General features: G+C 71.9%; 135 protein-coding genes, 2 tRNA genes, 1 other RNA gene and 2 pseudogenes (1 of these 140 cut by a window edge). 60 read left to right on the plus strand and 80 right to left on the minus strand.

Features of this window, described 5'->3' with window-relative positions:
• Positions 1 to 277 carry the end of a CU044_5270 family protein gene (locus IE275_RS09170; RefSeq protein ID WP_189709581.1) on the plus strand. Its footprint begins 815 nt before the window's first position, so only the last 277 of its 1,092 coding nucleotides appear in the window; its start codon lies beyond the left edge, outside the window; the stop codon is at positions 275 to 277.
• Here IE275_RS09170 and IE275_RS09175 read toward each other — a convergent pair.
• Positions 274 to 825, minus strand: coding sequence for a hypothetical protein (locus tag IE275_RS09175; RefSeq protein WP_189709582.1), 552 nt, complete (start codon positions 823 to 825; stop codon positions 274 to 276). The genes IE275_RS09170 and IE275_RS09175 overlap by 4 nt on opposite strands.
• 151 nt (positions 826 to 976) lie before the next feature.
• Here IE275_RS09175 and IE275_RS09180 point away from each other — a divergent pair, with 151 nt between their 5' ends.
• Positions 977 to 1,279, plus strand: coding sequence for a hypothetical protein (locus tag IE275_RS09180; RefSeq protein ID WP_189709584.1), 303 nt, complete (start codon positions 977 to 979; stop codon positions 1,277 to 1,279).
• 9 nt (positions 1,280 to 1,288) lie between these two features.
• Here the strand turns inward: IE275_RS09180 and IE275_RS09185 are convergent, their stop codons facing one another.
• Complete coding sequence (locus IE275_RS09185; RefSeq protein WP_189709586.1) at positions 1,289 to 2,146, minus strand: hypothetical protein; 858 nt, start codon at positions 2,144 to 2,146, stop codon at positions 1,289 to 1,291.
• A gap of 196 nt (positions 2,147 to 2,342) precedes the next feature.
• Between IE275_RS09185 and IE275_RS09190 the strand changes: the two genes are divergently transcribed.
• Positions 2,343 to 2,792 (plus strand): hypothetical protein, encoded by a 450-nt coding sequence (locus tag IE275_RS09190; RefSeq protein ID WP_189709588.1) that lies wholly within the window; start codon positions 2,343 to 2,345, stop codon positions 2,790 to 2,792.
• 52 nt (positions 2,793 to 2,844) lie between these two features.
• On the opposite strand, the gene IE275_RS09195 is transcribed toward IE275_RS09190, so the two are convergent.
• On the minus strand, positions 2,845 to 4,155 hold the full coding sequence (locus IE275_RS09195) for a DUF445 domain-containing protein (RefSeq protein WP_189709590.1): 1,311 nt from the start codon (positions 4,153 to 4,155) through the stop codon (positions 2,845 to 2,847).
• Positions 4,156 to 4,329: 174 nt separating this feature from the next.
• Here IE275_RS09195 and IE275_RS09200 point away from each other — a divergent pair, with 174 nt between their 5' ends.
• Positions 4,330 to 5,658 (plus strand): SGNH/GDSL hydrolase family protein, encoded by a 1,329-nt coding sequence (locus tag IE275_RS09200; protein WP_189709592.1) that lies wholly within the window; start codon positions 4,330 to 4,332, stop codon positions 5,656 to 5,658.
• Positions 5,659 to 5,747: 89 nt separating this feature from the next.
• Here the strand turns inward: IE275_RS09200 and IE275_RS09205 are convergent, their stop codons facing one another.
• From IE275_RS09205 to IE275_RS09220, 4 genes are read right to left on the minus strand one after another with little or no spacing between them, the layout of a single operon-like run.
• Positions 5,748 to 6,539, minus strand: a complete 792-nt coding sequence (locus IE275_RS09205) for a DUF1707 SHOCT-like domain-containing protein (protein ID WP_189709594.1) — start codon at positions 6,537 to 6,539, stop codon at positions 5,748 to 5,750.
• A gap of 9 nt (positions 6,540 to 6,548) precedes the next feature.
• On the minus strand, positions 6,549 to 7,571 hold the full coding sequence (locus tag IE275_RS09210; protein WP_189709596.1) for an ABC transporter ATP-binding protein: 1,023 nt from the start codon (positions 7,569 to 7,571) through the stop codon (positions 6,549 to 6,551).
• A complete protein-coding gene (locus tag IE275_RS09215) occupies positions 7,568 to 8,332 on the minus strand; it encodes an ABC transporter permease (protein WP_189709873.1) in 765 nt (254 codons plus the stop codon). The genes IE275_RS09210 and IE275_RS09215 overlap by 4 nt, the downstream gene beginning before the upstream one ends.
• A 49-nt stretch (positions 8,333 to 8,381) precedes the next feature.
• On the minus strand, positions 8,382 to 9,182 hold the full coding sequence (locus IE275_RS09220; RefSeq protein WP_229870163.1) for an ABC transporter permease: 801 nt from the start codon (positions 9,180 to 9,182) through the stop codon (positions 8,382 to 8,384).
• Between the two features lie 213 nt (positions 9,183 to 9,395).
• Here IE275_RS09220 and IE275_RS09225 point away from each other — a divergent pair, with 213 nt between their 5' ends.
• Complete coding sequence (locus IE275_RS09225; protein ID WP_189709600.1) at positions 9,396 to 11,783, plus strand: transglycosylase domain-containing protein; 2,388 nt, start codon at positions 9,396 to 9,398, stop codon at positions 11,781 to 11,783.
• Between the two features lie 6 nt (positions 11,784 to 11,789).
• Here the strand turns inward: IE275_RS09225 and IE275_RS09230 are convergent, their stop codons facing one another.
• The 3 genes from IE275_RS09230 to IE275_RS09240 all read right to left on the minus strand — a co-directional run bounded on the left by IE275_RS09230 (position 11,790) and on the right by IE275_RS09240 (position 13,024).
• Positions 11,790 to 12,110 carry a DMT family transporter gene (locus IE275_RS09230; protein WP_189709602.1) on the minus strand — a complete coding sequence of 107 codons (321 nt, stop codon included), beginning with the start codon at positions 12,108 to 12,110 and terminating at the stop codon, positions 11,790 to 11,792.
• Between the two features lie 175 nt (positions 12,111 to 12,285).
• Positions 12,286 to 12,588 carry a GroES family chaperonin gene (locus IE275_RS09235; protein ID WP_189709875.1) on the minus strand — a complete coding sequence of 101 codons (303 nt, stop codon included), beginning with the start codon at positions 12,586 to 12,588 and terminating at the stop codon, positions 12,286 to 12,288.
• Between the two features lie 106 nt (positions 12,589 to 12,694).
• Positions 12,695 to 13,024 carry a DUF3618 domain-containing protein gene (locus tag IE275_RS09240; protein ID WP_189709604.1) on the minus strand — a complete coding sequence of 110 codons (330 nt, stop codon included), beginning with the start codon at positions 13,022 to 13,024 and terminating at the stop codon, positions 12,695 to 12,697.
• A gap of 108 nt (positions 13,025 to 13,132) precedes the next feature.
• Between IE275_RS09240 and bcp the strand changes: the two genes are divergently transcribed.
• The 6 genes and pseudogenes from bcp to IE275_RS09270 all read left to right on the plus strand — a co-directional run bounded on the left by bcp (position 13,133) and on the right by IE275_RS09270 (position 15,857).
• Positions 13,133 to 13,600, plus strand: coding sequence for a thioredoxin-dependent thiol peroxidase (gene bcp / locus IE275_RS09245; protein WP_189709606.1), 468 nt, complete (start codon positions 13,133 to 13,135; stop codon positions 13,598 to 13,600).
• A gap of 219 nt (positions 13,601 to 13,819) precedes the next feature.
• Positions 13,820 to 14,524: a 2OG-Fe(II) oxygenase gene (locus IE275_RS09250; protein WP_189709608.1), complete on the plus strand. Its 705-nt coding sequence runs from the start codon at positions 13,820 to 13,822 to the stop codon at positions 14,522 to 14,524.
• A 112-nt stretch (positions 14,525 to 14,636) separates the two neighbouring features.
• Entirely contained in the window at positions 14,637 to 14,885 is a 249-nt protein-coding gene (locus IE275_RS09255) for a chaplin (protein WP_189709610.1), read from the plus strand.
• Positions 14,886 to 15,179: 294 nt separating this feature from the next.
• Positions 15,180 to 15,392: an HNH endonuclease signature motif containing protein gene (locus IE275_RS47060; protein WP_308435640.1), complete on the plus strand. Its 213-nt coding sequence runs from the start codon at positions 15,180 to 15,182 to the stop codon at positions 15,390 to 15,392.
• 10 nt (positions 15,393 to 15,402) lie between these two features.
• Positions 15,403 to 15,768, plus strand: a pseudogene (locus IE275_RS09265) (HNH endonuclease); the annotation flags it as partial.
• A gap of 15 nt (positions 15,769 to 15,783) precedes the next feature.
• Positions 15,784 to 15,857: transfer RNA gene (locus IE275_RS09270), tRNA-Leu, on the plus strand.
• A 56-nt stretch (positions 15,858 to 15,913) separates the two neighbouring features.
• Here IE275_RS09270 and rdgB read toward each other — a convergent pair.
• The 4 genes from rdgB to IE275_RS09290 all read right to left on the minus strand — a co-directional run bounded on the left by rdgB (position 15,914) and on the right by IE275_RS09290 (position 18,184).
• The gene (rdgB, locus tag IE275_RS09275) at positions 15,914 to 16,516 is read right to left on the minus strand and encodes an RdgB/HAM1 family non-canonical purine NTP pyrophosphatase (protein ID WP_189709615.1); all 603 of its coding nucleotides are present in this window, start codon (positions 16,514 to 16,516) and stop codon (positions 15,914 to 15,916) included.
• A gap of 50 nt (positions 16,517 to 16,566) precedes the next feature.
• Positions 16,567 to 16,980 (minus strand): hypothetical protein, encoded by a 414-nt coding sequence (locus tag IE275_RS09280; protein ID WP_189709617.1) that lies wholly within the window; start codon positions 16,978 to 16,980, stop codon positions 16,567 to 16,569.
• 140 nt (positions 16,981 to 17,120) lie between these two features.
• Positions 17,121 to 17,858, minus strand: a complete 738-nt coding sequence (gene rph / locus IE275_RS09285; RefSeq protein WP_189709619.1) for a ribonuclease PH — start codon at positions 17,856 to 17,858, stop codon at positions 17,121 to 17,123.
• A gap of 92 nt (positions 17,859 to 17,950) precedes the next feature.
• Positions 17,951 to 18,184, minus strand: coding sequence for a PTS sugar transporter subunit IIB (locus tag IE275_RS09290; protein ID WP_147999538.1), 234 nt, complete (start codon positions 18,182 to 18,184; stop codon positions 17,951 to 17,953).
• Positions 18,185 to 18,368: 184 nt separating this feature from the next.
• On the opposite strand from IE275_RS09290, the gene IE275_RS09295 reads away from it, so the two are divergent.
• Positions 18,369 to 19,661: a PTS transporter subunit EIIC gene (locus IE275_RS09295; RefSeq protein ID WP_189709621.1), complete on the plus strand. Its 1,293-nt coding sequence runs from the start codon at positions 18,369 to 18,371 to the stop codon at positions 19,659 to 19,661.
• Positions 19,662 to 19,863: 202 nt separating this feature from the next.
• The gene (locus tag IE275_RS09300; protein ID WP_189709623.1) at positions 19,864 to 21,117 is read left to right on the plus strand and encodes a PTS transporter subunit EIIC; all 1,254 of its coding nucleotides are present in this window, start codon (positions 19,864 to 19,866) and stop codon (positions 21,115 to 21,117) included.
• Between the two features lie 87 nt (positions 21,118 to 21,204).
• Here the strand turns inward: IE275_RS09300 and IE275_RS09305 are convergent, their stop codons facing one another.
• Positions 21,205 to 21,957: an MBL fold metallo-hydrolase gene (locus IE275_RS09305; RefSeq protein ID WP_189709625.1), complete on the minus strand. Its 753-nt coding sequence runs from the start codon at positions 21,955 to 21,957 to the stop codon at positions 21,205 to 21,207.
• 215 nt (positions 21,958 to 22,172) lie between these two features.
• Here IE275_RS09305 and IE275_RS09310 point away from each other — a divergent pair, with 215 nt between their 5' ends.
• Complete coding sequence (locus tag IE275_RS09310) at positions 22,173 to 22,715, plus strand: type II toxin-antitoxin system PemK/MazF family toxin (RefSeq protein WP_189709626.1); 543 nt, start codon at positions 22,173 to 22,175, stop codon at positions 22,713 to 22,715.
• A gap of 15 nt (positions 22,716 to 22,730) precedes the next feature.
• On the opposite strand, the gene IE275_RS09315 is transcribed toward IE275_RS09310, so the two are convergent.
• The 5 genes from IE275_RS09315 to IE275_RS09330 form a co-directional block, all read right to left on the minus strand.
• Entirely contained in the window at positions 22,731 to 23,681 is a 951-nt protein-coding gene (locus tag IE275_RS09315; RefSeq protein ID WP_189709628.1) for a PLP-dependent cysteine synthase family protein, read from the minus strand.
• A gap of 15 nt (positions 23,682 to 23,696) precedes the next feature.
• Positions 23,697 to 23,975, minus strand: coding sequence for a MoaD/ThiS family protein (locus IE275_RS09320; RefSeq protein WP_189709630.1), 279 nt, complete (start codon positions 23,973 to 23,975; stop codon positions 23,697 to 23,699).
• 127 nt (positions 23,976 to 24,102) lie between these two features.
• On the minus strand, positions 24,103 to 24,198 hold the full coding sequence (locus IE275_RS47215) for a putative leader peptide (protein ID WP_373299185.1): 96 nt from the start codon (positions 24,196 to 24,198) through the stop codon (positions 24,103 to 24,105).
• A 262-nt stretch (positions 24,199 to 24,460) separates the two neighbouring features.
• A complete protein-coding gene (locus tag IE275_RS09325) occupies positions 24,461 to 25,045 on the minus strand; it encodes an isochorismatase family protein (protein WP_189709632.1) in 585 nt (194 codons plus the stop codon).
• A gap of 102 nt (positions 25,046 to 25,147) precedes the next feature.
• The gene (locus IE275_RS09330) at positions 25,148 to 26,488 is read right to left on the minus strand and encodes a nicotinate phosphoribosyltransferase (RefSeq protein WP_189709635.1); all 1,341 of its coding nucleotides are present in this window, start codon (positions 26,486 to 26,488) and stop codon (positions 25,148 to 25,150) included.
• Between the two features lie 65 nt (positions 26,489 to 26,553).
• On the opposite strand from IE275_RS09330, the gene clpS reads away from it, so the two are divergent.
• The 4 genes from clpS to IE275_RS09350 all read left to right on the plus strand — a co-directional run bounded on the left by clpS (position 26,554) and on the right by IE275_RS09350 (position 29,857).
• On the plus strand, positions 26,554 to 26,862 hold the full coding sequence (clpS, locus tag IE275_RS09335; RefSeq protein WP_189709637.1) for an ATP-dependent Clp protease adapter ClpS: 309 nt from the start codon (positions 26,554 to 26,556) through the stop codon (positions 26,860 to 26,862).
• A 24-nt stretch (positions 26,863 to 26,886) separates the two neighbouring features.
• Positions 26,887 to 27,495, plus strand: coding sequence for a DUF2017 domain-containing protein (locus IE275_RS09340; protein WP_189709639.1), 609 nt, complete (start codon positions 26,887 to 26,889; stop codon positions 27,493 to 27,495).
• A 356-nt stretch (positions 27,496 to 27,851) separates the two neighbouring features.
• Complete coding sequence (locus tag IE275_RS09345; protein ID WP_189709641.1) at positions 27,852 to 29,291, plus strand: amino acid permease; 1,440 nt, start codon at positions 27,852 to 27,854, stop codon at positions 29,289 to 29,291.
• 143 nt (positions 29,292 to 29,434) lie between these two features.
• On the plus strand, positions 29,435 to 29,857 hold the full coding sequence (locus IE275_RS09350) for a M67 family metallopeptidase (protein ID WP_189709643.1): 423 nt from the start codon (positions 29,435 to 29,437) through the stop codon (positions 29,855 to 29,857).
• Here the strand turns inward: IE275_RS09350 and IE275_RS09355 are convergent.
• From IE275_RS09355 to IE275_RS09365, 3 genes are all read right to left on the minus strand, one after another.
• Complete coding sequence (locus tag IE275_RS09355; RefSeq protein ID WP_189709645.1) at positions 29,851 to 30,510, minus strand: DUF11 domain-containing protein; 660 nt, start codon at positions 30,508 to 30,510, stop codon at positions 29,851 to 29,853. The two genes, IE275_RS09350 and IE275_RS09355, sit on opposite strands and share 7 nt — an antisense overlap.
• Before the next feature lie 124 nt (positions 30,511 to 30,634).
• Positions 30,635 to 30,967 carry a hypothetical protein gene (locus tag IE275_RS09360; RefSeq protein ID WP_189709648.1) on the minus strand — a complete coding sequence of 111 codons (333 nt, stop codon included), beginning with the start codon at positions 30,965 to 30,967 and terminating at the stop codon, positions 30,635 to 30,637.
• Between the two features lie 121 nt (positions 30,968 to 31,088).
• A complete protein-coding gene (locus IE275_RS09365) occupies positions 31,089 to 33,440 on the minus strand; it encodes an immune inhibitor A domain-containing protein (protein ID WP_189709650.1) in 2,352 nt (783 codons plus the stop codon).
• Positions 33,441 to 33,792: 352 nt separating this feature from the next.
• On the opposite strand from IE275_RS09365, the gene IE275_RS09370 reads away from it, so the two are divergent.
• Positions 33,793 to 34,080 (plus strand): hypothetical protein, encoded by a 288-nt coding sequence (locus tag IE275_RS09370; RefSeq protein WP_189709652.1) that lies wholly within the window; start codon positions 33,793 to 33,795, stop codon positions 34,078 to 34,080.
• A 58-nt stretch (positions 34,081 to 34,138) separates the two neighbouring features.
• On the opposite strand, the gene IE275_RS09375 is transcribed toward IE275_RS09370, so the two are convergent.
• Both IE275_RS09375 and IE275_RS09380 read right to left on the minus strand, forming a co-directional pair.
• Positions 34,139 to 34,879 (minus strand): RDD family protein, encoded by a 741-nt coding sequence (locus IE275_RS09375; protein ID WP_189709654.1) that lies wholly within the window; start codon positions 34,877 to 34,879, stop codon positions 34,139 to 34,141.
• Positions 34,880 to 34,987: 108 nt separating this feature from the next.
• Entirely contained in the window at positions 34,988 to 36,583 is a 1,596-nt protein-coding gene (locus tag IE275_RS09380; protein ID WP_189709656.1) for an RDD family protein, read from the minus strand.
• 241 nt (positions 36,584 to 36,824) lie between these two features.
• On the opposite strand from IE275_RS09380, the gene IE275_RS09385 reads away from it, so the two are divergent.
• Positions 36,825 to 37,340: an SsgA family sporulation/cell division regulator gene (locus tag IE275_RS09385; protein ID WP_189709658.1), complete on the plus strand. Its 516-nt coding sequence runs from the start codon at positions 36,825 to 36,827 to the stop codon at positions 37,338 to 37,340.
• Positions 37,341 to 37,351: 11 nt separating this feature from the next.
• On the opposite strand, the gene IE275_RS09390 is transcribed toward IE275_RS09385, so the two are convergent.
• Positions 37,352 to 38,758: an FAD-binding oxidoreductase gene (locus IE275_RS09390; RefSeq protein WP_189709660.1), complete on the minus strand. Its 1,407-nt coding sequence runs from the start codon at positions 38,756 to 38,758 to the stop codon at positions 37,352 to 37,354.
• Positions 38,759 to 38,850: 92 nt separating this feature from the next.
• Here IE275_RS09390 and IE275_RS09395 point away from each other — a divergent pair, with 92 nt between their 5' ends.
• Positions 38,851 to 40,275 carry a tetratricopeptide repeat protein gene (locus tag IE275_RS09395; protein ID WP_189709662.1) on the plus strand — a complete coding sequence of 475 codons (1,425 nt, stop codon included), beginning with the start codon at positions 38,851 to 38,853 and terminating at the stop codon, positions 40,273 to 40,275.
• A 76-nt stretch (positions 40,276 to 40,351) separates the two neighbouring features.
• Here IE275_RS09395 and hppD read toward each other — a convergent pair whose 3' ends face one another.
• Positions 40,352 to 41,497 carry a 4-hydroxyphenylpyruvate dioxygenase gene (gene hppD / locus IE275_RS09400; protein ID WP_189709664.1) on the minus strand — a complete coding sequence of 382 codons (1,146 nt, stop codon included), beginning with the start codon at positions 41,495 to 41,497 and terminating at the stop codon, positions 40,352 to 40,354.
• A 122-nt stretch (positions 41,498 to 41,619) separates the two neighbouring features.
• Here hppD and IE275_RS09405 point away from each other — a divergent pair, with 122 nt between their 5' ends.
• Genes IE275_RS09405 through IE275_RS09425 form a run of 5 tightly spaced genes read left to right on the plus strand, consistent with a single transcriptional unit; the run spans position 41,620 to position 45,740 of the window.
• The gene (locus IE275_RS09405; RefSeq protein ID WP_189709877.1) at positions 41,620 to 42,099 is read left to right on the plus strand and encodes an Lrp/AsnC family transcriptional regulator; all 480 of its coding nucleotides are present in this window, start codon (positions 41,620 to 41,622) and stop codon (positions 42,097 to 42,099) included.
• Between the two features lie 33 nt (positions 42,100 to 42,132).
• Positions 42,133 to 42,780, plus strand: coding sequence for an ABC transporter permease (locus IE275_RS09410; protein WP_189709666.1), 648 nt, complete (start codon positions 42,133 to 42,135; stop codon positions 42,778 to 42,780).
• The gene (locus IE275_RS09415) at positions 42,773 to 43,987 is read left to right on the plus strand and encodes a betaine/proline/choline family ABC transporter ATP-binding protein (protein WP_189709668.1); all 1,215 of its coding nucleotides are present in this window, start codon (positions 42,773 to 42,775) and stop codon (positions 43,985 to 43,987) included. The genes IE275_RS09410 and IE275_RS09415 overlap by 8 nt, the downstream gene beginning before the upstream one ends.
• Positions 43,984 to 44,781: an ABC transporter permease gene (locus IE275_RS09420; protein WP_189709670.1), complete on the plus strand. Its 798-nt coding sequence runs from the start codon at positions 43,984 to 43,986 to the stop codon at positions 44,779 to 44,781. The genes IE275_RS09415 and IE275_RS09420 overlap by 4 nt, the downstream gene beginning before the upstream one ends.
• A complete protein-coding gene (locus IE275_RS09425; RefSeq protein WP_373299186.1) occupies positions 44,778 to 45,740 on the plus strand; it encodes a glycine betaine ABC transporter substrate-binding protein in 963 nt (320 codons plus the stop codon). The genes IE275_RS09420 and IE275_RS09425 overlap by 4 nt, the downstream gene beginning before the upstream one ends.
• 31 nt (positions 45,741 to 45,771) lie before the next feature.
• Here the strand turns inward: IE275_RS09425 and IE275_RS09430 are convergent, their stop codons facing one another.
• The 6 genes from IE275_RS09430 to IE275_RS09455 all read right to left on the minus strand — a co-directional run bounded on the left by IE275_RS09430 (position 45,772) and on the right by IE275_RS09455 (position 52,255).
• Entirely contained in the window at positions 45,772 to 46,563 is a 792-nt protein-coding gene (locus IE275_RS09430; RefSeq protein WP_189709672.1) for a S16 family serine protease, read from the minus strand.
• 655 nt (positions 46,564 to 47,218) lie between these two features.
• On the minus strand, positions 47,219 to 47,860 hold the full coding sequence (locus IE275_RS09435; protein ID WP_189709674.1) for an IclR family transcriptional regulator: 642 nt from the start codon (positions 47,858 to 47,860) through the stop codon (positions 47,219 to 47,221).
• 317 nt (positions 47,861 to 48,177) lie between these two features.
• Complete coding sequence (locus tag IE275_RS09440) at positions 48,178 to 49,977, minus strand: DEAD/DEAH box helicase (RefSeq protein WP_189709676.1); 1,800 nt, start codon at positions 49,975 to 49,977, stop codon at positions 48,178 to 48,180.
• 124 nt (positions 49,978 to 50,101) lie between these two features.
• On the minus strand, positions 50,102 to 50,476 hold the full coding sequence (locus tag IE275_RS09445) for a type II toxin-antitoxin system death-on-curing family toxin (RefSeq protein ID WP_189709678.1): 375 nt from the start codon (positions 50,474 to 50,476) through the stop codon (positions 50,102 to 50,104).
• Between the two features lie 2 nt (positions 50,477 to 50,478).
• Entirely contained in the window at positions 50,479 to 50,703 is a 225-nt protein-coding gene (locus tag IE275_RS09450) for a CopG family ribbon-helix-helix protein (RefSeq protein WP_189709680.1), read from the minus strand.
• An 85-nt stretch (positions 50,704 to 50,788) separates the two neighbouring features.
• Positions 50,789 to 52,255: an MFS transporter gene (locus tag IE275_RS09455; protein ID WP_189709682.1), complete on the minus strand. Its 1,467-nt coding sequence runs from the start codon at positions 52,253 to 52,255 to the stop codon at positions 50,789 to 50,791.
• Positions 52,256 to 52,452: 197 nt separating this feature from the next.
• Here IE275_RS09455 and IE275_RS09460 point away from each other — a divergent pair.
• Both IE275_RS09460 and IE275_RS09465 read left to right on the plus strand, forming a co-directional pair.
• Positions 52,453 to 52,527: transfer RNA gene (locus IE275_RS09460), tRNA-Cys, on the plus strand.
• A gap of 308 nt (positions 52,528 to 52,835) precedes the next feature.
• Positions 52,836 to 55,229: a DUF8508 domain-containing protein gene (locus IE275_RS09465; RefSeq protein ID WP_308435642.1), complete on the plus strand. Its 2,394-nt coding sequence runs from the start codon at positions 52,836 to 52,838 to the stop codon at positions 55,227 to 55,229.
• Between the two features lie 113 nt (positions 55,230 to 55,342).
• On the opposite strand, the gene IE275_RS09470 is transcribed toward IE275_RS09465, so the two are convergent.
• The 10 genes from IE275_RS09470 to IE275_RS09515 form a co-directional block, all read right to left on the minus strand.
• Positions 55,343 to 56,548 carry an SUKH-4 family immunity protein gene (locus IE275_RS09470; protein ID WP_189709684.1) on the minus strand — a complete coding sequence of 402 codons (1,206 nt, stop codon included), beginning with the start codon at positions 56,546 to 56,548 and terminating at the stop codon, positions 55,343 to 55,345.
• A 327-nt stretch (positions 56,549 to 56,875) separates the two neighbouring features.
• Complete coding sequence (locus IE275_RS09475; protein WP_189709686.1) at positions 56,876 to 59,185, minus strand: xanthine dehydrogenase family protein molybdopterin-binding subunit; 2,310 nt, start codon at positions 59,183 to 59,185, stop codon at positions 56,876 to 56,878.
• Complete coding sequence (locus tag IE275_RS09480; RefSeq protein WP_189709688.1) at positions 59,182 to 60,924, minus strand: 2Fe-2S iron-sulfur cluster-binding protein; 1,743 nt, start codon at positions 60,922 to 60,924, stop codon at positions 59,182 to 59,184. Before IE275_RS09480 ends, IE275_RS09475 begins: the two co-directional genes overlap by 4 nt.
• Entirely contained in the window at positions 60,921 to 61,814 is an 894-nt protein-coding gene (locus IE275_RS09485; RefSeq protein WP_189709690.1) for an FAD binding domain-containing protein, read from the minus strand. The genes IE275_RS09480 and IE275_RS09485 overlap by 4 nt, the downstream gene beginning before the upstream one ends.
• 236 nt (positions 61,815 to 62,050) lie before the next feature.
• Positions 62,051 to 63,676: a beta-N-acetylhexosaminidase gene (locus IE275_RS09490; protein ID WP_189709692.1), complete on the minus strand. Its 1,626-nt coding sequence runs from the start codon at positions 63,674 to 63,676 to the stop codon at positions 62,051 to 62,053.
• A 1-nt stretch (position 63,677) separates the two neighbouring features.
• Complete coding sequence (locus IE275_RS09495; RefSeq protein ID WP_189709694.1) at positions 63,678 to 64,523, minus strand: carbohydrate ABC transporter permease; 846 nt, start codon at positions 64,521 to 64,523, stop codon at positions 63,678 to 63,680.
• Positions 64,520 to 65,437, minus strand: a complete 918-nt coding sequence (locus IE275_RS09500) for a carbohydrate ABC transporter permease (protein WP_189709696.1) — start codon at positions 65,435 to 65,437, stop codon at positions 64,520 to 64,522. The genes IE275_RS09495 and IE275_RS09500 overlap by 4 nt, the downstream gene beginning before the upstream one ends.
• On the minus strand, positions 65,434 to 66,729 hold the full coding sequence (locus IE275_RS09505) for an extracellular solute-binding protein (RefSeq protein ID WP_189709698.1): 1,296 nt from the start codon (positions 66,727 to 66,729) through the stop codon (positions 65,434 to 65,436). The genes IE275_RS09500 and IE275_RS09505 overlap by 4 nt, the downstream gene beginning before the upstream one ends.
• Positions 66,730 to 66,983: 254 nt before the next feature.
• Positions 66,984 to 67,274 (minus strand): DUF3039 domain-containing protein, encoded by a 291-nt coding sequence (locus tag IE275_RS09510; RefSeq protein ID WP_189709700.1) that lies wholly within the window; start codon positions 67,272 to 67,274, stop codon positions 66,984 to 66,986.
• A 29-nt stretch (positions 67,275 to 67,303) separates the two neighbouring features.
• Entirely contained in the window at positions 67,304 to 67,876 is a 573-nt protein-coding gene (locus IE275_RS09515) for a YqgE/AlgH family protein (protein WP_189709702.1), read from the minus strand.
• Between the two features lie 314 nt (positions 67,877 to 68,190).
• Between IE275_RS09515 and murA the strand changes: the two genes are divergently transcribed.
• The gene (murA, locus tag IE275_RS09520; protein WP_189709704.1) at positions 68,191 to 69,531 is read left to right on the plus strand and encodes a UDP-N-acetylglucosamine 1-carboxyvinyltransferase; all 1,341 of its coding nucleotides are present in this window, start codon (positions 68,191 to 68,193) and stop codon (positions 69,529 to 69,531) included.
• A 154-nt stretch (positions 69,532 to 69,685) separates the two neighbouring features.
• Here the strand turns inward: murA and IE275_RS09525 are convergent, their stop codons facing one another.
• From IE275_RS09525 to IE275_RS09580, 12 genes are all read right to left on the minus strand, one after another.
• Positions 69,686 to 69,967 carry an HU family DNA-binding protein gene (locus tag IE275_RS09525; protein ID WP_004000874.1) on the minus strand — a complete coding sequence of 94 codons (282 nt, stop codon included), beginning with the start codon at positions 69,965 to 69,967 and terminating at the stop codon, positions 69,686 to 69,688.
• Positions 69,968 to 70,259: 292 nt separating this feature from the next.
• Complete coding sequence (locus tag IE275_RS09530) at positions 70,260 to 71,678, minus strand: NAD-dependent malic enzyme (RefSeq protein ID WP_189709706.1); 1,419 nt, start codon at positions 71,676 to 71,678, stop codon at positions 70,260 to 70,262.
• A gap of 343 nt (positions 71,679 to 72,021) precedes the next feature.
• Entirely contained in the window at positions 72,022 to 74,376 is a 2,355-nt protein-coding gene (locus IE275_RS09535) for a HelD family protein (protein ID WP_189709708.1), read from the minus strand.
• Between the two features lie 106 nt (positions 74,377 to 74,482).
• A complete protein-coding gene (locus IE275_RS09540) occupies positions 74,483 to 75,271 on the minus strand; it encodes an anti-sigma factor family protein (RefSeq protein WP_189709710.1) in 789 nt (262 codons plus the stop codon).
• A 50-nt stretch (positions 75,272 to 75,321) separates the two neighbouring features.
• Positions 75,322 to 75,843 (minus strand): sigma-70 family RNA polymerase sigma factor, encoded by a 522-nt coding sequence (locus tag IE275_RS09545; protein WP_010039908.1) that lies wholly within the window; start codon positions 75,841 to 75,843, stop codon positions 75,322 to 75,324.
• Between the two features lie 316 nt (positions 75,844 to 76,159).
• Positions 76,160 to 76,780, minus strand: a complete 621-nt coding sequence (locus tag IE275_RS09550) for a CGNR zinc finger domain-containing protein (protein ID WP_189709712.1) — start codon at positions 76,778 to 76,780, stop codon at positions 76,160 to 76,162.
• Positions 76,781 to 76,860: 80 nt separating this feature from the next.
• Positions 76,861 to 78,036 carry a uroporphyrinogen-III synthase gene (locus tag IE275_RS09555; protein WP_189709714.1) on the minus strand — a complete coding sequence of 392 codons (1,176 nt, stop codon included), beginning with the start codon at positions 78,034 to 78,036 and terminating at the stop codon, positions 76,861 to 76,863.
• A gap of 106 nt (positions 78,037 to 78,142) precedes the next feature.
• Positions 78,143 to 79,546: a nitrate/nitrite transporter gene (locus tag IE275_RS09560; protein WP_189709716.1), complete on the minus strand. Its 1,404-nt coding sequence runs from the start codon at positions 79,544 to 79,546 to the stop codon at positions 78,143 to 78,145.
• A gap of 247 nt (positions 79,547 to 79,793) precedes the next feature.
• Positions 79,794 to 81,071, minus strand: a complete 1,278-nt coding sequence (locus IE275_RS09565) for an acyltransferase family protein (RefSeq protein ID WP_189709719.1) — start codon at positions 81,069 to 81,071, stop codon at positions 79,794 to 79,796.
• Entirely contained in the window at positions 81,068 to 83,218 is a 2,151-nt protein-coding gene (locus tag IE275_RS09570; RefSeq protein WP_189709721.1) for a bifunctional polysaccharide deacetylase/glycosyltransferase family 2 protein, read from the minus strand. The genes IE275_RS09565 and IE275_RS09570 overlap by 4 nt, the downstream gene beginning before the upstream one ends.
• Positions 83,219 to 83,874: 656 nt before the next feature.
• Positions 83,875 to 84,762: a translation initiation factor IF-2 gene (locus IE275_RS09575; protein ID WP_189709723.1), complete on the minus strand. Its 888-nt coding sequence runs from the start codon at positions 84,760 to 84,762 to the stop codon at positions 83,875 to 83,877.
• 269 nt (positions 84,763 to 85,031) lie between these two features.
• Entirely contained in the window at positions 85,032 to 86,003 is a 972-nt protein-coding gene (locus IE275_RS09580) for a LysR family transcriptional regulator (RefSeq protein ID WP_189709725.1), read from the minus strand.
• 83 nt (positions 86,004 to 86,086) lie between these two features.
• Between IE275_RS09580 and IE275_RS09585 the strand changes: the two genes are divergently transcribed.
• From IE275_RS09585 to IE275_RS09615, 7 genes are all read left to right on the plus strand, one after another.
• Positions 86,087 to 87,355 carry an MFS transporter gene (locus IE275_RS09585; protein WP_229870164.1) on the plus strand — a complete coding sequence of 423 codons (1,269 nt, stop codon included), beginning with the start codon at positions 86,087 to 86,089 and terminating at the stop codon, positions 87,353 to 87,355.
• Between the two features lie 140 nt (positions 87,356 to 87,495).
• On the plus strand, positions 87,496 to 88,791 hold the full coding sequence (locus tag IE275_RS09590) for an ABC transporter substrate-binding protein (protein ID WP_189709727.1): 1,296 nt from the start codon (positions 87,496 to 87,498) through the stop codon (positions 88,789 to 88,791).
• Complete coding sequence (locus IE275_RS09595; RefSeq protein ID WP_189709729.1) at positions 88,788 to 89,699, plus strand: carbohydrate ABC transporter permease; 912 nt, start codon at positions 88,788 to 88,790, stop codon at positions 89,697 to 89,699. Before IE275_RS09590 ends, IE275_RS09595 begins: the two co-directional genes overlap by 4 nt.
• Positions 89,696 to 90,520: a carbohydrate ABC transporter permease gene (locus IE275_RS09600; protein ID WP_189709731.1), complete on the plus strand. Its 825-nt coding sequence runs from the start codon at positions 89,696 to 89,698 to the stop codon at positions 90,518 to 90,520. The genes IE275_RS09595 and IE275_RS09600 overlap by 4 nt, the downstream gene beginning before the upstream one ends.
• A 16-nt stretch (positions 90,521 to 90,536) precedes the next feature.
• Positions 90,537 to 92,807, plus strand: coding sequence for an alpha-xylosidase (gene yicI, locus IE275_RS09605; RefSeq protein WP_189709733.1), 2,271 nt, complete (start codon positions 90,537 to 90,539; stop codon positions 92,805 to 92,807).
• Complete coding sequence (locus IE275_RS09610; RefSeq protein WP_189709735.1) at positions 92,801 to 93,808, plus strand: LacI family DNA-binding transcriptional regulator; 1,008 nt, start codon at positions 92,801 to 92,803, stop codon at positions 93,806 to 93,808. Before yicI ends, IE275_RS09610 begins: the two co-directional genes overlap by 7 nt.
• Positions 93,809 to 93,852: 44 nt before the next feature.
• Positions 93,853 to 96,771: a glycoside hydrolase family 3 protein gene (locus IE275_RS09615; RefSeq protein WP_189709737.1), complete on the plus strand. Its 2,919-nt coding sequence runs from the start codon at positions 93,853 to 93,855 to the stop codon at positions 96,769 to 96,771.
• Here IE275_RS09615 and IE275_RS09620 read toward each other — a convergent pair.
• The 6 genes from IE275_RS09620 to ftsE all read right to left on the minus strand — a co-directional run bounded on the left by IE275_RS09620 (position 96,758) and on the right by ftsE (position 101,220).
• Positions 96,758 to 97,117 (minus strand): immunity protein CdiI family protein, encoded by a 360-nt coding sequence (locus tag IE275_RS09620; RefSeq protein WP_189709739.1) that lies wholly within the window; start codon positions 97,115 to 97,117, stop codon positions 96,758 to 96,760. The genes IE275_RS09615 and IE275_RS09620 overlap by 14 nt on opposite strands.
• Before the next feature lie 80 nt (positions 97,118 to 97,197).
• Positions 97,198 to 97,587, minus strand: a transfer-messenger RNA (tmRNA) gene (gene ssrA / locus IE275_RS09625).
• Between the two features lie 105 nt (positions 97,588 to 97,692).
• A complete protein-coding gene (gene smpB / locus IE275_RS09630) occupies positions 97,693 to 98,235 on the minus strand; it encodes an SsrA-binding protein SmpB (protein ID WP_189709883.1) in 543 nt (180 codons plus the stop codon).
• 104 nt (positions 98,236 to 98,339) lie between these two features.
• Positions 98,340 to 99,509: a S41 family peptidase gene (locus IE275_RS09635; protein ID WP_189709741.1), complete on the minus strand. Its 1,170-nt coding sequence runs from the start codon at positions 99,507 to 99,509 to the stop codon at positions 98,340 to 98,342.
• Positions 99,510 to 99,576: 67 nt separating this feature from the next.
• Entirely contained in the window at positions 99,577 to 100,494 is a 918-nt protein-coding gene (gene ftsX, locus IE275_RS09640; protein WP_189709743.1) for a permease-like cell division protein FtsX, read from the minus strand.
• Positions 100,495 to 100,530: 36 nt separating this feature from the next.
• Positions 100,531 to 101,220, minus strand: coding sequence for a cell division ATP-binding protein FtsE (ftsE, locus tag IE275_RS09645; RefSeq protein ID WP_030780423.1), 690 nt, complete (start codon positions 101,218 to 101,220; stop codon positions 100,531 to 100,533).
• 237 nt (positions 101,221 to 101,457) lie between these two features.
• On the opposite strand from ftsE, the gene IE275_RS09650 reads away from it, so the two are divergent.
• Positions 101,458 to 101,649 carry a hypothetical protein gene (locus IE275_RS09650; RefSeq protein ID WP_189709745.1) on the plus strand — a complete coding sequence of 64 codons (192 nt, stop codon included), beginning with the start codon at positions 101,458 to 101,460 and terminating at the stop codon, positions 101,647 to 101,649.
• Positions 101,650 to 101,728: 79 nt separating this feature from the next.
• On the opposite strand, the gene IE275_RS09655 is transcribed toward IE275_RS09650, so the two are convergent.
• The 4 genes from IE275_RS09655 to IE275_RS09670 form a co-directional block, all read right to left on the minus strand.
• Positions 101,729 to 102,502, minus strand: coding sequence for a hypothetical protein (locus IE275_RS09655; protein ID WP_189709747.1), 774 nt, complete (start codon positions 102,500 to 102,502; stop codon positions 101,729 to 101,731).
• 304 nt (positions 102,503 to 102,806) lie between these two features.
• The gene (gene prfB / locus IE275_RS09660) at positions 102,807 to 103,910 is read right to left on the minus strand and encodes a peptide chain release factor 2 (RefSeq protein WP_189709749.1); all 1,104 of its coding nucleotides are present in this window, start codon (positions 103,908 to 103,910) and stop codon (positions 102,807 to 102,809) included.
• A gap of 77 nt (positions 103,911 to 103,987) precedes the next feature.
• On the minus strand, positions 103,988 to 105,247 hold the full coding sequence (locus IE275_RS09665; RefSeq protein WP_189709751.1) for a serine/threonine-protein kinase: 1,260 nt from the start codon (positions 105,245 to 105,247) through the stop codon (positions 103,988 to 103,990).
• A gap of 166 nt (positions 105,248 to 105,413) precedes the next feature.
• Positions 105,414 to 107,096 (minus strand): serine/threonine-protein kinase, encoded by a 1,683-nt coding sequence (locus IE275_RS09670; protein ID WP_189709753.1) that lies wholly within the window; start codon positions 107,094 to 107,096, stop codon positions 105,414 to 105,416.
• 396 nt (positions 107,097 to 107,492) lie between these two features.
• Between IE275_RS09670 and IE275_RS09675 the strand changes: the two genes are divergently transcribed.
• From IE275_RS09675 to IE275_RS09715, 9 genes are all read left to right on the plus strand, one after another.
• Positions 107,493 to 110,999, plus strand: coding sequence for an FHA domain-containing protein (locus tag IE275_RS09675; protein WP_189709885.1), 3,507 nt, complete (start codon positions 107,493 to 107,495; stop codon positions 110,997 to 110,999).
• 183 nt (positions 111,000 to 111,182) lie between these two features.
• Positions 111,183 to 112,562, plus strand: a complete 1,380-nt coding sequence (locus IE275_RS09680; RefSeq protein WP_189709755.1) for an ABC transporter substrate-binding protein — start codon at positions 111,183 to 111,185, stop codon at positions 112,560 to 112,562.
• 7 nt (positions 112,563 to 112,569) lie between these two features.
• Positions 112,570 to 113,895, plus strand: a complete 1,326-nt coding sequence (locus IE275_RS09685) for a carbohydrate ABC transporter permease (RefSeq protein ID WP_189709757.1) — start codon at positions 112,570 to 112,572, stop codon at positions 113,893 to 113,895.
• Positions 113,892 to 114,734, plus strand: a complete 843-nt coding sequence (locus tag IE275_RS09690; RefSeq protein WP_189709759.1) for a carbohydrate ABC transporter permease — start codon at positions 113,892 to 113,894, stop codon at positions 114,732 to 114,734. The genes IE275_RS09685 and IE275_RS09690 overlap by 4 nt, the downstream gene beginning before the upstream one ends.
• A 160-nt stretch (positions 114,735 to 114,894) precedes the next feature.
• Entirely contained in the window at positions 114,895 to 117,150 is a 2,256-nt protein-coding gene (locus IE275_RS09695; RefSeq protein WP_189709761.1) for a bifunctional glycosyltransferase/CDP-glycerol:glycerophosphate glycerophosphotransferase, read from the plus strand.
• 136 nt (positions 117,151 to 117,286) lie between these two features.
• Positions 117,287 to 119,491 (plus strand): bifunctional glycosyltransferase/CDP-glycerol:glycerophosphate glycerophosphotransferase, encoded by a 2,205-nt coding sequence (locus tag IE275_RS09700; RefSeq protein ID WP_189709764.1) that lies wholly within the window; start codon positions 117,287 to 117,289, stop codon positions 119,489 to 119,491.
• Between the two features lie 8 nt (positions 119,492 to 119,499).
• Positions 119,500 to 121,716, plus strand: coding sequence for a bifunctional glycosyltransferase/CDP-glycerol:glycerophosphate glycerophosphotransferase (locus IE275_RS09705; protein ID WP_189709766.1), 2,217 nt, complete (start codon positions 119,500 to 119,502; stop codon positions 121,714 to 121,716).
• 62 nt (positions 121,717 to 121,778) lie between these two features.
• The gene (locus IE275_RS09710) at positions 121,779 to 123,044 is read left to right on the plus strand and encodes a glycosyltransferase family 39 protein (RefSeq protein ID WP_189709887.1); all 1,266 of its coding nucleotides are present in this window, start codon (positions 121,779 to 121,781) and stop codon (positions 123,042 to 123,044) included.
• 97 nt (positions 123,045 to 123,141) lie between these two features.
• A complete protein-coding gene (locus tag IE275_RS09715; protein WP_189709768.1) occupies positions 123,142 to 124,704 on the plus strand; it encodes a hypothetical protein in 1,563 nt (520 codons plus the stop codon).
• A gap of 38 nt (positions 124,705 to 124,742) precedes the next feature.
• Here IE275_RS09715 and IE275_RS09720 read toward each other — a convergent pair whose 3' ends face one another.
• Positions 124,743 to 125,156, minus strand: a complete 414-nt coding sequence (locus IE275_RS09720; RefSeq protein ID WP_189709769.1) for an organic hydroperoxide resistance protein — start codon at positions 125,154 to 125,156, stop codon at positions 124,743 to 124,745.
• Between the two features lie 143 nt (positions 125,157 to 125,299).
• Between IE275_RS09720 and IE275_RS09725 the strand changes: the two genes are divergently transcribed.
• On the plus strand, positions 125,300 to 125,830 hold the full coding sequence (locus IE275_RS09725; RefSeq protein WP_189709771.1) for a MarR family winged helix-turn-helix transcriptional regulator: 531 nt from the start codon (positions 125,300 to 125,302) through the stop codon (positions 125,828 to 125,830).
• On the opposite strand, the gene IE275_RS09730 is transcribed toward IE275_RS09725, so the two are convergent.
• The gene (locus IE275_RS09730) at positions 125,736 to 127,406 is read right to left on the minus strand and encodes a glycosyltransferase family 39 protein (RefSeq protein WP_308435641.1); all 1,671 of its coding nucleotides are present in this window, start codon (positions 127,404 to 127,406) and stop codon (positions 125,736 to 125,738) included. The genes IE275_RS09725 and IE275_RS09730 overlap by 95 nt on opposite strands.
• 296 nt (positions 127,407 to 127,702) lie before the next feature.
• Here IE275_RS09730 and galE point away from each other — a divergent pair, with 296 nt between their 5' ends.
• Entirely contained in the window at positions 127,703 to 128,683 is a 981-nt protein-coding gene (gene galE / locus IE275_RS09735; RefSeq protein ID WP_189709773.1) for a UDP-glucose 4-epimerase GalE, read from the plus strand.
• Positions 128,684 to 128,728: 45 nt separating this feature from the next.
• A complete protein-coding gene (locus IE275_RS09740; RefSeq protein ID WP_189709775.1) occupies positions 128,729 to 129,733 on the plus strand; it encodes an ADP-ribosylglycohydrolase family protein in 1,005 nt (334 codons plus the stop codon).
• Positions 129,734 to 129,771: 38 nt separating this feature from the next.
• On the opposite strand, the gene IE275_RS09745 is transcribed toward IE275_RS09740, so the two are convergent.
• Both IE275_RS09745 and IE275_RS09750 read right to left on the minus strand, forming a co-directional pair.
• The gene (locus IE275_RS09745; RefSeq protein ID WP_189709777.1) at positions 129,772 to 130,416 is read right to left on the minus strand and encodes a response regulator; all 645 of its coding nucleotides are present in this window, start codon (positions 130,414 to 130,416) and stop codon (positions 129,772 to 129,774) included.
• Between the two features lie 54 nt (positions 130,417 to 130,470).
• Complete coding sequence (locus IE275_RS09750) at positions 130,471 to 131,118, minus strand: TetR/AcrR family transcriptional regulator (RefSeq protein ID WP_189709779.1); 648 nt, start codon at positions 131,116 to 131,118, stop codon at positions 130,471 to 130,473.
• Between the two features lie 174 nt (positions 131,119 to 131,292).
• Here IE275_RS09750 and IE275_RS09755 point away from each other — a divergent pair, with 174 nt between their 5' ends.
• Together IE275_RS09755 and IE275_RS09760 are read left to right on the plus strand one after the other, a co-directional pair.
• Positions 131,293 to 132,210, plus strand: a complete 918-nt coding sequence (locus IE275_RS09755; RefSeq protein ID WP_189709781.1) for an ABC transporter permease — start codon at positions 131,293 to 131,295, stop codon at positions 132,208 to 132,210.
• Positions 132,203 to 133,102: an ABC transporter ATP-binding protein gene (locus IE275_RS09760; RefSeq protein WP_189709783.1), complete on the plus strand. Its 900-nt coding sequence runs from the start codon at positions 132,203 to 132,205 to the stop codon at positions 133,100 to 133,102. The genes IE275_RS09755 and IE275_RS09760 overlap by 8 nt, the downstream gene beginning before the upstream one ends.
• Before the next feature lie 91 nt (positions 133,103 to 133,193).
• Here IE275_RS09760 and IE275_RS09765 read toward each other — a convergent pair whose 3' ends face one another.
• On the minus strand, positions 133,194 to 138,125 hold the full coding sequence (locus IE275_RS09765) for an NAD-glutamate dehydrogenase (protein ID WP_189709785.1): 4,932 nt from the start codon (positions 138,123 to 138,125) through the stop codon (positions 133,194 to 133,196).
• A 587-nt stretch (positions 138,126 to 138,712) separates the two neighbouring features.
• On the opposite strand from IE275_RS09765, the gene IE275_RS09770 reads away from it, so the two are divergent.
• Entirely contained in the window at positions 138,713 to 139,279 is a 567-nt protein-coding gene (locus IE275_RS09770) for a DJ-1/PfpI family protein (RefSeq protein ID WP_189709787.1), read from the plus strand.
• Positions 139,280 to 139,333: 54 nt separating this feature from the next.
• Here IE275_RS09770 and IE275_RS09775 read toward each other — a convergent pair whose 3' ends face one another.
• On the minus strand, positions 139,334 to 140,002 hold the full coding sequence (locus tag IE275_RS09775) for an HAD family hydrolase (protein WP_189709789.1): 669 nt from the start codon (positions 140,000 to 140,002) through the stop codon (positions 139,334 to 139,336).
• A 144-nt stretch (positions 140,003 to 140,146) separates the two neighbouring features.
• A complete protein-coding gene (locus IE275_RS09780) occupies positions 140,147 to 140,662 on the minus strand; it encodes a DUF6912 family protein (protein WP_189709791.1) in 516 nt (171 codons plus the stop codon).
• Between the two features lie 303 nt (positions 140,663 to 140,965).
• Here IE275_RS09780 and IE275_RS09785 point away from each other — a divergent pair, with 303 nt between their 5' ends.
• Positions 140,966 to 141,514: an Rv3235 family protein gene (locus IE275_RS09785; protein WP_189709794.1), complete on the plus strand. Its 549-nt coding sequence runs from the start codon at positions 140,966 to 140,968 to the stop codon at positions 141,512 to 141,514.
• Between the two features lie 318 nt (positions 141,515 to 141,832).
• Here the strand turns inward: IE275_RS09785 and secA are convergent, their stop codons facing one another.
• Positions 141,833 to 144,676, minus strand: coding sequence for a preprotein translocase subunit SecA (secA, locus tag IE275_RS09790; RefSeq protein ID WP_189709796.1), 2,844 nt, complete (start codon positions 144,674 to 144,676; stop codon positions 141,833 to 141,835).
• Between the two features lie 279 nt (positions 144,677 to 144,955).
• On the opposite strand from secA, the gene IE275_RS09795 reads away from it, so the two are divergent.
• Positions 144,956 to 145,546, plus strand: coding sequence for a GNAT family N-acetyltransferase (locus IE275_RS09795; protein WP_189709797.1), 591 nt, complete (start codon positions 144,956 to 144,958; stop codon positions 145,544 to 145,546).
• 66 nt (positions 145,547 to 145,612) lie between these two features.
• Entirely contained in the window at positions 145,613 to 146,815 is a 1,203-nt protein-coding gene (locus IE275_RS09800) for a winged helix-turn-helix domain-containing protein (protein WP_189709799.1), read from the plus strand.
• A gap of 6 nt (positions 146,816 to 146,821) precedes the next feature.
• Here the strand turns inward: IE275_RS09800 and IE275_RS09805 are convergent, their stop codons facing one another.
• The 7 genes and pseudogenes from IE275_RS09805 to mtnA form a co-directional block, all read right to left on the minus strand.
• The gene (locus IE275_RS09805) at positions 146,822 to 147,568 is read right to left on the minus strand and encodes a response regulator (RefSeq protein WP_189709801.1); all 747 of its coding nucleotides are present in this window, start codon (positions 147,566 to 147,568) and stop codon (positions 146,822 to 146,824) included.
• 205 nt (positions 147,569 to 147,773) lie between these two features.
• On the minus strand, positions 147,774 to 148,466 hold the full coding sequence (gene hpf, locus IE275_RS09810; protein WP_189709803.1) for a ribosome hibernation-promoting factor, HPF/YfiA family: 693 nt from the start codon (positions 148,464 to 148,466) through the stop codon (positions 147,774 to 147,776).
• Between the two features lie 314 nt (positions 148,467 to 148,780).
• The gene (locus IE275_RS09815) at positions 148,781 to 149,677 is read right to left on the minus strand and encodes a ComF family protein (protein WP_189709805.1); all 897 of its coding nucleotides are present in this window, start codon (positions 149,675 to 149,677) and stop codon (positions 148,781 to 148,783) included.
• Positions 149,678 to 149,850: 173 nt separating this feature from the next.
• Positions 149,851 to 151,686, minus strand: a complete 1,836-nt coding sequence (locus tag IE275_RS09820; RefSeq protein ID WP_189709807.1) for an LpqB family beta-propeller domain-containing protein — start codon at positions 151,684 to 151,686, stop codon at positions 149,851 to 149,853.
• A complete protein-coding gene (gene mtrB, locus IE275_RS09825) occupies positions 151,676 to 153,835 on the minus strand; it encodes an MtrAB system histidine kinase MtrB (RefSeq protein ID WP_189709809.1) in 2,160 nt (719 codons plus the stop codon). The genes IE275_RS09820 and mtrB overlap by 11 nt, the downstream gene beginning before the upstream one ends.
• 1 nt (position 153,836) lies before the next feature.
• Entirely contained in the window at positions 153,837 to 154,526 is a 690-nt protein-coding gene (gene mtrA / locus IE275_RS09830) for a two-component system response regulator MtrA (RefSeq protein WP_189709818.1), read from the minus strand.
• Between the two features lie 150 nt (positions 154,527 to 154,676).
• Positions 154,677 to 155,848: pseudogene (gene mtnA / locus IE275_RS09835) on the minus strand (S-methyl-5-thioribose-1-phosphate isomerase).
• Positions 155,849 to 155,988: 140 nt separating this feature from the next.
• On the opposite strand from mtnA, the gene IE275_RS09840 reads away from it, so the two are divergent.
• The 5 genes from IE275_RS09840 to IE275_RS09860 all read left to right on the plus strand — a co-directional run bounded on the left by IE275_RS09840 (position 155,989) and on the right by IE275_RS09860 (position 161,746).
• A complete protein-coding gene (locus tag IE275_RS09840) occupies positions 155,989 to 157,338 on the plus strand; it encodes a glycerophosphoryl diester phosphodiesterase membrane domain-containing protein (protein WP_189709822.1) in 1,350 nt (449 codons plus the stop codon).
• A gap of 229 nt (positions 157,339 to 157,567) precedes the next feature.
• The gene (locus tag IE275_RS09845) at positions 157,568 to 158,254 is read left to right on the plus strand and encodes a DUF4129 domain-containing protein (RefSeq protein ID WP_189709891.1); all 687 of its coding nucleotides are present in this window, start codon (positions 157,568 to 157,570) and stop codon (positions 158,252 to 158,254) included.
• Positions 158,251 to 159,447: a DUF4350 domain-containing protein gene (locus tag IE275_RS09850; RefSeq protein WP_189709824.1), complete on the plus strand. Its 1,197-nt coding sequence runs from the start codon at positions 158,251 to 158,253 to the stop codon at positions 159,445 to 159,447. Before IE275_RS09845 ends, IE275_RS09850 begins: the two co-directional genes overlap by 4 nt.
• Complete coding sequence (locus IE275_RS09855; RefSeq protein WP_189709826.1) at positions 159,447 to 160,436, plus strand: AAA family ATPase; 990 nt, start codon at positions 159,447 to 159,449, stop codon at positions 160,434 to 160,436. The genes IE275_RS09850 and IE275_RS09855 overlap by 1 nt, the downstream gene beginning before the upstream one ends.
• Positions 160,436 to 161,746, plus strand: a complete 1,311-nt coding sequence (locus IE275_RS09860; protein ID WP_189709828.1) for a DUF58 domain-containing protein — start codon at positions 160,436 to 160,438, stop codon at positions 161,744 to 161,746. Before IE275_RS09855 ends, IE275_RS09860 begins: the two co-directional genes overlap by 1 nt.
• The last annotated feature ends 113 nt before the right edge of the window (positions 161,747 to 161,859 follow it).

Below are 161,859 nucleotides of genomic sequence, written 5' to 3' on the forward strand. Positions count from 1 at the left end.
GGACGCCGCCGGGCGGCACGGCATCGCCATCGCCCGCGAGGACACGAAGATGGGCCTGCGCACCGAGTGGATCTTCGATCCGGACAGCCTCGAGTACCTCGGGGCGCGGACCGTGCTCAGCCGCGACTCCGCGATGGGCAAGGCCGGCACCGTCTTCGACACCCGCGCCGTGCTGGAGCGGGCCGTCGTGGACAGGAGGGGAGATGAGCCCAGCGGCAAGCCCAAGTCCGGGTCCGGCGACGGCTCCGGCTCCCGCGACGGCTCCGCGCAGAGCTAGCCCGCCCGCCTCGCCGCCGCCCGCACCTTCCGCGTCCGCCCGTGCTCGGCCAGCCAGGCGAGTACGGGGGCGGGGGTGTCCGGCCTCTCGGTGAGCCGCCGCTGGAGCCAGTCCGAGGCGGTGGACAGGATCGCCGGGTCCCCGGGGCGGGTGAGGAGGGTGTGGAGGAGGGTCCACTCCGCCAGGCGCTTCGTCAGGAACGCGTCCGTCCCGACCGCCTCCGCCATGCCGGCCCGCCACTGCTCCCAGTCCGCGTCGGGGGCGCCGTACAGGGTCGTCGCCCTGCGGTCCAGGTGGCGGACCACCGCCGAGCGGGCCATCGCGCGGTCCGGGTCGTCGGTGAGGATCCGGTGGGCCAGGCCCGCCTCCTCCCCCGGCTCCACCGCGCCGAGGGCACGAAGGTGCGCGGCGAACCGCACGTGCTCGTCCGGCTCGGGCGACGTCTCCGTCAGGAAGTCCGTCCGGAGGGTGGCCGGCCCAGGGTTCGGCTCGGCGGCCGGCCCAGGGTGCGGCTCGATGGGCAACTCAGGGTCCGGTTCGATGGGCAACTCGCTCGGTCCGTCCTGCGCGATGCGGCTACTTACGTCATGTCGTACGTCGACTGCGTCCCCGCCCAGACTCCCCTCTCCCCCGGTGCCGAGGCCGGCGAATTGGCCGCGTTAGCCTCGTAGCGACCGAAGGACCCAGGAGGAGGCAGGCATGGCCAAGGTTCCCAGCTCGGTGATCGCCGCGAGCGGGCTCGTCGGCGGGTACGGCGTGGCCCGGTGGACGAAGAAGCGGCAGCTCGGCGGGGCCGTGCTGGCCGTCGCGGGGGCCGCGGCCGCGCAGCAGTGGCGGCAGCGGGCGGGCGGGAAGGCGGCGGGGGCGCTGGGCGTCGCCTATGTCGCCGCGTTCGCCGGGTCGCATCCGCTGGCCAAGAAGGTGGGCGCCTGGCCGGCCGTCTTCGGGGTGGCGGGCGCCGTCGCGCTGGCCTCCTGGGCGGTGGCCGACCGGCAGAGCTGACGCCACGCGCTACGCCGCGTACGGCGGGTACGGCGGCTGCGGCCGGTGGACGGGGTGCGGGGACGCCGCGCGCCCCAGCGCCGACCGCACCGTCACCCCGTGCCGCCGCTTCAGCCGTCGTATCTCCCACACCGACAGGGCCGTCACCGACAGCGGGCCGCCCAGCAGGAAGCTGTAGAGGACGAGCGGCGGGGCGGCCACGTCCGGGTCGTCGAACATGCTCAGGGCGAACAGGGACCAGACCAGCAGCGGGGACAGCAGCGGCGGCAGCAGTTCGTGGACGTCTCCCACGCGGAAGCTGGAATTGACGCCGTAGACGATGAGCAGCAGCGTCAGGGGCACCGCGAGGAGGAGGCCGAGGAAGCAGGCCAGGCCGCCGAGGATGAACAGCAGCATCACCAGCAGGCCGACGAGGATGCCGTGGTAGCCGAAGTCGGCGGTGGAGATGATGTCGCCCTTGAGGCAGGCCACCATGAACCAGCACGCCCCGAAGCTCGCCAGGATCGCGCCGATGGTGAGCAGCGGGCCGGTCAGGCGGCGCGCGTAGACGCCGGTGAGTGGTGAGCGGGCCGCGCAGATGAAGGCCGTCACCGCGAGGAACGCGGTGCTGAACATGATCGCGCACGCGAAGAGCAGGTCCTCCAGCTTGCCCATGACGAACTGCTCGCGGCCCTCGGTGATCGGGTAAGCCATCACCAGCCAGACCGTCGCCACCAGTCCGACGGCCGTGCGGGCCCACTGGAGCCCCTGGACGACCGGGTCCTCGATACGGTCGGTGCGCGACGGCGCGGCCAGGCGGGTCGCGAGGGCGTGCGGGTTGGGCAGGGATCGGATGTGCGCGGACGTGGTCCGGCCCGTGGTGTTCACGCGTGCGTCTCCCCCGAGTACGTGACGGTGGTTCACGTGTTCGCACGTGCCACGGCGGGACACCTTATCCGATCTTCATCTCGTCGGCGATCTTGCTCCCCGGCACCCCTCGGAGGGGCCGTTCTGGCGAGAATCCGTTGACCCCTGGCACTCCTGCCACTTCTCCAAGATCCCCGAGCCGCCTAGCGTCGGGCCCGTGACCAAACTGCTCCTCGCCCTCCATGTCCTCGCCGCGATCGTCGCGGTCGGTCCCGTCACCGTCGCCGCCAGCATGTTCCCGCCCGCCGCGCGCCGGGCCCTGGCCGCCCCCGACGACGAGGGGGCGCGGGGGACCGTACAGCTGCTGCACCGCATCTGCCGGGTGTACGCCGGTGTCGGCATCGCCGTGCCCGTGCTCGGGTTCGCCACGGCGGGCGCGATGGGGGTGATGGGCGACACCTGGCTGATCGCGTCGACCGTGCTGACCGTCCTGGCCGCGGGTGTGCTCCTCGTGCTGGTGCTGCCCCGGCAGGAGGTGTTCGTCGAGGGTGGCGGAAACCGTGAGGTGACCGTGCGGCTCGCCATGTTCACCGGCATGTTCAACCTGCTGTGGGCGACGGTGACCGTGCTGATGATCGTGCGGCCGGGGTCCACGACGGGGGCGTAGACATCCGGCGACGGACTCTCCACCGGCCTCGTCGCCCGGACGCCCCGGAGGGTCACGCCCCCAGCGCCCGCGCCACCGTGTAGATCAGCAGCCCCGCGAGGGAGCCCACCACCGTGCCGTTGATCCGGATGAACTGGAGGTCGCGGCCGATGTTGGCCTCGATCTTGCGGGTCGTGTGCTCCGGGTCCCAGCTCGCCACCGTGTCGGTGATCAGGGAGGTGATCTCCTTCCGGTACGTCGTCACGACGTGCACGGCCGCGCCCTCGACCCAGCGGTCGACCTTCTCCTGCACCTTGGGCTCGGTCGCCATCCGGGCGCCCAGGGTGAGCAGCGAGGCCCGCACCCGCAGCCGCAGCTCGCTGCGCTCGTCCTCCGCCGCGGCGACGATCATGGAGCGGACGGCGGTCCAGGCGGAGGCGATCAGATCCTGCACCTCGCCCCGGCCCAGCACCTCGCCCTTGAGCCGCTCCACGCGCGCGCGGGTCTCGGTGTCGGACTGGAGGTCGGAGGCGAAGTCGGTGAGGAAGCGGTCCAGGGCGCCGCGGGCCGGATGGGAGCGCATGTCCCGCATCTCCGCGCAGAACCGCAGCAGCTCCTTGTAGACGCGCTCGCCGATCCGCTTGTCGACGAACCGCGGTGTCCAGCCGGGCGCGCCGCCCTCCACCGCGTCCATCACGGAGTCGCCGTGCAGCACCAGCCAGTCGTACGCCCGGGACACCACCAGGTCCACGGCCCGGCGGTGGCCGCCGTCGGCGACGATCTTCTCCAGCATCTTGCCCATGCCGGGCGCGATCTCCTGGGCGTCCGCCCGGCGGGTGATGGCCTCGCCGACCACCGCCTGGACGTCCGAGTCGCGCAGCACGGCCAGGGCGCCGCGCAGGGCCGTCGCCAGCTCGGCCGTCACCCGGTCGGCGTGCTCCGGCTCGGCCAGCCAGCCGCCCAGCCGGCCGCCGATACCGACCGAGCGCAGCCGCTGCCGTACGACGTCCTCGGAGAGGAAGTTCTCGCCGACGAACTCGCCGAGCGAGACACCCAGCTGGTCCTTCTTGTTCGGGATGATCGCCGTGTGCGGGATGGGCAGGCCGAGCGGGTGACGGAACAGGGCCGTGACCGCGAACCAGTCGGCGAGCGCGCCGACCATGCCGGCCTCGGCGGCCGCCGCCACATAGCCCGCCCAGGGGCCCGCGCCGCGGTGGGCGGCCCATTCGGCGAGGATGTACACGAGGGCCACGAACAGCAGCAGCCCGGCCGCGGTCAGCTTCATCCGCCGCACCCCGCGCCGCTTCTCCTCGTCGGCCGCGCTGAAGACGGTCATCGTGCGTACCGCGCCCGTCACGGTCGGTTCCGCTTCCGTACGATCCATCAACTCCACCCGTCCCGATCCCCCGCGTCCCGCACGCGGACATTGTCCCTGCTTGACCGACTCCTGGAACGGAACAAGAGTTCCCGACGTCTGTCAGGCGGGGGAGCTCAACGGTGAACTCCTGCATGATCACGGAGCCTCGTCGCTCCCCTCACCGAGGAGAACCGCACCCGCATGACCAGGCACCGGGGTGGTTATGCCCTGCTGTCCGCGATCGTCGCCCTGATCGTGGCCCTGTCCGCGGCCATCTACGCCGGTGCCGCCGCCGACGCGGGGACGGCCGGCAGGGACACGCTCGCCGCGCCCTACGCGCCCCTCGACCCCGCCGAGCCCGCCTCCACCGGCGACTGGGTCGGCACCTGGGCCGCCGCCCCGACGGGCGGCGAACCCGGCACCGAGGCCCTCGGCACGGCCGGCCGCACCGTCCGCAACATCGTGCACACCAGCGTCGGCGGCGCCGGCGCCCGCGTCACGCTCTCCAACCTGTACGGCACCCACCCGCTGACCGTCACCCACGCCACGCTCGCCGTCGCGGCCGCCGACGACAGCCCCGCTGCGGCGGCCGGCACCCTGCGCCGGCTCACCTTCGGCGGCGCGACCACGGTCGTCGTCCCGCCCGGCGAGCAGGCCGTCAGCGACGCCGCCGCCGTCCCCCTCCCGGCCGACTCCGACGTCCTGGTCAGCGTCTACACGCCCACCTCGGCCGGTCCGGTCACCTACCACCCGCACGCCCGCCAGACCAGCTACGCCGCCGACGGCCAGTACACCGAGGACGTCACGGGCACCCCGTACACCGGAACGAGCCCGTACTGGCGCTATGTGACCGCGCTGGACGTGCTCGGCGACGAGGCCGACGGCACCGTGGTCGCCCTCGGCGACTCCATCACCGACGGGATCTCCTCCGCCGAGGGCGCCAACCGCCGCTGGCCCGACGTCCTCGCCGACCGGCTGCGCACCGCCGACCGCGCCGGCGCGGACGTGCCCCGCTACGGCGTGGTCAACGAGGGCATCAGCGGCAACCAGGTCCTCGCCGACGGCCGCGGCGGCGGGCCCAGCGGTCTGCGCCGCCTGGACCGGGACGTGCTCGGCCGCGCCGGCGTCAAGGTCGTCGTGATCGACCTCGGCGTCAACGACATACTGCGCAACCAGCGGCTCGCCGACCCCGACGCGGTCGTGGCGGGCCTGCGCACCCTGGTCGAGCGGGCCCACGCCCGCGGCATCAGGGTCGTCGGCACCACCCTCACCCCGTTCGGCGGCCACCGCGGCTACAGCGCCGCCCGCGAGGCCGTACGGCAGCGGATCAACGAGGCGATCCGGGACGGCGGGGTGTTCGACGCCGTCGTCGACTTCGACCGGACGCTCCGCGACCCGTACGACCCGCGCAGCCTGCGCCCGGAGTACGACTCGGGCGACCGTCTCCACCCCAGCGACCTGGGCTACCGCAAGCTGGCCGAGGCGATCGACCTGGAGAAGCTGAAGGGGTCGGTGCCGGCCACGCTGTGACCTCCGGGCGGCCGTCGGCGTCGGCCGTCGGCCGCGGCCGTCAACCGTCGTCCATCGATCGCCGGCCGTCAGGCGTCAGCCGTCGGCCGTCACCTGTCGTGCCGCCGCTCCCGCCGCTCCCGTCGTTCCTCGCGGTGTTCGCGCAGCAGGTCCTTGTGGCCCTCCAGCATCCGCCGGTGGGCCTCCTGGACGTCGTCCCGGAAGTCGGCGTGCAGCTCGCGCACCGCCGCCTTGCGGTCCAGCTTCTCCTGCCGCCGGGCCGCCTTCGTGAGCTTGCGCTCGATGCCGACCCCGCCCCAGAAGGCGAACCCGGTCACCACCACCCGCGGGGCGTCCGGATCGCCGGGGACACCGGCCTCCCGCTGGTCGAAGCCGCCCATGACCCCGATGCCGCGGACGACGACCTCCACCCCCGGCGGCACGATGATCTGCATCCCGCCCATGATCGCCACGCAGTTGATGACGACCTCGCCGGCGGCGAAGTTCGCCTCGCGCAGGTCGAGTTCCCCGCCGCCCCAGAAGGCGAAGGAGGTGAACCGTCTGGGCACGGTCCAGCGCCCCCGGCGCTGGAAGCCCGACATGACGGCGACGGCCCAGGTCGAGGAACCCTCGCCGCCCACGATCCGCCCCGCCCAGGAGCCGTCCGCCACCGGGCCCTTGTGCAGCGACACGACGGGCGGCGGCGCGACTCCCGCGGCCGGCAGATCCCGGGTGATCGGCGTCAACTCCCCGTACGTGCGCGCCCGGTACGTCCGGTCCAGCCGCTCCTCGAACTCCTCCATGTCCAGGCGGCCCTCCGCGAGGGCGTCCCGCAGGACCTCGGCGACCCGCTCACGGTCGGCGTCGGAGGCACGGAGGTCCGGGACTGCGTCGTCGCTCATACGGGCAGCCTACGAGCTCTGGGCGCCTGGCACTACGGTCTCCCGACCGGGCGCCGGCACGGAGGCGTCCCCCATCGAGGACAGCATCTTCGCGATCACCGCCTCGATGTCCGGTTCGCGGACGGAGAGGTCCACCAGGGGATACTCCGCCGCGATCCTCGCGACCAGCGGAGCCGCCGACTCCGACGCCGGGAACGCCAGCCACTGCCGCGGCCCGTCCACCTTCACCACCCGGGCCGTCGGACCCGCCTCGATCGGCGGCAGCTCCCGCGCCAGGTCCACCACCAGCGTCCGCTCACCACCGCCCGCCTCGTGCAGCCCGGCGAGCGCGCCGTCGTACACCAGGCGACCGTGGTCGATGACCATCACCCGGGAACAGAGCTGCTCGATGTCCTGGAGGTCGTGCGTGGTGAGCAGCACCGTGGTGCCGCGCTCGGCGTTCAACTCCCGCAGGAACTCCCGCACCCGGGCCTTGGAGACCACGTCCAGGCCGATCGTCGGCTCGTCGAGGTACAGCACCTCCGGATCGTGCAGCAGGGCCGCCGCGATGTCGCCGCGCATCCGCTGGCCGAGCGACAACTGCCGGACGGGGACGTCCAACAGGGCGCCCAGTCCCAGGAGTTCGACGAGCCGGTCGAGATTCTCGCGATAACGGGCGTCCGGGATGCGGTACATGCGGTGCATCAGCCGGTAGGAGTCGATGAGCGGCAGATCCCACCACAGGGTGGTCCGCTGGCCGAACACCACCCCGATCCGGTGCGCCAGACGCATCCGCTCACGGGACGGGTCGATGCCCGCCACCCGCAGCCGGCCGCCGCTCGGCGTCAGGATCCCGGTCAGCATCTTGATCGTCGTCGACTTCCCGGCGCCGTTCGGCCCGATGTAGCCGACCATCTCGCCGCGCGCCACGGTGAAGGAGATCGAGTCGACCGCCCGCACCCGCCGCACCTCCCGCTTCAGGAAGCCGGTCCGCTTCCGCACGTCGAAGACCTTCTCGACGCGGTCCAGTTCAATGAAGGCGCCCACCGTCAACTCCCTGTGCTCCGATACGACCTGAGACCCGCCCGCCACGCCAGCCCGGCCAGCGCACAGCACGCCACCGCCACCAGCGGCGACACGAACGCCGCCCACCCCGGCAGCCCCAACGGCTGCGGCCTGCCCAGCACATGGGCGGCGGGCACCCAGTTCACGAAGGCCAGCGGCACCATGAACGTCACCCCGCGCACCAGCTCCTTGCCGAACACCGTCGGCGGATACTGGAGCAGCGTCTGCCCGCCGTAGGTGAACGCGGCCTGCGCCTCCGACGCGTCCTGCGCCACGAACTGGAACGCGGCACCCGCCACGAACACCGCGCCGAAGATCCCCGCGCCGCCGACCAGCATCACCGGCAGCAGCAGCACCTTCACCGGCGTCCACCCGACGTCGAGCGCCACCAGCGCGTACCCCAGCACCAGCGCGCCCTGGGTGACCCGGCCGACCCGGCGCAGCGCGAAACGGTCCGCGGCGGCCTGGGCCAGCACCGGCGCGGGACGCACCAGCAGCGTGTCGAGCGAGCCGTCACGCACCCGTCTGCCCAGCCGCTCGGCCGAGCCGATCAGCAGGTCCGCGAGCCCGAAGGACGTCGCCGACAGCCCGTACAGGAACGCGACCTCGGGCAGTGTGTAGCCGCCGAGCGCGTCCACCTGCGCGAACATCAGCAAGATCGCGACAAAGTCCAGTCCGGTCACCACCAGCCCGCCCAGCGCCGTCAGCGCGAACGACACCCGGTAGGCCAGCGTGGAACGGATCCACATCCCCGCGATCAGCCAGTAGGCGCGCACACCCACCGCCGTCCGGCCGCCCTCACCCACCCTGGACCACCACCCGCCGGGTCGCCGCCGACTGCACCAGCCGGCCCACCCCCAGCAGCACCACCGCCCACCCCGCCTGGAAGGCGAAGACGGACAGCGGATCGGCCTCCCCCATCAGCAGATCCGCGGGCATCTGGAGCAGCGCCGCCCACGGCAACTGCCGTACGACCTCCCCGAGCGCCCCCGGAAAGGCGTTCAGCGGCAGCGCCATCCCGCCGCAGAACATGCCCGTGACCATCAGCACCTGCGACGCGCCCGTGCCGTCCATCAGCCAGAACCCGCTCAGCGCCACCAGGAAACGGATCGCGAAACTCACCACCATCGCCAGCACCACGGCGACCAGGAACGCCAGCCAGAGCAGCGGATCGTCCGGCAGCGCCGTCGGAAAGAACAGCACCCCGACCACGAACGGAACCACCCCCCGCCCGATCAACTGGAAGAGCGACCGCCCCAAGTCGCCCGCCAGCCACCACAGCTGGAGATCGGCCGGCCGGTACAGGTCGATCGCCACGTCACCCGTACGGACACGCTCCATGAGCTCGGACTCGAAGCCGCCGCCCTGGATCGCCAGCGTCGCGTACAGCGCCTGCCCCAGCCACACGAACGTCACCGCCTGTGCCTGGTCGTAACCCCCCAGGTGCGGCCGCTCGTCCCACAACGCCAGATATGTGTAGACGAGGATCAGGCCGAAAACCGTGTTCGTGAACACCCCGGCGACCGTGGCCGCCCGATACGTCGCGTACCTTCTGAAACCCCCCACTGCGACGGCCGCGTACAACCGCGCCGAACCCACCGCAACCTTCCTCCTCGCCCGCTTGTCTCCCACTGCGACACCGAAGCGCAGGAGCCTAGTGGGCGGGCGCAACGGCATGCCACGCGTTTTCCCCCGCAACGCGTGCCGATTGCCGGGAACGGAACGCTTGGTGCGAGAGTCTTCAACAGGGGACGCAGAAGGCGTACGAGACGTACGAGAACGTACGACGCGAAACAGGAGTCCGAGCAGCACATGAGCGACGAGCCACAGCCGCAGCAGCCGACCGAAGGCTCGGCACCGGGTGAACCCGAGGGGGACGGTACGAAGCCGAAGCGACCGAAGCGCACCGGCTGGCGGCGTCTGATCCCCACCTGGCGGATGGTGCTCGGCACGTTCGTCCTCGGAGTGCTGCTCCTGATGGGCCTGTTCTACCTCGGCTACTCGATGGTCAAGATCCCGCCGGCCAACGCGCTCGCCACCAAGCAGTCCAACGTCTACCTGTACGCCGACGGCACCGAGATCGCCCGCGACGGCGCGATCAACCGCGAGAACGTCGACCTCTCGCAGATCTCCAAGGACGCCCAGCACGCCGTACTGGCCGCCGAGGACCGCGACTTCTACACCGAGTCCGCGGTCGACCTCAAGGCCATGCTGCGGGCCGGCTGGAACACCGCCACCGGCAAGGGCAAGCAGTCCGGCTCGACGATCACCCAGCAGTACGTCAAGAACTACTACCTCGCGCAGGAACAGACCGCCAAGCGCAAGGTGAAGGAGTTCTTCATCGCGATCAAGCTCGACCGCGAGAAGTCCAAGGACGACATCCTCGAGGGCTACCTCAACACCAGCTACTTCGGCCGCAACGCCTACGGCATCCAGGCCGCCGCCAAGGCCTACTACGGCATCGACGCCACCGAACTCACCGCCGCCCAGGGCGCCTACCTCGCCGCGCTGGTCAACGCGCCCAGCGAGTACGACGTGATCGCCCACCCCGAGAACAAGAAGGCCGCCGAGGCCCGCTGGAACTACGTCCTCGACGGCATGGTCACCAAGGACTGGCTGAACGCCGGCGAACGCGAGGGCATGAAGTTCCCCACGCCGAAGGAGACCTCCGGTGCCTCCGTCGGCATGTCCGGGCAGCGCGGCTACCTCGTCAACGCGATCAAGGACTACCTGAAGAACAACAAGATCGTCACCTCCGACGAGCTGGAGGCCGGCGGCTACCGCATCACCACCACGCTGGAGAAGAAGAAGCAGGACGCCTTCGTCGACGCCGTCAACGACAAGCTGATGGACAAGCTCGACAAGAAGAACCGCAAGGTCGACACCTACGTCCGCGCCGGCGGCGCCGCCGTCGACCCCAAGAACGGTGAGGTCCTCGCCCTCTACGGCGGCGTCGACTACGTCAAGCAGTACACGAACAACGCCACCCGCCGGGACTTCCAGGTCGGCTCCACCTTCAAGCCGTTCGTCTTCACCTCCGCCGTCCAGAACGGCTCCGAGACCCAGGACGGCCGCACCATCACCCCGAACACCATCTACGACGGCACCAACAAGCGTTCCGTCCAGGGCTGGACCGGCGGCGGCTACGCCCCCGCCAACGAGGACGACGTCAACTACGGCAACATCACCGTGCGCGCCGCCACCGACAAGTCGGTGAACTCCGTGTACGCGCAGATGGCCGTCGACGTCGGCCCCGAGAAGGTCAAGAAGACCGCGGTCGACCTCGGCCTGCCCACCGCCACCCCCGACCTCCAGCCCTACCCGTCCATCGCCCTGGGCACGGCCACCGCGAGCGTCCTGGACATGGCCGAGGCCTACGCCACCCTCGCCAACCACGGCAAGCACGGCACGTACACGATCATCAAGAAGGTCACCAAGGACGGCAACGAGGTCGTGGACCTGCCCTCGCGCAAGTCCTCCCAGGTCGTCACCCGCGAGGCCGCCGACACCACCACCGCCGTCCTGAAGAGCGTCGTCGAGAACGGCACCGCCACCGCCGCCCAGGCCGCCGGCCGCCCCGCCGCAGGCAAGACCGGCACCGCGGAGGAGGACCAGGCCGCCTGGTTCGCCGGCTACACCCCCGACCTCGCCACCGTCGTCGCCGTCATGGGCCAGGACCCGACCACCGCCGCCCACAAGTCCCTCTACGGCGTCATGGGCCTCCAGCGCATCAACGGCGGCGGCGCGCCCACCGAGATCTGGTCCCAGTTCACCAAGGAGGCCCTGAAGGGCACCCCGGCCTCCGACTTCAGCCTCCAGCTCCAGGACGGCTCCGAGGAGACCGCCTACCCGTCGGCGCCCCCCACCGAGCAGAAGCCCAGCGAGAGCCCGGACGAGACCGGCACCCCCGGTGACGGCCAGAACGACCAGGGCCAGACCCAGGGCCAGACGCAGGGGCAGACCCAGGGCCAGACCGGCGGCACCACCACCGGCGGCACGCCCACCACCGACGGCGGCACCAGCACCGGCACCACCGGCTCCACCACCGACGGCGGCACCACGACCGACGGCGGCACCTCCACCGGCACCACCGACGGCGGCACCAGCACCGGCACCACCGACGGCGGCACCACCGACGGCGGCACCGGCAACAGCACGGGAACGACCGCGGGGCCACTGGGCATCACCCGCGAGGAGTGAGCCCGCTCAGTGCCCGCCGGTCGCCTTGAGACCGATCACGGCGACCAGCAGCAGACCCACGAAGAAGATCCGGGCGGCGGTGGCCGGCTCACCCAGCACCAGCATGCCGACCACCGCCGCACCGGCCGCCCCGATCCCCACCCACACGCCGTAGGCGGTACCGATGGGGAGCGAACGGGCGGCGTACGACAGCAGCAGCATGCTCGCGACGATGCCGGCACCGGTGAACAGACTCGGGACCGGTCGGGTGAATCCGTCCGTGTACTTCATACCGACGGACCAGCCGACCTCCAGCAGACCGGCGACGACGAGCAGAACCCAGGCCATGGGGCACCTCCGAGACACGAAAACTGACGGGGGTGCGTCGTCTTTGCGTTGCTGCGTTCGGCTTCCCGGTACGGCGCGTCTCGTCGGGCTGGCTCCCCTCCAAGCTAGCAAAGAAAAGCCGAAGGGGGCCGGTGACCATGGTCACCGGCCCCCTTCGCCGCTTCGATCCGACGATCTACAGGTACAGCCCGGTCGTGTCCTCCGACCCCTCGAACCGGTCCGCGGCCACGGCGTGCAGATCCCGCTCGCGCATCAGCACGTAGGCGACACCCCGCACCTCCACCTCGGCCCGGTCCTCCGGGTCGTACAGCACCCGGTCGCCCGGCTCCACGGTCCGGACGTTCTGGCCCACCGCGACGACGTCCGCCCACGCCAGCCGACGGCCCACGGCCGCCGTCGCCGGGATCAGGATGCCGCCGCCGGAACGCCGCTCGCCCTCACTGGCGTCCTGCCGCACGAGGACACGGTCGTGCAGCATCCGGATGGGCAGCTTGTCGTGCTGGGGACCGCTCTGGTCGCTTCTGTTACCGCTCACGCCTCGAACCTACCTGCCTTCGCCGTACGAAGAGCCGCCGGGCCGACTCTCACGACTTGCGGCGCCGCGCGCTCAGCGCGAGCAGCCCGACCACACCCACGACCAGGAGCGCGGCCGGCACGACCCTTTCGAGCCGCGGCGCGCCCTCCTCGTCCACGAACTTCGCCCGCACGTCGCTGACGACCCGGTTGACCTGGACATAGGCCTTCCCGAGCGTGTGATCGACGTTGGCGACGACCTTGGCCTTGGCGTCCCCGACGATGGTCTTCGGGTGCACCCGCACCCCGATCTCGTCCAGCGTCTCGGCCAGCACTGTGCGGCGGGCCCTGATGTCCGCCTCGATCTGCGCCGGGGTTCTGGTGTCCGACGTGTCCGCCACGGTAAGGCCTCCGAAGTCAGCCGATACGTTGTTGCCGATACCTGTTCCGGACAGTCTGTCAGCTCTGCCCGCCACCGCACTGTCAGGACCCCCGGTTACGCTGGAGCGATGAGCGAGCGACTCCAGCCCGGGGACGTGGCCCCCGCCTTCACCCTCCCCGACGCCGACGGCAACGAGGTGTCCCTGTCGGACCACAAGGGCCGCAAGGTCATCGTGTACTTCTACCCCGCGGCCCTCACACCGGGCTGCACCAAGCAGGCCTGCGACTTCACCGACAACCTCGACCTCCTGGCCGGCGCCGGGTACGACGTCATCGGCATCTCCCCGGACAGCCCCGAGAAGCTGGCCAAGTTCCGCGAGAAGGAGTCCCTCAAGGTCACCCTCCTCGCCGACCCCGACAAGCAGGTCCTCGACGCGTACGCCGCCTTCGGCGAGAAGAAGAACTACGGCAAGACGTACCTGGGCGTCATCCGCTCCACGATCGTCGTCGACGAGGAGGGCAAGGTCGAACACGCCCTCTACAACGTCCGCGCCACCGGCCACGTGGCCAAGATCATCAAGGACCTCGGCATCTGAGTTCCCGCTTCCACCGCGACACGGCCCGCACCGGGACACCCGGGTGCGGGCCGTTCCGCGATGCGCGCACGGCTGTCCGCCGATCGCATGCAGAAGGGTGACCGACCGTCCAAACCGGTCGTTGCCGCGAGGGGGGGCCGACAGAGCGGCATCCGCACCCCTGGGGCGGGCCGGCCCCTACGGGCGACCCGCCCCACGCGATCGCGAAGGCAGGGCACGATGACAGTGCAGGACACCACGACATCGACATCCGAGACGGAGGAGGAGCCGTCGCACGTGTCGGCGGACGCGGTCTGGCGGCTTCCGGTGACGGTCTGCCGCATCACCGGCTTCCTGGGCGAACGAACGTCGGCCGCCCTGCTGGAGCGGGCCGTCACCGCGGCCGGCGGCGGTCTGACACCGTCCACGGTCGACGGCGACAAGGTGATCCCGGCCGTACGCCGCTCCCGTTCGGGCGGCTTCGCCGCGCCGGAGCTGCTGGCGGCCATCGACGAGGTGCTGGAGGCCGTCGAGCACACGCTCGGTGTCTCCTGCCGTGACACCGAGCCCAGTTACGGCCTCAACGTGCACAACGACGGCGACTTCTACGGCGTGCACCAGGACACCGACGGTGTCGGCTACGCCTCCGACCGTCTGCTCACCTTCGTCTACTACCTGCACGGCACCCCACGGCCCTTCCAGGGCGGCGCGTTGCGCGTGTTCGACGTGGCACTGCCGCTCGGCACCGACCGGGTCGGGAGGTGGGAGGACCGCACCTGGCGGGACTGGGAGCCCGAGCACGACAGCATCGTGTTCTTCCGGCCCACCGCCTGGCACCAGGTCCGCGAGGTCAGCTGCCCGAGCGGACGGCGCGAGGACAGCCGCTTCGCCGTCAACGGCTGGCTGTGCCGCCGCCCCGACGGCGCGGTTGCGCGGCACGGGTGAATCGGTCCCGGACCTGCGGCCTGTCGATCCCCGCCGCCCCGTGCGCGGCGGGCGGCCCTGGAATGGTGGTCGAAACACCGACACCGAAACACCGACACGGAAAGGAGGCACAGTGATCAGGAAAGCGGCCGTGATCGTGGCAGCAGCCGGCGGCCTCGTCCTCGCGGACGCCGGCTGGGCCCTGGCCGACTCGGGCGGGCAGCACGGCTCACCCCAGGTCGTATGCGCCCTGGCCGAAGAGGCAGTGATGGGCAACTGCGGCAACACCTACATCTTCGCGCCCAGGATCCTGGACAACGTCCTCGACCTCGGCCTGTTCGGCCCTGCCCCCGGGATTCCCGGGGTTCCCGGAATCCCGTAGCGGTGCCGAGTGCCCGCTTCTACGGCCTGTGCCGGGGTGCCCCCGGTGCAGGCCGCTTTACGTTTCGGGCGTGACTGTCCGGCAACCGGTTCGTCACTCCGTGCGAGACCACGAACGGGTGGTCGGAGACGGAGGGGCCGGGAGCGGATGAGGAAGCTGGACGTGGACACCTCGCACTTTCAGGGGCAGAGTCGGGGCGGCAAACCGTGGCGGCCCCGGACACCCGAGACCCTTCTCGTCCAGCAGCCGGACAGGCAGGCCAGACGCATTCCGAGTGACCGCCTGAGGTGGGCCATGACGATCTCGGGCATGTCTGAGCAGTGCGGCCTCTGCGGGATCGGAGCCGTCTGGCGTGGACATCCGCTGCCGATGGAAGTCGACCACGTCGATGGCAGCCGGCGCGACAACTGCATCGAGAACCTGCGGTTCCTGTGTCCCAACTGCCACTCGACGACAAACAATTACCGGGACCGCGGCAAGGGACGCCGGCGAGGTGGGGCCCAGTGAGCAAGTGATCGCCGAGGAACAACTGACGACGGCGCATTTCTTGGGGCAGGCCCATCGGCGGGGCAAGCCGGGCCCCGTCCCCGCCAAGCGTCCCGAGGAAATCCTGGTCCGGCACGAGGGCAGACGCCGCACGAAAACGCGATGGCTGCGCCGTGCGCTGTGCGAGGTCGGCGTACCCGAGGCATGCGCCGACTGCGGCGCCGGCGGCCCCGAGTGGCTCGGCAGGCCCATGACGCTGGAGGTCGATCACATCAACGGGGACTGGCGCGACGACCGGCGGGACAACCTGCGACTGCTGTGCCCCAACTGTCACGCAGTCACCAGTACCTGGTGCCGCGGGGGAAGCCGACAGCGAGCGGCCGGTAGCGCCCAGTAGAGTAGGTGGCGCTGCGGGCCCGTACCCCAGCGGCAAGAGGGCGCCGGTTTAGGTCCGGTGTGTCGTGGGTTCGAATCCCACCGGGCCCACAGGGAACATAGGCCCTGCACCTTTGATTCAAAGGTGCAGGGCTTCTTTCGTCGGCTCAGCCCAGCAGCTCCCGAACCACCGGCACCAACGCCCGGAACGCCTTGCCCCGGTGGCTGATCGCGTTCTTCTCGGCGGGTGTGAGTTCGGCGCAGGTGCGGGTGTCGTCGGCCGGCTGGAGAATCGGGTCGTAGCCGAAGCCGTTGGTGCCGGACGGGGTGTGGCGCAGGGTGCCGCGGAGTCGGCCCTCGACCACGCGTTCCGTGCCGTCGGGTAGGGCCAGGGCGGCGGCGCAGGCGAAGTGGGCGCCGCGGTGTTCGTCGGCGATGTCCGAGAGTTGGGCCAGGAGCAGGTCGAGGTTGGCCTTGTCGTCGCCGTGGGTGCCGGACCAGCGGGCGGAGAAGATGCCGGGTGCGCCGTTGAGTACGTCCACGCACAGGCCGGAGTCGTCGGCGACCGCGGGCAGGCCGGTGGCCCGGGCGAGGGCGTGGGCCTTGAGCAGCGCGTTCTCGGCGAAGGTCACGCCGGTCTCGCGGACGTCCGGGATCTCGGGGAAGGCCTCCGCGCCGACGAGGTCGTGGGGCAGACCTGCGTCGGCGAGGATCGACCTGAGTTCGGTGATCTTTCCGGCGTTGCGGGTGGCGAGGATCAGGCGGGTCATGTCCCCAGTATCCCGAGTCCCCGCCATCTGCTGTGGCGTCCCCCGGTTCGTTACGGGGTGCAGACCTTCGTCAGTTCGCCCGCCGCGTCCGTGATCGGGCTGAGGTCGGGGGTGTTGTCGCCGTTCTCCACCGCGGTGCGGACGTTGGTGACGGCATCGCCCAGGTCCTCGACGGCCTTGTTGACGTCGGCGTTGTCGGTCTTGTCGCCTATCTCGTCGAGGTTCTGGTCGATGGAGTTGAGGGACTCCTCCAGTTGCGTCGGGTCGTTCGACGCGTTCTCCACGGCCTGCTGGAGGTCGGTGACGCTGTCGGCGATGGCGTCGGCGGTCTGGACGCAGTCCAGTGCCTTGCTGACGGCGTCGCAGCCGGTCACGGTGAGCCCGAGTGTGAGCGCGACGGCCGTCGCGGCGACGGCGGCGGTGCGGCCGCCTCGGTGTCGTACCCGGCTCGTGAACTTGGCCATGACTGTGTTCCTCCCTTGGTCAGGCCCCCAGGGAGGCCCCCCGTCGGCGTACTGCCGTGCGTGCTTGTCCCGCGTACTGCCCAAGACGCCGGGGCGCGCGCGGGGGTTGCCCTCGCGCGCCACCGTTCTTGGCTCGCTCTTTACTTTCCGAGGACGGTATCAAGCGCGGCGCGCTGGATCGACGCCAATTCGGTGCAGCCGGAAACGGCGAGGTCGAGCAGGGAGTTGAGTTCCTCGCGGGCGAAGGGCTCGGCCTCGGCGGTGCCCTGGACCTCGACGAAGCGGCCGTCGCCGGTGCAGACGACGTTCATGTCGGTGTCGGCCTTCACGTCCTCCTCGTAGCAGAGGTCGAGGAGGGGGACTCCGCCGACGATGCCGACGGAGACGGCGGAGACGGTGCCGGTGAGGGGCTGGCGGCCGGCCCGGACGAGCTTGCGGCCCTGGGCCCAGCCGATGGCGTCGGCGAGGGCTACGTAGGCGCCGGTGATGGCGGCGGTGCGGGTGCCGCCGTCGGCCTGGAGGACGTCGCAGTCGAGGACGATGGTGTTCTCGCCGAGCGCCTTGTAGTCGATGACGGCGCGCAGGGAGCGGCCGATGAGGCGGGAGATCTCGTGGGTGCGGCCGCCGATCTTGCCGCGGACGGATTCGCGGTCGCCGCGGGTGTTGGTGGCGCGGGGCAGCATGGAGTACTCGGCGGTGACCCAGCCTTCGCCGCTGCCCTTGCGCCAGCGGGGGACGCCCTCGGTGACGGAGGCGGTGCAGAAGACCCTGGTGTCGCCGAAGGAGACGAGGACGGAGCCTTCGGCGTGCTTGCTCCAGCCGCGTTCGATGGTGACGGGGCGGAGCTGTTCGGGGGTGCGGCCGTCGATGCGTGACATGGCGCTGAGCCTAGCCGCACGTGCGGAAGGGGCCCGTCCCCCGGTGGGGAGGGGCCCCTGTGCGGGCGGCTAGCCGCGAGCGGGGTGGGGGCTCACATCAGGTCTTCGATCTCGGCGGCGATGGGGTCGGCGTCGGTGCCGATGACGACCTGGATGGCGGTGCCCATCTTGACGACGCCGTGGGCGCCGGCGGCCTTCAGGGCGGCTTCGTCGACGAGCGAGGGGTCGGAGACCTCGGTGCGCAGGCGGGTGATGCAGCCCTCGATCTCTTCGATGTTGTCGATGCCGCCGAGCCCGGCGACGATCTTCTCAGCCTTGCTGGCCATGTTCGGTCTCCCTGAATTCCCTGGTGCGAACCGCTTTGTCGCAGTAACCCACAGTTGGCCCAACTTCGCGAGCGGTCATGTCGTACGTATCGAATGATGGCGTCACGACAGCGGAACCGCCCGGAACTGGTCTACACCACCGGGCGGACGGTCGCCAAGCCCGCCTCCCAGCAGAGGGGATCGGATGAGTGCCGACAGTGCGGTGAGCCCTTCGCGGGCCCGCTGGAACGCCTTGTTCCAGGGTTTGCAGAAGATGGGCCGCAGTCTTCAGCTCCCGATCGCGGTGCTGCCGGCCGCGGGCATCCTCAACCGGCTCGGACAGCCGGACGTGTTCGGGGACGACGGGCTGGGGTGGACGGACGTCTCCAGGGTGATGGCCGGCGCGGGCGGCGCGCTGCTCAACTCGGAGCTGGGGCTGCCGATGCTGTTCTGCGTCGGCGTGGCCATCGGGATGGCGAAGAAGGCGGACGGGTCGACGGCGCTGGCGGCGGTGGCGGGGTTCCTCGTCTACTACAACGTGCTGCGGCAGTTCCCGGAGGACTGCCCCTCGGGGCGGGAGTCGATCCCGAACATCGGCTGCATCGCGTCGGTCGACCAGACGGTGGTGGCGTTCACGTATCAGAATCCCGGGGTGTTCGGCGGGATCGTGATGGGGCTGCTGTCGGCGTTCTTCTGGCAGCGGTACCACCGGACGAAGCTGGTGGACTGGCTGGGCTTCTTCAACGGGCGGCGGCTGGTGCCGATCATCATGTCGTTCGTGGCGATCGCGTTCGCCGCGCTGTGCCTGTGGATCTGGCCGCCGATCGGTGACGCCCTGGAGAGCTTCAGCGACTGGCTGGACGGGCTGGATTCGTGGGGCGCCGGCATCTTCGGTGTGGCGAACCGGGCGTTGCTGGTGATCGGTCTGCACCAGTTCCTGAACGTGCCCATCTGGTTCCAGTTCGGCAGTTACACCAAGCCGGACGGCACGGTGGTGCACGGTGACATCAACATGTTCCTGGCGGGCGACCCGGACGCGGGGCAGTTCACCTCCGGCTTCTTCCCGATCATGATGTTCGCGCTGCCGGCGGCGGCGCTGGCGATGACGCACTGCGCGCGGCCGGACCGGCGCAAGGAGGTCGGCGGGCTGATGCTGTCGGTGGCGCTGACGTCGTTCGTCACCGGGATCACGGAGCCGATCGAGTACTCGTTCCTGTTCGTCGCGCCGCTGCTGTACGCGGTGCACGCGGTGCTGACGGGTGTGTCGATGGCGGTGACGTGGGGGCTCGGGGTGCACGACGGCTTCAGTTTCTCGGCCGGTCTGATCGACTACGTCATCAACTGGAACCTGGCGACGAAGCCGTGGGCGATCATTCCGATCGGTCTCTGCTTCGCGGCGGTGTACTACGTCATCTTCCGCTTCGCGATCACGCGCTTCGATCTGAAGACGCCGGGACGGGAGCCGGAGGAGGAGCACGAGGACGTCACCAAGGCCTGAACCACTCGACCTTCGGGGCCCTCGGAACACTGTTCCGGGGGCCCTTTCGCATGCCCGGCGCATACCGGGCGAACGTCCAAGATCCGGCACGGCGCGTAGCGCTCCGGTTGCAGTTTTGACGGGTTCCTTATATCGCCTTCACCGTGCTACAACATGGTCTACACCACTGAGTGGTGTAGACCATCACCGATGGAGGAAGTCTATGAGCACCGCCACCGAGCCCACGGCGGCCCCCACGAAGAAGTGGGCATCGACCCTGTTGCAGGGTCTGCAGAAGGTCGGTCGCAGCCTGCAGCTGCCCATCGCCGTACTGCCCGCGGCCGGCATCCTGCTGCGCCTCGGTCAGCCCGACGTCTTCGGCAAGGACGGTCTGGGCTGGGGCAAGGTCGCGGATGTGTTCGCCACCGCCGGCGACGCCGTCTTCGCCAACCTGCCGCTGCTGTTCTGTGTCGGCATCGCAATCGGCTTCGCCAAGAAGTCCGACGGCTCGACCGCGCTGGCCGCCCTGGTCGGCTTCCTGGTCTACAAGAACGTGCTGACCGCGTTCCCGATCTCCGAAGCGGAGGTCACCAAGGGTGCGGACGTCGCCGCCACCTACAACGACCCCAAGGTCCTCGGCGGCATCGTCATGGGCCTGATAGCCGCCGTCACCTGGCAGCGTTTCCACCGCACCAAGCTTCCCGACTGGCTGGGCTTCTTCAACGGCCGCCGTCTGGTGCCGATCCTCATGGCCTTCATCGGCACCGCCGTCGGCGTCTTCTTCGGCCTGGTCTGGGAGCCCATCGGTGACGTGATCACCAACTTCGGCGAGTGGATGACCGGCCTCGGCGCCGTCGGCGCGGGCATTTTCGGCGCCATCAACCGCGCGCTGCTCCCCGTGGGTATGCACCAGTTCGTCAACACGGTGGCCTGGCAGGAGATCGGCTCCTTCAAGGACCCCTCCGGTGCGGTGTGGCACGGCGACCTGCCGCGCTTCTTCCACGGCGACCCGACCGCCGGCCAGTTCATGACCGGCTTCTTCCCGATCATGATGTTCGCCCTCCCGGCCGCCGCCCTGGCGATCACGCACGCCGCCCGCCCTGAGCGCCGCAAGGCCGTCGGCGGCATGATGATCTCTCTCGCGCTGACCTCGTTCGTCACCGGCATCACCGAGCCGATCGAGTTCGCGTTCATGTTCATCGCCCCGGCGCTGTACGTCATCCATGCGCTGCTCACCGCGCTCTCGATGGCCGTCACCTGGGCCCTGGGCGTGCACCACGGCTTCAGCTTCTCGGCCGGCGCCATCGACTACTTCCTCAACTGGAACCTCGCCACCAAGCCCTGGATGATCATCCCGGTCGGCCTGGTCTTCGCCGCGATCTACTACGCGGTCTTCCGCTTCGCGATCACCAAGTGGAACCTCCCCACCCCGGGCCGTGAGCCCGAGGAGGAGGTCGAGGACCTCACCAAGGCGTAGGCCTCGGCTCACCTCCGCACGACGAAGGCCCCCGGACCGCTCCGGGGGCCTTCGTCGTTCGCCGTACGCCTGAACCTCGTACGGCGCTCAGATCTCGTACGTCACCCTCGGCGCCGCCAGTTCCACGGGCCCGTCGTAGGCCGCGCGGGCGTCGGCGAGGTTGATCTGGGGGTCGGTCCACGGGGGGATGTGGGTGAGGACCAGGCGGCGGGCGCCTGCCCGGCTCGCCGTCTCGCCCGCTTCGCGGCCGTTGAGATGCAGGTCGGGGATGTTCTCCTTGCCGTGCGTGAAGGCGGCCTCGCACAGGAAGAAGTCGGTGTCGCGGGCCAGTTCCTCCAGCGCCGGGCTGAGGCCGGTGTCACCGGAGTAGGTCAGCGACCGGCCGCCGTGTTCGACCCGGATGCCGTACGCCTCCACCGGATGGGCGACGCGTTCGGTGTGGACCGTGAACGGGCCGACGTCGAAGGTGGACGGCTTGACCGTGTGGAAGTCGAAGACCTCGCTCATGGAGGAGGCCGACGGCGTGTCGGCGTAGGCGGTGGTCAGCCGGTGTTCCGTGCCCTCGGGTCCGTAGACCGGGATCGGAGCGCAGCGGCCGCCGTCGTGCCGGTAGTAGCGCGCCACGAAGTACGCGCACATGTCGATGCAGTGGTCGGCGTGCAGATGACTCAGGAAGATCGCGTCGAGGTCGTAGAGACCGCAGTGGCGCTGCAACTCGCCCAGGGCGCCGTTGCCCATGTCGAGTAGCAGCCTGAAGCCGTCGGCCTCGACGAGGTAGCTCGAGCAGGCCGATTCCGCGGACGGGAACGACCCCGAGCAGCCGACGACGGTGAGCTTCATAAAGCAGAAACCTCCGCTGGCGGGAAACGAGAGATATGGGGCGACGGGGGTCGTGCGGTGCGTCGAGCGTAAGGCGCAAAACGCCGGGTCGCTCCTCCGCCAAGGTCGGTTGTGTGCGAACTCACCTGTGCTGTCACCGGTTCGGATGGAACCGGGGCGTGTGGGGGTCCTGAGAGGGCGCGCGTCGTCGTGCGCGCGCCGGTAACGTCGTCCTCATGGACACGTCCTGGTGGCTGGCGCTCGCGGCGGTGGTACTGCTGGCGCTGCTCGCCACGCTCGTCGACGGCTGGGGACGCGGTCACCGTCCGGCGGGACGCAGGTCCCGGCCGCCGGGCCGGCCGGACCGGTCGCGGGGCGCCGTGGGACGGCCGCAGCCGGCGGAGATCTGGTGGGCGGACGTGCCGTTCGAGGACGGGCCGGACGCGGCGGGCGCCGCGCGCCGGGGGTCCCCCCGGGCTTCCGGCACCGGGCGAGCGCCGGGCGGGGCGCCGGTGGGCGGACGGCGGGCGAAGGACCGGCCGTGTCTGGTGCTCGGGGTGCGGGGCGACCAGGTGACGGTCGCGAAGATCACCAGCAAGTACCACGACGAGCGGGCCGGGGTGATCCCGCTGCCGCCGGGTGCCGTCGGCGACGCCCAGGGGCGGCCGAGCTTCCTGGAGACGGACGAGCTGCGCCAGGTCCCGCTGGGCGACTTCCGCCGTCGGGTGGGGGTGGTGGACCCGGTCCTGTGGGACCAGGTCCGTCACCTCGCTACCTGAGGCCTCCCCTGTGGATCAGGCCCAGAGCTGGCCCTGGAGGGTCTCGATGGCCTCCTCGGTCGTGGCCGCGGTGTAGACGCCCGTCGACAGGTACTTCCAGCCGCCGTCGGCCACCACGAAGACGATGTCGGCGCTCTCGCCGGCCTTCACGGCCTTCTTGCCGACGCCGATCGCGGCGTGCAGCGCGGCGCCGGTGGAGACGCCCGCGAAGATGCCCTCCTGCTGGAGCAGCTCCCGGGTGCGGGTGACCGCGTCCGCCGAGCCGACCGAGAAGCGGGTGGTGAGGACGGAGGCGTCGTACAGCTCCGGGACGAAGCCCTCGTCGAGGTTGCGCAGGCCGTAGACCAGGTCGTCGTAGCGCGGCTCGGCGGCGACGATCTTGACGTCCGGCTTGTGTTCGCGCAGGAAGCGGCCGACGCCCATCAGGGTGCCGGTGGTGCCGAGACCGGCGACGAAGTGGGTGACGGAGGGGAGGTCGGCGAGGATCTCGGGGCCCGTCGTCGCGTAGTGGGCGCCCGCGTTGTCCGGGTTGCCGTACTGGTAGAGCATCACCCAGTCGGGGTGCTCGGCGGCGAGTTCCTTGGCGACGCGTACGGCGGTGTTGGAGCCGCCCGCGGCCGGGGAGGAAATGATCTCGGCGCCCCACATGGCGAGCAGGTCCCGGCGTTCCTGCGAGGTGTTCTCGGGCATCACGCAGACGATGCGGTAGCCCTTGAGCTTCGCCGCCATGGCGAGGGAGATGCCGGTGTTGCCGCTCGTCGGTTCGAGGATGGTGCAGCCGGGGGTGAGCCGGCCGTCCTTCTCCGCCTGCTCGACCATGTGCAGGGCGGGGCGGTCCTTGACCGAGCCGGTGGGGTTGCGGTCCTCCAGCTTCGCCCAGATGCGGACGTCGGCGGACGGCGAGAGCCGCGGCAGGCGCACCAGAGGGGTGTTGCCCACCGCGGCCAGCGGGGAGTCGTAACGCATCGTCGGTCAGCGGGCCTAGGCCATGCCGCCGGCCACGGCCGGCAGGATCGTCACGGTGTCGCCGTCGGTCAGCTTGGTGTCGATGCCGTCGACGAAGCGGACGTCCTCGTCGTTGAGGTAGACGTTGACGAAGCGGCGCAGCTTGCCGTCGTCCACAATGCGGGCGTGGATGCCCGCATGCCGGGTCTCGAGGTCGGTGAACAGGTCGGCGAGGGTCTCACCACTGGCCTCCACCGCCTTCTGACCGTCGGTGTACTGCCGGAGGATGGTGGGGATGCGGACCTCGATGGCCATGGCTCAGGGCTCCTGTCGGAAGGTGTGGGCAGCGCGGGTGCGTCGTGTGAGGCTCCCCCACGCTCGGATTCGCTCGCGCGGGGGCACCCCGGGCTCACGGCCGTACGGCGGCAGAGCAATGCGGGCGTCAACAGATGGCGCTGGCGAGCCTGCACAGGTCGACGTGCAGCCGCGCCACGAGCAGTACGCCCGGCGTCTTCGTGCTCACGTCGTGGGAAACCATGGGCTCATCGTATCGATTCCCGGTCCGCCTCCTGGAATGTGATCCCATATCGTGGACGATGTCCGGCCGGGGAGTGAGACCCCCCTCCGGCGGGGGTCACGCATCTCGGCCGAGGGACCTGCCCTCCCGCGCCATCCGCGGGACCGGCGACACCCACGAGACCAGCGGGACCAGCGGGACCAGCGGGACGCGCGAGGCCCCCGGGACGCGCCAGACCAACGGGACGCGCAACGAAACGCGCGAGGCGTCGGCCGACCCGGTCTCAGACGACCGGCTTGCCCGTCAGCTCCACGCCCGCCTGTCGCAGCTCCTGAAGGGCGCGGTCCGTGGTCTGTTCGGCCACGCCGGCCGTGAGGTCGAGCAGGACGTGGGTGCGGAAGCCCTCGCGGACCGCGTCCAGGGCGGTGGCGCGCACGCAGTGGTCGGTGGCGATGCCGACGACGTCGACCTCGTCGACCTGGCGGGCCCGCAGCCAGTCGCCCAGCTTCACGCCGTTCTCGTCGGCGCCCTCGAAGCCGCTGTAGGCGGCCGCGTAGGCGCCCTTGTCGAAGACGGCGTCGACGGCGCCGGAGGCGACGGCGGGCGCGAAGTTCGGGTGGAAGCCGACGCCCTCGGTGCCGGCGACGCAGTGCGCCGGCCAGGAGCGGACGAAGTCCGGGTTGTCGGCGAAGTGCCCGCCGGGCGCGATGTGGTGGTCACGCGTGGCCACCACGTGCCGGTACCCGGCGGGGGCCTGCCCGATCAGTTCGGTGATCGCGGCGGCCACATCGGCACCCCCGGCCACCGCGAGACTGCCCCCCTCGCAGAAGTCGTTCTGCACGTCTACGACGATCAAGGCGCGGCGCATGGGCGGTGTCCTTCGACTCAGGGTGAAGTAAGCAAGCCTAGAGAGTTTGCGGGCCGTACGGGAGGGGGCGTCACCCGGCGGGCACCGGGCAGCCCTGCGGTGTCAGGGCCGCACGTGGACGTACTCCGTCGGCAGGACCGGTTCGCCGCGGGAGAGCTGGGTCGCGGAGAGGGGGAGGTTCGCGCGGGCCGCCGTGTGACGGTCGCGGACGGCGTCGAGGGGCTCGCGGGCGACGACCTCACCGCCCTCGACCAGCTCCACCAGCAGCTGCCGGTCGGCCAGCTCGGCGGGCACCGCGCCGGTGCCGACGACCTCGGCCTGCGCGACGCCGTCGTCGTCCAGCCGCCGTGCGGCCCACTTGCGGCCGCCGATGGAGGTCTTGCCGCCGGTCGACTTCTTCGCCACCGGCACCAGGGGTGCCCTCGGGTCGGCGGACTCGGCGCGCGCGACCAGCTTGTAGACCATGGAGCAGGTGGGGTGCCCGGAGCCGGTCACCAGCTGGGTGCCGACGCCGTACGCGTCCACGGGCGCCGCGGCCAGCGAGGCGATGGCGTACTCGTCGAGGTCGGAGGTGACGATGATCCGGGTGTTCGCGGCGCCCAGCTCGTCCAGCTGGTGGCGCACCCGGTGGGCGACGAGCAGCAGGTCGCCGGAGTCGATGCGGACCGCGCCCAGCTCGGGCCCGGCCACCTCCACCGCCGTCCGGACGGCCTCGGCGACGTCGTAGGTGTCGACGAGCAGCGTGGTGCCCCGGCCCAGCGAGTCGATCTGGGCCCGGAAGGCGTCCCGCTCGACGTCGTGCAGCAGGGTGAAGGCGTGGGCGCTGGTGCCCACGGTGGGGATGCCGTAGCGGAAGCCGGCGGCGAGGTCGGAGGTGGTGGCGAAGCCGCCGATGTAGGCGGCGCGGGAGGCGGCGACCGCGGCGAGTTCGTGGGTGCGGCGGGCGCCCATCTCGATCAGCGGCCGGTCGCCGGCGGCCGAGGACATCCGGGAGGCGGCGGCCGCGATCGCGGAGTCGTGGTTGAGGATCGACAGGATCACGGTCTCCAGCAGCACGCACTCGGCGAAGGAGCCCTCGACCCGCATGAGCGGTGAGCCGGGGAAGTAGACCTCGCCTTCCGGGTAGCCCCAGATGTCACCCGAGAAGCGGTATCCGGCGAGCCAGTCCAGGGTCACCTCGTCGACGATCCCCCGCTCGCGCAGGAAGCCGAGGACGTCCGCGTCGAAGCGGAAGTTCTCGACGGCGTCCAGGACCCGGCCGGTGCCCGCGACGACGCCGTAGCGCCGGCCTTCCGGCAGGCGCCGGGTGAAGACCTCGAACACGCTGCGCCGCTCGGCCGTACCGGCCTTCAGGGCGGCTTGCAGCATCGTCAGCTCGTACTGGTCCGTGAAGAGCGCCGTAGAGGGAACTTCCACCGGCAGCCCAAGGTCCGCTGTGTTCATGGCAGGCATGCTACACCCCTTTGCGTCAGTGTGACGATTTGTGGGGCCCGTGGCAGCATGGCCATGTGACGTCACCCGCGCCCCTTGAGATCGAACGCACCGAGTCGGCGGAGGAGGTCTTCGCCGTACCCGAGCCGGACGTCCCCTGGGTCACGATCGTCCACAACGACCCGGTCAACCTGATGAGCTACGTGACGTACGTCTTCCAGACGTACTTCGGCTACACCAAGGACAAGGCCACCAAGCTCATGCTCGATGTCCATCACAAGGGCCGGGCGGTGGTCTCCAGCGGCTCCCGCGAGGAGATGGAACGCGACGTCCAGGCCATGCACGGCTACGGACTGTGGGCCACCCTCCAGCAGGACCGGAAGTAGGACCGGGAAGTAGCCTCCTCTGTGATGCCTGGACACTTCGAACCGCTTCCCGGCGGCGGCGCGGCCGTCGCGCTCGACGACGTCGAGATCTCGATCATCCGGTCGCTGGCCGTGCAGCTCCTGGAGCTGATCGGCCCCGGCCCCGCCGAGGACGCCCCGGACGACCCCTTCGCCGAGCTGTTCGCCGAGGGGCCGACCGAACCGCCGGCCGATCCGGTGCTGCGCCGGCTCTTCCCGGACGCGTACACCGATCCGGAGCACACCCCGGGGCCGCAGCAGGCGGACGAGCAGAAGGCGCACTCCGCCGAGTTCCGCCGCTACACCGAGAACGACCTGCGGGCCGGCAAGCGCGAGAACGCCCTCGCGGTGGTCCGCTCGCTGGACGCGCTGGCCTCCGAGTCGGCCGGCGAGGGCGGGGCGGTGCTGAAGCTGTCGCCCGCGGAGTCCCAGCAGTGGCTCCGCGCGCTCAACGATCTGCGGCTCGCGATCGGCTCCCGTCTGGAGATCACCGACGAGGACGACACCGACCTGCTCTACCGGCTGCCGGACGAGGACCCGCGCAAGCCGATGGTGATGGCGTATCTGTGGCTCGGAGGGCTCCAGGAGACCCTCGTGACCACCCTTATGCCCTGATTCCTTCACCTTTCAACGAGCGTGACGTTCGCTCAGGGGACGCTCAAATCCGGATAACGATCGCGTCACCGCGTCGGCCGGGAGTGCCCGACTAGTGTCCGCTTCCTCCTCTTCTTCCTGTGCTCTGCGCCACACGTCATTCAGGCGATCTCTGTTGCGGCCGTGATAAATCTTCACGACCGCCCGGCGAACACCACCCGAATGTTCGGCCGGGTGCGCCACCGAGCCGACCATCGTCGGCCAGGCACGGGCGAGGCTCCACGAGTCCGCCCAGCTCCATCATTCCGGGGGGATCGAAACCCGATCCGGGGCCGACGAGAGGCCTGGGTCGGCATGGAGAAAGGCGCACCACACTCATGACCTCCGCTCAGGTCGACACGGAGAAGAACGGCGCGGACAACGCGCCCGAAGAGGGGTACGAGCGAGGACTCGGCAGCCGCCAGGTCCAGATGATCGCGATCGGCGGCGCCATCGGCGTCGGCCTCTTCCTGGGAGCCGGGGCGAACATCGCCAAGGCCGGCCCCAGCCTCATCCTGATGTACGCCCTCGCCGGCGCCATCGTCTTCTTCATCATGCGCGCGCTCGGCGAGCTGTTGCTCTACCGGCCCGTCTCGGGCTCGTTCGCGGAGTACTCCCGCGAGTTCCTCGGCCCGTTCTTCGGCTACTTCACCGGCTGGACGTACTGGCTGATGTGGGTGGTCACCGGCATGGCCGAGCTCACGGCCGCCGCGATCTACGTCCACTACTGGTTCCCGGACGTCCCGCAGTGGGTGACCGCCCTGGTCTTCCTGGTGATCCTCTTCGGGGTCAACCTGATCTCCGTGAAGGTCTTCGGCGAGCTCGAGTTCTGGTTCTCGATGGTCAAGGTCACCGCGCTGATCGGCATGATCGTGATCGGCCTGGGCGTCCTCACCTTCGGCTTCAGCTCGGCCGGCGACACCGCCGCCGTCTCCAACCTCTGGGCCTTCGACGGCTTCTTCCCCAAGGGCATCGGCTCGTCCCTGATGACCCTCCAGGGCGTCATGTTCGCCTACCTCGCCGTCGAGCTGGTCGGTGTCACGGCGGGCGAGTCCGAGGACCCCGAGAAGACCCTCCCGAAGGCCATCAACACGCTTCCGTGGCGGATCGCGCTGTTCTACGTCGGCGCGCTCACCGTCATCCTCTGCGTGGTCAAGTGGACCGAGTTCGCGCCGGGCGTGAGCCCCTTCGTCGCCGCCTTCGCCAAGATCGGCATCCCGGCGGGCGCGGGCATCGTGAACTTCGTCGTCCTCACCGCCGCCCTGTCCTCCTGCAACTCCGGCATGTACTCCACGGGCCGCATGCTGCGGAACCTGGCCGACAGCGGCGAGGCCCCGGCGGTCTTCAGGAAGCTTTCCTCGACCAAGACCCCGGCCTTCGGCATCGCGGTCTCCGTCGCCTTCATGGGCATCGGCGTGGTCCTGAACTACGTCGTCCCGGAGAAGGCCTTCGGCTACGTCATGTCCGTCGCCACCGCGGCCGGCATCTGGACCTGGCTGATGATCCTGATCAGCCACGTCCTCTACCGCCGCGCGGTCGACGCGGGCCGGCTGCCCGCCTCGTCCTTCCCGGCACCGGGCGGCGCGGTGTGCAGCTGGATCGCCATCGTGTTCCTGCTCTTCGTCACCTGCCTGATCGCGTACGACGCCGACTCGCGCGTCTGTCTGTACGTGATGGCGGGCTGGGCCCTCGCCCTCGGCGCCGGCTGGTTCGTCCTCAAGCGCCGCAACCCGCAGATCACCGACCGCGGCGAGCGGAAGCTCCAGAAGGCCGGCTGACCGGCCCCACGGGCCATCCGGGACGCCCGGCCGCAGGGAGCACTCGTGGCGCCCCCTGCGGCCGCCGCTCAGGGCGTCCGCGATGTGGGCCGTTCCGTACCGCACCTCGGTACGGAACGGCCCCTTTGCTTATCCTGGCGACCATGTTGACCATCACCCAGGACCTCGTCGACCAGATCGTGGCGCACGCGCGCAAGGACCACCCCGACGAGGCGTGCGGCGTCGTCGCGGGCCCGGAGGGCTCGGACCGCCCCGAGCGCTTCGTCCCGATGCTGAACGCGGCCATGTCGCCGACGTTCTACGAGTTCGACTCCGGCGACCTCCTCAAGCTCTACCGCGAGCTGGACGACCGCGACGAGGAGCCGGTGGTCATCTACCACTCCCACACGGCCACGGAGGCCTACCCGTCCCGCACGGACATCTCCTACGCCAACGAGCCGGGCGCCCACTACGTGCTGGTGTCGACGGCCGACACGGACGGCGGCGGCGAGTTCCAGTTCCGCTCGTTCCGGATCGTGGAGGGCGTGGTGACGGAGGAGGAGGTCACGATCGTGGCGGCCTACTGATCCGTCGACGGCGCGTTCACCGCGAAGCCCTGGTTGCTGACGTTGGCGGCGCCGGGGCTGTTGATGTTGCTGTTCGTGGTGATGTTGTTGAACATCGGGATCACGCCGTTGAGGGTCACGGGGAGGACAGGGCCTCCGCCGTCACCGCCGCCGTTGCAGTCGGGGCCGGTGATCTCGGTCGGGTCGCTCACCGTGGCGCCGGCGAGACTTCCGCGCCCGATCACGGAGGCGGTGTTGGTGATCGCGCAGGGAGCGTTGGCGGCGACGGCCACGGTGATGTCGGCCGAGTAGCTGTCACCGGGCTCCAGCACGCCCGAGAGGCAATCGGCCCTCTTGGGATCGATGACGAGACAGCCCCCTTCGAACACGGGAGGTGAAGAGACCAGGACCGCGGAGACGGCGGTGAGCCCTTCGGGAAGGATGTCCGTCATCTCCGTCCCCGACTCGGAGGTCGGTTCGTCCCCGGCGTTGGTGACCACGATGTGGTAAACCCCCTGCCCGCCCTGGGTGAAGGTCCCCGTGTGGGTCTTGGTGATGGTCAGCTGTACCTGCGCGTACGCGGGAGTGACCCCCACGGCGAACGGCAGGGCGATGCCGAGCCCCAGGGCGGTGCCGAATACGGCGAGGCGGCGCTTGAGCGTGTGGACGGCCATGAGGCTCTCCCCTGTCGAGTGGGGTCCGTCGTGACGGACGTCTGCACACGCAGGAACAACGCCGGGCACGGCCCGAACACGGGCGGCGCGGCCGCATCACCCGATCGCCGCACTCACCTCACGCCTATGCCGCGGCCCCCCTCAGCAGGGACCTGATCGGCCGCCACAGCTCCGGAGCGGTGGTGACGACACCGTTGTCAGGGGTGGCTCTCCATATCAGGCCGTCCGGGTGGTGCAGGACCGCCGTGATCTCGTCCGGCGTCGGCGGGGCCGCGTTCCCGCGCAGGTACACCGCGCGCAGGCCGAGGTTGCGGAGCCTGGTCAGGGCCCGGGCCCGGTTCTGGGCGTGGACGAGCACACGGACCCCGAAGTCCGGATCGACGGCGGTGGGCCTGGGCAGGTTCAGCGCCACCACCACCCTGCCGTCGGGCAGCTTGCAGAAGCCTCCTGCGGCCATGCGGTCACACCCCCGTGTGCATCGGTGTCAATAAGGAAGTCACAGCACGCACCTAAACACGACCGGCGGCAACCCGCCAAGGGGTTGCCGCCGATACGCTTCTGACCTGCGAAGATACGAGCTACTTCGCCGAGGGGCCGACCTTCACCGTGATCGTCGAGCCGCTCAGGGGCTCACTGACGATCTTGATCGAGGTGTTGGTGTCAGTGACCTTGACGCCCGCGAGCGGGGTCGTCGCGTCGTAGTACGTCGACTTGCCGTCGTCGAAGACCGGGACGCCCGGACGCGACTTGATCTTGACCGCGGCGTCCGCCCTGTGCAGCGTGATCGCGTCCGTGCGGTACCAGCTGAAGGGCGAGTCGAAGCTCTGAAGACGGGCGTTCATCACGCTGCCGTCGGCCCACTTCAGCGGGGTCGGGTGCGAGTCGACCGGGAGGATCAGGCCCTCACCCGGGTGCTGGCTGGTGTTGTCGTCGGCCTGGGAGGTGTCCCACTTCCAGATCAACAGGCCGTTCTGGTACGGGTAGTGCTCCACCCAGTCCGGACGGGTCGTCGAGAAGCCGAAGTTGTACGGGCCGACCTTGAGGGTCTTGTCGTACGACACGTACTGGCGGTTCTCGGCGATGTAGTACTGCGCGTAGTCGTCCGTGATGGACGCGCCGATGCGCGAGAAGCCGTTCGCCGTCCAGGCGGCGTCCGCGCTCTCCGCGTTGTCGGAGAACAGCGCGGCGCCGTCCGCCGTCACCGTGATCTCGTCGGCCGCGAAGCCCTTCTGGGCCACGCCGCCGTCGGTGGCGTAGCGGAAGCGCAGGCTGATCTGCTTGCCCGCGTAGGCGTTCAGCGGGAACGTCAGCTTCTGGTAGGCGGCCACCGTGCCGGTGAGGGCCGGCTTGCCACTGCCGTCGCGCGGGATCGCCGTGCCGTCGGCCAGGGTGCCGTCGATCGGCGTGTAGCTGGCGCCGCCGTCCGTGGAGACCTCGGTGTAGAGGTAGTCGTAGTCGGTCTCGATGTCCCACCAGCCGTCGAGGGTCAGGGACGCCGACGTCTTGCCGGTCAGGTCGACCGAGCGGGTGAGGGTGTTGCGCAGGTCGTCACCGCTGCCGCTCCACCACTGCGTGGCACCCTGCGCCGGGGCGACCACCTCGGTGGTGACCTCCTTCTCCGGCAACTGGACCACGAGAGCCTGGGCGTTCTTGGTGTTGTACTCCGCCACGCCCAGCTTGTGGGTGGACTTCTTGCCCGCCGCGGCGACGTCGTAGTCCAGCCAGCCGAGCTGGAGCTTGTCCCAGGCGTTCATGTCGCCGGGGAGGTCGCCGATGGCCTCCTTGCCGGTGCCGAGCCAGGAACCGGAGGACATCAGGGTCCAGAAGCCGGTGGAGTTCTCGCCGCCGCCGGAGGTGTCGTACTCGTCCGGCAGACCGAGGTCGTGACCGTACTCGTGGGCGTAGACGCCGAGTCCGCCGTTCTCCGGCTGGATGGTGTAGTCGCCGACCCAGATGCCGGTGTCGCCGACCTGGGCGCCGCCGAGCTTGTTGGTGTCCGGGCCGGTGGAGCCGGCGTCGGTGCCGAAGGCGTACCAGCGGTGGGCCCAGATGGCGTCCGCGCCCTGGGCGCCGCCGCCCGCGGACTCGTCCTCGCCGGCGTGCACGATCTGGAAGTGGTCGATGTACCCGTCGGGCTCGTTGAAGTTGCCGTCGCCGTCGAAGTCGTAGCGGTCCCACTGGTCGAACTCGGCCAGTTCCGCCTTGATCTGGGCGGGCGTGGCGCCCGCGGCCTTGCGCTCGGCGACCCAGGCGTTGACGCCGTCCTGCACCGCGTACCAGGCGCCGGTGGAGGCGTTGTTGGAGCCGTAACGGGCCTCGTTGTAGGGGACCTTGACCCAGTCGGTCACTTCGCCCTCGACCGAGTAGCGGCCCGAGGACTGCTTCTCGTAGTACTTCTTCAGCGACTCGGTGTTCTTGCCGGTGCCGAAGTACAGGTCCTGGAAGTGCTTCTGGTCGTAGTCCGCCTGCCAGGCCGTGCTGTTGTCCTTGGTGCGGTCCGGCGCGGCGATCTGGTTGTGCAGCGGGCCGACCGTGCCGCCGTAGCGGGGGTCGACCTGGTCGCCGAACTCGACGAGGATCGTGAAGATCTTGTCGGTCTTCTCGCGGCCCAGCTCGACGTACTTGCTGTCGCCCTTGCGGCTCTTGAGCTGGACGACCTGCGAGCCGTTCCGGTTCTTGACCGACGCCTCGCCGGATATGACCTGCTGGAGGGCCTCCGCGCGCTGAGCCTCCTGCGTCTTGCTGAGCGGGCCGTCGAAGTCGTGCTCCTTGGCCTTGGCCGGCTGCGGGTCCTGCCGGTCCACCGCCGCGGCTGCGGGCGCACCGCTCTCGACGGCCTGCGCCACGGCGAACGTCGAGAACGTCGCCGACGCCGCCGCAAGGGCAACGACCGTCGCGGCCGTCCTGAACGTCCAGGTTCTACTCGTCACTTGAAGCCTCCCTCACGCGCCCGTTCGCGCGGAAGGAGGAATCCCCTGTCAAGGAAGGTCCGCGCGCTGTTATACGCGTGTAGTCAAGTGACGCCATTTGACTACTGGTTGGGAAGAAAAGACAGACCTTGACTTGGACAAGTCAACTGCATTATTGGGAGCCGGTGTTCGCATTGCGGACATGTGGCCGTAACGTGAAGGGCGCGTGGAGCCGTCCACTTGGCGGACTCCATGACTCCGTGCGCCCCCTGTGCACCGGTACCGTGGGTTAGGTCACGCTTACCGTTCGTTCCACTCGGGCATGCAGGCGAATAGAGTCGAGATCTCCCCCGCATCCGAGGACCTGATTGCCATGCCTCGTCCGACTGTCGCACAGCTCACGTACGGTTCCTGCACCGTCATCTTCTCGACGCTCGCCATGCTGCTGCTGTCACAGACGAGTTCCGGCCCCGGGATCGCGGTCATCGCCATCGCCGCGCTCGGACTCGGTCTGCTCGTCGCGATGACGGTACCGGTGCCGCGGCCGTCGCCCGCGCCGCCGGCCCGGCAGGCGAAGCCCGAGGCCGTACCCGTGCCCGTACCTGTACCCGTCTCCGTCGCCGCCGCGCCCGAGCCCGTCCGGGAGCCGACGGCCCCTTGAGCGACCTGCGGAAGGGCCCGCGCCGAACGGCACGGGCCCTTCGGCATGCGCCGGAGCGTCAGGTGATGCCGACCACCACGGTCTTGGCCGCCTTGTCGTGCAGGCCCTGCTTGTACGGCTTGTCGAAGAAGCTCCAGCCGCCGGCGATCGCCGTCCACACACAGGCACAGCAGAACGCGAACGGCACCCAGAGCACCAGGGCGCGGATCAGCGAGGTCTGCACCGAGGGCGTGGAGCCGTTGTCGAGGTTGGCCACCCGCATGCCGAACCATTTCTTGCCGAGGGTCTGGCCGTTGCGGGAGATCAGGATCGTGTCGTACGCGACGTAGAGGATCGCGGTGATCAGCTCGCGCCCGAAGGTCTTGCCGAACTCGAGCTCGTCGGCGTCCACGGTGTACTGGTCGACGCGGAAGACCCAGGCCAGCAGGACGACCACGAGGTAGACCAGGATCATGTCGATGATCCGGGCGAGGGTACGTTTGCCGCTGTCGGCGAGCGGGGGCATGCCGGCCAGCGGATCGGCGGGGTAACCACCGTACGGGTCGCCCCCGTAGGGGCCGCCACCGGCACCGCCGTCGCCACCACCGCCGCCGGTGTACGGCGGGGGCGGTTCCCCGTCGTACGGCCGGTCGTAGGGCGAGCCGCCCTGCCCCGGCCCGGACGCGGGTGGCGGCTCGCCGTGCGGCCGCCCCTCCGAGGGCCCCGGCGGGGGCTGTTGCGGAGGCTGCTGCGGAGGTCGCTTCCGGAACGGGTCGTCCTCCGGCGGGCCGCCGGAGCCGGGGGGCGGTTCGGTGGTCATGGCCCGAGTCGACCGCGAACCCCGCGCCGCCGCATCCGGCGAGCGGCCGTACGGGGTACGCCGCGCATGCCGGGCACCCCCGTACGGCCCGTGCGGGCCGGGTGGGTGTCAGCCCGCGACGAAGGTGTGGGCCGCCTTGTCGTGCCAGCACTGGCGCCACGGCTTGTCGAACAGCCCCCACAGGACGCCCACGACACCGATCACGAGCAGTCCGGGCACGCTGTAGACCAGCCAGCGGCGCAGGGCCGCCCCGAACGACGGGGGCTGGTGCCCCTCGATGTCCCGCACCTCCAGGCCGAGCAGCTTCTTGCCGAGCGTACGGCCCCACCTGGCGGTCGGCAGGGCCTCGTACACGACACCGAAGACGAGCAGGACGGCGAGGACGATGCCCAGGTAGACGGACGTCGTCCCATCGAGCAGCCAGACCGTGACGGTCTCTCCGGTGAGCTTGGCCGCGTCGATCTTCTCGTTGACGTGGTCGAGGGCCTTGAGGCCGAGCGGTACGGCGGCCGCGCCGGTGACCGCCGCCAGCACCACCGTGTCCACGAGGCGGGCGGCCAGCCGCTTGCCGAGGCCGGCGGGCCGGGCCGCCGCCTGGCGGCGGGCGGCCGCCTGGAAGATGTCGTCGACCGGCGGCTTCCACGGCACGGGCGGCTCGTCGCCGCCCGCGAGCCGGTGCACCTGCTGGGCCCAGGAGGACTGCCCGCCGCCGAGGCCGGGGCTCATCGGCGCGGCCGCCCGGGCGGCGGCCGGAGCAGGCGCGGGCGCCGGTCCTGTGGCCTGTTGGGGCACGCCCGGGGCGGCGGGAGGCGCCTGTCCCGCGGCGGGCGGGAAGCCGGCGGCGCCGGCCTGCGGGGCGGGGCCCTGCGCGGCCGCTGTGCCCGGTGCCGGTGCCACCTGCGCGGCCGCGGCCCGGTCGGCGGCCGCCTTCCCCGCGCCGAAGCCGGGGCGGGCGGCGGCGGGAGCGGCGCCCGGCACACCGGGAGCGCCGAAGCCCGCGTCGGCGGCGCCGCCGGCCTCCCCGGCCGCCCGCTGCGGGCCGAAGGCCGGCCCACCGGTCCCGGCGGCACCGCCGGTCGCCGCCGGCCCCTGCCCGGCGCCCCCCGGTGCGCCGGACGGGCCGGTCCGTGCGCCGGACGCGCCCGGCCCGTCGGGCGTGCGCGGGGTGGGCGCGCGATGGGCGGCCGCCCCGGCGTCGGGAAGGGGGGCGGAGGTGCCGGAGGGGGCCGTGGGGGCGGCGGACGGTGCGTCCTGGGCCGTCGGGCGGCGGAAGACGAACGTCCCGCCGGAGTCCACGTCACCGGCGCCCGCACCGGCCCCGGACTCCGGCTGCGCCGGCGGGGTCTGGGCGGGGGCCTGGAGCCTCGGGTCGGGGCCCTGCGGGGCGCCCCAGGAGACCCTGCGGTCCTGGTCGCCGCCGAAGCCGGACTGGTGGGAGCGGTCGGCGCCCCACGCCGCGGCGGGTTCGCCCTGACCGCCGTACCGGCCCGGTGTGTTCGGGTCCTCGTCGAAGAAGTGCGGGCCGGTCTCCTCGACGGAGGCCGCCGGGGGCGTGAGCGGTTCGCCGGCCGAGGGGGCCGGGCGGCTGGTGCCCGGTACCCAGGCGGAACCGTTCCAGTACCGGACGTATCCGGGAATGGACGGGTCCGGGTAGAACCCTTCGCGGGGCCGGTCGTCGCCGGGGGCCGGGGTTGGGGCGCTCATGTCCGTCGTCCCGTATCTGCTCGGAGGTGGGTTGGGGGGCTCCACATCTATCAGACCGGCGCAACCCCCATGGGCACTCCCGGCGGACCCGCCCCTTTCCGGGCAACGCCGTGCACTCCCTTCACACGTTCGGAACCGTCCGCCACGCCTGGCAGAAAAAAACTTCTCCGAACCCGCGTAATGGTCCGCATCCTTCTCGCTCTCTCCGTCCGTACACATCGGTACCGAGAGGAGAACGACCATGCACCCCACCGTGGTGGAGCGCGAACTGGAGCTCAGGCTCGTCCTGTCGCCGGAGCGCAGCATCCCCGTCCCGGCCCGGCTCAGCTTCCGCAGCGACGACCCGTTCGCCGTCCATGTCGCCTTCCACATCAACTCCGAGCACCCCGTGCACTGGACCTTCGCCCGCGAACTGCTGGTGGAGGGGGTGTTCCGGCCGTGCGGACACGGGGACGTGCGGGTGTGGCCGACGAAGGTGGACGGCCGCAGCCTGGTGCTGATGGCGCTGAGTTCGCCCGACGGGGACGCCCTCCTCGAGGCACCGGCCGCCCAGGTCTCGGCCTGGCTGGAGCGCACGCTGCGGGTGGTGCCCCCGGGGACGGAGGGTGAGCAGCTCGGCATCGACGACGGTCTGGCCGAACTGCTCACCCCCTCCCCCAGGCTCACGGCCTCGCTCGAACAGGGGGCACCGGCATCGGCTGACGACCTGTGGCTGCGCGACCCGTGGCCGTCGGACGAGTCCGCGGACGGTGAATGAGGCGGCGTGGGTCAGAACAGCTTGCCCGGGTTGAGGATGCCCAGCGGGTCGAAGACCTGCTTGACCGCCCGTTGCATCTCCACCCCCACCGGGCCGATCTCGCGCGCCAGCCACTCCTTCTTCAGGACACCGACACCGTGTTCGCCGGTGATCGTGCCGCCGAGTTCCAGGCCGAGGGCCATGATCTCGTCGAAGGACTCGCGGGCGCGCCGGCACTCGTCGGGGTCCTGGGCGTCGAAGCAGACGGTGGGGTGGGTGTTGCCGTCGCCGGCGTGGGCGACGACCCCGATGGTCAGCCGGTACTTGTCGGCGATGCGTTCGACGCCCTCGATCATGTCGCCGAGGCGCGAGCGGGGCACGCACACGTCGTCGATCATCGTGGTGCCCTTGACGGCCTCCAGGGCGACGAGCGACGACCGGCGGGCCTTGAGCAGGAGTTCGGACTCGGCGGCGTCGTCGGCGGGGACCACCTGGGTGGCGCCGGCCGCCTCGCACAGCGCGCCGACGGCGGCGAGGTCGGCGGCCGGGTCGGCGGTGTCGAACGCGGCGAGCAGCAGGGCCTCGGTGGACTCCGGCAGACCCATGTGGGCGAGGTCGTTGACGGCCTTGACGGTCGTACGGTCCATCAGTTCGAGGAGCGAGGGCACGTGTCCGCCCGCCATGATCTTGCAGACCGCGTCGCAGGCGGCTGCCGCCGACGCGAACTCCGCGGCCAGCACCAGTTGCTGCGGCGGCTGCGGCCGGAGCGCCAGGACCGCCCGGACGACGATGCCGAGCGAGCCCTCGGAGCCGACGAACAGGCGGGTCAGGTCGTATCCGGCGACGCCCTTGGCGGTACGGCGGCCGGTGGACATCAGCCGGCCGTCGGCCAGCACGACGTCGAGGCCGAGGACGTACTCGGCCGTCACCCCGTACTTCACACAGCACAGGCCGCCCGACGCGGTGCCGATGTTGCCGCCGATCGTGCACATCTCCCAGCTGGAGGGGTCCGGCGGGTAGGCGAGCCCGTGTGCGCCGACCGCGCGGGAGAGGGCGGCGTTGACGACACCCGGTTCGACGACGGCGATCCGGTCGACCGGGCTGATCTCGAGGATGCGGTCCATCTTCGTCAGGGAGAGCACGACGCAGCCGTCGGAGGCGTTGGCGCCGCCGGACAGACCGGTGCGGGCCCCCTGCGGCACGACCGGGACGCGCAGCGCGGTCGCGGTGCGCATGACGTGCTGGACCTGTTCGACGGTACGTGGCAGCACCACCACGGCCGGGGTGCCGGCCGGGCAGAAGCTCGCCATGTCGTTGGCGTACGAGGCCGTGACGTCGGGGTCGGTGAGGACGGCCTCGGCGGGCAGGCCGGTGAGCAGACGGTCGACGAGGCTGCCCGTGACGGTGTCGTGCGGCGCTTCGATACGGCTCATGATCACAGCCTCGCACCCGGGGCCATCGGTGTGAACCCCGGCCACGGGAGCCGTCACCTGCCCGGGTGCGGTCCTCGTGGGGACGCAGAGTGAGCGCCATGGAGAACGAAGAGGGCACCGCCCCGGACGTGGCCCCCCGGAAGGCCTCCTGGTACCGCCGGCCGCTGTTCGTCGGCCCGCTGGCGGGGGCCCTCCTGCTGGGCGGCGGACTGCTGGTGTGGCTGCCCGGCGGGCGGGACGGGGGCCGGGCGGCCGCGCCGGCGCCGGGAGCGCGGGCGAACGCCGCGGTGCGGACCGGGGTGGCGGCCGCGCTGCCGGATCTGGCGGTGCTGATCGAGGAACGCGAGAGCCGGGTGCGCAGGGCTCCGAAGGACGCGCGGTCCTGGGCGGTGCTCGGCGCGGCCTATGTCGAGCAGGGCCGGCGCACCGCCGACGCCGCCGGGCAGTTCCCGAAGGCGGAGCGGGCGCTGCGCACCTCCCTGTCGGTGGGCCCGCGGGACGACGCGGAGGCCCTGGGCTCGCTCGCGGCGCTGGCCAACGCCCGCCGGGACTTCCGGGCGGCGAAGAGCTGGGGCGAGGCGGCGCGCGAGGCGGCACCGAAGCGCTGGACGACGTATCCGCAGCTCATCGACGCCTACACCGGGCTCGGCGACCACAAGAGGGCCCGCCGGGCCTTGGAGGCGCTGATGGAGCTGCGGTCCGGTCCCGCCGTGCTGGCGCGGGCGGCGGGCGTGTACTGGGACCAGGGCCGGCGGGAGGACGCGCAGGCCGCGCTCTCCGACGCGGCGGCCGCGGCCTCCTCCCCCGCCGAGGAGGCCGCGTGGCGGGAGCGGGCCGGGCAGCTGGCCTTCGAGCGCGGTGAACGCGAGGAGGCGCTGCGCAGCTTCCGGGAGGCCGTACGGCTCGACCCCGACCAGCGGGCGGCGCGGGCCGGGCAGGGGCGGGCGCTGGCGGCGCTGGGCCGGACGTCGGAGGCGCTGGACGCGTACGGGATCGCGCTCGCCGGGCAGCCGCTGCCGCAGTACGCCCTGGAACTGGGTGAGCTGTACGAGTCGCTGGGGCTCACCGGGCAGGCGCGGGCGCAGTACGACCTGCTGCGCGAGCGGGTGCGCCGGGAGGCGGCGGGCGGGGTCGACGGGGCGCTGGTGCTGGGCCGCTTCGAGGCGGACCACGGGGACCCGGGGGCGGCGGTGCGGCGGCTGCGGGCCGAGTGGAGGCGCCAGCCGGGGATCGCGGTCGCGGACGCGCTCGGGTGGGCGCTGTACCGGGCCGGGCGGCACAAGGAGGCGCTGCGGTACGCCGCCGTCGCCACCGACCGGGCGCACGGCGGCACGGTGCGCAGCGCGGCCTACGCCTTCCACCGGGGCATGATCGAGGGGGCGCTGGGGAAGACCGCGCCCGCCCGCCGCCGTATGCAGGAGGCGCTGCGGATCAATCCGTACTTCTCCCCGCTGTACGCCCCGGTGGCCCGGGCGGCGCTGGCGAAGCTGGGCGAGGTACCGGACGTCGAGCCGCCCGCCTGACGGACCGGGACAGGTCCCCCGGGCCCGGGACAGGTCCCCCGGGCCCGGGACAGGTCCCCCGGGCCCGGGTCGGGCCCTACAGGTTGCCGCGCTTCTCCTGCTCACGCTCGATCGCCTCGAACAGGGCCTTGAAGTTGCCCTTGCCGAAGCCCATCGAGCCATGGCGTTCGATGATCTCGAAGAAGACGGTCGGCTTGTCCTGGACCGGCTTGGTGAAGATCTGGAGCAGGTAGCCGTCCTCGTCGCGGTCGGCGAGGATCTTCAGCTCGCGCAGGGTCTCGACGGGCACCCGGGTGTCGCCGACCCACTCGCCGAGGGTGTCGTAGTAGGAGTCGGGGGTGTCGAGGAAGCGGACCCCGGCGGCGCGCATGGTGCGGACCGTCTCGACGATGTCCCCGGTGTTCAGCGCGATGTGCTGGACGCCGGCGCCGCCGTAGAACTCCAGGTACTCGTCGATCTGGGACTTCTTCTTGGCGATCGCGGGCTCGTTGATCGGGAACTTGACCTTCAGGGTGCCGTCGGCGACGACCTTCGACATCAGGGCGGAGTACTCGGTGGCGATGTCGTCGCCCACGAACTCCTTCATGTTCGTGAAGCCCATGACCTTGTTGTAGAAACCGACCCATTCGTCCATCCGGCCCAGCTCGACGTTGCCGACGCAGTGGTCGATCGCCTGGAAGGTGCGGTGGGCGGGCGGTTCGACGATCGGGTCGGCGGCCACGAACCCCGGGAGGTAGGGGCCGTCGTAGCCGGAGCGGTCGACGAGGGTGTGGCGGGTCTCGCCGTACGTGGCGATCGCGGCGAGGACGACCGTGCCGTGCTCGTCCTTCAGCTCGTACGGCTCGGCGACCGAGCGGGCGCCGTGCTCGATGGCGTAGGCGTACGCGGCCCGGGCGTCCGGGACCTCGATGGCGAGGTCGACGACGCCGTCGCCGTGCTCGGCCACGTGCCGGGCCAGGAAGTGGCCCCAGGTGGTGGCGGGCTTGATCACGGAGGTGAGGACGAAGCGGGCCGAGCCGTTGGTGAGCACGTACGCGGCGGTCTCGCGGCTGCCGGTCTCCGGTCCGGAGTAGGCGACCAGCTTCATGCCGAAGGCGGTGGAGTAGTAGTGCGCCGCCTGCTTGGCGTTGCCCACGGCGAAGACGACCGCGTCCATTCCCTTGACCGGGAAGGGGTCTGCCTGCCGGGCGGTGTCGGGAGTGTGGTCTGTGGTCTGCGTCATGGCGGAAGCCTCGCCCCCGCCCGCAAGGTGCGCAATAGTTCGCTTCATCGCCGGACAATCTGCTCAGCGGTACGGCGGTGTCGGCGGACTTTCTGTACAGGGTGACCATCTCGGAGGCGGCGATGGCGATCGATCATCTGGACGGGCGCATCATCGTGCTGCTGGCCCGGGAGCCGCGCATCGGCGTCCTGGAGATGTCCCGTCGGCTGGGGGTCGCCCGGGGCACGGCGCAGGCGCGGCTGGACCGGCTTCAGTCGAACGGCGTCATCCGCGGCTTCGGCCCGGACGTGGACCCGGCGGCCCTCGGCTACCCCGTCACCGCCTTCGCCACGCTCCAGATCCGGCAGGGCCAAGGCCCCGATGTACGGGCCCACTTGGCGACCGTGCCGGAGGTGCTGGAGCTGCACACCACCACCGGCAGCGGGGACATGCTGTGCCGGCTGGTGGCCCGCTCCAACGCCGATCTCCAGCGGGTCATCGACCTGGTTGTCGGTTTTGATGGGATCGTCCGGGCCTCCACCGCGATCGTGATGGAGAACGCCGTCCCGCTGCGGATCATCCCGCTGGTGGAGCAGGCGGCCCAGGACCGGGAGCGGACCTAGCGGCGGAGCTTGCGGCATGGGCGGTGAACGCGTGTGAGTTTCTGGGAGTACCTGGCCGGCCGTCACCAGCAGTTGCTCACGGACGCCTGGCAGCACGCCGGCGCCGTCCTCCAGTGCGTGGTCGTGGCGACCGTCCTGGGGGTGCTCATCGCGATCGCCACCTACCGCAGCGCGTGGGCCGGCAGTCTCGCCACCACGGCCACCGCCACCCTCCTCACCGTCCCCTCACTCGCCATGATCGGTCTGCTGATCCCGGTGGTGGGGCTCGGTGTGCCGCCGACGGTGATCGCGCTGACGCTGTACGGGCTGCTGCCGGTCGTGCGGAACGCGATCGTCGGGCTGCGCGGGGTCGACCCCGCGCTGGTGGACGCGGCGAAGGGCATCGGGATGTCACGGCCGGCCCGGCTGCTGCGGGTCGAGCTGCCGCTGGCCTGGCCGCCGATCCTCACCGGGATCCGGGTCTCCACCCAGATGCTGATGGGCATCGCGGCCATCGCCGCCTATGCCTCGGGCCCGGGGCTCGGAAACGAGATCTTCCGGGGCATCGCCTCCCTGGGCAGCGCGAACGCGCTCAACCAGGTCCTCGCCGGCACGCTCGGGATCGTCCTCCTGGCGCTGCTGTTCGACGCCGGATACGTCCTCGTCGGACGGCTGACGATTCCGAGGGGCATCCGTGTCTGAGTCGGCCGGGCCGCGCGGGTCGTCCGGGTCTCCTGGGGCGACCATCGCGCTGGAGAACCTCAGCAAGCGGTACCCGGGCGGCGCCGGCCCCTCCGTGGACGACGTGACCTTGGAGATCAGGGCCGGTGAGACCGTCGTCCTGGTCGGGCCGTCCGGGTGCGGGAAGTCCACCACCCTGAAGATGATCAACCGGCTGATCGAGCCGAGCGGCGGCCGGATCCGTATCGACGGCGAGGACGTCACCGGCATCGACCCGGTGAAGCTGCGCCGCAACGTCGGGTACGCGATCCAGTCGTCCGGGCTCTTCCCGCACATGACCGTCGCCCAGAACATCGCGCTCGTCCCCCGCATGCTCGGCTGGCCGAGGACGCGGATCCGGGAGCGGGTGGAGGAGATGCTCGACCTGGTCGGGCTGGACCCCCGGGAGTTCCACGACCGCTATCCGCGCCGCCTCTCCGGCGGCCAGCAGCAGCGGGTGGGCGTGGCACGGGCGCTGGCGGCGGATCCGCCGGTCCTGCTGATGGACGAGCCGTTCGGCGCGGTCGACCCGATCACCCGCGACCACCTCCAGGACGAGCTGCTCCGGCTCCAGCACGAACTGCGCAGGACGATCGTCTTCGTCACCCACGACTTCGACGAGGCGATCAAGCTGGCCGACCGGATCGTGGTGCTCCGCGAGCGCTCGCGGATCGCCCAGTTCGACACCCCCGAGGCGATCCTCACCCACCCGGCGGACGACTTCGTGTCCGAGTTCGTGGGCGCGGGGGCGGCGTTGAAGCGGCTCCATCTGACGCGGGTGCGGGACGTGGGCATCACCGAGTGCCCGACGGTGTCCGTGGACGACCCGCTCCCGTACGTGTGCGACCGGCTGCACGGCAGCGGCCGTGACGAGATCCTCCTGCTCGACCGGCGCGGCCGCCCCCGCAGGTGGCTGCGGCGCGGCGACCTGACGCGGGACGGGGGCTCGCTGGACCGCGCCGGGACTCCGGTGACCGACACCGTGACCCGGGACGCCACCCTGCGGGACGCGCTGGAGGCAGTGCTGACGGACGGCTCCGGGCGGGTCGCGGTCACCGGGCGGCACGGCGAGTACGCGGGGGTCGTGGACGTGGAGACGCTGATGAGGTCCGTGCACACGCTTCTGGAGGCGGACCGCGCACGGACGCGACCGGAGCGCGAGGCCGTCGGCGAGGGGTGGCCGGCATGACCGCTCTGGGCTGGGAGGAGACCGACACGGCGCTGCCGCCGGTGCGGGGGCGGGCCCGGCAGGTGACCTGGCGGAAGCTGACCTTCCTGCCCGCGTTCCTGGTGGCCCTGCTGCTCGGGACCTGGCTGTGGTTCCGGCAGGCCGGCCTGGACGCGGTCTCCGAGAACGCGCTCTCCCACGGCCAGGTCTCCAAGGCGCTGTGGCAGCACGTCGAACTGACCGTGATCTCCACCTTCTTCGTGCTGGTCGTCGCGATCCCGCTGGGCATCGTGCTGACCCGTCCGCGCTGCCGCCGGGCCACCCCGATCGCCCTGGCCGTCGCCAACGCCGGCCAGGCCACCCCGGCGATCGGCCTGCTGGCGCTGCTGGTGATCTGGCTCGGCACCGGGATGCGGGCCGCCCTGATCGGCATGGTCGCCTACGCCGTCCTGCCGGTGCTCGCCAACACCGTCGCCGGCCTCAGGGCCAACGACCCGACCCTGCTGGAGGCGGGCCGCGGCATCGGCATGTCCCCGCTGGGCGTGCTGACCCGGGTGGAGCTGCCGCTGGCCGTCCCGCTGATCCTGGCCGGCGTCCGTACGGCCCTCGTCCTCAACGTGGGGACGGCGACCCTGGCCGCCTTCGGCGGGGGCGGCGGCCTCGGCGTACTGATCACCGCGGGCATCACCAACCATCGGATGCCGGTGCTGGTGCTGGGCTCGGTCCTCACCGTCGCCCTGGCCCTCCTGGTGGACTGGCTCGCGTCGCTGGCGGAACTGCTGCTGCGGCCGCGGGGACTGGAGACGCAGCGGTGAGGCGGGTCCGCGCGGCCCTGACGCCGGCCCTGGTGTCGGCCCTGGTGTCCGGCTGCGGGCTGAGCAGCGGCTCCCCCATGGCCGACGACGTCCTCCCCGGCACGGTCGGCCGGGGGGAGCCGCTCGCGGGCGCGCGGCTGACCGTGACGTCCAAGTCGTTCACCGAGAACCTCGTCCTCGGCGCGATGATGGGCATCGCCTTCCAGGCGGCCGGCGCCGAGGTCGTCGACCGCACCGGCATCCAGGGGTCGATCGGCCCTCGCGAGGCGGTCCGCAAGGGCGAGGCCGACGCCATGTACGAGTACACGGGCACCGCCTGGATCACGTACCAGGGCAACAGCGAGCCGCTCGCCGACGCGCGGGCGCAGTGGCGGGCCGTGCGCGACGCGGATCTCGGGAACGGGCTGACCTGGCTGCCGCAGTCCCGGCTGAACAACACCTACGCGCTGGCCATGAACCGCTCCCTGTACAAGGAGTACGACACGGACACGCTCTCGGAGGTGGCGGCCCTGGGGACGGCGATGCCGGGCGCGGTGACGCTGTGCGTGGAGGGCGAGTTCGCCAACCGCGCGGACGGGCTGCCGGGGATGCAGAAGGCGTACGGGATGAACGTCCCGGCGTCCCGGATCACCCAGATGGACACCGGGATCATCTACTCCGAGGCGGCGAAGGGCCGGTGCACGTACGGGGAGGTGTACACGACCGACGGCCGGATCCCGTCCATGGACCTGGTGGTGATGGCGGACGACCGGAAGTTCTTCCCCCACTACAACGCGGCCCCCGAGATCAACTCCAGGACGCTGAAGAAGTGGCCGGCCATCGCGGACGTCCTCGCGCCGGTGACGGCGAAGCTGGACAACGCGGTGGCGCGGGAGCTGAACGCCAGGGTGGACGTGGACGGGGAGGATCCGCACCAGGTGGCGCTGGAGTGGATGAGGAAGCAGGGGTTCGTGAAGTAGGGCCCGTCCGGGAGGTCCTCGCGGGGGTGCCTCAGCAGCTGGGGACGGAGTCCTTGCCCTGCTCCAGGGCCACCAGCGCGCTCACCGCGCCCTTGAGCGTGGTCACCGGGATCAGCCGCAGGCCCTCGGGCAGCTCGGTGCGGGCGTCGGAGCACTCGGCCTTGGGCACCAGGAAGACGGTCGCGCCGTCCCGGCGGGCGGCCTGCGTCTTCAGGGCGACGCCGCCGACCGCGCCGACCTTGCCGTCGCCGTCGATGGTCCCCGTCCCGGCGATGGTGCGGCCGCCCGTGAGGTCGCCGCCGCTGCCGTCGCCGTCGAGCTTGTCGACGATCCCGAGGGAGAAGAGCAGTCCGGCGCTGGGGCCGCCGACGTCGGCCAGCTCCAGGTCGACCTTGACGCCGTCGCCGGTGAGGTCGAGGTACTTCAGGGCGGCCTCGGTGGCGGCGTCCTGGGACTGCTCCATCTGCTCGGTGTTGTGCTCCTCGATCTCCTTGGTGTTGCCCCCGCTGGGATAGACCGAGTCGCGCGGCATGATCGCCTGGTCCGTGCGGAACCAGCCGTCGATCACATCGCCGAGCCGGACGCTCGCGTCCGGGCCGGTCGCCTCGATCGTCGTCATCCGCAGCTGGCCGTCGGTCTTGCGGACGGGCGCACCGGAGATCGTGATCACCTGCGTCCCCTGGTTCTCGCCCAGCACGTTCGCCGTCATCCCGGGCTGCGCCACCGAGAACGGCAGCGGCGCGAGGGCCGCCGTGGCCAGCAGAGCCACGAGCGGCACGGCACAGACGGCGACGGCCTGGAGGCGCGTGAGACGAGAGAGCACGGGGTCAATGTAACCGGCGGGGCCAGGGGGCTCCCGCGCCGGTGCCGCCCACCGGCGACGGCGCGAGGTGCGCGCGCTCGGCCGAAGCGGGCGTCGCGGCCGGCCGGCGGATCGAAGGTGCGGCGCTGCCGCGGGCGCGCCGACCGGCGGATCGAAGGGGCGGCGCTGCCGAGGGTGCCGCGGGCGGGCGCCCAGGTCCGCCGGGTCTGCTCGACGGCACGGCCGGGACCGCGGTCGGCGGCGGCCACCAGGGAGTACGTCTCCTGCCCCGGCCGGGGGCCGCACACGGCGACGGCCGCCCCGGCGAGCCGCTCCCCCGGTACGCGGCGGGCACGGGCCCGCCCGCGTGGACGAGGCCGCGCGGCACCTCCGCCGGGTGGGGCGGGGCGCCGGGCGGGGTCCGCCGGACCGGGCCGAGGCGGGCGGGACCGCCGTGAACCCGGCGACGTCAGGGACCGGGCGCACGGTGACCGGGGTCGTGACTCCGGTGCCCGGGCGCGCGGTGACCGGGTTCCGGAGTCACGACCCCGGTGCCGAAGGCGCGGGAGGGCGCCGCCCGATGTCTGTCCGGCCGATCGTGCCGCGGACGTCCCGCGACCCGGCCGGGCAGGTCCGGGGTGGGTCCGGCAGCCCGCGCACACCCGTTCGCCGGGCGTCAGCGCAGTGCCTCGGCCACCTCCCGTGCCGCGTCCACGACCCTCGGGCCGACGCGTTCCGGTACCGCGTCGGCGAGCATGACCACGCCCACGCTGCCCTCGACGCCGGTGACGCCCAGCAGCGGGGCGGCGGCGCCGCTCGCGCCCGCCTCCAGTTCGCCGTGGGTGAGGGTGTAGGCGGGCTCGTCGGGGAGTTTCCGGCGTGCGGCGAGGATCGCCCGGCCGGCGGCACCCCGGTCCAGCGGGTGCCGGAATCCGGCCCGGTAGGCCACGTGATAGTCGGTCCAGGTCGGCTCGACGACGGCGACGGCCAGTGCCTCCGCGCCGTCGACCAGCGTCAGATGCGCGGTCGCCCCGATGTCCTCGGCCAGCGAACGCAGTGCGGGCAGCGCGGCTTCGCGTACCAGCGGATGGACCTGTCGGCCCAGCCTCAGCACGCCGAGCCCTACCCGGGCTCGCCCGCCCAGGTCGCGTCGTACGAGTGCGTGCTGTTCGAGCGTGGCAAGCAACCGGTACACAACGGTCCGGTTCACGCCCAGTTTGTGGGATAGCTCGGTGACGGTCAGCCCGTGGTCCGTATCGGCCAGCAATTTGAGGACCCTGAGTCCCCGGTCGAGCGTCTGAGAGGTCTCCGCGGTCACGACGCCCACTCCTTAGTGGTGAGGTCGGCGGCCTCCGCGCGAAGAATGCGACACCGAGTCCCGTCAGTGACGCGCTACAGAGGCCGCCGATCGGCAGATGGGCCCGGCGTGTCCGGGCCCAGTCGCTTCACGGCTGCGCTCCGCGGCGGCGCTGCCACGGGGCGTGTGCGTAGCGGGACAGTAGCGAAGCGGGTTCGCTGAGCGGAAGGCTCCGTCCAGAATCCGGTCAATGGCCGGTAGGGACTTCCTCGGTTTGTCCCGATACGTACGGTGCGCGAGGCAGTGCCGCGCGCTCCCCTTCGGCGTGACGAGCGCCGTCACTTCATCCGGGTGGCCCACTCCTGGACCTTGGCGATGCGCTGGCGCAGCTGCCCCGCCGTCGCCTCCGCGCTCGGCGGTCCGCCGCACACCCGCCGCAGCTCCGTGTGGATCACGCCGTGCGGCTTGCCGCTCTGGTGGACGTACGCGCCGACCATCGTGTTGAGCTGCTTGCGCAGCTCCATCATCTCCTTGTGCGAGACGACCGGCCGCCGCTCGGCCGGCAGCTCCAGCAGGTCCGCCTCGGAGTCCGGCTTCTTCCTGCTGTGCGCGATCTGCTTGGCCTGCCGCTTCTGGAGCAGCATCTGCACCTGATCGGGCTCCAGCAGCCCCGGGATACCGAGGTAGTCCTGCTCCTCCTCGCTCCCCGGGTGGGCCTGCATGCCGAACTCGGCGCCGTTGTACATGACCCGGTCGAAGACGGCCTCGGACTCCAGCGCCTCGAAGGCGAACTGCTCCTGCTCGCCGGTGTCCTCGTCCTGCTGCTTCTCCGCCTCCTCGAGGAGCTTGTCCTCCTCGGCGTACGGGTCCTCCTCGCCCTCCTTCTTCGGCTTGTCGAGGGCGTGGTCGCGCTCGACCTCCATCTCGTTGGCGAAGGTGAGGAGGTCGGGCACGGTCGGCAGGAACACGGACGCGGTCTCGCCGCGCCGCCTCGACCGCACGAAACGCCCGACGGCCTGCGCGAAGAACAGCGGCGTCGAGATGGTGGTGGCGTACACCCCCACCGCCAGCCGGGGCACGTCGACGCCCTCGGACACCATGCGCACCGCGACCATCCACCGGTCGGTGCTCGCGCTGAACTCGTCGATCCGGCCGGACGCGCCGGCGTCGTCGGAGAGGACGAGGGTCGCCTTGTGCCCGGTGATCTCCCGGATCAGCTTGGCGTAGGCGCGGGCCGAGTCCTGGTCGGAGGCGATGACGAGGGCACCCGCGTCCGGGATCGCCTTGCGGACCTCGGTGAGCCGCTGGTCGGCGGCGCGCAGCACGCTCGGCATCCAGTCGCCGCGCGGGTCCAGGGCCGTCCGCCAGGCCTGGCTGATCGCGTCCTTGGTCATCGGCTCGCCGAGCCGCGCGGCGATCTCGTCGCCGGCCTTGGTCCGCCAGCGCATGTTGCCGCTGTAGGAGAGGAAGATGACCGGCCGCACCACGTTGTCGGCGAGCGCCGAGCCGTAGCCGTAGGTGTAGTCGGCGGAGGACCGCCGGATCCCGTCCGTCCCCTCCTCGTACGCCACGAAGGGGATGGGGTTGGTGTCGGACCGGAAGGGCGTACCCGTGAGCGCGAGGCGGCGGGTGGCCGGCTCGAAGGCCTCCAGGCACGCCTCGCCCCAGGACTTGGAGTCGCCGGCGTGGTGGATCTCGTCGAGGATGACGAGGGTCTTGCGCTGTTCGCTGCGGTTGCGGTGCAGCATCGGCCGTACGCCGACGCCCGCGTAGGTCACCGCGACGCCGTGGTAGTCCTTGCTCAGCGGGCCCGCGCTGTACTCCGGGTCCAGCCGGATCCCTATCCGGGCCGCGGCCTCCGCCCACTGCTTCTTCAGATGCTCGGTCGGCGCGACCACCGTCACCTGCTGCACGACGTGATGGTGCAGCAGCCAGGAGGCGAGGGTCAGCGCGAACGTCGTCTTGCCGGCGCCGGGGGTGGCGACCGCGAGGAAGTCGCGCGGCTGCTCCTGGAGGTACCTCTCCATCGCCCCCTGCTGCCAGGCCCGCAGCTTGCTGGCGGTACCCCAGGGGGCGCGGCCGGGAAAGGCGGGAGAGAGGTGGTGGGAGTGGGCGGTGGAAGTGGCGGTGGTAGTCACGGTCTCCGGGTTCGGGGTCGGGCGGCTCGGCTCTCGGCTACGTATGACAACCGGGCCACCCTACCGGCGGCCCGGTGCCGTCACCGCGCGAACGGGGCCGGGTCACCGCCGGTTGGGACTGACGTCACAGCCTCCGCAGCCGCCCCGCGATCGCCGCGATCTCGGACTCCGTTCCGGACGCCACGTCGATGACCAGGTCGTACGCCGCGTCCTGGTCGCAGGCGGCGAGGTCCGTGCCGTGCAGTGCGAGGAACGTCACGGTGGCGAGCCACGCGGCACGCTTGTTGCCGTCCACGAGGGGATGGTTCGTGGCGATCCCGTGGAGCAGCGCGGCCGCCTGTTCGTACAGGTCGTCGTAGGCGGCCGTGCCGAACATCCGGGCACGGGGCCGGTGCACGGCCGAGGCCAGCAGCCCCGGCTCCCGGGCCTCGGGGGCCCGCCCGCCGAACGCGATCCGCGCGATGTCGGTGACCTCGGCGACGGTGAGATGCCTGGTCATGGTCACTCCCCGAGCCTTCGCAGCAGCCCGGCGTGCGCCCCCGCCAGCCCCTCGGCCACCTCCCGCACCCGCGCCTCCTCCGCCCGGACGTACGCGCGTACGGCGTCCAGCGCGAGGTCCTGCGGACGGCGGCCGGTGGCGTCGGCGAGGTCGTCGAGGGCGTGCCGGAGAGCGGGGTCGGCGGTGAGTTCGAGGGTGAGGGGGAGGGGAAGGGGGCGCTGGGACATGATCGCGAGGGTAGGGGCGGGGAGGGGGCGGGGCGAGGGGTTTTCCGGGCTTCCCGGCAGGCCGGATGCCGCGGGTGAGGGGGCGCTACGCGTGCCGCTCCCTCAGGCGGGTGGTCACCCAGGCCCCGAAGAGGGCCACGGCGGCCATCGGCAGGAAGACGGCGGCGAAGGCGGCCGAATGCGACGACCCGCCGGCCGAGGTGGCCGCGTGGGCGACGGAACCGCCGCCCAGCGCCGCGAAGGCGGCACCGCCGGCGGCCAGGAGCAGCACGTTCGACAGACCGTCGGAGATCTGGAGGGCGGCCGAGTTGGTCCCGGCCTGCGCGGGCGCGGACAGCTGAAGCAGCAGCACGCTCGTGGAGGAGATGACGAGCCCCATCCCGAAGCACCCGAACGCCCAGGCGACGGCCAGGGTCCAGACCGGAACGGAGTGCAGGAGCACACTGGGCGCCGCGGCGATGGCGAGGGCGACGAGCACCATCCCGAACGTCGTCAGCCGCTCCCGGTACGGCTCGATCCCCGGCCGGGCCTGCACCCAGGACCCCAGTGCCCAGGTCCCGCCGCCCGCCGCGAGCGAGAATCCGGCGAGGGTCGGGCTCAGTCCCCGCTCGGTGACGAGCATCAGCGGCACGAAGGACTCGGCGGAGATGAAGGCCCCCGCGGCGACCCCGCGCAGCAGCACGACGGAGGGCAGCCCGCGAGCGGCCCGCCAGGTCCCGCGCGGCAGCAGCCCGAGCACGGCGGGCACGAGCAGCGCGAGGCCGGCCGCGCCGGGGAGCAGGGAGAGGGGCCGCAGGTCCTGGGCGGCGTACTGAAGCAGCCCGGCACCGGCCGAGATCCCGAGGGCGAGCCTGATCCGCCGCCAGTCGAAGGACGCGGCGGGAGCGTCGCCGGCCCCCTCCACGGGCACGGGCCCGCCCGCCCGCAGCCGTATCTGGGGCAGCGCGAGCGCCAGCGGCGGCAGGACGAGGACGGGGATCCCGAGAAAGACCCACCGCCAGCCGAGATGCTCGGTCACGGCCCCCGCGGCGAGCGGCCCCACCACCGACGGCAGGACCCAGCAGGCGGCGAAGGCGGCCAGGACCGCCGGCCGCAACCGCTCCGGGTAGGCCCGCCCGACCACGACGTACAGGGCGACGATGACCAGCCCGCCCCCCAGTCCCTGCACGGCCCGCCCGAGGATGAACACCCACATGGCACCGGCGCTCCCGGCCACCACGAGCCCCGCGCCGAAGGCGGCGATCCCAGCGCCCAGCGCCCCGAGCGGCCCCCGCCGGTCGGACCACTGCCCGGCGAGCACCATCCCGAACAGGCTGGTCGTGAAGTATCCGGAGAAGGCGAAGGCGTAGAGGGACACCCCGCCGAGCTCCCGGGCCGCGACGGGCATGGCGGTGCCGACGGCGGTCGCCTCGAAGGCGATGAGCAGCACGACGGAGACGATCCCGACACTGAGCGCCCGGAACGACCTCCCCAGCACGGACTCGCCCGCGCCCGCGCCGGAGGTCTCGGTGGCTTCTGCGACATCTGCGTCGCGGGGTTCCAGGACGGCCATGCCCGCCAGCGTAAGGTGCGCCACCGACATTGACCCCTGTCGGAAGACCGGCCTCCGTCTGCGACCTTGGTCGTAGGCCCGCCCCCGTTCATGAACGGCGTATGGCAGTCCCGTTGCAGCGCCCCCGCGCCCCTTGAGCCACCCCTCCCCCGGCCGTACGGTCGTCTCACCGGGTCGAGGGAAACACCTCGACGAACGGCCGTGTGCCCGAGTGGTTTAGGGACTCGCCTGCAAAGCGAGTTACGTGGGTTCGATTCCCGCCACGGCCTCCAGTGCCTGACCGGGCGCGCGAGTGGGCGGCATCCCCGACGGGGTGCCGCCCACTCCCACGACGAGCGTCATCCGGTGCCCGGCACCGTGGCCGTCCGGTTCCGCCTTCACCGCCGAGCGCGGCAACCCCCGTCCCGTTCCCGGGATTTAACCTCCGCCCTCTTGGCGGCCACCTCTCTACGCGCGTAACTTGAGCCGACTCCCCCCACACCACCGGCCGTACCCGACGACGTACGAGGAGACCGCCAGCGTGTCCAGAACCGCAGGTAGCAGACCCCGCGCAGCCCGACCTGCCCGCCGGGCCGGCCACGTGCTCATCGCCGTGGGGCTGGCGAGCGCGTTCGCCATCACGTCCCTTCCCGCCGCCTACGCGACGCCGTCCGGTACGGCCGTGATCGCCGAGGTGTACGGGGGCGGGGGCAACTCGGGGGCGACCCTGGTCCGGGACTTCGTCGAGCTGGGCAACGCGGGTTCCGCGGCCTACGACCTGTCGGGTTACAGCGTGCAGTACCTGCCGGGGTCGCCGTCGGCCTCCTCGCAGTGGCAGGTGACCGCGCTGAGCGGCGCGGTCGCGCCCGGTGGGCGGTACCTCGTGGCCGAGGCGGCCGGGACCGGGGGGACCACGGCACTGCCGGCCCCCGACGCCACCGGGTCCGTCGCCATGAGCGCCACCAGCGGCACCATCGCCCTCGTCTCCGGGACCGCCGCCCTGAGCTGCAAGACCGCCGCCGACTGTGCGGCGGAGAGCCGGATCGTCGACCTGGTGGGGTACGGCAGCGCCGTCGTGCGGGAGGGAAGCGGACCGGTCACCGGGGCCTCCAACACCGCGTCCGTGGCGCGCGGTTCCTCGCTCGCCGACACGGACGACAACGCCGCGGACCTCACCGCCGGTACGCCCTCTCCCGTGAACTCCGCCGGACAGACGCCCGGTTCGGGCGACGGGGACGGGGGCGGGGGCGGGGGCGGGGATCCGACCACGCCCGGTACCGTCCGCGTCCACGACATCCAGGGCACCACCCGCCTCTCCCCCCTCAACGGCCAGAGCGTCACCCGTGTCCCGGGTCTCGTCACCGGTGTGCGGACCTCCGGGTCGAAGGGGTACTGGATCCAGGACCCGTCCGCCGACGCCGACCCCCGCACCAGCGAGGGCGTCTTCGTCTACACCGGATCCGCCGACCCGGCCGTGGCCGTCGGTGACTCCGTCCTCGTCAGCGGCAAGGTCAGCGAGTACTACCCGAGCAGCACCAGCCAGTCGCTCACCGAGATCACCGGGCCGACCGCGACCGTGCTGTCCGGCGGCAACGCGCTGCCCACGGCGCTCACGCTGGACCCCGCGAGCGTGCCGGACGCCTACGCGCCGACCGCCGGCGGCGGCAGCATCGACGCGCTCGCCCTCGAACCTGCCGTGTACGCCCAGGACTTCTACGAGTCCGCGGAGGGCATGCGGGTGACGTTCGCCGACGCGCGGGTGGTCGGGGCGACCACGGCGTACGACGAGCTGTGGGTGACGGTGAAGCCGGACGAGAGCCCGTCGGCGCGCGGCGGCACCCTGTACTCCTCCTACGACCAGCCGAACACCGGCCGGCTGAAGGTGATGGCCCTCGACACCGCCGCCGCCTTCCCGACGGCGAACGTCGGTGACGAGCTGTCCGGCACCACCACCGGCCCGCTCGACTACTCCACCTACGGCGGCTACAACGTCCAGGCCACCGCGCTCGGCACGCTCGTCGACAACGGCCTGGAGCGGGAGGTGACCCGCCGGCAGAAGGGCGACGAGCTGGCGGTCGCCACGTACAACGTGGAGAACCTGGACGCGCTGGACGAGCAGGAGAAGTTCGACCGGCTCGCCGAGGGCGTCGCGGTCAACCTCAGCTCGCCGGACGTCGTCGCCCTGGAGGAGATCCAGGACGACACCGGCGCCACGAGCGACGGCACCGTCACCTCCGAGGCCACCCTGAAGCGGTTCACGGACGCCATCCGCGCGGCCGGCGGACCCCGCTACCAGTGGCGGTACATCGCCCCCGCCGAGAACCAGGACGGCGGCGAGCCGGGCGGCAACATCCGCCAGGTGTTCCTGTTCAACCCCAAGCGGGTCTCGTTCACCGACCGGGCGGGCGGCGACGCCACCACGGCCACGGGTGTGGTGAAGACGCGCAAGGGCGCCCGGCTGACGTACTCCCCCGGCCGGATCGACCCGGCCGGTGACGCCTGGGACAACAGCCGCAAGCCGCTGGTCGGCGAGTTCGTCTTCCACGGCGAGACCGTCTTCGTGATCGCCAACCACTTCACCTCCAAGGGCGGAGACCAGCCCCTGCACGGCCGCTACCAGCCGCCGGCCCGCAGCTCCGAGACACAGCGCCAGGCGCAGGCCGCCGAGGTGAACACCTTCGTCAAGTCGCTGCTCGCGGCGGACAAGAACGCCAAGGCCGTGGTGTTGGGCGACCTCAACGACTTCGAGTTCTCCCCGACCGTCACCACGCTGACGGACGGCAAGGTTCTCAAGCCGCTGATCACCACGCTGCCGGCCGCCCAGCGCTACACCTACGTCTACGACGGCAACGCGCAGACCCTGGACCACATCCTGACGAGCCCGGCCGTGACGCGCTTCGACTACGACGTCGTGCACATCAACGCCGAGTTCGCCGACCAGGCCAGCGACCACGACCCGCAGATCGTGCGGATCGACGTCGCCAAGTGCCGTTAGGCGGTATCGATTTCGGTATCGGTATCGGTATCGGTATCGGTGTCGATTTCGGTACCGGTATCGGTATCGGCAGGTGCCGGCCGGCGTCAGTCGGCGGGCGCCGCCGGCCGGCGTCAGTCGGCGTCGGCGTGGAGTCCGCCGCCCGCCTCGTCCTCGAACATCAGCGGCCAGTAGCGCCGACCGTCGTCGGTGGGGGTGTGCGGGGTCGGGTCGCAGGCGACCGGGTCGACCGCGGCCAGGGTGCGGGACATCGCGTCGGCCAACTGGTCGTAGGCCTCGGTCAGTTCGTACACCTCGTCCAGGGCCCGCTCGCGCCGTATCAGCCACAGGGTGAACGCCAGGGTGGAGAGATCGGCGTTGAGCGGGCGCAGGGCGAGGTCGGGCTCGCTCCAGCTGAACACGGCGCCCGTGGCGCCGTCGACGACCAGACTGGTGTCCTCCAGCAGATGGCCGAGGCGGATCAGCCGGTCCGCCCGCGCCGGGAGCTGCTCCGCGGTGAAGACGCCCTCGCGGGCGTCGGCGCAGTACCCGGCGAGGGTCTGGAGCGGGATGTCGGTCTCCAGGTGGAACCAGACGGCCTCCTCCGGCAGGCCCACCTCGCGCAGGAAACGGCGGGTCGGGGCGTGGGAGAGTGCCCGGGGGAAGTCGACGTCCTCGAAGCGGACGATGTCGCCTGCGCCGAACTCGTCGTCCAGCAGGCGGACCGGGAGGTCCAGCGCGAGGCCGGAGGTGGTACCCGGGCCGGCCATCAGGGCCAGCGGACGGACCACCGCCGCGATCTTCCAGAACGGGTCGGGGTCACCGCCGGTGCCCTCCTCGAACACCGCCAGCAGTTGCCGGGTCGCCTCCGCCACCGCCTTCGGGCCCAGGCGGCCCGCGTAGGAGGCGAACTGGCCGCGCAGTGCCGCCAGTTCGTCGGCGGCCGTGGCGAAGCGCAGCAGCTTCTCCAGGGAGGGCGCCAGCGGGTGGGTGTCCATCAGGTCGGGGTGGTCGTGCAGGAAGTACGTCGTCGAGATCTCGCCCGTCGCGCCGTCGAGCAGCACGGACTCCCGCTCCTGGCCGTCCACGCCCAGGATGCCGCCGATGACCAGCCGGTCGCGCAGCTCCGCCGCCAGCCGGCCGTCGGGGTCGCCGGTGGAGTCGCGGACCGTGCGCAGGCCGTCCGTGCGCAGGGCCGCGAAGGTCAGCAGGCCGCCGTCGCCCGGCAGTCCGGGGCCGGTGAGCCAGCGGCGCGTCGGAGCGTGCGTGATGTACGGGTCCAGCTGGTCCTCGGTGAAGGTGATCATCGTCGTGGCGGTGGTGGTCCTGGTCGTGCCCATCGGGTCCCCCGTGCGTGAAGTGCGCCGTCCCACTGCTCCGCAGCCTACGCGGACCCACTGACAACGGCTCCCGACCGGCGGCTGCGCCCGTCGCGCCCGCCACCGGTCCCTTCCACAGAGACGCGGGAGCGCCCGCGCACGTTCCCTTCCCACCGGAAACGCCCGCACCGCCCGTGTCCCGACGGCCCGCCTCGCGGCCGGCGGGCGACGCCGGTCACGTGAAGTACACGCCGCCCAGCACCACGGCCACCGCCGCCGTGACGAACAGCACGATCCACAGCGCGAGCCTGCCCACGCCGGGCGGGGGCTCGTAGCGCCGCGGATCGGTCACTGGCCGGTCACCACCGCCGCCTGGGGCCTTATCGGGAGGCGGTTGACCGGGCGGCCCGTCGCCGCGCGTACGGCGGAGGCGATGGCCGCCGGGGAGGTCACCACCGGGACCGCGCTGGCCGCCTTGGCCCCGAAGGGGGCGACCACGTCCCGCTCCTCGACCAGCTTGACGATCCGGATGTCCGGGGCGTCCAGGGCCGTGGGCAGCGCGTAGCCGGTGAGGTCGGGGTGGCGGATCAGGCCGCGCGGGGTGCGCAGGTTCTCGGTGAGCGCGATACCGACGCCCTGGGTGACGCCCGCCTCGATGCGTGCGGCGAGCTGCGCCGGGTTGAGGACGCGTCCGACGTCCTGGGCGACCGCCAGCTCCACGACCCGGACCGAGCCCAGTTCGATGTCGACGTCCACCACCGCGCGGATCGCGCAGAATGCCATCCCCACGAAGGCGTCGCCCTGGCCGGCCCCGTCCAGGGGTTCGGTCGGGTGCGGGCGGCACTGTGCCGTCGCCCACAGCTCCTTGCCGTGCAGTTCCTCGGTGACGGTGGTCGACAGGACGCCGTCGTACGAGGTGATCTTGCCGTCGGTGATCTGGAGCAGTTCGGTGGACATGCCGAACTTGTGCGCCAGGGGCTGGAGCAGCTGGGTGCGGACCATCTTCGCCGCGCGTTCCACCGCGCCGCCGGACACCCAGGTGTGCCGGCCCCGGCAGCCCGCGCCGGCGGGGGGCTGGTCGGTGTCCACGGGCGCCACGTGGACCTCGTCGACACCGAGCGTCTCCTGGACGATCTGCCGGGCCAGCGTGGTGAAGCCCTGGCCGGTCTCGACCGCCGCGCACAGGACGGTCGCGATGCCGTCCTGGACCTTGACCGTCGCCGTGGAGACCTCGTCGGCGCCCTCCGCGCCCAGCATGTGCACCATGCCCAGGCCGTAGCCCACGCCGCGGCGCACCGCGCCGGGTTCGCCCGCGCCCTCGGGGCCGCCGGGCAGCAGCCACTCGTCCTCGGGGGTGTCCTTGGGCAGGGGCGGAAGGGGGAATTCCTGGACGGCCTGGAGGAGTTCGGCGACCGGCGCCGGGCAGGTCACCGTCTGGCCGGTGGGCAGGACGTCACCGGTCGCCAGGACGTTGCGCAGCCGCAGCTCGGCCGGGTCCAGGGCGAGCTTCTTCGCCAGCTTGTCCATCTGCGCCTCGTAGGCGGCGCACACCTGCATCGCGCCCTCGCCGCGCACATGGCCCGACGGGGGGTTGTTGGTGCGTACGGCCCAGCCCTCGATGAAGGCGTTCGGGACGACGTAGGGGCCGCAGGCGAAGGAGACGGCGGCGGCGAGCGCCTCCGAGGAGGTGTCGGCGTAGGCTCCCCCGTCCAGCAGGATCTGTGCCTCGACCTTGACCAGGCGGCCCTCGGCGTCGGCGTGGTGGCGGTAGCGCAGCAGGGTCGGGTGCCGGTGCACGTGGCCCAGGAAGGACTCCTCGCGCGTAGCGGTGAGCTTCACCGGGCAGCCGGTCTTCAGGGCGAGCAGGCCGAGCGGCAGCTGGAAGCCCTGGTCCTCGCGGTCGGCGGTGGCGCCGGGCACCCCGGTGACGACGATCTTCACCTGGTCCGGCGCCAGGCCGTACACCGCGGCGGCCGTGTCCCGGTCGGTGTGCGGGTCGGTGGAGGCCAGGTACAGCTCCACGCCGCCGTCGGGGCGCGGCACGGCGAGTCCGGCCTCGGCGCCGATGGGGGCCGGGTCGGCGCGCCCGATGCGGTACTGGCCCTCGACGACGATGTCGCCGGCCGCGGCCGGGTCGCCGTGGTGCAGCGGGATGTGCCGGATCAGGTTGCCGTCGGGGTGCAGGGCCTCCGCCTCGAAGGCCTGCTCGGGGTCGGTGACCGGGTCGAGGACCTCGTACTCGACGATGACGGCCGCGGCCGCCATCCGCGCGGTGTCCGGGTGGTCGGCGGCGACGGCCGCGATGGGTTCGCCGTGGTGGCGTACGACCTCGGAGGCGAACACCGGGCGGTCGGCCCTGCCGCGTCCGTGGACCGGGCTGCCGGGCACGTCCTCGTGGGTGACGACGGCCCGGACCCCGGGCATGTCGCGCGCGTGGGACGTGTCGATGGACACGATGCGCGCGTGCGGGTGCGGTGAGCGCAGCACGGCCGCCCAGAGCAGGCCCTCGGCCCACAGGTCGGCGGCGTAGGGGAAGGTGCCCTCCGTCTTCGCCTGCGCGTCGGCGGGCTGGAGGGACGCGCCGAGGCCGTGCGGGATCGGCTCGGGGGGCGGGGCGGTCTCCGCGGGGGTGGTCGCGGTGGCGGCTTCGTTGCTCACGCCTGGCCTCCGTCCTGGGCCTGTCCGTACGCCTGGTCGTGCGGGTGCGGCTGGGCCGGGTTCTCGAACGCCGACGCGTGGACGCCGCCGGCGCCCGGGCCCGCCTGGTGCGGGATGCGTGCCTCGTCGCCGTCGGACTCGGCCTCGGCGTTCGCCTCGCGTTCGGCGACGACGCTCTTGACGGCCCGCAGGACACCCCGGTAGCCGGAGCAGCGGCACAGGTTGCCGCACAGGGCTTGGCGGGTCTCCCGCTCGGTGGGCGCCGGGTTGCCCTCCAGCAGGTCGTGCACGGTCATCGCCATGCCGGGCACGCAGAACCCGCACTGCACGGCCCCGCACCGGGCGAGCGCCCGCTGCACGTCCGAGGGCTGTCCGTCGGTGGCGAGGCCCTCGACGGTGCGGATCTCGCTGCCGGCGGTGGTCACGGCGGGGACGAGGCAGGAGGCGACGAGGCGTCCGTCGACCTGCACGTTGCAGGCGCCGCACTCGCCCTGCGAGCAGCCGTCCTTGGCGCCGGCGAGGCCGAGCCGCTCGCGCAGCACGTAGAGCAGGGACTCGCCGATCCAGGCGTCGGTGACGGGCCGGTCGGAGCTGTTGACGCGCAGGACGTAGGAGGCGAGGGGGTGTTCCTCGGCCGGGGGCGGCGGCAGCTCGTCGGGGGCGGCGGCGTCCTGCTGTTCGGGGCCGCCCTCCTCGGGGGCGGCCCCGCGCGCGTGGCCGGAGGGGTCACCGTCGGGCGCGGCGGACTCCGCCTCGGACCCGGCGGGCGCTTCGGCGCGCCCCTGGGCGCCCTCAGCGGCCTCGTGGACGGCCTCCGTGTCCCCTGGGGCGCCGGGAGCCCCGGCGGGCGCGGAGACGGGCTGGGAGGCCTCCAGGGACGTCGCGTCGCCCGGCGTCGGCGCTCCCGCGTCGCGGGTGTGCTCGGCGGGTGCGTGCGCGGCGGCGTCCAGGGGCGCGTCGGCGTACGCGGCCGTGTGCTCGCCGCCGTGCGCGGCCCCGTGCCCGCTCCCGTGATCCGGTCCGTGATCGCCCCGGTGGGCCGCGTCGTGCCCGGGGTGGTGCGCTCCGCCGTACTCGGGCGCGTCGCCGTACTCGGGCGCGTCGCCGTACTCGGGCGCGTCGCCGAACGCGGGCGCGCCCGGCGCGTGGTGCCCGGTCTCCTGGACCCCGGCCGGTGCGGACGCCTCGGCCTGCTGGGCCCAGGACGCGCCCGCGCCGTCGGTCGCGCCGGAGGCCCAGGGAGCGGGCGCGCCGCCCGGCAGGGTGGCCGGAGGGGTGCCGCCCCACTGCTCGACGAGGGACGAGGTGGTGAACTCGCCGGACTCGTCCGGAAGGTCGCCGCCGGCCACCGGGATCGACCACTGGCCGGTCACGTCGTGGCCCGGGGCGGACGCGCCGGACGCCGGGTCGTCGAAGTTCCACTGGCCGGTCGCGCCGGGGTGGTAGGTGAACCGGTCGTCGCCCACCGTCTGCGGGCCCGTCTGCGCGGGCCACTCGGTTCCGCCCGCCGGGGTCGCCCAGGTGTCGGCGCCGTCGGCCGGGGGTGCCACCGCTATCTGCGGCGGCACGTATCCGTGACCGGGCGCGGCGAGCGGGGTGTCGCCGGCCAGGAGGGCCTCGATGCCGCCCTCGGGCAGCTTCACGAAGGCGGTGGCGCCGTCGTCGTAGTCGCCCTGGGGCAGCGGGTCCCAGCGGCCGCCGCTCCGGGGCGCGCCCTCTCCGTGCTGGTCGTCGGTCACGACAGCGCCCTCCCCAGTGCTCGTCGGGCCAGCGCGGCGACGGTGCGCCGCAGGTGCAGTACGGCGGGCGGCAGCTCAGGGACCGAGCCGTCCATGCCCGGGGCCGGGTCGGGGATGCAGGCGGCGGCGACGTACTCCCCGAAGGCGTTCAGCGCCTCGGGGACGATCGTGCGGCTGTTGTCCCAGTCGATGAGCCGGGCGACCCACTGCTCGGCGTCCAGCGGGCGCAGCGGCATCGGCGCTATGGCACCGACGGCGCACCGGACCCCGCGCCGGGCGGGGTCCAGGACGAGGGCGACGGACGCGACGGCGCGCCCGGGGCCGGTGCGGCCGGTCGCCTTCAGGAACACCTGCGGGGCGTGCAGCAGCGGCACGCGCACGAAGCCGATCAGCTCGCCGCCGCGCAGCATCTCCATGCCGGCCAGCAGGTGCGAGACCGGGATCTCCCGGCGGGCCCCGCCCGGGCCCACGATGATCAGGGTCGCCTCCAGGGCGGCCAGCACGGGCAGCGCGTCGCCCGTGGGGGCGGCCGAGGCGACGTTGCCGCCCAGGGTGCCCGCGTTGCGGATCTGGGGCGGGCCGGCGGCGCGCGCGGCGGCGGCGAGCGCCGGGATGAGGGCGGCGAAGTCGGGGCGGCCCATCCGGGCATGGGTGAGTCCGGCGCCGAGCAGGGCGTGGCCGTCCTGGTACTGCCAGCCGCGGATCTCGCTGATCCGGCCGAGTCCGACCAGACCGGCGGGCCGGAGCTGTCCGGAGTTGACGGCGGCCATCAGATCGGTGCCGCCGGCCACGGGTACGGCGGCGGGCATGGCCGCCAGGGCCGCCACCGCCTCGTCGAGTGTCGTCGGCAGCGTGACGGCCTGCGCCGCCTGCGGTGCGTGCGTGGTCAAAACCGGCTGCCCCTTCCCGCTGCCCCACCTGGTCCCACCTGTGTTGCCGTACGGTACGTGCTGACAGGGCGGACGTGGCAACTCTGGCACATCTTCGCAACACCCGAACGCGGGGGTCCGCTAGGAGGCATTCGCCCACCTCACCGAGCAGATGGTCCGTTTTCGTACGGCATATCCGGTGTGAGCGAATTGCCACTCTTCGGTGACCTTGCCGGGGGTCTTTCCCCGACGGGCGGCTACCGGTTCGGGGGCGTGCCGTCGATCGGGCGCCCGAGGACACCGGGCCGCCGCTGCCAGGGGCGGGGCCCCTGCGGCGGCCGGTAGGCGACGCCCATCGCGTCGAGCCGCCCGTAGTGCGCCGCCATCCGCCGCTCGAAGTCGGCGAAGTCCCGCTCCCCGGGGGCGGGCAGCGCACTCCAGGCGACCTCGGCGAAGGCGGCGAGCCGGGGGAAGGCCTGATAGTCCACGCGCGCGGTGTCCTCCATCACCTCGGTCCACAGGTTGGCCTGCGTCCCGAGGACGTGCGCCGCCTCGTCCGGGGTGAGTTCCGAGGGAACGGGCTCGAACCGGTAGACGTCCTCCAGGGTGCGGACGTACCCGATGGGCACGGGCTCGTCCGGGCCGCCGTCCTGCCGGTGGTCCAGGTACACGTGCTGCTCGGGGCACATGACGACGTCGTGTCCCGCGCGCGCGGCGGCCGTCCCGCCCGCGTAGCCGCGCCAGGACGACACGGCCGCGCCGTCCGCGAGCCCGCCCTCCAGGATCTCGTCCCAGCCGATGAGCCGGCGCCCGCGCGCCCGGAGCCAGGTGTCGAAGTGGCGGACGAACCACGACTGGAGTTCGTCCTCGTCGGCGAGACCGAGTTCCTCGATACGGGCCTGCGCGGCCGGTGACCGCCGCCACTGGTCCTTGGGGCATTCGTCGCCGCCGATGTGAATGAACTCCGACGGGAAGAGGCCGAGGACTTCCTCGAACACGTCCTCGTAGAAGCGCAGGGTGTTGTCGGTGGGGGCGAGCACGTGGGGATTGATGCCCCAGCTGTCCCACACGGAGAGCGCGGTGGTGTCGACGACGTCGGTGTTGCCGAGTTCCGGATACGCGGCGATCGCGGCCTGCGAGTGGCCCGGTACGTCGATTTCGGGGACGACGGTGATATGCCGCTCGGCGGCGTACGCCACGATCTCCCGGATGTCGTCCTGGGTGTAGTAGCCACCGTGCGGCCGGTCGTCCCACAGCGGCGAGTCGCGATGGCCGAATTTCGTGCGGGCCCGCCAGGCGCCGACCTCGGTCAGCCGCGGATGGCGCCGGATCTCGATCCGCCAGCCCTGGTCGTCCGTCAGATGGAAGTGGAAGACGTTCAGTTTGTGGGCGGCCATCAGGTCCAGGTAGCGCAGGACGCCTTCCTTGGGCATGAAGTGCCGGGCCACGTCGAGCATGAGGCCGCGCCAGCCGAAGCGGGGCGCGTCCTGGATCGTGAGGTGCGGCACGGCCCAGGTCCGGTCGCGGCCGAGCGGGGCCCTGCGGTGGGCGTCGGGGCCGAGAAGCTGGCGGAGGGTCTGGGCGCCCCAGAAGACTCCGGCCGCGCCGCCGCCCTCGACGAGGACGCCGTCCGGGCCGCTGACGAGGCGGTACTCCTCGGGGCCGAGCCCGGGGGCCAGCCGGAGCCCGATGCCGTCGCCCTCGATGTCGTCGAGTGCGCGCGCCTCGCGCAGGGGCAGGCCGGCCGCCTGCCACAGGACGGTGCGCAGCCAGTGGCCGACGCCCTCGGTCGCGGTGCCGGCGTGGAGCCGGGAGTGCGCGGTCAGCCGCACCTCGCCGGTTCCGGCGACGACGGCGCGGGGCGCCGGAATCAGTTCGGTCACGTCAGTCCTTTACCGCGCCGCCCAGTCCGGAGACCAGACGGCGCTGAACGAGTACGAAGAACACCAGCACCGGAATCGTCATCAGCGTGGAGCCCGCCATCACGCCGCCCCAGTCCGGGTCGTCCGGTTTGAAGAACACCAGGAGGGCCATCGGCAGGGTCGACTGCGAAGTGTCGCTGATGATGAAGGACTTGGCGAAGAGGAAGTCGTTCCAGGCGGAGATGAAGGAAAACACACTGGTGGCCACCAGGCCGGGCAGGACGAGCGGGAAAAGGATCTGCCACAGAAAGCGGGTACGGCTCGCCCCGTCGAGGTACGCGGCCTCCTCCAGGGCCTCCGGAACGGCTTTCACGAACCCCCGCAGCATCCAGATCGCGAAGGGCAGCGAGAAGGCGATGTGGGGCAGGATCAGGGACCCCAGGGTGTTCAACTGACCGAAGTCCCGCATGAGGAAGAACAAGGGGATCGTCAGCGCCTCGACGGGCACCGTCTGGGCCACCAGGAACATGATCAGCAGGGTGGTCCGGAAGCGGAACCGGAATCGTGTCACGGCGGTCGCGGCGAGAAACGCGATCAGCCCGGAGGCGATCACCACGACGCCCGCGACGACAAGACTGTTGAGGAAGTAACGGCCGAATTCCTGCTGCCCGAACACCCGCCGGAAGGAATCCAGGGAAGGCGCGAGGGTCCACGGCCGCGGCTCGCCGGACTCGATCTCCCCGGCCGGCCGGAAGGCGCCCAGCACCATCCAGTACAGGGGGAATGCGACGACGGCCGCGGTCAGCAGCGCGCAGGCCTCGGCGGCGAGCCGCCACGGACGGGCCGGCAGGCCCCGCGGAAGGTTCACAGTTCCTCCCCCTGGCGGCGCAGCAGCCGCAGGTACACCAGCGTGACGGCGAGCAGCAGCACCAGCATCACGACACCGATCGCCGAGCCGAGGCCGTACTGCGAGGACGCGAACGCCTGCTGGTAGGCATAGACGTTCAGGACGAGGTTCTGGCCGGCGATGCCGCCGCCGCCCGTCATGACGTAGATCTGGGTGAAGACCTTGAAGTCCCAGATGACGGACTGGATGGTGACGACGGTCAGGATCGGCCGCAGCATCGGCGCGAGCACGGACCGCCAGATCCGCCACTGCGAGGCGCCGTCCAGCGAGGCCGCCTCCAGCACCTCCGTCGGCACGGCACGGATTCCGGCGTAGACGGTGACCATCACGAACGGGAAGGAGCACCAGACGACTTCGAGGAGGACGAGGAGGAAGGCGCTGTAGCGGCCGTAGGTCCAGGAGTGGTCGCCCAGGCCCAGGATCCGGTTCACCGGGCCGAAGTCGGGGTCGAACAGGAACAGCCAGACCGTGGAGCCGGTGACGGCCGGGGTGGCCCAGGCGCCCAGCGCGGCGAGCATCAGGGTGAGCCTGGGCACCGCGCGCACCCGGGTGAGCAGCACGGCGAGCGCGCAGCCCACGGCGAGCGTGGAGACGACACAGGCCGCCGCGAAGACGACGGTCGCCAGCAGCACCCGCCAGAACTGGTCGTCGCCGAAGACGTCGGCGTAGTTCCCCAGTCCGCGGAAGACGGTCGGCTGCCCACCGCTGACCTGGGCCTGGGTGTACCGGAACAGGGAGATGAGCCCGAGCTGGTAGACGGGGTAGGCGAGCAGCGCCCCGAGGACGACGAGGGCGGGGGCGAGGTACAGCCAGGGGACCGTCCCGTCCCGTGCCCCGCGTCTGCCCGGGGGGCGCGGGGAGGTCGTCGGCGTCACCCGGCGGAGCCGAACGCGTCGTTCATCTTCTTCGCGGCGTCCGTCGAGGCCGCCGTGACGCTCTTCCGGCCGCTGATGACCTCCTGGAGCATGGTGGGCAGGACCAGCTGGGAGTCGATCTGGGACCAGGCGGGCGAGGCGGGCACGAACTCGGTGCCGGCGGCCAGCGTCTGCACGAAGGGCTTCACGAAGGGCTCCTTCGCGGCGGCCCGGTCGCGGACGTCGGTGAAGGTCGGCAGGAAGCCCATCGCGTCGAAGAGCGAGGCCTGGGTCTTCTTCGAGGCCAGCGCCTTCATCAGTTCGACGGCCAGGGTGCGGTGCGAGGTGCTCTTCAGGACGCCGATGTTGTTGCCGCCGGCGAAGGCCGGGGCGATCGAGCCGGCCGTCACGCCGGGCAGCGGGACGACGGCGTACTTGCCCTTCACGGCCCCGGCCTCGACGGCGGTGTGGCTGAAGTCGCCGCCGATCGCCATGCCCGCCTTGCCGGCCGCGAAGGCGGTGACGGTGTCGTTGCCGCCCATGCCCGCGCACTTGGCGGGGGGACAGTTGTCGGCGGAGAAGAGGGACGTGTACTGCTCGATGCCCTTGCGGGCGGCCGCGCTGTCGATGCCGGAGGTGTACGAGCCGTCCTTGCCGGCGGCGAGTTCCCCGCCGTTGGCCCAGACGAAGGGCATCGCGCCGTACGTGTAGGCGCCGCCGACGACCAGGCCGTAGAGGCCGGGCTCGGCGGCGCGGATCGTGCGGGCGGTCGTCGCCAGTTCGGCCAGGGTCGTCGGGACGGCGAGGCCGAGTTCCTCGAAGACGTCCGTGCGGTAGTAGAGGGCGCGGACGCCGACGTAGAAGGGGGCGCCGTAGACCTTGCCGTCGACGGTGACCGACGTGCGGGCGGTGGGGTCGGTGTCCTTGGCCTCGGGCCAGGCGCCGAACGCGTCGGTGACGTCGAGGAGTCCGCCGTCGTGGACGTGGCCGGCGGTGTCGGTGTTGCCGTACTCCATCAGGTCGGGGGCGGACTTCGGGTCGTTGAAGGCGGCCTTGACGCGCTGGGCGCGGGTGTCGATCGGGATGTACTCGACGTCGACCTTCGTGCCCTTGTGGGCTTTGGCGAAGGCGGTGACGACGGAGTCGACGACCTTTTCCTTCGGGGTGTTGCCGACTTCCTGGAAGAGCCAGACGCGCAGGGTGCCGCTCTGGTCGTCGGTGTCGGAGGCGGAGTTGGAGGAGGTCTGGGGGGTGCAGGCGGTGGCGACCAGGGCGGCGGCCGCGAGCGCGGCCAGACGGACGGGGAGCTTCATGGAACGACCCTCCATGCGTTGCAACATATGCAATGGCTGTTTTGCTCTGCACAACACATCGGAGGCTAGGGACTGCATGAACACGTCGACAAGAGGTCTCAACCACTCTGTGACCACGTGGCGCACCCCGTGCAACGCCAGAAGACGCCAAAGGCCCCCGAGGCGCGTCAAAACGCACCTCGGGGGCCTCGGAGCCGCACACGGGAACCTCAGAGCCTCACTCGGGAACCCGGAGCCTCAGCAGGTCCGCACGGCTACTGCTTGCCGCCGCCCTTGCCCTTGTCGTCCCCGCCGCCCGCGCCCATCGACTCGAAGATCTCCTTGCACATCGGGCACACGGGATACTTCTTCGGGTCGCGGCCGGGCACCCACACCTTGCCGCACAGCGCCACGACGGGGGTCCCGTCGAGGGCGCTCGCCATGATCTTGTCCTTCTGGACGTAGTGCGCGAAGCGCTCGTGGTCACCGTCGCCGTGCGACACCTGCGGCGTCGGCTCTACGAGGGTCCCCGTACCGGTGCCGCGCTCGGGCTCAAGAGTGCTCATGGGCCCAAGGGTACTGAAGCTCACCCGGATCAGTTGAGCGACGGGTCGTCCGGATACGTGGCCACCATCGCCAGCTCGCTGCGCTGGCGGCGCAGCACCTCGCGCCAGAGTCTCTCCGGGCACGGCGAGGAGACGTCACCGGGCTCGGACTCCACCACGTACCAGGCGCCCTCGACCAGTTCGTCCTCCAGCTGGCCGGGGCCCCAGCCGGCGTACCCGGCGAAGATCCTCAGCGAGCCCAGCGCGGAGGCGAGCAGCTCCGGCGGGGCCTCCAGGTCGACGAGGCCGATCGCCCCGTGCACCCGGCGCCAGCCGAGCGGACCACGGTCCCCGGAGGCGTCGCCGGGGATGACGGCGACCCCGAGCGCGGAGTCGAGGGACACCGGGCCGCCCTGGAAGACGACACCGGGTTCCCCGGTGAGGCCGGCCCAGCCCTCCAGGATGTCGCCGACGCCCACCGGAGTGGGCCGGTTGAGGACGACACCGAGGGAGCCCTCCTCGTCGTGGTCGAGAAGGAGCACCACCGCGCGGTCGAAGTTCGGGTCCGCCAGGGCGGGCGTTGCCACGAGCAGCCGTCCTGTGAGCGAGGACACCTCGGTCATGCCAGACATGATCCCCCATCTTCCCGCGGAGTGGGGAGGCAATGCGGGGACGCGGGTGAGGGCGGTCGAAGCACGGGGGCGGCCCGCAGGGCCTCGTACAGGGCGGTTGCGGGAGACGGACGGGCGCACGGATGCGGTCCGGGCGCACGAACGCGAAGGGCCCGTCGCGGTGACCCCTTGTACCCGCCGCGGAACCGTTCGTGTTGTGACACAGCTATGACCTCCCTGGGGGGTCCTCGGGCTTACGGGAGGGGGGTCGGCGGCGATTACTCTGTCTCCTCTGGCCCTGCCCCACTCGATGGAACGCGAGATACATGACCGTCAACGACGATGTCCTGCTTGTCCACGGCGGAACCCCGCTGGTGGGCGAGATCCGTGTCCGCGGTGCGAAGAACCTCGTACCGAAGGCCATGGTCGCCGCACTGCTGGGCAGTGAGCCGAGTCGGCTGCGCAACGTTCCGGACATCCGTGACGTGCGGGTCGTACGCGGGCTGCTGCAACTGCACGGGGTGACGGTCCGTCCGGGCGAGGAACCCGGTGAGCTGGTGCTCGACCCCACCTACGTGGAGAGCGCCAACGTCGCCGACATCGATGCCCACGCGGGCTCGAGCCGGATCCCGATCCTGTTCTGCGGCCCGCTGCTGCACCGCCTCGGCCACGCGTTCATCCCGGGCCTGGGCGGCTGCGACATCGGCGGCCGGCCCATCGACTTCCACTTCGACGTGCTGCGGCAGTTCGGCGCGAAGATCGAGAAGCGGGACGACGGCCAGTACCTGGAGGCCCCGCAGCGGCTGCGCGGCACCAAGATCCGGCTGCCGTACCCGTCCGTGGGCGCGACGGAGCAGGTCCTGCTGACGGCCGTCCTGGCGGAGGGCGTCACCGAACTCTCGAACGCGGCCGTGGAGCCGGAGATCGAGGACCTCATCTGCGTGCTGCAGAAGATGGGTGCCATCATCGCGATGGACACCGACCGCACGATCCGCATCACCGGCGTCGACACCCTCGGCGGCTACAACCACGCCGCCCTGTCGGACCGTCTGGAGGCCGCCTCCTGGGCGTCCGCGGCGCTGGCGACCGAGGGCAACATCTACGTCCGCGGCGCCCAGCAGCGCTCGATGATGACGTTCCTGAACACCTACCGGAAGGTGGGCGGTGCCTTCGAGATCGACGACGAGGGCATCCGCTTCTGGCACCCCGGCGGCCAGCTGAAGTCCATCGCGCTGGAGACGGACGTGCACCCCGGCTTCCAGACCGACTGGCAGCAGCCGCTCGTGGTCGCCCTGACCCAGGCCACGGGCCTGTCGATCATCCACGAGACGGTCTACGAGTCCCGGCTGGGCTTCACCTCGGCGCTGAACCAGATGGGCGCCCACATCCAGCTGTACCGCGAGTGCCTGGGCGGCTCGAACTGCCGCTTCGGCCAGCGCAACTTCCTGCACTCCGCGGTCGTCTCCGGCCCCACCAAGCTCCAGGGCGCCGATCTGGTCATCCCCGACCTCCGCGGCGGCTTCTCGTACCTGATCGCCGCCCTCGCGGCCCAGGGCACGTCCCGCGTGCACGGCATCGACCTGATCAACCGCGGCTACGAGAACTTCATGGAGAAGCTCGTGGAACTGGGCGCGAAGGTGGAACTGCCGGGCAAGGCGCTCGGCTAGCGGCCGTACGGACGCCGAAGGGGCGGCACCCGGATACGGGTGCCGCCCCTTCGGCGTTCAATGCGGCGCCCTCAGGGGCGCGGGGAACTGCGCGACCAGCCACAACGGGCCCGCAGCCGCCCACAGCGCCGAACCATGACGGCGAACAGGCGCCTTACTTACCCTTGGCCGCTTCCTTGAGCTTCGAGCCCGCGGAGACCTTCACGCTGTAGCCGGCCGGAATCTGGATCGGGTCACCGGTCTGCGGGTTGCGCGCGGTGCGAGCGGCACGGTGGGTGCGCTCGAAGGTCAGGAAGCCGGGGATGGTGACCTTCTCGTCGCCCTTGGAGACGATGTCGCCGACGACCTCGGCGAACGCGGCCAGCACGGCGTCGGCGTCCTTGCGGGTCACCTCGGCGCGGTCGGCCAGCGCGGCCACCAGCTCACTGCGGTTCATGTTGTTACTCCCGTGTTCTTCTTGCCGTTGCGGCGTGCCACGCGGCGGAGCCGCATGTTGGGCACAGCGAAGTCGTTGTGCTCGCGCCCAGGGACGCATCCTGCCCCTACCTGCGGCGCGAAAGCCAATCCGGCACCCGCAGGAGTCGTGAGAACACCCTTGGGAGTCACACGAAGAGCGGCTGAGGCTGGCCGTCACGATAGGGCGCGCCACCGACACGCGGTCCGGCGACGCGCCGGAGCGGGGACCGTGGTGATCCTCACAGTCCCCGCAAGGGGTACGAGGCCCGTGGTTACGGGGCCGAGGCGCCCGCGGCCCTGGCCGCGTCGCGCACCGCGCCGGCCACCGCGCCCGCGACCTTGTCGTTGAAGACGCTCGGGATGATGTAGTTCGCGTTCAGCTCGTCGTCGCTCACGACGTCGGCGAGGGCCTTGGCGGCGGCGAGCATCATCTCGGTGTTGACGGTGCGGGACTGGGCGTCCAGCAGGCCGCGGAAGACGCCCGGGAAGACCAGCACGTTGTTGATCTGGTTCGGGAAGTCGGAGCGGCCGGTGGCCACGACGGCGGCCGTCCGGCGGGCGACCGCCGGGTCGACCTCGGGGTCCGGGTTCGCGAGCGCGAACACGATGGCGCCCTCGGCCATGGCGGCCACGTCGTTGCCGTCCAGGACGTTCGGGGCGGAGACGCCGATGAAGACGTCGGCGCCGACGACGGCCTCCTTGAGGGTGCCGGTGAGGCCCTCGTGGTTGGTGTTGTCGGCGATCCAGCGCAGCGGGGAGTCGGCGGAGGCGTCCACCAGGTCCTCGCGGCCGGCGTGCACGACACCGTGGATGTCGGCGACGACGGCGCTCTTCACCCCGGCCGCGAGCAGCAGCTTGAGGATGGCGGTACCGGCCGCGCCGGCGCCGGACATGACGACCCGGATGTTCTCGATCGCCTTGCCGGCCACCCGCAACGCGTTGGTGAGGGCGGCGAGGACCACGATCGCGGTGCCGTGCTGGTCGTCGTGGAAGACGGGGATGTCGAGGGCCTCGCGCAGCCGGGCCTCGATCTCGAAGCAGCGGGGGGCGGAGATGTCCTCGAGGTTGATGCCGGCGAAGCCGGGGGCGATCGCCTTGACGATCTCGACGATCGCGTCGGTGTCCTGGGTGTCCAGGCACAGCGGCCAGGCGTCGATGCCGGCGAACCGCTTGAAGAGGGCCGCCTTGCCCTCCATGACGGGCAGCGCGGCCTTGGGGCCGATGTTGCCCAGGCCCAGCACGGCGGAGCCGTCCGTCACGACCGCAACGGAGTTGCGCTTGATGGTGAGGCGGCGGGCGTCCTCGGGGTTCTCGGCGATCGCCATGCAGACGCGGGCCACACCCGGCGTGTAGATCATGGAGAGATCGTCACGGTTGCGGATGGGGTGCTTGGACTGCATCTCGATCTTGCCGCCGAGGTGCATCAGGAACGTACGGTCGGAGACCTTGCCGAGGGTGACGCCCTCGATCTCGCGCAGCTGCTGGACGATCTCGTCGGCGTGCGCGGTCGAGGTGGCCGCGATGGTGACGTCGATCCGGAGCTTCTCGTGACCGGAGGCAGTGACGTCGAGGCCGGTGACCGAGCCTCCGTGGGACTCGACGGCCGTGGTGAGCTGGGAGACCGCGGTTCCGCTGGCGGGCACCTCCAGCCGGACCGTCATCGAGTAGGAGACGCTGGGCGCCGTTGCCATGGCCGACTTCCTCTGCACTGCTGGTGGCGGGTTTGCCGTCAGATCGTCGCACCTACTGACCAGTACGTGGTAGCCGCACCGAATTGCGATCGTTGTGTTCTCATGAAAAGAGGCCCACGTCACATCGGACGTGGGCCTCTCTCACGTTCATGACACCGACCCGCCATGCTCGCCTCGCGGCAAGTGGTCGCTCGTAGCGACGAAGGTTGGGCCCGGGGGCTTGGATCGAGCCGGTGTCACACCCAGGCTAACAAACGGATCGCCCCGCACCATTCCCCCGCGGGGAGTTCACAGGAAACGATCCGCCGGACGCGTCGCCGCTCCCTCCCCGCACCGTCCCCGATCAGTCCCTGAGCAGGTCCGGCACCCCGTGCGCGTCCGGTTCGTCCCGCTCGCCCGACACGACCGTGAGCTGCTGGGTGGCCCGGGTCAGGGCGACGTACAGCACGCGCAGGCCGGCCGGGGACTCGTCCGCGATCTCCGCCGGGGAGACGACGACCGTGGCGTCGTACTCCAGGCCCTTGGCCTCCAGGCTGCCCAGGGCCACCACGCGGTCGCCCAGCCCGGTGAGCCAGCGGCGGGCCTCCTCGCGGCGCTGCATGGCGACGACGACACCGACGGTGCCGTCGACCCGGTCCAGCAGCCGTTCGGCCTCCGCGCGGACGGTGACCGCGAGGGACTCCTCCACCGCCTTGAAGCGCGGTACGACGCCCGTGGAGCGGACCGCCGACGGGGACTCGGCGCCGGGCATGGCCAGAGCCAGCACCTTGGCCGCGAGATCGGCGATCTCGGCCGGGTTGCGGTAGTTCACGGTCAGCTGGAAGCGGCGGCGCGGGCGGCTGCCGAGCGCCTCGTCGCGGGCCTCGGCGGCCTCGTCGGGGTCGGACCAGGAGGACTGGGCGGGGTCGCCGACGACCGTCCAGGTGGCGTGCCGGCCGCGGCGGCCGACCATGCGCCACTGCATCGGCGTGAGGTCCTGGGCCTCGTCGACGATGACGTGCGCGTACTCGACGCGCTCCTGGGCGAGCCGTTCGGCGCGCTCGCGCTGCGACTCCTCGCGCGTCGGCATCAGCTCCTCCAGGCCGGTGAGCTGGTCCAGCGGGTCGAGTTCGCGCCGCTTGCGCGGGCGGGCCGGGGCGCCGAGCACCGCCTGGAGCTCGTCGAGCATGGCGATGTCGTGCACCGACCAGCCGTCCCGCTTCAGCGAGCGGGCGACTCTGCGGACCTCGCCGGGGTTGAGGATCCGGCGGGCCCAGCGGCCGAGCCGGCGCTCGTCGGCCATCGCCGCGAGGACGCCCCTCGGCGTCAGCTCGGGCCACCAGGCGTCGAGGAAGGCGAGGAAGGAGTCCTCGCCCAGGACGTCCTCGTCGAAGGAGGAGCGCAGCTCGGCGGCCAGCTCGGGGTCGCTGTGCCGGCCCGCCGCGCCGGAGCGCTCCCACAGGGCGTCCAGGAGCAGCTTGCGGGCGCGCGGGCGCAGCAGGTTGACCGGGGCGGTGCCGCTGAGGGCGGACTGCCGGATGCGGTCGAGGTCGGCGGCCTCCAGCTCCAGACGCCGGCCGAAGGCGACGACACGCAGCCGGGTGGGCGTGCCCGAGGGCGCGGGGGCCTCGTCGGGCTCGCCGAGCGTCAGCTGCGCCGGGGCCCGGCCGCCGCTCTCCAGCGCCCCCCGCGCGGCCTTGCGCAGCACCTTCAGCATCCGGTACGAGCCCTTGGCCCGGGCCACCGCCGGGGAGTCGTACAGGGTGGCCTCGACGCCGTCGACGAGGGAGCCGATGGCCCGGATCGCGACCTGGCCCTCCTCGCCGAGGGAGGGCAGCACGCCCTCGGTGTACGCCACCAGCAGCGGCGTCGGCGAGACGATCAGGATGCCGCCCGCGTACCGGCGCCGGTCCTGGTAGAGGAGGTAGGCCGCGCGGTGCAGCGCGACGGCGGTCTTGCCGGTGCCGGGGCCGCCCTCGACGTAGGTCACGGAGGCGGCGGGGGCGCGGATGACGAGGTCCTGCTCGGCCTGGATGGAGGCGACGATGTCCCGCATGGTGTGCGAGCGGGCCTGGCCGAGGGCGGCCATGAGCGCGCCGTCGCCGATCACGGGCAGTTCGTCGCCGGCCAGGAAGGCCCGCAGCTCAGGACGCATCAGGTCGTCCTCGACCCCGAGGACGCGGCGGCCCTTGGAGCGGATCACCCGGCGGCGGACGACGCGGCCGGGGTCGACCGGGGTGGACCGGTAGAAGGGGGCCGCCGCCGGTGCCCGCCAGTCGATCACCAGCGGGGAGTAGTCCTGGTCGAGGACGCCGATGCGGCCGATGTGGAGGGTCTCGGCGATGTCGGCGGTGCTGTCCTCGCGGACGGCGCCCTCGGCGGGTTCCACGGCGGTGTAGGCGCCGTCGGGGCCCTTCTTGCCGTCCTTGCCGAGGAGCAGATCGATCCGCCCGAAAAGGAAGTCCTCGAACTCGTTGTTGAGCCGGTTGAGGTGGACGCCGGCCCGGAAGACCTGGGCGTCCCGCTCGGCGAGGGCGCCGGGCGTACCGACCTGACCTCGTTTGGCCGCGTCGTTCATCAGGAACTCGGCCTCGTGGATCTTCTCCTCGAGTCGCCGGTACACCCGGTCGAGATGTTCCTGTTCGACGCCGATCTCGCGATCCCGGACCGAGTCCGGTGCGGCGTCGACCGCGGTTTCCTGCTGAGCCTGTGCGGCCACCGGGCCCCCTTCTGACGTGCTGGGCAGCCGTCAACCGTACGCGAAGGGGACCCCTGGAGGCTACGGACGGGCGCTCCGGGTCGCCCCGGAGCGCCGTCTCACTCGATCAGACGCCGACCTCGACGAGCTTCTTGCCGTCGAAGGTCATGACCTCGAAGTGGTCGATCTCGTTGGTCTCGAAGGCCGCGCCGCCCATGACGTAGAGCGGATTCTTGGCCTGTTCCGTCTTGGCGTTGGGGATGCCGTAGCCCCACTCCGGGACCGCCCAGGAGGAGACCGTCTCGCGCTTGCCGTCCTTGCCGACGGCGATCAGCGAGCACTTCTCCGGGCCGGTGACGTTCTTCAGTTCGACGCCGACCTCGGTGCCCCAGCCCTTCTCGCCCATGGCGACGGTCGCCGAGACCTTGGTGGAGGCGTCGGTCGCGGAGACCTTGTTCGGCAGGGCGTCGAAGGCGGACTTCGTGGTGACGGTGGCGGACTTGGTGGAGCCCGCCTGGACCCCCGTGCTCCCGCTGTCGCCGCCGGTCGCGGCCAGCACGGTCAGGGGACCGCCGACGATCAGCGCGGCCGCTGCCGCGACCAGGAAGAAGGAGCGGCGGCGCTTCTGGGCGCGGCGCTCCGACACCTCGTCGACGAGCTTGTCCACGAGCCGTGGGCTGGGCCGGGCGGACAGGGACTCGCCGATCGCCGGGGTTCCGGTGCCCGGCAGGTCCGCGAGGGCCGCCAGCATCGGTTCCATCCCGGCCAGCTCGTCGAGCTGCTGCGCGCACCACTCGCATCCGGCGAGGTGGGCCTCGAAGGCGGTCGCCTCGGCGTCGTCGAGGATGCCGAGGGCGTAGGCGCCCACGGTCTCGTGCTCGCTCGGGCTCGGAGATCCCTGCGTAGATCCCTGCATGGGGCCAGACATACCCGCACCACCTGCTCCGAACCCCCCGTAAATGCTCATCACGCCGTCACCCCCCGCTCCTCCAGAGCCAGCTTCATCGACCGCAGGGCATAGAACACCCGAGAACGGACGGTGCCACTGGGAATGCCCAGCGTCTCGGCCGCCTCGTTGACGGTACGCCCCTTGAAGTACGTCTCGACGAGCACCTCCCGGTGGGCCGGGGTCAGGTCGTCGAGCGCATCGGACAGCGTCATCAGCCACAGCGCCTTGTCGATCTCGTCCTCCGCAGGAATGACCTCCAGCGGCGACGGGTCGACCTCCTGCGGCCGGGCCTGCCGGCTGCGGTGGCCGTCGATGACGATGCGGCGAGCGACCGTCACCAGCCAGGGGCGTACCGATCCGGTCGCTCGATTGAGCTGGCCGGCGTTCTTCCAGGCACGGATGAGTGTCTCCTGCACGACGTCCTCAGCACGCTGCCGGTCACCGGCAACCAGGCGCAGGACATACGCAAGAAGGGGTCCGGCATGCTCCCGATACAGAGCACGCATCAGCTCCTCGTCAGGTTCCGAGGGCTGGGACATGCGATGTCGGGCCCTCGATCCACGTTCATTGGCCACGGCCGCATCCTTGCGCACGCCCACCTCCGGTGTCCGGGGGTTCCCCCAGTCAGTCGCTCGCTGACGGGTACGGACGGGGGGCGTGGAGCGTTCAAACCGAGCAGACAGTTTTCTTTCGAGTGTCATGACGAGGGGGACATGGCGGCACATTCCCACCGCCTTTTCTTTACATTTCCGCCACACGGGCGAGTTCGCGCTGACTGCCCGGCTGGTGACGCGAGCAAACGGAATGTTGTCGAAATCACTTCGACTCTTCTTCGACGAAATTCCTGGCGAGTCATCAGAGAAGGCGCATACCGGGCAGTTGAGCGCGGGCGAGCGCGGCACGCCGACGGTGTCGCGCGACCCTCTCCCGGTTCCCGCAGACCTCACTGGAACACCAGCGCCGGCGCCGCCCGCGGGAGGTGTCGACGTACACGATCGGGCAGTTGTCGCCCTCGCACTCCCGCAGCCCCGCCCGGGCGGCCGGATCGGTGAGCAGCTCCACCGCGTCCCGGGCGACCGCGGCGAGCAGCGCGGCGCACTGCGGCGGCCCGTCCAACTCGCGTACGAGAGTGCCGCTCTCGCCCCGGACGGCCCGCGGGACGGGCGGCGCGACCCGGGCGGCCTCGTTCACCCGGGCGAGGGCGGCGTCGTACGGGCCGGTGTCGGTGCGGGCGAGCCAGTCGTGCACCAAGCGGTCGATGTCGCCCCGCAGTTCACGGAAGGCGGCCGGCCAGCCGGTGTCGGCGTGCACCAGCGCCGTGCTCGGCGGCACGAGTCCGGCACCGGTGATCCAGGCGCGCAACGGGCCGACGGCGTCGAGGTGTTCGTAGGGGTGGCTGGTCGCGAGGAGGTCGAGACAGCTGCGCCCCGAGTCGAACCGCAGCTCGTAGGGGACCGTGACCGTACCCAGTGCCATGCGCCACCGCCTAGGCGTTCCTCTGGAGAACCGTTCCCCTCACAGTGCCAGCGCAGCCGCAGGACAACCAGACCACCCGCTCACGCGTCCGCGTACTTCGCGTCGGCCGCCGGGTCCAGGGCCAGCCGGTACCCCCGCTTCACCACCGTCTGGATCAGCTTCGGCGCCCCCAGAGCCGTCCGCAGCCGGGCCATCGCCGTCTCGACGGCGTGCTCGTCACGCCCCGCGCCCGGCAGCGCACGCAGCAGATCCGCCCGCGGCACCACCCACCCCGGCCGCCGCGACAGCGCCCGCAGCAACGACATCCCGGCCGGCGGCACCGGCCGCAGACAGCCGTCCACCAGCACCGCGTGCCCGCGGATCTCCATCCGGTGCCCCGCGACCGGCAGGGCCCGGGCCCGCCCCGGCAGTTCCTGGCACAGCAGCTGGACCAGCGGTCCGAGCCGGAAGCGCTCCGGCTGGACGGTGTCCACGCCCCGCGCCTGGAGCGGCAGGGCGGTGACCGGTCCGACACAGGCCGGCACCACGTCGTGCTGGAGCGCGGTGAGCAGTTCGGGCAGCAGCCCGCGCTCCTCCGCCCGGTTGAGCAGCGACGCGGCGGCGGGCGCGCTGGTGAAGGTGACCGCGTCGAGACCGCGCGAGACGGCGGCGTCGAGCAGCCGGTCCAGCGGCGAGATGTCCTCGGGCGGCATCCACCGGTACACCGGCACGCCCACGACCTCCGCGCCCGCGGCCCGCAGCGACTCCACGAACCCGGGCAGTGGCTCACCGTGCAGCTGGACGGCGACCCGGCGTCCGTCGACGCCCTCCTCCAGGAGGCGGTCGAGCACCTCGGCCATGGACTCCGACGACGGCGACCAGTCCTCCGTCAGCCCCGCGGCCCGGACCGAGCCCTTGACCTTGGGGCCGCGGGCGAGCAGCTCGACCTCGCCGAGCCGGGCGAGCAGGGCCTCGCCCAGACCCCAGCCGTCGGCGGCCTCGATCCAGCCCCGGAAGCCGATCGCGGTCGTGGCCACGACGACGTCCGGTGCCTGGTCGATCAGGCCCTTGGTCGCGGCGAGCAGTTCACCGTCGTCGGCGAGCGGCACGATCCGCAGGGCGGGCGCGTGCAGCACCGCCGCCCCGCGCCGCTGGAGCAGCGCGCCGAGCTCCTCGGCCCGGCGCGCTGCCGTCACCCCCACGGTGAACCCGGCGAGGGGCCCGTGTTCGACGGCGGCACGTGGTCCGGCGTCCGTTCGCTGCTGTTCGTCGTACATAGGCACTCGTCCCGCGCTCGAGTCGTCTTGCATGGCCCTACATGCCGAACGAGCCTGTCAACGGCTCGTGACAGGCTCGGTTCGGCTTCATGTCGCCAGTGTTACGTCACACCTCGGCGTAGCTGAGCTGCGGCTTCGACTCGGAGGCCGAGCTGGCGGCGGTCACCCGGCCCACCGGGCGCCGAAGGTATACGGCCCAGGTGACCGCGAAGCACAGACCGTAGAAGGCGAGGAAGGCGACGAACGCGCCCGTCCCGGAACCGTAGGAGATGAAGGACTGGCGGAAGGCGAGGTTGATGGCGACGCCGCCGAGCGCGCCGACCGCGCCGATGAGCCCCATGGAGGCGCCGGAGAGCCGTCGCCCGTAGGCGGCCGCCTCCTCGCCCTCCAGACCGCGGGCGACGGCCTTCGCCTGGAAGATGCCCGGGATCATCTTGTACGTCGACCCGTTGCCGAGGCCGCTGAGCACGAACAGCACCACGAACACGCCGACGAACAGGCCCAGCGACTTCTGCATGCTGGCGAAGACCAGGATGCCGGTGGCGGCGGCCATGCCGACGTAGTTGTAGAGGGTGATGCGGGCGCCGCCGTACTTGTCGGCGAGCCAGCCGCCCACCGGGCGGATCAGCGAGCCGAGCAGCGGGCCGATGAAGGTGAGGTAGGCCGCCTGGAGCGGGGTACGGCCGAACTGGACCTGGAGCACCTGGCCGAAGGCGAAGGCGTAGCCGATGAACGACCCGAAGGTCCCGATGTAGAGGAAGGCCATGATCCAGGTGTGGGCGTCCTTGGCGGCGTCCTTGGCCGCGCCGGTGTCGTTCTTCACGGACGCGAGGTTGTCCATGAAGAGCGCGGCGAGGATCGCGGCGATCACGATCAGCGGGATGTAGATCCCGAGCAGCACGCGCGGCCCGCCGCTCGCCCCGATGACGGCGAGGGCGATCAGCTGGATGACCGGCACCCCGATGTTGCCGCCGCCCGCGTTGAGCCCGAGTGCCCACCCCTTCTTCCGCAGGGGGAAGAAGGCGTTGATGTTGGTCATGGAGGAGGCGAAGTTGCCGCCGCCGATGCCCGCGATCAGGCCGACGAGGAGGAAGGTGTTGAACGAGGTCCCCGGCTCCATCACCGTGAACGCGGCGATGGTGGGGACCAGCAGCAGGCCGGCGGAGACGATCGTCCAGTTCCGGCCGCCGAAGATCGCGACGGCGAAGGTGTACGGCACCCGGACGACCGCCCCGACCAGCGTCACCATCGACGTCAGCAGGAACTTGTCGGCCGGGGTGAGGCCGTACTCCGGGCCCATGAAGAGCACCAGCACGGACCACATCGTCCAGATCGAGAAGCCGATGTGCTCGGAGAGGACGGAGAAGACGAGGTTCCGGCGGGCGATCTTCTCGCCCTTCTCGTTCCAGAAGGTCTCGTTCTCGGGGTCCCACTCCTCGATCCAGCGGCTCCCCCGCTTCTGGGCGGTCGGGGCGGTCGGGGGTGCGGGGGCTGTACCAGGGGCTGTCATGACGCCTCCACGTGCTCCGGGCTCGGGTGGTTCGCGGTGATGAGCGGTGATGAGTCCCGAAGGTAGGGAGGACGCGTTTCCGCGCTGTGCCTGTGGGTGACCGGAAGGGAACGTTGCTCTCACCTCCGGCGGAGGCGGGGTGAGAGGTTCCGGGCACGGGTGGGCGGGCCGTCCGGCCCCGGCCCGGAGCGGGGCCGGGGTTCCCCGGGTCCGGCCGGGCCCGGTGGGCCGGGGCTCCGTGGGCCGGTCAGGCGCGGTGGCTTCCGGCCCTGCCGTCCGGCCAGAGGCGGGGCCTGCGGCGGGCCGCCAGGTCCTCCACCCAGCCGAAGCAGACGACACAGAGCGCGGTGAGGAGCCAGACGAACGGCAGCTGCGGCCAGGGGCTCTCCAGCAGCCAGGGGGTGGTCCGCTCCAGCCAGCCGATGCTCCACAGGTGGTCCCAGAGGGCTTCGGCCACCCCGATGCACACGTTGTGCCACAGGTAGATCGTCACGGCCCGGGAGTTGAGGAGCGTGATCAGCCGGTCCCAGCGGCGCAGCGGGCGCGGCCAGCCGGCCCAGGACGGGCTGAGGTGCAGAAGGAGCAGGACCGCCGCGAAGGACCACAGCGACTGGGCGAACGGCATGTCGTCCAGGTCGTGGCCCGCCCTGAGGTCGTCGGAGAGGGCGTACCAGAGGCCGATTCCGGCCACCACCGGCGCCAGCGACGGCACCACGTACCGGGGCAGCCGGCGCAGCACGCCCTGCTGGTGCGCCATGCCCAGCAGCCAGCACGCGCCGAACGCGCCGAGGTCGCTGAGAGCGGCCTCCAGCCGCCAGCCGGGCACCGACAGCGCACCGGACTCCAGGACGGCCGACAGCGCGATCGGCGCCAGCACGGTCGGCCAGGGCGCGGCCCGCAGGGCGCGCAGCAGGAGCGGGGAGAGAAGGACGAACCACAGGTAGGCGCGGAGGTACCAGAGCGGTACGCCCATGGCGACGGCCCAGTCGTCGGTGATCAGCCCGTGCACACCGGACAGTGACTCGCCGTACGGCGGGTCGCTGACGGGCAGGACCCAGTAGGCGAGGTGGAGCCACCACCAGCCCGGGGAGGCGTCGTCGTCGGGGCCCCAGCCCGCCAGCACCATGCCGCCCACTCCGACCGCGCCGAGCAGCCAGAGCGGCGGCAGCAGCCGGCGCAGCCGGCCCCGTACGACCGTCAGGGCCGGGCGTCCGGCCAGGGAGCGGGCCATGAGGTTGCCGGCCAGCGCGAACATCACGCCCATCGAGGGGAAGACGACGGGCAGCCAGGCCCACCCCATCAGGTGGTAGAGGACGACCCGGAAGAGGGCGACGGCCCGCAGGAGGTCGAAGTAGCGGTCGCGGCCGCCCTTCGGGGCGGAGGGGGCGTCCGGGGCCTTCGTCCCGCCGCCGCTGCCGGGGCCGGGCGGCGGGACGTCCGGGGTCAGGACGTCCGGCGACGGAGCATCGGGGGAAGAGACGCCCTGCGACGGGACGCCGGGGGAGCGGATCTCGCTGTTCGTCATGCCGCACCGCCGTCCACGGCCGCCGCCCGGCCGGCCTCGGCCGGGGCGGCCTCCCCGGGCGGTGCCGCCACCTGCCCCTTCCTGCGCAGCTTCTGCCAGCGCAGCCGGCCGCCGGTGAGCGCGGTGATCCAGGACTGGAGCAGGACGACGTACATCAGCTGGCGGTAGAGGAGCTGCTGGAGCGGGAGGGAGACGAGCGGGGTGAGGCGTTCACGGTCCAGTACGAAGGCGTAGGCCGCGCAGCCCGCCTGGATGGCGAGGACGCCGAACCAGGCCGCGATGGTCCTGCCGGTCGGCCCGAAGAGCAGACCGTAGACGAGGAACAGGTCGATGAGGGGAGCGAGCAGCGGGGCGACGACCATGAAGAGGGAGACGAGGGGCAGTCCGACGCGGCCGAACCGGCCGGACGGGCCGCGTTCGACGACCGCCCGGCGGTGCTTCCAGATCGCCTGCATGGTGCCGTAGCACCAGCGGTAGCGCTGGGACCACAGCTGCTGGACGGACTCGGGGGCCTCGGTCCAGGCGCGGGCCTTCTCGGCGTAGACGACCTTCCAGCCGTCCCGGTGGAGGGCCATGGTGATGTCGGTGTCCTCGGCGAGGGTGTCGTCGCTCATGCCGCCGACCCGGTTCAGCGCGGTGCGCCGGAAGGCGCCGACGGCGCCCGGGATGGTGGGCATGCAGCGCAGGACGTCGTACATCCGGCGGTCGAGGTTGAAGCCCATCACGTACTCGATGTGCTGCCAGGCGCCGATGAGGGTGTCCTTGTTGCCGACCTTGGCGTTGCCGGCGACGGCGCCGACGCGCGGGTCCGCGAAGGGCTGGACGAGTTCGCCGACGGTGGACGGCTCGAAGACCGTGTCGCCGTCCATCATCACGATGATGTCGTGCCGGGCGTTGGCGATGCCCCGGTTGAGGGCGGCGGGCTTGCCCGCGTTGAGCTGGCGGACGACGCGTACTCCGGGCAGGTTCAGGTCTTCGACGATCCGGGCGGTGCCGTCGCTGGAGCCGTCGTCGATGACGAGGATGTCGACCGGGTGCTCGCTCCTGATCAGCGAACGCACGGTGTTCTCGATGCACTTGGCCTCGTTGTACGCGGGCACGAGCACCGACACGGGTTCGGTGACCGGCGCGTGGGGACCCCAGACGAAGCCGCTGCGGCGGGTACGGCGGGTGTGCATCGCCGACAGCAGCAGCATCAGCCCGAAGCGGGCGAAGACGAGGAAGCCGATGGCGGCGAGGCCGACGACGAGGACACCGGTGATGTCGTCCGACGCGGCGACCAGGAACACCCAGGCCTTGCCCTTCCACAGTTCGAGGCCGGTGACGGCGGTGTGCGCGCTCGGGGCCTTCAGGGCGCCGGTGAGGTGGTCGAACCGGTAGCCCTCGGCCTGGAGTTCGGGCAGGTAGGTGTCGAGCGCCCGGACCGTCTGGCTGCGGTCGCCGCCGGAGTCGTGCATGAGGACGACGGCGCCCTTGCCCTTCTCCGGAGTGGAGTTGGCGATGATCTCCCGTACGCCGGGCCGGCGCCAGTCCTCGCTGTCGGCGGTGGTGAGGACGGTGAGGTAGCCGCGGGCGCCGACGTACTGCGTGACCGGCCAGGACGCGTTGTCGAGGGCGTCGGCGCTGGAGGAGTACGGCGGGCGGAAGAGGGACGTCCGGATGCCGGCCGCGCCGGCCAGGGCCAGCTGGTTCTGGGTCAGCTCCCAGTCGATGCGCTTCTTGGACTGGTAGGAGAGGTCGGGGTGGTTGAAGGTGTGCAGCCCGATCTCGTGGCCCTCGTCCACCATCCGCTTCACCAGGTCCGGGTAGCGGGAGGCCATGGTGCCGGTGATGAAGAAGACGGCGTGCGCGTGGTGCTTCTTCAGGACGTCGAGGACCTCCGGGGTCCACTTCGGGTCGGGGCCGTCGTCGAAGGTGAGCACGATCCGGTGGTCCGGCACGTCGAGGCTGGTGGCCCCGCCGCCCCGGGTGTCGACGACCGGGCCGCCGTCGAGGATCTTCTGCGGCACCGTGTCGGCGGCGGCCTCGGGGCGGATGCGGTAGTCGGCGAGGATCTCGCTGTGCACATAGCCGCGCAGCATCAGCATCGCCATCATCGCGAGCAGGACGACCAGCGGCAGCAGATGCCTGAGCCGCAGCGGGATCATCCGCCGCCCCCGGGCCTGCCGCGACGCCGACCGCCGCCCGGAACGCCGCCGCCGGCCCCCGCCCACGTCACCTCCCCCCGCGGAACCGGAAGGGATCGGAGAGGGAGGAGAAGAGGAGGTGGGGGCGGGCGCGGACGGCGCGGAACGCGCGGGCTGCCCGACGGCGGCCCGTCGGGCCGAGCGTCGACTGGTACGTGGTGCCATCGGTGGACGTACTCCGGGGACGAGGATCAGGCGGCGGACAACCGGCCGCGCGGATCCGGCGGCGTGCGGGAAGAGCGACGGGGGCCGGTCGGGACCGGCCGCGAAGAGGCGGTGGAGAGCGGTACTGAGGCAGTACGAGGGCGGTGCGAAGGCAGTACGAAGGCGGTGCGAGGGCAGTACAAGGGCGGTGCGAAGGCGGTACGAAGGCGGTGCGAAGGCGGTACGGAGGCCGTGGCCGCGAGACCGGCCGGCGGGAAGCCCGCCGCCCGGATCCAACACAACGGCCCGGGCCGCGCTCGGTCACACTGCGCGGCGGCCCCCGCCGGCCACAGGAGACCCAGGCGACGCAAGGGACGCGAGAGGCGCAGGGGACGCGAGGGAGCGGCGCGGGCCCGGCCTCGGCGGCCGGCCCGGACGTGGGCCGGTCCTGCGCCGGCGGCCGCTCCCCCGGGTCAGGCGGCCGGTCGGGCCGCGGGCAGGGGTTCGCCGGCTCCCGTGTCCTGCGAGGCGACCGGCACCGGGGCGGGCGGCCCCGCGGCCACCGTGGTGCCCGCGCCGCCGGCCGGGGACGGTGAGGAGTCGGCGGAAGGGCTGGCGGGCGGCGGGGTGGACGCCGGCGGGGTCGGCGTGCCGCCGACGACCGGGCTGCTCGGGCCGGGGTCCGTGGAGGCGGAGCCGCTGGGCGCCGCACTGGGCCGGGGGCTGCCGCTCGGGGTGGTCCGCGGGTCCGCGGACCCGGCCGGGGCCGTCGCGCCGCCGGTCGCGGCACCGGTGCCCGCGCTCGCCCCCGAACTGGCGGGCAGGGCGCCGGACGCGGAGGTGGAGACGCCCGGGGTGCCGGGCGCCGCGAAGCCGGGCAGCCCGGCCGAGGGTGTCGCCGAGGCGCGCGGCCCCCGGGTGGCGTCGACCTCGCCGGACGGCTTGTCGTCGCCGCCCTGCCCGGGCACCGGCAGCCAGGGCGCGCCGGCGTTGCCGGAGAGCAGCGTGGCGACGATGACGACGGCGTACGCGCCGCAGGCGATGCCGACGGAGATGCCGATCCGGCGGAAGGTCCGGCTGCGGCGACCCGACTCGTCGACGAAGACGGGGACGTCGGAGGCCTCCTGGCCGCTCCGGGCGCCCGCGGCGTGCGGGGCGTCGATCTGGACGGTCACCTCGTCCGGGTCGTGATCGCGCGCGACGCCACCGCTGCCGGCCTGCTCCCCCCAGGGGTCGGCCGGCCCGGAAGCGACGGGGCCGGGGCGCGACGGCCCGGAGGTCAGGAGCCCGGCCGCCGCCGGCTCGCTCGGAGGTTCGTTTTCGGACACCCCGTTCGAGGCGAGCTTCGTGTCGGTTTCCACCGTGACATCACGTAACCGACCGGATTTTCCCGTTGCGCCCAGGACCGGCACGTCACGGGTCGGAGGGGCCGCCTCCGGCCACTCCGGTTGGGTGTCTTCCCGCCATTTCTTCACGTGCGCATTCCCCCCACGGAACCGATCTGGGTGCGCGTACGACCGTGGGAACGCGTCGACAGAACCGGGCCCCCACCCGGCTCTCGCGCCCCATTTATCCCACTGCGCTAGGCCGACGAATCTAGCGCAGGCATGGGCCCCTTGTTCGCGATGTGTCATTTGTGTGCAGACGTCATGCCCATGTCTATGGCTGAAATCCATCCATCGGCAGGCGTTCGGAGCCACCCCTGCGCGCCGCCGATCTCCGCCGCGGCCCGTCGAAGCGCGTCGAGTCCCGGATGGACCAGCCCCTTTCGCCACACCAGCGACACCGGGGACAAAGGGACCGGATCGACGAGCGGCCTCAACACCGCTCCAGGCATGGCCGGAAAGTCCACCACCGCGAGGACCGGAGTGCGCGCCTTCGCCATGATCCGCTGGAATTCCTCGTCCCCGACGGCCAGCGGGGCGGGCGCCGCGACGGCGATCCCACGCCCCTCGAAGAGCAGTCGCGCGAGCGCGGTCCACTCGGGCGTGCGCGGATTCCCGGCCCCGGCATACACCTGCTCCCCCGCCAGTTCGGCGAGCGGCACCCGCGCGAGCGACGCCAGCCGGTGGTCCTCGGGCAGCACGACCGCCATCGGTTCCCACCGGACGAGCTGATGCTCCAGCTGCCGCCTCAGCGCCGGGTCCAGCCCCGCGTACCGCCCGAACGACGCGTCCAGCCGGCCCGCGACGATCTCCACCGCCGCGCCCGTGAGCCCGCTCTCGTAGCGGGCCATCAGCTCCAGCTCGGGGGCGAGTTCACGCGCCCGGTACAGCACCCGCCGCCCCGTGACCGGTCCGGGTGTGTTCAGGTCGACCAGCAGCGGCCTGGCCTGCCCGAACACGGCGAGCAGATCGTCCTGCGCCTGGAGCACCCGCCGCGCGTGCGGCACCAGACGCTCCCCGTCGCCGGTGAGCGTCACCTGCCGGGTGGTCCGCACGAACAGTTCGGCGCCCAACTCCCGCTCCAGCCGCCGCACATCCCGGCTCAGCGCCTGCTGGGCGACGTACAGACGGGCGGCGGCGCGGGTGAAGTGGAGCTCCTCGGCGACGGCGAGGAAGGCGCGCAGCAGGCGGGGATCCAGGTGGGTGTGAGCGGACATCCGGTGAATCTACAACGCAGGTGCGTGAATCGGCCTCGAACAGGTGTTGGACCCCTTGATCATCGGCGGGCGAGGCTCGGTGCATGCCGCCGCACCCGACCACCCGCCGCCCCACCGCCCCCCGCACCCCCTCCCGCCTCCTCGCCCCCTACCGCCGCCTCCTCGCCGTCCCCGGCGCCCGCGCCTTCACCGTCGGAAACCTCCTGGCCCGCCTCCCCATGGGCATGTTCAGCGTGAGCGCGGTCGTGATGATCGCCGGCACCCGCGGCTCGTACGCCCTCGCCGGCGCCGTCACCGCGAGCGGGCTCGCGGCGACCGCCCTCGTCGCGCCCTGGACCGCCCGGCTCGTCGACCGGTACGGGCAGGCCCGGGTCGCCGTACCGGCCACGCTCCTCGCCGCGCTCGGCAGCCTCGCGCTGGTGCTCTGCGTCCGCCACGGCGCCCCGGACTGGACCCTGTTCGCCGCGTACGCCGCGACCGCGACGACCCCCAACACCGGCGGCATGTCCCGGGCCCGTTGGAACCACCTGCTGCGGGGCGACCCCGCCGCCCTGCACACCGCGAACTCCTTCGAACAGGCCGCCGACGAGCTGTGCTTCATGCTGGGCCCGGTCCTCGCGGCCTTCCTGTGCGGCACGTTCTTCCCGGAGGCGGGCACGCTGACGGGCGTGGTGCTGCTGGTCACCGGCACCCTGCTCTTCGCCGCCCAACGCGCGACCGAACCGCCCGCCCACCCCCGCACCCCGGCCGGCTCCCCGCTGCGCACGCCCGGCATCCCGGCGCTCCTCGCCTGCTGCCTGGCCCTCGGGGCGGTGTTCGGTGCGACGGAGGTCGTCACCATCGCGTTCGCCGACGAGCGCGGGCACCGCACCGCCGCCGGCGTCGTCCTCGCGCTCCAGGCGGCCGGTTCCTGCGCGGCCGGTCTGGCGTACGGGACCCTGCGGCCGTCGGGTCCGGCCGCGCGCCGGCACCCGTGGTGCGTGGCCGCGATGACCGCGCTGCTGACCCTCCCGCTGCTCGCGGCGGCCGTCCTCGGCTCGCTGCCGCTGCTGGCCTGCGCGCTGCTGGTGGCCGGGATGGCGACCGCGCCGACCATGGTCACCACCATGGCCCTGGTCCAGGAGCGCACCCCCGCCGCCCGCCTGAACGAGGGCATGAGCCTGGCCGTGACGGGCCTGCTCGGCGGCATCGCCGCCGGCAGCGCGGCGGGTGGCTGGGTGGCCGAGCACCTCTCGCCCGCCACCGGTTACGCGGTGCCGCTCGCGGCGGCCGGCACGGCCCTGCTCGTCTCCCTCGCCACGAGGACGCCCGCCGCCACGACCGCACCCACCAATTCCCCCGCGCCCCATTGACGCGCTCACAGCCGCCGCCTACCTTCGCCCGTCGAAGCGCTTCGACGTCACGCATCGAACCGATTCGACGAGCTCGACGGACCCTTGCGTGACGACCGTTCCTGCCCGAAGGACCATCCGAACTCCCCTGGAGGCACAGGATGTTGACGGCAAGAAGGCGTGTGGTGGCGAGTGCGGCGGCGGCCCTGGCGGGCGCCCTGCTGCTGGCCTCCTGCGGCGACTCCGACGGCGGTTCCTCCGACGCCACGACCCTGCGGCTGTGGCACTACGAGGCCCCGAACAGCGCGATGGGCGTGGCCTGGGCGGAGGCGATCAAGGAGTTCGAGGCCACGCACCCGGGTGTGAAGGTCACGTTCGAGGACAAGGGCTTCGAACAGATCCAGAAGACCGCCCCCATGGTCCTGAACTCCTCCGACGCCCCCGATCTCATGGAGTACAACAAGGGCAACGCGACCGCCGGCCTGCTCTCCAAGCAGGGCCTGCTCACCGACCTGTCCGCCGAGGCGGCACAGCGCGGCTGGGACAAGCTGCTCAGCGCGGGCGTGCGCACCACCAGCCGGTACGACACGAACGGCGTGATGGGCTCCGGCAAGTGGTACGGCGTGCCCAACTACGCCGAGTACACGATGGTCTACTTCAACAAGGACCTGTTCGAGAAGTACGGGCTGGCCGAACCGACGACGTTCGACGACCTGGTCGCGGCGATGGACACCTTCACGAAGAAGAAGATCACCCCGCTCGCCAACGCCGGCGCCGAGTACCTCGCCCAGCAGTACCTCTACCAGCTCGCCCTCTCCAGGGCCGACCGCGCCTGGGTCGACGCCTACGAGCTGTACCAGGGGAAGACCGACTTCCACGACGCGGCCTGGACGTACGCCGCCGAGACCTTCGCCGACTGGGTGAAGAAGGGGTACATCGCCAAGAGCTCCACGAGCACCAAGGCCGAGGAGGCCGGCGTCTCCTTCCTCCAGGGCAAGGCACCGATCCTGTTCTCCGGCAGCTGGTGGTACGGCCGCTTCCAGGACGAGGCCCGCTTCGACTGGGGCACCACCCTGTGGCCCGGCTCGAACCTCACCCTCGGCTCCGGCGGCAACCTCTGGGTCGTCCCCAAGAACGCCGAGAACAAGGAACTGGCCTACGACTTCATCGACATCACCCTGTCGAAGAAGATCCAGAACCTGCTCGGCAACAAGGGCGGCGTCCCGGTCGCGGCGGACCCGGCAGCCGTCACCGACCCGAAGGCCAAGGAGCTGATCACCCACTTCGCCACCGTCTCCGACCGCGACGGCCTGGCCTTCTACCCCGACTGGCCGGTGCCCGGCTTCTACGACGTCCTCGTCTCCGAGACCCAGAAGCTGATCACCGGCAGCGACGGGCCGGACGGCTACCTCGACAGTCTCCAGGAGGCCTACGACAAGGGCGTACCGAAGCGATGAGGGTGCGCGGCGCCCGCGACTCCTACACCCTGTTCCTGCTCCCCGGCGTCCTGGCGTTCCTCGCCGTGATCGTCCTCCCGTTCCTGCTGAACACGGGCGTGAGCTTCACCGACTGGCAGGGGGTGGGCAGCCCCCGGTGGTCGGGGCTCGCCAACTACCGGGAGCTGGCGGACGACTCGGAGTTCTGGGAGAGCTTCCGGCACAGCCTGTTCATGGTCGTGGCGATGGCGGCGGTCCCGACCGCCGTCGGCCTGGTCCTCGCGGCGGCCCTGTTCGACCATGTCGGCCGGTACTTCGGCGCCCGGATCACCGCCGTCCTGCGCGCCTGCTTCTACCTCCCGCAGGTGCTGCCGATCGCGGTCGCCGGCATCGTCTGGAGCTGGATCCTCGCGCCCGACGACGGCTCCCTCAACGCCCTCCTGAAGGCCGTCGGGCTGGGCGGATGGCAGCAGGACTGGCTCGGCGACCCCGACCTCGCCCTCTACAGCGTGATGGGGGTGATGGTGTGGGTGCAGCTCGGCTTCCCGCTGGTGGTCTTCATGGCGGGTCTCCAGCGGGTCGACCCGCAGCTGCACGAAGCCGCCGAACTGGACGGCGCCGGCTGGTGGCGCCGCTTCCTGCACATCACGCTGCCGCAGCTCCGCCCGGAGATCTACGTCGTCCTGACCTGGTGCACGATCGCCGCGCTGAAGGTGTTCGGCGCGGTGTACGTGCTGACCAAGGGCGGCCCCGGCGGGGCGACGAACGTGCCCTCCTACTTCTCCTTCACCACCTTCTTCGAGAAGACGCAGGTCGGCTACGGCGCCGCGATCTCCACCGTGCTGACCGTGATCATCCTGGCCCTGTCGCTGGCCGGTCTGAAACTCCAGACCCGCGCGGAGGACGCCGAGGAAGGGACATCCGCATGAGAGCCGCCCTGCGCCGCTACCCGGTGCTGATCGCCCTCTGCCTGGCCGCCCTCTTCATGGTCGTACCGTTCCTGATCGTCACGGTGAACGCGGTCAAGTCCCCCGCGGAGTACGCGCGGGGCGGCCCGCTGAGCCTGCCCGACGGCCTCTACCTGGACGGCCTGAAGGACTTCTGGGAGCGGGTGGACTACGGGCAGAAGCTGCTCAACTCGCTCCTGATCAGCGGCTCGGTGGCGGTGCTCGCCGTGGTCCTGTCCGTCCTGAACGCGTACGCGATCGGCATCGGCCGGATCAAGGGCCGCACCTGGGTCCTGGCCTTCTTCGTCCTCGCGAACATGCTCCCGCAGGAGGCGCTGGTCTACCCCCTGTACCACCTGAGCAAGGAAGCCGGCCTGTACGACACGAGACTGAGCGTGATCATCGTCTTCACGGTGATCCAGGCGGCCTTCGGCACCTATCTGCTCTCCTCGGTCCTCGCCCGGTTCCCGCGGGAGATCATCGAGGCGGCCCGGATCGACGGGGCGAACCGGTGGCAGGTGCTGTGGCGGATCGTGGTCCCGGTCAGCCGCCCCACGATCGGCGTGCTCCTCGTCTTCTTCTTCATCTGGACGTGGAACGAGTTCCTGCTCCCGCTGGTCATGCTGATCTCCAACGACAACCAGACGGTGTCGGTGGCCCTCGGTGTCCTCCAGGGCCAGCGGCTGATGGACGCCACGATGACCAACGCGGCCGCCCTGCTCGGTGTGCTCCCCGCCCTCGTCTTCTTCCTCGTCTTCCAGCGCACGCTCACCCGCGGCATCGCGGTGGGCGCGGTGAAGTAAAGGAGACCCCCCACCCATGAAGTTCTCCGACGGATACTGGCTGCTGCGCGAGGGCGTCACCGCGGCCCACCCGGCCCAGGTCCTCGATGTCGCCGAGACGGCCGACGGCGGCCTGGAGATCCACGCGCCGGCCCGGCCCGTCCACGGCCGCGGCGACCTGATGACGGGACCCGTCCTGACGCTCGCCGTCCACACCCCGATGCCCGACGTCATCGGTCTCACCCTCACCCACTTCACGGGCGAACCGCCCCGGCGGCCCGTCTTCGCACTCACCGGGGCCGACCCCCGCCCCGAGCTCTCCCACGACGACGAGCACGTGAGCCTGACCTCCGGCGCGCTGTCGGTCCGGGTGGCCCGCTCGGGCCCCTGGCAGGTGGAGTTCCTCGCCCACGGCCGCGTCCTGACCGCCAGCGGCCCCCAGGGCATGGGCATCATGCGGGACGCGGCCACCGGCGGCCACTACCTGCGCGAACAGCTCGATCTGGGGGTGGGGTCCGCCGTCTACGGCCTCGGCGAACGCTTCGGCCCGCTGGTCAGGAACGGGCAGGCCGTCGACATCTGGAACGCCGACGGCGGCACCGCCACCGAACAGGCCTACAAGAACGTCCCCTTCTACCTCACCGACGCCGGCTACGGCGTCTTCGTCGACCACCCCGGCCGGGTCGGCTTCGAGGTCGGCTCGGAGACGGTCTCCCGGGTGCAGTTCAGCGCGGAGACACAGCGGTTGACGTACTACGTCATCCACGGCCCCACCCCGAAGGACATCCTCCGCAGGTACACCGCCCTCACCGGCCGCCCGGCCCTCCCGCCCGCCTGGTCCTTCGGCCTGTGGCTGTCGACGTCGTTCACCACCTCCTACGACGAGGAGACCGTCACCTCCTTCATCGAGGGCATGCGGGAACGCGAACTGCCGCTCTCCGTCTTCCACTTCGACTGCTTCTGGATGCGGGAGTTCCAGTGGTGCGACTTCCGCTGGGATCCCCGGGTCTTCCCCGACCCGGAGGGCATGCTGGCCCGGCTCAAGGCCAAGGGACTGCACGTCTGCGTCTGGATCAACCCGTACATCGCCCAGCGCTCGCCGCTGTTCGCCGAGGGCAAGGCGCTCGGCCATCTGCTGCGCCGCCCCGACGGCAGCGTCTGGCAGTGGGACATGTGGCAGCCCGGCATGGCACTGGTCGACTTCACCAGCCCCGCCGCCCGCGAGTGGTACGCCTCCCACCTGGAGGCGCTGCTCGCGCAGGGCGTCGACTGCTTCAAGACCGACTTCGGCGAGCGCGTCCCGGAAGACGTCGAGTGGTCCGACGGCTCCGACCCGGAGCGCATGCACAACTACTACACCTACCTCTACAACCGCACCGTCTTCGACGTGCTGCGGGGGCACCGCGGCGAGGGCGAGGCCGTCCTCTTCGCCCGGTCGGCGACCGCCGGCAGCCAGAAGTTCCCCGTCCACTGGGGCGGCGACTGCGAGGCCACGTACGCCTCGATGGCCGAGTCGCTGCGCGGCGGGCTGTCGCTGGGGCTGTCCGGCTTCGGCTTCTGGAGCCACGACATCGGCGGCTTCGAGGGCACCCCCACGCCCGCCCTGTTCAAACGCTGGCTGGCCTTCGGGCTGCTCTCCTCGCACAGCAGGCTGCACGGCTCGTCCTCGTACCGGGTGCCCTGGCTCTTCGACGAGGAGTCCGTGGACGTCCTGCGCCACTTCACCCGGCTGAAGCTGAGACTCATGCCGTACCTGTACGAGGCCGCGCGCACCGCCCACGAGGAGGGCGTGCCGGTGATGCGGGCGATGGTGCTGGAGTTCCCGGAGGACCCCGGGTGCGCGCATCTGGAGCGGCAGTACATGCTCGGCCCGGACCTGCTGGTCGCGCCCGTGTTCAGCGACGAGGGGGACGTCTCGTACTACGTCCCCGACGGCACCTGGACCCACCACCCGAGCGGACGGACGGTGACCGGCCCGCGCTGGGTGCGCGAGCGGCACGGGTTCCTCGGGCTGCCGCTGCTGGTGCGCCCCGGCGCGGTGCTCCCGGTCGGCGCGCACGCCGACCGGCCCGACTACCCGCACGCCGACGGGGTCACCCTGCGCGCCTACGGCCTGACGCGCGGGGCGCAGGTGACCGTCCGGGTCGCGGACGTGACCTTCACCGTCGTACGGGAAGGGGACACCCTGCGGGCGTCGGCGAGCGAGCCGTCGGCGCCCTGGGCGCTGGCGGCCGGGGACCGGGTCGCGCACGCCGAGGCGGGCACCGGGTTCCTCACCCTGGACCTCCCCGAGCAGGACCGATGGTGAAGATCACCGATGTGGCCCGGCGGGCCGGGGTCTCCCCCAGCACGGTGTCCTACGCGCTCAGCGGCAAGCGCCCGATCTCCGAGGAGACCCGGCGCCGGGTCGAGACGGCCGCCCGGGAACTGGGCTACCGCCCGCACGCCGGTGCCCGCGCACTGGCCAGCAGCCGCTCCAACGTGATCGCGCTCGTCGTCCCGCTGCGGGCCGGCATCCACGTCCCGGTCGTGATGCAGTTCGTGGGTTCGGTGGTGACGGCCGCCCGGCGCCACGACCACGACGTGCTGCTGCTCACCCAGGAGGAGGGCGAGGAGGGGCTGCGCCGGGTCGCGGACACGGCCCTGGTGGACGCGCTGATCCTGATGGACGTCCAGCTCCACGACCCCCGGCTGCCGCTGCTGCGCTCCCTGGACCGGCCGACCGTGATGATCGGGTTCCCCAAGGAGGCCGACGGGCTGACCTGCATCGACCTCGACTTCCGCACGGCGGGCGAGCGCTGTGTGGACCATCTGGCGCAGCTCGGGCACCGGGTGGTCGCGCTGGTCGGGTCGCCGCCGGAGGTCTATGTGCGCGGGACGGCGTTCGCCCAGCGCGTGGTGCAGGGGTTCACCGCGGCGGCCGACCGCGGCGGGCTCGTCTGCGCCGTCCACCCCTGCGAGGCGACCCCGGCGGCGGCACGCCGGGTCGCGGAGCGGCTGCTGCGCGACCAGCCGGCACTGACGGGCGTGGTCGTCCACAACGAGCCCGTCCTGGAACCGCTGATCGACGCCTTCACCCGGCTGGGGCTGCGGGTGCCCGGCGATCTGTCGGTCACCGCGATCTGCCCGGACGAGCTGGCCGAGAGCCTGCGGGTGCCCGTGACCTCGGTCGCGCTGCCGTCCGCCGAGGTCGGCGAGCGGGCGGTGGAGCTGCTGATGGAGAAGCTCGGCGGCGCGGCCGTACCGGAGGCGACACTGCTGCCGCCGCGGCTGACCCGGCGGGCGAGCACGGCGCCGCGCCCCGCCTGAACCCCTGACCCGTAGTGCAAGGCCCTGACCTGAGGAGCCGTGACATGAGAGGCAAGCGAAGAAGACCCGGAACCACGCTCGTCCTGACCCTCGCCCTGGTGGCGAGCCTCGCCGCGGCGGTCCCGGCGACCGCCGCGGACCTCCCGTTCCGCGACCCGTCCCTCTCCGTGGACCGCCGGGTCGACGACCTGCTCGGCCGGCTCACCCTCGACGAGAAGATCTCCCTGCTCCACCAGCACCAGCCGGCGATCCCCCGCCTGGGCATCGAGGCCTTCCGCACCGGCACCGAGGCCCTGCACGGTGTCGCCTGGCTCGGTGAGGCCACCGTCTTCCCGCAGGCGATCGGGCTCGCCTCGGCCTGGGACCCGGAGCTGATGGAGCGGGTCGGCTCGGCGGTCGGCGACGAGGCCCGGGGCTTCCAGCAGACCCGCCCCGACGGCTGGGGCCTCAACCTGTGGGCGCCGGTGGTGAACCTGCTGCGCGACCCGCGCTGGGGCCGCAACGAGGAGGGCTACAGCGAGGACCCGTACCTCACCGGCGCCCTGTCCACGGCGTACGGGACGGGCCTGACCGGCGGCGACCCCGACCATCTGAAGACGGCCCCCACCCTCAAGCACTACCTGGCCAACAACAACGAGTACCACCGCACCACCACCTCCTCCGACCTGCGTCCGCGGGTGGCGAAGGAGTACGACGAGGCGGCCTTCGGACCGGCGATCGAAGCGGACGCGGCGACCGGTGTGATGTCCTCCTACAACCTGGTCAACGGCCGCCCGAACACGGTGAACCCGGACCTCGACGAGGTCGTACGGTCCTGGACCGACCGCGAACTGCTCAACGTCACCGACGCCTTCGCCCCCGGCAACCTCCCCGGCGACCAGGGGTACTTCCCCACGCTCGCCGAGGGCGACGCGGCCGCTCTGAAGGCCGGCATCGACAGCTTCACGGACAACGGCGCGGACCCCGGCCCGACGGTCACCGCGGTCACCTCCGCCCTGGACCGGGGCCTGCTGGCCGAGTCGGACGTCGACACGGCCGTCTCCCACATCCTGAACGTCCGCGTCCGGCTGGGCGAGTTCGACCCCGGCGGCGGCCGGTACGGCTCGATCGACGCGTCCGTGATCGACAGCCCGGCGCACCGGAAACTGGCCCGCACGGCGGCGGCGGAGGGCGCGGTGCTGCTGAAGAACAGCGGAACGCTGCCGCTGCGGAAGGCGGCGAAGGACGTGGCCGTCGTCGGCCCTCTCGCCGACACCGTCTCCACCGACTGGTACTCGGGCACCCTCCCCTACGCCGTCACCCCGGCCGACGGCATCGCCGCGAAGCTGGGCACGGAGGTGACCGCCGCGGAGGGCGTGGACCGCATCGCGCTGCGGAACACGGCGACGGGCGGCTATGTCACGGCGGGCGCGGGGGCGTCGGGGGCGGCGCTGCGCGAGAGCGCCGCGCCCTCCGGTCCACCGGCGCAGGCCCAGTTCGACGTGTTCGACTGGGGCTCGGGCGTCGTGACCCTGCGCTCCGCCGCCAACGGCAGATATGTCGGCTACAACTGGTCGGCCTTCGTCAACGACCAGCCCGAGCCGAACGGCTGGTTCGTGCAGCAGCAGTTCACGATGGAGGAGCAGCCGGACGGCACCTGCCTCCTGCGGTACGCGGGCTACGAGACGGCGGAGTCCTGGTGGTCGAACCCGGTCTACCTGGGCCCGACCGGACCGGACGGCACCCTCGGCCTGGTGGCGAAGGAGCAGGCGGCGCACTACACGAAGGACGTGGTCCGCAGCGGGGTGGCGGAGGCGGTGGCCGCGGTGAAGGGCAGGGACGCGGCGGTCGTGGTGGTCGGCTCCCACCCGGCCGTCAACGGCCGTGAGGCCCACGACCGCACCGACATGTCCCTGGCCCCCGCGCAGGAGGCCCTGGTCAGAGCGGTCCACCGGGCCAACCCGCGCACGGTCGTGATCGTCGAGAACAGCTACCCGACCACCCTCGGCGCGCTCCAGAAGGAGATCCCGGCCCTGCTGTGGACCTCCCACGCGGGCCAGGAGACCGGGAACGCGCTGGCGGACCTGCTGTTCGGCGACGCCAACCCGTCGGGCCGGCTGACCCAGACCTGGTACCGGTCCGAGTCGGACCTCCCGTCGATCCTCGACTACGACATCATCAAGTCGGACCGCACCTATCAGTACTTCCGCGGCCGGCCGCTCTACCCGTTCGGGCACGGCCTGTCGTACACGACGTTCCGTTACGGCGCCCTGAAGAAGGTCCCCGGCGGTTACGAGGTGCGGGTCACCAACACCGGCGGCCGGGCCGGCGACGAGGTGGTCCAGCTCTACACCCACCAGCGCAGCTCCCGCGACAAACAGCCCCTGAAGCAGCTGAAGGCGTTCGAGCGGGTGTCTCTGGAGCCCGGCCGGACGAAGACGGTCCGGCTGAGGCTGACCCCCGCCGACCTCGCCCACTGGGACGTCACCCGCTCGAAGTGGGTGACGGAGACCGCCACCTACGACGTCCTGGCCGGCGCCTCCGCCACGGACGTCCGCTCCCGCGCCACCTGGCGGGTCGAGGGCGAGACGATCCCGCCCCGCGACCTGTCGGCCGCCACCCGCGCCGAGAACTTCGACGACTACGCCGGCACCCGCCTGGTCGACGAGTCCAGGGTCCGCGGCACGGCGGTGGAGGCGTCCGCCGACGGGGCGTGGCTGAAGTTCGCCGGCGTCCGCCCGGCCACGGCCGCCGGCGCGCTGACCGCCCGGGTCGCCGGCACCGCCCCCGGCACGGTCGAACTCCGCCTGGGCTCGCCCACCGGCCCGCTCGCCGGCACGGTGCGCACCGAGGGCACGGGATCGCCGTACGCCTACGAGACGGTGACGGCGGACCTGGCCGGGGCGATGCCGGCGGCCGGGGGCGCGGACGTCTACCTGGTACTGAGCAAGGGGCTGCGGCTTTCGACGTTCAGCCTGCGCTGACCGGGTTGCCGAGGCGGGTGCCGAGGACCGCGCAGGACACGCCCTGCACCCCCTCGTAGGACACGGTCCGCCCGGGTCCGAGTTCACGGGCGAGGCGTTCGGCGAGCGCCTCGCCCTCCTCGTGCAGCCGCCGGAACGCGTCGTCCCAGCGGACGTCGTCGCGGTCGGCCAGCCAGGTGTTCATGGCCGCGTCGATGTCCTTCGCCCACGCCGACAGAGCGGCGGCCAGGGCGTCGGACAGACCGAGGGCGGCGTGCGGATCGTCCGGTGCGAAGTCGTCGTGCCGGCCCGCGCGCAGCGGATACGCGCGGTACTCGCCGAGCAGCGTGATGTGCGTCGAATTCAAGAAAGCCTCCCCGGCGAGCTCGCACGCCTATGACAAAGGCCCCGCCGCTAGGAGCGACGGGGCCTCTGCCCACATGGGATGAGTGGAGATGGCGGGAATCGAACCCGCGTCCAACGGTGCAGAATCAGGGCTTCTCCGTGTGCAGTTCGCTGCGATTTTCTCGGCCCCGGTGATCACGCGAACAAGTCGCCGACGGGCCCAGCCACTGTTTGGTTTCCCACCGAACCCCGTGACCGGGCTCGATGGTTTAGTCCCCTAGATTATGCCAGGATCCGGGTCGGGAACACTCCCGGGCTGACACCCATTAAGGGTCCTACACTCACTACCTAATTAGGCAGCGAGGGCGTAGGACTGGGAATCGCTCTTGGTATTGGCGATTATTTTTTGCGACATATGGTTTACGAGATCATTGCCGCTTCCTCGACACGCTTCCCCTGCTTCGACAGCCGCTGTCGAAACCGATCATCCCCATGTTGATTTTTCAATCCCTCCGAAACCGAAGGGCTCGTGCCTGCTGTGAGGCACAGGTGCATCGTACGTGAACAACGGACGGCGATGCCACTGTATTCCTCGGGCTACGCGTGCCGCTGCCTGCGCTTCGCCGCCGCGATCGCCCGGTCCGTCTCCCGGCGGTCCTGGTGCTCGCGCAGGGTCTGGCGCTTGTCGTACTCCTTCTTGCCTCGCGCGAGCGCGATCTCGGCCTTCGCCCGGCCGTCCTTGAAGTACAGGGCGAGGGGCACGATCGTGTGACCCGTCTCCTCGGACTTCACGGACAGCTTGTCGATCTCCTCGCGGTGCAGCAGCAGCTTGCGCTTGCGGCGCGCGGAGTGGTTGGTCCAGCTGCCCTGGCTGTACTCCGGGATGTGGGCGTTGTGCAGCCACGCCTCGCCCCCGTCGATCTGGACGAAGCCGTCGGTCAGCGAGGTCCGGCCCTGGCGCAGCGACTTCACCTCGGTGCCGGTGAGCACCAGACCGGCCTCGTAGGTGTCGATGATCGCGTAGTCGTGCCGGGCCTTCTTGTTCTGCGCGACGATCTTGCGCTTGCCGCCCTTCTCGCCGTCCTTGGACTTGGCGGCAGTCCCGCCCTGCTTGGGCTGGGACTCCTTCGGTACGTACATTCCCTTGCTCATAGTGGAGCCATTTTCGCACCCGGAGGGGCTCTGTGGGAAAGCCGATTACGAGCGGGCCGGGGCCAGGAGCCGGGCGAGGGGCGGGACGGGGCTCAGGACGGGTCCCCGAGACCGCTCAGCACGGTCTCGGCCCGCTCCAGCACACCGTCGGTGGCGTCCAGGTCCGGGGTGATGCCCGTGCCGTCGACGGTACGGCCGGAGGGGGTGCGGTAGTGGCCGACGGTCAGCTCGGCGACCGAGCCGTCCGGCAGCCGGCTCGGCATCTGCACCGAGCCCTTGCCGAAGGTGCGGGAGCCCACGACGACCGCGCGGCCGCGGTCCTGGAGGGCTCCGGTGAGCAGCTCGGCCGCGCTCATCGTGCCGCCGTCGACGAGTGCGACCAGGGGTCTCGCGGTGTCGCCGCCGGGTTCGGCGTGCAGGGCGCGCTGGGTGCCCTCGACGTCGTAGGTGGCGACGAGGCCGCCGTCGAGGAAGGCGGAGGCGGTGTCCGTGGCCTCGGCGACCAGGCCGCCGGAGTTGCCGCGCAGGTCCAGGACGATCCCGGCGCCGGCGGGGGCCCGCCGCACGGCGGTGCGGACGTCGTCGCCGACGCCCTTGGTGAACGCGGCGATCCTGATGACGGTCGCGCCGTCGGCGAGCCGGCGGACGGTGACGGAGTCCGTGGACAGCCGGGCCCGGCGCAGGGTCTGGCTCCACGCGCGTGTGCCGCGTTCCAGGCCGAGCGTGACGCTCGTGCCGGCGGGCGCGTCGGTGGCGTCACCGCGCAGTAAGGAGACGACGTCGGTGACCGGACTGCCGTCCACCCGGTGTCCGTCGATGCTGCGCAGCCGGTCGCCGACGCGGATCCCGGCGGTGGCCGCGGGCGAGCCGGAGCGGACCCCGGTCACCTCGATCCGGCCGTCCCGCTCACGGCGGGCGACCAGGCCGACGCCGGTGTAGCGGCCGTCCAGGGAGTCCTCGAACTCCTCGTACTCGCCCTGGGAGTAGACGGCCGCCCAGCGGTCCCCGCTGCGGCTGACGGCGCGCTCGGCGGCCTCCAGGGGCGATTTGCCGTCGGCGGCGGCCTCCTCGGCGGCCCGGGTGACGTCCTCGGAGTGGCCGGCGGGGGCGGCCCCGCGGGTCTCGCCGGAGCCCGACGGGCGGATGCCGCCGGGCAGCGAGCCGGTGGCCGCACCGGCCACGAGCACGCTCGCGAACACGAATGTCAGGGCGGCCCCGCGGCCGAAGCGGCGGGGCTGACAGAACAGGTCACGGCCTGACATGGCGGTGAGTCTAGGGGAACGCGAAGGGCCGTACGGTCGCTTGACCGTACGACCCTCGGGGCGTGCGTCACACCTTCAGGTACTTGCGCAACGCGAAGAAAGCGGCCAAGGCGGGCATCAGCAGACTGGTGGCGAGGATGAGCGGAAGCTTCGTCAGGACGGCGTCCCAGCCGATGAAGTTGATCAGGTTCAGCTTCTCGGACAGGGCCAGGCCGTGATCGATGATGAAGTACCGGGCGACCACCAGGAACCCGCAGGCGACCGTGCCGCCGATCAGCCCGGCCACGGCGGCCTCGGCGATGAACGGCGCCTGGATGTAGAACCCGGAGGCGCCGACCAGCCGCATGATCCCGGTCTCACGCCGTCGGCTGAAGGCCGAGACCCGCACCGTGTTGACGATCAGCATCAGCGCGACCACGAGCATCAGCGCCATCACCGCCCGCGCGGCCCAGTTCATGCCGTTGAGCAGCCCGAACAGGTTGTCCAGGATGCCCTTCTGGTCCTGCACCGACTGCACGCCGTCCCGCCCGTCGAAGGCGGTCGCGATGACCTGGTACTTCTCCGGGTCCTTCAGCTTGATCCGGTACGACTCCTGCATCTGGTCCGGCGTGAGCGAGGCCGCCAGCGGGGAGTCGCCGAACTGCTCCTTGTAGTGCTTGTACGCGTCGTCCTGCGACTCGTACGACACCGAGTCGACCACGGACATCTTGCCGAGGTCGGACTTGATCTGCTTCTTCTGGTCCTCGGTGACCGCGCCCTTGGCGCAGTTGGGGTCGGACTCGGCGTCGCTCTTGTTGCAGAGGAAGACCGAGACGTTGACCTTGTCGTACCAGTAGCCCTTCATGGTGTTGACCTGGTCGCTCATCAGCAGCGAGCCGCCGAAGAGCGCCAGGGACAGGGCGACGGAGACGATGACGGCGAAGGTCATCGTCAGATTGCGACGGAGACCGACACCGATCTCGGAGAGTACGAACTGGGCACGCATGGCGTGTTCTTGAGGCCTTTCCGTGGACGGTCGCGGTCAGTGCTGGTAGCCGTAGACGCCGCGTGCCTGGTCGCGGACGAGACGGCCCTGCTCCAGCTCGATGACGCGCTTGCGCATCTGGTCCACGATGTTCTGGTCGTGGGTCGCCATGAGCACCGTCGTGCCCGTCCGGTTGATCCGGTCGAGCAGCTTCATGATGCCGACGGAGGTCTGCGGGTCGAGGTTGCCGGTGGGCTCGTCGGCGATCAGCAGCTTGGGCCGGTTCACGAAGGCCCGCGCGATGGCCACCCGCTGCTGCTCGCCGCCGGACAGCTCGCCCGGCATCCGGTCCTCCTTGCCGCCGAGCCCGACGAGGTCGAGCACCTGCGGCACGGACTTGCGGATCTCGCCACGTGACTTGCCGATGACCTCCTGCGCGAAGGCGACGTTCTCCGCCACCGTCTTGTTCGGCAGGAGCCGGAAGTCCTGGAAGACCGTCCCCAGCTGGCGGCGCATCTGCGGCACCTTCCAGTTGGAGAGGCGCGCGAGGTCCTTGCCCAGGACGTGCACCTGGCCGTGGCTGGTCCGCTCCTCGCGGAGGACCAGCCGCAGGAAGGTGGACTTTCCGGAGCCGGAGGACCCCACGAGGAACACGAACTCGCCCTTCTCCACCTCGAGGGAGACATCCCTGAGTGCGGGGCGGGTCTGCTTGGGGTAGACCTTGGAGACGTTGTCGAATCGGATCACGGATGCACCACGGGTCGCCGGGGGTAGATGAGCGTGACCATACGCGAACCCGGTGTCCCGGCGCAGTCGCCGGGAGAGGTTGCGGGAGGGTTGTGCGTTTTTGTACGGGACTTTGTCCGCCCGCCGCTCTCCGGCGGGCCGCGCGCCCTCCCCGGGAACCTGGCACAGTGGTAGGGGAACGTTCGCGTTCCCGAGAGCGTTGTGTCTCTGTGGAACCGGTGCAAGGAGGGCGAGCGCATGACGTACGACCGGCTGGTGTGCGCTAACTGCGCGGCCCCCGTGAACGAGGGCCGGTGCCCTGTGTGCCGTGCGAACCGCCAGCGGCTCCAGCAGGAGAACTTCCTGGGGGGCCTGAACCCGATGGCGCTGATCGCGCTGCTGGCCGTCCTGGTGGCGGCGGTGGCGCTGCTGGCCCACCAGACCGCCTAGGCGTACGACGCCGAAGGGGCCCGGAGCCTGACGGCTCCGGGCCCCTTCGCGTGTACGTCAGGTACGCGTGCGGCTACCGTCAGGCAGCGGCTGCGCCACGGCCTTCGACGAGGCGCGGCAGAACGCGGAAGGCGACGCCGCCCGCGATCATCGTGGCGGCACCGATGATCAGGAAGGCGGTCTGACCGGCACCGGTCTCGGCCAGCTCCCCGCCGCCGCCCTGGGCGGTGGTGTCGGAGGCGTCCGAGGTGTCGGTCAGCGCGGAGCTGCCCTCTTCCTGGGTGGAGGTGCCGTCGGTGTCGGTACCGGAACCGCCGGTGGTGTCCGAACCGCCGTCGCCGGAACCGCCGTTGTCGCCGGTACCGCCGTTGTCCCCGGTGCCACCGTTGTCGCCCGTACCGCCGTTGTCGCCGGTACCGCCGTTGTCCCCGGTACCGCCGTTGTCCCCGGTGCCACCGTTGTCGCCCGTACCGCCGTTGTCCCCGGTGCCACCGTTGTCGCCGGTGCCACCGTTGTCGCCGGTACCGCCGTTGTCCCCGGTACCACCGTTGTCGCCGGTGCCACCGTTGTCCCCGGTACCGCCGTTGTCGCCCGTACCGCCGTTGTCCCCGGTACCGCCGTTGTCGCCCGTGCCACCGTTGTCGCCGGCGCCGTCGTCGCAGGTCGGGTCGGCGGCGATGTCGCAGATCGGGTCGTCGGCGGTGGTGTCGCCGTCGAGCGTCTCGACGAGCCCGCTCAGGCCACCCTCGTTCGTGTCGGCCGAAGCCACACCCGCCACCGTCAGCGAGGCACCCGCGGCGATGATCGCGCCCGCGGCAATGCGCGCGACCCGGACGCGCGTCTTCTTGGTCATATGATTGCTACCCCCAGTAGCTGTTTGTCGAAGAGGCCGCGCCCGGGGCGGTGATCGACGGAGGTAGCCGGCGTGTAGCTGAAGCCCCCCGGTTCACATGCGCCCCAGAGATACGCATGCCACTCTGCACCTTCCCCATTTTTCAAAGCATCGTCAAGGTCGTTGCGCACGCAATGTCCAAGTCGAGGCGCTTTGCGCGGTGTTGGAGCTGTGAGTGTGATGCAAAACCCAGACATTCACGATTTCGGGCGCCACGCAAAAGGCAACCGCCCCCGAATCAGGGGCGGTTGCCTTGTCGACAAACCTACTTCTCCTGCTGCTTGCGCCAGCGAATCCCGGCCTCCAGGAAACCGTCCAACTCGCCGTTGAACACGGCCTCGGGGTTGCCGACCTCGAACTCGGTGCGCAGGTCCTTGACCATCTGGTACGGGTGCAGGACGTAGGAGCGCATCTGGTTGCCCCAGGAGCTGCCGCCGTCCTTGAGCGCGTCCATCTTGGCCCGCTCCTCCTGGCGCTGCCGCTCGAGCAGCTTCGCCTGGAGGACGTTCATCGCGGTCGCCTTGTTCTGGATCTGCGACCGCTCGTTCTGGCAGGAGACGACGATGCCGGTGGGGAGGTGGGTGAGCCGCACCGCGGAGTCGGTGGTGTTCACGCCCTGGCCGCCGGGGCCGGAGGAGCGGTAGACGTCCACGCGCAGCTCGGACTCGTCGATCTCGATGTGATCGGTGGTCTCCACCACGGGAAGGATCTCGACACCCGCGAAGGAGGTCTGACGGCGCCCCTGGTTGTCGAAGGGCGAGATACGGACGAGCCGGTGCGTGCCCTGCTCCACGGAGAGCGTGCCGTAGGCGTAGGGCACCTGGACGGCGAAGGTGGTCGACTTGATGCCGGCCTCTTCGGCGTACGACGTCTCGTAGACCTCGGTCTTGTAGCCGTGCTGCTCGGCCCACCGCAGGTACATGCGCTGGAGCTTCTCGGCGAAGTCGGCGGCGTCGACGCCGCCGGCCTCGGCGCGGATGTTCACGAGCGCCTCGCGGGAGTCGTACTCCCCGCTGAGCAGCGTCCGGACCTCCATCTCGTCCAGCGCCTTGCGGACGGCGGAGAGCTCGGACTCGGCCTCGGCACGGGTGTCCGGGTCGTCCTCCTCCTCGGCCATCTCGAACAGCACGGCGAGATCGTCGATCCGGCCGCGCAGCGCCTCCGCCTTCCTGACCTCCGCCTGGAGGTGGGACAGCTTGCTGGTGATCTTCTGCGCCTCGTCCGGGTTGTCCCACAGGGACGGCGCGGCCGCCTGCTCCTCGAGCACGGCGATGTCTGCCCTCAGCTTGTCGAGGTCCAGAACGGCCTCGATCGACTCCATGGTCGAGGAGAGGGACTTGAGCTCTTCGGATACATCGACGACTGCCACACCACCAGCGTAACGGCTCCGCCAACCGACCAGCGCCGATGGTGGAACCTCCACCGACCTGTAGGGAAACCGGCAGGTCAGGGAGTTACGGGTGCGGAGGTCTCCGTGTCCTGCGGCGTCGCCCCCGCGTCGTCGCCGGACGTCGCCGCCCACGCCCCGATGCCGACCGCGGCCACCAGCGCCACCGCGGCGGCCCCCAGGGTGATCCGGCGCCGGCGGGTGGCCGGCCGGTTGCGCGCGGAGCCGGGACGCGGTGCCCCCGCGGCCCTCGGCACGCGTGCCGTCCCGTGCGCCCCGCCCGCCAGCTCGTCGGCCGCGGGCACCCTCATCGACGTATGGGTGTCGCGGTTGGAGTCCGGCTTGGCCCCGGGGACCAGCGGCACGGACCCCCGCCGCACCCGGTCGCCGGAGGGCGCCGGCGCCGCTGTGGCCGCCCCGGGCTCGCCCCCGCCGTCCCGCTCGGCCTCGGCCTCCGCCTCGGTCTCCGGCTCGTCCACGTCCAGCGGCGGCATCCCCGCCAGCGACGGCAGCTGCTCGCGCAGCCGGGACGCCAGCTCGGAGGCGCGCAGCCGGGACGCGGGCCCCTTCGCCAGACACTGCACGATCAGCTGCCACAGCTCGTCCGGGATGCCGGGCAGCGGCGCGACGGACTCCGTGACATGACGCCGCAGGACCGCGCCCGGGTGTCCGCCGCCGAACGGGGTGAAGCCCGCGAGCAGCTCGTACAGCACGGTCGCGAGGGCGTAGATGTCGACGGAGGCGCGCGGCGGCAGGCCCTCCACGATCTCGGGAGCCAGATAGTCCGGCGTGCCGATGATCTTCGTAGCGCGGGTCCGCTTCGGGGTGTCGATCAGCTTCGCGACGCCGAAGTCCGTCAGCAGCGCCCGGTGCGAGCCGCCGGGGCCCAGCGGGCCCTGCATGTCCAGCAGGACGTTCTCCGGCTTGACGTCGCGGTGGACGACGCCGGCCGCGTGCGCGGCGGCCAGCCCCTGCGCGACGTCCGCGACGATGGCCACCGCGGCCTCGGGCGAGAGCCGGCGGTCCCGGTCCAGCCGGGTGCGCAGGTCGGTGCCCCGGACGAGGTCCATGACGAGCGCCAGGTCGTTGCCGTCGACCACGAGGTCCCGTACGGAGACGACGTTCGGGTGCTCCAGGCCGAGCAGGGCGGTGCGCTCCTGCACGAAGCGGCCCACCAGCTCCTCGTCGGAGGCGAGGTCCTCGCGCAGCAGCTTGATGGCGACGGGCCCGTCCGGCCCCTCGCCCAGCCACACCGTGCCGGCGCTGCCCCGTCCCAGGATCTGGTGGGCGGTGTACCGGCTGCCGATCTTCCGTGCCAAGACTGCTCCTACAGACGCGTGTTGCCGACAAAAGTACGCGTCCGACGAGCCAACCTTCACCGCGGAGACGGAAATCACCCGCCAGATGTCGACAAGTGCACAAACTCGCGGTCAGGTTCGCCCTGCCGCGTCCGGTCCGTCCGTCCTGTCCGGCGCGCGACGGCGGTCAGGCGCCGGTCTCCGAGCCTCCCGAGCCCCCGCCCAGCTCACCGACCCAGTCCCCGACCTGGTCGAACCAGTGCCCGAGCTGACCCCACCAGCTCCGGCCGGTGCCGATCCACCCCTGGAGCGGGCTGAACTCCCAGATCATCCATCCCGCGACGAACAGGATGACGATCGTGAAGAGACACCCCTTCAGGCAGCCGAGCCCGGGGATCTTCATCGGGTTGGCACTGCGCTGCCTCGGCTCCCGGGGCTGGCGCGGCTCCGGCGCGGGCCGCTGCGGCTGCGGCTGGTGGCGCTGCTGCTGCTGCGGCTGGGGCGCGCCGTACCGCTGGGGCTGCTGCGGGGGCGCGTACTGCTGCTGGTGCTGGGGCTGCGGCTGGTACCCGTACCCGCCCTGCTGCTGCGGCTGCGGGCGCTGCGGCGGCTGCTGCTGCGGCCGGGAGACCTGCCGCTGCGGGCGGCGGCGCAGCGGGTCCTCGCCGGGGTCGAGGTACTGCTGGACCTGCGTCTGCTCGTTGCGGGCGCGGGCGCCCTGCATCTGGGACTGCCAGGGGTGCGGCTGCTCGGGCGGCGGCCCGCCCTGCTGTCCGGGCTGGTGCGGCGGCACCGGCGGCAGGACGGCCGTCGGGTCGCCGGCCCCCGCCGGGCCCGCGGTGTGCGGCAGGACGGCGGTGGCATCGGCCGCGCCGGCCGGGCCGCTGGTGTGCGGCAGGACGCTGGTCGCGGCGTTGGGGTCGTAGCCGCCCGCGGGGGCGCCCGGCACCTGCGCGGGCGTCGGGTCGGGGGCGAGGAGGTGGGCCACGCCGTCGGCGGCGGCGATCTGCATCGAGTTGGCGTGCACCCCGATGCCCTCGGCGACGATCCGCAGGCCGCGCCCGAGGTTCTCGGCGCTGGGCCGTTCGTCGGGGTTCTTGCGCAGACAGCGCTCGATGACCGTCCACAGCGGGTCGGGGACCGTGGAGGGGCGACGCGGCTCGGCGCTCAGGTGCTGGTGCAGCACTTCGAGGGCGGAGCCGCCGCCGAACGGGGGACGGCCGGTGACCAGCTCGTACAGCATGATGCCGGCGCCGTAGATGTCGACGGCGGAGGTCTGCGGGCGGCCCTCGGCGGACTCCGGGGCGACGTACGCGGGCGTGCCGACGAACTCGCTGGTGCGGGTCAGCCCCGGGGAGTCGGCCAGCCGGGCGATGCCGAAGTCGGTGAGCATCGGGTGCATCTGGCCGCCGTTCTGCATCAGCAGGACGTTGGCCGGCTTCAGGTCGCGGTGCACCACGCCGTCGGCGTGGCTGGCGGCGAGCGCGTCGGCGACCTGCGCGGTGAGCAGGGAGGCGGCGACGGGCGTCAGCGGGCCGTTCTCACGCAGATAGCGGTGCAGGTCGGGACCCTCGACGAGGTCCATGACCAGCGCCAGCAGATCGCCCTCGACGACCAGGTCGCGGACCCGGACGATGTTCGGATGGGTCAGGCGCAGCAGCACCGAGCGCTCCCGCAGGAAACGCATCACGATGTCCGGGTCGCTCGCGAGCTCCTCCTTGAGGACCTTGATCGCGACGGTCTCACCGGGCTGGCCGGGCACGGCCGCCTCGGCGCCCGCGGTCTCGCGCTGGCGGGCTCGCCAGACGGTGCCCGTGGCGCCGCGTCCGAGCGGCTCCTCGAGCAGGTACTTGCTGCCGACTGGCCGCACGTCACGCGCTCCCTGCTGCTTGCTTGCCTGTGTATCCGATGTTCCGACCCACTCTAGTGCCGTGGTACCCGGACCGGGCTGTCGTCTTCCTATGGTCCTTACGTAAGGTCACCCGCCCTTTCTCGACCTGGTTCGGGTCTGTTCGGGCGTGTTCGCTGGGAAGACGCCCGACCCGGTCCCTTGGTTGCCGAAGCCGGGCGTGACCGATCTCAACTGATCGCCGACGAGGCAATGGTCAGGCACTTTTGCGGGCAGAGCCGACCAATCAAGATCACTTGTCACCGGGTGGTGGGCACGTTGTCCGCGACAGGTGCGAGGATGCCTGGAGTACTGGCCGATGTGCTCGTGTGGTGTGGGGGGAAGTCCGCGCCCGCGCAGAAGGGACAGCTGACGGCGATGCAGATCCGGCTGACCGTCGTAGACCCGACGGGCCCGCTCTCCCCCACGTCCGGCTCGGCTCCCGCGGGGGGACCTCCGGCGCGCGGTCGGGCCGCGAGCTGCGACGTGCTGGTCACGGCGCCCGCCGGCACGGCCCTGGCCGCGGTGGCGCCCGCCCTGGCCGCGGCGGTCTCCGGCGAGAGCACCGGCGGCGCGCCCGTCGTCCTGTACGCGGGCGCGGAGCGGCTCGACAGCCAGCGCTGCACGCTCGGCGAGCCCCCGCTGATCGACGGCGCCGTACTGGCCGTGGGCGCCCCCGCCGACCCCGAACCGCACCCGGAGGTCGACGACGCCCCGGCCCGCCTGGACGTGGTCGCGGGTCCGGACGCGGGCGGGGTCCATCTGCTGCACGGCGGCCAGGTCCGCGTCGGCCGCTCCGCCGACGCCGATGTCCCGCTCGACGACCCGGACGTCTCCCGGCTGCACTGCGCGGTGACGCTCTCCCCCGACGGCCGGGTCACGGTCGCCGACCTCGGCTCCACCAACGGCACCACCCTCGACGGCACCCGCGTCCAGACCCGCCCGGTCCGCCTCGCCCCCGGCGCCCTGCTGCGCCTCGGCGAGTCCGCCCTGCGGCTGGCCCCGCCCGGCGGCCCGGGAGCCCGCGTGGCGACCACCCCGGACGGCGAGGGCCATGTCCGGGTGCCGTGCGGCGGGACACCGGCCGAGCGGACGCCCCCCTCCTCGCCCCCGGCCCACGCGGCGGCCCCCCGGACCGGCACGCCCCCCACCGCACCCACCGCTCCCACCACCCACGCCTACGGCACGGCCGACCTCGGCGGCTCCCCGGCCGCCCGCCGGGGGTCCGCCCACGCGAGCGGGGCCGAGCGTGGGGGAGGCCGCGCCGCCGGGCCCGACTCCGGCTCCGCGTCCGGGCCGGGACCCTTCGCCGGCCCGGAGACGTCCCTGGTGCCGGGCCAGGGCGGCGCGCCGCGCATCGAGAACCACCGGAGCACGGGCGAGCGGGGCCACCCGGCCGACCCGCGGCGCCGCGGCGCCCCGGGGGCGGCCGGCCACGACACCCACGCCGGCCGCACCGGCGCCGGCTCCTTCACGACGCCGTACGACGACGTCCGCGGCCCGCACACCGCGCCCGCCCCACGCGATACCCCGCACCCCGCCGCTCCCCACGACGGAGCCGACCCCGACGCCCCGGACGCCGGCCGCCGCGGGGGAACGCCCCCGGGCGGTACCCACATACCGCCCGGCGAGCGCAAACGCGGCGGTCTCTCCGCCTGGGCGCGCCGGCTGACCGGCGGACGCGGCGGCACGGGGAGCCCGGCCGGCCACACGACCCACGACGAGAACGCGCCCGGGCCCGAACCGTCGGCCGCCCCGGCCCCCGCGCCGGACACCTGGCCCGACCCGGCCGCCCTGCTGCTGACCGCGCTGGGCCCGGGCCCCCGGCTGTGGGAGCGCGCCCCGGGTCACCCGGAGGCGCTCACGGTGCGGCTCGGCACGGCGGACCGGTCGGCGCCCGACGGCTCGGGCCTGCTGCCCGCCGTCCCGGTGACGGCGGATCTGCGGGAGGTCGGGGCGCTGGGCCTGGCCGGACCGCGCCCGCGGCTGTCGGGGCTGGCCCGCGCGGTACTGGCGCAGCTCGCCGCGCTGCACTCGCCGGACGCCCTGGAGATCGTCCTGATCAGCACGGACCGCGCGCGTTCCGAGCAGGAGCGCACCGCCGAGTGGTCCTGGCTGGGCTGGCTCCCCCATGTGCGCCCGGGACACGGCCAGGACTGCCGGCTGCTGCTCGCCTTCGACCGCGACCAGGCCGCGGCCCGCGCCGACGAACTGGTCCGCCGTCTGGAGGACCAGCTGCCGGCCGACGGTGCCCCGGACGCCGCCCACCGGCCCTCCTGGGCCCTCCCCGACGACACCGCGGACGGCTTCCCCGGTCCGTGCACCGTGCTCGTGGTGGACGGCGACCCGGGCGCGGCCGACCTGCGGGACACGGTGGCCCGGCTGGCCGTGGCCGGTCCGCGGGCCGGCATCCATGTGCTGTACCTGGCGGAGACGCCCGCCGGCTCCCCCGCCGCCCCGGTGGCCGCGACGTACGAGGCGGCCTGCGCGGCGGCGCCCGCGTTCCGCGCGTGCGGGGCGGTCGCGCTGCTCAGCGGCGATGTGGCGACCGCGCTGCGACTGCTGCGGGTCGCGCCCGTGAACGACGGCTCGGCCGGTCCCGTGGGCCGGGGCACCCTGGCCGCCGTGGACGCGGTCTCCCCGGCCTGGGCCGAGCGGTTCGCCCGGGCCCTCGCCCCGCTGCGTCCGGACGGCGGCGGCGGTGAGCGGCCCACGCGTGTGTCGGCGCCGCTGCCCCAGTCGTCCCGGCTGCTCGACGAGCTGGGCCTGGCGCGAGCGACGCCCGCCTCCCTGATGGCCCGCTGGGCGGACGCGGCCGACGACACCGAGGCGCTCGGCGGGCGGGCCTGGGCGGTGCTCGGCGCGGGGCCGCGCGGCCCGGTCGCGGTGGACCTCACCGCCGAGGGCCCCCATCTGCTGATCGAGGGGCCGCCCGGCAGCGGGCGCACCGAACTGCTGCGGGCGGTCGTCGCCTCGCTGGCGGCCGCCGAGCGGCCCGACCGGCTGGGCATCGTCCTGATGGACGGCAGGGACACGACCGGCCAGGGCACCGGCGGCCACGGCGACGGGCTGCGGGTCTGTACCGACGTCCCGCATGTCACCACGCATCTGACCGGCAACGACCCGGTCCGGATGCGGGAGTTCGCGCAGTCGCTGAGCGCGGAGCTGAAGCGGCGGGCCGAGTTGCTGGGGCGGGTCGACTTCGCCGAGTGGCACACGCATCGCGCGGTGTCGGGCCGGATCGTTCCGCAGCGCGGCCCGCACGGACCGGCGTCGGGCACGGGCGGCGCCGCCGACATAGACGCCCCGCCCAGCTCCACGATCCGGCTGCGGCCCTCGGCGGCGGCCCGTCAGCGGACCGAGGCGGCGCCCCCGTTGCCCCGCCTGGTGGTGGTCGTGGACGACCTGGACGCGCTCGTCTCCCCCGCGCTCGGCTCGCCCGGCCGGCCCGCCGCGGGGTCCGTGATGCGCGCGCTGGAGGCGGTGGCCCGGGAGGGCGACCGGCTCGGTGTGCACCTGGTGGCGGCGGCCGGACCCGGGGGCCGGACGGCGGAGTCCGAGCCGGCTCGCCGGTCCACCGTGCGCATCACGCTGGAGCCGCCGGGTTCGGGCGCGGACGAACCGGCGCCGGGCCGCGGCCGGCTCAAGGGCGCCGACGGACGCCTCACGCCGTTCCAGGGCGGCCGGGTGACGGGCCGTATCCCCCGTACGGCGACCCTGCGGCCGACGGTGGTGCCGCTGGAGTGGCAGCGGATGGGCGACCCGCCCACCCGCAGGCCGGTGCGGGAGCTGGGCAACGGCCCCACCGATCTGGCCCTGTTGGCGAGCGCGCTGGAGCGGGCGGCCCGGGAGGTGGCGGCGGCCGAGGTGCCGTCGCTGCTCTGACGGCGGCGCCCCCCGCCGCGCCGAGCGCGCGGCTCTCGCCACGTTCCTGGCCTGGAGTCACGACGCGGTCACGATCGCCCGCTGGACACCGTACGCGTACTTGCCGACCCCGGGGACCCGGCGTAGACCAGAGCGCACGGGACAGCGCTCGGACGTTCGACGAGGACGAAGAACGGGGCAGTGATGCGCAGGACGAGCAACGCGAACCGGACACGCAGGACCGTGAAAGCAGCCGCCGCGCTCCTGACGGGAGCCCTCGCGCTCTCGCTCACCGCGTGCGGCGGCGACGACGACAAGAGCGGCGGCGACAAGAGCACCGGGCCGAAGGAGTCCGGCAGTGCTCTCACCCTCCCCGAGCTGAACGGCACGACCCTGGAGGTCGCCGCCGTCTGGACCGGCCCGGAACAGGCCAACTTCAAGAAGGTGCTGGCCGAGTTCGAGAAGCGCACCGGCGCGAAGGTGACCTTCGTGCCCGCGCAGGACCCGATCATCAACTTCCTCGGGTCGAAGATCGCGGGCGGTCAGCCGCCGGACGTGGCGATGCTTCCGCAGCCGGGCGCGATCAAGCAGGCCGTGGACAAGAAGTGGGCCAAGCCGCTCGGCGCCGAGGCCCTGAAGGAACTGCGCAAGAACTACTCCCAGGGCTGGCAGGACATCGGCAAGGTCGGCGGCGAGCAGTACGGCGTCTACTACAAGGCCGCCAACAAGTCCCTGGTCTGGTACAACGCCACGGTCTTCGAGAACGCGGGCGCGAGCGAACCGGGCACGTGGGACGAGCTGCTGTCGACCGCTCAGACGGTCTACGACTCGGGCGTCACCCCGTTCTCGATCCCGGGCGCGGACGGCTGGCCGCTGACCGACTGGTTCGAGAACGTGTACCTCTCCCAGGCGGGCCCCGAGAAGTACGACCAGTTGGCGAAGCACGAGATCAAGTGGACGGATCCGACGGTCAAGGAGGCCCTGACCACGCTCGCCGAGATCTGGGGCAAGAAGGACTACGTGGCGGGCGGCGCCGACGGCGCGCTCCAGACGCAGTTCCCGAACTCGGTCACCCAGACCTTCACCGGCGGCGACCAGCCCAAGGCGGCGATGGTCTACGAGGGCGACTTCGTGCAGGTCAACATCGCGCAGACGGACGCGAAGATCGGCACGGACGCGAAGGTGTTCCCGTTCCCGAAGGTCGGCGACACCGCGCCGGTGGTCTCCGGCGGGGACGCGGCGGTCGTGCTGAAGGACTCCGAGGGCGCGCAGGCGCTGGCGACCTTCCTGGCCTCGCCGGACGCGGCGGAGATCCAGGCGAAGCTGGGCGGCTATCTCTCGCCCAACAAGAACGTCGACGTCTCCGTGTATCCGAACGACGTCCAGCGCACGATCGCAAAGGCGCTGATCGCGGCCGGTGACGACTTCCGCTTCGACATGTCCGACCAGGCCCCGCAGGCGTTCGGCGGCACGCCCGGCAAGGGCGAGTGGAAGGATCTCCAGGACTTCCTGAAGAACCCGTCGGACGTGGCCGGCATCCAGAAGAAACTGGAGTCGGACGCGGCGGCGGCCTACGGGAACTGACCCGGACATGCAGTCGGCCACGGGGGCCGCGAAGGCCCCCCGGCACAGGAGCGTGACCGGCACCCGCAAGACCGTGGCAGCGCTGTTCCTGCTGCCCGCCCTGGTGCTGCTGGGCGCGCTCGTGGTCTACCCCATCGGGTACTCGGTCGTGCGCAGCTTCTACGACCAGTCGGGCGACGGCTTCGCGGGCGTCGACAACTACCAAGCCCTGTTCACCGACGACGGCATCCGCACCGCGCTGAAGAACAACGTGATCTGGGTGGTGTTCGCGCCGACGGTCGCGACCGCGCTCGGTCTGATCTTCGCGGTGCTGACCGAACGGGTGCGCTGGGGCACGGCGTTCAAGCTGGTCGTCTTCATGCCGATGGCCATCTCGATGCTCGCCGCCGGGATCATCTTCCGGCTGGTCTACGACCAGGACCCGGACAAGGGCGTCGCGAACGCGGTGTGGGTGGGCGTGCACGACACGTTCGCGGAGTCGTCGGCGTTCCCGAAGGCGCACCCGGGCCGGAAGTCGCCCCTGGTCGCCGAGAACGGCGGGTTCGTCACCGGCGCGACCGTCCGGGCCGGCGACCCGGTCGCGCTGCCGTTGGTCGGGGTCGCCCCCGACCAGCTGCCGGACGGCGCGAAGCGGGCCGTGGCGGCCCGCGCCGAGCCGGGCAAGGTCACCGGCACCACCTGGCAGGACTTCACCCGCGGCAAGGGCGTCGGCACCCTCGGCGCCCCCGACCCCGACGAGCTCGGGTACGCCGGGATGCGGATCGAGGCGGTCGAGGACGGCAAGGTGGTCGCGTCGACGAAGGCCTCGGCCGACGGCACCTTCACCCTGCCGGCCTCGGCCGACGGGGCTCGGCTCCGGCTGCCCGCGAGCAACTTCACGGAGCCGTACAACGGCCTGGACTGGCTGGGCCCGTCCCTGGTCACGCCGGCGATCATCGGCTCGTACATCTGGATGTGGGCCGGGTTCGCGATGGTGCTGATCGCGGCGGGGCTGGCCGGGATGCCGCGTGAGCTGCTGGAGGCGGCGCGCGTGGACGGGGCGAACGAGTGGCAGGTGTTCCGCCGGGTCACGGTGCCGCTGCTCGCGCCGGTGCTCGCGGTCGTCGCCGTCACGCTGATGATCAATGTGCTGAAGGTCTTCGACCTGGTGTTCATCATCGCGCCGGGCTCCTCGCAGGACGACGCGAACGTGCTGGCGCTGGAGCTGTACCGCAAGGGCTTCGCCGAGGACCAGCCGGGCGTCGCGAGCGCGATCGCGGTGTTCCTGCTGCTGCTGGTGATCCCGGTGATGTGGTTCAACGTGCGCCGGCTGAGGCGGGAGGTGCGGCGATGAGGGCGTGGCTGACCGACAAGGTCAACGGCGGTCTGGTCCGGGTGTTCCTGATCGTCGTCGGCCTGTTCTGGCTGGTGCCGACCGTGGGTCTGCTCGTCTCCTCCCTGCGCTCGCCCGAGGACATGAACGCGAGCGGCTGGTGGAAGGTGTTCAGCGAGCCCTCCCAGCTCACCGTCGACAGCTACCGGAAGCTGCTGGAGAACGGCGACATCACCGACTCCCTCCTCAACACGGTGCTGATCACCGTGCCGGCGACGGTCCTGGTCGTCGTCATCGGCTCGCTCGCCGGGTACGCGTTCGCGTGGATGGAGTTCCCGGGCCGGGACTGGTGGTTCCTCGCCGTGGTGGGCCTGCTGGTCGTGCCCGTGCAGGTGGCGCTGATCCCGATCGCCGAACTGTTCGGCCGGCTCGGCCTGTTCGGCTCCACGCTGGGGGTGATCCTGTTCCACGTCGGGTTCGGGCTGCCGTTCGCGGTGTTCCTGCTGCGGAACTTCTTCGCGGAGATCCCCCGGGAACTGCTGGAGGCGGCCCGGCTGGACGGGGCGGGTGAACTGCGGCTGTTCTTCCGGGTCGTGATGCCGCTGGGCGGGCCGGCCATCGCCAGCCTGGGCATCTTCCAGTTCCTGTGGGTGTGGAACGACATGCTGGTGGCACTGGTGTTCACCGACGCCGACAGCCAGCCGATCACGGTCGCCCTCCAGACACAGGTACGCCAGTTCGGCAACAACATCGACGTGCTGGCGCCGGGCGCGTTCATCTCGATGGTGATCCCGCTGGCCGTGTTCTTCGCGTTCCAGCGGCAGTTCGTGTCCGGGGTGATGGCCGGAGCCGTCAAATAGGCGGCGCGGGCCATCAGCAACGACGTGAGGGGCGGGCCGGACACCGGTCCGCCCCCACGAGTTCACCGCATGTCCCCCGAATGCCGTACGAACCGTAACCAACTCACTCCATCGGCCGTTCCCGGGCAAGGCCCTGCCCGTGCCGACCCATGGATGCCCCTTGCCCAGGTTCAGTGTCATCGTCCCCGTGTACAAGGTTCAGGCGTATCTGCACGAGTGCCTCGAATCCGTGCTGTCCCAGTCGTACGGCGATCTCGAACTGATCGTGGTCGACGACCGTTCGCCGGACACCTGCGGCGAGATCATCGACGAGTTCGCCGCCCGGGACACGCGGGTGCGGGCCGTGCGGCTGCCGGAGAACGTGGGCCTGGGCCGGGCACGCAACGCGGGCACGGCCCGGGCGACCGGCGACTACCTGGTGTTCCTGGACTCCGACGACACCCTCACCCCGGACGCGCTGCGCGCGATGGCCGACCGGCTGAAGGAGACCGGAGACCCGGACGTCCTGGTCTACGACTACGCGCGCACCTACTGGGACGGCCGGGCGGAGCGCAACAAGGTGGCCGAGCAGCTGACCGAGCAGGGCCCGGCGCCGTTCCGGCTGGCGGACCGCCCGGGGCTGCTGCGGGTGCTGATGGTGGCCTGGAACAAGGCGGTCCGCCGGGAGTTCGCCGAGCACGCCCGGCTGACGTTCCCGCCGGGCTACTACGAGGACACCCCGTGGACGTACCCGGCGCTGATGGCCGCCGAGTCGATCGCGACCCTCGACCGGGTGTGCGTGCACTACCGCCAGCGCCGCCGGGGGAACATCCTCTCCACCACCAGCCGCCGCCACTTCGACGTCTTCGACCAGTACGACCGGGTCTTCGCGTACATCGCGGACCGGCCCGGACTCGTCCGGTGGCGGCCGGTGCTGTTCCGCCGCATGATCGACCACTTCACCACGATCTTCGCCAAGCAGGACCGTCTGCCGCGCGACTCACGCGCCGAGTTCCTGCGCCGGGCCCGCGCCCACTACCGCCGCTACCGCACGCCCGGCGTCCCGGTCCCGCTGCGGGCCCGGATCCGGCACACCCTGGTCCACCTGGGCCTTCAGCGCACCTACCGGACCCTCCAGGCGGGCACGACCCTGCGCCGCCGGGTGCTGAAGCACACCGCGAAGCTGAGCCGCGCACTGCGGGCGGCGCTGCTCCAGACGCACTACCGGGTGCAGCTGCGGCTGCCGCTGCGCGCCGACCGCGCGGTCTTCGGGGCGTACTGGGGGCGCGGGCACGGCTGCAACCCGGGGGCGCTGGAGGCCGCGTTCCGCACGTTCGCCCCGCAGGTGCGGACGGCGTGGATCGCCGCACCGGAGCACCAGCACACCGTCCCCCCGGGCCCGCGCCCGATCGCCCCCGGCACGGCCGCGTACTGGACGGCGCTGGCGCGCTCCAAGTACCTGGTCAACAACGTCAACTTCGACCGCAGGCTGGTGAAGCGCCCCGGCCAGGTCCTGGTGCAGACCCAGCACGGCACGCCCCTCAAGCGCATGGGCCTCGACCTCCAGGAGCGCCCCGCGGCCGCCCGCGACACGGACTTCGCCGAGCTGCTGCGGGGCGTCGACAAGTGGGACTACCTGCTGTCGGCCAACCGCCACACCACCCTGACCTGGGAGCGGGTCTACCCCGGCGGCTACGAGATCCTGGAGTACGGCTACCCGCGCAACGACGTCTTCCAGCGGGCGACCCCGGCCGACGTGGCCCGGCTGCGCGAGTCCCTCGGCATCCCCCGCGACACCGTCGCGATCCTCTACGCCCCCACCCACCGCGACTACCGGCGCACCCAGAGCTGCCCCCTGGACCTGGAGCGGGTGCTGCGCCGGCTGGGCCCCCGGTTCGTGGTGCTGGCCCGCGGCCACTACTGGCAGGGCGCCCCGCTGACCCGCCGGGCCCCGGGCATCATCGACGTCAGCGGCCACCCGAGCGTGGAGTCCCTCTGCCTCGCCTCGGACGCGCTGGTCTCCGACTACTCGTCGATCATGTTCGACTACGCCAACCTGGACCGCCCGATCGTCGTCCACTCGAGCGACCGGGAGGCGTACGAGGCGGCCCGCGGCACCTACTTCGACGTGCGGGACTTCCCGCCGGGCGCGATCGCGCGCAGCGAGGACGAGCTGATCGACATCTTCGCCACCGGGCACTGGCGCGGCTCCCGCTCGGCCCAGCTGCGGGCCTCCTTCCGCGAGCGGTTCTGCCTATACGACGACGGGCGGGTCGCGGAGCGCGTGGTGCGCCGGGTGGTGCTGGGCGAGACCGAGCTGCCGCCGGTGGTGCCGCTCGACGAGCGGCGGCCGGTGCCGTCGGCGACGGACGCGCGTTCCCCGCTCGCCACCGTCCCGCAACCTTCCGGCTCGCTCCCCGTCACCGACAGCCTCTGAAAGCCGTTTGCCCTTCCGGGAGTTCCCATGCCCACCGGCTCGTCGCGGCCCACCCCGACCCGGCCGTCCACCTGGCGGCCGGCGGGACGCCCCGGCCGTACGGCCTGAACAGCAGCAGCGACAGAGAAAGAGCAGCATGCCCCGCTTCAGCATCATCGTCCCGTCCCATGGGGTCGCCGGCCGGCTGTCCCTGGCGCTGGACTCCGTCCTCGCCCAGTCCTTCGGCGACTTCGAGCTGATCCCGGTCTGCGACGCGCCCGAGGTGCCGGCGGCCGCCGTGGCCGCCGGGTACGCCGAACGGGACTCGCGGGTGCGGCCGGTACACTCGCCGCCGTCGGCGGGCCTGGCCGGGGCGCGCAACCGCGGGCTGCGGGCGGCGACCGGCGCGTATCTGCTGTTCCTCGACGGCGACGACCGTCTCGCCCCGGGCGCCCTGACGGCCCTGGACGCCCGGCTGACCGCGACGGGCGACGTCGACGTCCTGCACGTCGAGCACGAGCGCACCCCCTGGTGGGAGGGCGAGCCGACCAACCCGGCCGCCCCGCTGCTGGCGAAGACCCCGAAGGGCGCGTTCTCCCCCGTCGAGGCACCGCAGCTGACCGGCGTCCAGCTGCCCGCGTGGAGCGCCGTCTACCGGCGCGCCTTCCTCGCCGAGCACGGACTGGTCTTCCCCGAGGGCCACTACACCGACCTCGGCTTCGGCGGCCTGACCGCCCTGCACGCCACCCGGATCGCGGTGCTGCGCACGGTCGTCGTACGGCATCTGCTGCGGCGGCAGGGCAGCCGGCTGAACCTGCCGGGCGAGCACCACACCGAACTGCTCGACCGCGTGGCGGAGTTGCTGACCCGGGCGGCCGAGCTGGAGGTGTCCGCCGAGCGGGCGGGGGCGCTGTTCGAGCAGCTCTTCGGCGCCGTCCTCAAGACGGCCGCGCACCCGGCCCGGCTGCCGGGACGCCGGCGGCGGGCCTTCTTCCGCCGGGCGGGGAAGCTGTACCGGCGGCACCGCCCGGCGGGTCTGCGCAGGCCGGGCGGGAGTCTCGGGGTGCAGCACCGGCTGCTGGCGGCGGGGGCGTACGCGGCGTTCCGGGCGCTGCGGGGCGCCAACCGGTCGGTGTCGGCCGCCGCCCTGCGGGTCCCGCGCCCCCGGGGGCTGCGCACCCGCCTGTTCTACCGGCGCCAGCTGCGCCGCCGGGTCGACCCGGGCCTCGCGGTGTTCTGCGCCTATTGGGGGCGCGGGTACGCGTGCAGTCCGGCCGCGATCCACGCCAAGGCGGCCGAACTGGCCCCGCACATCCGGTCGGTGTTCCTGGTCGAGCCCGACCAGGCGCACGCGATGCCGGAGGGGATCGACCACGCCGTCATCGGCAGCCGCCGCTACTGGCAGGTGCTGGCCCGCGCCAAGTACCTCGTCAACAACGCCAACTTCGCGGAGGGCGTGGTCAAGCGGGCGGGCAGTGTTCATGTGCAGACCCAGCACGGCACCCCGCTGAAGAAGATGGGCGTCGACCAGTCGACGTACCCGGTGGTGGCCGCCGCGACCGGTTCCTTCACCAAGCTGCTCGGCCGCGTGGACCGCTGGGACTACAACCTCTCCTCCAACACCCACTCCACACAGATGTGGGAGCGCGCCTTCCCGGGCCGGTACGAGCACCTGGAGTACGGCTATCCGCGCAACGACGTCTTCTACACGGCGACGGCGGACGACGTGTCCCGGATCCGGCGGGAGCTGGGCGTGCCGCAGGGCAGCACGGCCGTCCTGTACGCGCCCACCCACCGGGACTACCAGAACGGTTTCGAGACCGGCCCGGACCTGGAGGCCTTCTGCGCGGCGGCCGGCGAGAACGTCGTCGTCCTGCTGCGGGCCCACTACTTCTACGACCGGGGCACCCGGCGCGGCAGCGGCCGGATCATCGACGTCACCGCCCACCGCTCCTCCGAGGACGTCTGTCTGGCAGCCGACGCGCTGATCACCGACTACTCGTCGATCATGTTCGACTACGCCAACCTGGACCGTCCGATCGTGGTGTACGCCGACGACTGGGACGTCTACACCGAGACCCGGGGCGTGTACTTCGACCTGATGGCGGCCCCGCCGGGCCCGGTCGCCCGGACGCCCGAGGAGCTGGCGCGCGTCTTCGCCGACGGCTCGTACGCCTCGGCCGGGTCCCAGGATCTGCGGGCCGCCTTCCGGTCCCGTTTCTGCCAGTTCGACGACGGCCGGGCCGCGGAGCGCGTGGTGCGCCGGGTGCTGCTCGGCGAGCCCCCGGAGGCGATCCCGCCCGTGCGGCCGCTCGCCGAGCGCGTCCCGGCCCCCGCCGCCTCCACCCTCGTAAGGAGCTGACCCCAGCAGTGCCCCGCTTCAGCATCATCGTGCCCTGTTTCAAGGTGCAGGGCTTCCTGCGCGAGTGTCTCGACTCGCTCCTCGCGCAGTCCTACCGGGACTTCGAGGTGATCGCCGTCGACGACCGCTCGCCCGACGGCTGCGGCGCGATCCTCGACGAGTTCGCGGCCCGCGACGCGCGCGTGCGGGTGCTGCACCTGCCGGAGAACGTCGGTCTGGGCCGCGCCCGCAACGCGGGCATGCCGCACGCCACCGGCGACTATCTGTTCTTCCTCGACAGCGACGACACCCTCACCCCGGGCGCGCTGCGGGCGAGCGCCGACCGGCTGGCGGAGGCCGGCGACCCGGACGTGCTGGTCTTCGACTACGCGCGCACCCACTGGTGGGGCGGCACCCGCCGCAACGCCCTCGCGCACATCCTGGCCGACGTCGGGGACGGCACGTTCACGGCCGCCGAGCGTCCGGAGATCCTCGATCTGCTGATGGTCGTGTGGAACAAGGTCTACCGCCGGGACTTCGTCGAGGAGAACGGCTTCGCCTTCCCGCCCGGCTACTACGAGGACACTCCCTGGACGTTCCCGGTCATGCTGAGCGCGCGGCGGATCGCCACCCTGGACCGGATCTGTCTGAACTACCGCCAGCGCCGCCAGGGCAACATCCTGTCCACCACCAGCCGCAAGCACTTCGACATCCACGACCAGTACGAGCGGGTCTTCACCTTCGTCGCATCCCGCCCGGAACTCGACGGATGGCGGCCCTATCTGCACCGCAAGATGGGCGAGCACTGCCTGGACATCCTCGCCAAGCCGGACCGGCTGCCGCCGTCGGACAAGGGCGAGTTCTTCCGCCGTACGGTCGAGATGTTCCGCGCGTACCGGCCCGCCGGCGAGCCGGTGCCCGCCGAGCTGAAGGTCCTGGAGGGCGGCTGGGCCGCCTACCGCGTGCGGCGCCAGGGCGGGCGGGCCGGACGCGAACTCCTGCGGCGCGGCGGGCTGGTGCGCAGGGCGGCCGGGGGGCGCGTGCGCCGGGCCGCGGACGCGGTGAGCGCGCGCCGGCCACTGGACCCGCGGCTCGTCGTGTACTCGGCGTTCTCGCACCGGGGCGTGCTCGGCGATCCCGGCGCGGTCTACCGCAAGGCCCGGGAGATCGCCCCGCAGCTGCGCGGGGTGTGGGTGGTACGGGACGAGGAGACGGCCGCGGGGCTCCCGGACGACGTCGAGCGGGTGCTCCTCGACTCCCCGGAGTACCGGCGGGTCACCGCGCGGGCCGGTTTCTTCGTCAACAACGTCAACTGGCCGGGCACGCTCACCAAGCGCCCCGGCAGCGTCCATGTGCACACCCATCAGGGCACCCCGCTGAAGTACATGGCCGCCGACCTGCTGGAGCGGCCCGGCGGCCGGTTCGGCGTGGACGTGCCGCAGATGCTGCGCCGCGCCGACCGCTGGGACTTCAGCCTGGTCGCCAACCGGCACTCGGAGCTGGTGTGGGAGCGGGCCTACCCGTGCCACTTCACCTCGGCGCGGACCGGGAGCCCGCGCAACGACGTCCTGGTGACCGCGGACGCGCGGGCGACGGCCGCGGCCCGCTCCCGGCTGGGCGTGCCGGACGGCCGCACCGTGGTGCTGTACGCGCCGACCCGCCGCGAGTACGTGCGCGGCGGGCACGCCGAGCGGATCGACCTGGCCCGCCTCGCCGCGGACCTCGGCGAGGACCACACCCTCGTCGTCCGCCTCCACCCGTCCCTGGCGACCGGGCCGGCGCGCGGGGCGGGCCTGGCGGACCTGCACCGGCGCGGCGTGCTGATCGACGCGACCGACGAACCGCACGTCGAGGAGGTGATGCTGGCCTCGGACCTGCTGGTCACCGACTACTCGGCCCTGATGTTCGACTACGCCAACCTGGACCGGCCCATCGTCGTGCACGCCGACGACTGGAACGCGTACACGGCCAGCCGGGGCACCTACTTCGACATCACCGCCGAGCCGCCCGGCCAGGTCTCGCGCAGCTACCGCGAACTGGCCTGGCTGCTGGCCTCCGGCGGCTGGCGCGACGAGGACTCCACCCGCCTGCGGACCGCGTTCCGGCAGCGGTTCTGCGCGTACGACGACGGCCGGGCCGCCGAGCGGGTCGTACGGCGGCTGCTGCTGGGCGAGGACCCGGGGGAGCCGTCCCCGGTGTCGGTGCCCGGGCCGGCGGCGGGGCACGACCTGCTCGCGTCCACATGAGCGTCCGCGGGACCTTCGCCCGGCGTCGGCCGTCGTGGGCCCGGTCGCGGACGGGCTGCTGGGTGCTGGTCCTGGCCGCCGTGTTCGCGCTGCTCCAGCTCGCGAACGTCACCGGCCGGGACACCCCGGACACCAAGAACTATCTGTCGTACGCGCTGAGCCTGCGCGGGGACGGCAAGCGGGAGGCGGCGGCCGCGACCATCGACTACGCCTGTGCGGGCGGCGCGGCGATCGCCGCGCGCCGGCAGAGTGTGGACGTGGTGCGCTTCCACCTGCCCGATCCGAGCCACCGGGTCATGGCCGAGTGCCGGGCGCGGGAGTGGCGGAACGTGGAGGCGCGGCTGCGGGCGGGGCAGACCGGCGGGCACACGGTGCCGTTCATGCCGGAGCGCTTCATGCGGATCTTCGAGGTGCGGCCCGGCTATCCGCTGTTCCTGGTGCCGTTCGTCACGCTGTTCGGGGCGACCTGGGGACTGTGGCTGGCCGGGGTCGTGGTGACGGTGGCGGGCGGGGTGCTGGTCTTCCTGATCCTGCGCACCCTGCGCGCTCCGGCGCCGCTGTGTCTGACCGGGCAGGCCCTGTATCTGGTGCTGCCGTGCGGGACGACCGCGATGCGGCCGATGACCGAGGGCCTGATGCTGGCGCTGACCCTGGCCGCGCTGTGGGGGTGCGCGCTGGCGCTGGAGGACGGGCGGGTGCGCGCGGGTGCCTGGCTGGTGGTTGGTTCGCTGGCCGCGCTGTTCACGGTCAAGCACTCGCAGGCGCTGTTCCTCGGGCTGTGCCTGGCGGTCGCGGGCTCCCTGGTCGCCCTGCGACGCCTGCGGCGCGGGCGGGCGGCGGGGCGCGGGCCCGCGGTGCTGGCCGTCGCCGGGTGCTGTGGGGTGCTGGGGACCATGCTGCTGTCGCGGCTGCTGCACTATCCGGCGGAGTCCGAGAGCCTCCAGGATCTGCTGACCCATCACTTCGCCCGGCCGGACCGCACGCGCGCGTGGCCGGAGTTCCTGCATCTCCAGGTCAACTTCTGGTGGGAGTGGCTGCGCCGGCAGCTGTGGGAGCCGCTGTTCGTGGCGGCGCTGGCGGCCGGGGCGTGGGGGGCGCTGGCGCGGGGCCGGCGGCGGGCGTTCGGGGTGTTCGTGGTGGCGGCCGCGTGCACCGGGATCCTCACCCAGGCCGGGCATCCGGACATGGGCATCTGGGGTGGCCGGCTGATCGTGCTGGCCTGGCTGCTGCCGGTGCTGGGGGTGCCGCTGCTGCTGGAGCCCGTGGTGCGCGGGCAGGTGGTGCTGCCCGCGCAGGAGGGGTCCGATCGGGCTCACTCGATGAGGTGACCTCCGGCAAGGCCGTTGACCTGGGCGGGAAGATACGGCCAATGCTGCACCTTATGTGCCTTTTTACCCCGTTCGGCCGTCTCCGTGGTGTGGCCCGGTGAGCGTCGGTGTCCTGACCCGGCGGGCCGTGCGCGGCGCCACGGCCCTGCACGGCGGGCGGACCTGGCGGCCGAGCCCGTACCAGGTCTTCGGCTTCCTGTTCTGGCTGATGATGGCACTGGCGTACTGGCGGGTGCCGCCGTGCTGCGACGCCGGCCAGCACGCGGCGGTCGTGGAGCGCCTGAAGGACCGGCTGCTGCGGCCGCTGCACCCGATGGCCGACCTGCCGGGCGCCGGCAGCCCCTACTACTCGCCGTACGCGGTGGCCGAGGGCGCGTTCGCCCGGCTGACCGGACTGAGCGGCTGGGGGGTGCTGCGGGTCGCCGGGCCGGTGAACCTGGTGGTGCTGCTGACCGGCATCGGCCGTTTCGTCCGGATGCTGACGCCCCGGCCGTGGGCGCCGGTACTGGCACTGGCCACGATGACCCTGCTGTGGGGCACCGAGCGCGCCTGGTGGAGCGGCTATCTGGGCCTGATGTCGATGACCGGCAACCTCGCCTACCCGTCCACCTTCGCCATCGGGCTCACCTTCTGGGCATGGGCGCTGACGGGGGCCCGCGCGCGGGACGGGCGCCGGGTGCGGTTCGTCGGCCCGAGCGGGCTGCGCGGCTTCACCGGGTACGCGGGGCTGGGCACGCTGTACGGGCTGATCCTGCTGGTGCATCCCATCACCGCGGTGGCGGCCCTGACCGGGGCGCTCGCCCTCGTCGCGGGGTGGCAGCGCGGGCAGCGGGGGCAGCGGGCGGCGGTGCTCGGCCGGTGGGCGACGACGGGCGCGACGGCGCTGCTGGTGGCCTGGTCCTGGCCGTACTTCGACGTGTTCGCGCTGGCCGGGGACGGCAGCGTGGACGCGATGCACCGACGGCTGTACTACAGCCCGGTCGGCCACTTCTGGCTGGCCCTGCTGGGCCTGCCGGCCCTGTGGGCGCGGGCGCGGCGCTCGCGGCGCGATCCCCTGGTGCTGATGTTCGCCCTGGACTGCCTGGTGGTGGGGTACGGCTTCGTCAGCGGCCACTACACCTACGGGCGGATCCTGGGCCTGACCCTGGTCCCGGCCCAGTTCGCGCTCGCGGTGGAACTGGCGGCGCCCCGGCCCTGGCGGGCGCGGCGACGGATCCTGGGGGTGCTCGCGGCGGGCGGGGCGTGTCTGGGGCTGCTGACCGTGCAGGCGGGGGCGGTCGTGCCGCGCGCGCTGGATCCGGTCGGCTTCGACCAGCCGCCGCGCTGGCCGTCGTACGACTGGGCCGCGCGGCACATCGAGCCCGGGGAGGTGGTGGTCACCGACGGGTACTACGCCGTCCATGCCATCGCCGGGTACGGGCCGAATCTCGCGGTGCCGGCCTGGCCGGACGCGGCGCTGGACGAGCGGGAGCGGCTGCGGGGGCGCGCGGAGATCCGCGCCTACCTCTCCCCCGGCTCGACCCGCGCCGAGCGGACGGCGATCGCTCGCCGCTACCGCATCCGCTGGCTGCTGCTCACGCGCTGGCACCCGGTGCCCGAGGAGGCCGTGGTGGTGGCGTGGAGCCGACGGACGGGGGAGGTGCTGGCGCGGGTCGGGTGAGGGCTCCGGAGAGCTGCTCGTCGACGAGCCCCGGAGGGTTACTCGATGACGAGGTCGACCTCGATGTTGCCGCGGGTGGCGTTGGAGTAGGGGCACACCTGGTGGGCGGCCTCGACCAGCTTGCGGCCGGTCGCCTCGTCGAGGGTGTCGGGCAGCTCGACGCGCAGCGAGACCTTCAGGCCGAAGCCCTCGCCCTGCTTGCCTATGCCGACCTCGGCGGTCACGGCGGCGTCGCTGACGTCGACCTTCGCCTGGCGGCCGACGAGACCGAGAGCGCTGCCGAAACAGGCCGCGTAACCGGCGGCGAACAGCTGCTCCGGGTTGGTGCCCTGCCCGTTGCCGCCCAGCTCCACCGGCATGGCGAGCGCGAGGTCGATCTTGCCGTCGTTGCTGACGGCACGGCCCTCACGGCCGTGGGTGGCGGTGGCGACTGCGGTGTAGAGCGCGTCCATGGATGAACCATCCCTCTCGGAAGTCGTGTGCGGGGGGTGGCCGGCCCTCGCGCTTCTCGCGTCCGGACCGCCTCACGAGGAAGATTAGAGCACACAATTCAGTTGTGCACAACTAAATGGTCCGCCAGAGCTATCCTGGAGACATGACGCCCACGACCGCCCCTGGAACCCCTGCGGAGGACTGGCTCCGCCTGGACCGCCAGATCTGTTTCTCCCTGCACGCCGCCTCGCGCGCCTTCAACGGCGTGTACCGCGTGCTCCTCAAGGACCTCGGGCTGACCTACCCCCAGTACCTGGTGATGCTGGTGCTGTGGGAGCACGGCGACCTGCCCGTGAAGAAGCTCGGCGAGCACCTGCGGCTGGACTCCGGCACGCTCTCCCCGCTGCTCAAGCGGCTGGAGGCGGCCGGGCTGGTGCGCCGGGAGCGCAGCGCCCGCGACGAGCGCTCGGTGGAGATCCGGCTCACCGAGGACGGGCTCGCGCTGCGCGAGCGCGCCCTTCGGGTACCGCGCCGAATCGGTTCGGCGACGGGCTTCGATCTCGCGGAGATCAGCGCGCTGCGCGAGCGCCTCGACCAGCTCACCTCGGCGCTGGACGCGGCGGCGCTGGACGCGGGGGCACTGGAGGACGAGCCCGGGTACGAGGGGCCGGCCGAGGGGCCCGGGTGCCGGTAGGGACGCGGGGGCCGGTGGTGCCTGTAGGGACGCGGGCGCCCTCGGGACGGCGTTTCGCGTAGAGGCGCAGCATCACGCCGTCCCGCACGAACTCCCGGCGCGGCTCGTACGGCACGAACCTCTCCCCCACCACCGTGAGTTTGACCCGCTCGGTCGGGTTGCGCGGATACCAGGGCGAGCGCAGGGCGTACGGCTCGGCGACCAGCCAGAGCCGGTCCAGCGTGAGCAGCCGGCGGCGCAGCTCACGGGCGCCGGTCTCCCGGCCGTACAGCGTGCCGGAGGCGGGTCCGGGGGTGCGCAGGGCGATGTCCCGCACGCCCCGAAAGCCCTCCGGGTGCGACAGCGCCGCACGCCGTCCGATCGACGGCAGGAACACCACCGCGTCCCCGGGGCGCAGCTCGCGGGCGGCGAGCGCGGAGACGGCGGCCAGGCTGTCGGGGCGGGTGAGGAGGGTGCGGTCCTGGCGGTGCAGGGGCAGTTGATGGGTGAACGCGAGGGCGACGGCGAGAGTTCCCGCGAGCGGGACCAGGGGCGAGCCGGCCCGGCAAGGGGCCGATCCCGGTCCCGGCAGGACCGCTCCCGCCGCCCGCAGCAGCCGGTCCGCCCCCGCCGCCACCAGCAGCGGCGCCCCCGCGAGGGCGTACAGCACGTACCGGTCGTCGTACATCGGACGCACCTGGGAGACGGCGAGCAGGGCGAGCGGAGGGAGGGCCATGAGCGGCAGGGCCACCGACGTGACCGACGGCGCCCTCCGGGAGCGCGGCGGCACGGCCACGGCCGCGAGCAGCAGGCACGCCCAGAGGACCGGTCCGCCCTGCCCCAGGAAGGCGCGCAGCAGCCGCTCCGCGCTGCCCGGTCCCGGCCGGGGCAGCCAGGCGATCTGACCGGCCTGGGCGCGTGACACGAGCGCGAGCGGGAGCAGCGCCGCCAGGGCGGCCCCGGCGGCGCCCGCCCATCCCCGCCAGGTGCGCCGCGCCACGCGCGCGTGGGCGAGCGTCACGGCGTGCGCGAGCAACGCCGGCACCGCCAGCTCGTGCAGCAGACAGGTCAGGGTGACGACGACGCCGTACGGCCACCAGGAGCGCCGGCCGTCGAGCGCCCGCACCAGCAGCAGGGTCGCCGCGGTCGCACCGGCGCCGACCAGGGCGTAGGAGCGGCCCTCCTGCGCGTAGTGGCCCGCCAGCGGGGTCGCCGCGTACAGCAGGCCCGCCCACAGGCCGACCCGGGGCCGGGCCAGCCGTACGCCGAGGGCCGCGATCAGGCCCGCGGTGGCGGCGGCCGCGCCGACGGACGGCAGGCGCAGGGCGACCTCGTCGGCGCGGACGGCGAGGACCGGGTGCATCAGGAGGTAATAGAGGCCGTGCACCGCGTCCACGCCGTGCAGCAGCCGCCAGATCTGCGGCACCGAGCGCCGCGCGACCTGGAGGGTGACGTCCTCGTCCCGCCAGGTCCCGCCGCGGTCCAGGCCCCACAGGCCGAGCGCGAGCATGACGACGACCGGGACGGCCACGGCGACGGGGGCGGCCGGGGCGACGCGGGTGCCGCGGCCGGACGGGAGCGAGCGCTGATACACCACACCGGGATTCTGTGCCGGGAGAACGCCCCTATCGCTGATTGACGTCCTGTCGGGGCTTGACCATGGTGCGACCGGATGATGATCGGCATGTCCGACGGCATGACGAACGGCATGACGACGGCCGTTCCGCGGCGGGTGCGCGGAGTTGTCCACAGGCCCTGCGCGAGAGTCAGGCGCCTGCTTCACTATGAGTCGACTTCATTGCGGGTGATTGTCCGCTGACGGGCGATCACTGGTGAAACGCACCATCATGGGCCGACGGGCGACAGGCCGACGGACAAGGGGGAGATCACGACATGACCTGGCTGATCACGGGCGGCGCCGGCTACATCGGGGCGCACGTCGTACGGGCGATGACCGAGGCGGGCGAGCGCGCCGTCGTCTACGACGACCTGTCCACGGGCATCGCCGAGCGGATCCCGGCCGGGGTGCCGCTGGTGGTGGGCTCCACGCTGGACGGGGAGCGGGTGGCGCGCACGCTCGCCGAGCACGCGGTCACCGGTGTGATCCACCTGGCGGCGAAGAAGCAGGTCGGCGAGTCGGTGGAGCTGCCCCTGCACTACTACCGGGAGAACGTGGAGGGGCTGCGGGTCCTGCTGGAGGCCGTGACGGACGCCGGGGTGACGTCCTTCGTGTTCTCCTCCTCCGCCGCCGTGTACGGCATGCCGGACGTCGAGCTGGTCACGGAGGAGACGCCGTGCGTGCCGATGTCGCCCTACGGCGAGACGAAGCTGGCGGGCGAGTGGCTGGTCCGGGCGACCGGCCGGGCGACGGGCCTGTCCACGGCCTCGCTGCGCTACTTCAACGTGGCCGGCGCGGCCACCCCCGAGCTGGCGGACGTCGGTGTCTTCAACCTCGTCCCGATGGTCTTCGAGCGGCTCACGGAGAAGGCGCCGCCGCGCATCTTCGGCGACGACTACCCGACGCCCGACGGCACCTGCGTCCGGGACTACATCCACGTCGTCGACCTGGCCGAGGCCCATGTGGCCGCCGCGCACGCCCTCCAGACCTCCCCGGGGCACGACCTGACCCTCAACATCGGCCGCGGGGAAGGCGTTTCGGTGCGGGAGATGATCGACCGCGTCAACGCCGTCACCGGGTACGACCGGCCGCCGACGGTCAGCCCGCGCCGCCCCGGCGACCCGGCCCGCGTGGTCGCCTCGGCCGACCGCATCACCACCCACCTGGGCTGGAAGGCCAGACACGACGTCCAGGACATGATCGCCTCCGCCTGGGAGGGGTGGGTGCGGCTGCATCCGGGAGCGGCCCGGGTGTAGGGCCAGGAGCCGCTGTCCACGGGCGGGGCCTCGTAGGCTGCCGGGATGACCGGACACGGACGCGCCGCCGCCGACGTACCCGACCCTGCCGTCACCCCTGCCCTCGCCCCTCCCGTCGCCTCTGCCGCCGACCGTGCCATCGGCTGTGTCGTCGGTTCCGCCGTGGGTGACGCGCTGGGCGCTCCCTTCGAGTTCGGGCCCGCAGGGGCCTTCTCCGCGCGCTTCCCGGCCCCGGGGCACGGCGGCGAGATGTGCGGAGGCGGCGGCTGGGACCCGGGCGAGGCGACCGACGACACGCAGATGGCCGTACTCGTCGGGGAGTCGCTGCTGGAGTGCGGCGGCCTGGAACCGGCGGACGTCTTCCGCCGGTTCCGGCGCTGGGCGGCGGCCGACCCGAAGGACATCGGCCTCCAGACGGAGGCGGTGCTGGGCAGCGGCGACCCCTGGGACACGGCGGCCGCGCTGCACTTCCAGGTCAGCCAACGGGCGGCGGGCAACGGCGCCCTGATGAGGGCCGCCACGTCCGCCGTCCGCTTCGCGCCGCACGGCCCCGCCGCCACCCTGGACGCGGGGCGCCGGCTCGCCGCGCTCACCCACGGCGACCGCGCGGCCTGGGAGGGCACGGCCCTGTTCCACGAACTGGTCCGCACCGCACTGACCGGCGCCGACCCGCTGGCCGCGCTGCCGGCCGCCCTCGCCGAGGTCGACCCGGCGCACCGCGCGCGCTACGCGACCGTGCTGGCCGCCGACTGGGATCCCGACCTGGCCACCGAGTTCAACGGCGCGGTCTGGCCGTGCCTGGGGTCCGCCGTCTGGGCGCTGCGGACGACGTCCTCGTACGAGGAGGCCGTGCGCGCCGCCGTCGACCTGGGCGGCGACACGGACACCGTCGCGGCGGTCACCGGCGGGCTCGCCGGGGCCGTGTACGGGGCCGACGCGGTCCCCGAGCGCTGGACGGCCGCCCTGCACGTACCGCTGCCGGGCTTCGGCGACCGCGTCCTGCGGCTGGCCGAACTGACCGCCCTCGCGGTCGAACTGGCCGCAGGCTGACCGGACCGCCGGACCGCCGGCCCGCGCGGGGCGGCGGCCTATGCGTTGTTCAGGTACGCGAGCACTGCCAGCACCCGCCGGTGCCCGCTGTCGCTCGGCGGCAGGCCCAGCTTCAGGAAGACGTTCCCGATGTGCTTGCTGACCGAGCGCTCGGTGATGACGAGGGTGGTGGCGATGGTGGTGTTGTCGCGGCCCTCTGCCATCAGTTCGAGCACCTCGCGCTCGCGCGGGGTGAGCGAGTCCAGGGGCGAGTCGCGGCGGCGGGTCAGCAGTTCCGTGACGACCTCGGGGTCGAGGGCCGTGCCGCCGCCGGCCACCCGTTCCAGTGCGCCGAGGAACTCGTCGACCCGGCCCACCCGGTCCTTCAGCAGATACCCGACGCCGCTCGCCCCGCCGCCGAGCAGCTCGGCCGCGTAGGACTCCTCGACGTACTGCGACAGCACCAGCACCGGCAGCGCCGGGATCTTCTCGCGGGCCTCCAGGGCGGCGCGCAGTCCCTCGTCCCGGAACCCGGGCGGCATCCGTACGTCGAGGACGGCCACGTCCGGCCGGTGCTCCAGCAGGGCGGGCAGGATCTCGGGCCCGGAGCCGGCGACGGCCACCACCTCGTGCCCGGCCGACCTCAGCAACAGGACGAGCCCCTCCCTGAGCAGGGCGTTGTCCTCGGCCAGCACGACCCTCATGCCATCACGCCCCTCATGTCACCCCAGCTCCCGTCACCGCGCGGGGCTCTCCGCTCACAGCGCCTTGATCGCCTCCGCCGTCGCCCGGGCCAGTGCGGCCAGATACCCCTTGGGCAGCTTCGGGCTGCGGATCACCACCGAACGCCAGTAAAGCGGACCCGAGATGAGATCGAGCGCCAGCTCCTCGTCCAGGCCCGTCCGGACCTCGCCGCGCTGCTCCGCCGCCGCCACGATCTTCAGGGCGACGCCCTCCTGCCCCTCCCGCAGCGCCTTCTGGAGCGCCTCGGCGATCTCGGGGTTGCGGGCCGCCTCGGCCTGGAGGTCGGGGATGATCTGCGAGGCCACGGGGTGCCTGAGCGCCCGGGACGTGACCTCGTACAGCATCCGCAGATCGCCCTCCAGGCCGCCGGTCTCCGGGGCGGGCAGGCCCTGGACGGCGAGCGCCGAGACCAGGTCGAGGACCAGGTGCAGCTTGGAGCGCCAGCGCCGGTACACCGCGGTCTTGCCCACACCGGCGCGCCGGGCGATGCCCTCGATCGACATCCGCGCGTAGCCGACGGTCGCGAGTTCCTCGAACACGGCCGCCCGGATGGCCTCCGTCACATCCTCGCGGAGCACGGCCGCTCCCGCGGGTGCCCGGCGGCGCGGACGTGCCGGGGTCCCGTCGGCGTTCGTCGTGTTCGTCGTCATGCGAACCAGCATAGGGCGTTACGACGAAACGGTTGCGTTCCGACGTCATCACGGCCTACGCTCACGTTGCGACGATACGGTGCCGTCCCGACGTAAGAGAACGTGAAGAGAACCGTAAGGAAACGCCGGCCGACGGCAGCACGACCGGACGCACGCACCCCCACCCCCCGAGTGAAAGCAGCGGATGTGAGCCAGGTACTCCACACACCGCCCGGGACACAGGCCATGCCCCGCGACGACCTCGCGGCCCTGGCCGCCCGGCACGGCCTCAGCGTCAGCGGCGCCCGCCCCTCCCTGCCCCAGTACATCCGCCGGCTGTGGGCACGCCGCCACTTCATCACCGCTTTCGCCACCGCCAAGCTCACCTCGCAGTACAGCGGCGCCAAGCTGGGCCAGCTCTGGCAGGTGATGACCCCGCTGCTGAACGCGGCGGTCTACTACTTCATCTTCGGCGTGCTGCTCCAGACCAAGAAGGGCGTCCCGGACTACATCCCCTTCCTGGTCACGGGGGTGTTCGTGTGGACGTTCACACAGAGCTCGATCATGTCGGGGACCCGGGCCATCTCCGGCAACATCGGCCTGGTGCGGGCCCTGCACTTCCCGCGGGCCGCGCTGCCGATCTCGTACTGCCTCCAGCAGCTCCAGCAGCTGCTGTTCTCCATGGCCGCGCTGCTGGTCATCCTGTTCGTCATGGGCGTGCCGCCGGCCCTCTCCTGGGTGCTGGTGATCCCGGCCCTGACGCTCCAGTTCGTCTTCAACGCGGGCGTGTCGATGATCCTGGCGCGCGCCGGGGCCAAGACCCCGGACATCGCCCAGCTGATGCCGTTCGTGCTGCGCACCTGGATGTACGCCTCGGGCGTGATGTGGAGCATCGATACGCTGCTCAGCAAGCATGCCGAATGGCCGTCCTGGGTCGTGGACGTCCTGCGTGCCAACCCGGCCGCCGTCTACATCGACCTGATGCGCTTCGCGCTGATCGACAGCTTCCAGGCCAGTCAGCTGCCGCCCCACGTGTGGGCGGTCGCGACGGGCTGGGCGCTGCTCGCCGGCGTCGGCGGTTTCATCTACTTCTGGAAGGCTGAGGAGACGTACGGCCGTGGCTGACAACGCATCCCGCACCACCGCGCCGCTCGACGAGCGGGCCCCCACCGTCATCGCCGACGGCGTCGACATCGTCTACCGCGTCAACGGCACCGGCGGCGGCCGGGGCAGCGCGACCGCCGCCCTCAACCGCATCCTGCGCCGCAAGCAGGCCGAGAAGGCGGCCGGCACCCGGCTGGTGCACGCGGTGCGTGGCGTCTCCTTCGTCGCCTACAAGGGCGAGGCCATCGGTCTGATCGGCAGCAACGGCTCCGGCAAGTCGACGCTGCTCAAGGCGGTCGCCGGCCTGCTGCCGGTGGAGAACGGCCGGATCTACACCGACGGCCAGCCCTCCCTCCTCGGCGTCAACGCGGCCCTGATGAGCGACCTGACCGGCGAGCGCAACGTCCACCTCGGCGGCCTCGCCATGGGCATGACCCGGGAGCAGATCAAGGAGCGCTACCAGCAGATCGTCGACTTCTCCGGGATCAACGACAAGGGCGACTTCATCTCCCTGCCGATGCGCACGTACTCCTCCGGCATGGGCTCGCGGCTGCGGTTCTCCATCGCCGCCGCCAAGGACCACGACGTCCTGCTCATCGACGAGGCCCTCGCGACCGGTGACGCGCTGTTCCGCCGGCGCTCGGCGGACCGCATCCGCGAGATGCGCGCGCACGCGGGCACCGTCTTCCTGGTCAGCCACAGCAACAGCACGATCCGCGAGACCTGCGAGCGGGTGCTGTGGCTGGAGCGCGGCGAACTGAAGATGGACGGGCCGACCGAGGAGGTCATGGAGGCCTACGAGACGTTCACCGGGGACAAGAAGACCAAGAAGAAGCCCGCACCCAAGCCCGCCGCCGCGGCACCCAAGCCCGCGGCGGCGGCACCGAAGCCGGAGCCCACGGCGGCGGTCTGAGCCGCACGGGATCCTGCCTGTACGGCAGAGGGCGCCCCCTCCTCTCGGGAGGGGGCGCCCTTCGTCACGCCGTCACGGGATCACCGCGCCGTCACGAGTGCGTGCGCAGCAGCGTCCGCATCGTCCGCATCGCCACCGAGAGGTTCGCCAGGTCGAACGTCTCCGAGCCCTGGATCTCCTCCAGCGTGGTGCGCGCCCGGCCCAGGATCGCCGCGTTCTTCTCCTCCCACGCCTTGAACCGCTGCTCGGGCGTCGAGGTGCCGTTGCCGACGGACAGCACGTCCGCGGTCAGCGCCGCGTGCGCCGCGTAGAGGTCCTCACGGATGGAGGCGCGGGCCATGGACTGCCAGCGGTCCGCGCGCGGCAGCTCGATGATGCGGTCCATGAGCTGGGTGATGTGCAGCCGGTCGGCAAGGTCGTAGTAGACCTCGGCGACGTCCAGCGAGTCCTTCCCGGTGCGGTCGGCCACCGAGACGATGTCCAGCGCCGGGAAGGCCGACGAGAACCCGGCGACCTTGGTGGCCAGCTCGTCCGGCACACCGACGCCGGACAGCTCGTCGTAGATCTTCTGCCACCACTCCAGGTCCGCGCCGCGCAGCAGCTTGGTCAGCTGCGACCAGACCTGCTCGACGCGGTCGGCGAAGAAGTCGACGGTCTCGGCGAGCTCGAGCGGCTGCGGCCGGTTGTTCAGCAGCCAGCGCGTGCCCCGCTCGACGAGGCGCCGCGAGTGCAGCCGGATGCGGGTCTGCACCTCGGCCTCGACCTGGTTGTCGAGGCCCTCCACCGCGTCCCACACCGGGGCCGAGCGGAAGATCGCCCGGGCCGCGGTCTGCGCCCGCACGATCTCCTCCAGCGACGCGCCGGTCTCCTCGCGCAGCCGGTGCAGATACGTCGTACCGCCCGTATTGACCGTGTCGTTGACCAGCACGGTCGTGGTGATCTCCCGGCGCAGCGGGTGGCTGTCGATGTGCTCGGGGAACCTCTCGCGCAGCGCGGTCGGGAAGTACGCGTACAGCAGGCCGCGCAGGTAGGGGTCGTCGGGCAGCGAGGTCTGCAGCAGCTCGTCCGACACCGTGATCTTCGTGTACGCCATCAGGACGGCGGTCTCCGGGCCGGTCAGGCCCTGGCTGGAGGCGAGCCGCTCACGGATCTGGCGGTCGGCCGGCAGGAACTCCAGCGCCCGGTCGAGGTGCCCCTCGCGGACCAGGTGGCGGATGAACCGCTGCTGGGCGTGGAGCATGTCCTTGGACTGGGCGAGGGCGTTGGCGATCGCCGTGTTCTGCGCGTAGTTGTTACGCAGGACGAGCGCGCCGACCTCGTCGGTCATCTCCGCGAGCAGCTTGTTGCGCTGCTTGACGGTCATGTCGCCCTCGGTGACCAGGCCGTTGAGCAGGATCTTGATGTTCACCTCGTGGTCGGAGGTGTCCACGCCCGCGCTGTTGTCGATGGCGTCCGTGTTGATCTTGCCGCCGCCCCGGGCGAACTCGATCCGGCCGAGCTGGGTCAGGCCCAGGTTGCCGCCCTCGCCGACGACCTTGACCCGCAGGTCCTGGCCGTCGACGCGGATCGGGTCGTTGGCCTTGTCGCCGGCGTCGGCGTTCGACTCCGTGCTCGCCTTCACGTACGTGCCGATGCCGCCGTTCCACAGCAGGTCCACCGGCGCGCTGAGGATCGCCTTCATCAGGTCGGCCGGGGTCAGCTTGACGACGCCCGCCTCGATGCCGAGGACCGCGCGGATGTGCGCGTTGACCGGGATCGCCTTCGCCGTACGCGGGAAGACACCGCCGCCGGCGGAGATCAGGTCGCCGTCGTAGTCGGCCCAGCTGGAACGCGGCAGCTCGAACAGCCGGCGGCGCTCGGCGTACGAGGTGGCCGCGTCCGGGTTCGGGTCGATGAAGATGTGCCGGTGGTCGAAGGCGGCGACGAGGCGGACGTGCTCGGAGAGCAGCATGCCGTTGCCGAACACGTCACCGGACATGTCACCGATGCCGACGACCGTGAAGTCCTCGACCTGGGTGTTCACGCCCAGCTCGCGGAAGTGCCGCTTGACGGACTCCCAGGCGCCGCGGGCGGTGATGCCCATCGCCTTGTGGTCGTAACCGGCGGAGCCGCCGGAGGCGAAGGCGTCGCCGAGCCAGAAGTTGTAGCTGCCCGCGACCTCGTTGGCGATGTCGGAGAACGTCGCGGTGCCCTTGTCGGCGGCGACCACCAGGTAGGTGTCGTCCTCGTCGTGCCGCACCACGTCGGCCGGGGGCACGACCTCGCCGGCGACCATGTTGTCGGTGATGTCGAGCAGCGCCGAGATGAACGTCTTGTAGCTGGCGATGCCCTCGGCGAGCCACGCGTCGCGGTCCACGCCCGGGTCGGGCAGCTGCTTGGCGACGAAGCCGCCCTTGGCGCCGACCGGCACGATCACCGTGTTCTTCACCATCTGCGCCTTGACCAGGCCCAGGATCTCGGTGCGGAAGTCCTCCCGCCGGTCGGACCAGCGCAGACCACCGCGCGCGACCTTCCCGAACCGCAGGTGCACGCCCTCCACGCGCGGCGAGTACACCCAGATCTCGAACGCCGGGCGGGGCGCCGGCAGGTCCGGGATGGCCTGCGGGTCGAACTTCATGGAGACGTACTCGTGCGGCTTGCCGCCCACGCTCTCCTGGAAGAAGTTCGTCCGCAGGGTCGCCTTGATGACGGTGAGGAAGGACCGCAGGATGCGGTCCTCGTCGAGCGAGGCGACCTGGTCGAGCGCCGCGTCCAGCTCCTCCAGGAGCGCGTCGACGATCTCGTGCCCGGCGCGCTGCCGCTCCGGCGCCATCCGGGCCTCGAACAGGTTGACCAGCAGCCGGGTGGTGTGGACGTTCGTACGGAGTGTGTCCTCCATGTAGTCCTGGCTGAAGGTCGCCCCGGCCTGGCGCAGGTACTTCGCGTACGCGCGCAGCACCATCGCCTGGCGCCAGCTCAGCCCGGCGCCCAGCACCAGCGCGTTGAACCCGTCGTTCTCCGCGAGGCCGGTCCAGGTCGCGGAGAACGCCTCCTGGAACCGCTCGCGGCCGTCGTCGCCGAGCAGGTCGGTGGTGGTGCCGCCCTCGGGGATGCGCAGCCCGAAGTCGTAGATCCAGGCGACCGAGCGGTCCGTGCAGCGCAGCTCGTAGGGACGCTCGTCGATCACCTCGACGCCGAGCCGGTTGAGCACCGGCAGCACCGCCGACAGGGAGATCGCGTCACCCTTGCGGTAGATCTTGAAGCGGCGCTCGTCGGGTGCGGCGCCCACCGGCTCGTACAGGCTGAGCGAGAAGCTCTGGTCCTCGGTGAGCCGCTCGAGGTGGACGAGGTCGGAGACCGCGGCGCGCGGGGTGTGGTCGGCCTTGTAGCCCTCGGGGAAGGCGTTGTTGTAGCGGCGCTGCAGCTCCGCGGCCCGCTCCTCGCCCAGCTCGGCGTTGAGCGCCTCGGCGAAGGCGTCGGCCCAGGACCGCGCGGCCTCCACGAGCCGCGCCTCGATGCGGTCCTTGTCGTTCTCGGACAGCTCCGGCAGTTCGGTGCCCTGCGGGACCCGGACGACGAAGTGCAGCCGGGAGAGGATCGACTCGGTGTTCCAGGCGGTGAAGTCGACGCTGGTGCCGCCGAGCTCCTCCTTGAGGATGTCGATGATCCGCAGCCGGACGCCGGTGGTGTAGCGGTCGCGGGGCAGGTAGACCAGCGCGGAGTAGTAGCGCCCGTACTCGTCCTGCCGCAGGTAGAGCCGCAGCCGGCGCCGTTCCTGGAGGTAGAGGACGCTGGTGACGATGGACCGCAGCTCGTCGACCGGGGTCTGGAACAGCTCGTCGCGCGGGTAGGTCTCCATGATCTGGAGCAGGTCGCGTCCGTCGTGGCTGTTGGGCGAGAAGCCCGCGCCCTTCAGCACGGCGCCGACCTTGCGCCGCACGACGGGCACCCGCACCACGGACTCGGTGTAGGCGGCGGAGGAGAACAGGCCCAGGAAACGGCGCTCACCGACGACATTGCCGTCGGCGTCGAACTTCTTCACGCCCACGTAGTCGAGGTACGACGGCCGGTGCACGGTGGCCCGGCTGTTCGCCTTGGTCAGCACCAGCAGCTTGTGCTCGCGGGCCTTGGCCCGGGCGTCGGCCGGGAGCCGCTCGAAGGACGGGCTGACGGGGTGGCTGTCCTCGCCGGCGTGGTGCGGGTCGGAGCGCAGGATGCCGAGGCCGGTGCCGGGGACCGCGGCGAGGGAGTCGTCCTCGCGCAGCTGGTACTCCCGGTAGCCCAGGAAGGTGAAGTGGTCGGCGGCGAGCCAGCGCAGCAGCTCCCGGGCCTCCTCGACCTCGGGCGAGGCGAGGTCGCCGGGCACGGGCTCGTCCGTGAGGCCGTCCGCGATCCGCAGGGCCGCGTCCCGCATCTTCTCCCAGTCCTCGACGGCCTCCCGGACGTCGGACAGGACCCGCAGCAGCTCCGCGGTGATCTGCTTGAGATCGGCGCGATCGGTCTCGCGGTCCGTCTCGACATGGATCCAGGACTCGATGTGCGCGTCGTGCGGCAGGTCCGCGGCGGACGGAGGCGTGCGGAGCACCTCGATGAGCTTGCCGGTGACATCGCGCCGGACCACGACCTGCGGGTGGATGACGAGGTGGATGCCCCGCCCCTGCCGGGTCAGCTCGTTGGTGACGGAGTCGACGAGGAAGGGCATGTCGTCGGTGACGACCTCCACGACGGAATGGCTGCACGTCCAGCCGTTCCCCTCGACCGTCGGGGTGTGGACCCGGACGTTGGCGGTGCCCTGTGGCCGGTTCTCGGCGAGCCGGTAGTGCGACAGCGCGGCACCGAAGACATCGACCGGGTCGCGGTCCGTGAGGTCTTCCGATGCGGTGTGCAGGTAGTAGCGCTGGAGGAACGCGAGGAGGGTGTCCCGGTCCGGGAGGCCCTCACCCGTCGTCCCAGTCGGTAGGTGCCCCCCGACCGGGCTGTTCTCAGCGACCCGCGCCGCCCTCTCGAGCAGCTCGGCCTTGGCTTCGTCCAGCTTGGTCTGCATTGTCCTCTGACTCCTGTCGCGCGCCGTTGCGTGACGTAGAAGGAAGTACGGTCTCTTCCCTTGCGGCTCGACGCCACGGCCCGGGGTCTCCGGTCCGCTTCGACGCTATGCCGCAAGCTGAGATGAGCGGGGGGTTATCGGCCATTCTCGACACGCCCCCGCGGTGTGACGCTGCTCTCCGCGCCACGCGCTCCTGGGATGTGTACGGCGTCCTGGGGAACCTTGCGCCCCCGTCCCGCCCGCAAGAACCAGCGTCCGCCGCCCGGCCACGGGGATATTCCGTGCTCGCCGGGCGCAGGGCAGGGGCTACAGCACCCCCGCGAGATATCGCGCTGATCACGCCACCAGGCTATCGCTCCTCACCGGGGGCCCGTCATGAGCCGTATGTGTACAAAACAAGGGGGAGAAGTTTGACGTTCTGCACAGGAGCGGGACGGGCGGATGAGTGCTGGGCAACCTCATGTTTCGGACAAGTCGACGCGGGCGCCGCCCCACGGCACCCTGAAAGCGACCCCACCTCTTGGCAGGCCCACCCCCAAGAGGCACGTTGCCCATGACAGCGCCCGCCCGAGAGGAAGCCGCCCACCATGACCGCGAAGATCCTCATCGTCACCGGCGACGCAGCCGAGTCCCTGGAGGTCCTCTACCCCTACCAGCGCCTGCGCGAGGAGGGCTACGAGGTCCATATCGCCGCCCCGACCCGCAAGCGGCTCCGGTTCGTGGTCCACGACTTCGAACCCGGCTTCGACACCTACACGGAGAAGCCCGGCTACACCTGGCCCGCCGACCTCGCCTTCTCCGAGGTCGAGCCCGGCCAGTACGCCGCCGTCGTGATCCCCGGCGGCCGGGCCCCCGAGTACCTCCGCAACGACCCCGAGCTCCGCAAGATCCTCAAGTCGTTCTTCGACTCGGACAAGCCGGTGGCCCAGATCTGCCACGGCCCGCTGCTCACCGCCGCGGTCGACGCCCTGCGGGGCCGCCGGGTCACCGCCTACCCGGCGCTGGAGATCGACATGCAGTCGGCCGGCGCGACCTTCCAGGACAGCGAGGTCGTGGTCGACGGCACGCTGGTCTCCTCCCGGGTCTGGCCGGACCACTCGGCCTGGATGCGTGAGTTCCTGACCGTTCTGCGCGCGAAGGCCCCCGTGACCTGACCCCCTCCGCCGAGCCGGTGCGGCGTCGCACGGACGCACGCCGCACCACCCCCCTCAGGCGGCCAGCCGCCCGGCGACCGCCACCGCCTCCTCGAGGCTGTCCACCACCGGCACCCCGACCCCCTCGAGGCTGGCCCGGCTGTGCGAGCCCCCGGTGTAGAGCACGGCCCGCGCCCCGGCGTGCAGCGCGGCCACCGCGTCGTCGGCCGCGTCCCCGATCACCACGGTCCGCTCGGGCTCCACCACGCCGAGGGCCCGGAGATGGCGCACCATGTGCTCGGTCTTGCTGCCGCCGGACGGCCCCGTGCGTCCGTCGACGCGTATGAAGTGCGGCTCTATGCCGAAGCCCCGCACGAGCGGGACGAGCTCCTCGTGCACGTACATGCTCAGCAGGGACTGGCTGTGCCCCGCCGACCGCCAGCCCGAGAGCAGGTCCTCCGCGCCGTCGGTGAGCGCGCAGCGCACCCGGTGCTCGGCGTAGTACCGGTGGAAGACGTCGTCCATCAGCTCCCACTCGGCGTCGGTGGGCAACCGACCCATCAGCCGCTCGTAGAACTTCGGCACCGGCACGCAGTACAGCGCCCGGTACCGCTCCAGAGTCAGCGGCTCCAGCCCCAGCTCGGCGAACGCCGCGTTCGTCGCGCCGATGATCGCGTCATTGTCGTGGAACAGCGTGCCGTTCCAGTCCCAGACGATGTGTGCCGGTTCTTGCTGCTTCGCCATGCCACAAAACGTACCCGCCCGCACTGACAATCAAGAGGGGAGGATCGTGAGGCCCTGGTCTCGGTCGCCGGGGCCAGGCCTCCTCAGCTCCTGAAGCTCGGGCATCAGCTCCTGAAGCCCGGCGGCACCCCCTGAAACCCGCCCTCAGCCGCCGGAACCCACCAGGCTCGGGATCTCCTGCCGGGCGAACCACAGCAGCTCGTGCTCCTCGGCGCCGTCCACGACGGACTGCGCGTCGCCGTCCCCGCCGTCCGCCGCGGCCAGGGCCCCGGCCGCGGCCGCGACGTCCTCCTCGGCGTCGTCCGCGTCGACGTGGACGGACGCCGCCTTGGCCAGCGGCACCGGCCCGGCCACCCGGACCTCTCCCGGTACGGCCTGGTCCGATCCGCTGCCGGGGTCGGCCACGGCCGCCCGGTCGGGGACGTCGACGGCGACCACGACCCGCCGCCGGGGCGCGTCCGCGTCCGCCGCGAGCAGCCGCAGCGAGGCGAGCGCCGCCTGGCCGAGCGCCGCGTACTCCAGCTCCTCCATGTCCTCGGAGACGTACCACTCGCGCAGCGCGGGGGTGACGGCGTACGCGACGAGCGGCCCGGACCCCAGCTCCCCCGTCTTGTGTGCCTCGGCGAGGCCGGGGAGGGTCACGGGAACGTAGACGCGCATGGCTGGCCGCTCTTTCCTGGTCGGAGGCTCCGCTCGAAGGCCTTCAGGATACGTGCGGGCGTCCTCTTTCGGGCCCCCGCCCACCGCGGGCGACACGTCCACCCCGCGCCTCGGAATTCACCCCCCACACCTCGCTCACCTGGCCTTTCCCCTCACGGAATCCTTCTGATAGGTGAATCGCCCCTCCGAGGCCGGGCAACTCTCCGCTTCCTTGCCATCACGTACCGCGACACCGTACAAGATCCACAACGCAAGTTACCGCCCGGTAGAAGCGGAGGCCGGGCCCATCGAACGGGGACAACCATGAACAAGGTCATGACGAGGGACCAGCACACCCCCACCGCCCGACCTCCCGGCCGCCGGGACACCCGCCGCCCCACCGGCACCCCGCCCCGCACCCCCGGCGGCGGCACCCTGCGCACCGCCCAGGCCGGCGGCCGCCCACCGGCCTCACCCCGCGCCACCTCCACCCGCCCGACGGACAACCGCCCCGCACCCACCCCGGCCCGCGTACGCCCCACCGACCTGTTCGCCGACCGTCTCCTCGCCGTCCTGAGCGGCCGGCGCCCCGTCCACTTCATGCTCCGCCACACCCGCGGCCGCGCCTACGACGACCTGGCCCACCTCGCCGAACGCAGCCCCCTGCGCACCAGTCACGGCACCCTTCCGGTCGTCCGGGACATCGGCTACTACGTCCCCCGCCCCGGCGCCGTCGAGGCCTTCGCCCGCATCGGCACCGGCAACCGCGTCCGCGCCATGGCCTTCCGCCTGGAACTCGGCCCGGACCACCGCTGGCGCTGCACGGCCGTCGAACTCGACGGCCCCCGCAGGCCCGAGCCGCCGACCGACTGAACGCGTTCCCGAAGCCGTCAGGGGCCGCCCGCGGCCCCCTCGGCGGCACTCGGCACCCAGTTGCCCGGCCTGGAGCCACGGGCCGGGCAGAGGCCCGACAGAGGCCTCCGGCGGGCCCTCCCGAAGGAAACCCTCCCAAGGGAAGCCCTACCGAACGAAGCCCTACCGAAGGAAACCCTCCCAAGGGCCTCCCCACCCGCCGCCGCACGCCGAAGGGCCGGGCCACCCGAAGGTGACCCGGCCCTCACACCGGCTCTCGCACCGCCCCGCACCCCACGGCACCGTCACTCCCGGCGACGGCACCGCGGACACGAGCCGCTACTTCTTGCGGCGCCGCCCGGCCTTCGCCTGCTTGCGGCGCTCCGCGCGCGTGAGACCGTCGGCCTCGGAGCGGACCGGCTCGTCGTCGTCGTCGAACTCGCCCTCGATCGTGCCGCCCTCGCCGTCCACGGTCGGCGCGGAGAAGTGCAGGTTCCGCCGCTGCGGAGCGTCCAGCCCCTTCGCGCGGATCTCCGGACGCGAACCAGCCTGCGCCGGCACCACGTCCTGCTTCTCCATGTCGACCGGAGCGGCGTCCTCGACCGGAACCTCCTCGACCTGCTGCTCGACCTGGACCTCCAGGTTGAACAGGTAGCCGACCGACTCCTCCTTGATGCCGTCCATCATCGCGGTGAACATGTCGAAGCCCTCGCGCTGGTACTCGACCAGCGGGTCCTTCTGCGCCATCGCCCGCAGGCCGATGCCCTCCTGGAGATAGTCCATCTCGTAGAGGTGCTCACGCCACTTGCGGTCCAGGACCGACAGCACGACCCGCCGCTCCAGCTCACGCATGATCTCCGAGCCGAGCTGCGTCTCCCGCGCCTCGTACTGCTCGTGGATGTCGTCCTTGATGGACTCCGAGATGAACTCGGCCGTCAGACCGGCACGGTCACCCGCCGCGTCCTCCAGCTCGTCCACGGTGATCTTCACCGGGTAGAGCTGCTTGAACGCACCCCACAGCCGGTCCAGGTCCCAGTCCTCCGGGAAGCCCTCGGCGGTCTCCGCGGAGATGTACGCGTCGATCGTGTCGTCCATGAAGTGCTGGATCTGCTCGTGCAGGTCCTCGCCCTCCAGCACACGGCGGCGCTCGCCGTAGATGACCTCACGCTGCCGGTTGAGGACCTCGTCGTACTTCAGGACGTTCTTACGCGTCTCGAAGTTCTGCTGCTCGACCTGCGACTGGGCGGACGCGATCGCACGCGTCACCATCTTGTTCTCGATCGGCACGTCGTCCGGGACGTTCGCCATCGACATCACACGCTCGACCATCTGCGCCTTGAACAGACGCATCAGGTCGTCACCCAGCGACAGGTAGAACCGGGACTCGCCCGGGTCGCCCTGACGGCCGGAACGACCACGCAGCTGGTTGTCGATACGCCGCGACTCGTGGCGCTCGGTGCCCAGCACGTACAGCCCGCCGAGCTCCTTGACCTCTTCGAACTCGGCCTTGACCGCCTGCTCGGCCCTCTCCAGGGCGGCGGGCAGGGCGTGCGCCCACTCCTCGATGTGCTCCTCGGGGTCGAGGCCGCGCTGGCGCAGCTCCGCCTCGGCGAGGTCGTCGGGGTTGCCACCGAGCTTGATGTCGGTACCACGGCCGGCCATGTTCGTGGCCACCGTCACCGCGCCCCTGCGACCGGCCTGGGCGACGATCGACGCCTCACGCTCGTGGTGCTTGGCGTTCAGCACCTCGTGCTGGATACCGCGCTTGGAGAGCTGCTGCGACAGGTACTCGGACTTCTCGACCGACGTCGTACCGACGAGGATCGGCTGGCCCTTCTCGTGCTTCTCGGCGATGTCGTCGACGACCGCCTCGAACTTCGCGACCTCGGTGCGGTAGATCAGGTCCGACTGGTCCTTGCGGACCATCGGCCTGTTCGTCGGGATCGGGACCACGCCGAGCTTGTAGATCTGGTGGAACTCGGCGGCCTCGGTCATCGCCGTACCGGTCATGCCCGACAGACCGGCTTCTTCCTTGCCGTTGTGGTCGTGGCGCTTGTAGAGGCGGAAGAAGTTCTGGAGGGTGATCGTGGCGAGCGTCTGGTTCTCGTCCTTGATGTCCACCCCTTCCTTCGCCTCGATCGCCTGGTGCATGCCCTCGTTGTAACGGCGGCCGGCGAGGATACGGCCGGTGTGCTCGTCGACGATCATGACTTCGCCGTCCATGACGACGTAGTCCTTGTCCTTCTTGAAGAGCTCCTTCGCCTTGATGGCGTTGTTGAGGTAGCCCACCAGAGGCGTGTTCACCGACTCGTACAGGTTGTCGATGCCCAGCCAGTCCTCGACCTTCGAGACACCGGCCTCGTGGATGGCGACCGTGCGCTTCTTCTCGTCGACGTCGTAGTCGCCGGTCTCCTCGAGACCCTTGAGGGGGTTGCCCGCCTCGCCCTTCTTCAGACGCGTCACCAGCTTGGCGAAGTCGCCGTACCACTTGGTGGCCTGGTCGGCCGGACCCGAGATGATCAGCGGCGTACGGGCCTCGTCGACGAGGATCGAGTCGACCTCGTCGACGATCGCGAAGTTGTGGCCGCGCTGCACCAGCTCGTCCTGCGACCACGCCATGTTGTCGCGCAGGTAGTCGAACCCGAACTCGTTGTTCGTGCCGTAGGTGATGTCGCACGCGTACTGCTCGCGGCGCTGCGCCGGCGTCATGTTGGCGAGGATGCAGCCGACGTCCAGGCCCAGGAACTTGTGGACACGACCCATCATCTCGGAGTCGCGCTCCGCCAGATAGTCGTTGACCGTGATCAGGTGGACGCCCTTCCCGGAGAGGGCGTTCAGATACGCGGGCAGCGTACCGACGAGCGTCTTGCCCTCACCGGTCTTCATCTCGGCCACATAGCCGAGGTGCAGGGCGGCACCACCCATCATCTGCACGTCGTAATGGCGCTGGCCGAGGACGCGCTTGGCGGCCTCGCGCACGGTGGCGAACGCCTCGGGCAGCAGGTCGTCCAAGCTCTCACCGTCGGCGTACCGCTGCTTGTACTCATCGGTGAGGGCCCGCAGCTCGGCGTCGGAGAGGTCGACGAAGTCCTCTTCGATGGAGTTGACCTGGTCCGCGATGCGGTGCAGCTTGCGCAGGATCTTGCCTTCGCCTGCACGCATGATCTTCGAGAGGACGGACACGGGGGTTGGTCTCCTTGCCGGTCGGGCCTGGGACGGTCGGTTTCCATTTGACTTACTGAGCAACGGCCATCGTATGCGAGGACCCCACCACGCCGGGAGGCCTGCCGTACGAGGACCGCACACTGCCGCGCACCTGTACCAAAATCTTCTTCAAACAGACCAACGGCCGGGCCCCGCCGATGGTGCCGCGCCCCGCCCACGAATTGCGCGAATTGTGATCACCCGCTCACGCACCGCGAAACGATGGCGCCCCCGCCCTCCCCGCACCAGAATCGCCCGATGGAGCCCGTCACCCTCACCACCGACCGCCTGGTCCTGCGCCCGGTCGGCCCGCAGGACACCGACGCCGTGCACACCGCCGCCCAGGACCCCGACATCCGGCGCTGGACCACCATCCCCTCCCCCTACCTGCCCGAACACGCCCACAGCTTCACCGAACAACTCGCACCCGAGGGCTGGGCCGGCAACTCGATGTTCACCTTCGGCGTCTTCCTCCCCGACGGCACCCTCACCGGCATGCTCGGCCTCACCATGCGCTCCCTCGGCACCGCCGAGATCGGCTTCTGGTCGGCCAAGGAACACCGCGGCCGCGGCTACACCACCGAGGCCACCCTCACCGCCGCCCGCTGGGCCTTCACCCACCTCGCCGTCGACCGCCTCGAATGGCGCGCCGAAGTCGGCAACACCGCCTCCCGCGCGGTCGCCGAACACGCCGGCTTCACCCTCGAAGGCACCCTCCGCTCCGGCATCAACAACAAAGGCGTCCGCCGCGACTGCTGGCTCGCCTCCCTGCTCCCCTCCGACCTCGGCCTCCCCTCGGCAGCCCCCTACCTCCCGGCCCCGCCACCCCCCTCGGACCCCACCCGCTGAACGCCCCGACCGCCCGAACCCCCAGCTCACCCCGCACTGTCAGTCCCACCGCCTATCGTGCGAAGCATGACCACCCCGCGCCCCGCCACCGACCTCACGGCGGACGAAGCCCGCCGTATCGCCCTACGGGCCCAGGGCTTCCTCGGCACCCCCGCCCGCAAGGCCGGCGTCCGCGGCGTCCTGCGCCACCTCGGCGCCGTCCAGCTCGACACCATCTCCGTCCTGGCGCGCTCCCACGAACTGATCCCGTACGCCCGCCTGGGCGCCGTGGGCCGCACCACCGTCGAGGACGCGTACTGGAACACCGACTCCTCCGGCGCGCCCGCGGCCCGACGACCCCACGCCTTCGAGTACTGGTCCCACGCCGCCTGCATCCTCCCCATCGAGGAATGGCCCCACTTCGCCTTCCGCCGACGCGCCTACCGCAACCGCCCGCACTGGAACCACGCCCTCCCCGAGGGCACCTACGACCAGGTCATCAAGCAGCTCCGCACCGAAGGCCCCCTCACCGCGACGGAGTTGGGCGGCGCGAAGAAGACCAGCGAATGGTGGGACTGGTCCGGCACCAAGGTCGCCGTCGAGCGCGCACTGATGTACGGCGAAGTCGTCTGCGTCGAACGCCGCGGCTGGAAACGCGTCTACGACCTCGCCGAACGCGCCGTACCCACCGATCTCCTGCACGACGAACTCGACGACGCCGAATGCCTGCGCCGCCTGGTCCGCCTCGCCGGCCAGTCCCTCGGCGTGGGCACCCGCGCGGACATCGCCGACTACCACCGCCTCAAGGGCGAACAGGTCGACGCGGTGATCGCCGACTCGGGCCTGGTCCCCGTCACCGTCGAGGGCTGGTCCAAGCCCGCCTGGGCCGACCCGGCCGCCCTGGAGGCACCCCCGCGCGGCCGCCACCGCACCACACTCCTGTCGCCCTTCGACTCCCTCGTCTGGGAGCGGGCCCGCACGGAGCGCATCTTCGGCTTCACCCACCGCCTGGAGGCCTACGTCCCCAAGCCCAAGCGGATCCACGGCTACTTCGCGATGCCGGTCCTGGCCGGCGGCCGCCTCGTCGGCCGCGTCGATCCCGCCCGCGAGGGCCGCACCCTCGTCGCCAGACAGGTCACCCTCGACGGCCCGAAGGCGGTCCCCGCGGTCGCCCAGGCCCTCCTCGAGGCCGCGACCTGGGTGGACTGCACCGACGTCCGCGTGGAGCGCGTCGACGCCCCGGAACTGCGCGAGCCACTCGTCAAGGAACTCACCCGCGCACTCGTCTGACCGGCGTCACCGGATCTCGAGGATCTTCTCCCGCATCGCGTACACCACGGCCTCCATCCTGGAGTGCAGCTGAAGCTTCTCCAGGATGTTGCGCACATGGTTCTTCACGGTGTTCTCGGAGATGAACAGCTCCTTGGCGATGTCCCGGTTGTTCATCCCCGTGGCGACGAGCTTGAGCACCTCCAGCTCACGGTCCGTCAGCCGCGGCGCCGGGACGAGCCGGCGCTCGTCCGTCCGCTGGATCATCGACTTGAACTCGGTGAGCAGCTTCGACGCCATCGACGGGCTGATCTGCGACTGCCCGTCGGCCACCGCGCGAATCGCGGTCGCCACCTCGTCCGTGGAGATCTCCTTGAGGAGATACCCGGTCGCACCCGCCTTGATCGCTTCGTAGAGGTCGGCCTCCTCGTCGCTGATCGTCAACATGATGATCTTCGCGCTGGGGGCCACCTCCTTGATCGAGGTGCACGCCTCGATACCCCCGCGCTTCGGCATCCGTACGTCCATCAGCACGATGTCCGGCAGCAGATCGGCCGCTTTGTCGACCGCCTCCGCGCCGTCCCCCGCCTCGCCGACGACCTGGATGTCCTCCTCGGCCGCGAGCACGATCTCCAGTCCGCGGCGGAACAGGGCATGGTCGTCCACGACAAGGACTCTGATCGGCTCCTTGCGCGCAGCACCCCCGTCCGGGCCCATGCCGACGACGCCGTCGTCGGCATCCTCGTCACGCATCGGTCCGAAGCTGTCCGCCATCGTTCCTCCCCCTGAAGGCTGCGGCCGTGGTCGCGGGCCATCGCCAACCCAAGGCAACGGTCCACCGGTTGGGCCGTTGCCGCCATGATTCCATGTCCGGACGACAACGAGGTGACGCAGAAGAGCGCGAAGGGGTCGCACACGGGTGCCCCTGGGGGCGCACACGCGCTCCAGGGGCATCCCGCTCAGCCGTCACCGGACCGGATCAGCCACCCAGCGCGCCGCCCGCCTCGGGGGAGTGCGCCTGGGCCACCATCGGGTCGGTGCTGAGGTGGATCACGCCGTAGTCGTAGGCGTGCCTCCGGTAGACGACGCTGGGTTCCTTGGTCTCGGAGTCGACGAACAGATAGAAGTCGTGGCCGACCAGTTCCATCTCGTAGAGGGCCTGGTCGAGAGTCATCGGAGCGGCGACGTGCGTCTTCTCGCGGACCACGAGGGGCCCATCGCCCTGCACTTCCAGCGAACCGATCCTCTTCGTCGGCACGCTGTCGGACGCTTCGGCCGACACGGGGTGGCCGTTGCCGTTGAGCGTCGCCACGCCGGGGACGACGTCGGGAACCTCCGCCGCGCTGAGCCGGCGCGCACCGCGCCGCGTGTACCGCTTGTCGTGCTGCTTGCGCAGCTGGGCATCCAGCTTCTCCGCCGCCAGATCGAGTGCCGCGTACGGGTCGCTGGCCGCCGCCTCCGCCCGGATCACAGGACCACGGGAGCGGAGCGTGATCTCCACTCGGTCGCACCGGTCGGCCTGTCGGGGGTTGGGCTCCTTGGACACCTCGACGTCGAGGCTGATCACCTTGCCGTCGAGCTTCTGGATCTTCTCCAGGTTCAGCTTCTCGGCCACGTGCTTGCGGAACCGCTCGGGCACCTCGGTCTTGCGGCCCTTGACGACGATGTCCACGCAGAACTCCGTTCCCGGATCACTCCGCTTGCCTGCGGAGCGTCTCCCTTTTGCACCAGGCTCCGGTGAGCACCGGAACCTCGGACTTGGTGACTTCCACCTCCTCCTCCCCCATGGACGAGATCTACACCCCCGGTGCTGCGGGTGATAACCGAAAGTCGCAGCACGGCATTCGGATAGGAGAGGTGTGGCCTGCGGCTTTCCCTCACAACCGAACATATCTCGCCCGGACGGATGTCGTCACCCTCTACCGCGGCGTACCTCCGTTCAGGTGAATTGACCCTCTCATTACCTGCAACGACGCAAGTTCTCCCTCAGTTCCGGTTTATTTCGAAGGAATCCGGCGACGCCGCGACCACGGCCGCGCAGACCACCCCTTCGGCCCCGCGCCCGGCCACGGACCCCCGCGGATCCCGGCCCGGACCCCGGCCCGCACCTCCTTCCCCGGCTCCGGACGGCTGTACTCCTCTGCCTTCCCGGGAGAGCCCCCCGTACACAACCCCCGCTCCCTCACCACGCCCCGTCCGCTCCGCCGTCGCCACCCGAACGGCTCGCGCCGCCTCCGCCAGGGACGCGCCCGTCGTCATCAGATCGTCGACGAGGACCACAGGACCGCCGCACAGCACCCGCGCCCCACCGGGCACCACCGCCAGCGCACCCACCAGATTGTCCAGCCGCTCCGGCGCACTCAGCCCGGCCTGGTCGGCCACCGCCCGCCGCTGCCGCAACACCGCGGCCACCCGCACCGCCAGCCCGGCCCGCCGCAGCTCACCGGCGGCGGCGAGAGCGATCCGACGGGCGGGGTCATGACCGCGGGAGCGGGTGGAGGCGGGGGTGGAGGGGACGGGGACGAGCAGAACGGTTCCGGGGGGAGGGGGAGGGGGCCCCTCCCCCACCCCCACCCCCTCCTCCCCCAGCCCCACCCGCACCGCCCCCGCCAGCGCCGCCCCCAACGGCCGTGCCAGCGCCAGCACTCCGCGCTCCTTGTGCGCGAGCAGCGCCGCCCGTACTTCGTCGGCGTACCGGGCCGCCGCGTGCACGGCGGGCAGCCCTGGCGGCTCCGGGACCGGCCGTACCCGCAGCGGTGCCGTCCCGCCGAGTGCGGCGCGGCATTCGGGGCAGAGCACCGTACGGGCCCGTCCGCAGCCTCCGCACTCGGCGGGCAGGGCCAGGCCGGCGAGTTCCTGCCACCACTTGCGAACGCCTTCCACGTCCACCACTCTGCCAATGTCGGTGGAGTCCGGCCACCCCTGTGGATAACTCCCCGAGGGTCCTGTGGAAAAGCCGGAGGGATCCCTCGGAACCAACCGCCGAGATCCCGTCGAGATCCCGTCGTGATCACCCCTGGAACCACCCCAGGAACCACTCCGGCATCACCCCGGGATCACCCCGGATAAAACGCGACGGAAGCCGTCTCCTTCAGTGTCCGCCAGCCGCTGCCCCCGGGCAGCCACAGCAGCCCGTCCTTGGAGGTCGCGAAGAGGGGGGCGTCGCTGTCCTCGGAGGCGGCGATGCTGTTGACCTCGGTCAGGCCGGGAAGCGCGCCCGACTCGGGGATCGCCCCGTCGCTCTGCACGTACTGCACCTGTTCGACGCCGCCGGCCTCCTGTCCGACGACGACGAGCCGACTGTCGCCGGCCCACGACACGGCCGCGACCCGCTCCAACTCGGGTGTGGCGGAGCGCAGTTCCTGGACGGAGACGGACGGCTTGCCCTCGCTGTCCTCGGTCCGCTCGATGCGGCCGATGAGCAGGGACTGCTTGCCGTCCTTGTCCACGACGAGCGCGATCCGCGCCCCGTCGGCGGCGACCCGTACGGCGTCGATCCGGCCGTCCAGCCTGGGGGTGAGCACCTCCAGGGCCGGGCTCGCACCCTTCTCCAGCAGGAGCAGCCGCGGGTCGGCGGGGTTGCGGTCGGCCACCCACAGGTCGCCCTGGGCGTCCCAGGTGGGCGTGGTCAGCCGGTCGGTCTCCGTCTTGCCCTGGCTCAGCAGGACGGGCTCCCCGAGGGAGCTGCCGGTGACGGTGGAGGTGACGTAGAGGGACTTGCCGTCGAGGGCGACTCCGGCGGCGCTGTGTTCGTCGCGGGCCACGGCGACGGAGCGCAGGGCCTTGGTGCCGTCGCCGAGCGCGCCGGGCACGGGGTCGGCGCTGTTGCCGCCGGTGGCGCTGTCGGCCATGCGGACGAGGCGGTGGCGTCCGTCGATGAAGTACAGGTATTCGGGGCGGGCGCGCGAGCCGCGCTCGGCGACGGCCGCGGCCTGGCCGTCGTTGAGGGAGCAGAGCTGCTTGCCGCCCGCGCGCAGCGCGATCTCCTCCACCGTGGGGGTGACGCTCTGGAGGGTGAACAGCAGCTGGGCGGCCATCTCCTCGCACTTGCCCTCCCCGATGCGGGCGGCCTTGTCGTTGAGCGGCACGGTGAGCTTGTTCTGGTCGTCGGGGGTCAGGGCGGTGACGCCCTTCGGCAGTGCGGTGCCGGTGGGGAAGCCGGAGCGGACGACGGGGCGGAGCCAGCTGGTGGGTCCGTTGAGCAGGGAGCGCACCATCTGGGTCATGGGGTCGACGCGTTCCCGTACGAAGACGGGGTCGGCGACGGTCATCGGCTGGCCGGAACCGGCGGCCGTGGTGTCCGACGCGAAGTAGTACTTGTTGACGGACGTGTAGTTGCGCTGGAAGTCCGACTTGCCCATGACGACGCCCTGGGGGAGCGCGTCGATGCGCCACTGGCGGGTCTTCTTGTCGCGGGTGAGGTGCACGGTCTCGCTGTAGTCGCCGGAGGCGGGGCTGTACGACTGCTGCGCGTCGACGAGGGCGACCTTGGTGCCGGTGAGGATGAAGGCGTAGTCGTCGCCGTCCTCCCAGGCGCCGGAGCGGCCGGCTTCGGTGCCGGGTCCGTCGGCGAGTACGGTCGTGAGCCGCTCGGGCTCCCATTTCTGGGCGGCTCGGCTGGTCAGGTACTGCCGTGCGGTGGAGAAGCCGGGGTCGTCGCTGGTCAGCGCTTCGAGGAAGCCCTGGACGATCTCCGAGGGCGGTGCGTCGTCGCGGGGTGGCATGGCGAACACCCGGACCTGGGTGTCCTGGCGCGGGGTGGATTCGACGCCGCGCAGGTCGCCGCTGTCGGGCATCGAGGCGCACCCGGCCAGCAGTACGACGCCACACGTGGCGTACGCCACCGCGCGCCCCGGCGTGCGCCGGGCGTGTCCGTCGCGGTCAGCGCCCACGAAATGCCTCCCCTTGTTCGTCAGGGCCGTCCGCGGTGGCGTCCTTGCGCCCCGGTGCCCCGCTGTGTGCCGCGTCCTTGCGCCCGGACGTCTCGCCGGAGGCGGTCCGCGGCTCGTCCTGCCGTGCTGTGTCCGGACCGGTGCCCGGTCCGGTGCCTGCTGTCCTCCGTGCCGCTCCCGCGCCTGTCGCGCCCCCCGAGGAGGCGGGCCGTGGCACCACGCGGGCGCCGTTGCCCGGCAGCGCCGTGGGGTCGGCCGTGGGCGGTATCGCGGACAGTCGGGGTGCGAGCGGGGCGCGAGCGGACGACCGTTGTTCGGCGGCCGGCTGGACCGGCACGGTGGCGCTCTTCTCCCCGCTGCCGCGGGGCAGGCCCGCCTCGTCGAGGCCGCGGTTGCGGCGGGAGTCCTTGGGTTCCAGTGGTATCGGGGAGCCTCGCAGCGGCTCGTCCGCCGTCCGGGGCAGGGTCAGCCGGAACTGCGAGCCGCCGCCGGGCTCGCCCCAGGCCTGGAGCCAGCCGCCGTGCAGTCGTGCGTCCTCCTGGGCGATGGACAGGCCGAGGCCGGTTCCGCCGGTGGTACGCGCGCGTGCCGGGTCGGCCCGCCAGAAGCGGCTGAAGACGCGAGTGGCCTCGCCGGGCTTGAGCCCGACGCCGTAGTCGCGGACGGCGACGGCGACGGCGCCGCCCGCCGAGGCGAGCTTGACGACGACATCCCTGCCCTCGCCGTGTTCCACGGCGTTGACGACGAGGTTGCGCAGTACCCGTTCGACGCGCCGGGCGTCTGCCTCGGCGACCACGGGCTGCTGGTCGCCGAGGACCCGTATGGCTGTGCCCTTGCGGTCGGCGAGCGGCGCGGCGCCGCTGACGACGCGCCGTACGACTTCGCGCAGGTCGATCGGCTCGGCCTCGAGTGCGGCCGCTCCGGCGTCGAAGCGGCTGATCTCGAGGAGGTCGGCGAGCAGCGACTCGAACCGGTCGAGCTGGTCGGCGAGCAGTTCCGCGGACCGCGCGGTGACGGGGTCGAAGTCCTCGCGTGCGTCGTGGATGACGTCGGCGGCCATCCGGACGGTGGTCAGGGGCGTCCGCAGTTCGTGCGAGACGTCGGACACGAACCGTCGCTGCATCCGCGACAGGTCCTCCAGCTGCTGGATCTTGAGCTGGAGGTTCTGCGCCATCTTGTTGAAGGCTTCGCCGAGGCGTGCGATGTCGTCCTCGCCGGTGACCTTCATCCGTTCCTGGAGGCGTCCGGCGGAGAGCCGCTCGGCGATCCCGGCGGCCATCCGTACGGGGGTGACGACCTGGCGTACGACGAGCCAGGCGATGGCTCCGAGGAGTACGACGACGAAGAGTCCCGCGGTCGCCAGGGTGCCCTTGACCAGGCTCAGCGACTTCTCCTCCTGGGTGAGCGGGAAGAGGTAGTACAGCTCGTAGGGGTCGCCGTTGGGGTCGTTGAGCTGTTTGCCGATGACGAGGGCGGGCTGGGACTCGTTGTTGTTGCTGTACCGGATGCGTGTGTAGCTCTGGGCCGCGCCGGTGCTGGTGTTGATGCGTGAGCGCAGGTCCTCGGGGACGCTCTTGTTGGGGTTGACGTCGCCGGAGGCGCGCGGGCCCCGGCCGCCGCCGCTGTCGTCGCCGGGGGGCAGGGTGACCACGTCGAAGGCGCCCTGGCCGCCGCTGGACAGCGACGACACGAGCTCACTCATCCATTCGATGACGTTCTGCGGGTTGGAGCCGTCGACGGGGGCGCCGTCGACGCCGGCGCCGGCCGTCTCGTCGGACTTCTGCTTGGCCACGGCGAACCCGCCGGTGGCCTGGCTCTGGGAGGCCTTGACCTTGGCGTCGAGCAGCCCGTTGCGGACCTGCCCGATGACGACGAAGCCGAGCAGCAGGACGACGCCGAGCGACATCAGCAGGGTCGTGGCGACGACCTTGAGCTGGATGTTGCGCCGCCACAGCCGCATGACGGGCAGCAGCGGCCGGCGCACCCAGCGCAGCAGCAGTCGCAGAACGGGGCTGCCCTGCACTCCGCCCTGAAGCAGGCCTCCTTCGAGGAGGCGTCCGAAGCGTGAACCCATCGTCTTACGGCCGACAGGCCGCTCCGGACGGGCCCCGGACCGGCCGGGGGCCGAAGCGGCACTGTCTCCGGTCATGTCAGCTCGGCCCTGCCTTGTATCCGACGCCACGGACGGTCACCACGATCTCCGGCCGCTCCGGGTCCTTCTCGACCTTGGAGCGCAGTCGCTGCACATGCACGTTCACCAGACGGGTGTCGGCGGCGTGCCGGTAGCCCCACACCTGCTCGAGGAGCACCTCGCGCGTGAACACCTGCCAGGGCTTGCGGGCGAGTGCGACGAGCAGGTCGAACTCCAGCGGCGTCAGCGCGATCGACTGGCCCTCGCGCTTCACGGAGTGACCGGCCACGTCGATGAGGAGGTCGCCGATGGCGAGCTGCTCCGGCGCCGGCTCCTCCGACCTGCGCAGCCTCGCCCGGATCCGGGCGACCAGCTCCTTCGGCTTGAACGGCTTCACGATGTAGTCGTCGGCGCCGGACTCCAGCCCGACCACCACATCGACGGTGTCGCTCTTCGCCGTGAGCATCACGATCGGCACGCCGGACTCGGCCCGGATGAGGCGGCACACCTCGATGCCGTCCCGTCCGGGCAGCATCAGGTCCAGCAGCACCAGATCGGGCTTGGCCTCACGGAAAGCAGCCAGCGCCTTGTCGCCGTCGGCTACAAAAGACGGCTCAAAACCTTCACCACGCAGCACGATGCCGAGCATCTCGGCAAGTGCGGTGTCGTCGTCGACGACAAGGACTCGTCCCTTCATAAACGACATCATCCCATTCTCATAACAGTGACAGTGGTGCAGGTGAGCATGGTCACTGGCCCGTGACGATAGTCGTATCCGGCCGTCACTGTCTGCCCTCGTCCGTCGACCTCGTTGTCGGCACCGATACCGGCCCGTCGGCCGGCACCCGCGCCGCGATCCCTACCCACCGCCGCCACCGGCTCCCGGCCGGCCGTCCACCGTCACCGTGCGTGACCGGCGCGCAGCTCCGCGAGGCCCTCCGCCGTCACGGGCGAGACGACCCCTTCCTCCGTGACGATCGCCGTCACCAGCTCGGGCGGCGTCACGTCGAACGCGGGGTTGTACGCCTGCGTCCCCAGCGGCGCCACCGGCATCCCGCCGCCCGCCCCCGTCACCGGCACCTGGGGCGCCGCCAGCTCCGTCACCTCGAACCCGGGCCGCTGCTCGACCTCGATCGACGCCCCGCTCGGGGTGTCCGGATCCAGCGTCGTCACCGGCGCGACCACGATGAACGGCACATGGTGGTAGCGGGCGAGCACCGCCAGCGGATAACTGCCCACCTTGTTGGCCACCGAGCCGTCCGCGGCGATACGGTCCGCCCCGATCAGCACCGCGTCCACCTCCCCGGCCGAGAACAGCGAACCCGCCGCGTTGTCCGTGAGCAGCGTGTACGCCATACCGCTGCGCGCCGCCTCGTACGCCGTCAGACGGGCCCCCTGCAACAGCGGACGGGTCTCGTCCACCCACAGCCGCCGCAGCCGCCCCGCCCGGTGCGCCGCGAGCGCCACCGCGAACGCCGTCCCCTCCCCGCCCGACACCAGCGCCCCGGTGTTGCAGTGGGTCAGGACGCGGTGCCCGCCACCGGGCAGCAGCTCGTCGAGAAGCGCCAGCCCGTGCCCGGCCATCCGGGTGCTGGCCTCGGCATCCTCCCGGTGCAGCTGCCGCGCGGCAGCCAGCGCGGCCCGCGCACCCTGCGCGGGATCACCGCCTCCGGCCAGCGCCGCCACATACGCGGCGCGGGCCCGGCCCACACCGAGCGACAGGTTCACCGCGGTGGGCCGGGCACCCGCCAGCGCGGTCGCGGCCTCGTCCACGTCGAAGCCCCGTGTGGCGGCGAGCGCGACGCCGTACGCCCCGGCGATGCCGAGCAGCGGCGCCCCGCGCACGGCGAGCGACCGGATCGCCTCCACCAGCGCGGACGCGTCCGTACAGATGCGTTCGACTTCCTCGGCCGGCAGCCTCGTCTGGTCGAGAAGCACCAGTACAGGGCCTTCGGGGGGCTCTTCCCAGCGAATCGCGGGTATCCCGGTCGACCGCTTGTCCTCGCCGGATTGCGCGTACTGATCAGCCATGCGGTCAGTCTGCCCCGGATCCGGCGGACAATTGAAGGTGCGCAGCCCCTACCGCGGCCCGTCACCCGATGACCACCCCGTGGCACGATGGCTGCCAACCTGCCACCGCGACCGCGGACGGGCATCGTGAAGGAGCGACGATGAACGACACTCCGGGCTGGGCCTCGCCCGGATCCGCCCCGTCCGACGGAAGGGATCCCGGCGCGTCCGACCCCGCCGACCGTCCCACCGGCCCGCAGCCCGCGGACCAGCCGGACCCGAACCCACAGAGCCCCGGCACGAAGTGGTCGAACGAGCAGCCGCCACCCGCTCCGTGGTCCGCGCCCGCAGGCCCCCAGAATCCGGCCCAGCCCCCTCCGCCCCCGCCCCCCGGCCCCGGCTGGGGCGGCAGACCCCCCGCAGGCCCCGGGGGCTACGGCGGCCGGCCCCCGGGTCCGGGCGGCTACGGAAACCACGGTGGCTACGGCACTCCCGGCTGGGGCTCCGGCTGGGGCGGCCCGCCGCCCGCGGTGAAGCCCGGTGTGATCCCGCTGCGCCCGCTCGGCGTCGGCGAGATGCTCGACGGCGCCGTCTCCACCATGCGCACCTACTGGCGCACGGCCCTCGGGATCTCCCTGACTGTCTCGATCGTCTTCGAGATCGCCGCCGTCCTGCTCCAGGGCCTGGTCCTGGACGACGCCCTGGACACCTCCGCCCTCGGCGACACGAGCTCCAGCCTCGAAGAGCAGACCCGCGCCATGGGCGACGTCATGCGCAGCTCCGGTCTCCTCCTCCTGATCAGCATGCTCGCCGTCCTCACGGCGACCGCCCTGCTCGCCCCCGTCGTCAGCCGCGCGGTACTCGGCAAGCCGGTCACCCTCAAGGAGGCCTGGCGCGACGCGCGCCCGCAGATCCCCCGGATGCTCGGCCTGACCCTCGTCCTGCTGCTCATCACGGCCGGTGTCGCCGCCGTCTGTGTCCTGCCCGGCATCCTCGTGGCCGCGTCGGGCAGTGCTGACGGCGGTGCCGCGCTCATCAGCCTCGGCGTCTTCGGCGCGACCGGACTCGTCCTGTGGCTGGTGGTCCGCTACTCCCTCGCCGCGCCCGCCCTGATGCTGGAGAAGCAGGGCATCAGGAAGTCCCTGAGCCGCTCCGCGAAACTCGTCCGCGGCTCCTGGTGGCGGATGTTCGGCATCCAACTGCTCGCCGTGATCATCGCGAACATCATCTCCGTGATCGTCGTCGTCCCCTTCGCCCTCCTCGGCGCCGCCCTGAGCGACGCGGGAATCGGCGGACTCGTCGACGCCGGCAGCGACTACGGCTGGACCTACCTCATCGTCGGCGGAATCGGCTCGGTCATCGGCTCCATGATCACGCTCCCGATCGCGGCAGGCGTCACCGTGCTCCTCTACATCGACCAGCGCATCCGCCGCGAGGCCCTCGACCTCGACCTGGCCCGCGCCGCGGGCGTCCAGGGCTACGGATCCCCCGGCACCACCTCCGGGGGCTGATGCGGTGAGACCGACGGGGGGAGTTCTCACAGCGGTACCCATCACGGACGGAACACCCGCACAGGTGCTCCCGCCCGCCCCGGCCGAAGCGGCCCCAGACGCCCTCGCACACGCCGCCGACCCGGCCTTCGCGGCCCTGTCGCACGCGGCCGACGCGATCCCCGCGGCCCTGTCCCACGCGGCCGGCAGGGCCGTGCACGCCCTGCTGCACACGGCCGACCTGCCGGTCATGGCACTGGCCGGCTCGAACGACGAACCTCCCCTCACCGTCCCCCGCGACCCCGCGCGGGAGGCGGCCCGCCGCGAACTGTCCAAACGCCTGTACCACGAGAACGACCCCAGCCCCCTCGAACGGGCCCTCAACGCCTTCTGGGACTGGATCGGCAACCTGTTCGGCACCGCGTCGACCGCCACCCCCGGCGGCACGCTCGGCCTCCTGGTCGTCATCCTGGCCGTGCTCGCCGTCGTCGGCGCCCTGTGGTGGCGCCTGGGCACCCCCCGCCGCGAACCCACCTCCACCACCGCCCTGTTCGACGACCGCCCCCGCAGCGCCGCCGAACACCGCGCCGCCGCCGAGGCGCACGCCGCCCAGGGCCACTGGAACCAGGCCGTCCAGGAACGCATGCGCGCCCTCGTCCGCTCCCTGGAGGAACGCGCCCTCCTGGACACCCGCCCCGGCCGCACCGCCGACGAGGCCGCCGCCGAGGCCGGCCGCACCCTGCCCGCCCACACCGACCGACTGCGCACCGCCGCCCGCGACTTCGACGACGTGACATACGGCGGCCGCACCGCCACCGCCCAGGCGTACCAACGCATCGCCGAACTCGACCACGACATCGACCGCACCACACCCCAACTCACCGCGAGCAGCGCCCACACCGCGGCCGACCCGACCCACCGGGGAGCCGCCGAATGACCTCCCGGGCCACGCTCCCCTCCACTTCCACCTCCCCCACCGCCCGCCAACTGTGGACCCGCGCGCGCGGCATCGCCCTCGCCGTCGCCCTCCTCCTCGTCGGCGCCGTCGCCCTCGCCACCCTCCAGTCCGACGCCCGCCACGGCTCCCTCGACCCACGCTCCGCCGACCCCTACGGCAGCCGCGCCGTCGCCGAACTCCTCGCCGACCGCGGTGTGTCCACCCGCGTGGTCACCACCCTCGCCGAGGCCCGCACCGCCACAGGACCCGACACCACCCTCCTGGTCGCCACCCCCGACCTCCTGACGGAACGCCAGCAGAAGGCCCTGCACACGGCAACGGCCGGCTCGGGCGGCCGCACCGTCCTCGTCGCCCCCGGCAGCCCGTCCGTCGGCATCCTCGCCCCCGGAGTCACAGCGGACCCCGCCACCAGCCGCGACTCCGCCCTCTCCCCCGACTGCGCCCTCCCCGACGCCCGGCGCGCCGGCACCGCCGAAACCGGCGGCACCCGCTACACCACCCACCACCTCGACGCCGACGAGTGCTACCCCAGCCGACGCCTGGCCACCCTGCTGCGCATCCCCGACCCCTCCGGCGACGGCGACACCGTCGTCCTCGGCGCACCCGACATCCTCTTCAACACCCGCCTCGACCAGCAGGGCAACGCCTCGCTCGCCCTCCAACTCCTCGGCTCCCGCCCCCATCTCGTCTGGTACCTCCCCTCACTCTCCGACACCTCCACCACCGGCCAGGACGACGAGAAGAGCTTCTTCGACCTGCTCCCCTCCGGCTGGCTCTGGGGCACCCTTCAACTCTTCGTCGCGGCAGCCCTGGCCGCCCTCTGGCGAGCACGCCGACTCGGCCCCCTGGTACCCGAACAACTCCCCGTGGCGATCCGCGCCTCCGAAACCGTCGAAGGCCGCGCCCGCCTCTACCGCAAGGCGGCCGCCCGCGACCGCGCGGCCGCCGCTCTTCGCTCCACCACCCGCACCCGCCTCGCCCCCCTCGTAGGCGTCCCCGTCACCCAGGCACACACGCCCGAAGCACTCGTCCCCGCCCTGTCCGCCCACCTCCACGGTGACGGACAGCCCCTGCACTCCCTCCTCTTCGGCCCGCCGCCCAGCGACGACACCGCCCTCATCGCACTCGCCGACCAACTCGACGCCCTCGAAAGAGAGGTACGCCGTCCATGATGGACCCGACCACTGACAACGCCGGGAACACCGGGGACCCGGGCCGCGCCCGAGCCTCCCTGGAAGCCCTGCGCGCCGAGATCTCCAAAGCAGTGGTCGGCCAGGACCCCGCCGTGACCGGCCTCGTCGTCGCCCTCCTCTGCCGCGGACACGTTCTCCTTGAAGGAGTCCCCGGAGTGGCCAAAACGTTGCTCGTCCGCGCCCTCGCCTCCGCACTGGAACTCGACACCAAGCGCGTCCAGTTCACCCCCGACCTCATGCCGAGCGACGTCACCGGCTCCCTCGTCTACGACACCCGCAGCGCCGAGTTCTCCTTCCAGCCCGGCCCGGTCTTCACCAACCTCCTCCTCGCCGACGAGATCAACCGCACCCCGCCCAAGACCCAGTCCTCCCTCCTCGAAGCCATGGAGGAACGCCAGGTCACCGTCGACGGCACCCCCCGCCCCCTCCCCGACCCGTTCCTGGTCGCCGCGACCCAGAACCCCGTCGAGTACGAGGGCACCTACCCCCTCCCCGAAGCCCAACTGGACCGCTTCCTCCTCAAACTGACGATCCCTCTCCCCTCCCGCCAGGAGGAGATCGACGTCCTCACCCGCCACGCCGAGGGCTTCGACCCACGCGACCTCAAGGCCGCCGGCCTACGCCCCGTCGCAGGCCCCGCCGACCTCGAGGCCGCCCGCACAGCCGTCGCCAAGACCACGGTCTCCCCCGAAATCACCGCCTATGTCGTCGACCTCTGCCGCGCCACCCGCGAATCGCCCTCCCTCACCCTGGGCGTCTCCCCCCGCGGCGCCACCGCCCTCCTCGCCACCGCACGCGCCTGGGCCTGGCTGACCGGCCGCGACTACGTCATCCCCGACGACGTGAAAGCCCTCGCCCTGCCCGCCCTCCGCCACCGCGTCCAACTGCGCCCGGAGGCCGAGATGGAAGGCGTGACGGCCGACTCCGTCATCAACGCGATCCTCGCCCACGTCCCCGTCCCCCGCTGATGGCACTCACCGGACGCGCGGCCCTGATCGCGGCCCTGGGCTCCCTCCCCGTCGGCATCTGGGAGCCCAGCTGGACGGGGATCCTCGCCGTCAACGTCCCCCTCGCCGCCGCCTGCGCCTGCGACTTCGCGCTCGCCGCGCCCGTACGACGCCTGCTCCTGACCCGCTCCGGCGACGCCTCGGCACGCCTCGGCGAGACAGCCGACGTCACCCTCACCGTCACCAACCCGTCCCGGCGCCCCCTGCACGCCCACGTCCGCGACGCCTGGCCCCCCAGCAGCTGGCAGCCCGGCACCGAGACCGAGGCCTCCCGCCACCACCTGACGATCCCGCCCGGGGAGCGCCGCCGCATCACCACACGCCTACGCCCCACCCGCCGCGGCGACCGCCAGGCCGACCGGGTCACCATCCGCTCCAACGGTCCCCTCGGCCTCTTCTCCCGCCAAGGCACCCACAAGGTTCCCTGGACGGTACGCGTCCTCCCCCCGTTCACCAGCCGCAAGCACCTCCCCTCGAAACTGGCCCGCCTCCGCGAACTCGACGGCCGCACCAGCGTCCTCACCCGCGGCGAGGGCACAGAATTCGACAGCCTGCGCGAATACGTTCCCGGTGACGACACCCGCTCCATCGACTGGCGTGCCACCGCCCGCAACTCCACGGTCGCCGTCCGCACCTGGCGCCCCGAACGCGACCGCCACATCCTCCTGGTCCTCGACACCGGCCGCACCTCCGCAGGCCGCGTCGGTGATGCCCCTCGCCTCGACGCCTCCATGGACGCGGCCCTCCTCCTCGCCGCCCTGGCATCCCGCGCCGGCGACCGCGTCGACCTCCTCGCCTACGACCGCCGCGTACGCGCCCTCGTCCAGGGCCGAACGGCCCGTGACATGCTCCCCTCCCTGGTCAACGCCATGGCCACCCTCGAACCCGAACTCGTAGAAACCAACACCCGCACCCTCACCGCCACAGCACTCCGTACGGCCCCCCGCCGTTCCCTGATCGTCCTGCTGACCACGCTCGACGCGGCCCCGGTCGAGGAAGGCCTCCTCCCCGTCCTGCCGCAACTCACTCAGCGCCACACGGTCCTCGTGGCCTCGGTCGCCGACCCTCACATCACCCGAATGGCCGCCTCCCGCGGCGACACCGACGCGGTGTACGAGGCCGCAGCCGCCGCCCAGGCCCAGACCGAACGCCACCGCACCGCAGAACAACTCCGTCGGCACGGAGTCACGGTCGTGGACGCCACACCCGATGAACTCGCGCCGGCACTGGCAGATGCCTACCTGGCCCTCAAGGCGGCCGGACGCCTCTGACAACAAAAAGAGGGCTCTCCGCAGAGAGCCCTCTAAAAAAAATGCCACACAATCCGAAACGCAGAAAACCCCCAAGCCGATAGGCTTGGGGGTTTTCTCAAAATTTGTTCGGC

The sequence above is a fragment of the Streptomyces phaeofaciens genome (assembly GCF_014648915.1).
Lineage (GTDB): Bacteria > Actinomycetota > Actinomycetes > Streptomycetales > Streptomycetaceae > Streptomyces > Streptomyces phaeofaciens.

What these genes read in the sequence shown, in the direction of transcription:
- IE275_RS09180 (WP_189709584.1), top strand. Translation starts at nt 977, where the DNA reads ATGGCCAAGGTTCCCAGCTCGGTGATCGCCGCGAGCGGGCTCGTCGGC.
- IE275_RS09195 (WP_189709590.1), bottom strand. Translation starts at nt 4,155, where the DNA reads ATGGATCGTACGGAAGCGGAACCGACCGTGACGGGCGCGGTACGCACG.
- IE275_RS09200 (WP_189709592.1), top strand. Translation starts at nt 4,330, where the DNA reads ATGACCAGGCACCGGGGTGGTTATGCCCTGCTGTCCGCGATCGTCGCC.
- IE275_RS09205 (WP_189709594.1), bottom strand. Translation starts at nt 6,539, where the DNA reads ATGAGCGACGACGCAGTCCCGGACCTCCGTGCCTCCGACGCCGACCGT.
- IE275_RS09215 (WP_189709873.1), bottom strand. Translation starts at nt 8,332, where the DNA reads ATGTGGATCCGTTCCACGCTGGCCTACCGGGTGTCGTTCGCGCTGACG.
- IE275_RS09225 (WP_189709600.1), top strand. Translation starts at nt 9,396, where the DNA reads ATGAGCGACGAGCCACAGCCGCAGCAGCCGACCGAAGGCTCGGCACCG.
- IE275_RS09230 (WP_189709602.1), bottom strand. Translation starts at nt 12,110, where the DNA reads ATGGCCTGGGTTCTGCTCGTCGTCGCCGGTCTGCTGGAGGTCGGCTGG.
- IE275_RS09235 (WP_189709875.1), bottom strand. Translation starts at nt 12,588, where the DNA reads ATGCTGCACGACCGTGTCCTCGTGCGGCAGGACGCCAGTGAGGGCGAG.
- bcp (WP_189709606.1), top strand. Translation starts at nt 13,133, where the DNA reads ATGAGCGAGCGACTCCAGCCCGGGGACGTGGCCCCCGCCTTCACCCTC.
- IE275_RS09250 (WP_189709608.1), top strand. Translation starts at nt 13,820, where the DNA reads ATGACAGTGCAGGACACCACGACATCGACATCCGAGACGGAGGAGGAG.
- IE275_RS47060 (WP_308435640.1), top strand. Translation starts at nt 15,180, where the DNA reads ATGACGATCTCGGGCATGTCTGAGCAGTGCGGCCTCTGCGGGATCGGA.
- rdgB (WP_189709615.1), bottom strand. Translation starts at nt 16,516, where the DNA reads ATGACCCGCCTGATCCTCGCCACCCGCAACGCCGGAAAGATCACCGAA.
- IE275_RS09280 (WP_189709617.1), bottom strand. Translation starts at nt 16,980, where the DNA reads ATGGCCAAGTTCACGAGCCGGGTACGACACCGAGGCGGCCGCACCGCC.
- rph (WP_189709619.1), bottom strand. Translation starts at nt 17,858, where the DNA reads ATGTCACGCATCGACGGCCGCACCCCCGAACAGCTCCGCCCCGTCACC.
- IE275_RS09290 (WP_147999538.1), bottom strand. Translation starts at nt 18,184, where the DNA reads ATGGCCAGCAAGGCTGAGAAGATCGTCGCCGGGCTCGGCGGCATCGAC.
- IE275_RS09295 (WP_189709621.1), top strand. Translation starts at nt 18,369, where the DNA reads ATGAGTGCCGACAGTGCGGTGAGCCCTTCGCGGGCCCGCTGGAACGCC.
- IE275_RS09300 (WP_189709623.1), top strand. Translation starts at nt 19,864, where the DNA reads ATGAGCACCGCCACCGAGCCCACGGCGGCCCCCACGAAGAAGTGGGCA.
- IE275_RS09305 (WP_189709625.1), bottom strand. Translation starts at nt 21,957, where the DNA reads ATGAAGCTCACCGTCGTCGGCTGCTCGGGGTCGTTCCCGTCCGCGGAA.
- IE275_RS09310 (WP_189709626.1), top strand. Translation starts at nt 22,173, where the DNA reads ATGGACACGTCCTGGTGGCTGGCGCTCGCGGCGGTGGTACTGCTGGCG.
- IE275_RS09315 (WP_189709628.1), bottom strand. Translation starts at nt 23,681, where the DNA reads ATGCGTTACGACTCCCCGCTGGCCGCGGTGGGCAACACCCCTCTGGTG.
- IE275_RS09320 (WP_189709630.1), bottom strand. Translation starts at nt 23,975, where the DNA reads ATGGCCATCGAGGTCCGCATCCCCACCATCCTCCGGCAGTACACCGAC.
- IE275_RS47215 (WP_373299185.1), bottom strand. Translation starts at nt 24,198, where the DNA reads ATGGTTTCCCACGACGTGAGCACGAAGACGCCGGGCGTACTGCTCGTG.
- IE275_RS09325 (WP_189709632.1), bottom strand. Translation starts at nt 25,045, where the DNA reads ATGCGCCGCGCCTTGATCGTCGTAGACGTGCAGAACGACTTCTGCGAG.
- IE275_RS09330 (WP_189709635.1), bottom strand. Translation starts at nt 26,488, where the DNA reads ATGAACACAGCGGACCTTGGGCTGCCGGTGGAAGTTCCCTCTACGGCG.
- IE275_RS09340 (WP_189709639.1), top strand. Translation starts at nt 26,887, where the DNA reads ATGCCTGGACACTTCGAACCGCTTCCCGGCGGCGGCGCGGCCGTCGCG.
- IE275_RS09345 (WP_189709641.1), top strand. Translation starts at nt 27,852, where the DNA reads ATGACCTCCGCTCAGGTCGACACGGAGAAGAACGGCGCGGACAACGCG.
- IE275_RS09350 (WP_189709643.1), top strand. Translation starts at nt 29,435, where the DNA reads ATGTTGACCATCACCCAGGACCTCGTCGACCAGATCGTGGCGCACGCG.
- IE275_RS09355 (WP_189709645.1), bottom strand. Translation starts at nt 30,510, where the DNA reads ATGGCCGTCCACACGCTCAAGCGCCGCCTCGCCGTATTCGGCACCGCC.
- IE275_RS09360 (WP_189709648.1), bottom strand. Translation starts at nt 30,967, where the DNA reads ATGGCCGCAGGAGGCTTCTGCAAGCTGCCCGACGGCAGGGTGGTGGTG.
- IE275_RS09370 (WP_189709652.1), top strand. Translation starts at nt 33,793, where the DNA reads ATGCCTCGTCCGACTGTCGCACAGCTCACGTACGGTTCCTGCACCGTC.
- IE275_RS09375 (WP_189709654.1), bottom strand. Translation starts at nt 34,879, where the DNA reads ATGACCACCGAACCGCCCCCCGGCTCCGGCGGCCCGCCGGAGGACGAC.
- IE275_RS09380 (WP_189709656.1), bottom strand. Translation starts at nt 36,583, where the DNA reads ATGAGCGCCCCAACCCCGGCCCCCGGCGACGACCGGCCCCGCGAAGGG.
- IE275_RS09385 (WP_189709658.1), top strand. Translation starts at nt 36,825, where the DNA reads ATGCACCCCACCGTGGTGGAGCGCGAACTGGAGCTCAGGCTCGTCCTG.
- IE275_RS09395 (WP_189709662.1), top strand. Translation starts at nt 38,851, where the DNA reads ATGGAGAACGAAGAGGGCACCGCCCCGGACGTGGCCCCCCGGAAGGCC.
- hppD (WP_189709664.1), bottom strand. Translation starts at nt 41,497, where the DNA reads ATGACGCAGACCACAGACCACACTCCCGACACCGCCCGGCAGGCAGAC.
- IE275_RS09405 (WP_189709877.1), top strand. Translation starts at nt 41,620, where the DNA reads ATGGCGATCGATCATCTGGACGGGCGCATCATCGTGCTGCTGGCCCGG.
- IE275_RS09420 (WP_189709670.1), top strand. Translation starts at nt 43,984, where the DNA reads ATGACCGCTCTGGGCTGGGAGGAGACCGACACGGCGCTGCCGCCGGTG.
- IE275_RS09445 (WP_189709678.1), bottom strand. Translation starts at nt 50,476, where the DNA reads ATGACCAGGCATCTCACCGTCGCCGAGGTCACCGACATCGCGCGGATC.
- IE275_RS09450 (WP_189709680.1), bottom strand. Translation starts at nt 50,703, where the DNA reads ATGTCCCAGCGCCCCCTTCCCCTCCCCCTCACCCTCGAACTCACCGCC.
- IE275_RS09455 (WP_189709682.1), bottom strand. Translation starts at nt 52,255, where the DNA reads ATGGCCGTCCTGGAACCCCGCGACGCAGATGTCGCAGAAGCCACCGAG.
- IE275_RS09470 (WP_189709684.1), bottom strand. Translation starts at nt 56,548, where the DNA reads ATGGGCACGACCAGGACCACCACCGCCACGACGATGATCACCTTCACC.
- IE275_RS09505 (WP_189709698.1), bottom strand. Translation starts at nt 66,729, where the DNA reads ATGAAGCTCCCCGTCCGTCTGGCCGCGCTCGCGGCCGCCGCCCTGGTC.
- IE275_RS09510 (WP_189709700.1), bottom strand. Translation starts at nt 67,274, where the DNA reads ATGAGCACTCTTGAGCCCGAGCGCGGCACCGGTACGGGGACCCTCGTA.
- IE275_RS09515 (WP_189709702.1), bottom strand. Translation starts at nt 67,876, where the DNA reads ATGACCGAGGTGTCCTCGCTCACAGGACGGCTGCTCGTGGCAACGCCC.
- murA (WP_189709704.1), top strand. Translation starts at nt 68,191, where the DNA reads ATGACCGTCAACGACGATGTCCTGCTTGTCCACGGCGGAACCCCGCTG.
- IE275_RS09525 (WP_004000874.1), bottom strand. Translation starts at nt 69,967, where the DNA reads ATGAACCGCAGTGAGCTGGTGGCCGCGCTGGCCGACCGCGCCGAGGTG.
- IE275_RS09530 (WP_189709706.1), bottom strand. Translation starts at nt 71,678, where the DNA reads ATGGCAACGGCGCCCAGCGTCTCCTACTCGATGACGGTCCGGCTGGAG.
- IE275_RS09540 (WP_189709710.1), bottom strand. Translation starts at nt 75,271, where the DNA reads ATGCAGGGATCTACGCAGGGATCTCCGAGCCCGAGCGAGCACGAGACC.
- IE275_RS09545 (WP_010039908.1), bottom strand. Translation starts at nt 75,843, where the DNA reads ATGTCCCAGCCCTCGGAACCTGACGAGGAGCTGATGCGTGCTCTGTAT.
- IE275_RS09550 (WP_189709712.1), bottom strand. Translation starts at nt 76,780, where the DNA reads ATGGCACTGGGTACGGTCACGGTCCCCTACGAGCTGCGGTTCGACTCG.
- IE275_RS09555 (WP_189709714.1), bottom strand. Translation starts at nt 78,036, where the DNA reads ATGTACGACGAACAGCAGCGAACGGACGCCGGACCACGTGCCGCCGTC.
- IE275_RS09560 (WP_189709716.1), bottom strand. Translation starts at nt 79,546, where the DNA reads ATGACAGCCCCTGGTACAGCCCCCGCACCCCCGACCGCCCCGACCGCC.
- IE275_RS09565 (WP_189709719.1), bottom strand. Translation starts at nt 81,071, where the DNA reads ATGACGAACAGCGAGATCCGCTCCCCCGGCGTCCCGTCGCAGGGCGTC.
- IE275_RS09570 (WP_189709721.1), bottom strand. Translation starts at nt 83,218, where the DNA reads ATGATCCCGCTGCGGCTCAGGCATCTGCTGCCGCTGGTCGTCCTGCTC.
- IE275_RS09580 (WP_189709725.1), bottom strand. Translation starts at nt 86,003, where the DNA reads ATGTCCGCTCACACCCACCTGGATCCCCGCCTGCTGCGCGCCTTCCTC.
- IE275_RS09585 (WP_229870164.1), top strand. Translation starts at nt 86,087, where the DNA reads ATGCCGCCGCACCCGACCACCCGCCGCCCCACCGCCCCCCGCACCCCC.
- IE275_RS09590 (WP_189709727.1), top strand. Translation starts at nt 87,496, where the DNA reads ATGTTGACGGCAAGAAGGCGTGTGGTGGCGAGTGCGGCGGCGGCCCTG.
- IE275_RS09595 (WP_189709729.1), top strand. Translation starts at nt 88,788, where the DNA reads ATGAGGGTGCGCGGCGCCCGCGACTCCTACACCCTGTTCCTGCTCCCC.
- IE275_RS09600 (WP_189709731.1), top strand. Translation starts at nt 89,696, where the DNA reads ATGAGAGCCGCCCTGCGCCGCTACCCGGTGCTGATCGCCCTCTGCCTG.
- yicI (WP_189709733.1), top strand. Translation starts at nt 90,537, where the DNA reads ATGAAGTTCTCCGACGGATACTGGCTGCTGCGCGAGGGCGTCACCGCG.
- IE275_RS09610 (WP_189709735.1), top strand. Translation starts at nt 92,801, where the DNA reads ATGGTGAAGATCACCGATGTGGCCCGGCGGGCCGGGGTCTCCCCCAGC.
- IE275_RS09615 (WP_189709737.1), top strand. Translation starts at nt 93,853, where the DNA reads ATGAGAGGCAAGCGAAGAAGACCCGGAACCACGCTCGTCCTGACCCTC.
- smpB (WP_189709883.1), bottom strand. Translation starts at nt 98,235, where the DNA reads ATGTACGTACCGAAGGAGTCCCAGCCCAAGCAGGGCGGGACTGCCGCC.
- IE275_RS09635 (WP_189709741.1), bottom strand. Translation starts at nt 99,509, where the DNA reads ATGTCAGGCCGTGACCTGTTCTGTCAGCCCCGCCGCTTCGGCCGCGGG.
- ftsX (WP_189709743.1), bottom strand. Translation starts at nt 100,494, where the DNA reads ATGCGTGCCCAGTTCGTACTCTCCGAGATCGGTGTCGGTCTCCGTCGC.
- IE275_RS09650 (WP_189709745.1), top strand. Translation starts at nt 101,458, where the DNA reads ATGACGTACGACCGGCTGGTGTGCGCTAACTGCGCGGCCCCCGTGAAC.
- IE275_RS09655 (WP_189709747.1), bottom strand. Translation starts at nt 102,502, where the DNA reads ATGACCAAGAAGACGCGCGTCCGGGTCGCGCGCATTGCCGCGGGCGCG.
- IE275_RS09675 (WP_189709885.1), top strand. Translation starts at nt 107,493, where the DNA reads ATGCAGATCCGGCTGACCGTCGTAGACCCGACGGGCCCGCTCTCCCCC.
- IE275_RS09680 (WP_189709755.1), top strand. Translation starts at nt 111,183, where the DNA reads ATGCGCAGGACGAGCAACGCGAACCGGACACGCAGGACCGTGAAAGCA.
- IE275_RS09685 (WP_189709757.1), top strand. Translation starts at nt 112,570, where the DNA reads ATGCAGTCGGCCACGGGGGCCGCGAAGGCCCCCCGGCACAGGAGCGTG.
- IE275_RS09690 (WP_189709759.1), top strand. Translation starts at nt 113,892, where the DNA reads ATGAGGGCGTGGCTGACCGACAAGGTCAACGGCGGTCTGGTCCGGGTG.
- IE275_RS09700 (WP_189709764.1), top strand. Translation starts at nt 117,287, where the DNA reads ATGCCCCGCTTCAGCATCATCGTCCCGTCCCATGGGGTCGCCGGCCGG.
- IE275_RS09720 (WP_189709769.1), bottom strand. Translation starts at nt 125,156, where the DNA reads ATGGACGCGCTCTACACCGCAGTCGCCACCGCCACCCACGGCCGTGAG.
- IE275_RS09725 (WP_189709771.1), top strand. Translation starts at nt 125,300, where the DNA reads ATGACGCCCACGACCGCCCCTGGAACCCCTGCGGAGGACTGGCTCCGC.
- galE (WP_189709773.1), top strand. Translation starts at nt 127,703, where the DNA reads ATGACCTGGCTGATCACGGGCGGCGCCGGCTACATCGGGGCGCACGTC.
- IE275_RS09740 (WP_189709775.1), top strand. Translation starts at nt 128,729, where the DNA reads ATGACCGGACACGGACGCGCCGCCGCCGACGTACCCGACCCTGCCGTC.
- IE275_RS09745 (WP_189709777.1), bottom strand. Translation starts at nt 130,416, where the DNA reads ATGAGGGTCGTGCTGGCCGAGGACAACGCCCTGCTCAGGGAGGGGCTC.
- IE275_RS09750 (WP_189709779.1), bottom strand. Translation starts at nt 131,118, where the DNA reads ATGCTGGTTCGCATGACGACGAACACGACGAACGCCGACGGGACCCCG.
- IE275_RS09765 (WP_189709785.1), bottom strand. Translation starts at nt 138,125, where the DNA reads ATGCAGACCAAGCTGGACGAAGCCAAGGCCGAGCTGCTCGAGAGGGCG.
- IE275_RS09770 (WP_189709787.1), top strand. Translation starts at nt 138,713, where the DNA reads ATGACCGCGAAGATCCTCATCGTCACCGGCGACGCAGCCGAGTCCCTG.
- IE275_RS09775 (WP_189709789.1), bottom strand. Translation starts at nt 140,002, where the DNA reads ATGGCGAAGCAGCAAGAACCGGCACACATCGTCTGGGACTGGAACGGC.
- IE275_RS09780 (WP_189709791.1), bottom strand. Translation starts at nt 140,662, where the DNA reads ATGCGCGTCTACGTTCCCGTGACCCTCCCCGGCCTCGCCGAGGCACAC.
- IE275_RS09785 (WP_189709794.1), top strand. Translation starts at nt 140,966, where the DNA reads ATGAACAAGGTCATGACGAGGGACCAGCACACCCCCACCGCCCGACCT.
- IE275_RS09795 (WP_189709797.1), top strand. Translation starts at nt 144,956, where the DNA reads ATGGAGCCCGTCACCCTCACCACCGACCGCCTGGTCCTGCGCCCGGTC.
- IE275_RS09800 (WP_189709799.1), top strand. Translation starts at nt 145,613, where the DNA reads ATGACCACCCCGCGCCCCGCCACCGACCTCACGGCGGACGAAGCCCGC.
- IE275_RS09805 (WP_189709801.1), bottom strand. Translation starts at nt 147,568, where the DNA reads ATGGCGGACAGCTTCGGACCGATGCGTGACGAGGATGCCGACGACGGC.
- mtrB (WP_189709809.1), bottom strand. Translation starts at nt 153,835, where the DNA reads ATGACCGGAGACAGTGCCGCTTCGGCCCCCGGCCGGTCCGGGGCCCGT.
- mtrA (WP_189709818.1), bottom strand. Translation starts at nt 154,526, where the DNA reads ATGATGTCGTTTATGAAGGGACGAGTCCTTGTCGTCGACGACGACACC.
- IE275_RS09840 (WP_189709822.1), top strand. Translation starts at nt 155,989, where the DNA reads ATGAACGACACTCCGGGCTGGGCCTCGCCCGGATCCGCCCCGTCCGAC.
- IE275_RS09845 (WP_189709891.1), top strand. Translation starts at nt 157,568, where the DNA reads ATGGCACTGGCCGGCTCGAACGACGAACCTCCCCTCACCGTCCCCCGC.
- IE275_RS09850 (WP_189709824.1), top strand. Translation starts at nt 158,251, where the DNA reads ATGACCTCCCGGGCCACGCTCCCCTCCACTTCCACCTCCCCCACCGCC.
- IE275_RS09855 (WP_189709826.1), top strand. Translation starts at nt 159,447, where the DNA reads ATGGACCCGACCACTGACAACGCCGGGAACACCGGGGACCCGGGCCGC.
- IE275_RS09860 (WP_189709828.1), top strand. Translation starts at nt 160,436, where the DNA reads ATGGCACTCACCGGACGCGCGGCCCTGATCGCGGCCCTGGGCTCCCTC.